The organism is Ornithinimicrobium sediminis, from assembly GCF_021272345.1.
Lineage (GTDB): Bacteria > Actinomycetota > Actinomycetes > Actinomycetales > Dermatophilaceae > Ornithinicoccus > Ornithinicoccus sediminis_B.
On sequence record NZ_JAJSDQ010000003.1, the window covers coordinates 56236 to 285032 of the forward strand.

Here is a 228797-nt window from a genome sequence, read left to right on the forward strand (position 1 = left end):
TGGCCAGCCCGAGAGCGTGCGGACAGGCGATGACGAGGACCGTGACGACCCGGACGAGCGCGGTGCCGGGGGTGGCGAAGGACAGCCATGCCACCGCGGCCAGGGCCGCGGCGCCGAGGGCGAACCAGAACAGCCAGCCGGCGGCACGGTCGGCCAGCCGCTGGGCACGCGTGGACGAGCTCTGTGCGTCCGCGACCATGCGCTGGATGCCGGCCAGCGTCGTGTCGTCACCCACGGCCGTGATCCGCACCCGCAGGGCCGAGTCGGTCGCCACCGTGCCGGCGACGACCGTGTCGCCCACACCGCGACGGACGGCGACGGACTCCCCGGTGATCATCGACTCGTCGACGGCGGCCGCACCGTCGACGACCTCACCGTCGGCCGGGACCCGGCCACCGGGGCGCACCACGACGACGTCGTCGAGCGACAGCTCGGTGGGTGGCACCGTCACCGTGCGGTCGCCCTCGACCCGCTCGGCCTCGTCGGGCAGGAGCGCCGCGAGCGACTCCAGGGCCGAGGACGTCTGGGCCAGCGACCGCATCTCGATCCAGTGGCCCAGCAGCATGATGACGATCAGCAGGGCCAGCTCCCACCAGAAGTCCAGCTCGTGGGGCAGCAGGCCGATGCTGGCGGCCAGCGAGGCCACGAACGCGACGCTGATCGCCATCCCGATGAGCAGCATCATGCCCGGTGTGCGGGCCCTGAGCTCGGCGACGGCACCGGTATAGAAGGGCCGCCCTCCCCAGACGTACATGACCGTGCCGAGCACCGGGGCCACCCACCGGATGCCGGGCACCTCGGGCAGGTCGTAGCCCAGCAGGTCGGCGAACATCGTGCTGGTGAGCACCGTCGGCACCGCGAGCACGAGCATCACCCAGAAGAGCCTGCGGAACATCGCGACGTGGTCGCCGTGGTCGTGCCCCCCATGCCCGTCGTGCCCATGGTGGCCGTCCGTGCCCGTGTGCCTGCCGTGCGCGACGGCCTCCCGGTCGACGCCGCCGTGCCGGTCCTCCGGCGTCCGGCCCGCGTGCCCTCCGTGGTCGGTCATGTCGCTCACTCCGTCCGGTCGCCTACACTCCTGTATACCCCTATGGGGTATATATGGCAAGGCTGGGACAGGCCGCGGTTGCCGACACCGCGGGCACCGACGACGCTGACCGCATGAGCAACGAGCACGGACACGAGCACACGGACACCGACCCCGTCGAGGAGATCGCCGAGCGCCGCAGGCGCGCAGCGGACATCGGGACGACCGGTCGGGAGCGGGACTCGAGCTACACCGTCAACCCGGGCTTCGCGGCCCGGGAGGGCACCTCGGCCGACCCCGCCGAGGTGGAGGTGGACTACGTCGAGGAACCGGGGGTGGGAGGGGTCTCCCAGGATGCACAGGATGTGCACACCTCCTCCAGCCCCTCCGACGAGCCCCGGCCCTAGCGTGGTGACCTGAGCCGTTCGGCACAGACGCCGGTCACGTCCGCCTGAGCTCGCGGAGCCGGCGCACCACCGGCCAGGCCCCGTCAGCGGTGTTGGCGGCGATGCTCACGGTCAGCCCCTCGTCCGGGTCGTGCAGCGAGTGGAAGCTCACGCCGGCGTCGCAGCCCTCGAGCACCACCCCCGGCCCGTCCTGCTCGAGCCAGAAGCCCATGCCGTAGCGCATCTGCTCGTCCTCGACCAGGTGCCGTGGCGCCAGCATCAGCTCGACCACCTCGCGCGGCACGATGCGGCCGGCCATCAGGGCCTCCCAGAACACGGCGAGGTCGGGCAGCGTGGTGTAGATCCCACCGTCACCGTTGCCGCGGACGGGAAGGTGGAGCACGTTGCTGCGGTCGGAGTCCGCACCGAGGTAGCCGACCGCGGCGTCGCCCGGCAGCTCGTCCGCACGGAGGAAGGACGTGTCGTGCAGCCCGGCGGGCGCACAGACGCGGGTGTGGACGAGGTCGTGGAAGCCGATGCCGCCGGTCCGTTCCGCCACCAGGGCGAGCACGACGTAGCCGCCGTTGCAGTAGGCGAAACCGGCCCCGGGGGGCGACACCTGAGGGTGGCCCGACAGCTCGGTGAGGAAGGCCTCCGTGTCCGCCAGCAGGTGGACCGGCGAGCGGAGCACGTAGTCGGCGGCGTCCCAGCCGTCGGACTCGTCGAGGTAGTCGCCGATGCCGGAGGTGTGGCACAGCAGGTGCTCGACGGTCACGGCGTCGTCGACCAGCGGCAGGTCCGCACCGAGCACGGTGCGCACCCGGGTGTCCAGGCCGAGCACGCCGTCCTGCACCAGCGCCAGGACCGCCAGCGCGGTGAACGCCTTGCTGCCGCTGGCGGTCGCGAAGCGGGTGCCCGGCCTGTGGGGCACCCCGAGACCACGGTGCGCCAGACCGTAGCCGCGAGCCCATGGCTCCTCACCGGCCACGCGCACCCCGACCGCGCCGCTGAAGCCCGACCGGCGAGCCGTCTCGTCCAGGGCCTGTGCCAGTGCCTCCATGGCGTCACCGTAGCGCCGCGCCGGCAGCGCAGGCACCGGGTTTGCCGGCTCAGGCCCTCCCGGCCTCAGGACGAGGAGGCAGCCACCGCCGAGGCCGCGATCCCCGCCACCACCGCAGCCTGTGCATCGGCGATCGCCTTCCGCACCGCCTCCGAGGCCCAGTCACCCTCCCCGACCGCGCGCGCCCGTGCCTTGAGCTCGCGCCGGGACAGCCCTCCGGCTCCGGAGAAGAGCGTGGGCGTGGCATCCACCGCCTCGACCAGCGCCACGAGGCCGCCGGTGCGGCTGGTCGGTGCGCGGTGCCCCAGCAAGGTGGCCTCGAGCTCGCGCCGCACCTGCTCGACGGCGGCCGGGTCGGTCAGCCACCACGAGGTGCGGGGGAAGATCCCCAGCACCGTGTCGCGCTGCTCCTGCAGGTGCCCTTCGTGCTGCAGGGCGCGTCGGATGTCGTCCACCAGGTCCTTGCCGACACCTGGCAGCACCGACCTCGGCCGCTTGCCCGCCTTCGCGGCGAAGGCGACCAGCGCGCGGTCCAGGAGGGGGTGGCCGACGGGGCGGGTGTCGAGCACAGCCAGCCGGGAGCGGTCGTCCACCGTGACCCGGCGCAGCGCGGCGAGCTCCAGCAGGAGCGCCCCCGCGACACCGATGCGCAGGGAGTTGCTGCCGACCGGGGGCTTGCCGGCGGGCTCGGTCAGCAGCAGCACGAGCTCCTCCGCGACCACCATGGCCATGACGGTATGCCGTCGCGCCACCCCGCACATCCGTCGCGAGGATGATGCTCGGGCGGAGGGCCCCTCCTCTGGGAGGATGGCGCCATGGTCTCCCTCGCCGATCTCACACCTCCTCCTGCCCTCGGCGCCCTGGACGGTCGTTACCGCAGCGTCGTGGCGCCCCTGGTCGACCACCTCTCCGAGGCAGCCCTCAACCGGCAGCGGCTGCACGTGGAGATCGAGTGGCTCATCCACCTGACGGCGCACGGGGTCGTGCCGGGGGCCGGCGCGCTCAGCGACACCGAGCAGGACGAGCTGCGCTCGCTGATCGACGAGTTCGACGAGACAGCGGTCGCCGAGCTCGCCACCATCGAGGCCGAGACGGTGCACGATGTCAAGGCGGTGGAGTACTTCCTGCGCCGCCGCCTCGTCGACCGGCTCGACGGCCGCTCCGACCTCGCCGAGCTCGTGCACTTCGCCTGCACCTCCGAGGACATCAACAACCTCTCCTACGCGCTCATGGTCCGGGGGGCCGTGACCGAGGTGTGGCTCCCGCGGGCGCGCGCTCTCGTGGCCCAGGTGGGTGCGATGGCACGCGAGCTCGCCTCCACACCTCTGCTGGCGCACACCCACGGGCAGCCTGCCACCCCCACCACCATGGGCAAGGAGCTCGCCGTGCTCGCCTGGCGGCTGGAGCGCCAGGTCCGCCGCGTCGGGGACGCCGACTACCTCGGCAAGCTCAACGGGGCGACGGGCACCTACGGCGCGCATGTCGCCGCCGTGCCCGGGGTCGACTGGCAGCAGGTCAGCCGGCAGTTCGTCGAGGGCCTGGGCCTGACCTGGAACCCGCTGACCACGCAGATCGAGAGCCACGACTGGCAGGCCGAGGTCTACGCCGACATCGCCCGGTTCAACCGGGTGCTGCACAACCTGTGCACCGACGTGTGGTCCTACATCTCGCTGGGCTACTTCGCCCAGGTGCGCGGCCAGGGCACCGTGGGGTCCTCGACGATGCCGCACAAGGTCAACCCGATCCGCTTCGAGAACGCCGAGGCCAACCTCGAGGTCTCCAACGCCCTGCTCGACGTGCTGGCCTCGACGCTGGTGACCTCCCGGCTGCAGCGCGACCTCACCGACTCCTCCATGCAGCGCAACGTCGGGACCGCCCTGGGCCACTCCCTGCTCGCCGTCGACAACGCGGGCCGTGGCCTGGCCGGCCTCGACGCGGTGCCCGAGGCGATGGCCGCCGACCTCGACCGCAACTGGGAGGTGCTCGCCGAGCCGGTCCAGTCGGTGATGCGGGCCCTGGCGGCCCGGGGTGTGGAGGGCATGAGCAACCCGTACGAGCGGCTCAAGGAGCTCACCCGCGGGCGGCGCATCACCGGCGACGACCTGCGCGCGTTCGTCCGGAGGCTCGGCCTGCCTCCCGAGGAGGAGGAGCGCCTCGTCGCGCTGACCCCTGTCACGTATGTCGGGCTGGCACCGCAGCTGGTCGAGCACCTGCCCACCCGCGGCACCGGCGACGGCTCCGCGTCGTCATGACGGAGTCGCTGGCCACGGTCGTCCCCGGGCTCGCCGGACGTGGCGTGGTGTGGGCGGCGCAGTGGCAGGCACCCGCCATCACCGCAGCGCTGACCACCCGCGGATGGGGCCTGGCCCGGTGCTGGAGCGAGATCGGTGGCGGCGCGCGGGCCTCCCAGGCGGCGGTGGCCACGGCCCTGCGGCTCCCCGAGCCCGCGGGTCACAACCTGGACGCCTTCGCCGACCTCCTGCTCGACCTGCCGCGCCTGTGGCCCGACCACGACCGGATCGCGCTGCTGTGGCACGACGCCGACGTGCTCGAGGTGGTCGACCGGGCGGGCCACGACCGCCTGGTCGGCATCCTGCGGGAGGCGAGCGCCCGCCTGGCGGCCGTGGTGCCCGGGGGCGGGCCGGCGACGGTCTTCGAGACCGTGCTCTTCTCCCGGGAGGGCGAGGACCTGTGAGCCGTGCGTTCCCCACCTGGCTCGCAGGGCTGGTCGTCGCGCTGCTGGCCGGCGCGGTGCTCGTGGTCGGCGGCGGCTTCCTCGGCAGCGAGACCGAGCAGAGGACGGGCACCGCGACCACGCCCGCCACGGAGGCGACCGACACCGTCGACGACACGGAGGAGAGCGGCATACCGGCCTGCGACCCGGCCCTCCTGCCCGCGACCACGCAGGAGGTCGTCGAGGACGTCGAGGCCGGGGGGCCCTTCGAGCACCCGCGCCACGACGGCGGCCGGTTCGGCAACTACGAGGGGATCCTTCCGGACGAGGAGCTCGGCTACTACCGTGAGTACACGGTCGAGACGCCCGGCCTGGACCATCGCGGTGCCCGGCGCATCGTCACCGGCGGCGCGGACGCCGACGAGCCCGACGTGTGGTTCTACACGGACGACCACTACGAGAGCTTCTGCGAGCTCGACCCCGCGGCCTGACCTGACAGGAATACCCAAGGGGGGTATCATGTTGCCATGACTGTGAACGGGTACAGCGGCTCCCAGGAGGACTACCTCAAGCGCCTGGCGCGCATCGAGGGGCAGGTCCGCGGCATCGCCCGCATGGTGGAGAACGACACCTACTGCATCGACGTGCTGACCCAGGTCAGCGCCGCGACGAAGGCGCTGCAGGCGGTGAGCCTCGGTCTGCTCGAGGACCACATCGCCCACTGCGTCATCGACGCCGCCAAGGAGTCGGACGAGGCCGGGCAGGCCAAGGTCGTCGAGGCCTCGGCCGCCATCGCCCGTCTCGTCCGCAGCTGACCCCCCACCCACGACACCACACCACCAGGAGACCCCATGCAGACCACCACGATGACCGTCACCGGCATGACCTGCGGGCACTGCACCGCGTCGGTGACCGAGGAGCTCCAGGAGATCGACGGTGTGCAGGACGTCCGCATCGACCTCGTGGCCGGTGGCGACTCGCCGGTCGAGGTCGACTCCGAGGGCCCGCTGGACCCGGAGGCCGTCCGCGCCGCCGTGGCCGAGGCCGGCTACACCGTCAGCCTCTGACCCGCACCACCGCACCCCCCGCTCGATCCGAGGAGCCATGAGCACACCCACGCAGCAGTCCCAGCACGTCGACCTGGCCATCACCGGGATGACCTGTGCGTCGTGCTCGTCGCGCGTCGAGCGCAAGCTCAACAAGCTCGACGGGGTCGAGGCCAGCGTCAACCTCGCCACCGAGAAGGCCAGCGTCACGTATGCCGCGCCGCTCACCGTCGAGGACCTGCTGGCCACGGTCCAGGCCACCGGCTACGGCGCCGAGCCGGTCAGCGACCAGCCCTCGCAGAGCGAGCAGGGCCCCGACGAGCACGTGGGTGACGTCATCGGGGACCGTGCGCTGCTGCACCGGGCTGTCCTGGCCACCGTGCTGGGCGCCGTCGTCTTCCTGCTGGCCATGGTGCCGCCGGTGCGCGACGCCGCCGGCTCTGCCGGCCCCTGGCTCCAGTGGGCCCTCACCACCCCGATCTACCTGTGGGCGGCCTGGCCCTTCCACCGCGCCGCGGCGGTCAACGCCCGGCACCTGGCCTCCACCATGGACACGCTGGTCTCCATCGGCGTGAGCGCTGCCTACTGGTACTCCGTGGTCGCGGTCTTCACCGGCTTCACGCACCACCTCTACTTCGAGGTCGCCGCGATCGTCACCTCGTTCCTGCTCATCGGCCGCTACATCGAGGCACGCGCCAAGGCCTCCGGCAAGTCCGCCCTGACCGCGCTGCTGCACCTGGGCGCCAAGGACGTCGGTGTGCTGCGGCACGACCCGACCAGCGGCGCCTGGACCGAGCAGCGCATCCCGACCGACCAGCTCCGGCACGGTATGCGGTTCGTCGTGCGCCCGGGTGAGAAGGTCGCCACCGACGGCGTCGTCGTCGACGGCCAGAGCACCCTCGACACCTCGATGATCACCGGCGAGTCCATGCCGGTCGAGGTCGCCACCGGCGACGAGGTCACCGGCGCCACGGTCAACGGCCACGGCCGGCTGGTCGTGGAGGCGACCCGGGTGGGCAGCGAGACCACGCTGGCCCGCATCACCGCGCTCGTCGAGCAGGCGCAGACCGGCAAGGCCCCGGTGCAGCGCCTCGCCGACCGGGTGTCCTCGGTGTTCGTCCCCGTGGTGCTGCTCATCGCGCTGACCACCCTCGTGGTGTGGCTTCTGCTGGGTGCCAGCTTCGCCGAGGCGCTGGTGCCGACGGTGTCGGTGCTGATCATCGCGTGCCCGTGCGCCCTCGGGCTGGCGACGCCGACCGCCCTGCTCACCGGCACCGGCCGGGGCGCCGAGCTCGGTGTGCTCATCAAGGGCCCCCGCATCCTGGAGAGCACCCGGCGGGTCGACACCGTCGTGCTCGACAAGACCGGCACGGTGACCGTCGGTCAGCCGGTGCTGACGTCGGTGACCGTCGCCGGCCGGCTCTCCCGCGAGGCGGCCCTCACCGCCGCCGCAGCGGTCGAGGCGGGCAGCGAGCACCCCATCGCCCAGGCCGTGGTGACCGCGGCCACGGAGCAGGGCCTCACCGTGCCGGAGGTGCGTGACTTCACCAACCTGCCCGGCCAGGGCGCCCGCGGCTCCATCAAGGACACGGTCGTCACGGTCGGCCGGCCCGAGCTCTTCGACAGCGTGCCCGAGGAGCTCACCGCGGCGCTGCGCAGCGAGGGCAGCACCGTGCTGGTCGGCTGGGACGGGGTCGCCCAGGCGGCCCTGACCGTCGCCGACGAGGCCCGTCCCTCCAGCGCCGCGGCCGTCCAGCGGCTGCGCGACCTGGGCCTCACGCCCTACCTGCTCACCGGTGACAACGAGCACACCGCCCGCGCGGTCGCGGCCCAGGTCGGCATCGACGCCGACAAGGTGCGCGCCGGCGTCCTGCCCCAGGACAAGCACGCCGAGGTCGAGCGGCTGCAGGGCGAGGGCCGGGTCGTCGCCATGGTCGGCGATGGGGTCAACGACGCTGCCGCCCTGGCCCAGGCCGACCTCGGCATGGCCATGGGCTCGGGCACCGACGTGGCGATGGAGTCGGCCGACATCGTGCTGATGAGGCCCGACGTGGACACCGTCGCGAGTGCGATCGGCCTGTCCCGCCGGACGCTGCGGATCATCAAGCAGAACCTGCTGTGGGCCTTCAGCTACAACACCGCGGCGATCCCGCTGGCCGCCCTGGGCCTGCTCAACCCGATGATCGCCGGCGGTGCCATGGCGGCCTCCAGCATCATCGTGGTGCTCAACAGCCTGCGGCTGCGCGGCTACGAGCGCTGAGCCACGCGTCCTGTGACGGTGCGCGCCCTGCCCGGGTGCGTACCGTCGCCGTCTCCGCGGGCTACAGAGGCCAGATGCGCGGCACGAGGAGCAGGGCCACCACCAGCCAGACCAGCTGGATGGGCAGACCGAGCCGCCAGTAGTCGCCGAAGCCGTAGCCGCCGGGGTTCATCACCATGGTGTTGGCCGGGGTGGCGATCGGGGTGAGGAAGGCGGCGGCCGCGGCCACACAGACGAGCATGAGCACCGGCTCGACCGCCAGGCCGGCCTCCAGGGCGGAGGCGACGGCGATCGGGATCACGATCAGGGTGGTGGCCGCGTTGCTGATGACCTGGCTGAAGACCGCCGTGAGGGCGAACAGCACCGCGAGCAGCAGGGAGGGGTTGTCGACTCCCACCGCACCGATGATGCCCCCCGCGACGAGGTCGGCCGCGCCGCTGCTCTGGATGGCGGCCGACATGGGGATCAGCCCGCCGATGAGCACGATCGTCTGCCAGGAGACCGAGCGCAGGGCCTGCTCTGCGTCGACCACCCGGAAGAGCACCATGGCCGCGGCCGCCGCGAGCCCGGCGATCGCCGGCGGCACCAGCCCGAAGGTCAGCACCGCGATCATGGCGACCAGCACACCCACCGCGACCGGGGCCCGGCGGCCCATCGGCACCGCCTGGCGCCGCACCAGCCCCGGCTCGTCGACCATGAGCACCCGTCGGTTGTCCACGAGGTCGTCGATCGCCGTCCAGTCGCCCTGGAAGAGCACCGCGTCTCCCTCGGCCACGACCGTGCCGGTCGGGTCGGCGTCCCGACCCTGCCGGCGCAGGGCCAGCATCACCAGGCCGGTCGGCCGGAGCATCCCGGCGAAGACCGACTCCCCCACCAGCGTCGAGCCGGGCGGCACGACGACCTCGGCCAGCCCCTCGTGCTTGCCCAGCATGCGTGGGACGTCCTCGCGCGAGGCGTGGTAGGTCGTCTCCAGCCCGAAGTGCTCACCCAGGGAGGTCAGCACCGCACTGGGGCCTTCGAGGACCACGGTGTCGCCCTCGGCCAGCGGGCGGCTCGGCTCCAGAGGTGCGCTGCGCCCTGTCTGCACGCCGGTCAGCCGGGCGTCCCGGAAGCCGGAGAGGTCCCAGTCGCGCGGGGCTGTGCCGACCAGCGGCGACCCGTCCGGCACCTCGAAGCGGAACAGGTGGGTGTGCAGGCCGTAGCGCTCCACCATCGTGGCGGCATACCGGCTGAGGTCGGGCGGCGACGCCTGGTCGGCTCCCTTGGGCAGCAGGAACGGGCCGAGGGCGATGACCATGAGCACGGTGACCAGCAGCAGGGGCGCCCCGATCAGCGCGAACTCGAAGAAGCCGAACGGCTCACCGCCCTCACCCCGGATGGCCCCGTTGATGATGACGTTCACCGGAGAGCCGGTGAGGGCCAGCAGGGAGCCCGCGTGTGCCGCGAAGGCCAGCGGGATGAGCATCTGGGCGGGTGAGACCCCCAGACGCACCGCCACGACCACGACCATGGGCAGCAGTGCCGCGACCGACCCGTTGGGCGTGATCAGCGCGGTGAGCAGCGCCGACAGGATCATCACGGCCATCAGCACGCGGCCCTTGTTGCCCTCGGTCAGGCGCAGCACGGTCTGCCCGGCCCAGGTGGTCACACCGGTGGCGTCGATGCCCTCACCGACGACGAAGAGCGCGGCGATGAAGATGACCACCGGGTCGCCGAAGCCGCCGACGGCCGTCTGCAGGTCGACCAGGCCGGTGAGGAAGAGCGCGAGTGCGGCCAGCACCGCCACCAGCCCGACCGGCAGGCGGTTCCAGACGAAGAGCGCCGTGACGACGCCCAGGATCAGCAGACTGGTGGTCGCGTCGTCCATGCCCGAAGGCTATCGGTGCCGGTCAGACGGCTGGGGACTAGATGCGGACGGGCCCGTGCGCGGTCTCGAAGGTGACCCACTGCAGCGCCGGCGGCTCGTCGCCGAGGAACTCGAACTGCACGTCCTGCTCCCACTCGCGGGAGTCGTCGTCCAGCCCGAGCCACTCGCGCACCCGGTGGGAGTCGCCGGCGATGTAGAGGGTGGACAGCCTGACGTCGGAGTCGTCCAGGGTGGAGGGGTGGTGCTCCAGGGAGTCCCAGCGAAGGAAGAACGGCAGCTGCGGGTCGGCCATCAGCCCCTTGATGCCGATCTGCCGCCAGGTGAGGTCGACCCCTTCGGGGGTCACCCGGTGCCCGGGGGCGGCGTCACGGCCCAGCCGCTCCTCGATGGCGGTGAGGTCCTCACAGGCGACGACCCAGGCCATCCAGCCACCGCCGCGCTCCGACCGGGCACGCACGGCCTGGCCGAAGGGCACCTTGTCCGAAGCCGGGTGGTCGAGCACCTCGACGACCTCGACGTAGCGCTCGTCCGCGAGCGGCAGGACCATGTTGCGCGTGCCGAAGCGTGGATGCACACCGCCGTTGTGGGGGGTGACGCCCAGCTGGTGCGCCAGCCGCTGGGCAGTCGCGTCCATGCCCTCGGGTCCCGCTGCGTAGACCACGTGATCGATGCGCATGCCGTCATCGTGACACAGCGCACGTCCGGCCCCGACAGCACCCCTGCGCGGGAACCGGCGCCCGGTCAGGCCCGGGCCAGGCGCCGCTGCCGCACGGCCTCGTAGAGCACGATGGCCGCCGAGGTGGCGACGTTGAGCGAGTTGGCCCGACCGACCATGGGGATGCGCACGCGGTGCGTCGCGGCCGCCAGGACGCCGCCGGTGAGCCCGTCCTTCTCGGCCCCCACCGCGATGGCGACCGGCCCGGCATACGAGATGTCGGTGTGCTCGGTCTCGGTGTCCGGGGTCGCAGCGACCAGCGGTATGCGGTGCGCTGCCAGCCACTCCAGGGTCACCGCCGTGGGGTCGGCCGCCACCGGCACGGAGAAGACCGTGCCCTTGGAGGCCCGCACCAGGTTGGGGTTGCCCCAGTCGGTCACCGGGTCGGCGGCGAGCACGCCGTCGACCCCGGCAGCGTCGGCGGTGCGCAGCATGGCTCCCAGGTTGCCCGGCTTCTCGACCCCCTCACACACCAGCAGCAGCGCGTCGTCCGGCACGGTCAGGTCGGCACAGTGCCGGGAGACCGACGGCACGACCCCGAGGAAGCCGTCGGGGCCCTCGCGGTAGGCCGTCCGCTCGAAGGCCGCACGAGCGACCTGCACGACCTCGCCGCCGGTGTCGGCGACGTGCTCGAGGACCTGCTGCTGGGACGCCGGGTCGGCCATGAGCTCGGGGCAGACGTAGAGGGTGCGCGGCACCACCCCTGCCTCGAGCGCCAGGGACAGCTCCTCGTAGCCCTCTACCAGGGTGAGCCCCTCGGTCTCGCGGACCCGACGGCGGCGGAGCGCGCCGAGCGCCTTGAGCCGGGGGTTGGCCGGGGAGGTGATGACCAGGGGTGCGTTCACCGCACGCCGGCCCGCATCGTCGCCAGCACGTCCTCCAGCAGCAGCGCCAGACCGTCGTGCTCCACCGGGGCGGTGGTCTCGTCGGCTGCCTGGACGACCTCCGGCGGGGCCTGGCCCATCGCCACGCCGCGGGCCGCCCAGTGCAGCATCTCCAGGTCGTTGCGCTGGTCACCGACGGCCACGGTGTCCATCGGCTCGACACCCAGCAGCCGGCGCACCTGCTCCAGCGCAGAGGCCTTGGAGACCCCCTCGGGCGCGACGTCCAGCCAGGCGCTGAAGCCGATGGCGTAGTTGACCCCGTGCAGACCGATGCGCTCCACGGCCTCCTCGAAGTCGGCCGAGCTGCCGTTGACGTCACGGAAGGTCACGCGGGTCGCGGGATGGGACACGAGCTCCTCGTCGCTCACCACCCGCTGCTCTCCCTGGAGCTCGAGCTCGGGGAAGAGGCGGCTGACCTTGAAGCCCACCCCCACCTCCTCCACGGCGATGAGCGCGTCCGGGAGCACCTGCCGCAGGGTCTCCACCGCCGGGCGCGGGTCGAAGGTGACCACCTCGTGCAGCCGGTAGCCCTGCGCCTCGGCGGAGTCGAGCACGATCGTGACCGCCCCGTTGGAGCACACGGCATACGTGCCGTCGACCGTCAGACCCAGGGCCTGCAGGACCGGCAGGGTCGCGACCACCGACCGGCCGGTCGCGATCATCACGTGCGCGTCGGTGGCGGCCAGGTCGCGCACGGACTGCTGGACACGGTCCGACAGATGCCCGTCGTGGTGCAGGATCGTGCCGTCCACGTCGAGGGCGACCAGGGGGCTGCCCATGAAGGACCGAGCGTTGACATCCACACCGCCAAGCCTAGTTGTCACTCGCCGAGGGACAGCGCCTGCCTGAAGGTGATCCTGCCCTGCGTCTGCAGCAGCGCCCGCCGGTAGAGACGGGCCCCGAAGCGCACGGTCATCCAGCAGAAGGCCAGCGTGACCGCCAGGGACAGCACCGGCTCCCACCACAGCGCCTCCCCCTCGAGCAGCCGGATCGGCATGAGGAAGGTCGACATGACGGGCACGTAGGAGCCGACGACGCTCCACGTGCCGTCCAGGCCCTGGGCGACGATGTACACCACGACCAGCCCGAGGGTCAGCGGCATGGTGGTCGTCTGCAGGTCCTCCGAGCGCGAGGCCATCGCCCCCGCGGCCGCCCAGATGCAGGCCAGCGCGATGAACCCGGCCACGAAGAAGGGCAGGTACCACAGCAGCGGCTCGGCCAGCATCGGCAGGAACGCGTCGTAGGCGGTGAAGCTGAGGCCCACCAGGCCGACGGCCACGAGCAGCACCATCTGCCCCAGCGCCAGGGCCGTGTTGCCGAGCACCTTCCCGGCCAACAGCTGGCGGACCGGGATGGCGGCCGTGAGGATCTCCACGATGCGCGACTGCTTCTCCTCCACGACGCTCTGCGCGATGCTCAGCCCGAAGAGCAGCGACGCGACGTAGAAGAGCATCCCGAAGAGCAGCCCGGCCACGAAGACCACCAGCTCGCCCTCGCTGTCGTCGGCCGAGGCGTAGTCCACGAAGGCCACCTCGGTGCCGGCCATGAGCTCGCCGAGGGTCGTGCCCGCCGCGGCGGCGTTGTCGGTCATGACCTGGCCGCGGACGGCCTCCTGCAGGGCCCCGGCGAGGCTCGCCGGCGGGTCGCCGTCGGCACCGACGGTCCAGGTGCCGCCCTCCCGGGTGAGCACGACGTCGGCCTCCTCGGCGGCGACCAGCTCGCGCCCGGCCGCCTCGTCCTCGACCTGCACGGCCGTCACGGTGGCCTCCTCGGTCGAGCCGCCGAACGGGTCGGCGCCCATCGAGGCCCCGGCCTGCTCGACGACGGCGACCGCGTCGGGGTCGGTGACCGCCACGCGGTACTCCGGGGCGGAGCTGAGGTTGAAGAAGAACGCCTGGATGCCGAAGATCGCCGCGATCAGCCCCACGGTGAACAGGGTCGACAGCAGGAAGTTGCGGTCGGTCAGCTTCACCCGGATCTCGCGACCGGCGACCAGCGTCCAGGGGCGGGCCGGGGGCTCGGTGCCCTCGGTCGCACCGGCCTGCGGGTCGGTCTGCTGGTGCCGTGCCGTCGTGGTGCTCACGCCGCGACCTCCCGGTAGATCTCGCTCAGCGTGGGGACGATCCGGGAGAAGTCGTGCACCGGGCCGCGGCGCACCGCCTCCCCGAGCAGGAGCTGGGCGGCCTGCTCGTCCTCGGGCTGGACCACGGCGGTGCTGCCGTCGACGTCCAGCACCTGCAGCCCCGGCATACCGCGCACCCACCCCGCGTCGCCGCCGAGGCTGACCCGGTAGCGCAGCGGGCCGGTGGAGCGCAGCGACGCGGACGTCCCGTTCGCGACGACGCGGCCACGGTGGAGCACGACGATGGAGTCACAGAGCCGGTCGACCAGGTCCAGCTGGTGCGAGCTGAAGAGCACCGGCACACCGGTGGCCGTGTGCTCGCGCAGCAGCTGGGACATCTGGTCCACCGCGGCGGGGTCGAGCCCGGAGAACGGCTCGTCCAGGATGAGCGCGACCGGGTGGCCCAGCACGGCGGCGATGATCTGGCCACGCTGCTGGTTGCCGAGGGAGAGGGTCTCGACCTTGGCGCGAAGGCGGTCGCCCAGGCCGAACCGCTCGAGCAGCTCGGTGGCCCTGCGCTGTGCGCCCGCGGCCGACATCCCGTGCAGCCGGCCGAGGTAGACGAGCTGGTCGAGGACGGGCTGCTTGGGGTAGAGGCCCCGCTCCTCCGGCATGTAGCCGAAGCGTGAGCACAGGTCGGTGGTCACCGGCTCGCCGTCCCAGCGGACCTCCCCGCCGTCCTTGGCCAGCAGCTTCATGACCATCCGCATCGTGGTCGTCTTGCCGGCGCCGTTGCCGCCGACGAAGCCGACCATCTGGCCGTCCGGCACGTCGAAGCTGACCTCGTCGACGGCCGTGATGTCGCCGAACCGCCGGGTCACCGCGTCCACCTGCAGCATGTCCACTCCCTCGTCCACCGCACGGCCCGTGGTCGGGCCACGCTGCCGACGCTACGCACCCGGCGTCCTGCGCACATCGGCCGGGAGGGGGAAGCCCGCTCATCCCCAGGTCGCAGCCGGAGCCGACCTAGGCCCCGGGGCGCGCCAGCCCGGCCTCGAACGCCACGATCACGGCCTGCACCCGGTCACGCACGCCCAGCTTGGCGAGCACGTTGGAGACGTGGGTCTTGACCGTGGCCTCGCTGACCCACAGGTCCGCGGCGATCTCGGCGTTGGACAGGCCCCGGGCCAGCCGCACGAGGACGTCGCGCTCGCGGTCGGTGAGCTGGGTCAGGGCCTCGGTGGCCTGCGGCGGCCCCGGGGTCACGGCGGGCTCGGTCAGCCGCGGGCCGCCGTCGGCGTCCACCCGGCCGGTCATCCGGCTGATGACCCGCCGGGTCACCTCCGGCGCCAGCAGCGCGTGCCCCCCGGCGACGGCGCGGATGGCGTCGAGGAGGTCCTCGGTGTCGGCGTTCTTGAGCAGGAAACCGCTCGCGCCCGCCCGGAGCGCGTCGAAGAGGTAGTCGTCACGGTCGAAGGTCGTGAGGATGACGACACGCGCGTCGGACTCCGCGACCACGACGCGGGTGGCCTCGATGCCGTCCAGCACCGGCATCTGCACGTCCATGAGCACGACGTCGGGCCGGTGCTGCCGCACCCCTTCGATCGCCTGCCGGCCGTCGGTGACCTGACCGACGACCTCGATGTCCTCCTCGGTCGAGAGGATGAGCGCGAAGCCCGAGAGCAGGAGGGGCTGGTCGTCGACGAGCAGCACGCGCACCGGCCTCACCGGACGGCTGCCTCGTCGGTGACACCGGACGGTGCGGGGGCGACCGGTGCCGGGGCCCCGCTGCCGGAGCCCCCACGAGCGCCGGTCCGGTCCCGGGGGACGCCTTCCAGGGGGAACCACACCCGCACGCGGTAGCCGCGCTCGGCCCGTGGGCCGACCTCGACGCCCCCGCCGAGGTGGTGCGCACGCTCCCGCATCCCGACGTGACCGAGGCCGGTGCCGGAGGTGCCGACGCGTGGCGCCCCGTCGTCGAGGACCTCCACCTCGACGACCCCGCCCTTGTCCTGTCCCTCGTGGTCCCGGCTGCTGCGGCCCGTTCCTCCACCGTCGTCGCCCCCCGCGCCGGCGACGACCCGGACGGTCACCGAGGCGTGCCGGGCGGTGGAGTGCCGGCGCATGTTGGCCAGCGCCTCCTGCACGACGCGGTAGACGGACAGCTGCACCGGTCCGGGCACCTGCGCACTGAGCCCGGGGGTGGACTCGACCAGCGTGTGCCGCACCTCGCACATCGGCGTGCCCGCCTGGTCGACAAGCACCGGCAGGTCGCCCAGCCCCGGCTGTGGGAGCCGGTCACCGGCCACCGCGCCCGGAGAGCCGTCGGCCTCGGCCTCTCCGCTGCGCAGCGTGCCGAGGAGGTCGCGCATCTGTCCGACCGCGTCGCGGGAGGAGCGCTCGACCGCGCTGAGGGCCTCGGCCGCTGCCTCGGGGTGGGTGGTGAGCACGCGACGGGCGGCGGCGGCCTGGACGCCCATGACCGAGACATGGTGGGCGACGACGTCGTGGAGCTCGCGGGCGATGCGAAGGCGTTCGTCGACGACCGCCTGGTCTCGCAGCCGCGCACTCTGCGCCCGGATCGTGTCGGCCTGGGCGACGACCTGGGCGGTCCGGTGAGCGCCACGCCAGGCGACCTGCCCGAGCACGATGGCACCGACGAAGTAGACGAGGTTCGTGAGCAGCACCCACATCACGGCGGCAGCCACCGGGGGGATCAGCCCCTGCGACTGGGGTGCCTCCTCTCCGAGGATCGCCTGCACCCCGGAGGCCAGCGCCAGGAACCACGCCACCCACAGGAACATGGCGGCCATGATGGCCAGCACGACGTAGGGCACGGCTCGGCGTTCCCGCGCCCAGGCGACGCCGGAGTAGATCGCGAAGAAGTAGAGCACCTGCATCGGCAGCGAGGCGACCGCCAGAGGGACGACACTGCCCAGGACGAGGAGGTGGGCGGACGCACCGGCCGCGACGGACAGCGGGTGGGACCGGCGGAAGACCAGCAGGACGGCCGCGCTGACGACAGCGGCGTACTGCACCGGGCGGTCGCCACCACCACCCCCGTCGAGGCCGCCCAGCCCGCCCATCGACAGCATCACCTCGAGCCCGAGGACACCCAGCACGAGGAAGGCCACCGTGATCCATACGTCCACCCGGCGCTGGGCGGGGGTGGGTCCGGGACGCCGCCACTCCTCCTCGGCCCCCATGAGTCGCTCGAACGCCTGCACCGGTCCAGGGTATGCGGCGCCGGCCTGCCCACTCCTCCCCCGTACGACGGAGATCGAGGTCTACGCTGCGAGGACCAGGGCACCGAGGGATCAGGAGACGTTCATGGCACTCACCGTCACCATCGTCGGAGCCGGGCGGGTCGGGTTGGCCCTCGGCACCAACCTGGTCCGGCTGGGGCACACCGTGCGGTATGCCGTGCGTTCCAGCCGGGAGCACAGGCTGCCGGCGGGCACCGAGAGCGTCCCCGTCTCCGGGGCGTCCGAGGACGCCGACCTCACCATCCTCGCGGTGCCGCTGAGCGCGGTGGGGGAGATGGTGCAGGCGCTACGGATGCCGCCCGGTGCGATCGTCGTCGACGCGACCAACCCGTTCGGCCAGCACCTGCCCGACGGCGTCCCGAGCGCAGCGCGGCTCATCGAGTCCCAGGCCGGCGACGTGCGGGTGGTGAAGGCGTTCAACATCCTGGGCTCCGAGCACATGACCGACCCTGGCCTGCCCGGTGGCCGCAAGCCGCTGCTACCGGTGGCCGCCGACGACGACCTGGCCCGGGCCAAGGTGGTGGGCCTGGCCCGGGACATGGGCTTCGACGCCGTCGAGGTCGGCGGCCTGGACAACGCGTCGGTCCTGGAGGAGGTGGCGCGCTTCTGGGGACTGCTCGCCTTCACCGGCGGCCGTGGCCGGGATGTCGTCCTGGTCGCCGAGCAGCGCAGCTGAGCCCAGGGCGCAGTGACGTCCACACCTGGGGGCAGCACAGCAGAGGCGCCGCGGGGGGGAGCGTCACGGGGCTGTCTCGGTGGTCCACTCCGGCCCCTGCACCCGACTGGTGCTGTAGCGGCCCGACCACCATCGCGGCGCTACACGGGCCCGGTGCACACGCCGATGCGCCGGAAACCTCCTGCCCGCCGCGTCCCGGGCCGTGAACTCCGTCCTCGGGAACTGTTCGGAGCGCACCAGCTCGGCCGGTGCCTCCCCGACGGGAGACAGGGGGTCCACATGCACCAGGGCGAGCCGGTAGCCCGTGTCCTCCAGTGCCCTGGCCAGCGCGTGGAGCGTGAGCTCCCCGGCCCGCTTCTCCAGCCGCCACTGGTGGCTCTTGCTCCACCCCCGCCAGTCGGCATACTCCCGCTGCGAGCGCTGCGTCTCCCAGCGGTGCATCCTCATCGCCACGCCGACGGCAGCCTCCAGGTCGAGCGACTCCCTGCCCTGGACCAGCTCACGCGCGTACGTAGGGCGCGTCGGTCCCCTCCCGCGGACCACGGGGACACGGGTGCCTCTGCCCGCAGCCGTCCGCCCCCTGTCCACAGTGCGACCACGGACACCGGTGCGGCCGTCTGCTCCGGTGGGAGCGGCTGCCGCTGTCCCGTCTGCTGAGGATGTCGCCATACCTCAGCCTCGGGCCCATGGTCATCGCCGCACCGGCCTCACGTCATCCTGTGGACGGCCCGGATGGTGGGACCGGGGCTGGGGACGGCGTGCACCGCCCCGCGCCGCCGAGGCTCGTCCTCCCCGGACCGGGGCGCCTGTGGAGCCGAAAGGCCGGCACTGCGCGGCTGCTGCACACCTGCCCCGAGCCATGGGGCAGGTGCCCCGCCGACCGGGGCAGACGTGCAGCAGCCGCACGATCACCCTGGTCGGGCCGCGCACAGCGAGGGTCGACGTCACGAAGCAGGCTCAGCCCCGACGCGACGCGGACGCAGCCTCAGACGGCTGCGACCGGACGCAGGACGTCCTCACCGACATAGGGACGCAGGGCCTGCGGCACGAGCACCGAGCCGTCGGCCTGCTGGTGGTTCTCCAGCAGCGCCACGACCCACCGCGTCGTCGCCAGGGTGCCGTTCAGCGTGGCCACGGCCCGGGTGCCCGAGCCCAGCGGGTCGCGCTCGCGGGTGCCCAGGCGTCGGGCCTGGAAGGTCGTGCAGTTGGACGTCGAGGTGAGCTCGCGGTGCCGGCCCTGGGTGGGGACCCACGCCTCGCAGTCGTACTTCCGGGCTGCCGGGCCGCCCAGGTCGCCGGCGGCCGTGTCGATGATGCGGTAGGGCACCTCCATGGCGTCGAGCATCTCGCGCTCCAGCTGCAGCATGCGTGCGTGCTCGGCGGGCGCGTCCTCGACGCGCACGTAGGCGAACATCTCGACCTTCTGGAACTGGTGCACCCGGATCACGCCGCGGGTGTCCTTGCCGTGGCTGCCTGCCTCGCGGCGGTAGCACGTCGACAACGCCGTGTACCGCTTCGGCCCCTCGGACAGGTCGAGGATCTCCCCGGCGTGGAAGCCGGCGAGCGCCACCTCGGACGTGCCGGTGAGGTAGAGGTCGTCTGCCTCCAGCCGGTAGACCTCGTCGGCGTGGGCGTCCAGGAAGCCCGCACCGGCCATCGTCTCGGGGGTCACCAGGGTCGGCACCGCGAGCTGCTGGAAGCCCGCCTCGTAGGCACGCTCGAGGGCCATACGCATCAGCGCGAACTCCAGCCGGGCACCCACACCCACCAGGTAGTAGAAACGTGAGCCCGACACCTTGGCGCCCCGGCCCATGTCGATGGCGCCGAGCAGGGTGCCGAGCTCGAGGTGGTCCCGCGGCTCGAACCCCTCCGCGGCGAAGTCCCGCGGGGCACCGTGCTCCTCCAGCACGACGTAGTCGTCCTCGCCGCCGGCCGGCACACCGTCGATGACGACGTTGCCGATCCGGCGCAGGGCGCCGTCGCGCTCCGACGCCGCGTCGGAGGCCATCCGCTCCAGCTCCTTGACGTGGGCAGCAGTCTCCTTGACCTGGTCGAGGAGCACCTGCTTGTCCTCGCCGGAGGCCTTCGCGACCCGCTTGCCGAAGGCCTTCTGCTCGGCCCGCAGGCGCTCGAAGTCGGACAGCGCCGTGCGGTGGCGGGCATCGGCCGTCAGCACGAGGTCCACGAGGGTCTCGTCCTCACCACGTGCGCGCTGGCTGGCGCGCACCCGGTCGGGCTCGTCACGAAGCATGCGGATGTCGATCACGCCCCAACTGTATGCCGGGTGGCCGGCCCGCAGGCCTCCCGGCAGTACGGTGCATGCATGACGAACGAGCCGAGCTGGCTGCTGATGGGGGTGGTGGTGGCCCTGAGCCTCGCCCTGCTGGGGGTGGTGGCAGCCCTCACCCTGTCCGAGGCCACGGCCATGGCCGACCTCCGCGAGACCAGGAGGTCCGCCAGGCGGGCACGCGGTCGGGCTCCTCGGTCGGCGTTCGGCGGTGCGCCCGAGACCGCGCTGCAGCGCGTCGCGGTCATCGTCAACCCGACCAAGTTCGACGACGTCGCCGCCGTCCGGCGCACGCTGACCCGGGTGTGCCGGGACAAGGGCTGGGACGAGCCGGTCTGGCTGGAGACGACGGCGGAGGACCCGGGCACCGGCCAGACGCGCGAGGCCCTGGAGGCCGGCGTCGACCTGGTCTGCCCGCTGGGGGGTGACGGCACCGTGCGCACCGTCGGGGCGGCACTCGCCGACACCGGGGTGCCGATGGGCCTGCTGCCGGGTGGCACCGGCAACCTCCTCGCACGCAACCTGTCGCTGCCCATCGACTCGGTGACCCGGGCCTTGGAGGTCGCCCTGACCGGACGCAACGTGCGCATCGACACCTGCAGGATGACGCTCACCCGACCCACCGAGGCACAGGTCGCCGAGCGGGTGCTCGACGAGGACGACCCCAGCCAGGCGGTCGAGGACTCCGACGTCATCGGCCACGTCGACCCCGAGACAGGCGAGGTCACACCGGTCACCGACGAGGAGGTCTTCCTGGTGATGGCCGGAGTGGGCTTCGACGCCGAGGTGATGGCCGGTGCCCCCGAGGACCTGAAGGCGCGGATGGGCTGGGCGGCCTACGTCGTCTCGGCCGCACAGCACCTCAAGGGTCCCGAGTTCGTCGCCGACCTCCGGCTCGACGACGGCACGCAGGTCCGCCGCCGCGCGCGCAGCATCATCGTCGGCAACGTCGGCAAGCTGACCGGGGGTGTGACCCTGCTGCCCGCGGCGCGCTTCGACGACGGGGTCGTCGACACCGTCGTCATCGCGCCCAAGGGCGTCGTGGGGTGGGGGGCGGTCGCGGCCCAGGTCCTCACCCAGCAGCGCAAGGGGCACAAGCGGGTGGAGCACTTCTCCTCGGGCCGGGTGCGCATGGAGCTGTCCAAGCCGATCGAGGTTCAGGTGGACGGGGACACCCTGGGCACGGCCACGGAGCTCGACCTGGTGGTCAACCCCGGCAGTCTCATCGTGCGGCTGCCGCAGGGCTGACCCTGGCGGTCGCCCTCGGTGCTTCTCATGCCGGTCAGTCGGCCCGCCCGGACCGGGCGGCGTCGAGCGCGTGCCGTTCCTCCGGGCTCAGCGTGATCTCGCTGCCGCCTTTGACCACCCCCTTGGCGTAGGTGCGGCTCTCACCCCGAGCGTGGATCGAGCTGATCACCATCCCGTCACCCCTGTCGTCGACGACGGCGGCGCTGAAGGACATCTGGCCACCCATGTCGCCGAAGGCGTCGTAGCGCACCACCGCCACGTGCTGCAGCGTCTGGGCCAGCCCGTCGCGGAGCTCGGCGACCGCCCGCTCCACCTCGTCGGTCCGGGCGCTCTCCCCGTCGACGCGTCGTGACTGCCGGGCGAGCACGGTGGCGACATCGGCGGCCCCGTCACCCCACAGCACCTGGAAGCGCCGCAGCATCACGGCATACCGCCGACGCTGCACCAGCGCCATGACCAGGGCCACCAGCGCGACGAGCAGCGCCACGGCGGCAAGACCGATCGAGGCCAGGTCGGACGGGTCCACAGCCCCGAGCGTATGCGGTGGCACCCGCAGTGCGATGTCAGCCGGGCCGTCTAGGTTTGGGCCATGGACGGGACCAGGCGGCGGCAGGGGGCCCTGCTGCTGCTCACCCTGACCGTCCTCGCGCTGCTCACCGCTATGGTGCTGAGCGTGGTCCAGCGTCCCGCGCCGCCGACGGCCGTCCAGGCATCACGGGTCGTCGTGGTCGGTGTGCCGGGCCTGGCGTGGTCGCAGGTGGACGCCGAGATGCCGCATCTGGCTCGCTGGGCCGACAGCGGCGCCGCGGGCAACCTCGTGGTCCGTGGCGCGCGTCTGGTCACCTGTGACGCCGACGGGTGGCTGACGCTCGGTGCCGGCCAGCGCGCCGCGGCCGCCGGCCCCTCGGCCGAGGACCCCGAGGGGTGCTGGAGCGGGGTCGAGCCCGTGACCGGGGGGGACGCCCCGCCCGGTGGTGCGCTCGTGCCCGAGATGCAGGTGTGGCAGGAGGGTGCCGACGGCCGACCTCTCGACGCTCGCCTCGGCTCCCTGGCGCGGGCCGTGGGCAGCGAGCCGGGCCTCGACGAGAGCTGCGTGATGATGGCGCACGGACCTCTGGCCGCCCTCGGTGCGGCAGACGGGGAAGGGCAGGTCGCGGCCTACCGCGCGGGCACGCTCACCGAGTGGGCCGGCCCCTCCGGATGCCCGTTGGACCTCGTCGACACCGGCACCGCCACCGCGGCCGAGATCGACACGGCGCTGGCCCGCTGGGAGCCGCAGCTGCCGGAGGGCTCGCTGCTGGTCGTGGCCGGACTGTCCGACAGCCAGGTGGAAGGCCGTGCGGCGCTGCACCCCGTCGTGCTGCACACCGTCGGGAGCGACGAGACCCCCGGACTGCTGGTCTCGACGACGACGCGACAGCCGGGGCTCGTGCAGACGGCCGACCTGACGGCGACGCTCGTCGACGTCCTCGGGGCGCCCGTGCCCGACCACGTCGCCGGCCGGCCGGTGACGGTCCGTCCCGTGGAGGACGGCACGGTGGACCGGCTGCGCGACGTCGGTGCCGCGGCGACCGGGGTGAGCGTGGTGCAGGGCTGGGTGTCCGCCGCCGTGCTGGCCGGTCTGGTCGTGGTGCTGGGCGGGGTGCTCCTGGCCCTACGGCGCCGCCCGGCGTCCCGGTGGCGCACAGCCCTGGCCGTCACCGGCACGGCGGCCATGGCTGCCCCGGTGGCGGGCCACCTGTCGGCCCTGGTGCCGTGGTGGCGCGTCGGCCTGGGCGACCTGCCGGGCGAGCGCAGCTGGTGGGGCCCCGGCGTGGCGCTGTCCCTGGCCGTCCTCGCCCTCATCGCCCTGGTGCTCCTCGTGGCCTGGGGCGGCCCGTGGCGCCGGGACCCGCTCGGGCCGATCGCCGTCGTCGCGGCCGTCACCGTCGTGGCGCTCGGCGTCGACGTCATCGCCGGTGACGGCGACCACCTGTCCCTGACCTCCGTGGTGGGGGTCGCGCCCCTGCGGGCGGGGCGCTTCTACGGGATCGGCAACGTCGCCTTCGGCATCCTGTCCGCGGCCGGGCTGATCCTGGCCGGGTGCCTCGCCTCCTGGCTGCAGCCGCGACGGTGGGCCGCCGCCGCGGCCGTGCTCGTCACCGGCGGGAGCACCGCGGCCATCGGTGGGGTGCCGGTGTGGGGAGCCGACTTCGGCGGCATCCCCGCCATGGTGGCCTCCACCGCCGTGCTGGCACTCGCCGCGGCGGGTCTGCGGCTGACCGCCGCACGGGTGCTCCTCATCGGCCTCGCCGCGGTGCTCGTCTCGGCAACCGTGATGGTGCTCGACTGGGCGCGCGGGCCGCAGGCTCGCACGCACCTGGGCGACTTCGTCCAGTCGGCGCTCGACGGCGAGGCGCTGGGCATCGTGCTGCGCAAGCTCGACCAGAACGCCGGCATGCTCGTCGCCTACCCCGCGTCGTGGATCGCGGTCGTGCTGCTGGCGCTCATCCTCTGGGGCGTGGCCGACGCCGGCTCACCGCCCGGACGCGCGATGGCGCCGCTGTGGCGGGTGCCGATGGTGCGCTCCACGACCTGGGCGCTGCTGGTCTGCTGGCTCGTGGGCTGGGCGATGAACGACTCGGGCATCGCCATCGTGGGTCTCGGCATCACCGTGGCCGTCGGCGCGGCGATCTCGCTGGCTGCCCGGGTGACCGGCCCCGGGTGGGTCAGCGAGCCGACGACGACCCTGGTGCCCGGCGACGCAGGCGCGCCCCCCGCCGCCGCAGCGCGCGCCTGACGTCACGGTACTGCCGCGCGCGGTGCAGCTGAGCGCGCCAGTCACGCCCGGTCACCCGGTGCCGGAGGCTGCACGGCACCTCGAGCACCCGGCCGCGGGACCGCAGCACGTCGACGGTCAGGCCGACCTCGACCCCCCATCCCGGGGCCAGCGGCGTCGCTCCGTCGAAGGCCCGGCGACTGAGGCACCGCATGCCGCTGAGGGGCTGCACGGCCTCCCAGCCGGTGAGCTCCCGGATGCCGTCGCGGGCCAGCCTCACGACGAAGCCGAAGCCCCCGCCGGCGCGCTCCTGCGGCGGCAGGACGGCGATCGTCATGTCCGCCTCCCCTGCCAGCACCGGGTCGCAGAGCACCCCGAGAGATGCTGCGCTCGCCTCGAGGTCGGCGTCCACGAACAGCAGCGGTGCACCCGGGTGACGCGCGGCGGCGGCGTCGGCCCCCGTCTGCAGGGCAGCAGCCTTGCCGCGGTTGTGCGGGTGCACCCGCACCTCGGCCCCGGCCACGCGGGCGGCCTGCGCCGTGGTGTCGGTGCTGCCGTCGTCGACGACCACGACCGCCGTCACCTGCGGCACGAGCGACAGTGCGGCGAGGGTCGCGCCGAGCCGTTGCTCCTCGTCCTTGGCGGGCACCACGGCGACGACGCCGCGCTCCCCCGGGGAAGGACGCGGCGTCGACGGGCCGGGCACGGAGGTCAGCGGAGGGTCACCTGGCGGCTGATGATGCCGTCGCGGGCTCGGCGCTCGTCGGGGGTGAGGGGCTCGTCCCGCGTGATCGCCTCCTCGTAACGCTGCTGCAGGGCGAGCAGCGCCTCCGTGTGGTCGGTCGGCGCGGTGTCGGCGGGCACCTCGAGCACGGGCACGAGAAGGCCAGCGGCGCGGAAGGCCCCCAGCAGCACGGTGCCTGCACCCAGGGTGTGCTGCCCGGCCGCCTGGAGCCGGGCCAGCGCGGTGACCGCGGCGTCCTCGTCGTCGCCGAGGATCCAGCGGATGTAGGTGCGCTCGCCCATCCGGCACCAGTAGGCGGACGGCAGCTCCTCGAGCCTGACCGTCGGCACGGCGGCGTCGTTGGTCTGCTCCAGGGCCGCCGCCACCTCGGGGGTCGCCTCGTCCTCCGCGACCCAGAACGAGAAGTCCTCGTGCACCGTGGGCTCGAGCCGCTGGTCGGGCGAGACCATGTCCTGCAACCGCGGGGTGCCCATCGTGGCCGGACGCACCGAGGTGACGGGAGAGCCTGGCTCGGCAGCGACCGCGACCAGCAGCGCCTGCGCGATGTCACGGCTCGCGTCCCCGCTGGACGTGCGCGACTGCAGGGCGACGAGCACCTCGCCGTCCGCGCGGTGCAGCGCCGGCATGGCGCCGGGCAGCACGGTGGCCAGCGTCACCTCCTGTGCGGCCCCCTCCGGCAGGGTGACCGTGATGCGCGCCGTCGCCGACGGGATGATCTCGCGCATCGCCACCCACTCGGTCTCATCGGCCAGGCCCTCGAAGGGCCGGGCGACGAACGGCGCGCGCTGCTGCGCCGGGTCGACGGTGGACGTGCCTGATGCGCGCTTGCGCCGAGAAGCCTTACCCATGGCGCAGGAGTCTACGTGCGTCGTTAGGGTCGGTCGGTATGACGGACGCCGGCTTCACCGACACGGTGCTGCACGAGGTGGTCGGGCCGATCGGACGGCTCACCCTCAACCGCCCCCACGCCATCAACGCCCTCGACGACGCGATGGTGGTGGCCGCGCTGCACCGGCTGGAGGCCTGGGCCCAGACACCCGAGGTCAGGGCGGTGTGGGTCGAGGGCGCGGGCGACAAGGGCCTGTGCGCCGGGGGTGACGTGCGGGCGCTGCGCTCGGCCGTCCGCGACGGTGACGCCCCGCGCGCGCTGGAGTTCTGGGCACACGAGTACGCCCTCAACGCCCTCGTCGCCGCCTACCCCAAGCCCTACGTGGCGTGGATGGACGGCGTCGTGATGGGCGGCGGTGTGGGCATCTCGGCGCACGGGTCGCACCGCATCGTCACCGAGCGCACCCGGCTCGCGATGCCCGAGACCGTCATCGGCTTCTTCCCGGATGTGGGCGGTCTGTGGTTCCTGGCCCGCGCCCCCGGTGAGCTCGGCACCCACGTCGCCCTCACCGGCCTGCCGGTCAACGGTGCCGACGCCGTGCTGCTGGGCCTGGCCGACGCGCTGGTGCCCTCGTCGGCCAAGGCCGCGGTCGAGGCCGACCTGGCCCGTGCCATGACCGCCGACGACCCGCGCGGCTGGCAGGTGCCGGCCGTGGCCGCCGACGACCTGCCCGGGCCGACCCTGGCCCAGCACCGTGGCTGGGTCGACGACTGCTACGGCAGCGACGACCCGGCCGAGATCATCGCCAGGCTGGCACGGCACCCCCACCCCGCAGCCCGCCGGACAGCGGCGCTGGTCGAGGAGCGCTCCCCGCACTCGGTAGCCATCACCCTGGAGGCACTGCGCCGGGCCAGGTCGATGAGCGTGCAGGAGGTGCTCGAGCAGGACCGCGTGCTGGGCCACGCCTTCGTGCGGCACCACGACTTCGACGAGGGCGTCCGGGCCCTGCTGGTCGACAAGGACAACGCCCCCCGCTGGGCGACCACCCATGTCGCGGACATCAGCCGCGACCAGGTGCTGGCCGCCTTCGTCACCCCGCCTGACCCTGGCCCGGCCGCCCCCCGGTGGTGACCTACTCGACCGCCGGGACAGGGTCCTGCCCTGCGGCCGGTTCCGGCCCTGACGCCGGGAGGAGCTCCCCGGCGGCCCGACCGCCGACGAGACGACGCCTGACCCGCAGCAGCATCGCCACCCCGGGCGCCGCCAGGGTCGCTCCCAGTGCCCCGGCCAGTGCGGCGCCGACGATCGTCGACCCGAGCGTCACGATCGGGTGGATGCTCAGGGCGTCGCTGGTCAGCTTGGTCAGCACCACCGTCTGCACGATGTTCTGCACCACGAGCACGACGACGAGCAGCACCAGCGTGGTCTGCAGGTCGGTCGACCCGAGCGCCACCAGGGTCGCGAACGCCCCGGACACGATGGCACCGAGGTAGGGGATGTAGGACGTCACCAGGGTCACCACCGCGATGGTGAACGCCAACGGCACGTCGAGCAGCCAGGCCGCCCCACCGATGAGCACGGCGGTGAGCAGGGCGGAGAGCGTGAGGCTGCCGAAGTACTGCCGGATCGAGGAGACCGCGTCGTCGATCACGCCGGCTCCGGTGACCTGCCCCAGGCCCAGGTGCGTGCCCACCCACGCGGTGAGCCGGTGCCAGTCCACCAGGATGTAGAAGAAGAGGAAGGCCCCGATCACCGAGCCGAGCAGGAAGGACGCCAGGCTCGAGAAGACCCCCGGCAGGTAGGACGCGACCCCGCCCCACGACTCGCCGACCAGCGCCGTGAGCTGCGTGCTCAGGGACTCCGCACCCCCCAGGTCCACGCCACGACCGGCCAGCCACCCCTCGATCGCCTCCAGGCCCGCCAGCAGCTGCGCCTGGACCTGGGCACCCTGTCCGAGGACGCCGGCGAACACCATCCACACCGACCCCAGCACCGTCGCGACCAGCCCCAGGAGCATGACGACGGCGCCGAGCTGACGCGGCAGCCCGCGGCGCTGGAGAGCGTCCACCGCGGGCACCAGGAGGGCACCGACCACCGCGGCGACGACCAGCGGCACGACCAGCCCCGACACCTGCGCCAGGAACGAGGTCACCGCGGCGGCGAGCAGGATGAGCCCCAGCGCCAGCCAGGCGCGCAGCCCCCAGCGGACGAGACCGGGGTTGCGTGCGTGCCGCCACGGGTCCGAGGGGCGCACCGGGTGCGCGGGCCTGCGCTGGCCTGCGCTCGACCCCGGTCGCTCGACCTCGCTCACGGGTGCCTCCTCTGTGCGCCTGCTGCCCCGAGCGTCTGCCTGCGCCGCGGGTGCGGCAATCCTAGGGCCGCGTCACGGGCGCAGGGCGAGAGCCGCGCGTGCCTGGGCCATCTCGTCCCAGGGGACGGTCCCGGTGTCGCGCTCCAGCGTGTCCTCCGGCCCCTTGCCGGCGAGCACCACCGTGTCCTCCGGTGCCGCCTGCGCCACGGCATACCGGATCGCCTCGACCCGGTCGCCGACCGAGACGAAGTTGTCGCGACCGGTCTCCCGGGCACCGCGCTCCATCTCTCGCAGGATGTCGTCGAGCGGGGTGTCGCGGTGGTCCTCCTCGGTGAAGACCACCCGGTCGGCCTGCCGGGTCGCGACCGCCCCCAGCGGGGCGCGCTTGGAAGGGTCACGCGGGCCGCCGGCGGACCCGAGCACCACCCACAGCAGGCCCTCGGTCGTGACCCGCACGGTGTCGAGCGCCTTCTCCAGGCTCGGCGGCGTGTGCGCGAAGTCGACGATCACCCGGGGCTGTCCTGGCGCACGCTCGACCATCTCCATGCGCCCGGGCACGCCCGCGAACGTGGCCAGCCCGGCGACCAGGGCCTCGACCGACAGGCCGGCCAGGTGGCCCGCGGCCAGGGCCGCCAGGGCGTTGGCGACGTTGAACCGTCCGATCATCGGCAGCACGGCGGTCGTCACGCCGTCAGGCGTGCGGAGCCGGAAGCGCAGGTCGTCGGGCCCTTCGACCACGTCGGTCGCCACCCAGTCGGCCTCGGCGCCCTCCGCGCTGTAGGTCGTGCGCTCGGGCGCGAGCGGCACCAGCCGGTCGAACCAGGCGTCGTCGACGTTGAGCACGGCGGCCCGGGCCCGGCGGACGAGCCGGGCCTTGGCATCGAAGTAGCCCTCCATGTCGCCGTGGAAGTCGAGGTGCTCACCGGTGAGGTTGGTCCAGACGGCCACGTCGTAGTCCACGGCCCGCACCCGGTCCAGCGCCAGGGCGTGGCTCGAGGTCTCGACCACCACTGCCTGGGCGGACTCACCGGCCATCTCGGCGAGGATCTGCTGCACCTGCGGCGCCTCGGGGGTGGTGAAGTGCTGCGGAGGCTGGCGGAGCACCCCGTCGGGCAGCTCGTAGCCGATCGTCGACAGCAGCCCGGTGCGCAGCCCGCCGGCCCGCAGCAGGTGCCGCGCCAGGCACGACGTGGTCGTCTTGCCGTCCGTGCCGGTGACCCCGACCACCGTCATCGCCCGGCTCGGGTGTCCCGCCACCTCCGCCGCCGCGTCCGCCAGCGCCTCCCGCGCGACCGGCACCTCGACATACGGCACCGGGCAGCCCACCCCGTCCGGAAGACCCTGCCCGAGCACGGCGACCGCCCCCCGCGCCACGGCGTCGTCGATGAAGGAGTGGCCGTCGAAGCGCGCCCCCGCGACCGCCACGAAGGCGTCCCCCGGCCGGACCCAGTCGGCCTGGTGGGTGACCCCCGTGACCTCGACGTCGGCCCCGTCACCGGACGGTGCGCTCAGGCGAAGGGCAGCAGCGAGGTCAGCCAGTCTCATGGGGGCCCAGCGTAGGCTCCCCGTCGCCCGGCCGGACAGCATGCCGCTCGGCATACGGTGTGCCACTGAGGTCGGCCGTGCCGGGGTCGGCGTGCTGGACCGCCTCGGTCATCTCGGTGATGACCTTGAGCACGAGCTCGAGCTCCTCGTCGGAGTAGGGGTCGAGGACCTTCACCATCTGCTCGGTCAGCGGCCGGAACATGCGGCGGCTGACCCCGGTGGCCTGCTCGCTCACGTCGAGCCTGACCCGGCGACGGTCCCGCTCGTCGGGGGTGCGCTCCAGGTGTCCGACCTTCTCCAGGCGGTCGACCAGGGCGGTCACGGCCGCGGCGGACAGGCTCATCTGCCGGGCGACGTCGCTGGGGCCCATCCTCTCCCCGCGCATCGCGGCCTGCGAGATCAGGTTCATCGCCGTGAGGTCGCTGCGGTGCAGACCGATGTGATGTCCGACACTGTCCCCGTACTGTTGCATCTGGCTCACCAGGGCGCGCACGGCGAAGGTGACACGGCGCACGGCATCCCGTCCGGGAGCGGACCCGGGTCCGAACGCCTGGTGCGGAGCAGTCACGATGTCCTTGTAACCTTTAGAAAGTCGAACCATTGAACCACCAGAGTAGCGCCGATAGGGAGATCTGTGTGAAACGTACAGCGAGCCGACCGGTGGACCCCTGCTGATGTCGCTGCCCACCGTCGCGGTCATCGGGGCCGGAGTCTCCGGCCTCACCGCCGCCCATCTGCTGAAGGACACCCACCACGTCACCCTCTACGAGGTGGAGCCGCGCCTCGGCGGACACGTGCACACCCACGACGTGCTCGACCCGGACGGCACACGGCACCCGGTCGACTCCGGCTTCATCGTGCACAACGACCGCACCTACCCGCTGCTGCGCCGGCTCTTCGCCGACCTCGGCATCGAGGTGCGGCCGACCGAGATGAGCATGAGCATCAGCTGTGGCGGCTGCGGCCTGGAGTTCGCCGGCGGTCGCGGCGCCAAGGGCATCCTGGCCAAGCCGCTGCAGCTGCGCGACCCCCGCTTCCTGCGGCTCCTCACCGACGTCACGCGGTTCAACAAGCGTGCCCAGGCCTACCTCGAGGAGAGCCCGGAGACCGACCTCACCCCCCTGGGCCAGTGGCTCACCGAGCGGGGCTTCGACGACTACTTCACCCAGCACTACGCCGTCGCCGTCGTGTCCTGCGTGTGGAGCTCGGGGCACGAGACCGCGCTGCGCTACCCCGCGCGCTACCTGTTCCGCTTCCTCGACCACCACGGTCTGCTCCGCATCGGCGGCAGCCCGCAGTGGTACACCGTGGTGGGTGGCTCCAGGACGTACGTCGAGGCGATCGCCGCGGCGCTGCCGGACGTGCGCACCGGGGACCCGGTCGTCGAGGTCTCCCGCGGTGAGCGGGTGCAGGTGCGGACCGCCGCCGGCGCGGTCGACACCTTCGACCGGGTCGTGGTCGCCACCCACGCCGACCAGGCCCTGGGCATGCTGGCCGACCCGACCCCGGAGGAGGAGCGGGTGCTCGGGGCGTTCGGCTACTCGCTCAACCGCACCGTGCTGCACACCGACTCCTCTCTCCTGCCCGCGGCCACCCGCGCGCGGGCGTCGTGGAACTACGCCATGAGCCACTGCGACGAGCAGGCCGGGGCCGCACGGGTGACCTACTGGATGAACCGGCTCCAGGGCCACGTGTCGGACCGGGACCTCCTGGTCACCCTCAACGCCGAGGAGCAGGTCGACCCGGCGACGGTGCTGGCGCGGATGGACTACACGCACCCGGTCTACACGCCGGAGTCCGTGGCGGCGCAGGGTGAGCTGGCCTCGCTCAACAGCGACACCACGGCCTACGCCGGGGCCTACCACGGCTGGGGCTTCCACGAGGACGGGTGCCGCTCCGGACACGCTGCCGCAGACTGGATCCGCGAGCGGGCGACGGCACCCACGCAGGTATGACGGCGGTCGAGCTGCCGACGCTGCCCGCCCTGGTCCCGGGCACCGTCCAGCACCAGCGCAAGGGGCCGGTCGACCACCGGCTACGCCACGAGGTGTACCAGTGGCTGGTCGACCTCGAGCACCTGCCCGTGCTCGAGGGTCCGCTGCGCGCCGCCGCGGGCTTCCGCGCCGAGGACCACCTCGGCGACCCGGCCCGCAGCATCCGCGACAACGTCATCGCCTTCGCCCGCACCCACGGGGTCGACCTGCCCGACGACACCCGGGTGGTGATGCTGGCCAACGCCAGGGTGCTGGGCTACGTCTTCAACCCGCTCAGCGTCCACTGGTGCCTGGACCGCACGACGGGGCGGGTGCGCTGCGTCGTGGCCGAGGTGCACAACACCTACGGCGAGCGCCACGCCTACCTGCTGCGCACCGACGAGCGCGGGACGGCCGACACCGACAAGGCGTTCTACGTCTCCCCGTTCTACGACGTCAGCGGAAGATATCGACTGACGTTCCGGTTGTCACCCTCACGGGTCGCCGTGACGGTGAACCTGCACCGCGACGGTGACACGAGGAGCAGGCCGGACTTCACGGCCTCGTTCCACGGGACACCGGAGGCGGTGACCCGCAGGCGGCTGGTGGGCCAGGTGGCCCGTCGACCGCTGATGTCCCAACAGGTCAGCCTGCTGATCAAGGCCCACGGCATCTGGCTGTGGGCCCGTCGCCTGCCCCTGCAGCCCCGCCGTCCGCACCAGCCTCCCGAAGGGGTCGTGATGACTCAGTCCCAGACCGCAGCCACCGCCACCGACGACCCCGGCGAGGTCATGCCGGCCGTCCGGGAGGGCGGCCCACGCGCCGCCATCGCCCGACGCCTCTTCACGTATGCCGAGCAGCGCGTCCGGGGCCGGGTGCTGTGGCCGGACGGCTCGCTCACCGGAGGTGGAGGCCCGGAGTCGCCGGTCTTCGAGCTGGTGCGACCCGAGCAGTTCTTCGCCCGGGTGGCCAAGGACTTCAAGATCGGCTTCGGCGAGGCCTACATGGCCGGGGACTGGCGACCGGCTGCGGGACACGACCTCGCGGACGTCCTCGAGCCGTGGGCGGAGCGCCTGACCGACCTGGTGCCGCAGCCCCTGCAGCGATTCCGCAGGCTGGTCGACCTGTCGGCCCCCCGGCAGCGCCGCAACGACCCGGACGGCGCCCGCTCCAACATCGAGGCGCACTACGACCTGTCCAACGAGCTGTTCAGCCGCTTCCTCGACCCGTCGCTGACCTACTCCGCGGCCCTCTTCGCCCAGGACGGCGCACCGTTCAGCGGCGACCTCGAAAAGGCGCAGCACCGCAAGATCGACTCCATCCTCGACATGGCCGGGGTCGGCGAGGGCACCCGCATGCTCGAGATCGGGTCGGGCTGGGGCTCCCTGCTGCTGCGCGCGGCCGAGCGTGGCGCGCAGGTCACCAGCATCACCCTCAGCTCCGAGCAGCTCGCCCTGGCGACCGAGCGGGTCCGGCAGGCAGGCCTGTCCGACCACGTCGAGGTGCGTCTGCAGGACTACCGGGACGTCCGTGGCAAGTTCGACGCCGTCGTCAGCGTCGAGATGATCGAGGCCGTCGGGGAGGAGTACTGGCCGACCTACTTCCAGACCATCGACACGCTGCTGGCCCCCGGCGGCACCGCGGCCATCCAGGCCATCACCATCGGGCACGAGCGGATGCTGGAGACCCGCCGGTCGCACTCATGGATCCTGAAGTACATCTTCCCCGGCGGGTTGCTGCCCTCGCTGCGTGCCATCGACGAGGTGCTGGCGGAGCACACCCGGCTCCGGGTCACGCACGACCTGGCCTTCGGCCACCACTACGCCGAGACGCTGCACCGCTGGCGCACCCGCTTCGACGACAACTGGGACGAGATCAGCCGGCACGGCTTCGACGAGCGCTTCCGCCGGATGTGGGAGTTCTACCTCGGCTACTGCGAGGCGGGCTTCCGGGTCGACTACATCGACGTGCACCAGCTGCAGATGCGCCGCTCCTGACGTCGGCTCGGGTGCACCTCGGCCCGTCAGCGGCGGCGCAGGAGCACGACCGTGTCGAGCGCGGGCCGGTCGGCGTCGGCGACGTGGCGCTCCCTGACCTCGGACAGCTCGGTGTCCACGGGCAGGTCCTGGGTCACGGCAGCGACCTCGGCCGGGTCGAAGAGCACGCTGCGCTCCTGCGGGCCTCCGACGCCGTGCTCCAGGTTGCGCCCGGCATGCCCGATGAGCAGCACCGCACCGCCGGGACGGGTGCGCTCGACGGCCCCTCGCACCGCCTGCGCCCACTCCTGCGGCCCCAGGTGGAGGTAGCAGTGCAGCACCAGGTCGTAGGCCGACCGCTCGGAGTCGGGCACGGAGGCGGCAGCGTCGGCGACCCAGGCCGTCAGCCGGCCGCCGACGCTGTCGGCACGGTCCCGGGCCCACTCCCTGATCCGGTCGACGGCCACCCGCGAGAAGTCGGTCGCGTCGACCCGCCATCCCTGCTCGGCGAGCCAGACGGCGTTGCGACCCTCACCGGCGCCGACGTCCAGCGCCCGGCCCACGGGCAGGGTGGGGACGATCTCGGCGACCCACTGGTTGGGTGTGGCGGACCAGATCCGGTCCGCGGCCGCATACCGCTCGTCCCAGCTCGAGGCATCCATGGCTCCGACGCTCTCACACCAGGGACGAGGGGCCCTCGGGCCAGGGGTGGGTCAGCGCCCCATCAGACGGGAGAGGAAGCCGCCCTGAGGGGCGGTCTCGACGTGACCGGCGCAACGGTTGCCCGCAGGCACGCTGCGCATGACCTGGTCGACGTGCTGGCCGCACCCGGCCCAGGTCGTCTTGCCACAGGTCCTGCAGCTCACGGGACGGCACATGGTTGATCTCCTTCGGACGAGGTCTGGTGTGACGAGTATACCCCCAGGGGTATCTAGCTGCGCAACACCCGGACGACGACCACGTCCAGCGCGTCGTGGAGGGCCTGCGGCCGCGCGCCGAGCGCCAGCTGGTCACGCACCACCGAGGGGGCCAGAGCCGCCAGCAGGAGGTCGGCCCAGTAGTGCGGGTCGGGGACGCGCGCAGACCCCAGGGCGGAGCAGAGAGCACGCAGGTGGAGGTGCCAGACCGCGTGCGGGCCCGTCCTGCGGCCTTCCTGGCGCTCGACGGCCAGGAGCAGCTCGAGGTTGGCCAGGGTGCGGTCGAGCAGCGCGTGGATGAAGGCGCGGATCCGCTCGGCCGGGTCCACCGGCTCGCCCGACCCTGGGCCCAGAGGGGCAGGGCCGGAGAGGAAGGCCTGCTGGAACTGCCGCTCCCCCTCGTCCAGCACGGCCAGCAGCAGTCCCTGACGGTCACCGAACCGGCGGTAGAGCGTGCCGACCCCGACCCCGGCCCGGCGGGCGACCGCCTGCATCGAGACCTCGTCGGGGTCGTCGGCCATCAGCGAGGTCGCCGCCTCGAGGATGGCGGCCCGGTTGCGCGCCGCGTCGGCCCGCACCCCTCGGGACAGCCCCATGAGGGAGACGGGCTGCGGCTCGCTGGGCATCGCGGACTCCTCGTGAGGACGACGGTCCGCTCACTGTAGCGAGCCACGGTGGCAGCCCTGCGGGTCACGGGCGGACGGACACCGGACCGTCCGGACGTGGCAGACTCGGGCCATGAGCCACCGAGACCTGCCCCGCGACGAGCTCCACGCCCAAGGGATGGTCGAGGTGGTCGTCGAGATCCCCCAGGGCCGGCACAGCAAGTTCGAGGAGGACGACGACGGCCGCATCTGGTTCGACCGGCGCATCGGCGGCCCTGCGGGCTTCCCGGGGGAGTACGGCTACGTCGTCGGTGCCGGCGGTGAGGACGGGGACGCCCTCGACGCGCTGGTGCTCATGCCCGAGGCGACCTTCCCGGGGGTGCACATGATCGCCCGGGTCATCGGGGCCTTCCTGCTCTCGATCGGCGACCGGCGTGAGACCAAGCTCATCTGCGTCGCCGTCAACGACAGCTCCAGCGACCACCTGAAGGACCTGGGCGACCTGCCGTCCGCACAGGTCGACGAGCTGGTCGCCTTCTTCGAGGCCTACCGCATGCTCGAGCCCGGCACGATCGAGGTGCTCGAGCGCCAGGGGCGCGACCAGGCTCTGACGATGGTCCCCGGCTCCGGCCACTGAGCACGGCGCTGCCGCCCGAGGGCCCTACCGGTCGGAGGACGGCTTCCACAGGTTGACCCCGGCCTCGACGGCGTGCTGGTCGATCCTCGTCAGCTCCTCGGAGGTGAAGCCCAGGTTGTCCAGGGCCCCCAGACTGTTGTCGAGCTGGCTCACGCTGCTGGCACCGACCAGCACCGAGGTCACCCGGTCGTCGCGCAGGGCCCAGGCCAGCGCCATCTGGGCCAGCGTCTGTCCGCGCCCGCGCGCGATCTCGTCGAGCGCGCGCACGTGCGCCAGCGAGCGCTCGTCGAGCAGGTCGGGGTCCAGTGACTTCCCCTGCGAGGCGCGGGAGCCCTCGGGTATGCCGTCGAGGTACTTGTCCGTGAGCATCCCCTGCGCCAGCGGGGAGAAGGCGATGCAGCCGACGCCGGTCTCACCCAGCACGTCGAGCAGGTCCTCCTCGACCCAGCGGTTGAGCATCGAGTAGGACGGCTGGTGGATCAGCAGCGGGGTGCCCATGGACCGCAGCACCTCGACCGCCTCCCGGGTGCGCGCGCCGGAGTAGCTGGAGATGCCGGCATACAGCGCCTTGCCCTGGCGGACGGCGGTGTCCAGCGCCCCCATCGTCTCCTCCAGCGGCGTCGTGTCGTCGAAGCGGTGGCTGTAGAAGATGTCCACGTAGTCGACGCCCATCCGGGCCAGTGACTGGTCCAGGGAGGCCAGGACGTACTTGCGGGACCCGCCGCCCTGTCCGTAGGGACCGGGCCACATGTCGTAGCCGGCCTTGCTGCTGAGGACGAGCTCGTCGCGGTGGCGGCGGAAGTCCTGGGCGTAGAGGGTGCCGAAGTTGCGCTCGGCCGCCCCGTAGGGCGGGCCGTAGTTGTTGGCCAGGTCGAAGTGGGTGACCCCGCGGTCGAAGGCCCTGCGCAGGATCGCCCGCTGGCGCTCCAGCGGCACGTCGTCGCCGAAGTTGTGCCACAGGCCGAGCGAGACGGCCGGCAGGTCGAGACCGCTGCGCCCGGTGCGGCGGTAGGTCATGGCGTCGTAGCGCCCGGGGTCGGCCTGGTAGTCGTCGGCGTGGAGTGTCATGGGCCCATCATGCCGGTGCGTCCGAGGCCTCCGATACCGGCCAGGCGCTCATGCCGAGAGGTCGATGGTGCCGCTGACCCGCACCTGCGCCGCACCGCCGACCCACAGCTCGCCCCCCTCGGTCGCGACCTGCACGCGGCCGTGCCTGCCCAGGGCGGTCCCCTGGGCGGCGACGTAGGCCGGGGGGAGCAGTCCCTCGCCCGTCAGCCACATCGCCAGGCCGGCGTTGAGACTGCCGGTGACCGGGTCCTCGGGGATGCCGAGGTCGGGGCAGAAGGCACGCACCTCCACGTCGGCCGGACCTCCCGGGCCGTGCCGTCCGATGACACCGACCTCGGTGCCTCCCAGCGCGGCCACGGCCGCGAAGTCAGGCCGCAGGTCGAGCACCGTCTGCGCGTCCGGCAGCAGGACCCCCAGCCAGTGCGGGCCGTTGTCCACCCAGCTCATCGCCAGGACGTCGGTGTCGGCCAGCCCGAGCGCCCGCAGCACCCGGGTGCGCAGCTCGTCGGCCGGCGGGCCGGAGCGCACCAGGGGCGGCGCCGCGAAGGCCAGGGTGTCCTGCGCGCGGCGCACCCGCACCAGGCCGGCTCCGCACTCCTGGACGAGGAGCTCGGGGTCGGCCGGCGCACCTCCCGCCTCGAGCCAGGCACGGGCACTGCCCAGGGTCGGGTGCCCGGCGAACGGCAGCTCCCCGCCCGGGGTGAAGATCCGCAGCCGGTAGTCGGCGCCGGGGTCCGTGGGGGGCAGCAGGAAGGTGGTCTCCGACAGGTTGGTCCACCGCGCGACGGCGGCCATGTGCTCGTCGGAGAGCGTGTCGTCGTCGGCCAGGTGCACGACGGCCACCGGGTTGCCGCCGAAGGGCCGGGTGGAGAAGACGTCGACCTGGGTGAAGGCGTGCGTGCTCACGGTCCGACCGTAGCGTGCAGCCGTCGTCCGGGGCCGGCTCAGGTCGCGAGGTGCGCGGGGGGCCCGGCCACGACCCAACGGCCCGCCTGCTGCTCGAAGGCGACCCGCACCGACTCCAGCGGCAGGAGCTCCCCGTGCCGCACGCCGCACACGGCCGCAGTCACGGTTGCCGTCCCCGGGCCTTCCTCGGTGCTGACCCTCAGGACGCCGACGACGGTGTCACCGCGCGGGTCCAGCCCGGCGAGCTCGACAGGGCCGACGAGCCGGGCCGGCGGGCCTCCCCCCGAGACGGCAGAGGCCTCGGCGAGCGCCGCGGCGTCGGCCTCGAGCCCTTCCTCGGCGAGGCGCACCAGGGAGCCCGCTGCGGTCTGCTCGACCGCCAGAGGCAGGTCCGCCAGCCGGACCGGTCCGCTCCCACCCGGCAGCGGGGCGCCGGCGAGGACGGACCGCAGGACGATGGCCTGCGGCCCGTCGCTCGCACCGATGACCTCAGTCACCGTCGCCGCCCAGGGCGTCGACCTCGTCGAGGTCCAGGGGCGGCGGAGCCTCCCCGGGGACGGCCCCGACCGCCGACCCGGTGCCGGCGTCGGCGCCCTGCTCGGACGGTGCCGGCGCCGCGTCGCCGGCACCGAGCTCTTCGGAGCCCCCGAGGGCGGTGTCCGGCGCCGGGGCCTCACCACCGCCGCCGGAGAGCCCGGCGGCCTCACCCCCCTGCTGGGGGTCGGGCTCGGGCGGCTCGCTCGACTCGCCGAGCTGGCCGGCCCCGAAGGCGTCGTCAGGTGCCGGGGCCTGGTCGGAGGCGCCGCCCAGCGACGCACCGCCCTGGTCCCCGAGGTTGATGTTGATCGTCACGTCGGCCACGGCTGGCCCTCCTCGCTCGTCGTGTCCCAGCACATCACAGGTAGACCGCGATGATCTTGCTGTCCGCGGCGTCGGTGGTCACCGACACGGACTTGCCGCTGTCGCGGGCCGCGGTGAGCACCAGGTGGGTGTTGGTGTGCCCGTCGGTGCTGGTGCCGTTGACCTGGCGCCAGCCCCCCGGGGTGTTGAGCCAGGCCCAGGCGTTCTTGCTGTGCGGCGTGCTGTAGATGCGGCCGATGGTGGTGTTGTAGGCAGCCATGGTGGGTGTTCTCCTCGTGCGTGGGGTGGTGGTTCAGAAGTAGACGGAGGTGATCTCGGTGCCGGTGACGAGCATCGTCGCCGGCTTGTCGGAGGCGCGGGCCTGGACCAGCGCCGCGAAGGTGTTGGTCACGCCGTCGGTGGAGGTGGGGGCGACCTTGCGCCAGCCGACCCCGGTCGGGTATGCCCAGGCGTTCTTCGAGTGCGGCGTGGTGTAGACCCTGGCCAGGGTCTTGGTCATCCACTGCTGCGCGCCGTAGATGGACTGGATGCCGTCGATGTCGTCCTGGTGCAGGAACCGGTGAGGCCCCCCGTAGTAGGGGTACATCAGCGCCCCCGACACCGTGGAGTGCGCCAGGCCCAGGGCGTGGCCGAACTCGTGGGCTGCCACCGTGTAGAGGTCGATGCCCGTGGCCGGCAGGCTGACCGTCCACGTCTCGGCCTCGTCGAAGTGGGTGTCGCCCGCGATGTCGCCGCCGTTGGGCGGTGGGTAGTAGGCATGCGCCAGCACCCCACCCGGTCCGTCGAACGGGCTGCCGTCGCCGTGGTTGCCGGCGGCGAAGCGGATGCGGATCTCGGGGTTGCTGGCGTTCGGGATCTCGCCGAAGGTCAGCGGGGTCACCGCCGCCCAGTAGCCGAAGGCCGTCGAGACCGCCGCCCGCACCTGGGCCTGGCTCAGGTCCGGGGTGAACTCCACAAAGCCGTAGCGCAGCGTCGTGGTGCTCCACTTGTTGCCCTGGGCGACGAACTCCGCCGAGACCGGCTCTGCGGTGTCGGGGAACCCGCAGCGCGGCTTCGTCATCAGGTCGCGGGTCGCCTTGTTGAGCTTGCCCGTGACCGGCAGGTCGTAGTGCTCCTGGAAGGTGCGCAGCGCCTCCTCGGTCCGGTCGTCGAAGGTGCCGTGCTCGGGCTCCTCCTGTGCCATCGCGTGGTCCACGCCGAACTCGTCCAGGACCGGCGACTCGAGATAGCCGAACTGCGACAGGTAGTTCTGCAGCCGTTCGACATCCGCGCCCGTGTCCCCCTTCTTCAAGCCGGTCGACTTCGGGACCAGCTCGTCCTGTGTCGTCATCGTGCCTCCTAGCGGCCCCGGCAGGTGCCGGGCCGGTGTGTGAGCCGCCCGTGGCGGACGTCCGCCGGGTGGGTGCCCGGCCGTGACGTGGACGCTAGGCGGGGTGCCGTGAGGCGGGCGTGACGCCGGCGTGAGCCCGGCGTGAGTCTGCCGTGGGCCGTATCGCCAGGACCCGGTTCGGCTCCATACTGGGGACGAGGATCGGGGAGAGATGGACACGGGACCTGAGCTGTCGATCAGCCTGCTGCCCACGTGCGTGCTGTCCCGCGCCGGGGGCGAGGTGGTGGTGCCCCTGCGGGTCCAGCGGCTGCTGGCTCTGCTGGCTCTCTCCCACGACCGGCCGCTGACGCGGGCCCACGTCGCCGGGTCGCTGTGGCCGGACACCACGTCGAGCCGGGCCTTCAGCAGCCTGCGGTCCACCCTGCGGGGCCTGCGCAGCCTCGACCCGCTCGTGCGGGTGGACGTCGAGAGCGTGCGCCTCTCCCCCGAGGTGCACGTCGACTGGGTGGAGGCCGTCGACCATGCCCGCAGGATCCTCGACGATGACACCCGGGTGCCCGCCCTGCGGGCGGTGCAGCTGCTGCGCCGCGGGCTGCTCACCGACTGGTGCGAGGAGTGGCTGGACGCCGAGCAGCACTCCTTCCTGCAGCTGCGCGTCCACGCCCTGGAGACCCTCTGCCTGCAGCTGAGCCAGGACGGTCGCCATGCCCTCGCCGTCGAGGCGGGTCTGGCCGCCGTCGCCTGTGAGCCACTCCGGGAGAGTGCCCACCGCGCACTGATCCGTGCCCACCTCGCCGAGGGCAACCACTTCGACGCCATGGCGCAGTTCCGTCGCTTCGAGCGCGACCTGCGCACCGAGCTCGGCCTGTCCCCCGGCCCGGGCGTGACCAGGCTGCTGCCGGGGTGCAGCCCCGTCACCGCGCCGAGCTAACATCCGCCAGGAAGGACCCCGACCCGGAAGCAGGCGAGGCGCGCATGGGCGACGCACCGGCACACCCCACACGTGCGCAGATCACCGAGGCCCGCAGGCTCGTCGCAGGTCACGTCCGCCGCACCCCGGTGCTGGACGTGACGCTCGACGACGGACGGCCGGTGACGCTCAAGCTGGAGCAGCTGCAGCACACCGGCTCGTTCAAGCCGCGGGGGGCGTTCCACTCCGTGCTGTCCGCGCCCCGACGGCCCGACCTGCTGGTGGCCGCCTCCGGTGGCAACCACGGCCTGGCGGTGGCCCACGTGGGCCGCAGCCTCGGCATCCCCGTGCAGGTCTTCGTGCCGGCGACCGCGCCGGCGGTGAAGGTGGCCCGGCTGCACGCGCTGGGGGCGCAGGTGCACCAGGTCGGCGAGCGGTATGCCGAGGCGCTCGAGGCGAGCGCAGCCGCCGCGGCGGCTCCCGGAGCCCTGGCCGTGCACGCCTACGACGGGCTGCCGACCGTCACCGGTCAGGGCACCCTGGCCGCCGAGCTGGAGGAGCAGACCGATGCCGGCACGGTCCTGGTGGCCGTCGGCGGTGGTGGGCTCATCGGAGGCGTGGCGTCCTGGTGGGCAGGTCGCCGTCGCATCGTCGCGGTGGAGCCGCACGGGTGCCCGACGATGCACACGGCGCTGGCCGCCGGGTGGCCGGTCCCGACCGCCCCCTCGGGTCTGGCCGCCGACTCCCTGGGTGCCACGGTCGTCGGACAGGTCGGCCTCGCGGCGTGCCGGGCCGCCGAGGCCGTCTCCGTGCTCGTCGGTGACGACGACATCGCGCAGGCACGGCAGTGGCTGTGGCGCCACGTCCGCGTCGCCGCGGAGCCCGGGGGTGCGACGGCCCTGGCGGCCCTGCTCTCCGGGGCCCACCGCCCGGACGACGCCGAGCGCGTCTGTGTCATCGTGTGCGGCGCCAACGCGAGCCCGGCCGACCTGACCGACGTCGACTGAGGCCGGCACACCGCATACTGCCCCCATGACGATCACCGACACGGACCTCAGGCACCTGCGCCGCTGCGTCGACCTCGCGCGCGAGGCCCTCGAGGACGGCGACGAGCCCTTCGGCTCGGTGCTGGTCGGTGCCGACGGCACGGTGCTGTGCGAGGACCGCAACCGGGTGAAGGACGGCGACCACACCCGGCACCCCGAGCTCGCCCTCGCCCGGTGGGCCGCCGCCCACCTGTCCGAGGCCGACCGGGCCGCGGCGACGGTCTACACCTCCGGCGAGCACTGCCCCATGTGTGCCGCCGCCCACGGGTGGGTGGGGCTGGGCCGCATCGTCTTCGCGACCTCCACCGGGCAGCTCACGGCCTGGATGCACGACGCGGGCGTGCCGCCGGGTCGCGTGGCACCGCTGCCGGTCGCGGTGGTGGCACCGGGCGTGACCGCCGAGGGACCGGTCGAGACGTTCGCCGAGGAGGTCCGGTCGATGCATCGGGCCGCGTGGGAGCACGCACCTGTCGCAGCGGACCATCCGACCGACCCTTGATGGGAGCCCCGGCCCTCGGTAACGTGGCGGAGGTCACCACGTCGCCGACGTAACCGTGGCGTCGGCGCACACCCGGGGCACTCCCGGCCAGGACGCGCCGCCCCCGGGGCACCGTCGACGTCGTGCAGACCGCCTGCGGCGACCCGCCGAAGCAGGGGCCTGCATGGCCCCGGAGCAGGAGCCGGACCCATGACCACCCACCAGGGGACCCTGGAGGTCCCGGAGCTCGAGGACCTGCGAGCAGAGCTGAGCGGCGTCCTCCTCGAACCCGACGACCCGGACTACGACGACGCCCGCCGCGTGTGGAACGGGATGGTCGACGTCAGTCCCCGCGCCCTCGTGCGGGCCTGGTCCACGGAGGACGTGGACCACGTCATCGACACCGTGCGCCGGACGGGCCTGCCGCTCGCCGTGCGCGGCGGCGGGCACAACATCGCCGGACACGGGACGGTCGAGGGCGGGATCGTGCTCGACATGAGCCCCCTGCGGGACGTGTCCGTCGACCCCGACCGCCGCCTGGTCACCGTGGGTGCGGGAGCCACCCTCGCCGACGTCGACGCCGCGACAGCGCCGCACGGGCTGGCGGTGCCGGTGGGTGTCGTCGGAGGCACCGGCATCGCAGGGCTGACCCTGGGAGGTGGGGTCGGCTGGCTCACCCACAGCGACGGTCTCACCATCGACCACCTGGTCGCGGCAGAGCTGGTCACCGCCGAGGGAGAGCACCTCCACGTCGACGAGCAGACCCACCCGGACCTGCTCTGGGGGCTGCGCGGTGGGGGCGGCAACTTCGGTGTGGTGACCTCGTTCACCTTCCGAGCCCGCCCGCTGCGCTCTCCGGCGTACGTGGGCAACCTCGTCTACGCGCGTCCGCACTGGCGCAGCACCCTCCGGGCGGTCGACGCCTGGACCGCCACGCTTCCGGACGCGATGAACGTCATCGTGAGCTTCCTGGTGCCGCCTCCCCAGTTCGAGATGGGGGACGAGGCAGTCATGATCGTGGCCTTCGCCTGGGCCTCGGACGACCACGACGAGGGCCGCGCGGTCGTCCGGGACCTGACGGACACGGCGCCACCGGACGACGAGGAGACCGGCCCGCTGCCGTGGACGCAGTGGCAGACGGCCCTGGACGAGGCCTTCCCGAAGGGCTCACGGGGCTACTGGAAGAACGCGTCCCTCTCCCGGCTGGACGACGAGGTGCTCGAGGTGGTCGTCTCGTATGCCGAGCAGCTCACGTGGGTGGGGACCGGCATCGACCTGCACCACCTCGAGGGCGCCTTCGCCCGGGTGCCCGAGGACGCGACCGCGTTCCCCAACCGTTCTGCCAGGTTCTGGCTGAACATCTACGGGTTCTGGCAGGACCCGGAGGAGGACGAGCGGCTCAGCGACTTCGCCCGCCGCATGCACGCGGCCCTGGCGCCGTTCGCCGAGCAGGGTGAGTACGTGAACTTCCTCGGCGCCGAACGAGGCGCAGACGCGGACCAGCGTGCGCGTGCGTCCTACGGCGAGGCGACGTGGCGGCGGCTGGTGACGCTGAAGGACCAGTACGACCCGGACAACCTGTTCCGGGGCAACCAGAACATCACCCCCAGCCGCCCGGCCCGCTCCTGACCGTCCCCCGGTCGGCCCGTCACGTCGTGGGCGTCACGGCTCCACGGCGGCCGGCTTCTGCCCCCGACGCACCAGGTAGCTGCCGAGCCCGATGAGCAGCACGATGCCGAACAGCGCCCACAGCAGCGCAGCCGGGTCCTCCAGACCCGCGGCGCCGACCTGCACGTAGAGCGCGACGGCAGGCAGGATGCCCAGGGCGGTGCCGACGACGTAGGGGCGCAGCGGCACCCCGGTCGCCCCGGCCACGTAGTTGACCGCCATGAACGGGGCGACCGGCATCAGCCGGACCGCGAGGACAGGCCACACGCCGGTGCCCGAGAGCTGCTCCCACACCTGGCTGCGGTGCTGCCGGATCGTCGACTCGACCACGGGCAGCAGCGCGCTGCGCGCCAGCACCCATCCCAGCAACGCGCCGGCCATGGCCCCCGCCCACACCACCCCGACGCCCAGGACCCCTCCGAACACGGCACCGGCCAGCACCGTGAACAGGCCGAGCGGCACCGGCAGCAGGCTCAGCACGGCATACGTCGCGACGAACAGCACAGGCCCCCAGACCCCGGCACGGTCGACGGCGCCCCGCACCGCGTCGCCCTCGAGCCATCCGGCCTGCCAGGCCAGGCCGACGGCCAGGAGCAGCACCGCACCCACCGCGAGGTCGACCGCTACGCGACGCCTGCCCATCCGCTCACTCCTGGTGCTCCGCACGGCCGTGGTGGCCGGGTCGTCCTCCACGTAAGGCGCTGAGGAGAGCGGCGTGTTCCCGCCCTGCTCATCCATCGGCGGTCTCGGCCAGGCCGGCCGCCGGCGCTGCCGGCACGCACCAGGCGTCAGGAGCCACCACCAGCCCGACGCACTCCCCGATCCGGGTGGCGGTGCCGAGCGGGACCTCGGCCCGCACGACGGCGGTCGGCAGCCGGGGATGGCTCACGCTCACCTCGACGACCTGTCGCGCACCGACCCGGGTCGTGCCCACGACCGTGCCGACCGCGGTCGCCGACGGGTCCGTCCCGTGGGTGATGCCCACGGTCTCCTGTCTCAGCAGCAGCGTGGCCGCCGGGGTCACGGTCGCCGCGCCGCACGGCAGCGTCCCCAGCGCGGACACATGCCCCGCCGGGGTCAGCACCCCGCCGATCTCGCTGAACCCGCCGACAACCCTGGCCACCGCCACCGAGGCGGGCGCCGAGTAGAGCTCCTCGACCGGCCCGACCTGTGCCAGGCGACCCTCCACCAGCACCGCGACCTCGTCGGCCAGCGCCGCCTCGGCCATGTCATGGGTGACCATGAGCAGCGTCGGCTCGAGCGCTGCCCGCACCTCGATAAGCAGCCGGTGCATGGCCGACCTCAGCTCGGTGTCGAGCGCGCTGAACGGCTCGTCGAGCAGCAGCACCTCCGGCTCGGCCGCCAGCGCCCGGGCCAGGGCCACCCGCTGCTCCTGGCCGCCGGAGAGGGCGCGGGTGCGCCGGGAGGCCAGCTCACCGAGGTGGACCAGCGTCAGGTAGCGTCGGGCCGCCTCCCGCGCCTCCCTTCGCGGACGCCCTGCGACACGGCCGGCGAACGCCACGTTGTCGAGCACGTCCAGGTGCGGGAAGAGGTGAGGCTTCTGGAACATCATCGTCATCCCGCGTCGCTCCGGGGGCAGGCCCAGCACGCTGCGGTCACCGACCCGCACGTCACCGGTGTCCGGGCGGGTCAGACCCGCGACGAGCCGCAGCAGGGTCGACTTGCCGGAGCCGGACGGGCCCACCACGGCCGTCATGCGTCCCTCGGCGAGGTCCAGCCCCACGTCGGTCAGCACGGGCTGTGCCGAGTCCGGGTGGCGGTAGGAGAGGCCGCTGAGCCGCAGCGCGGAGGTCATCGCCGGGTCCTGCTCGCCTCGAGTGACCGTGCCACCAGTGGTGCGGTGAGCACGGCGGCCACGAGGGGCACCACCATGAGCGTCGAGAGCACGGCCACGACCGGCTCGTTGCCCAGCCCGGAGGCCCCCGCCGCGACCAGCACCGGCGCGGTGACGAGCCGGCCCCCGCCGATGACGACCGTGACGACGTAGTCGCTCCACCCGACGAGGAAGGCCAGGGCTGCTGCTGCCAGCAGTGCCGGGGCCAGGACGGGCAGCGTCACGGTGCGCAGCGCCTGCGTGCCGGTGGCTCCCAGCATCCGCGCCTGGTCCTCCAGCTGCGGGTCGGTCACCGCGTAGGCCGACCGCAGCACGTAGGTCGTGTACGGCACGGCATACGCCACCAGCAGGCCGACCACCGCGACGAGGCCGGGGATGCCCAGGCGCAGGAGGAGGACGTCCAGCCCCATCGCGAGGGCGAAGGGCGGCAGGGCCACCGGGAGCAGCAGGAGCGCCGCGGACACCCCGTGCCACCGGCTGCGCCCCCAGGCCAGAGCCCGTCCGGCCAGGGCCCCCAGGGGAGTGGCGAGGGCAGCCACCGCCAGGCCCAGGGCCGCCGAGCGGCCCAGTGCGGGAAGCCCGCCCTCGGCCACCGCCTGCTGCCAGCCGGACCACCCCCACTGCGTCGGCAGCGCGGCACCGGCGGGCCACCGGTCCGCGACGCTCCACAGCCCCAGCGGCACCAGGGGCAGGGCGAACCAGAGCGCCAGCAGCACCACGGCGACGCGGCCGCCCAGCGCGCTCACCGGCCGACCCCCCACCGTCGCAGCAAGGGCACCGCGAGGGCCGCGACTGCGAGGGCCACCGTGATGCCGACCAGGGCCGCTGCGGCGGCCTGCGGGCGCGCAGCGAGGTCGATGGAGGAGAAGAGTCGCTGGGCCAGCACGGGCAACGGCTCGGGGTAGGCGCGGCCGAGCAGCCAGGCCACCTCGTAGGAGCCGAACGCGTAGAGGAAGGCGATGCCCGCCGAGGCCAGCAGCGCCGGGGCAGCGAGCGGCACGGTCACGCGGAGCAGACGCTGCCGGGCATCGGCGCCGAGCACGGCGGCGACCTCCTGCAGGTCGGTCAGCCGGCGGCTCAGCGACGCGGTGACCACCAGGGCCACGAAGGCCGACTCCTTCCACGCGAGCTCCAGCACCACGGCGACCGGCCAGCCGCCGCCGACGAGCTCGGGCCAGGCCGTCGGCGCCACCCCCAGCCAGCGCGGCAGCAGCCCACCTCCGGAGAGCAGCAGCCCCACCGTCGCGGCACCGACGAGGTGGGGCACCGACAGCACCGTCGCGGTCAGGGCGCCCAGGCGACGGCGCACCCCGGCCGACCGCACGAGCAGCAGCGCGGTGGCCATCCCCACGGCCGCCGCCAGGAGCGTCGAGAGCGTTGCGATCACCAGCGACTCGCGCAGGCCCAGGAGCAGGTCGCCGCCGAGGGCCACGAACGCCGCCGCACCCGGCGTCGGAGCGCCGACGAGCGGCAGCAGGCCGAACGCCGTCATCAGCACCGAGACCGTGGCGGTCCCGGCCACGGCTCCGGTCACCACCACGGCGGGCAGCAGCAGGCGGGCTCCCCCGCGGGCGGGAGCACGGGGCACCTCGCCCTCCCCCGCAGGGGGTCCGGTCACGGGTCCGCCAGCACCGCACGGCGCCAGCCCTCGTCGAGCGCCGGCACCCAGGCCGAGGAGAGCTCCGGGGCCGCGCCCTCGGACAGCTCCTCGTAGGACGGGACGACGGGTGAGGCCGACAGCGCCTCGAGCAGCGCCCGGTCCTCGTCCTCCAGCCGCTCGAGGTCGAGCACGGTGAACTGCCCCCACACCGACGGGTCGGCCTTCGCCGCCTGCTGCTCGGGCGACAGGGCCAGGTCGGCCACCACCATCGCGGCGGCCTGCGACCCCGAGGTCGTCGGGATGGCCAGGAAGCTCGCGTTGCCGATCGTGCCCTCCTCGAGGGGCAGCACCCGGGTGGTCTGCGGGTAGGTGCCGTCGGCGACGAGGTCGGTCAGCGTGGCCGGCCCGTAGGTCATCGTCATGTCCACCTCCCCGTCGGCGAAGAGCGTGTCCAGCGCCGTGACGTCGCGGGGGTAGGTGCGCCCCTCCCGCCACAGCGAGGGTGCCAGCCTCCCGAGCCGGTCCCACACCCGTGGGGCCAGCGTGTCGTACGCCTCCTGGTCGAACGCCGCGGGCACCTGCTCGTGACCTTCCGACACGTCGTACAGGACGTGTCGCACGAACACCGAGCCGGTGAAGTCAGGCGGGGCCGGGTAGGTGAAGCGCCCCGGGTTGGCCTGCGCCCAGTCCAGGATGCCCGCGAGCGTGGTGGGCGGGTCGGTGACCCGGGCGCTGTCGTAGACGAAGGCGAACTGAGCCTTGTGCCAGGGTGACTCGCACCCGTCGACCGCGGTGCCGAAGTCCTCGGTGAGCAGCGGGTCGTCCGGGTCGGTGAGTTCCAGGTGCGGCAGCAGCGGCGTCCAGCCGCACAGCCAGGCGTCCGCCTGGCGGCCCGTGGCGAAGGTGTCGCCGTTGACCCACACCAGGTCCACCGCCCCGTCGTCGGTGCCGGCCTGCACCTCGGCGAGCACCCGGGTCAGCGCCTCGCGGGTGTCGGCCACGGGCACCCGCCGGAGCGTGACCCCCTGCTCGGCGGCGGCCGGGGCGAGCACGTCGTCGACGTAGGCGTTGCCCTGGTCGTCCCCGCCCCACATCCACAGCGAGACGGTCTGGCCCTGGGCCGCCTCCTGCACCTCCGTCCAGTCCGCGGGCAGGTCGTCGGGGGCGCCACCGGCCTGAGGCGCCGCGCACCCGGCGAGCGCGAGCGCCAGGGCCGCGGACAAGGCGGCGACCCGGCGCGGCATACGGTGGGACATGCTGGCCTCTCGCAGGTGACGGCGGTCACGTGAGGAACACACTGGGAGCACGGTGGCTTCCCGTGACAGCATGTCAGCCTGACCTGGAGGAACATCGTGACGCCCAGCAACCTCGGCACGTTCGTGCGGGGCACGGTGCTGCTCGTCGTCCTCCTGCTCGTGTGGTGGGCCGCCTCCCAGGTCGGCGCACCGGACGTCGAGGAGACCCGGGCACGGATGGAGCAGGCGGGCCTGTGGGGCCCGGTCTCCTTCCTCCTGCTCTTCGCCACCCTCACTTTGCTCGCCGTGCCCAAGAGTGTGCTGACCGTCGTCAGCGGTGCGGTGTTCGGCATGGCGGTCGGCTCCCTGCTGGCCTGGACCGCGGGCCTGGTCGGCGCCGTCGCCGCCTTCGCGGTCGGCCGGCTGCTGGGCCGTGACGCGGTCGAACGGCTCACCCGGGGACGCCTGGAGCGCATCGACCAGCACCTGCGCGACAACGGCATGTGGTCGATCTTCACGGTCCGGCTGATCCCGGTCGCGCCGTTCACCGCCATCAACTACGGGTCCGGGCTGAGCGGCGTCCCGTTCCCTCCGTATGTCGTCGGCACCGCGCTCGGGATGGTCCCCGGCGTCGTGGCCTACGCCTCCATCGGGGCCTACGGCACCGAGGACCCGTGGCGTGCGGTGTTCGTCGCCGGCGGGGTGGTGCTGCTCGTCGCCGCCGCAGGAGCGCTGCTGCGCCGTCGCGCCCGCGGGGCACGAGCGCGGGGCGTGGAGCCGGGTGTGGAGCCCGACGAGGGCGCGCGTGCTTGACCGGGTGGCGCGCCGGGCGCTCGACCCGGCTGTGACCCGCGCCGCCGCGGCGGTGGACCGGCCCTGGCTCTCCCCCGACCGGCTCACCGTCGCGGGGCTGGTCATCGGCCTGGGCAGCGCGGTCGCCGCGGGGCTCACCTGGTGGTGGGTGGCACTGGTCCTGTGGCTGGCCTCCCGGGTGTGCGACGGGCTGGACGGGCCGCTGGCCCGCCGCCGTGCCCGCGGCCGGCCCGAGCCCGCGTCGCAGGCGGGAGGCTTCCTCGACATCACCGCCGACTTCACCGTCTACGGCGCCACGGTCGTCGGGGTGGCGGTCGGCGTCACGTCGGCCTACCCGGACACCAGCTGGCTGCCCTTCCTGCTGGTGCTGCTCGCCTACTACGTCAACGGGGCGGCGTTCCTGGCGTTCTCCTCCGTCGCCGAGCGCACCGGCCGCCGGATCGACGACGGCCGGTCCCTCAGCTTCCTCGGCGGCCTGGCCGAGGGCACCGAGACCGTCGTCGTCCACTCCCTGTGGCTGGTGCTGCCGCAGCACGCGGGGGTGCTGGCGCTGGTCTGGGCCGCCGTCGTCGGAGTCAGCGCGGCGCACCGGGTGGTCGCCGGCTACCGGGCCCTGAGGTAGGTCAGCGGCGGTCCAGCCACCACCGGCGGGCACCGGCGAGCGCCCGGGTCGCGGTGCGCACCGCAGGCTGCTCCAGCGCCTGGCGCGCATGGGCGACCGCGGCGTTCCACGGGCCGTCGTCGTAGGTCGGGTACGGGTGCACGACCCCGGCGAGGTCCCGGGTGGTCAGGCCACGGGTGATGGCCAGGGTCACGACGCCGAGGCTCTCCCCCGCGCGTGGGCCGACCAGGGTGGCTCCGACGATGCGGCCCTTGCGGTCGACGGCCAGCCGGCTGACGCCCTCGGTCTGCCCCTCCGCGACCGCCCGGTCGAGGTGGGCGTGGTCCCACTCGGCCAGGGTCATGCCCTCGGGCAGCGGGTCGGTGGCGACCCCCACGGCCGCGACCTCCGGGTGCGTGAACGTGACCCGCGGCAGGGCTGCTCCGGACACGCTGCGGCGCAGACCCAGCACGGCGTTGCTCGCCGCCAGGCTGCCGTGCGCTGCGGCGACATGGGTGAACTGCGGCTTCCCGGTCAGGTCCCCGGCTGCCCAGATGCGTGGGTTCGTGGTGCGCAGGCGGTCGTCGACGACCAGGAACCCACCCGGCCCCACCTCGACCCCGGCCGACGCCAGCCCCAGGTCGGCCGTGCGCGGCGAGCGGCCGACGGCCACGAGCAGCCTGCCGAAGGCCACCCGGGTGCCGTCCTCGAGCAGCAGGGCACCGGTGCCGTCCGGCCCGGGCTCCACCCGGGCCACGGCCTGTCCGGTCCGGACCCTCACGCCGTCGGCCTCCAGCGACGCGGTGACCAGCCGAGCGGCATACACGTCCTCCCGCGGCAGCAGCCGGGAGGCCCCCTCCACCACCGTGACCTGGGTGCCGAGCCGGGCGAACGCCTGGCCGAGCTCGGCGCCGATGCTCCCGCCGCCCAGCACCACGAGGTCACGCGGGAGCCCGGTGAGCCCCCAGACCGAGTCGCTGGTGAGGTATGCCGTGTCCGCCAGCCCCGGGACCGGTGGCACCGCGGGGGCCGCACCGGTGGTGACCAGGGCCTGGCGGAAGGGGATGGTGCGACCGTCCACGTCGAGGGTGCCCGGGCCCGTGAAGCGTGCGTCACCGGTCAGCACCCGCACGCCGGCGGCCTCCAGGGCCTCCGGGGTGTCCACCGGCTCGATGTGCGCGATGACGCCGCGGACGTGCTGCATCACGCGGGTGAAGTCGACCCGCACTCCGGAGACGTCGACGCCCAGACGGGCCGCCCGCCGCGCGGACGCCGCGGCCTCCGCCGCCGCGATGAGCGACTTGGACGGCACGCACCCGGTCCACAGGCAGTCCCCACCGGGGCGCTCCCGCTCGACGAGGAGCACCCTCACCCCCAGGCGGGCCGCCGTCTTGGCGCCGACGATGCCCGCGGTGCCGCCACCGACGACCACGAGGTCCCAGGGCGCTGCGTCGAGCCGCCCGGCGGCCGCCCGGGTGGCGGCCGGTGCGGTCACGGTGTCTCCTGCCCGTGCGGGCCGCGCGGTGAGCCGGTGAGCTCGTCGAGGTAGCCGCGCAGCCGGGTCAGGCTGGCCTCGTCGGGCTCCGGACGCTGCGACCAGCCGGCCAGGGCGTGGTGCAGGGCGTGCAGCTCGTAGGCCGAGTCGGCGCACTTGGCGCAGACGGCCAGGTGCTCCTCGATGCGGGCGATCTCGCCGGGCGTGAGCGGTGCGGAGGGGTCCGCGTCGAGATAGCGCTGGAGGCGACGGGCCGACCACATGCAGGTGACCATCTGGCGCAGTGATGACCTCATGACTGCCTTCCTGGGGAGAGTGCGTCGGAGCCGAGAGCCTCGCGCACACGCCGGCGAGCACGGCTGAGGCGGGACATGACGGTGCCGACGGGGATGCCGAGGGTGGCGGCGGCCTCGGCATAGCTGAGGTCGTCGACGTCCACCAGGACCAGCACGGCGCGGAAACGGGGGTCGAGGGTGGCCACCGCGGCGGCCAGCTGCTCGTCGAGCGTGCCGTCGACCACGGTGTCCTCGGCGCTCTGCTGGCGGGCGGCACCGAAAGCCGGGCGGGCGTCGCCCACGCGGTCCCAGTCCGCGAGGGTGTCGGGCCGGCGCCGGCGGTGCATGTTCACGTGCGTGTGCCGCAGGATCGTCAGCAGCCAGGCCCGCGGGTGTCGCCCGTCGAAGCGGTCGATGGCGCGGTAGGCCCGCAGCAGCGACTCCTGGACGAGGTCCTCCGCGTCGGCGCGACGCCCGGTCAGCGACAGGGCCACCCGCAGCATGACCTCGATCTGCGGCTCCACGTGCTCGCGGAAGGCGCGAGCCGGGTCCTCGAGCGCAGGGCGGGTGGGCGGGGGCACACCGGGGTAACCCGCTGACGGGCCCCGGCTCTTCCCGGCCGATACTGGGCCCATGCCCGAGCCTTCCGTCCTCCTGCTGGTCGGGGCGGGCCACGCCCACCTGCACCTGCTGGCGGAGGCCGGGAGCCTGCGCGCGGCCGGTCACGACGTGCACCTCCTGGCGCCGGCCACGTTCGCCTACAGCGGGGTGGCCTCGGCAACGGCTGCCGGCGCCCTGCCGCCGGGCTCGGGCACGCTCGACGTGGCCGGGCTCGCGGGACGGACCGGCGTGCGCCACCACGTGGCCCGGCTGGTGTCGGTCGACCTGCCGGGCCACCGGGTGCTCACCTCCGACGGCGTGTGGCTGGCCTGGGACGTGCTCTCGGTCAACATCGGCAGCGTCGCCTCCGCCGACGGCCTGGTCGTGGACCCCGACGTGCTGCGGGTGAAGCCTCTGGAACAGCTCGCCGCGCTGGCCGAGCGGGTGCGGGAGGCAGCACCGCGCGGGGCCCGGGTGACGGTGGTCGGTGGCGGACCCTCCGGGCTGGAGCTCGCCGGCCACCTGTCCGTCCTGCCCGGCGTCGCCTCGGTGCTGCTGCTCGAGGCGGGCCCCGTCGTGGGCGGGGCACTCCCCCAGGGTGCTCGCCGTCGGGTGCGCCGGCTGCTGGCCGACCGCGCGGTGGTGGTCAGGACGGGGGTGGCGGTCACCGAGGTGCGCTGCGGGCACGTGCTGACGCGGGACGGCGAGGTGCTCGACCACGACGTCGTCGTGCTGGCCACCGGTCTCGTGGCGCCCCCGCTCGTCGCCGCCACCGGCCTCGGGGGGCCGCAGGGCGTCCCCGTCCGGGCCACCCTGCAGCACCGCGACCACGACGAGGTGTACGCCGCCGGTGACTGTGCCGACTTCCTGCCGGGACGGCTGCCACGCATCGGGGTGCACGGTGTGCGCCAGGGTCCGGTGCTGCTGGCGAGCCTGCTCGCCCGGAGCCAGGGGGAGGCGCTGCCCGCCTACCGGCCGCAGCGCCACGCCCTGCAGGTGCTCGACCTCGGCGGGGGCGCGGGCCTGGCGGCGCGCGGCCGGTGGTGGTGGCAGGGAGCCTCGGCGCTCCGCCTCAAGCGGGTCATCGACCGGCGCTGGCTGGCGGCCTACCGCCCGTGAGGCGCCTCAGCGGGCCGTCAGCCACATGGCCTGGTATGCCGCCAGACGGAGGTCGTCGTACTCCGTCACCGGCGGCGGTGCACCTGTGAGGTGGTCGAGGACGGCGTGCGGGTCGAGGCCCTGCGCGGCCAGCCACCAGGCCGGCACGTAGCGGTCGTGCTCGGTCACGTTGTAGATGCCGACCATCGCTCCCAGCGGGTGCTGCCGGACGACCCCGAGCACCCCTGGAGCACCCGTCGGGAGGGGGTGCGCCGACACGCTGGCATGCAGGTGCGGCAGCGAGGCCCGGGCCCGCACCATGGCCCGCAGGCCACGGCATACGCGGGCAGCGGGCGAGCCGGGGTCGTCGGCGAGCGCGTCGACGACGTCCCAGTCCAGCGCCGGCCGGTGCGCCCACCGGTTGTCCTCGGCGTGCTCGGCCACCTCGTCCCAGTGCGGGTCGTTGAGCGCCGCGATCTCGTCACCGGACCAGATCACCGGGATGCCGCCCCACCCGAGGACGAGCGCGTGCCCGAGCAGCAGCCGGCCGACCGCGTCGTCCAGACGCCCCCGGTCGCCGTCACGCAGGGCCCGGCCGACGCCCGCCAGGCTCGCCGCTGAGCCGCTGACCCGCATGTCACCGGTCGCCAGGTTGTGCTGGAAGACGAGCCCGTCGGCGAAGGACCCCTCGAAGTCGCCGGTGTAGAAGCGCGACAGGAAGCCACGGTGCTCGTAGCCGTTGAGCTGCACGGCCGCCGCGTCACCGTCGTCGATGGCCCACCCGATGTCGTCGTGACAGCGCAGGTAGGTGATCCAGGCGGTGGTCGACGGGATCGCCGGGATGCGGGCCAGGGCGTGCGCGGCCAGCGTCACGTCCCGGCTGGCCAGCATCGACCAGATCTGCACCATGAGGCTGTTGTGGTAGGCGAGGTCGCTCACCTTGCCGTGATGGACACCGCGGCCCAGGTAGTGGACCAGGTCGTCCGGCCCGACGATGGCCTCCGCCTTGAAGACCAGCGCGGGGGCCGCGATGCGGGCCACCGCGCGCAGCGCCTGGGTGAGCTGGTGCACCTCGGGCTGGTTCTGGCAGTTGGTGCCCTTGCGCTTCCAGGTGAACGCGATCGCGTCCAGCCGCAGCACCTCCACCCCGTGGTTGGCGAGGTTGAGGATGACGTCGGCCATCTCGCAGAAGACGTCGGGGTTGGCCCAGTTGAGGTCCCACTGGTAGGCGTTGAACGTCGTCCACACCCACGCCGACAGCTCCTCGTCCCAGGTGAAGTTGCCCGGCGCGAAGTCCGGGAAGACCTCCGGCAGGGTCGCCTCGAACGCGTCCGGCTCGGTGCGGTCCGCGTAGACGTAGAAGTAGTCACGGTAGTGCGGGTCCCCGCTGCGGGCGGCCACGGCCCACTCGTGCTCCTGCGCGACGTGGTTGAGGACCAGGTCCAGGCACAGGCTGACCCGGTTGGCGCGCAGCGTCGCCGCGAGGTCACGCAGGTCGTCCATGGTGCCCAGGTCCGGGCGGACCGAGCGGTAGTCGGCCACGGCGTACCCCCCGTCGTTGGGGGCCGGTCGCGGCTCGAGCAGCGGCATGAGGTGCAGGTAGGTGACACCCAGGTCACGCAGGTGGTCCACCCGCTCGGCGACCCCGGGCAGCCCGGTGCCGGACGCGGCGTACCGCTCGGTGTAGGCGGCGTAGCCGACCATGTCCGGCCGCTGGAACCAGTCCGGCTCCAGCAGCCGCTGCTCGTCGAGGACGTGCAGGTCGTCGGCCCGACCGGCGTAGGCCGCGGCGGCCAGCTCCAGCAGCCGCCCCGCGACCGTGTGCGGGTCGGCGTAGACCTCCAGACCCGTGACGAGGTCGTCCCACCAGCGACGCGCCCGCAGCCAGAAGGTGGTGCGCCGGTGCGCCGGCAGGGGGGCCAGCCGCTCCCCCACGGCACGCGCGCTGGCCACCGGGAGGTCAGGCAGCGACACAGGGGAGGGTGTAACCGCTGTCACGGGTCCCATCCCACCACACCGGCCCACCCGGGACCAGGGTCCGCCGTGCCCGGGCCGCCGGCATACCGCCGTCGTGCGTGGCTCAGAAGACCATCGTCCACGCCGCGGCGCCGGCCGGCACGGCCATGGCGATGATCACCACCAGCGCAATCACGCGCTGGCGCCGGGCGCGGGCCCTGCGCATCTCGGCCAGGTCGTCGTGCGTCATCTCGTGTGCCTTTCGGGTCGACGGTCGCAGGGGACAGACTGTACGGCCCCCACCTGTGCCGGACCATGTCGCGTCTCGTCGTGTATAGGGCATTATCAGCTTTAGTTTAGAGTGGCCTATCGAACACGATCCGGTTGCCCGAGCAGCCCTTGGCGAGGCAGGATGCCCGTCGTGACCTCCTGCAGCGGCATCCTGCCGCCTCCGGCCTCCTGACCGGAGCGCCCACGCCCTGACCGGCCGTCCTGTGCGGCCGACGGGCCTGCGCTCCGGACCTGACACCCCCGTCGGCCCCCTCAGGAGCGCCCCGTGACACCCACCCGCACCTTCGCGTCGGGCACCGACGCGTCCGCACTCGGCCTGCTGCAGATCTGCGCGGCCGGGGCCCTCTGGGGCACCGGCGGGCTCGCGGTCGTCGTGCTCCAGGACCTCACCGACCTCACCGTGCTCATGGTCAGCGCGCACCGGATGGCGGTCGCGGCCGCGGTCCTGCTGCTGCTGGTCGCGGTGCTGCGCCGCCTGGGGCACGTCCGCGCCGTGCTGACCGCAGCGCCCGCCCGGGTCTGCGCCGTGGGGCTCAGCACCGCGGCCTACCAGGCGCTGTACTTCACCGCCGTCGTCAACGTGGGGGTCAGCGTCGCGACGGTGGTCGCCCTGGGGCTGGCCCCGGTGCTGGTCACGGTCTGGGAGAGCGTCCGCTCGCGGTCGCTGCCCGCGCCTGGCCGTTGGCCCGTGCTCGCGGCGGCCCTCACCGGTCTGGTGCTGGTGAGCCTGTCGGAAGGGACCACCTCGGGACCCAGGCCGGCACTCGGCATCGCCGCTGCCGTCGCCGCCGGCACCGGGTATGCCGTGGCGACCGTGGTCGGGCGCGACCTCGCCCGGGGCTCCCAGGCCATCGTCCTGACCACGGCCGCGACGACCGTGGGCGCCGCGGTGCTGCTGCCCGTGGGGGTCGTGGCCAGCTGGGGGCGTGCGCCGGTGCTGACCGCCGACCCCCAGGCCGTCGCCGTGCTCCTCTACCTCGGGGTGATGACGATGGCACTCGCCTACGGCCTGCTCTACGCCGGCCTGCGCACCACCTCGGGCAGCGCCGCCGTCATCGCCACCCTCGTGGAGCCGGTGACCGCCGCCCTGCTGGCCGCCTGGCTGCTCGACGAGCGCCTCGGCCCGCTGGGGGTGGTCGGAGCCGTGCTCATCCTGGCTGCGGTCGCCGGCCTGGCGCGCGTGCCGCACAGGCCCGCAGGCCCTGCGGTGCGTCGGCTGCGCCGGCGACCCTGACCCTGGCGCCGCGCACGCCCGTTCTGCGACAATCCGGCACCGAGGGGACTCGACGGAACGGACCGACACCGGTCCACCGTGGCCCCCCGCATCCTCGGAGGACATCGTGCCGGACACCGTGACGCAGCAGGAGCCCGACGTGCGGCTGGCCGCGAGGGCCGTCGACCTCGTCAAGGTCTACGGGGCGGGCGACACCGAGGTGCGGGCCCTCGACGGCGTCACCGTGGACTTCCCGGCAGGTCAGTTCACTGCCGTGATGGGGCCCTCCGGATCAGGCAAGTCGACGCTGCTGCACTGCATGGCAGGTCTGGACGGCGTGGACAGCGGCACCGTGATGGTCGGGGACACCGACATCACCGGGCTCAAGGACGCCGACCTCACCCGGCTGCGCCGTGACCGGGTGGGTTTCGTCTTCCAGGCCTTCAACCTGCTGCCGATGCTCACCGCCGCGGAGAACATCGAGCTGCCGCTGCGCCTGGCGGGGCGCACACCCGACCGCGGGTGGGTGGACACGGTCATCGACGCCGTGGGGCTGCGGTCCCGGCTCGGTCACCGCCCCGCCGAGCTCTCCGGCGGGCAGCAGCAGCGGGTCGCCGGAGCGCGAGCCCTGGCCGGCCGCCCGGAGGTCGTCTTCGCCGACGAGCCGACCGGCAACCTCGACTCCCACTCCAGCGGCGAGCTGCTGGGCTTCCTGCGGCGCAGTGTCACCGAGTTCGGCCAGACGGTGGTCATGGTCACCCACGACCCCACCGCCGCCGCGTACGCCGACCGCGTGCTCTTCCTGGCCGACGGGCGCATCGTCGACGAGATGGCCGGCCCGACCTCCGAGCGGGTGCTGGACCGGCTCAAGGAGCTCGGGGGCTGACCATGTGGAACGTCACCCTGGCGGGGCTGCGGACCCACCTGCTGCGGCTGGTGATGACCGGGCTCGCCGTGGTGCTGGGGGTCGCGTTCGTCTCCGGCACCCTCATGCTCACCGACTCCATGAGGCTGGCGTTCGACGACGTGGTGCGCAGCACCGCAGGGGGCCTGGACCTACAGCTGCGGGGCACCTCCGAGGTGTCCTCGGCCACCACCGCCGCCGACGAGCGCACGCCGGTCACCCAGGACCTGCTGGAGGAGGTCGCCGAGGTCGAGGGGGTGCGTCTGGCCGAGGGGGTGGTGCAGGGCTCGGCGCAGCTGGTCGGCGCGGACGGCACGCCCGTCGGGGGCGGCGGTCCACCGGCCATCGGGGCCAACGCCCCCAGCGAGCCGGGCCTGGGCGGGGTCGACCTCCAGGAGGGCCGCTTCCCCGAGCGGGAGGGCGAGGTGGCGATCGACCTCGCGACGGCTCAGTCGGAGAGCTTCGCCCTGGGCGACACCCTGACCGTGGTCACCCCGAGGGGAGCCGAGCAGGTCGAGCTGACCGGCCTGGTGCGCTTCGGCGAGTCCGACAACCTGGCCGGCGCGACCGTGACGCTCTTCGAGGCCGACGCCGCCCTGGAGCGGTTCAGCCCGGACGGCAGCTGGTCCAACGCCGAGCTCTACGTGGAGGAGGGCGCGGACCGGGCCGAGGTCGCACAGGCAGCGGCAGCGGTGGCAGGCGAGGGCTTCGAGGTCATCACCGCCGAGGAGCTGGTGGACGAGACGCTCGCGTCGATCGGCGGCTTCCTCGACGTCTTCGCCACCGCCCTGCTCGTCTTCGCCGGTGTCTCGCTCTTCGTCGGCGCCTTCATCATCTTCAACACCTTCTCGATCATCGTGGCCCAGCGCACCCGGGAGTTCGCCCTGCTGCGTGCCCTCGGCGCGAGCCGTCGGCAGGTCCTGCTGGCCATGCTGAGCGAGGCCGCGGCCATCGGGGCGGTCGCATCGGCGGTCGGCGTCGCGCTGGGCGTCGGCATCGCGACGGGCATGGTCGCGCTGCTGGAGGCGGTCGGCTTCGCCCTGCCCACCGCCGGACTGGTCCTCACCCCCCGCACGGTGGTCCTCGGCATGGTGGTGGGCGTCGTGGTGACCGTGGTCTCCGCGCTCCTGCCCGTCGTGCGCTCGACCCGGGTGCCACCGGTCGCGGCGCTCCAGGCGGTGGCCGCCCCGGTGACCCCCCGGGCCGGTGCGGCACGCTACGTGCTCGGTGGGCTGGTGACCGCCGCCGGGGTCGCCGGCCTGCTCGGCGGGCTGTTCGCCGGCGGCGGGGTCACCCTGGTCGGTGTGGGCGCAGCGCTGGTGTTCCTCGGCATCGCAGTGCTCAGCCCGCTGTTCACCCGGCCGTTGGTCCGGGCGCTGGGGGTGCCGGTGGCCACGCTGGCCGGGGTGCAGGGCGACCTCGCCCGCGAGAACGCGATGCGCAACCCCCGGCGCACCGCCTCCACGGCGGCGGCGCTGATGATCGGCCTCGGGCTGGTCGGCTTCGTGACGATCTTCGCCGCCTCGCTGCGGGCGACCGTGGCCGAGGCCGTCGAGGACCTCTTCGCCGCCGACCTGCAGATCAGGTCCTCCACCTTCACCGGCCTGCCCGACGAGCTGCCGCAGCAGGTCGAGGCGCTGCCCGAGGTCGACCTCGTCGGCATCCAGCAGGTCACCGACGTCAGGGTCGGGGAGCGCACCGGCTTCGCCCTGGCGATGGACCCCGCCACGATGGACGAGCTCTTCGTCCTCACGATGCAGGAGGGGTCCACCGCCGCCCTGGCCGACGGCGGGATCCTGATGACGCCCGACCTCGCCGAGGCCGGGGGCTGGTCGGTCGGCGACCCGGTGCCCACGGCCTTCGGGCTCACCGGTGAGACCGAGCTCGTGCTGCGCGGCACCTTCACCGGCGCCGGCGACGTGCAGTACGTCCTCGACAGCGGCACGTACCGCGACAACGTGCGCTCCACCCAGGTCTTCTCGGTGCTGATGCGGCTCGCGGAGGGGGTGTCCGTGGAGGCGGGCCGCACGGCCGTCGAGGCCGTGGTGGCCGACCTGCCGTCCGCGGTGGTGACCGACGAGGAGGGCTTCCGTGAGGAGCTGGAGGGCACCGTCAACCAGCTGCTGGCACTGGTCTTCGGCCTGCTCGGCCTCTCCGTGGTGATCGCGCTCTTCGGCATCGTCAACACCCTCGCCCTCAGCGTCTTCGAGCGGGTGCGTGAGCTGGGCCTGGTCCGTGCCATCGGGATGACCCGCCGGCAGGTGCGCGCGATGGTCCGGTGGGAGGCCGTGCTCATCGCGGTGCTCGGGGCCGTCCTCGGCCTGGTGGTCGGCGTCTTCTTCGCCTGGGTGCTCGCTCTGGCGCTGGAGGAGCAGCTCACCGCCTTCGTCATCCCCTACGGCCAGCTGGGGCTCGCCCTGGTCGCCGCGGCCCTGGCAGGAGTGCTGGCGGGGGTGCTGCCTGCACGGCGCGCCGCCAAGGTCGACATCCTCACGGCCATCACGGTCGAGTAGCGCCGACGGGGCTCAGCGCTCGCGACGCCGCACGATGTGACCGACGACCTCCGGGACCCAGCCGGTGTCACCGCGCATCCACCGGCCGCCGACGAGGTTGGTCGGCACCACCACGAAGTCGTGCCGGAACCCCCCGGCCACCGCGAGGTCGGTGCCGAAGACGTCGGTGACGATCTTCCAGTCGAGGTCGGTGTGCCGGTCGAGGTGCTCGCCGACCCCCATGGCGTAGCGCTCGACGACCGCCGCGTGATCACCCTTGCGGTTGCCGGCGACCCAGGCCTGGAAGGCGGCGTCGTAGCCGGCACCGATGGAGGTGAGGTCGTCGAGGTCGACCCCCTCGGCCTCGAGCTCGCGCACGGCACGGGCGATCCGGGCCTCCTCGTCCGGGCCGATCCGGGTGGCGCCCGGCTCGAGCACACCCCCCTCGTCGCTGACGTCCTCCTCGGAGGGCAGCTCGAGGCTCGGACCGGAGCTGACCGGCGGTGACTCGGGCCCCTTCTTGCGGCTGAACCATCCCATCGCCCCACCATATCCACCGGGACGTCCTCGGGTGGGCCGTCGGTGGCCCACCCGGGACCGGGCCTCAGTGCGCCGCAGCGGCCTCCTTCGGGCGCGGGACGAGATGCATCAGGGCGACGACGACCGCCCCGACGACCAGGCCGATGACGGCGGAGGCGAGGGTGTTGGTGAGCCAGGCCAGGGCACCGGCCGCGGCCGGGACGGCCTCGGCGACCCACTCCTCGGCGTGGTGGACGAGGTCGTAGGGAGCCGTGAGGCCCAGCTCGTCGGCACCCACGAGCAGGATGTGACCGCCCACCCAGAGCATCGCGACGACGCCCACCACGGACAGGGCGGCCAGCAGCTTCGGCATACCTCTCACCATCAGCTCGCCCAGCCGCTGCGCCGAGGTGGAGTCGCGCTCGGTGAGGTGCAGGCCGATGTCGTCCATCTTGACGATGAGGCCGACGGCGCCGTAGACGAGGGCCGTGATGCCGATGGCGACGACCACGAGGATGGCCGCGCGGGAGAGGAACGGCTCGTCGGCGACCTCGTTGAGCGCGATGACCATGATCTCGGCGGACAGGATGAAGTCGGTGCGCACCGCACCCTTGACGACCGTGTCCTCGTGCTCGGGGTCGAGCGCCACCGAGGGCGTGTCCTGCTCCGCCGGATGGTGCCCGCTCACCTTCTCCCAGATCTTCTCGGCGCCCTCGTAGCAGAGGTAGGTGCCGCCCAGCATGAGGACGGGCGTGAGGACCCAGGGCACGAACTGGCTGAGCAGCAGGATCGCCGGGACGATGAGGAGCAGCTTGTTGCGCAGCGACCCGGTCGCGATGCGCCTGATGATCGGCAGCTCGCGCTGGGCGGCCAGCCCCTGCACGTAGCGCGGCGTGACGGCGGCGTCGTCGACGACCACGCCCGCTGCCTTGGCGCCGGCGCGACCGGCGGCGGCGCCGACGTCGTCGATCGAGGCCGCAGCGAGCTTGGCCAGCGCGGCGATGTCGTCCAGCAGGGCGACGAGTCCGCCGGCCATCAGTGCTGCCTCTGCAGCGGGATGATGCTCACAGGCGACACAGTAGACCGGTCGGCCCGACGCGGCGCTCCGTCAGGACACTCACGTGTGCGCGCGCAGGTACCTCCCGAAGTGCGGCACGGTGAAGGCGATGCGCCCCCGCTCCCCGGAGTAGATGAGCCCCTTCTTCAGCAGCGCGTCACGCGCCGGTGACAGGGACTGCGGCTTGCGGTTCAGGTAGGTCGCCACGTCGGAGGTCGCGACCGACTCCACCGCCTCCTCGGCGAGGTCGCCGGTCGGCTGGGCACCGAGGTCGGCCATGGCCCGGAGGTACTCCCGCTCCCCCGGCGTCGCGCGCTCGTAGCGTGAGCCGAAGAAGCCGACCGCGAGCTCGGCCTCGGCCTCCGGGGCGCCGACCCGCACGTCCTCGGCGCTGATCGGCGACTGCGGCGCCAGGTCCCAGACCGACTTGCCGTAGGCCTGGATGAAGTAGGGGTAGCCACCGGTCGCGGCATACATCTCGGCGAGCGCCTCGGGGGTGAAGTCGGCGCCCTCCTCCTGCGCCGGGGCCTGCAGCGCACGGGCCGCCTGTTCGCGGTCGAGCCGGTCGATGCGCGAGTAGCGGAAGAGCCGCTCGGAGTAGGACTTGCTCGCCGACAGCACCGCCGGCAGGTGGGGCAGCCCGGCCCCCACGACGATGACCGGCAGCGCGGACTGGCTCAGCTCGTGACACGCTGCGCAGACCGCCGAGACGTCCTGGGGCCCCAGGTCCTGCATCTCGTCGACGAAGACCGCGACACCCTTGCCGACGTCGGCGGCCAGTCCCCCGACGTCCGTGAGCAGCTCGACGAGGTCGATCTCGATGTCCCCGGAGTCCGCCCTGCCGGAGACCGCCGGGGCGTCGATGCCGGGGTTCCACCGGTCGCGCAGCTTGGCACCGGGCGCCTCCCGCTGGGCGAACGCCTTGATGACGCCGAGCACATGGTCGAGCTCCTCCCCCCGGGGGTGACCGAGCTCGCGGACGGCCATGTGCAGGGCGGCCGCCATGGGCCGGCGCAGCGCCTGGTCAGGGCGTGCCTCCAGCTTGCCGGTGCCCCACTTGGCCCGGACCGCCGACGAGCGCAGGGCGTTGAGCAGCACCGTCTTGCCCACGCCGCGCAGGCCGGTGAGGACCATCGAGCGCTCGGGTCGCCCGCGGGCGATGCGCTCGAGCACGACCTGGAAGGCCTGGATCTGCTCGTCACGGCCGGCGAGCTCGGGCGGGCGCTGGCCCGCGCCGGGGGCGTAGGGGTTGGTGACCGGGTCCACGATCGGATCGTATGCGGTTGTCTACGTCAGACCCGATAGGCCCGGATAGTCCGCGAGTGTCGCGGGCTAGAGTCGGGGGGTGACCGTGGAGCGACTGCTGGGCCTGCCGATGGGCACCCGTGTCGTCGTGCGTCATCTCATCGAGGGCGGAGAGCGCGCGAGCGACGCGCTCGGGGATCTCGTCGCGCGGGACGACACCACCGTCGTGGTGCAGACCCGGCGCGGGCCCGAGCACATCGCTCTCGCGGACGTGCTGCTCTGCAAGCCGGTGCCGCCACCGCCGCAGCGGCGCGGTGCCCGGCGTCCCGGCTGAGGTCAGATGACCTTCGGGTCCTCGTCGGTGTCGGCCACCATCGGCTTGCCGGCCGCCGCCCAGGCCTTCATGCCACCGGCGACGTTGACGGGGTCGAAACCCTCACGCTGCAGCCACTCGACCGCGCGGGAGGACCGCCCCCCGCTGCGGCAGATCACCGGGATCTGCTCACCGTGGGGCACGTTGCCGAGGCTGGTCGGGAGGTCGGCCAGCGGAGCGTAGATGGCGTTCGGCGCACGGCCGGCCGTCCACTCGTCCTTCTCCCGGACGTCGAGCACGACAGCGTCGTCGGACAGTTGGGTCACGTCGATCTCGGGTACGTTGCTCATGGCGCCATCCTGCCAAACTCCGGCCAAGATTTCAGCCTCGGACCTGGCACTTCGCTGCCACTACCCCCTCCCGTTGCCAGGGAAAAAGCACCCCACCCCCGCACGTTGCCAGGGAAAATGCGCCCTACTCCTCGCGCTGCCAGGGAAACTTGCATCCCTCGCAAGCCCGTCAGGAGGGCGCGAAACCCCGAGCAACAGGCCCAGGGAGGGTGCGAAACCCCGAGCAACACGCCCCGAGGGGACGCAAAACCCCGAGCAGAGCTACTTGAGGAGGCGCGACATACGGCGGTCGGCGAGCAGCTTGCCGCCGGTCTGGCAGGTGGGGCAGTACTGCAGCGCCGAGTCGGCGAAGCTGACCTCCCGCACGGCGTCACCGCAGACGGGGCACTCCTGGCCGGCGCGGCCGTGCACCGCCATCCCGGCACGCTTGGCGTCCTTGAGCTCCGCGGCGGGCTTGCCGCCGGCCACGTCGACGGCATGGGCCAGGACCTCGCGCAGTGCTGTGTACGCCGCGTCGACCTGCTCCTCGGTGAGCGTCGAGGCGAGCGCGAACGGCGAGAGCCGGGCCGCGTGCAGGATCTCGTCGGAGTAGGCGTTGCCGATGCCGGCGATGACGCTCTGGTCGCGCAGCAGCCCCTTGACCTGGGTGCGGCGACCCTCCAGGATCGCGGCGAAGGCCTCCCGGGTGAACTCCTCGGCCAGAGGGTCGGGCCCCAGCGACGCGATGCCCTTGACCTCCTGCGGGTCGGTCACGAGGTAGGCAGCGAGCCCCTTGCGCGTGCCCGCCTCGGTCAGGTCGAAGCCGGAACCGTCGTCGAGCCGCACCCGCAGCGCGATCGGGGACCTGCCGGGCCGGATGCGGGTGGTCGACAGCGCGTCGGACCAGCGCAGCCACCCCGCCCTGGCCAGGTGGAAGACCAGGTGCGTGCCGTCGACGTCGAGGTCGACGAACTTGCCGTGCCGGGCGACCCCGTCCACCGGCCGACCCACGAGCGAGTCGGGCGGCGGGTCGAAGGTCTTCAGCACTGCGACGGAGCCGAGCTCCACGTCGGTGACGACCCGGCCCACCGCGCGCACGGACAGGAAGTCGGTCAGCGCCTGGACCTCGGGCAGCTCCGGCACGGCAGCCTCCTACTCCTCCACCTGCGGCACCCACGAGCTGGGCTTGAGCCGGCCCATGCGTTGGCGTGCGCTCTGGATCAGAGTATGCAGCGTGTAGCCCTCCGGCGCCCGCAGCATGGGCACCCCGCCGTGACCGTGCCGCTTGCCCAGCAGCTCGTCGGTCGCGATGGGCAGGCCGTGCGAGAGCACCTGCTGGGCGGGTGTCAGCTGGCGGATGCCGACCGCCTCGACCTTGTCGGGGTGGGCGTGCGCGAAGTCGCCGTAGAGCTGCGGGTCGTGCTGGCCGTCGTCGCCGACCAGGATCCACCGCACGCCAGGGAACTCACGGACCAGCCGCTCCAGCTGGTTCGCCTTGTGCTCGCGCCCGCTGCGGAACCACCCGGTGTTGGTGGGGCCCCAGTCGGTGAGCAGGAGCGGGCCCGCCGGGAAGCCGTGCCTGCGCAGGAAGCGCGTCAGGGTGGGAGCCGTGTTCCAGGCGCCGGTGGACAGGTAGAAGATCGGTGTGCCCGCGCTCTCGCTGAGGAACGAGCGGTACATCGTGGCCATGCCGGGCACCTCCTCACGCACCTGCTCGTCCCGGACGAAGGTGTTCCACGCCGCGATCAGGGGACGCGGGAGGTGGGTGACCATCACGGTGTCGTCGATGTCACTGACGACCCCGACCTCCAGGTCGGCCCGGACGACCTGGACCGGCGTGGTGAGCATGTCACCGCTCATGACGGTGAGGTGTGCCTCGTGCCAGCCTTCCTGCAGCCCGTGGCCGGCGACGACGGCGTCGACGTAGCCGCCACGGTCGGTGCGGGCGACCAGGGTCGCGTCACCGACCTGGATGCGCACCGGGGTGTTGGCCGCGGGCGCGGTGAAGAAGGCACGCCAGCCGCGCTGCACCAGGTCGGCCTCCTCGATCTCCTGCCGAGAGCTGCGGGCCTCGGGGACCTGGGTGCTGAGGTCGACCTCCTCCCGGCTGAGCAGGACCCGGGCGAACACGCGCACCTGCCCGGGAGTGCCGTAGCCGGTGTACCCGATGAGGCGCTCCTGCCAGCCACGGGCGCGCAGGACCGACTCGATGCTGTCGAAGAAGGTGTTCTCGATCACGGCAGCGATATGGGGCCGGGCCATGGCGCCTACCCTAGCCACGTCGGCCGACCGCGCAGGTCCGTGTGCCCGCGCCGAGGCCGCGCCCGGGGCCGGCGTGATTGGCAAAGCAGGCTCCGCCCGGTTGACTGGGCCGCATGAGCCAGCCCGCGGCCGCACCCCCGCCGGACCCGCGCATCGACCCCGACGCGTGGCGCCGCGGCGGCTACCCGTACTGCTCCCGGCTGGGCAAGGAGGAGTACGCGGTGGCCAAGCGTGACCTACAGGTGGAGCTGCTCAAGCTGCAGCACTGGGTGCGGGAGACCGGAGCCCAGCTCCTCGTCGTCTTCGAGGGCCGGGACGCGGCGGGCAAGACCGGCACCATCCGCCGCTTCACCGAGCACCTGAGCCCCCGGGGCACGCGGGTGGTGGCACTGGACAGGCCGACCGAGCAGGAGCGCACCCAGTGGTACTTCCAGCGCTACGTGCAGCACCTGCCCAGCGGTGGGGAGATCGTGCTCATGGACCGTTCCTGGTACAACCGGGCCGGGGTGGAGCGGGTCATGGGCTACTGCAGCCCGGAGCAGTACATGGAGTTCATGCGGGCGTGCCCGGAGTTCGAGCGCATGCTCGTCAACGCCGGGATCTCGCTCACCAAGCTGTGGTTCTCGGTGGGTCGCGACGAGCAGGCGCACCGCTTCGCCACGCGCTCGTTCGACCCGGTCAAGCAGCTGCGGCTCTCGGACAGCGACCTGGTCAGCGTCGACCGCTGGGACGCGTACACCCAGGCCAAGGACGCGATGTTCTTCTACACCCACACCCCTGAGGCGCCGTGGACGGTCGTCCGCTCCAACGACAAACGCCGCGCCCGGCTGGAGGCGATGCGGGTCGTGCTCGCACAGTTCGACTACCCGGACAAGGACCCGTGGGTGGTGGGTGAGGTCGACCCGCGGGTCGTGTCCGCCGCGAAGAGCACACGCACCCAGGCGGTCACCCGGGCACAGCCGGTGCGCAAGCGCCGCTGAGGCGGCTCAGTCGTCCTGGCCGGAGGGTGCCACGTTGCCGCCGCGGACGTCCTCCACGAGGACCTGCTGCTCGAGCACACCCTGGTCCACCGCGGCCCAGGTGGGTCCGTCGACGACGCCGGTCGGCTCCAGGCCCGCGGCGGCCTGTGCGTCCCGGACCGCCTGCTCGGTGAGGGGACCGAAGACGCCGTCGGTCTCGGCGCCGACCTGGGCCTGCAACGTCGCCACCGCCTGGCCCCGGTCACCGACCTGCAGGGTCATGCCCCGGTAGGGGATCGTCGGGTAGTCGGTCACCTCCAGCACCCGCCACAGCAGTGCGCTGGTGCTCGGTGCCGTGCTGAGCAGCGGGTGCTCCTCGGTGAACTCCCGCAGGGCGCCGGCGGTGACCGGCCCGAAGGCCCCGTCCGCCTCGACGCCCAGCGCGCGCTGGAGCAGCTCGACCCCGGAGCCCTTCGAGCCCTCCGCCAGCTCGGTGCGGTAGAAGTCGGTGTAGGGGGTGACCATGTGCTCCGGCAGCGGCACGGCGAGCGCCGACTCGGGCAGCTGGGGCAGCTCCCAGCCCAGCGCCGCGGCGTAGGTCAGCTGGTCGAGGACCCCGGTCTGGGGCACACCACGCTCGGTCTGCCAGGCGAACAGCGCCTCGCGCGTCGCATCGTCCAGCACACCGGTCTGCGGCACCTCGAGCAGGGGCTGGACCAGCCCCACCCCGGCACCCGAGCCTCCGGGCCGGACGTCGGAGTAGCCGCTCCAGACGGCCGAGAGCATGCCCGGCTGGCAGGGCTCGGCACGGGGGCCGACCGGCACCGCGGCATACGCACCGGCCACGATCGCGCACGGGCCGTGGTCCGGCACGGTGACAGGCTCCCCGGTCCACCACGACGTGCGCATCATCGCGCCGTCCCAGGTGAAGGAGAAGTGGATGTGGTCGGTGTGCGGCGACTGGCCGACATACCCCTGCCACCCCGACCCCTCGGGACGCCAGGAGCGCTCGTTCCAGATGATCGACTGGATGCCGAAGCGCTTGGCCATCTCGCCGTCGTTGTCGGTGAGCCAGGTGACGACGGCGTCGCCGATGCGGCGGTCGTGCGGGTCGAAGGCGTTCAGCTGCCAGTCGATGGCGCGGCCGTCGTAGTGCTCCGACTTCTGGTCGATGCACGTCCGCGACGTCGTGTACCCGGGCCGGCCGAAGTGCTGCCCGACGAGGTTGCCGAAGGCCTCGAGGCCGGGTCGGTCGACGGGGTCGCAGATGACGTTGCCCTGCCAGGGGAGGGTCTCGTCGACGTCTTCCGGCACACCCTCGTTCTCCGGCGGGGACGGGACGGGGTAGGCGGGGTCGGGGGCGAGAGTCAGGAGGGGCGCGGGCCCGGTGGACCGGCCGCCGTACGCGGAGCCGGTGCCGCTCCTGCCCGAGGAGGTGGTGTCGGGGTCGGTGGGGTCAGCCCCGGTGGTCGCGGCGGAGTCGGCGGTGGTCGTGCCGGAGGACCCTTCGGCCGCCTCCTCCGCCTGCGCTGCGGGGACGACCGCGAGGGTCAGCGTGAGCGAGACAAGACCCACCAGCGAGCGGAGCGCACGGCTCAGGACGACCGGTCGACGAGAGGCCCCGCAGGCACTCTCGGACCCGCGCTCGCGCTGTTCTGCGACCACGCTGACACCCCTTGCTCACGGACTGGATCAGCTCGACTCTATGCCTCCGCGGCCCGACCCGCCAGAGGCGGAAGTGCGACGGTCATGTCTGGTGCGACACACGGCGTTCCCGGACGTTCTGGTGGTGTGACGTATGGGGCTGTTGTGACCAGTGAGGACGGTCAGCCGAGGGCCTGGACCTTCTCCACCTGGGCCTCCACGACACGGACGACGTCCTCCTCCGAGACCCCGGTCGCGAGGACCGCCACCACGGTGCTGCCGAGCGTGCGGCCGCCCATCGTCATCTCGAACTCCTGGTCGGCGGCGCCGATCGTGAGGCGGGTGCCCTCGAGGCCCTCGAGCTCGGCGAAGGTGAGGGTCATGGCGATGCCCGACTCCTCGATCTCGATCTCCCCGCACTCGTCGTTGACCTCGGCCAGCGGCACCAGGGGTGAGGAGCCGTCGGTGGTCGCCACGACCAGCTCGACGTTCTGGGGCAGCATGCTGGTGGTGTCGTCGCCGCTGAAGCTGACCGACGACTCGGCCGCGAGGTCGTCGTCGCCGAAGCTGGTGGACTCCAGCGCCTCGCGGCAGGCTTCCGGCACCTCCTGGCCCTCGATGAGCGCGGCCAGGGACTCGTCCGGGGCGGCTGTGGCCTCGGAGCCCTCCTCCTGCTGGGCGACCGGGCCGCGCGTGAACCCCTCGAGGGGGAACTCCTCCTCGGTCAGGAGCACCTCGGCGGTCTGCTCCTGGGTCAGCTCGGCCCCTTCGTCACCGCCGCAGGCGGAGAGGGCCAGGACCGAGGTCACGGTGGCGGCGAGCGCGGTGACGGTGCGACGCATGGTGGTGCCTCCTGGACGCGGGCGACGGGGCGTGCACCCCGGGGCACCGCCGAGCGTATCCGTGGGCCCGGGCGGTGACCCTCACCTCACCACCCGAGCCCACGGACCCCAGTCCCGTGCGGCCCGCCTCACCGGACCGCACGGGACGCGCTCACCCCTTCTCGGCGCCGGTGTTGGCGCCCTGGGTGAAGTACCGCTGGAACAGGATGAAGACCATCGCTGTCGGGATCGTCATGAGCAGCGCGGCCGCCATGGCGATCGGGTACTGGTTGCCCGACCCCAGGGCACCGGTGGTGAAGCCGGCCACGCCTCGGGTCAAGGTGTAGAGGTCGGGGTTGTTGGTCGCGATGATGAAGTGACCCAGCTCGTTCCACGACCCCTGGAAGGACAGGATCGTGAGCGTGATGAGCGCAGGCTTGGCCATCGGCAGCACCACGGACCAGAAGATCCGGAAGGTGCCGGCGCCGTCGATGCGCGCAGCCTCCTCCACCGACACCGGGATCGACTCGAAGAACTGCTTCATGATGAAGATCCCGGCCGCGTCGATCATGATCGGCACGATCAGTGCGGGGTAGGTGTTGTAGATCCCGAGGTAGTTGAGCACGAGGAACTTCGGGATGAGCAGCACGATGCCCGGCACCGCCATGATCGCGAGCAGCCCGGTGAACAGGGCCACCCGGCCCCGGAACTTCAGCCGTGCCAGTGCATAGCCGGCCAGCGAGCAGAAGAAGACCCGCCCGATGGTGACCGACAGGGTGACGATCACGCTGTTGCCGAACCAGGTCGGGAAGTCCGACGTGGCCAGCGTCTCCCAGGCCTGGGTGGTGAAGGGGTCGGGCCTCAGGGACAGCGAGTTGTTGGTCGCGTCCGGGTTGGTCTTGAACGACGTGACCAGCTGGATGATGAACGGGTAGATGTAGAGGATCGCGAAGAAGAGCAGCACCCCGTAGAAGCCGTACGTCTTCAGACGCGAGGGCTTGCTCTCGCCGACCGCCTGGATCTGCGGCTCGACGGGAGTGGTCTCCTCCTTGGTGGGTGCACTCATGTCGTCTGCGCCTTCCGCTGGGACTGTTCGGCCACTGCGCCGCCGCCGGGCGGACGTCGCCGCGCCTCGCGTCGTTGCCTGCGCTCGGCCTTGGCCTGCGCCGCCGCGTCCTTGTCACGCAGCAGCCAGCGCTGCAGCGTGGTGAGGACGAAGATCAGCGCGAAGAGGATGAACGCGATGGCTGCGCCCTGTCCCCACTGGAAGTTGGTGAAGGCCGCCTGGTAGGACAGGTATGCCGGGGTGAGCGTGGTCTTGGCCGGCCCACCCTGGGTCATGACGTACATCTGGTCGAAGACCTGCCAGGTGCCGATGAACCCGAGGGTCACCACCAGCAGGATCGTCGGTCGCAGGTGCGGCACCGTGACGTTCATGAAGCGCTGCCACTTGTTGGCGCCGTCGACCATGGCGGCCTCCTCGACCTCGGTGGGCAGGTCCTGCAGCGAGGCCAGGAACATCAGCATGAAGGTGCCGGCGGTGGTCCAGACGACCTGCATCATGATGGCGCTGAGCGCCACCGACGGACCGGCGAACCACTGCCAGAAGGACAGCCCCAGCACCGACGGGTCGGTCATCCACGACGGTGGGTCGGAGATGCTCCACAGCCCCACCCTGTCGCCGATGATGTGGATGAGCCCGCGGGAGTCCTGGAACCAGTTGGGTCCGTTGACCCCGAACCACGCGAGCACCTTGTTGATCGCGCCGCCGCCGGCGAAGAGGAACAGGAACAGCAGCGAGATCGCCACCGACGACACGACCGACGGGAAGTAGAACGCCGTGCGGAAGAAGGTGCGGCCCTTGAGGAACTTGTTGTTGAGCAGCACCGCCAGGCTGAGCGCCAGCACCGTCTGCAGTGGGACGACACCGATCACGTAGTAGAAGGTGTTGCGGAACGAGATCATCAGGTCCTGGCGGGCCAGCCCGGGCTCGGCCAGCAGGGCGCTGTAGTTGTCCAGCCCCACGAAGCTGGTCTCGCTGGTGAACGGGCTGCCCCGGCCGCTCCAGTCACTGAGGGAGACCCACAGCGCCATGAAGATGGGCAGGATCAGGAACAGGCCGAGGACCAGGATCGCCGGGGTGACGAAGAGCCACCCTGCGCCCTGCTGGCGCTGCGGGTCCCCTGCCTTCACTGCTCCAGCACCGCCTGCGCGTTGCTGTCGAAGCTCTCCATCACCTGCTGCAGGTTGGCGTTGGCGATGCCCTCGAGCTGGGAGTTGAGGTCGGCGACGACCTGGCCCATGCCGGGGGCGTTGATCGGGCCGCGACCGTAGTCACCACCGGCGATGAACGGCTCGTCGTCCGGGAACGACTCGGTGTAGTCGTCCGTGGCGGCCTGACGGCTCGGCATGACACCGAAGGCCTCGGCGAACTCCAGCTGCTGCTCAGGCGTGGTCAGGTGGTTGACCAGCTCGACCGCGGCCTCCTGGTTCGAGGACGCATCGGCGATGCCCCAGCACTGGGTGAACAGCAGCGTCCCCGGACCGGCCGGCCCCTCGGGCAGCTCGGCGACGGTGTAGTCGACGTCGGGGTAGTCGTTGGACATGGCGCCGCGGATCCAGTTGCCCTCGATCGTCATCGCCGCGCGCTCGGTGCCGAACGCCTCGCCGCCCCAGCCGGCGTCGACGTCGCCGGCGTAGGCGAAGTGGCCCTCGGCCATGTTGTCCTGCACGTAGGACAGGCCGTCCAGGACCTCCTGGCTGGCGCCGGTCGGCTCGGTGCCCTCCTCGTTGAGCCACCAGCCGCCGTGACCCACCACGAAGGCCCCGGCCCGGTCGATGCCGGGGGAGATGACCAGACCCGTGGTGTCGCCCTCGGTCAGCGTCTCCGCCACCGTCGCCAGCTCCTCGTAGGTGGTGGGGATGTCGTCGTCGGTGAGCCCGGCCTCCTCCCACTTGGCGGTGTTGATCTGCAGCGCCAGCGTGGAGAAGTCCTTCGGCGCGCACCACTGGGTGCCGTCGTAGGTGAAGGCCTCCTGGAGGGCCGGGAAGAAGTCGTCGTTCTCCTCGGCCTCGTACTCGTACAGGTTGCCGGCGTTCGCCTGCTCGGCGACCTGCGCGGCGTCCAGGTAGAAGATGTCCGGCGGGTTGCCGCCGGCGAAGCCCTGGGCGAGCTCCTGGCCCATGTCGGAGGCGACCCGGACCTCGACCTCGTTGCCGGACTCCTCGGCCCACGCGGCGGTCGCCTCCTCGACGGCGTCGGTCTCGGCGTCGCCGGAGGAGGCGATGAGCATGACGAGGGAGCCGGGCTCGCCGCCACCGTCGGTCGCGGCGGCGCCGTCTCCGGAGCCCTCGTCGTCGAATCCTTCGCCTCCTCCACAGGCGGCGATGGCAAGGGTGCTGGTCAGCCCGAAGGCGACCAGGGTGGACAGTCGGCGGGTGCGGTGCTTCATGATGTGCCTTCCTTGGTGGTGGAGCCGGTGCTGTCACCGACGGTGAGGGTGGGGGTGAACAGGGCGCCCTCGGCTGCTGCCGGGGCCCCTGCGAGCTGGTCGTGGACAAGGGTCAGGAGGTGGTCGGCGATGCGGTCCAGCGGCTGGACCAGGGTGGTGATGCCGTGCAGGCGGGCGGTCGGTGAGCCGTCGAAGCCGGTGATGCCGAGGTCACGACCCGGCCGCCAGCCACGGGCCCGGGCGGCCTCGTGCACCCCGAGAGCCAGCACGTCGGAGGCGCACACGACGGCGTCGCCGGGCGCCAGGTCCTCCAGCAGGGCGGCACCGGCGCGCAGTGCCTCCGGCAGCAGCTGGGGCGCCACGCGGTGCGGCCCCTGCGGCAGGCCGTGAGCCGCGAGCGCCTGCTCCCACCCGTGCCGCCGGTCGTCGCCGACGGCCGAGCCCTCGGGCCAGCCGAGGAAGCCGACGGTGCGGTAGCCGCGCTCGACGAGGTGGGCGACCGCCATCCGGGTGCCGTAGGCCCCGTCGACGTCGGCCCAGCAGGTGCACCCCGGGTCGTCGTAGACGCGGCCGAAGGAGGCGTAGGGGATGCCGGCGGCCTCGAGCCAGCCTGGACGGGGGTCGCCGGGGCTCGTGTCGGTGAGGACGAACGCGTCCACCAGACGGCGGCGCACCATGTCCTGGTAGCCGACCAGCATCGGGAAGCTCTCCCGGGAGGCGAAGGGCACGAGGTGACAGGCGTGCCGGGGGGCCGCCAGGGTGAGCGCGGTGAGGAAGGGGAGGGCGATGTCGCTGGGGGTGTCGGTGACGGCGTTGAGCTCGGTGCCGACGGCGCCGGCGCGCTGGTGACGCAGCGTCTGCGCAGCGCTGGACGGGCGGTAGTCGAGGCGCTCGATCTCCCCGAGGACCCGCGTGAGGGTGTCCGGACGCACCCGCTCGGGGTTGTTCACGGCGTTGCTCACGGTCTGCCGGGAGACACCGGCGGCGCGTGCGACGTCCATGATGGTCGTCCGCATACGGCGCTCGCTGCTCGACATCGGGTCACCCTTGACTCTCGATCCGGTTGTGCACTTGAGTGGCACGTATGAACGTTCATTTGAACGTTCATACTCGGTGTTCGTGCCATAGTGGACCGGCGCGGAACCGCTGTCAAGACCTCGAGACGCACGGGAGCACCGATGACGCAGCAGCCCTGGTTGCACGACCTGCAGATTGCCGTCGACGGCCCGGCGACGGTCCTCAGCGGGTGGGACGGCGCCATGGGCGGGGGCGCCACGGGCTGGGTCGTGGACGACCGGCGGCTGCTCCGGACACTGGCGGTCACCCTGGGCGGCGAGGTGGCAGCACCCGTCGCGGCGTCGTCCGTGGGCGACACCGCTCGCTTCTGGGGAGCGGCCCGGCATCTCGGGTCACCCGGGCCGGACCCGACCGTCGAGATGCACCAGACCATGCAGGTGCGTGGTCACCAGCTCATCATCGAGCTCACCGTCGCCTCGCGCGCGCCGAACGACGTCGTCACCCGGCTGGAGGTGGAGCTCGGCGCCGACGGCACCGACCTCTCCGCCGTCAAGGCCGGCCGCACACCAGGCCTGTCACCGCAGGTCGAGGTCGAGGAGACGGTGTGGTGGGCCGACGAGCGCCACCGCACGGTGCTGCAGACCTCGCCGTCGCCGTCGATGAGCGAGCAGTCCGACGCAGGGCGCGTCCGGCTGACGTGGCCCCTGCAGGTCTCGCCGGGCGAGCAGGTCACGGTCGTCCTGCAGCTCACCGCGACCCGCAGCGCGGCCTCTGCCTTCGACGCCGACGCCGGCTCCGAGGCCTGCGACTGGACCGACCTCCAGGTCGCCGGGGACGACGCCTGGACCGGGCTGGTGCGCACCAACCTGACCGACCTGCAGCACCTGCTGCAGCGCGACCCGGTCGAGCACGAGGACATCTACGCCGCCGCGGGCACGCCGTGGTACCTGACCCTCTTCGGCCGCGACTCGATCTGGGTCGCGCGCATGATGCTGCCCTACAGCTCCCGGCTCGCGGAGGGGACACTGCGCACCCTGGCACGCCGCCAGGCGCAGACCGCCGACCCGGAGACCGCGGCCGAGCCGGGCAAGATCCTGCACGAGGTGCGCCGCAGCGTCTACGCCGAGGGTGACCTCGAGCTGCCCTCGCTCTACTACGGCACGGTCGACGCCACCCCCCTGTGGGTCGTGCTGCTGCACGAGGCGTGGCAGGCCGGCATGCCGCTGCCGTCGGTGCGTGAGCTGCTGCCCCACCTGCACGCGGCGCTGGGCTGGATGGCGGGAGCCGTCGAGCAGGCCGGCGACGGGTTCCTGCGCTACGTGGACGAGACCGGCCACGGTCTCAGCAACCAGGGCTGGAAGGACTCCGGCGACTCGATGCGCAACGCCGACGGCTCCGTCGCCCCGGCCCCGATCGCCCTGGTGGAGGCCCAGGCGTATGCCGTGCAGGCGGCATACGGTGCGGCTGAGCTGCTCGCCGCGCTGGGTGAGCCGGGCGCGGACGAGTGGCGCACCTGGGGGGCCGACCTCGCGCAGCGCGTGCGGGAGCGCTTCTGGGTCGGCGAGGGGCCGGACCGCTACCTCGCCATGGCGCTGGACGCCGACAGCCGCCCCGTCGACGGGGTCGGCAGCAACATGGGCCACTGCCTGGGCACAGGTCTGCTGAGCCCTCAGGAGGAGATCCTCGTCGTGGACCGGCTGATGCGACCGGACCTGTTGCGGCACTTCGGCATCGGCACCCTGTCAGCGGACAACCCGGCCTACAACCCGACCGGCTACCACACCGGTTCGGTGTGGGTGCACGACACGGCGATCATCCTGCGAGGCATGGCGCAGGCGGGCTTCCACGAGGAGGCCGACCAGGTCTTCGACGCCCTGGTGCGGCTGAGCACGCGCAGCCGGCACCGCTTCCCCGAGCTGATCGCCGGCGAACCGGTCGGGGCGGAGCCCGTGCCCTACCCGGCGTCCTGCCGGCCGCAGGCGTGGGCCGCCGCCAGCGCAGCCGTGCTGCTGCAGCATGCGCAGCAGCGCGGCTGAGGGGTCGCTGCGACAGTAAGCATGTGACCCTTGTCACAGGCGTAGGCGTGGTGGGAGCCTCGAGGAGGTGGCATCGGGGGCCGCGGGCCACCGCTGACTCCGCGAAAGGCTCGACCCGTGACCCGTTCTCGCTCCGCGCGCCGCCTCCTGGCCTCCACCGCGGGCGCCTCGGCGCTCGTCGCCCTCTCCCTCACCGCCCCCGCCGCCGCCGACGAGCACCTCGACGTCGTCGCCCACGGGCTGGACAACCCCCGCCACCTGGCCTTCGCCCCGACCGGCGACCTCTTCGTCGCCGAGTCCGGCCGCGGCGGCGACGGCCCCTGCATCGAGGGGCCCGAAGGTGGCACGGTGTGCTTCGGGGCCAGTGGCGCCATCACCCGGGTCGCGCCCGACGGCGCTCAGACCCGGGTCCTGACCGGTCTGCCGTCCGTTGCCGACGAGGGCACGGGAGAGGGCGCCAGCGGTCCGACCGACGTCGTCGCAACCGGGTCGCAGAAGCTCGCCTTCACCGTCGGTCTCGGCGCCGACCCGGACCTGCGGCTCTCCGTGCCGGAAGCCGCCGACATGGGCAAGCTGTGGGAGACCACCTGGCGCAACGGGAGGGTCACCGAGCTCGCCGACATCGCCCAGCACGAGGCCGACGCCAACCCGGTCGCCGGTCCCGACAGCAACCCCGGCGGTCTGCTGCGTCGTGGCTCGACCTACGTCGTGGCCGACGCCGGCGGCAACACGGTGGTCGAGGCCCGCCGGCAGGGCTCGACGACGACCCTCGCCGTGCTGCCCTCCCAGCTGGCTGAGGCGCCACCGTTCCTGGGCCTGCCCCCCGGCACCCTCATCCCCACCGAGGCGGTGCCGACTGCGGTCGCCGAGGGGCCGGACGGTGCCGTCTACGTCAGCCAGCTCACCGGCTTCCCGTTCCAGGAGGGCCTGGCCAACATCTACCGGGTCGACCCCGACGGCAGCCTCGACGTCTATGCCGGCGGGCTGACCACGGTCACCGACCTGGCGTTCGCCGACGACGGGACGCTGTATGTCGTAGAGCTCGCCTCCGCCGGCCTGCTGAACGGGCCGGTCGGGGCGCTCGTCGAGATCCCCCCGGGCGGCGGAGACGACCACACGACGGTGGTCGACGGGCTGTTCGCGCCCTACGGCGTCGCTCTGCAGGGCGACACCGCCTATGTCACGACCGGCAGCGTGCTGCCCGGTGGCGGGCAGGTGGTGGCGGTCCCACTGGACTGACGGGTCGGGGCCGGGTGGGCTCAGTGCTGTCGCACTGAGTGCACCAGGTCCAGCATCGCCTGGCTGAACCGCTCCCGGGAGAAGGACGCGACGTGGTCCTCGATCGCCTCGACGTCCCAACGGCGCGTCCGGGCCCGGGCGATGGCTGCCCGGATCTGGTCGGGGACGGCCACGTCGAAGAACTCGCCGGTGCGCCCCTCGACCACGGTGTCCAGGTAGCCGCCTGCGCGTAGCGCGATGACGGGCTTGCCGAAGGCCCCTGCCTCCAGCGGGGTCAGCCCGAAGTCCTCGCGGCTCGGCGCGAGCAGCGCGGTGGCGTGGGCGTAGAGCCAGCGCATCTGGGCGTCGGACAGGCCGTGGAGGAGCATCGCGTTGGGCGGGGCCACACGCCGCAGGTAGGGGAGCTCAGGGCCGCGCCCGACCACCACGAGCCGCTCCTCCGTGCCCTCGACCGCACGCAGCACCTGGTCGATGTTCTTGTAGGGCAGCAGCCGGGACACCACGAGGTTGTAGCCGAGCTCAGCCCACTCCCACAGGTCAGGGACCTCGGCCTGCCGTCCCTGGGGACTCACCCCGGCGGCCGGGTGCAGAAGGTCCGCCTTGATGCCGTAGGCCGCGTCGATGCGGTCGCGCACCACCGTCGAGTTGGACAGGTAGACGTCGGCGGAGTGGGCGGCCCTCCTGTCCCAGGCCGTGAGTGGTGCTCGGACAGCTGCCACCACCGCCCTCTTGACCTGCGCCATGCTCCCGGAGCCGAGGTACTCGTCGGTCTGGTAGAGCCACCGGGCGGGGTTGTGGCAGTAGACGATCTTGGCTCCGCCGGTGGAGAAGCCGTGGGCCCAGCCGCTGCTGGAGACGACCACGACCTCCGCGTCGACCCGCATCGTGTGGGCGGCCAGCGGCAGGAGTGGCAGGGCGAGCCGGTGATGGCGTCGCAGCAGCCCGACCCGGTTGAGGGGCGAGACGATGACCTCGAGGTCACGGAACTCCGGGAACGTCGCGTCGGGGTCGTAGAGCGTCGTGTGGATCGGGGCCCCGGGGAAGGTGCGCGCGATGTCCAGCACCACGCGCTCCGCACCACCGCGCTGGGTCAGGTAGTCGTGGGCGATGGCCACGGCCGGCCGGCCGGCACGCCTGCGACCGGCGTCAGCGGACGGCATGCCGCACTGCCATCAGCTCGTCGGACCCCATGGCGGCTGAGTCTAGCCACGCGCCTCGCTGGTCAGGCAGGCGCCAGACACAGATCTCTCACGGACCGTCGAGCAGCTTCTCGAGGTAGGTGCCGTAGCCGGACTTGCGCAGTGGTTCGGCTGTGGCGCGGAGCTCGTCGTCGGTGAGGTAGCCCATGCGCCAGGCGATCTCCTCGGGGGCGCCGATCTTCTGGCCTTGGCGTGCCTCGAGGGTGCGCACGTAGTTGGAGGCGTCGTTGAGGGAGTCGAAGGTGCCGGTGTCCAGCCAGGCGGTGCCGCGGGGCAGGATCTCGACGTGCAGCTGGCCCAGGTCGAGGTAGCGGCGGTTGAGGTCGGTGATCTCCAGCTCTCCCCGTGCCGAGGGCTTGAGCTCGCGGGCGAACTCCACGGCCCGCTCGTCGTAGAAGTACAGGCCCGGCACGGCGTACCGGCTGCGTGGCTGGGCCGGTTTCTCCTGCAGCGACACCGCACGGTGCTCCTCGTCGAACTCGACCACTCCGTACGCGGAGGGGTCGGCGACCTGGTAGGCGAAGATCCCGGCGCCCAGGACGTCGGTGAACCGGGCCAGCTGGGTGCCCAGGCCGGGCCCGTAGAAGATGTTGTCGCCGAGCACCAGCGCGCTGGCCTGACCGGCGACGTGGTCCGCGCCGATGAGGAAGGCCTGGGCCAGCCCGTCCGGGGAGGGCTGGGTGGCGTAGGTGATGGTGATGCCGAACTGTGACCCGTCGCCCAGCAGGCGGGTGAACTGGTCGGCCTCGTGGGGTGTGGTGATCACCAGCACGTCGCGGATCCCGGCCAGCATCAGCGTGGCCAGCGGGTAGTAGATCATCGGCTTGTCGTAGACCGGGACCAGCTGCTTGCTGACCCCGAGGGTGATCGGGTGCAGCCGTGAACCGGTCCCGCCGGCCAGCAGGATGCCCTTCATGTCGGTCTCTCCTCGTCTGCGGCAGGGCCCGGGCCGTGCGTGCCTCCCGGGTCCGGCCGGTCCTGCAGGTACGCGGTGAGCGCGTCCCTCTGGTGGGTGGGCACGAACCCGGCTCTTTCGATCTTGCCCAGCCGCAGGACCGAGCGGGGCGGCCGGGGGGCCAGGGGCCCGGCCGCCCCCCGGGTGTAGTCCGCCGTGGTGGTGTCCACGACCCGGTCCGGGTCGTGCCCGGTCAGCGCGAACACCTGGCGGGCGATGTCGGCCCACGACCCAGGCGGGCCGGCGCTGGTGAGGTGGTAGGTGCCGAACCCGGCCCCGGTGCTGAGCAGGTGTGCGGTGCCCCGGGCGAGGTCGTCGGTGAACGTGAGCCGCCCGACCTGGTCGGCGACCACCGTGGGTGAGACCCCACGGCCGGCCAGCTCGGCCATCGTGGCCACGAAGTTCTTCCCCTGCCCGACCACCCAGGAGGTGCGGATGAGGTAGTGCCGTGGGAGCACCGAGACCGCCAGGTCACCGGCCGCCTTGGACTGCCCGTACACCCCCAGCGGGCACAACGGGTCGTCCTCGGCGTAGGCCTCCTGGGTGCCGTCGAAGACGTAGTCGCTGGAGTAGTGCACCAGGGTGAACCCGTGCTCCACGGCCGCCCGGGCCAGCGCGGCGGCCCCGCCCGCGTTCACCGCCCACGCCGCCCGCCGTCCCTGGGGTGTCTCGGCGGCATCGACCGCGGTGAACGCTGCGGCGTTGACGACCACGTCCACACCGGTGAAGTCGAAGGCCGCGACCGCCCCCGGGTCGGCCAGGTCCAGCTCCTCCCGTGCCACGCCCCGCGCGCCGGGCAGTGCTGCCAGCAACGCCCGCCCCAGCTGGCCTCGGCCCCCCAGCACCACCGTGCGACCAGCGGGCACCGGCGTGAGGTCGACCAGCCGCGGGTGTGACCGGTCCTTGTCCGAGACCACGGCCCGCGCCAACGGGATCGGCCAGTCGATGGCGACCGTGTCGTCGGCCAGGTCGAGCATCGTGTAGGACGCCTGCCGGCTCCAGTGCTCGTTGACCAGGTAGGAGTAGACCGTGTCGTCCACCAGGCTCTGGTAGGAGTTGCCGACCCCGCGCGGCACGAACACCGCCGTGCGCTCGTCCAGCTCCTGCGTGTGGACCCTCCCGAAGCTCGGACCCTCCCGCAGGTCGACCCACGCCCCGAACACCCGGCCGTGCACGACCGAGACCAGCTTGTCCCACGGCTCGGCGTGGATCCCCCGGGTCACCCCGGCCGGCCCGTTGTGCGCGACCGAGTGCTGCACCGGACCGAAGTCGGGCAGACCCAGCGCCGTCATCCTGGCCCGCTGCCAGTTCTCCTTGAACCAGCCCCGGGCATCCCCGTGCACCTCCAGGTCGACCACCAGCAGACCCGGGACCGCCGTGCCGCGCACCGCCAGCCCAGCCACCGCTCACTGGCCCTTCGCGGCATACGCCGCCTCGATCGCGGCCTTCTTCGGCCGCCACCAGTCAGCATGCGCCCGGTACCACTCGACCGTCCTGGCCAGCCCCTCCTCGAAAGAGGTGTACGCAGGCTCCCACCCCAGCTCGGTGCGCAGCTTGGTGGAGTCGATCGCGTACCGCAGGTCATGACCCGCCCGGTCGGTGACCTGGTCGAAGTCGCCCGGGTCACGCCCCATCAGCTGCAGGACCAACCGCACGACCTCCAGGTTCGACCTCTCCCCGTCCGCACCCACCAGGTATGTCTGCCCGACCCGCCCCTTCTCCAGGATCGTCCACACCGCGCTCGAATGGTCCTCGGCATGGATCCAGTCACGCACGTTCGCGCCCGCCCCGTACAGCCTCACCCGACCACCGTCCAACACGTTCGTGATCTGACGCGGGATGAACTTCTCCACGTGCTGCCACGGCCCGTAGTTGTTGGAACAGTTGCTCAACGTCGCCCGCACCCCGAACGAACGCACCCACGCCCGCACCAGATGGTCCGCCCCCGCCTTGGACGCCGAGTACGGACTGGACGGGTTGTACGCCGTGGCCTCGCTGAACCGCCCCGGGTCGTCCAGCTCCAGGTCACCATAGACCTCGTCAGTGCTCACGTGATGCATCCGCACCCCGTGCCGACGCACCGCCTCCAACACCGTGAACGTGCCCACGATGTTCGTCTGCACGAACGGGGAAGGGTCACGCAGACTGTTGTCGTTGTGCGACTCCGCCGCGAAATGCACCACTGCGTCACCTTCACCCCTCAGACCAGCCACCAGACCACCCACCACAGCGGCATCACACACATCACCCACCACCAGCTCCACCCGGCCCGACGGCAACCCCTCCACCGCCTCCCGCGACGCCGCATACGTCAGCTTGTCCAGCACCACCACACGCACATCCGTGCGCTCCACCACAAACCGCACGAAGTTCGACCCGATGAACCCCGCACCACCAGTCACAAGAAGACGGTCCATGGCCTCACCTTAGGGCGGGCTGTCGTGAGCACGCCCGGAAAGAAGAGCCCCGAGGCGGCCCAGGGGGTAAGCACCTTCCCGACGCACGGTTGCTCCTGACGCAGTCCGTCGGTGCATCACGTCTCGGTAGATCCGCTCGTAGTCGGCAGCGACTCTGTCCCACGTGAACTCGCGGACTGACTCCAAGCCCCTGGCCGCCAGGCGGGCCGCAAGGGCGGGGTCCCCCAGCACGCCGTCGATGGCCTCGGCGAGCGCCGGCACGTCCTCGGGGTCGACGACGAGCCCGTCGACTCCGTCAGCGACGAAGTCCCGCGGCCCACCGCGAGCTGTCGCGATGAGGGGTGTACCGCTGGCCCAGGCCTCGAGCGCGACGATGCCAAAGGCTTCCCGCCTGCTCGGCACGACGACGACGTCGGCGAGCGACATGGTCCTCTGCACGTCGTCTGCGGCCTGCCTCCCCAGGAACTCCACACGCTCGGAGAGCCCGAGGCGACCAGCGAGCTGCTCGAGGCTCCGACGCTCAGGGCCATCACCGACGATCGCCAACCGAGGTGCGGTCGTTGCGTCCACCATCGCACGCAGGAGGAGGTCGAACCCCTTGACCTGGACCAGCCGACCCACCGCAACGACCGTGGGCCGGTCTGCTCGACGCTCGAGACGCTCGACCACCTGGCCCACAACCCCTTGGTCGACACCGTTGGGCACGACATGGACGTCCGACGCACCGAAGCGCGCCCTCAGGTCGTCCTCCACCACGCGGGAGCAGGCGGTCACGGCATCAGCGGTCGCGCACCCTCGCCGCAGCTGCCGGCGAAGGAGCGCGGACCGGCCGAAGATGTCGCCGTCATCCATGAAGGTCTCCCCATGAGCCGAGATCACGAGTGGAACCCCGCTCGCCCAGGAGAGTGCCCCTGCGTAGGGGCCGTTGGGCCCGAAGCACTGCACGTGAAGAAGCTCCGGGCGGAAGTCACGCAGGGCAGCCACCCACCGTCCGAACGCCACAGGAGCCGAGACCACGAAGCGGGTGGCACTCGACATGCGCCGTGCTGGGAGAGGGCACGGCAGGTAGCGGACTCGTATGCCGTCCACGGTCTGGACTCCGAGGCGCTCGCCCCTGTCGACGGTCCACACCTCCACCACGTGCCCACGCCTCACCAGGTGGGCCGCGACATGTCGAGTGTGCTCCTCGACCCCGCCGAAATGAGGGTGGTAGGAGCTGGCGATGAGCGCAACGCGGTGTCCACCCTGGTGACCTGTCATGCCGGCTCTCTGATGTCGGTCGAGTTCCACCGACCATACTGCTGTCGTGGACCCCGCGTCCCCAGCAGGTGAGCGTGGAGACGAGTCGAGCCAGAAGTGAGGGGACGTGACACGAGCCGTCGTCATCGCCACCACGGCCAGCGAGACGCCCATGGGGGCACAGGCCTACGAGCGAGCCATCACCGCCCGTGCGGCGGAAGCACTCGTCCGCACGGGTCACCCCGGCGCTGTCCAGGAGGTGGTCGCGCGGTCCCTGCGCTCACCGCTGCACGGCAACAGGCGACTGCCGATGGGCTGGCTCTCCTCGGCTCGACCGTCTGCGCGTCGTCTCCTCGGCCACCTCGTGTACCCACGTCATGCACTGGTGCACCGGATGGATCTCGTCCTGCCTCCCCCACCGGGGCCGGATGTGGTCACGCTCCACGACCTCGTGTCCTGGGACTTCGAAGATGAGTCGGCTCCAGTCAGAGCCGCCGCCGCGGAGCTGAGGCGAGCGGACGCGGTGATCTGCGTCTCGGAGTTCACCGCGACCCAAGCCTTGGAACGCCTGGGGCTCACCGATGTCACGGTCGTGCACAACGGTGTGGACGAGCGTTACTTCGACCCTCCCTCGCTGGACGCTGCGTGGCTGCCGAGGCACGGCATCCCTGGACCTTTCGTTCTCTATGCAGGCGGGTCGTCTGCCCGCAAGAACCTGCCCGGTCTGTCTGCCGCGTGGGGACTGGCATCTCGTGGGCTGCCTGACTGGCACCTCGTCCTGGCAGGACCGCGGTCGGACATTCGAACAGCGTTGTTCGCCGGGCTACCGCGGGTCGTCCACCTGGGACGTGTGGAGGACGCCGTCATGCCCTCACTGGTGGCTGCGGCAGGGTGCGTCGTCGTCCCGTCGCACTACGAGGGGTTCGGGCTCCCTGCCCTGGAGGGCATGGCAGCCGGGGTCCCCGTGGTGTCCAGCAACCGGTCGTCCCTGCCGGAGGTCGTCGGTGACGCCGGCATCCTCGTGGACCCCGCTCCGGACGCGTTGGCCGAGGGGCTGCTCGCGGTTGCCTCTTCGTCGGTCGACCTCGCCGCGATGACGGAGCGAGGGCGGCGGCGAGCCCAGCGCTTCACCTGGGACCGCGCCGCCGACGGCCACGCCGCGGTCTGGGCGAGCCTGCTCTAACGCTGGGCAGGGACCAGGCGTGGCCCAGCTCAAGGTCAAGGTGTCGGTCCAGTCGCTGCAGACCCCCCGTGTGATAGACGGTCAGCTCACCGAAGACGACCTGGCCGTCCATGTCGTACAGGTCGACTCGGACGAAGTCGTATGCAGCCCCCAGACGCTGCGCGGCAGCCTCCATGTCCGCGTACGTGTCGGGCATGGGAACGGGGTCAGCCAGCTCGTACCCGCCGTCCCGGTAGTCCAACGGCACCCAGCCTTCGCCGTACCAGCGCGTGCGTCTCGGCTTGACGGTGGCGTGCACAGTCCTGCAGAAGAGCACCCTGCCCTGGAAGACAAAGAACTTGTAGTCCTGGATCGGCACATCGGGCGGGCTGAGCCGCTCCTCAGCGAAGATGACACGGCGTGCGCTGCCATAACCCCATTCGCCGATGGTGGCCCTGCTTTTCTCGCCCATCCAGTGACCCACAGTGCCGGCGAGGGCTTCTGCGTCCGGACGACCGGAGCCGAACACGATATGTCCACTGGAGAAGTTGGGCTTCAAGACCCATTCACTGCACATCTCCGGAGTCCACGAGGAAGCGAACTCCGCAACGTCCGTGCCGACCCAGAGGGTCTGGGGCACGCGGACTCCGTGCGCTACTGCATACTCTTTGGAGCTCAGCTTGTCACATGCCAACGATATGACTTCTCGGCGGTCATAGACCATGCGCCAGTTGACCTTCTCTGTAAACCGGACCGGGTGTTGCAGCCGCAGAGGACGGCGATGGTGGCGAAGGTAGAGCCACCGCCTTTGTGACGAAGGGGGCAGTGTCTTCAGGAGTCGTCGGTAGGCGCCCATCAGCCCACAGCGGGACGCGCCCCTTCGCAACAGACCTCGCATGCTCACTCTCTCTGCACAGTCTTCAGGAGAAGGTCGAGCTCAAGCATCCTCGCCTCCCACGACATCGACTCAGCGCGTGCACGGAGCGCGGCCCCTCGTTGCCTCGCCGCTAGCGGGTCGGCGAGAAGGTCGTGCAGCTGCCCGGCCAGGGCATCCGGGTCAGCGGGGTCGACATAGATGCCGTCCGGTCCAAGGTACTCAGGGATACCTCCTCGACGAGCGCTGACCACGGGCAGCCCCGACGCCATCGCCTCAGTGACAACCTGGCCTGCGGGCTCGTCCCACTCGACGGGCATGCAGAACACGGTCGCCGCGCGGTAGACGTCAGCGATGTCCGAGCGGTTCACGAAGGGGACGAACTCGACCCGACCGCTGAGCGGACGAGCCAGCTCGCGCAGGTCCTGCTCGTAGGGCGTCAGCTCGTCCCATCTGCTCAGACCCCACGAGCCGACGATGCGGACCGTGAACTCCGCACCCAGGGCCGCCAAGCGCGCGGCCGCCCGTAGGACGTGGTGGGCACCCTTGTTCGGCACCATGTTTCCCACCAGCAAGATCACCGGCACTCCGGCAGGGGGTTGGGCGGCCGGACGGAACTCGACGCTGTCCACGCCGTTGCGCAGCACCTTGACCCATTCGCGACCCGCCCTGCGGTTGATGCCTCCAGCGGTGAACTCGCTCACGGCCACCACCAGGTCGTGGCGTCCGGAGGCCCGGACCATCTCGCGGCGAGACCAACGACGGAAAACGTCGTTGCCCAGGTGGAGGACCGTGGTGCCAGCGAAACCACGACACCACTCTCTGGTGATGGCGGCGGGCTGGTTGTAGACGATGACGGCACGCGAGTCAGGCGGCACAGCCTGCATGGCAGGCTCGAAGTACCTAGCGGCCATTGGACGACGACCCACGAGAGCACCGAGGGCAGCGTCGACCCGCCGCTCGCGTGCAGTGAACCACTCCGGGCCTTCGCGTCCCTCGGTGCTGAAGGTGCGTACCGTCCCGGCGGTGTAGTCCTGGGCCCGTTCGTCGTTGACGAGCACGTAGCTGGTCCCCCCTGAGGCCTCGTGCGCCCGTGCATGCTGGTACACCTTGGTGATGAGGGCACTGCCGGTCGCCGGTGAGTAGTGACTGTGGACCCCAGGGATGTGTGTCAGAGGACTCACAAGCGAGCGGGCGCGAGGCCTCTCGCCTGTGCTGTGGCGTCCGGGAGCCGACATGCGCCCAGCATGCCACCGTGGCTTCCCCGTGGGACCGCCTCTGCGAAGCACACACCGTCCAGGCAGCAGGACGTTCTGCCGCTCAGCCCCTTGTCGTGAGCCCGCTCCCGTCCAGGACGTCGAGTCCTCCTAGACTGTCGACGAGGCCCTTGCGGGCCCCACCCCGCCCCCCGCCACAGGCACGCACCCCACGGCAGGCACATCTTGAGGCTTCATGAACATCGTTGAGACGGTGCGCGCGACGCGTCTCGTACTCGATCGACGAACTCGCCGCACCCTCGCCTGGGCGACTGTGGCCACCGTGCTCATCTCGCTCCTCGACACCCTCGCCATCGCCATGGTCCTTCCGTTGGTGACCCTGGCCTCTGGAGGAAGCGACAGTTCGACGGTGGGCCGCCTGGTCGGTCAGTTGCTTGGCAACCCGGACCAGGACACGCTTGTCGTCATTCTGGCGGCATCGGTCGTGGTTCTTTTCATACTGAAGGACCTAGGCGCCATTGCCTATACCTGGTGGCTCACGGGTTTCAAGGTCCTGAAACGTGTGGAACTCTCCACTCGGCTTCTCGAACACTTCTTGCGAACACCGTTCACCGTCGTGTCACGACGCAGTTCCGCAGAGCTTCTCCGCACGATGAACGACGCCGTGGTCCAGTTCTACGGCACGACTGTGTTCGGGCTGATGACTATGGTCGCGAACGTAGCCGGCTTGGTGGCGATCGCCATCGCTCTGCTGATCTCGGCCCCCCTTCCCAGCATCATCCTTGGTGCATACTTCTCAGCCGCTGCCTTGTTCTATCTTCACGTCATGAAGCCGCGGTCGCGCTCAGCGGGCCAGATCGCCGCTGAGGCTTCTTCTGCCGCTTACAGGACCGCATTCGCTGCGCTCGGAGGAATCAAGGAGACAAAACTTCGGGGGAGCCAGTCATTCTTCATCGAGGCCTACAGGGAGGCATCGCTTCGGGGGGCCTACGCGTCGCGCACGGCAGGTTTCATCTCAGCCGTTCCCCGCTATCTCCTCGAAATCCTCTTCATCTTGGCCGTAGGCGTCATCTTGATCGGTGCGGTGGTGATATCCGAGACCGAGAACAGTGTCGCATTCGGCATGCTGGCACTCTTTATCGCTGCTGGTCTCCGCGCGCTGCCCGCCGTCACGAGTCTGATGGCGCAGATCTCCAACCTACGGTTCGGCGCCGGATTCCTGGACGTGATCATCGAGGAGGTTAGGGCTGAGCGAGCGCAGGCCCTGGAGCCCGCTCGCGACGGCGCGCAACCCCTGGAGTTCACAGACAGACTGACGCTGGAGGATGTCAGCTTCGTCTATCCCGAGACGGACGTTCCAGCGGTTCGAGGTGTGAACTTGGACATCCCTCACGGGACGAGCCTGGCTGTCGTCGGTGGTAGTGGTGCCGGTAAGACAACGCTCATCGACCTGGTCCTGGGGCTGCACCGCCCATCTCAGGGTCGTGTCCTGGTCGACGGTCGAGATATCGAGGACAACATCTCGTCGTGGCAACAGACCGTGGGGTACGTCCCGCAGGAGGTGTTTCTGCGTGAGGCGTCTCTAGCCGAGAACATCGCCTTCGACCAGGACCCTGACCAGATCGACGTGGACCGGGTGAAGGAGGCGGTTGAACGCGCACAGCTGTCTGGCCTGGTCGCGTCCCTTGAGGCAGGCCTCGAGACGCCCGTCGGCGAGCGAGGGTCACGGCTGTCCGGAGGACAGCGACAGCGCATCGGGATTGCTCGTGCCATCTACCAGCAGCCCAGCTTGCTGGTTCTCGATGAGGCCACCTCAGCACTCGACAACGAGACCGAGCACCGCGTCAGCGAGGCTATCCAGCAGCTTCACGGCCACATGACGCTGGTCATCGTTGCCCACCGCCTGTCCACAGTGCGCCATGTAGACACCGTCGTCTTCATGCGGGACGGCCACGTGGAGTCCATAGGATCGTTTGACGAGGTCCGTCGACTGAACCGTCACTTCGCTCACATGGTCCAGCTCGGGTCCCTCAGCTGAGCATCCCGTCTCGGCCCTGGGGGGGATCGCAGCCAAGGGTCATGAATCCTCCCGAAGACGGTTGAGGAAGGGACGCATCCGCCATCGCACGGGCGGGGGCATCAGGATGGACAGCCGCAAGAGCCGGGACTCGACGAAGGCACTACCACCGGTGAAGATGTGCACACTCTCCCGCATACGTCCTTGCCTGACCGCCTCCCAGAACCACCGGTGGACCTCGCCTGCATACTCGTCGGCGTAGTCGGCGATCCGGAGACCAGCGGGGCGACCCGCGTTCTGCCAGGCCAACGACCAGGCTCTCAACCTGTGCTGCCACTTCGGGAAGCTCGAGTCCGTTGTGATCTGACCGGCGTGAACACGGTAGAAGAACCAGCGCCCTGGGACCAGATGCCACTCCACATGGACCGCGATGTAGACAAAGAGGAGCCAATCCTGGCCGGTTCGGAGGTCGTCCGGGATGTCCTCGACCAGCGTGAGCAGCTCTCGCCTGAACATCGTCGATGACGTGACTCCCGCGTTCTTGCGAAGCAGCGCAGGCAGACTCTTGCCCCTGATCTGGAGGTATGTGAAGTCGTTCAGGGGGACAGCGAGTCGGGCCGCCCGCTCCAGCTCTGGACGCCGGGCAAGGCCCGAGATCTCACTCTTGAACCCGTTGAGCTCCGTGGCAGCGCCGAGCTCAGAGAACTGCCAGAATGCAGATCGCAGCGCGGCGCACGAGGGGTGCTCGCGAAGATACTCCGCGAAATGCTCCTGCTTGCGGCTGTGCCAGATGTCGTCGTCATCGAGCAGACAGACCCATTCGGTCGTCACCGCTTTGAAGCCATCCTGTCTGGATCGCGCCGGACCCAGGGACGTCTCATGAATGATGAGGGTTGTGTCCGGAAAGGCGTCCCGAACGGCGGCCGCGGAGGAGTCCGTGTCCCCATCGAGCACGACGACGACCTGGTCTGGCGGCAAGGTTTGGGCGTAGACACTTTCCAATGCCGTCAACAGCATCTCGCGTCGGCCTCTGCTAGGGATGACGACGGCATACCTCAAGGCCGGTGGCCCGTCAGGAGCATCCACGCCGAGAGCTTTCTGTTCGGGAACGCGTCATGAGGCCGGCAGCGCCCAAGGCCGTGCGCGGTGTTCCGGCGATGAGCAACCGCACCTCTCGCGCCGCCACGGAGGCAGTGCGCAGCGCATTCGCCTGCTCACCCCGCCCCATCGGCCATCGATGTGCGCCATCTTCGGTCCAGCGCGTCACAGAGTACACCGCTCTGCGCGGTGGAGACCTTCCTGCACAGGGCCGCACCAGAACCCACGACCGCGTCGAGGTCACCGAGGTGAAGGTAGCGGCCTCCATCTGTCTCGGTGTCCCACCCGATGTAGGTCAAGAGCATGTCCGGTCGTGGCGCTTGCTCCCACGACAGAAGCGTCTGAAGCAGTGACTCGTCCGGAATCACGCTCCGACGGTAGTGCCTCACAATGTCATGGCTTGACTGCAGAGCCTCAAGGAGACGATCGAGCAAACGCCGGTCGACGGCCAACATCTGTTGACCCTTGTATACCGGTCGCCCGCCGGTCCACGAGGCTTGACTCCGGATGCCCACGACTCGGCGTCCGGCACGCCGTACAACACGGTAGGCCAGGACGGGTTCCACACGAAGAAAGAAGCTCTCGCGCGCCCTGACCAAGAGCTGGCGTAGGGCGACGATGGGAACTCTGTCGACGACAGCGGGCACATCCACCCACCGATAGTGGTAACGGTTCCAGTGGTCGTTGCCGATGCCGCGGTGGCGCCCCCACCGCGGTGTGTACTCCAGCGGCACGGCCGAGCCGACCCACCCACCGCCTCCCTCCAGGAAAGTCGACTCCCATCGAGACAGGTCACCGCAGACGTAGTCCTGTCCCGACGCAAGTGCGACCATGTCCGGGTCGGCCCACTCTCGAAGACGCCTGAGGCCGTCGATGGTGACCTGCACGAGCTCCCACGAACCCCAGTTCGTCTCCGCGCCATGCACCCAGACCCGGACGCGGGGATGACTCACGACCGGTGGGGCAACGGCACGGTCGTCATGGGCGATCAGGACCCAGGCGTCAGCACTGCGACGCACGATCTCCTGAGCGAGCCGCTGCACCTGCGCCACATCGCAGTGACTCAGAACGAGGTAGCCCGTTACCGGCATGGGACCTTCACGGTGAGCGCACCTCGAGAGCCTCGCGGATGCGGTCAGCGACGGGGTCTCTACGGATCGGGTCCGTCGGCGCCAGGCGGGCCTTCCGGACGGATGCACCCATACCCCACGCGACACCGAGAACGGTGACTCCTAACCTCTCAGCCCGACGTCGCACACCAGGCGCGTCGCGGACGTCGACGAGCTGACTCGCGACCCAGCGTCGGACCAGGGCAGACCCGATCCCTGCGTGGCGGGCCAAGAGCACCATGTGGTTTCGCCGACCATACAGCTTGTAGCGCGTGTCGAAACGGCTCCCTTTCACATGGGGCGCGGGGAGGTGGTCGACGGCTGCGTCCGGATCAAACACAACCACTCCGCCAAGACGTGCTATGCGCAGGAAGATATCCGTGTCCTCACGTAGCGCTGTGCCTGGATAATCGTCGCGGAACCCCCCGAGCCGCCTCAGAGCTGGTCGCGCAAAGGACATGTTCGCCCCGATGCCATGCGTGACACGACACCTCCCCTCCCTCAAGGCCGCAAAACCCGCCGTCAACGTCCCTGCGGACGTCAGAGTCCCGATGGGTTCCACCGGTTCGTCCTCGCCTGGCACCCGGTTCAGTGTTCTTCCGGCAACGGCGTCGATCTTTTCCTCCGCAAATGCGGTGCGCACAGCCTCGGCCCATCCAGGATGAACAACGACGTCGTCATCGAGGAACGAGATCACATCTCCTGAGGCGTAAAGAAGCCCTTCGTTGCGCGAGCTCGTCATGTGGCCGGCAAGCTGCGGGACGTGAACGTATGTAGCCGCCTCGTAGGCGGAGGAAACGGCCTCGTGGTCATTCCGTTCGCTCGCATCCACCACAATCACCTGGCGAATATACTCATGCTGGTCCCACAATGAGGTCAGACATCTCGCCAGAAACTGGGGCCGGCGATACGTGACGATGATCACCGACAATGCCGGAAGATGATCTGCGCTCATGCCAGGAGCCTCTCGAGAACGTCATCTGTGCTTGCACATGCCACCTCGTCGGTGAAGTCGGCGGCGCGATGAAGTGCCGCGGCACTGTGGCGACGATAGTCGGTCAGGAGGGACTGGACCGCCTCAGCGACAGCGACGGGGTCCCTCGGGGGAACGAAGGCGCCACAACCTGGCTGGACGATCTCTCGCGGTCCTCCGTGGTTGGTGACCACGACGGGACACCCCGCACCCAAGGCCTGCACGATCACCTGACCAAAGGGCTCAGGGACCGTGGAACAGTGGACCAGGACGTCATGCGTTGCGAGCAGCCTGCTGACGTCGTCGACATGCCCGACGAGCGTTGCGTCGGGCTCCTGTGCCACAAGGTGCTCCAGGTGCCGTGCGTACCGGTCCTCACCGAAGTGGGCTGCCCCCGCGATCGTCAGGGTCGCTTCGATGTCGAGGTGACGAAGCGCCCTGAGCGCTTGTACCGCAACGTCTGGCGCTTTCCACGGGGAGATCCGGCCAAGGAAGAGCAGCCGCAAGGGAGACTCGGGGACCCTCCTGGGCGGCCGGGCCAATGAGCCCGCTCCCACCCCGCTCATGCTGTAGACGACATCCACGTCCTCGGAGGACACGTGCAGAGCTTCTCTGACGGTGCTTGCGGTCCACGCCGAGTTGGCGAGGTAGTGCGTCACGCGATGAGCAGTGACCGTCCTGGTCAGCAGCAGCGCAGCAGCCGACATGGCGCTGTCTGTCAGTCCGTCGCGTACCCAGTAGACGAGGCGCGTGCGCCGTGGAGCGGCGGTGGCGCTGAGGAGCGCCGCGGCTCGCATCGAGTTTGCGACCACGAGCCCGCCCTCCCGGATGGCGGCTCGAAGGCGCCTCATGTCGGGGGCGTGGACCACCGCCTGGTCCAGTCCCTGCCATACCCCGCCGGACTCCATGGTCACGAGTCGAACGGGAAGGCCGGTCGCCTCGAGGTACCGGCGCAGCGCCAGCTCACCTCCTCCCGGCTTGTTGGTGTGCGATACGAAGGTGACAGGTGACGATGGGTTCACGGCGGTGTCTCACCTCCCGCGATGCTCGTGATGACGTCCGTCATCTCACCCACCCGCGTGGACCAGTCAGGGAGGTCACTCGGTAGGTTCGGCGACCACTGGACCGGGGTGGCGACAGCCGCGGCCACAGCGCCTGCGAAGTGGACCGACGTGGCCGTCGTTACAAGCGGGTCTCGCACGTCCTGGAAACCGGGTACGGCGGTGGAGACGACCGGTCGACGGGCAGCGCGGTACTCGTAGGCCTTGATCGGATCAAGCGATGCTGTGAACTCGGTCAGCAGATGCGGCACCACGAGAACGTCGGCGTGCTGCAGGTAGGCCGGCACATGCTCACTCGGACGCGGCCCGAGGACGTGGACACCTGCCTTTCGAAGGGCCACGAGGTCACTCGACGGCAGAGGTGCCGGGCCGACAAGCACCAGTGAGCCCGCGGACCGCGACGCACCGGTCGTGGCGAGGTGGTGGGCCGTGGCGACACACAGGTCGACGTCCACACGGTCGCGGTGGACCGTGCCGAGATAGAGCGCCACCGGGCCCTCCGGCAGATCTGCCGGCCGAGGTGATCGGGTCCGGTAGGCGTCGAGGTCGACGGCGTTCGGGATGAGGACCACGCTGCGCTCCGTGGACTTGGCTCGCTGCAGGGCTGGGGAACACACCACCACCTCCTTGCAGGAGTCCAGCAGGTACTGCTCCTGGCGCCTGAGGCGGACAAGCTCAGCAGGCGGCCGGTCGGCCACGAGCCAGTCGTCCGTGATGTCGTACAGGGAGGGCCACGCCGTCGTCGCCAGGACCTCGGCACCCCCCGGGTCGTTGACCCAGAGCAGGGGCGAGTCCATGCCGAGCCGATGGGCGGTCCTCACCACGGCACGGGCACGTCGTCGGTCCCCTCTCGGGTCCAGTCGTCGTGGCAGCACCTTGCGAGGCCGCAGTGCCCACAGCTCCCTGCCCGCGAGCTCGGGCAACAGGATCCGACGAAGTCCGACGGCCGAGCCCCGGGGCCGGCGTCCGCGCCGCAGCTCGTGCAGGCTGTCGACCGCCGGCTCGACGAAGAGCACCCGTTGCACCGCGCCTCGTCGCAGCAGACCGGCCACCAGGTGCTGGTTGCGCCGCCACACCTCGTCCCAGGTCTCGAGGGAGAGGACGACCAGGTCTGTCATGCCAGCACGCTGTCGTAGAACGCGAGGGTGTCCCGCACCTGGCGGTCGAGGCTGAAGCGCTCGAGCTGGACGTCGCGCAGGGTTGCGCCGTATGCCGTGCGCGACTCCTCGGACCCCGCCAGGTCGCGCAGCTGGGCACCTGCCGCCTGGACGTCACCGGGAGTGAACAGTCGCGCAGACTCGGCCACGCCCACCGTCTCCAGGTGGGCCCCCGCGGCAGCAGCGACGACGGGCAGGCCTCCTGCCATGGCCTCCAGGACGGTCAGACCGAAACCCTCGACAGGGCAGGGAGCCACGAGCATCGAGCTGGTGTCCATCGTCGCCTCGAGGTCGCTGAGACGACCGACGAAGTCGACGGCTGCGCTCACCCCTACCGCCGCGGCGAGCTCTTCCAACGCCGCGGACTGCCGGCCCACCCCGGCCACCACCAGACGCCAGCCGAGTCCTGCCAGACCGGACCCGGCAAACGCCTGGACTGCGACGTTCGTGGCCTTCTCGGCCTCGAGCCGCTGAGCGACCAGGACTCGAGGGCCACGGACGTCAGCAGTGCCGAGCGGTCGAGGCAGCAGACCCGGGTAGATGACCGTGCTGCGACCCTCGATCCGCGATGCGACATAGCCGGAGATGGCGATCTGCCCGCTCACCCGCGGCTTCACCATGCGGGCGGCGAGGGCGCCCCCGGCTGACCTGCCTCGTGGGCCGGCGAAGTGCCGGGTCACGACCACCGGTGTCTGCCGGCCTGTCGTCGCTGTGGTCGCACCCAGCTCAGCCGCCGTCATGTGCGCATGCACGAGGTCGGCCGGAGCGCCGCGCACCGCCCGGGCGACCTGAAGGGTCGTCCGGGCCGGCACGGTGGTCACGGCGTGCGGCAGTGCTCCGCGCATCCTGTCCGGGTCGCCGCCCACGACAGTGACCTGAATCCCTGCCTCGCACTGAGCCGACGCCAGCACGCATACGTGTCGTTCGACGCCCGCGAAGCCGTCGGACCGGATGGCATGCAGGACTCTCATCGTCGTCGCGCAGCCGTACGCTCGGCAACCACCGCGTCGAACAGCCGGACGTACCGCTCAGCCACCTCGGCCCACGAGTGCTTCTCAGCCGTGGCGCGGGCAGCCGCCGAGACTGCATCGGCATCAGCGACCCCTGCCTGCCGGACACAGCGAGCGATGTCCTCCGCACTGCCGTCGGTCACCCAGCCGTTGACCCCGTCCACGATCAGCTCGGGCACCGAGCCCACCGGTGTGGCCACTGCGGGCAACCCGGAGGCCATCGCCTCAAGCAGGACCAGCGGGTGCGCCTCGTACAGGCTGGGCATGACGAGGAAGTCCGCGGCAGCCAGCGCCGGGCGAGGATCGGGCTGGTGACCGAGGAAGTGCACACGGTCAGAGACACGCTGCAGGGCTGCTTCCTGCTGCGCCGCCTCGATCATGCGTGGGGTCCCACCGACCACGACGAGGTGGTGGTCCGTCGCAAGGTGACGCAGGCTTTCCATGGCGGCCGGAAGACCCTTGCGGTGGAACTCATGTCCGATGAAGAGCGCAACGACAGCCTCGCTGGGCAGGTGGAGCTGGTCTCTGAGCTCGCGTCGGGTGTGAGAGCCAACAGGCCGGTAGCGCGCGACATCGACGCCGTTTCCGATCACGACCGACTGTGGGAAGACTTTGCCGTACAGGCTGGTCAGGGAACTCGCCTCACGCTCGGTGAGGCTCACGACGAAGAGATGGGTGTCCGACCGGAACCGGAGCCGGTCGCGCGACACGGTGAACAGGTGGACCGGGTTACGCACGAGCCGATAGGCGTAGTGGCCCCTGGCCTTGAGGGACACCTGCAAGAGACCGTGGTTCACGTAGACATCGCCGGCGGCTGCATCGTTGTGGCAGATCGAGACGGTCCCGTCAGGGAGACTGCGCAGCACCCTACGGGCGGCCACGGTGCCCACGGTGCTGAACCAGAGGACTCGAGACGCATGTCGCAGCCGTCCCAGCAGATCCGGATCACGGCGCGCCAACCAGGTGCCCCCGCAGTCGGCCAGCGTGAAGCGCCGCACGTCATGGCCCTCCCGGGTCCACTCCTCCTCGAGATGACGGGCGACCGCCCCCACCCCCGTGCCGGCGCCGATCTCCGGGGTGATCTGCAGGATGATCACGAAGCGGACTCCTTCAGCCTCCGGCCAGAGGACCGCCTCCCTACTTCGTCCCTGTCGTCTGCCGTGTGCAGCGCGTGTGCGCCGAGACACACACCCGCGACGGCGAACGGAACACTGACCGAGACACCGACCCAGAACAGGTCGAACTGTCCCTGGGTCAGCCTTGTGAGCAGCATCGCAAACGCGAGGGTGCCGTAGCGCGGGTCCATCGACCACAGCACCCGGAGCATGCCGACCGCCATCACGAGGAAGCCCAGGAGGCCGATGACACCGGTGGTCGCGAGCACCTCCAGGAACACCTGCGGTGGCTGGAAGGCATAGGGCGTCTCACCGGTGGTCCAGTACCGCAGACCCAGTCCGAACCAGGGGTTGGTCTGCCACGCGGCGACCGAGTCCTCGAACCAGGTCAACCGCTGGAAGACCGAGTTGTGCACGTTGCCCGACTCGACGTCCTGCCGGACCAGGCTCGCGACGACCAGCGCCACCGGAGCCATGGCCAGTGCAGCGAACCACTGCCGTCCCTTGTCCGGGTGCGTGCGCAGGGACACGATGACGAGCACGACGGCCAAGGCCAGCATCGCCTGTCTGGACTGCGCGAAGGCGATCCCCGCGGCCGAGACCCAGAAGACCAGCCGCATGGCCCACCGAGGCCAGCGCAGCCAGCCCGGCCGCACGAAGGCGAGCACCGCGGAGAAGCTCAGCAGCGTGCCGATGAAGTTCTTGTGCATGCTCCAGGGCCACGAGGGGTAGATGGCCGCGAAGCTGCCGCCCGCCCACTGCAGTGCGCCCTGGACGACGGTGCTCGCGGCCAGCAGGACACAGGCCAGGAGGAACAGGCTCACGCCCTGGACGGCATACCCGGAGCGTCCCACAGCCCAACCGACCACGAGCGACCCGCTCACGAGCAGCCACGCGTGGAACCACTCGACCGTGTTGGCGAGGAAGGGGTTCGCCACCACGGTCAGCAGGGTCGCCGCCTGGTAGACCACGTTGAGCCACAGGAGCCTGCGCAGGTCGGGGCTGAACGGGCGGGGGGCGAGGAGGACCGCCGGCCAGAAGGCCACACCGAGCACGAGGTCGGAGACGGACATGTCCAGGCCGGGCGGACCCACTCTCGCCACGACGACCATCAGCGGCATGGCGACCAGCGGTAGGACCACGGGCTGGCGGACGCTGATGCCGGCCAGGAGCACCACGCCGGCCACACCGAGGGCGAGCGCCGGCTGGGAGGCCGCCAGGTAGCCGACGACGACGACGATGCCGACCGACACCACCACGGCCAGCACACCCAGCGCCCGCAGCCCCCATGGGGAGGCCGCGGTGCCGGGGTCGAGGCGCGGGGTCACAGGGACATGGTCCCAGATCGCAGCCGCCGCTCCTCCTGCAGCGGACCGCTGCGCAGCAGCACCGCCCGACGGGCCGCGGCCGAGGCCCGTTCGCCCGTGAGCACCCGTGCGCGGACCAGGGCCCCGGCGAGCTGCCCTGCGCGCGACACCTGCCACCCGAGCGCCCCGTGGTGCTTGCGCAGGTACCTCTCCAGGCCGGCGGCGAAGTACGCGTCCCGGCGGCTCCGGTCGGTGCTCGTCCCCGCGCCCTCGTGCACCACCCGCACCTCGCCGACCACCGCGTGGCGCCAGCCGAGGTATGCCGCACGCCGGGACCAGTCGGTCTCCTCGGCGTAGAGGAAGAACTCCTCGTCGAACCCGCCGACCTGGGCGAGTGCCTCGGCCCGCAGCAGCAGCACCGAGCCGATGACGTAGTCGGTGCCGTCCCCGAGCCGCCCCAGGCCGGCAGCCTCGACCCACGACCGCAGGGGACCGGGGAACGGCCAGCCGACCCGAGCGGGTCGGCCCGCCGCGTCGACCTGGGCCGGAGCGACACTGGCGAGGTCGTCCTCCGCGCGCAGCGCACGGTGCAGCCCCCGGACGTCCCCGACGGTGACCACGGCGTCGGGGTTGAGGAGCAGCACGTCACGGCCCGGGTGCCGGCGGTGCCTCAGCCCGTAGTTGACCCCGGCTCCGAAACCGTCGTTGCGGCCGGGGTCGAGATAGCGCACGCCGAGCTCGGCGCAGACGTCGCGCACCTCGGCCAGGGAGGAGTTGTCGACCACCGTCACCGGCAGCTCCCGCACCGGTTCCAGCGTGCGACGCAGCGTCGCGGGCGCTCCGTAGGCGACCACCAGGACCTCCGGGTCGTCCGCGCTCGCGGTGCTCGGCGGCGTGCTGCGGGTGACCCGCCGGTAGACCTGTTCGTACCGCTGCGCGACCGCGCCCCAGTCGCAGCGGGCCGCACGCTCCAGCCCCGCAGCCCGCAGCCCCGCTGCCAGTGCCGGGTCGTCGCCGATGCGGCTCAGCGCGCGGGCGAGAGCAGGAGCGTCACCCTCGGGCACCAGCAGCCCGGCGCCACCCACCACCTCCGGCAGGGCGCCACTGTCGCTCGCGACGACGGGCACCCCGCTGGCCATCGCCTCGACCACCACGCGGCCGAACTGCTCCACCCATCCCGGGGTGCTCAGCGAGGGCACGGCCAGCACGTCGAAGCCTGGCAGGACGCCGGGCAGCTCCTCGGGGGTGCAGGCGCCGAGGAAGCGGACCCGACCGGCGAGGTCTGGCTCGCCTGCCCGCCGTCGCAGCCGCTCCTCCTCGGGTCCGGCACCGACCATCGTCAGCCGCAGCTCCGGCTGCAGGGCGACCGCCTCCAGGAGGACGTCGACACCCTTGTGCACCGCCCAGCGCCCGACGTACCCGACGCTGACGCCGGCACCGTCGGGAGGGGTGCGGCGCTGCGGACGAAAGGCCCGGGTGTCGACCCCGAGCGGGATGACGTCGGCGACTCCTGGGAAGCCCTTGCGCTGGACGATCCGGCCCGCCTCCGCGTTGCACACCACGATGGCGGAGGCACGGCGCAGCGCCCACCGCTCCAGCCAGCGGAAGGGGGGCGGGTAGCGTTTGTCGATGTTCTGGGCGGAGTAGAGGACGTACGGCGCACCACACCTCCGCAGGGCGCGCAGCGCGAGCACCTCGGCCGTGGCGAGGGCGAACGGCTCCTCGTGGAGGTCGATGACGTCCCACGGCTGCGCCAGTGCCGTCCACACCGCTCTCGGGTCGTAGACGAACAACGCAGGGTGCGTGCCCCACGTCCGGGCCGCGACGACGGGTTCACCGGTGCGCGGCACCAGGTCGACGAGGCTTCCGCCCTCGTTCCACCTCCGCGCACCGATGACCGTGACGTCGTGGCCGAGGCCGCGCAGCGAGTCCTCCCTACTGCGCCAGGCCGTCACGGCCGCGCTGTGGAAGATCCGGAGCACCCGCACCCGGGTACGATAGCCCGGGGACCTCCCACCTGCGCTCATCGGAAAGCGACCCACGTGACTGTCCACGACATCCTGGCGATCCTGCGCCGACGCTGGCGCCTGATCCTGGCCACCCTGCTGGTGGCGGTCTCGGTCGCGGCGGTGGCCACCATCACCACGCCTCGGGTGTTCGAGGCCAGCACCCGGGTCTACCTGCTGGCCGAGGGGGGCCAGCAGGCCAACCTCTACCAGATGCCTGCCGGCGAGCTCGAGACGATCATCCAGGTGGCCACGTCACCCATCGTCATGGGACCGGTCAGGGACCAGGTCGGCGTCCCGGACGGCACGCCCCTCAACGCGACCGCAGAGGTCGCCGACGGGACGACGCTGCTCGACGTGCGGGTCACCTCCAGTAATCCTGAGATCGCTGCGGAGGTGGCCACCGCCATCCCCCAGCAGCTCGCCGCCATCGCGCGTGACTACTCCCCCATGCTGGCCAACAGCGGCCAGCGCGTCGAGGCGCAGACCATCGTCGCTGCGTCGGTGCCCGGGGGCCCGGTCTCGCCGGACCCCGTCCGTAACCTGGCGATCGGCGCTCTGGCCGGCCTCATGCTGGGCATCGGCTTCGCGCTGCTCCGTCACAACCTCGACACGCGGATCCGCACCGTCAAGGACCTCGAGCTGCTCTCCGACCGTCCTGTGCTGGCCAACGTGCCCGTGCGCCGCACGGACGGTGGACACCTCATGTTCTTCGAGAGCGAGCCGTTCAGCTCACACGCCGAGGCGTTGCGTCGTCTTCGGACCAACCTGATGTTCGTCGACGTGACGACCCGCAAGCACTCGTTCCTCGTGACCTCCGCCCTCCCGGCTGAGGGGAAGACCACGACGGCGGTCAACCTTGCCCTGGCGATGGCCGACGCAGGCACCAAGGTCCTGCTCGTGGACGCCGACCTGCGCCACCCGTCGGTCGCCAGCGCGATGGGCCTCGAGGGCTCCGTGGGCCTGACCACAGTGCTGCTCGGCAGGGCCGACATCGCCGAGATGGTGCAGCAGTGGGCCGACAGCAACCTGTGGGTGCTTCCTGCCGGGGAGATCCCGCCGAACCCCAGCGAGCTGCTCGGCTCGGACGCCATGATGGAGCTCTTCGAGGAGCTCGTGAAGGACTACGACTTCGTCCTGGTCGACTCCCCCCCAGTCCTCCCGGTGGCCGACGCGCTCGTCCTCGAGCGCCTCACCGGCGGTGCCCTCATGGTCGTGGCAGCAGGCAGCACGCGGCGTCACCATCTGACCGAGGCGCTGCACGCCTTCGAGACCGCAGACGCGACGGTGGCCGGCTTCGCCCTGACGAAGACCCCCGACGAGCCGGGCAGCTACTACGGCTACTACCGCCAGTCCCATGACGGGGAGGTCCCGGAGAGCCGGGCTGCGCGGAGACGGAACGGCGCCGACCGCCGGGACGGCAAGGCCGCGGAACAGCACGCCGCCGCCCGGGAAGCGACCCAAGCACGTCTGGATCGTGCCGCGTCCACGCAGGATGCCAACACACCAGGCATACCCTGACGCTGCACGCCGTCACACGGGGGCACGTGTGATGAGCCGACTGTGCTCCATCTCGGTCACGAACTCGGCCAGCACCTCCGCGTCGAGGTCGTCCGCCGGCACCCCCAGTGCGTCCGCGACCCGACGCTGGAGCTCGCCGGCCTCACCGAGCAGGCACGCCGTGAAGATGACCGCCGCCGGTCCCTGCAACACCTGGATGGGACCGTCCGGAAGGTGCGCCACGTAGATCGTGGGCTCGCCGGCCCCTGAGCCCTGCCGCAGCGGGTCCTCGTGCACCACGCCCACATCCGCCCCCGGCCGCCAGGACCCACTCACGTGTCCGTCCTCGTCCTGTGGCGCTGCCACTCCTCGGCGAGCCCGCGGCGCGGTCGCTCGAAGAACTCGACGACGACGTCCCGGACCGTCGGTCGACGCCCGAGCACGTGCGCCAGGTGGTCGATGTTGACCAGCGGAGCGCGCAGGAGCACCAGGGCCTTGTCCCTGAGCCGCGGTGCCGACAGGAGCCGCGCCACCCAGCTCTCCATCCGTGACGTCCCGTAGATCGTTGCTCGCCACGGCCAGTAGTCGGCTGCTCCGCGATGTTCCTCGAGCCGTCCCTGAGCCGCCGCCCAGCCGACCTCGGCACCGAGCGCGGCGACAAGTGCCTCGACGTGCTGCGTCGTCACGCGGCCCTGGGGGTCCTGCAGGGCGGCGGCCATCCGCGCGGCCTCCTCCGTGCGCCTGTTGCGCAGGGCGTTGAGGACGGCGATGAGGTGCCTCGCGGCGGACGTCGGCACCGCCACGGCCACCCCGGCCAGCTCCGTCATCTCCCGATGTGCCCAGAGAATGTCGAAGGCAGCCTCCTTGGGAGAGATGCCCTGGAAGAACCGGTGCACGTCCGCGTATCCCCACTGGGGATGCCAGAACGTCGCAGCGTGCCCGACGTCTGACCCCGAGAGGAAGGTGCTGCGAGCACTCCAGCCCCGTGCGGACAGCTCGTCGACGAAGCGCACACACTGCGAGGGCCGGACCAGCACGTCCGCGTCGGTCCCGCCCCCCGGCGAGCGCAGCTCGGGCTCCGTCGCCGGGCCCTTGATGTGCAGCAGGTCCACGCCCGCGGCGTCGGCGACGACCTGCAGCGCGGCATGCCCGAACAGGATGCGCACCGGGGGCGGGACCTCGACGACGGTGCTGCTCACCGCCTCAGCGTAGCCGCGATGACATCCGTCACCCCGACGTCGTGAGCCATGACGCTTCCCACGGCCGCCCCCGAGGCGACAGTCTGGTCACATGAGCTCCGTCCCGGTCTCCGCGGTCGACACGCGTGACCCGTGGGAACGTCACACCTGGGTGGTCGGGGCGGTCTGGCTGGTCTTCCTGGTGTTCCCGCTCACGGTGGCCGTGCGGGGCCAGCAGAGCTGGGCCGGGCAGGTCGGTGTCGTGCTGCTGTTCGCGGGTTTCGCCGGGGTCTACATCCGCGGGTTCGTCCGGGTCGACGACCCCCGCGTGCCCGCCGGCCGCCTGCCGCCGGGGGTGCCGCACCTGCTGGTGCTCATCGCCCTCGTCGGGGTGGTCGCGCCGCTGGCCGGATGGAACACCCTGAGCATGCTGCCGTATGTCGTGGCGCTGGCCATGTTCGTGCTGCCGCTGCGCCTCGCGGGCGGCTTCTTCGCCTTGACGCTGGCGCTCATGCTCACCGCGACACTGACCGCAGACTCCCTGACCGACGCCTGGCCCTACGTCGTCGTCGTGGGCTCGGTCGGCATGGCGACGGGCGTGATCCGGCTCATCGACGAGCGTCAGCGGGTGCACAACCGCCTCCTCACCGAGGTCGCCCTGGCCACCGACCGCGAGAGGGTCGCCCGCGACGTGCACGACGTGCTCGGTCACAGCCTCACCGTCATCACCCTCAAGGCGGAGCTCGCCGGCCGGCTGCTCGAGGCCGACCCGGGGCGGGCGCGTGCCGAGGTCGAGCAGATTTACGAGCTGAGCCGCCTGGCCCTCGCCGAGATCCGCACGACCGTGGGTGCCCTGCGCGTGACCCGGCTGGCCGACGAGGTGGCCGCAGCGCGCACCGTGCTCGCCGACGCCGGCATCGCCCCGGACCTGCCGGACGACCTCGACGTGGTCGACCCCCGCCACCGCGTCGTGCTGGCGTGGGCCCTGCGGGAGGCGGTGACCAACGTCGTGCGCCACTCCGGCGCCACCCGGTGCCGGGTCGAGCTCGGCGGCGACCGGCTCGTGGTCACCGACGACGGCCGCGGGCTGCACGGGCGCGAGGGCCACGGCATACGGGGGCTGCGCGAGCGCGTGGAGGCGGCCGGGGGCACGCTCGTGCTCGGCACGGGTGCCGCGGGTGCGGGCACGACCCTGGCGGTGCAGCTGTGATCCGCCTGCTGCTGGCCGACGACCAGGCGCTCGTGCGGGGCGCCATGGCGGCCCTGCTCGGCCTGGAGGCCGACCTCGAGGTCGTCGCCGAGGTGGGGCGCGGTGACGAGGTCGTCGCCGCCGCCCGGGAGCACCAGGTGGACGTCTGCCTGGTCGACGTGGAGATGCCCGGCCTCGACGGCATCGAGGTGTGCCGTGCGCTGGCCCTGGCCCTGCCCGGCGTGCGCTCGCTGGTCGTGACCACCTTCGGCCGGCCCGGCTACCTCCGCCGAGCCGTCGAGGCCGGGGCGAGCGGGTTCGTGGTCAAGGACACCCCGGCCGCCGAGCTCGCCGAGGCGGTGCGGCGGGTGCACGCCGGGCAGCGCGTGCTGGACCCGGCGCTCGCGGCCGAGTCGCTGGCCGAGGGCGCCAACCCGCTCACCGACCGCGAGCGCGACGTGCTCCGAGAGGCCCTCAGCGGTGCGCAGGTCGCCGACATCGCCCGCCGGGTGCACCTGTCGCCCGGCACGGTGCGCAACTACCTGTCCTCGGCCATCGGCAAGACCGGTGTCAGCACGCGCGCCGAGGCCGCCGTCACCGCCCGAGACCGCGGCTGGCTGTGACGGCATACCTCGCCGTGCCGTCGCGTGCAGGGTGGTCGGCCTCGGCGCGGTCACGAACTTGCACGCCGCGCCGGTCCGCCGCTGCGGATGCTCCTGCGTCGAGCGACCTCTACGGTTGTCTAGTCACCACCCGATAGCAACGCAGACGGAGGCATCGACATGGCAGCCCAGGAGCGCAAGGACGACCCCGGCCCCAGCGTCAAGGACCCGGAGCTCTACGAGAAGCTGCGGGACGAGGGCAACAGCAAGGAGAAGGCGGCGCGCATCGCCAACGCCGCGGCCCGCGACTCCCGCTCGGAGGTCGGCGAGCGCGGCGGTAGCTCCCAGGCCTACGAGGACTGGACGGTCGAGGAGCTGCGCGGGCGTGCCGCCGAGCTCGACGTCGAGGGCCGCTCCTCGATGACCAAGGACGAGCTCATCGAGGCCCTGCGCCACCACTGACCGACCTCCACCCCACGGCGCGCCACCACCTCGTGTCAGAGTGCGCAGATCTGCGCGCGGGGGACCGGGTGGCGCGTCCACCTCCACGCACCCGGAGCACCTGGCGGGGCGGCGAGCAGCCCGCCCGACCCGAGGGTCGCGGCCGCTACTGTGGAGCCATGCGGACCCTGGGCAACATCCTCTGGCTGCTGCTGGCCGGCTGGTGGCTGGCGCTGCTGTATGTCGTCGCCGGCGTCATCGCCTGCCTGCTCATCATCACCATCCCGTTCGGCATCGCCTCGTTCCGGCTGGCCAGCTACGTGCTGTGGCCGTTCGGCCGCCGCACGGAGTTCCGGCAGGAGGCCGGGGTCTTCTCGGTGATCGGCAACGTCCTGTGGATCCTGGTCCTGGGCTGGGAGTTGGCGGTCGGCCACATCATCGCGGGGCTGCTGCTGTGCCTGACCGTCATCGGCATCCCGTTCGGCATCGCCTGCTGGAAGATGGTGCCGCTCGCCCTGCTGCCGCTGGGCCAGCGGATCGTCCCGGTCGAGCACCCCGAGCAGGACCCGTTCGCCGTGGCCCCCGCCCGGTGACCGTCGGGTGCGAGCCCACGGGCGTGACCTGATGCGGCCGGCTCAGTCCGGAAGGGTCACGTAGCCGGAGGTCGCGGGGTCACGGCGGCGCACCGACCGCCCGAAGGTCGGCCGCGCGCCGAAGCTGGCCCGCCGCGCGGCCCGCCGGAAGGTCGCGAGCAGAGCCGGGCCCAGCACCACGATCGCCACCGCGTTGGTGACGGCACGGCCCGTGTCCCAGCCGGCTGTCGAGGTCACCAGGGTGTAGACGACGAAGCGCTCCAGGTTGTCCCACACCGGCGCGCCGGGCACGTAGGCCAGCGACCCGGCGGTCGTGTCGACGCCGGCGACGAACGGCCAGAAGTACAGGTTCATCAGCATGCCGAACACATAGGCCACGACCACGCCGTAGGCCGCGAGCATGGCGATCTCCCGGCGGCCGGTGACCCGCCGGGGCAGCAGCCCCGCCCCGAGCCCGATCCACGCCGCGCACAGCATCTGGAAGGGCAGCCAGGGACCGACCCCCGCGGTGAGCATCCCGGAGGCGAAGAGCGAGGTGCAGCCGAGCACGAAGCCGAAGCCCGGCCCGTACACCCTCCCGGCCAGCACCAGGACGAAGAAGACGACCTCGATGCCGGCGACCCCCGTGCCCAGCGGCCGGAGCGCGGCGTTGACGGCCGAGAGCACCCCGAGCATGGCGAGGGCCTTGGCGTCCATGCCCCCTTCGGAGATCTCGGCGAGCACGACCAGGACCAGCACCGGCAGCACGGCCATGAAGACGAAGGGGGCGTCGCTGCGGGTGCCGAAGGACGCCGGGTCGGGGGTCAGCAGCAGCGGCCAGAGGAACATGGCCAGCCCGGCCAGCGAAGCCAGGGCGACCACCGTCGCCGACCGTGGGCCGAGCCGCACGGCGTGCAGGGGGCCGGTGGCGGGGCTGCTGTCTGTGCCGCGGGTGCTCACGGTGCCACCCCCACCAGCGCCTCGCGCACCTGGGCGGGGGTGAGCCAGGGAGCGCCGAGCACCTTGGCCACCTGCGGAGCGAAGATCGGCGAGGCCGCCACGACCTCGACGGTCGGGCCGTCGGCGACGACCTCCCCCTCGGCCATGACGACGACCCGGTCGGCCACCGCAGCGACGAACTCCACGTCGTGCGTGGCCACGACCACGGGCGTGCCCTGGGCCGCCAGGTCGGCCACGATCGCTCCGAGCGCGGCCTTCGCCGTGTAGTCCAGGCCCCGGGTGGGCTCGTCCAGCAGCACGACCCGCGGGGCGGCGGTCAGCTGCACCGCCAGCACGAGCGACAGGCGCTGCCCCTCCGACAGGTCACGGGGGTGCCGGTCGCCGGGCACCCCGGGGGCGACGCGCTCCAGCAGCCGCCGGCACGTGCCGGGCGCAGCGTCCGACTCACGGTCCGCAGCCGCACACTCCTCGTCCACGGTCTCCAGGTAGAGCAGGTCGGCCGCGGTCTGCGGCACCAGGCCGACCAGGGCTCGCGCCCGGGCCGCGGTGACCGAGCCGGGGTCCTCGCCCCCGACGTCCACCTGCCCGGTATGCCGGGGGCCCGAGCCCTGCAGCGCCCACAGCAGGGAGGACTTGCCCGACCCGTTGCGTCCCATCAGTGCGACCACCTCACCGGCGTGCAGGCCGAGGTCCACCCCACGCACCGCCACGACCTGCCCGTGCCGCACGACGACCGACGAGGCGGTGAGCACCGGCGCAGCACCAGCCGCGACCCGCACGGGCGGCCCGGCATACGCGGGCGTCGCGGCCAGCTCGAAGCGCAGGTGGGTCGCGCGCCGGCGGGCGTCGCGCACCGACAGCGGCAGCGGTGTCCAGCCGGCGACCCGTGCCAGCTCGACGACCGGCGGCGCGACCGGTGAGTCGACGAGCAGCTCCTGGGGTGTGCCCTGGCGCACGGCGGCATCGTCCACGACGAGGAGTCGGTCGGCATACTGCAGCACGCGCTCCATCCGGTGCTCGGCCATGAGCACGGTCACCCCCAGGTCGTGCACCAGGCGGGTGACGGCGGCCAGCACGTCCTCGGCCGCCGTGGGGTCCAGGGCCGAGGTGGGCTCGTCGAGCACCAGCACCCGGGGGTCGGTCGTCAGCACCGCACCGATCGCCACCCGCTGCTGCTGGCCGCCGGAGAGCGTGCGCAGCGGCCGTCGGCGCAGGTCGGCGATGCCCAGCAGGTCCAGCGTCTCCTCGACCCGCTTGCGCATCACGGACGGCGCGACCGCCAGCTGCTCCATCCCGTAGGCCAGCTCCTCCTCGACCGTGTCGGTGACGAAGCCCGCCAGCGGGTCCTGGCCGACGTAGCCGACCAGATGGGCCAGGTCGCGGGGCGGCCGGTCGCGGGTGTCGAGACCGGCGACGGACACCCGGCCCTCGAGGTGCCCGCCGGTGAAGTGCGGCACGAGGCCGTTCACGGCCCGCAGCAGCGTGGACTTGCCGGAGCCGGTGCGGCCCGCGACGAGCGCCAGCTCACCCTCGGGCACCGCGAGCTCGACGTGCGCCAGGGCGGGTCGCGCCGCGCCGGCATACGTGATGGTCACGTCCTCGAAGCGGATCACGCGCCCACCTCCTCGGCCGTGAGCGGGGTCCGCGGCGTCGCCACGGCCGGCACCACACCCACGAGCACGGCCGCCAGCGCCGGCAGGCCCACCTCGGGCCAGACCGGTGGGCTGAGCGAGGGGTTGACCGCGGCCGGGTCCAGCGACAGGGCCAGCCAGACCCCCAGGCCCACGACGACCCCGGCACCCGCCGTCACGACCTCAGGCACCTGCCACCGGTCGGGCCGGTAGTGCGTGCGGCGCACCCGCCGGCCGCTGAGCCCGAAGCCCGCCGCGGCCAGGCCCACCCCGAGCACCAGCATGGGTGCCCCCAGCACCGCGGGGGAGGTGCCGTCGAGCAGGCCGTAGACACCGACACAGACCCCGACCAGGCCACCGACGGTGCACACGCCGGCGAGGACCCGGCTGCCGGGGGCCACCTGCTCGGTGCGCCCGTAGCCCCGCGAGTCCATCGCCGCAGCCAGCTCGAGCGAGCGGTCCAGGGCGTCCTCGAGCACCGGCACGACGACGCCGCGCAGCGCCCGGATGCCGCTCCCGCCACCACCGCGCAGCCGGCGGGCACGGCGCACCCGCAGCACCGACTCGGCGAGCTGCGGGAAGAGCGACAGCGCGACGACGACCGCGGTGCCGACCTCGTAGAGGGCGCCGGGCACCGCCTTGAGCAGGCGCTTGGGGTTGGCCAGGGCGTTGGCGGCACCCACGCAGATGATCATGGTGGCCAGCCGCAGGCCGTCGTAGAAGCCGCCGAGCAGCGCCTGCGCCGTCACCGGGCCGAACAGCGTCAGGCCCGCCACCCACTCGGGCAGCGGCACCGTGGGCAGGTCGAGCAGCACCGGCCCGCCGGCACCGCCGCCGAAGACGACCCGGAAGGCCACCCGCAGGACCACGACCAGGACGGCGACCCACACGTAGAGGCGGAACGCCATCGCCCACGGCGCGTCGCCGCGGCGGGCCACCACGACCAGGGTCGCGACGGCGATGACGAGGCCGAGCAGCAGCGGGTTGGTGGTGCGGCTGGCCGCGGTCGCCAGCCCCAGCGCCCAGACCCACCAGGCCGCGGGGTGCAACGCGCGGGGCAGGTATGCCGTGCGCCACCGGTCACGGCGGGCGCCACCGGCGGTGCCCCCGGTGACACGTGCAGGTGCTGCGGTGCTCACACGTCACCTCCGGCCCGCCGGCTGCGCGCGGTGGCCAGCGCCGCCCCGCCGAGCACGAGGACGACCGCGCCGGTGGCCCACACGCTGGCGGGCACGCCCCACGGCCCCTCGGCCTCCGGCTCCTCGGACCCGTCGTCGGCTGCGAGCTCGGCGCCGACGGAGGTGGTCGTGGCGCTGAGCGTCTCCGGGTCGAAGCGCGGCATGCTCGGGTCGACCCCCGGGTCGACCGCGAAGGTCCACCCCTCGAGGTCGCCGTCGGTGACGGACCTGGCCCGGGCACCGGTCGTGCTGTAGGTCCAGGGCTCCTCCGCAGCGGCGCGCCACGACGCCCAGCTGGCCTGGGTCGGCGGGGTGTCCAGGCAGGTCTCGCGGTAGCCGGGGTCGCTCTGGAGGGCCAGCTCCTCCTCGGGTGCGGGGACGCCGTCGATGCGGCAGACGAACGCGTCACCCCAGCGGGAGACACCCTCGACCTCGAACCCCGCCGCCCGCAGCGCGTCCAGTGCCGTGGTGCCCTCGGCCACGGGCCCGGGCACACAGCGGACGACGACCTCGCCGGGGCCCACCTCCTGGTAGTCCACGACGACGGTCACGCCCTCCCCGGGCTCGCACGCTCCCTCCTCCGCCTCGTCCTGGGCGGCGGCGGCGCTGGGCAGGGCCAGCGCGAGGAGCATGCCGAGGGTCCACGCCGGAGCGCTGCGCACGGGTGGCACCTCGTTCCCCATAGCCGGTGTCGCCGTGGGGGTGGTGCCCGAAGGATCCGGGTCGGCCACCACGGGTGGGGTGTCGACGAGGTCGCCCGGACTCCACCCGCAGCCGCGACGGGTTGTCGTGGAGTCTCGCCACGACCGGGCATTCGGGCTCGTCGGGAGTGGTGGCTCCCGACCTACCGTTGCGGGTCAGCGCCGGACTCGGACCGGACTTCCCCCGGAGGTGACGTCCCTGTCACTGTAACGCAGCACCGGCGACCCGGGTCACGGTCTGCACGCTGTCCACCTCGGCCGCGGGCTTGTCCTCGCGGTAGCGCAGCACCCGCGCGAAGCGCAGCGCGACGCCGCCGGGGTAGCGCCGGGAGCGCTGCACGCCGTCGACCGCGACCTCGACCACCTGCTCGGGGCGCACGTGCACGACGTGACCCTCGCGGTGGGTCTCCAGGCCGAGGAAGCGCTCGGTCTGCCAGGCGAGCATCTCGTCGGTCATGCCCTTGAACGTCTTGCCGAGCATGACGAGGTCGCCGGTGTGCTCGTCACGGGCGGCGAGGTGGATGTTGGACAGCGTGCCGCGCCGTCGGCCGCTGCCCCACTCCACGGCGACGACCACGAGGTCGAAGGTGTGCCGCGGCTTCACCTTCACCCAGCCCGCCCCGCGACGGCCGGCGGCGTAGGGGGCCTCCAGCGACTTGACCACCACCCCCTCGTGCCCGGAGTCCACGCGCTCGGCGAACCAGGCCCGTGCCGTCGCGGCGTCATCGGTGACCAGCCTCGGCACGACCAGCCCCGGCGCGGTCTGCACCAGGCGCTGCCAGCGCAGGCGACCCGGCAGGTCGACGAGGTCGTCGCCGTCCTGGTGCAGCAGGTCGAAGAGGTAGGTCGTGAGCGGCACCTCGGCACGCAGCCGCTGCGGGTCGGCGCTGCTCGCGGTGCGTGCCCCGGTGACCTGGAACGGGTGCGGCCGTCCGTCGGCGCGCAGGGCGATGACCTCGCCGTCGAGCACCGCGGCGCCGACCGGGAGCGCGGCCAGCGCCTCGACGACCTCGGGCATCCGGTCGGTGACCTCCTCCAGCGTCCGGGTGAACAGCCGGACGTGGCGGTCGTCGGCGCCGCCCCAGACGTGCGCCTGCAGCCGGATGCCGTCGAGCTTGGTCTCCAGGGCCACCGCCCCCATGCCCTCGACGCCCTCCTCGACCGTGGGCGCCGAGGCGGCGAGCATCGGCCGCAGCGGTCGCCCGACCTCCAGCCGGACCGCCTCCAGCGCCTCCTGCGCCTGCTCCGGACCGGTCACCGTCAGGGCCGCGGCCGCGACGGGTCCGGACCGCCCGGCGAGCATCACCGCCCGGCGCACCGCCTCCAGCGGCACGCCCGCGGCCTGGGCCACGGCCTGCTGCACGATCCCGTCGCCGGCGCCCTGGCGCACCTCCCCGGTGACCAGGCCGCGCAGCCAGGTCTGCTCCTGCGCGGTCGCCCGCCCGAGGAGGCCGGCAAGCGCGGCGCGGCGGGCCCCGACGGAGCCCGCCCCCGCCAGTGCCCCGACCCGGCCCAGGGCCTGGTCGACCTCGAGCACGGTCAGGGTGGACGAAGCGGCGGGAGCCGGCAGGTCCTGCAGGCCCCGCCGGCTCACCCCGATGCGGCGCTGCGGCAGCACTCCGGCCAGGTAGTCGGTGACCACCTCGACCTGCCGCTGCCCGCCGTCGGCGGCCGCCCGCAGCGTCGTGGCGAGCGCCGCCACCTTGGCGGTGCGCGACCGGGTGCCTGCGACGGCCGCGGACGTGCCGATCACCTCGGCCAGCGGCATACCCGTCTCGTGCTCCATCCCTCGCACGCTACCGGTGACCACCGACGGACCGGCGGTGACAGGATGCTGCGTATGCAGATCCGCGACGCCTACCTCCTCGACGCGGTCAGGACCCCCTTCGGCGCACTGCGCGGGGGCCTGTCCGGCATCCGCACCGACGACCTCGCGGCGGTCCCGATCCGCGCCCTGGTGGCCCGGCACACGGGGCTGGACCCGGCGGAGGTCGACGACGTCTACCTCGGCAACAGCAACGGCGCAGGCGAGGAGAACCGCAACGTCGCCCGGATGGCCGCCCTGCTGGCCGGGCTCCCGGTGACGGTGCCCGGTGTGACGCTCAACCGGCTCTGCGCGAGCGGCGGCGAGTCCCTCCTGCAGGCCGGTCGGGCGATCGCGGTCGGGGACGCCGACCTCGTCGTCGCCGGGGGCGTCGAAGGCATGAGCCGGGCCCCCTACGTGCTCCCCAAGCCGGACGAGGCCCTCCCGCGCAGCATGGAGATGCACCAGACCATGGTCGGCTGGCGCATGGTCAACCCGCAGATGCCCGCGGAGTGGACAGTGCCCCTGGGAGCGGCCGCGCAGGCCGTCGCCGCCGAGCTCGGCATCGGCCGTGAGGAGCAGGACGCCTGGGCCGCCCGCTCGCACCAGCGGGTGCACGCCGCCTACGAGGCCGGCCTGCACGACGGCTTCGTCCTGCCGGTCGAGGGCCTGGAGCGGGACGAGTCACTGCGGCCGGACTGCACGACGGAGACGTTGGGAGGGCTGCGCCCCGCCTTCAGCCGGGACGGCACCGCCACGGCGGGCAACTCCTCTCCGGTGAACGACGGTGCCCTGGCCGCTCTCCTCGGCACCCGCGAGGTGGCCGAGAGACTGGGCACACCGCCGCTGGGCCGCATCATCGGCTCCCGCACGGTCGGGGTCTCCCCGGAGCGCTTCACCCTCGGCCCGGTCTCAGCCGTCGAGCAGTTGCTGGCCCGGCACGACCTCGACGTGCGCGACGTCGACCTCTGGGAGGTCAACGAGGCCTTCGCCGCCATGGTGCTGTCCGTGCTGCACCACCTGCCCGGCGTCGACCACGAGCAGGTCAACGTCAACGGCGGCGCCATCGCCATCGGCCACCCGCTGGGTGCCTCGGCCCCCCGGGTCGTCGTCGACCTGTGCCGCGAGCTGCGCCGCCGCGGGGGCGGGCTCGGCGTGGCGGCCGCCTGCATCGGGGTCGGCCAGGGCACCGCGGTGCTCATGCAGGTCGACTGAGAGCGTCCGCCCTCACTCCTCGACGGCACCGGGCGACTCGGCCACGAAGGGCGCCTCGTCGCGCACCGGTCCGAGGTCCACGCCGTCCGGCGAGACCAGCGTGACGTCCTGCGGGTCCAGTGCGCTGGAGGCCCTGGTGACCTGGCCACGACTGTAGACGACGTCACCCGGCTGCATGTTCGGCACCAGGTCCTCGACCAGCACCAGCGTGTAGCCCCGCGCCCTGAGGTCGCTGATGATCCCGGGCACGGCGTCGACCGTCGCGGAGACCGAGTCGTGCATGAGCACGATGGAGCCGGAGCGCGTGTAGCTCACGACGTGGCTGCGGATCTGTGAGGCGGTGCGCCCGTCCCAGTCGCGAGGGTCGACCGACCAGAGGACGAGGGGCTTGCCCAGCTGCCGGGTGCTGGAGTTCCAGGACCCGTAGGGCGGGCGCAGCAGGGTGCTGCGCGGCACCCCCACGCTCGCCAGCTCGTCGTCGGCGCGGTCCACCTGCCACTGCTGACCGGAGAGCGACAGGGTCGTCAGCTGCGGGTGGTTCCACGTGTGGTTCTCGACGGCATGGCCCTCGTTGTGGGCCCGTCGGGTGGTGAGCGGCCGGACGTCGACCTGCTGGCCGACCCAGAAGAAGGTCGCGGGCACGTCACGGGAGGCGAGCGTGTCGAGCAGCCTGCTGCTGTGCGCCGACGGGCCGTCGTCGAAGGTCAGCGCCACGCAGGCGAGCTCGGAGCAGTCGGGACGTGCTGGTGGTGGCGGCGGCGCGACCGCGTCGCGTGCCTGGTAGAGCACGTCGCTGCACAGCGCGGAGGTGCCCCCCAGCGCGGTCACCCTGCCGGGCTGCTCGGCGAACAGGTAGCTGCGGGTGGCGGAGGGCAGCGTCCCGCACGGGCCGACCGCGAGCACCACCGGACCCCTGGTGAGGACGCCCGCGGCGACGGCGTCGGCGAAGTTGGTGCCGTCGCCCCGGGCCAGGTAGACCCGGCTGACCGTGTCCGGGAACGCCCGTGCGGCCACGCGGGTCGCCGTCTCGTAGCGGTTGGCGCCGGCGATGCGCGAGGGCGTCCGCCCGGAGGCGGCGGCGGTGAGGGCATCGCTGGTGACGGCCGCGGTCCCGCCCAGCGCCGTGACATGCGTCGGGTCGAGGTCGGCGATCGCCGCGGCGGTGACCGCCGGCACGGCGTCCCCGTCGTGGCTCAGCAGCAGCACGGGGCCGTCGGTGAGCATCCCGGCGGCGAGCGCGTCGGGGCTGACGGCTCCCCGCACGACGTAGACCCGGTCGGCGCCACCCGGGAAAGCCCGGTCGGCCACCGCCGCAGCCGTGCCCTGACGGGTCTCACCGGCGAGCCGGGCGCTGGGTCGCGTGCCGGCCGCCGCGGCCAGGGTCTCGTCGCAGACGGCTGCGGGGCCTCCCAGGGCGACCACCTCTTCCGGGGCGAGCCGTGCGATCTCGGCGCTCACGGACGCCGGCACGCCGCTGCAGCGGGGGACCAGCAGGACGGGCCCGTCGGTCAGGGAGCCGGCCACCAGCGCGTCGGCGAACAGGTCGCCGCGGGCGAGGTAGACGCTGTCGGCCGCTGCCGGGTCGCTGAACTGGTGCTGGGAGATCGCCACGGACGTCGCGTAGCGGTCCGGGCCGGAGATGCGGCTGATGGCCGGGGCGGTCTGCATCGGGACAGGGGCGGACGCCGACGGGGCAGCAGTGCTCACCTGCGCCGGGGCATGGGGCAGACCGCCCTGCTCGAGGGCCGGAGCGGACACCGGCACAGCCAGGAGGGCGGCGATCACGATAGCCCACAACCTCACCTCTGTGACGCTACTCCTGAACCCCCCGGGTGACCAGAGCCGCTCCTGCGACAAGACTGGGCGGCATGAGTCCGCGTCATGACGCCGTCGTCCCGGCCGAGCTGAGGTCCGCCCTGCACGAGCTCTACAGGGACCTGCACCGGCACCCGGAGCTGTCCATGCAGGAGGAGCGCACCGCAGCGCTCGTCGGCGAGCGGATGCTGGAGCTCGGCTTCGAGACTCTGCGGGTGGGTGGCACCGGCGTGGCAGCCGTCCTGCGCAACGGCCCCGGTCCCGTCGTGGCCCTCCGCGCCGACACCGACGGACTGCCGCTCGCCGAGGCCACCGACCTGCCCTACGCGAGCACCGCGCGCGGCACCCTGCCCGACGGCACCGAGGTGCCCGTCATGCACGCCTGCGGCCACGACACGCACATCACCTGCGCGGTCGGCGCCGCGAGCCTGCTGGCCCAGGCCCGGCACGAGTGGTCGGGCACGGTGGTGATGCTCTTCCAGCCCGGCGAGGAGACCAGCGCGGGAGCCCGGGCGATGCTCGACGACGGGCTCTGGGACCGCGTGCCGCACCCCGAGGTGGTCTACGCCCAGCACGTGTGGCCAGGCCCCGCCGGCACCGTCGAGCTCAGCATCGGCCCCGCGATGGCGATGGCCGACGCCTGGAAGGTCACGGTGCACGGGCGCGGGGGCCACGGCTCCCGGCCCGAGACCACCGTCGACCCGGTGGTGCTGGCGGCCTACATCATCGTGCGCATTCAGGGCGTCGTCGCGCGTGAGGTGGCGGCGCAGAGCGCTGCCGTCGTGACGGTCGCCACGGTCCACGCCGGGCTCAAGGAGAACGTCATCCCCGACACGGCGGAGCTCACCGTCAACGTGCGCAACCTCGACGCCCACGTCCGCGACCGTGTGCTCGACGCCCTGCGGCGGGTGATCCGGGCGGAGGCCGAGGCCTCCGGCGCGCCGGAGCCGCAGATCGAGGAGCTGTACACCTTCCCGCTGCTGGTCAACGACCCGGCTGCCGCCGCCGAGGCCCTGGAGGTCCTCGGCGGTGCCCTCGGTGCCGACCATGTGAGCACGACCCCGGCGATGATGGGCAGCGAGGACTTCGGCCACCTGCCGCAGGCGCTGGGGGTCCCCGGGGTCTACTGGTTCTTCGGCGGCACCGCGCCCGGCGACCTCGAGGGGCCGGACCCCGTGCCGTCCAACCACTCCCCCCGCTTCGCCCCCGTCCTGGAGCCCACGCTCAGCACGGGCGTGGTCGCGGCCTACTCGATGCTGCGGCACCGCCTCACGGACGTCACGGACCGCTGAGCAGGCGCAGGGTCGCCCGCTCAAGGGCGACCTGACGCTGCAGCGGGTCGTCGTGCCGGCGCCGGGTCGCGGTGCGGATCGTGCGGCCCTGCTCGTAGGCCTCGACCACCCGCGGGTCGACGTACGACGTGCGGGCGACCGTCGGGGTGTTGCCCAGGAACACCGCCACCTCCTTCATGGCCCCGGAGACGGCGCGCCTGCGCGAGGCCTGGCTCTCGCCGTGCTCGTCGGAGCCGGCGAGGGCGGCCGCAGCCAGCACCGTCGCGTGCCAGGTGCGGAAGTCCTTGGCGCTCGCCTCGACGCCGGTCGCCTCACGGATGTAGTCGTTGACCAGCATCGGCAGCAGGGAGCGCCACGAACGCTGCTCCTTGTAGGCCAGCAGGCGCAGGTCCTCCCCCCGGCGGCGACGCATCAGCTCGATGGCCTCGACGACCGAGCGGTCGTCGATCTCGACGAGGTGCTCGACGCCCGACTTGCCGGTGAACCGGAAGACCAGGACCTCACCACGCCTGCGCACGTGCCGACGCTCCAGGGTCGTGAGGCCGACGCTGCCGTGCGCGTCCGCATACACGTCGTTGCCGATGCGGAAGTAGCCCAGGTCGAGCAGGCGCACGGCCGCGGCGCACGCGCGGTCCACCGGCATGCCCTCCTGGCCGAGGTCACGTAGCACGGGACAGGGTCGGCTGCTGCTGGCCGCCGGCCTGCTCGTGGTGGGGGGCTGGCTGCCGTGGCTCTACACCGGGGCGGGCCCCGTCAGCGGCATCCGAGGCCCCGGGCTGTGGACCTTCTACGCCGGTCTGCTCGCCCTGGCCGGCGGCCTGCTGCCGGCCCGCTGGTCACCGGCTGCCCTGGTGCAGGCGGTCGTGTGTGCCGTCGTCGCGCTGGGGCTGCCGCTGTGGCAGGTGGCGCACGTGCTGTCCCTGGTGGGGACGCAGGGGTGGGCCCCGGGCCCGGGCCTGGTGATGACCGTCGCCGGCGGTGTCCTGTGCGGCGTCGCGGCCCGACAGCTGCACCGGGCCCGTCTGCGCAGCACCCCGTCCTGACCGGTCGGACCCTCACGGCGAGCGGGTGTCGGCCTCGCCGGTGCCCTCCTCCAGCTCCTGCAGGCGGCGGTGCAGCCGTGCCCGCACGTCCTGCGGCGTGAGGTCCGCGCGCTGGCGCTCCTCCCGCGCGATGATGACACCGGCGGCGGCCACCCCGGCCACCCCGGCGAGACCGAGCACCTTCCAGAGGTTCATGAGCAGGAGACCCTTCCCGTGCACGACACGACGACGCTGGACCTGGAGACCGCGGTCGACCTGACCCGCACCGGGGACCTGTGGCTGTTCCGCGGGCGGTCCGCCGCGGACCACGCTATCCGTGCGGTCACCAACGCCCCGGTCAACCATGTGGGCATGGCCGTGGTGGTCGACGACCTGCCGCCGCTGATGTGGCACGCCGAGCTCGGCCGGGGGCTGGTCGACGTCTGGACCGGCACCCGTCACCGGGGGGCACAGCTGCACGACCTCAGGGCGGCGGTGCTGCAGTGGAGCCACCGCTACGAGCAGCGCACCTGGCTGCGGCAGCTCGACGCGCAGGTCACCCGGCCGATGGAGGATGAGCTGCTGCGCAGCGTCGCGCGGCTCAGCGGCACTCCCTTCCCGGCCACGACCGCCCTGGCGGCACGGTGGCTCAGGGGCAGGGTGCGTCGGCCGGCGCCGGTCGAGACGACCTACTGCGCCGAGGTCGTCGCCGACGCCTACCAGGCGATGGGCCTGCTGGGCCAGGACCGCCCCACCAACTACTACGACCCCGGGACGTTCTGGTCCGGGGACGGGCTGGAGCTGCTCGAGGGGGCGCGGCTCGGTGCCGAGATCCAGGTGCGGGTGCCCGGGCCGGTGCCGTCCTGAGGCGCCCCGCGTCGCCGGGGCGGGCCAGGGCTGGGACCCTGGGGTCATGACCTCCGCCCCCTCCCCCCGTCCGGTGTTCGTCTACGACGGCGACTGCTCCGTGTGCTCCAGCAGCGCCCGGGCGCTGCGTCGCTACGTGGACCCGGACGCTCACTACGCCGTCGAGCCCTACCAGTTCCTCGACCTCGCGGCCTACGGCCTGACCGCCGAGGAGTGCTCCTGGGAGGCCAAGTTCGTGCGCGCCGACGGCTCCGTCCACGGCGGGCACCGCTCGGTCGCCGAGGCGCTGCGGCACGGTCGAGCCGTATGCCGTCCGCTCGGCACCGTCCTCACGCTGCCGGTGATGGACGCGCTGGCCGCGCGGGCCTACCGCTGGGTGGCCGACAACCGCAGCCGGCTGCCCGGCGGGACGCCCACCTGCTCTCTGCCTCCCGGCGAGCGATGACCGTGGGCGAGGGCTGAGCACGTGCCGACGCAGGAGGTCGACTGGGCCGAGCAGCTGTCACTGCCCCCGCTGACGTGGGAGGGCACGGCCATCGGGCTCGCGGCCCTCGTGGCGGCGGTGCTGCTCGGGGTCGTCGTCGAGCGGGCGGTCCGTGGCTACCTGCGGTGGCGGCACCGTGGCCCCAGCGCCGTCGCGGTGTTCGGCCGGCTGGCGCGGTGGGCCGTGGTGGTGCTGGGGGTGGGCATCGCCCTGACCGTCGTCTTCCCGAGCGTGCGGCCGATCAACATCCTGGGAGGGCTGGGGGTCATCTCGATCGCGGCGGGCATCGCCTTCCAGACGGTGCTGGGCAACATGTTCGCCGGCATCATGATCCTGTCGGGCGACCGCTACCACGTGGGAGACCAGATCGGGGTGCGGGACCTGCGCGGGGAGATCACCCAGATGACGCTGAACTCGACTGCGGTGCGCACCTTCGACGGTCGCAAGGTGCTCATCCCCAACCAGGTGATGCACTCGGAGCCGGTGACGGTGCAGACCGGGTTCGAGCGGGTGCGCACCAGCGTCACCGTCCAGGTGGACGCCACCGCCGACCCGGCACGCGCCCAGCGCGTCGCCGTCGAGGCCATGACCGCGGTGCCGGAGGTCCTGGAGGACCCGGCACCACAGGCCCTGCTCACGGTGCTCGACAAGGGGGCGCTCACCCTGGAGCTGAGGTTCTGGTCCGGGGCCCGCCAGCTGGAGACCCGGGAGGCCCAGCACGCGGTCATCGCTGCCGTGGTGGCGGCCTTCACCGCGCACGACGTGCGGCTCGCCGACGAGATCCAGACCGTCGAGGCGGGCCCCGACCTGCTCGGGGCCCTGGACGGCCTCGGGTCCTCGCGGGAGTCCGGGGCCGACACCGCCTGACACGCACGGGTCCCGTCGGGCACACACACGGCGGCGCCGTGCAGGGGGTCTGGCCCACCTGCACGGCGCCGTGGCGTCAGGCGGGCCGCGCAGGGGGCTCGAGCCGCCGACCCCCTCTGCACGGACCGCCCGTGTGCTACCCGCAGCTCAGGTCTGCCCTGACCTCCGTCGCCAGGGTGGTGAGCTCGGCCGCCTGGTCGTCGTCGAGCTTCTTGCCCGCAAGGGCCCGCACCTGCTGGAGGAACGCTCCGAGCGCGTCGCAGGCGGTGTCCGGGTCGTCCGCCTCCAGGGCAGCCAAGGCAGCGCGGAGGGTGCTGCCCAGCGCGGTGGTGACGCCCCGCGGCAGGCCCAGCTGCGCGACCGTGTCCTGCAGTGCCGCCACCTGCGCGACCGGCGTGGGCTCGAGCTCCACCGAGCCGCTGTCCGGAGCGCTGCCCTGGGGGCGTGCGACACCGCGCTGGTCGGTGCCCTCCGGCTGGTCCGGGTCACCGTTGTCGACGACGACCGAGCCGGCGGCCGGCAGGTGCGTGGCCGTCGGGCCGCCGTTGTCGGCCAGCGGCTCCAGCACCGGCTCGCTCTCCGTGACGTCGCCACTCGCCGCCGCACCACAGGTGCCGTCGGAGGTGACGTTGTGCCCGCCGGAGCTCAGCAGCACCGTGCCGCCACCGTTGTCGACGACGCCGCACTCGGTGCCGCTGTTGTCGACCACCACCGAGCCGCGGACGGTCAGGTGTGCCGAGGAGTCCCCGAACGTGGCGACGAGCATGCCACCCGCGGTGCCGTCAGGCGAGCTGTTGCCGGCGACGGTCGAGTCGGTCACCGTCACGTCGCCGTCGGTCGCGAACAGCGCCCCTCCGTGCCAGCCCAGGGCGGAGTTGCCGCTGACGGTGCTGGTGACAATGTCGGTGGTGCCGAGTGACCGCAGACCACCCCCGACGTCGGAGGCGCTGTTGCCGCTGACGGTCGAGCGCGAGACCAGCGTCGTGCTGCCGAAGAACCCGTACAGACCACCACCGGGCCCGCCGTTGACGGTGTTGTCGGCCACGGTGCTCTCGACCAGGGTCAGCGTGCCGTTCTCGCCGGTGTAGACGCCGCCACCGCCCTTCCAGAACTCGTTGCCGCTGGTGTCGACGACGCTGTCGGTCACCTCCGACCGGCTGAGCGTGAGGTCACCGTTGTTGAGCACGGCACCGGCCAGCTCGTAGCCGTAGCCGCGGGTCAGCACCAGGTCGCTCAGCGTGACCTCGACGCCCGCCTCGACCTCCAGGATGCGCGAGGCGCCCTGCCCGTCCAGCACGACGCCGGGAGCCTGCGAGCCGTCGACCACCACGTCCGTGGCCACGGTCAGGGGGCTGGACAGCTCGACCGTCTCACCGTCCAGGGCCGGGTCGAGGGTGATGGTGCTGCCTTCGCAGGCGCCGGCCAGGGCTGCGCGCAGGCTGCCCGGGCCGCTGTCGGCGGCGCTGTCGACGACGGTGCCGTCGGCGCAGCCGCCGAGCCGGATCTGGTCGAGCAGCAGCGAGGAGCCCGCTGCCACGGGAGTCTGCAGCGCCAGCGAGCTGACGTTGCTCGGGTCCACCGCGGTGCCGTCGGCGTCGACGAAGGAGCCCAGCGGCAGGGTGACCAGGCGCCAGCCCTCGGTGTCGTCGACGACCGGCGCCGTGAACTCCACGTCCTGGGTGTCGGCCTGGTAGATCCGCACGTAGTCGACGGTCGTGGTCTGCGGGAAGTCGACCTCACCCACGGTGCCACCGAAGTTGCCGCCGACGGCGGTGTTGAGGAGCAGGAAGAACGGGTGCTCGAAGACCCACTCGTTCGGGGCCACGTCCGCCGGGACGGCCTCGTGGTAGCGGATGCCGTCGACCTCCCAGATGATCTCCTCCGGGCGCCACTCGACGGCGTACTCGTGGAAGTCCTCGGCGACCGGGACGTCGAAGATGTAGTCGCCACCGTAGGACTGGCCACCGGAGTAGCCCGGTCCGTGGATGGTGCCGAACACCCGGAACGGCTCGCGGCCGACGTGCTCCATGACGTCGATCTCCCCGGCCTGCGGCCACGGGTTCTCGACGATGTCGTCGCCCAGGGTCCAGAACGCCGGCCACAGGCCCTCGCCCACCGGCACCTTGACCCGGGCCTCGATGCGACCGTAGGCCGTCTCCAGCTTGTCCTGGGTGACGAGGCGGGCCGAGGTGTACTCGCAGGGGCCGTAGTAGCAGGTCGGGCCGGAGCCGTCGGTGACCTCGCGGGTCGTGATGACCAGGTTGCCCTGGCCGTCGTGGGCCACGTTGTCGGTGCTGTCGGTGTAGTACTGCAGCTCGTCGTTGCCCCAGCCGGGCTTGCCGATGACGGTGCCGTCACCGATCTCGTGCGTCCAGACGGTGGGGTCCGGGGGCGTGCCCGCCGGCGCGTCGAACTCGTCGCTCCACACCAGCGGCCAGTCGGTCGCGGCACCTTCGCCCGGGCCGACGGTCGGGTTGGTCAGGGTCACGTCGAGCGTCTCGCCCGAGCCGTTGCCGTAGACCCACATGCTCAAGGTGTTGCGACCGGTCCAGTCCCGCGCGACGGGGAAGCGCCGGTATGCGGTCACGTCCTCGCCGGAGCCGTCCACCTGGAGCACTCCCTCGGGGGCGTCCTGGCCGGGGAGCGCCAGCGGGTCGTCGGCCGCGAGACGGGTGCTCAGCAGCTCGTCGCCGCTGGGGCTGTCCCAGAGGTAGGGCGTGCTCTCGAAGTCCTCGACGAGGTCGGGGTCCGGGGTCTCGTCGTCCGCGATGACCAGCCGCGCGCCCGGGGGCCGGCCCAGCTCGGCGCCGGTGACCTCGGCGATCTCCAGCAGGACGATGCGCTCTGCGCTGTACTTCTCGTCGCCGAACGTAGGGACGCTCAGGCTCGCGGTCGTCTCGCCGGCCGGGATGGTCACGGTGGTGTCGACGGGGGTGTAGTCGACGCCCTCCTGGGCAGGGCTCTGCGTCGAGCGCACCCGCACGTCCACGGGCTCCTCCGCGGCCTTGCTGAGACGCAGCCCGACCTGGCCGTCCTCGCCCTCGGTCGTGGTGAAGCTCGGGGTGGTGAAGCCGACGGTCAGGGGCCGCTCGGGAGCGGTGCCGTAGACCTCGACGTCGTCGAGGTAGAAGGTCTCGGTGCCCTCCGTGGTCAGTGCGCCGAAGGCCCAGCCGTGCACCTCGGTGAGCTGGAAGCCGTCGTTGGGTGCGCCGTTGCCGATCTCCTTGCGGCTCATGTCCTCGAAGGGCAGCTGCACCAGCTGCCAGCCGGCGGTGTCGTCGGTGAACGCGACGCTGAAGCGCTCCCCGTCGTCGGTGGTGGAGCCGGGGTTGCGGTTGTCGACGACGTCGACGAAGAGGCTGGTGCCGCTGCCGGTGCCGTGCATCCAGAACTGCAGGCCCTCGTAGGCGCTCCAGTCCTGGGTGGCCCAGGTGCTGGTGGCCTGGTCGGCGAAGGCATGGATCACCACGCCGAAGGCGGTGACGTCGAAGTCGGTGCGCAGCGCGTTGTTGTCCGCGGCCGAGCCGGGCAGCGGCTCCGGCAGCTCGGGAGTCCGCGCGAAGGTCGTCGTGCTCTGGGTGTCCTGCGCTGTGAAGAAGCCGAGCGGGACGGCCCCCTCCGAGCCGGTGAACAGCGGCTCCTCGAAGTCGTCGACCACCGGCAGCGTCGCGGCCGCCTGGGCGGTCGGTATGCCGACGGCGGGCAACGCCAGGCACAAGGCTGTGCCCAGGGCGGTCAGGGTCCGGGCGTGCCGGGTGGCTGCCATGGTGGTCTCCTCGTCGTTGAGTGTGAGAGAGCGCTCTCTAACAAGAGAGTAGAGCGCTCTCTCTCAGTTGCGCAAGGGATAGCCCGGAATTGCTGGGACAGTGTGTGGTCAGGCAGTGGCGCGCAGGACGAGCTCGACCGGGAGGATCACGTGGCCGGTGTCCTTCAGCTGGTCGAGCTCGGGCATCGGGTCCTCGACGGCACGGCCCAGGCGTTGCAGCAGCACCTGGGCCATCAGCCGGCCCTGGTCGGAGGTCCGCTGGCGGACCGTCGTCAACGGCGGCGAGGACACCGCCGCGACGTCGGCGTCGTCGAAGCCGACCACCGCGACGTCCTCGGGGACCCGCCGGCCGGCGGCGTGCAGCGCACCGATGACCCCCAGGGCCATCATGTCGGAGGCCACGAAGAGGCCGTCCACGTCGGGCCGCCGCTCCAGCAGACGGCTGACGGCCGCGCTGCCGCTGGGGGTGGTGAAGTCCCCGATCTCGACGAGCTCGGGGTCGAACGCCGACCCCATCTCCTCGCGGAAGCCGCGCAGGCGGTCCACGCCGGCCGACATGTCCTGCGGGCCGGCGACGGTGCCCACGTGCCGGCGCCCGATCTCGCGCAGCCGGCGTGCCGCCAGCCGGGCACCGTGGCTGTTGTCGTGGTCGACGTAGGCGACGTCGACGGCACGACGGAGCGGCCGGCCGCCGACCACCAGCGGGACGCCGGAGGAGAGCACGTGCGGCACCACCTCGAGGTCGTCGTGCTCGGAGATGAGCAGCGCTCCGTCGGCGTGGCCCGCCTGCAGGTAGGTCTCCACGCGGTGGACGTCGCTCGGGCCCTGAGCCATCGACAGGACCAGCTGGACACCCGCACGGCTCACCTCCTGGCTGACCCCACGGACGATGGCGGAGAAGAACGGGTCGCCGAAGACCCGGGTGTCCGACTCGGCGGCGATGAGGGCGACTGTGTCCGTCCGGCGCGTCATGAGCGAGCGCGCGGCCTGGTTGGGCACGTAATGCAGGTCCTCGATGGCCTTCGTGACGACCTGCACCAGGTGCGGGTCCACCGAGGGTGCCCGGTTGACCACCCGGGAGACGGTGGCCCGGGACACCCCTGCGCGCAGGGCCACCTGCTCCAGCGTCGGGCGGCTCGGCCCGGCCCCCTGGCTCCTGCGGCCCGGGGCGGCGGGCTGTGAGGTCGGCATCCTCGGATGGTAGTGGCTCCCCCCCTCGGCCCGTGTCACCCCTTCACCGCTCCTTGCATGACGCCGGCCACCAGCTGACGCCCTGCGAAGAGGAACAGGATGATGAGCGGCGCGGCGGCGATCGTGACACCGGCGAGGATGAGCGAGTAGTCCTTGAAGTAGGACGCCTGCAGCAGCTGGATCGAGACGGGCAGCGTGGGGTTGGCCGACCCGAGCACGATGAACGGCCAGAAGAAGGCCGTCCAGGAGCCGATGAAGGTGAACAGCCCCAGCATCGCGGCGGCCGGGCGGGCTGCCGGCATCACGATGTGCCAGAAGGTGCGCAGCATGGAGCAGCCGTCGACACGGCCTGCCTCGATCAGCTCGTAGGGCAGTGCCGACTCGAGGTACTGCGTCATCCAGAAGACCCCGAAAGCCGTGACCATGCCGGGCACGATCACCGCCTCCAGGCGTCCGGTCCAGCCGAGCTCGGCCATCAGGATGAACAGGGGCACGACGGACAGCTGGGTGGGGATGGCCATGGTGGCGATGAGGAAGACCAGCAGCGGGCCACGCCCACGGAACCGCAGCTTGGAGAAGGCGAACCCGGCGAGCGTGGCGAAGAAGACCACGGACGCGGCGGTGACCGTCGCGGCGATGATGCTGTTGAGCAGCGCCGGCCAGAACTTGATGTCACTGGAGATCACCCGGGTGGCGTTCTCGAGGAAGTTGCCCTCGGGGATGAGCGAGGGCACCGGGGTCTGGGCGATGGACACGGCGTCGGACGACCCGAGCAGGAAGGAGTAGTAGAGCGGGTAGGCCGACAGCATCAGGACCACGGCCATGATCGCGTAGGTGAGCCAGCCCGGGCGGTTGCTGGTGGCCGAGCGGCGTCGCCGCGCCCGGGCGCGGGCAGCTGCCTTGCCGGCCTTCGTGCCGGCGGTGCCGACGACCATGGGGTCGGTGCTCATGACGGGTCCTTCCCGGTGCGGGTGGGCGGCGGGTCGCTCACCGGAGCGGTGGTCGCGGCGGCGGGGGCGGTGCCGGCCGGCACCGTGCCGACCAGAGGTGCCGCGGCCGGGGTGGTGCGTGTGCGGGTGGTCTCACCCGTGGCGATGCGGCGGGTGAGCAGGTAGTTGAGGACCCCGACGCCGATGATGATGAGGAACAGGATCCAGGAGACGGCTGCCGCGCGGCCGAAGCTCTGCTGGGCACCCCACCCGAGCTCGTAGATGTACATGGTCACGGTCATCCACTGGCGGGACGAGCCGCCCTGGCCGGCCTGGTCGAAGACACGGGGCTCGTCGAAGATCTGCAGACCCCCGATGGTCGCGGTGATGACCACGAAGATGATGGTCGGCCGCAGCATGGGCACGGTCACCGACAGGAACTGCCGGACCCGGCCGGCACCGTCGATCATGGCCGCCTCGTAGAGCTCCTTGGGGATGGCCTGCATGGCGGCCAGGAAGATCAGGGTGACGTAGCCGGTCCAGCGGAAGTTCACCATGGTGGCGATCGCGACGTGTGAGGCCAGGACGTCGGAGTGCCAGCCGACCGACGGCAGGCCGACGCCCTCCAGGAGGGTGTTGATGAGCCCGGCCTGGTCGGCGAACATCTTGGAGAAGATCACCCCGACGGCGACGGGGGCCACCACGAAGGGCAGCAGCACGCCCATCCGCCAGAACGTCTTGGCCCGGATGTTCTGGTTGAGCACCGCGGCCAGGAGCAGCGCGCCCAGGGTCTGGGTGACCCCGGAGAGCAGGAAGATGCTGAAGGTGTTGCGCAGGCCGACCCAGAAGTTGTCCTGGGCGATCACCTGCGTGTAGTTGCCCAGCCCGACGAACTCGCCCTTGCCGCCGATGAGGGACCACTCGTGCAGCGAGACCCAGAACGTGTAGACGAGGGGGAACAGGCCCACGATGCCGAACAGGACGAAGAACGGGGAGATGTACAGGTAGGGCGAGTACCTGAAGTCCCAGATGCCGAGGCGCTGGCGCCAGGTCAGGCCACCACTGGGCGGGGTGGGCGCGGCCGGCGCGGCCGGTCGGCGTGGTGCGACGGTCGTGGACATGGTGCCTCCTCGGGGGGACGGGGGCCGGGGGCCGGCCGCGACTGCTCGCGGCCGGCCTCACCGACGGTGGCTGGTCAGCCGAGTGCCTCGACGTCGTTGACGAAGGTGGCCCACGACGACTCGGGGTCGTCGGTCTGGTCGACGTCCACGCGGCCCAGGGCCTGCTGTATCGCGTCGTTGACGGCGGCGTACATCGGGCCCTTGAACGGCACGACGGTCACGGCCTCCGCGCGGGCGGAGAAGATCTCACCGGTGGGGGCACCGTTGAAGAACTCGTTCGTGGTGTCGGCCAGCACCTCCGACTCGAGCGCCTCGTTCTGGCTCGGGAAGGTGCCCTTGCTCTGGAAGGCCCGGATCTGCTGCTCCGGCGCGGTCAGCCAGGCAGCCAGGGCCTTGGCCTCCTCAGGGTGCTCGCTCTGGGTCGGGACGGTCAGGAAGGACCCGCCCCAGTTGCCGCCGCCACCGGGGAAGGTGTCGGCGATGTCCCAGCCCTCGACCTCCGCGGCGTTGCCCTCGATGACGCCCAGCATCCAGCTCGGGCAGACCATCGTGGCGAAGCCGTCGCGCTGGAAGGAGGTCGTCCAGTCGTCGCTCCACTGCGCGAGGTGGGCCGACAGGCCCTCCTCGGACGCGGCGAGCACCTGGTCGTACATCTCGCGGACCTCGGGGTTCTCGGTCGCGATGACGGTGCCGTCGGTGTCCTCGTAGGCGAACTCGACCTGGTTGACCATGGCCTGGTAGATCGCGCCGGCGGACTCCATCCACGGCACGTCCGAGGCCTCCTGGAACTCCCGGCCGGCCGCGAAGTAGTCCTCCCACGTGTCTCCGAGCCAGTCGGCCACCTCCTCGCGCTCGCTCGGCAGGCCGGCGTCCTCGAGGAGGTCGGCGCGGTAGCAGATGGCCTCGGGCCCGATGTCCGTGCCGTAGCCGATCAGGGCGCCGTCGGTCGTGGTCGCCTGCTCGACCTTCCAGTCCAGCCAGCGGCCCTCCACGGACTCGTCGCCCAGGTCGACCCACTGGTCGGGGTACTGCTTGAGCTGCGGCAGCCAGTCGACCTCGACCGCCTCGACGTCCGACAGGCCGGAGCCGGCGGCCAGGCGGGTCAGGATGTTGTCACGTGCCTCGTTGGCGGTCGCGGCCTTCTTGAGCTCGACCGTGACGCCGGGGTTGGCCTCCTCGTAGTCGGCGACGAGGTCCTCGTAGCCGAACTCGTTGAAGGTCGCCACCGTGAGGGTGATGTCGCCCCCCTCGGCGGTGCCGCCGCCCTCGGCCGTGTCGTCGCCCTCGGCGTCGCCCCCGCAGCCGGCGAGGACGAGCCCCACGGCCGCGAAGGTGCTGATCCGGGCAAGTGCAAGTCGTCTGCGCATGGTGTGCCTCCAGGTGACCAGCCCCTCACCGGGGGAGCGGATCGTCTTTGGTCCGATGGTTGTGCCGGTGATGAGAGAGCGCTCTCTGTTCACAGAGTGAAGCCCATGGCAATATTTGTCAAGACCCCTCGTCTTGTGGAGTCGCCGTTATCGTGACACGCTCTCTCGGAACTCAGAGAGCGCTCTACCAGGAGGTCTGCGCCCATGCCAGCACACGGACGGCTCGTCGAGACGAGCGGCACCACCGCCTACGTCATCGACGGCTACGACCAGATGCCCCCGTTCTTCCTCACCGTGGCCGGAGCGTCCGACGTGTGGCTGTTCATGTCCACCACCGGCGGGGTCACCGCCGGTCGCCGCAACGCCCAGCACCCCGTGTTCCCCTACGACACAGAGGACAAGGTCGCCGACTCGGCGCCTCACACCGGGGGGTTCACGACCGTCTCCGTGCACGGCGAGGAGGGCTCCCACCTCTGGCAGCCGTTCGCTCCGCACGTGGCGACACCTGCCGGCGTGCGCGGCATCACCAAGTCGGTGCTGGGCGACGAGGTCACCTTCAGCGAGACGCACCCGCAGCTGCAGCTCACCTTCTCGGTCAGCTGGCGGACCAGCACGACGTACGGCGTGGTGCGTCGCTGCGTGCTGGCCTCCGACAGCACCTCCCCCCGGCGGGTCGAGGTCGTCGACGGGCTGCTCAACCTGCTTCCCCCCGGCACGTCGGTCCAGGTGCAGCGCAACCTCAGCAACCTGCTCGACGCCTACAAGCTCATGGAGGTCGACCCGGACACCGGGCTGGGCACGGCCTACCTCAACTCGCGGCTCACCGACCTGGCCGAGCCCGCCGAGTCCCTCGCGGCGACGACGGTCTGGCAGGTCGGCCTCCCCGCCACCGGGCATCACGTGTCGGCGGCCTCGGTCCCCGCGCTGCGCGAGGGTCAGGCCGTGCCCACCGGGCACCGCTCCCGGGGTGAGCGCGCGGCATACCTCGTGCGCGCCACGGTCGACCTCCCACCGCGAGGACGGCACGAGTGGACCATGGCCGCCGACGTCGACCAGGACGCTGCCCAGGTCGTGGACCTGAGGGAGGACCTGCTCCGCCCGCGCACCCTACTGAAGGCCGTGGAGGACGACCTCGCCGCCGACCGCCGGCGGCTGCGTGCGCTGGTGGCGGGAGCCGACGGGCTGCAGTGCACGGGCGACCGGACCGCGACCGCCCACCACCAGGCGAACGTGCTGTTCAACATCATGCGAGGAGGCGTCTTCGCCGACGGCTACCGGCTGGACGCCGACGACGTGGTCGACTTCGTCCATGGCAGACACCGGCCTGCGGCCGAGGGGCTGCGGGAGCGGCTGCCGGCCGACGCCGACGGCGGCCTGAGCATGCAGGCCCTCGTCGGGTGGGCCGAGGCCACCGGGGACCCGGACCTGGTGCGCCTCACCCGGGAGTACCTCCCCCTCACCTTCAGCCGCCGGCACGGCGACCCGAGCAGGCCCTGGAACGTCTTCGACATCGTGCTGACCGGCCCGGACGGCAGGCCCCGCCTGGACCACCAGGGCAACTGGCGGGACATCTTCCAGAACTGGGAGGCGCTGTCCTGGTCCTACCCCGGATACCTCACCGGCATGGTCTCGACGTTCCTCGACGCCACGACGGTCGACGGGTACAACCCCTACCGCATCGCGCGCGCCGGCATCGACTGGGAGGTCCCGGAGCCCGAGGACCCGTGGGCGAACATCGGCTACTGGAGCGACCACCAGGTCGTCTACCTCCTCGCGCTCCTGGAGACCTCCGACGCGTTCGAGCCGGGCCGGGTGGCGCAGCTGCGCGACCAGCGGGTCTTCACCTACGCCGACGTCCCCTACCGGCTCGCGGGGTTCGAGGCGACCCTGGCCGACCCCGGCTCCACCGTCACCTTCGACGAGCAGGCCCATGCCGCCGCCCGGGCCCGGGCCGAGCGGCTGGGCGGTGACGGCCTGCTGCTGCACGACCGTGACGGTGACCTGGTGCGCGGCACCCTCGCCGACAAGCTGCTGCTGCTCCTGGCGGCCAAGCTGGTCAACCTGGTGCCGCGTGGTGGCATCTGGATGAACACCCAGCGCCCGGAGTGGAACGACGCCAACAACGCGCTCGTGGGTCACGGCCTGTCGGTCGTCACGGTGGCCTACCTGCACCGCTTCGTGGTCTACCTGCAGGACCTGCTGCTCGACGGTGACGCCGGGGTCGAGGTCGGGGCCGAGCTCGCCGGGCTCCTGGAGACCCTGACGGCCGTGCTCTCCGACGCCGCCGGCGACCTCGCCGGCGGATGGTCGCCGGCGCGCTGCCGGAAGGTCGTCGAGGCGCTCGGCCGGGCCGGCGAGCACTACCGTGCGCAGGTCTACGCCGGAGTGTCCGGGCACCGGCGCGTGCTGGAGCACGAGCAGCTGGTCTCGCTGCTGGACACGGCCCGGGTCCACCTGGAGGACACGGTCCGGTCGAACGCCCGGCAGGACGGTCTCTTCCACGCCTACAACACGCTGTCGCTCGACGGTGCGGAGCTGCACGTCCACCGGCTCGCCCCGATGCTGGAGGGGCAGGTCGCAGTGCTGAGCAGTGGCCTGCTCGACCCCCAGGAGTCGGTCACCCTGGTCAAGGCGCTGCGCGCGAGCCTCCTCTACCGGGCCGACCAGCACAGCTACCAGCTCTACCCTGACGTCGACGTCCCGACCTTCCTCGAGCGCAACACCTGGCCCCCGGAGCGGGCGGCAGCCAGCACCCTGCTGCCGCTGCTCGAGGCCGCGGACGAGCGGCGTCTGGCCGTCCGGGACCGTCGGGGGGCCTGGCACTTCGGCGCCGGGCTGCGCCACGCCGGCGACGTCGCGGCCGAGCTCGACCGCCTGGCGGACGACCCACGCTTCGCCGACGCGGTGGCACACGACCGCGCCCTGGTGCTCGACGTCTTCGAGCAGGTCTTCGACCACCGCTCGTTCACCGGGCGCTCGGGCACGTTCTTCGCCTTCGAGGGCCTGGGCAGCATCTACTGGCACATGGTGTCCAAGCTCCTGCTCGGGGTGCAGCGTGCCGTGCTGAGCGAGCCGTCCACCCCCTCGGAGCTGCTCGAGGCCTACGAGGACGTGCGCCAGGGCCTCGGCTACTGCAAGGACCCGCAGACCTACGGTGCCTTCCCGACCGACCCCTACTCACACACTCCGGGAGGCCGCGGGGCCCGGCAGCCCGGCATGACCGGGCAGGTCAAGGAGGAGGTCATCACCCGTTTCGCCGAGCTCGGCGCACGGGTCCGCGACGGCTGCATCGTCTTCGACCACCGGCTCCTGCGGCCGGCGGAGTGGCTCCGCGAGCCGACCCGCTTCGACTACCTCGACGCCGGCGGCGAGGCACGCACCCTACGGCTGCCGGCGGGCAGCCTGGCCTTCACGTGGTGCCAGGTGCCCTTCGTCCTGCACCGCACCGGCGGGTATGCCGTGCGGGTCACCTTCACCGACGGCCTGGTCGAGACCGTCGAGGGCACGGTGCTGCCGCGCGACGTCAGCGCCGAGATCTTCTCCCGGACCGGCCGCGTGGAGAGCGTCGAGCTGCGGCTCGAGGGATGACGGGGCGGGGCAGGTCAGGCCGGGGACGGCGTCTGCACGCGCGACGCGGTTCCTGCCAGACTTGACCCATGACCCCCACGTCCGCCACCCCGCCCACGCTCGCGATCATCGGTGCCGGCTCCGTCGGTGCCACCCTCGCCTACACCGCCCTCGTCCGCGGCACCGCCCGCCGTGTCGTGCTGCACGACATCAACACCAAGAAGGTCGAGGCGGAGGCGCTCGACATCTCGCACGGCATCTCCTTCATGCCCGTCGGCGAGATCGTCGGCAGTGACGACATCGAGGTGTGCCGCGGCGCCCGCATCGTCGCGATCACCGCCGGTGGCAAGCAGAAGCCCGGCCAGAGCCGGATGGACCTGGCCGAGAGCACCATTGCCCTCACCCGCACGCTCATGCCGCAGCTGCTGGAGGTCGCACCCGATGCGACCTACCTCATGGTGACCAACCCGGTGGACGTCGTCACCACGGCCGCCCTGCGGATCTCCGGGCTCCCGCCCCAGCAGGTGTTCGGCTCCGGCACGGTGCTCGACTCCGCGCGGCTGCGGCACGAGATCTCCACCCGCATCGGGGTCGCCGTGCAGAACGTCCATGCCTACGTCGCGGGTGAGCACGGGGACACCGAGTTCCCGCTGTGGACGTCCGCGAGCGTCGGTGGCGTGCCGCTGCTGCAGTGGCACGAGTCCCACGGCCGGCTGGACCAGGCGGAGCGGGAGGACATCGCCGACAAGGTGGTGCACGCGGCCTACCGGATCATCGAGGGCAAGGGCGCGACCAACTACGCTGTGGCGCTGGCCTGCTGCCAGGTCATCGAGTCGGTGCTGCGTGACGAGCGCCGGGTCCTGCCCGTCTCGACCTGGGTCGACGACTACCTCGGGGTCAGCAACGTCTCGCTGTCGGTGCCCACGGTCGTGGACGCGCGCGGCGCCGACGAGCGGCTGGTCGTGCCGATGTCGGACGGAGAGCTCTCCCAGCTGCGTGCCAGCGCCGAGTCGATCAAGGCGACGGCGGCACGCTTCGGGCTCTGACCTCACCCCAGGAGGCCGTCACGGTCCGGTAAGGACTCTCGGACCGCCCAGGGGACAGGCTGGTCCCATGCGAACGACACTGATCAGCCTGGCGGTCGCCGCACTGGCCCTGACGGCCTGCGGCACTGACGACGACACCACCCCGGGCGCCACCGGTACGCCGCAGCCCACGAGCGAAGAGGACCTGGGCGACAGTGACATGGGCACCGAGGACATGGGCACGGGCTCCGGCGAAGGACCGCCGGCCGCGCTTCCTGCGGGGGCGTACATCGACCACGCCACCTATGCCGCCGACACTGCGGCCCACGAGGACAGCACGGTCGTGCTGTTCTTCCACGCCGACTGGTGCCCCAGCTGCCGGGCGACCGACGCTGCGCTGACGGAGGACGGCGTGCCGGAGGGCCTCACGGTCGTCAAGGTCGACTTCGACAGCCAGACCTCCCTTCGCCAGGAGTACGGGATCGTCCAGCAGCACAGCTTCGTGCACGTCGACGCCCTCGGGACGGCACTGGCAACCTGGAGCGGCAGCCCTGACGGCGAGGACATCCTCGCCAGGACCGGCTGACCGCATGCTCACCGTCCTGGGCGCCCTGGTGGCCGGTGTGCTCACGACCCTGGCACCCTGCGTGCTGCCACTGCTGCCCGTCATCGTGGGTGGCTCCGTCGCGCCGGAGGCCGACCGGGCGACCCAGACCCGGCGCGCCATGGTCATCGCGGCCTCGCTCGGCCTGTCCGTGGCCCTCTTCACGCTCGCCCTCAAGGGGACGACCGCCCTCATCGGCGTGCCACCGCAGGCCTGGCAGTGGCTCTCCGGCGGGATCCTGGTGGCCCTCGGCCTGGCCGGCGTCTTCCCCGGCCTGTGGGACCGGGTGGCCGTCGCACTGCGCCTGTCCTCCCGGACGCATGCCGGCCTGCGCGGAGCGCGCTCACACGACGGGGTGAGCGGGCAGGTGCTGACCGGGGCGGCCCTCGGACCGGTGTTCTCCTCGTGCAGCCCGCTCTACGCCTACGTCGTGGTGACGGTCCTGCCCGCAGACCTGGGCTTCGGCCTGGTCCTGCTCGCTGCCTACTGTCTGGGCCTGAGCGCGACGCTGCTCGTCATCGCCCTCGCGGGCCAACGGGCCGTGGGACGGCTGGGGTGGGCTGCCCAGGCCGACGGGTGGTTCCGCCGCTCGCTCGGTGTGGTCTTCCTCGCCGTCGGGCTGGTCGTGCTGCTGGGCTGGGACCGTGAGGTCCAGGCCTGGGTGCTCGAGCACTCCCCGGTCGCACCGTGGGAGCTCGACTCGGGCTTCATCCCGCAGGGGTGAGCGGCACGCACAGGCGCAGCCGGCAGCCGGCGCCGTGGTTCGTCAGCCGCACCGTGCCGCCGTGCTCCTCCACGACGGCCCGCGTGATCGTCAGCCCCACGCCCGCCCCCGCCCCGGCCTCGGGGGTGCGCGGTGCGCTGCCGCGCCAGCCCGGGTCGAACGCGCGCTGCAGGTCCTCCGGCGACAGCCCACCGCACGCGTCGTCCACCTCCACAAACGCCACCTGCCCGCCGGCGTCCGCCTGGCGGCCCGCGCGCACCGTCACCAGCCCTCCCCGGGGAGTGGCCAGCAGCGCGTTGCGCACCACGTTGGCGACGGCTCGCTCGAGACGGGACGGGTCGACCTCCGCCCGCACCGGGTCGGCCACGGGGAGGTCCAGCCGGACCCCCAGCCGTTCGGCGACCGGCACCTGGCCCTGGGCGACGTCGCGGGCCAGCTCCGAGAGGTCCACCGGCCGTCGTCGCAGCAGCTGCTCACCGTGCTGCAGGAGCGACATCTCCAGGAGGTCGTCCACCATGCGGGCCATGCGGTCGCTCTCGTGGCGGATGCGCCGGTGGTAGGCGTCAGGGTCCTGCACGACCCCGTCCTCGAGTGCCTCGGCCATGGCACGGATGCCGGCCAGCGGTGACCGGAGGTCGTGCGAGGCCCATGTGACCATCTCCCTGCGGCTCGCGGCCAGCGCCTGCTCCCGCTCGCGCTGGGCGGCGGCCTCGGCAGTCCGACGGTCGATCGCCCGCACGGCGCGGTAGAGGAAGAAGCCACACGCCAGGGCCACCGGCACGGCTGCGGCGACGAGCAGCCACACGAGCGTCAGGTCGTGGCTGGACAGGAACATCGCCTGGGCCGTGACGAGGACGCCCGCGGCGATGCTGGCGACGACGACAGCCGGCCCCACCAGCGTCGCCGTGGCCAGCGAGCGTCGCGCTACCCGCACCGTGGCCCAGGCACCCAGCGCGCCCACGACACCGGCCGTCCCGGCCGACAGGACGATGGCCTCGAGCTCCGGGGTCACGGTCGCCGGTCCCAGCGGTAGCCCGCGCCCCATACCGTGACGATCCGCGTGGGGGTCGCCGGGTCGGGCTCGACCTTGTTGCGCAGACGGCGCACGTGGACCGTCACGGTGGAGTCGTCACCGAAGTCCCAGCCCCACACCTCGCGCATGAGCTGCTGCCGGCTCACCACCACCCCTGGGTGGGTGACGAGGTAGGTCAGCAGGTCGAACTCGCGACCGGTCAGCGCCAGCGGCCGGCCCGCGAGGTGGGCGGTGCGACCGGCGGGGTCGAGGCGGAGGTCACCGTCGTGCAGGGGCTCGGCCGGCCCGGACTCCCCCGACGGGGGGTCGGCCACCCGGCGGAGCACGCCCTGCACGCGCAGGACCAGCTCGCGGACGCTGAACGGCTTGCCGACATAGTCGTCCGCGCCGAGCTCCAGACCCAGCACCCGGTCCTCCTCCGTCGTGAGCGCGGTCAGCAGGATGACGGGCAGGCGCGGGTCGGTCTCGCGCATCCGGCGCAGCACCTCGATGCCGTCGATGCCCGGCAGCATGACGTCCAGCACCACGAGCCGTGGGCGGTGTCGGCGAGCCGCGGCCACCGCCTGCAGGCCGTCTGCTGCCTCGACGGTGGGCAGGCCGGCCCGGTGCAGGTAGGCGACCACGACCTCCCTGACGGTCTCGTCGTCGTCGACGACCAGGACGACGCTCACGCGGCGAGCGTAGTGCCGACCCGGCCCAGGTGGTCTTGCCGGAGTATGACGTCCGGCTCAGTCGGTCACCCGGAAGACGCCGTGGGCGCCGCGCTCGGCGTCGACCATGATGTGGCTCACCAGCGGGTAGGTGCCCGCCTCGGGGAAGACCAGCTCGACGAAGCCGCCCTGCGCGGGCACGAGCGGCAGCACCTGTGCACCGTCGGGCCCGTCGGGCGAGCGCACCGTGTAGGCCCCTTCGGTCCAGACGGTGTCGAACTGCCCGCCGACCACGTGGAAGGCGCTGCTGCGGCTGGGGCCGGCGTCGAGCACCCAGACCCGCACCCGCTCCCCGACCCGGACCTCGATCGGGGCGTGGGCGTACTGGTTGGCGTAGCCGTTGAAGACCACCAGGTCGGGCTGCTCCTCGGCGACGTTCGCGGCGTCAGCCTCCTCGCCGTCGGCTCCGAGGTACATCTCCGACTGCACCAGCACGAGCTCACGGTCGACGTCGGGCAGGTCGGGCGGGTCGATGACGACGGCCCCGAACATGCCGTTCGCGATGTGCACCGACATCGGCATCGTCGAGCAGTGGTACATCCAGATGCCGGCCCGCGTGGCGGTGAAGGTGTAGGTCAGCTCCTCACCGGGCGCGATGGTGCGCATCGGCCGGTCCGGGGCGAGGGCCCCGGCATGGAAGTCGATGCTGTGCCCGATGGTGCCGTCGTTGACGAGGGTGACCTCGAAGGTGTCGCCCACCGTGCCGCGGAGCACGGGGCCGGGCACCGTGCCGCCGAAGGTCCACGCAGTGGCCGTGACGCCCGGGGCGACCTCGGTCTCCTCCTCGCGCACGACGAGGCGGTGCCGGTGCACCACCGCGTCGGGTGCGGGGCGCAGCACCGGGTCGTAGGGGGCGAAGGTCGGGCCCGGGTCCTGCCTGAGGTCGGCGGCGCTCACCCCACCGGCGGTGCCGGTGCCGTCCTCGGCACCGGCCACGCCGTGCTCGCCCTCGTCCGGGTGCCCGGCTGCGGTGCCCGCCGGCGCGCCGACCGCGACGACGTCGAGCTCCATCCCCATCTGGCGGTGACCCGCGACCGAGCACCAGCCCTGCAGGTCGGTGCCGACCACCCCGAGGTCGAGCTCTGTGCGCTCACCCGGGGCCAGCCGGCCGCTGCTCTGCCCGGAGGCCAGGACGAGGTCGTGCACGTCGGTGTCGGCGTTGACGAGCTGGACCACCAGCCGGTCACCGGCGGGCACCTCCACGACGTCGGGCTCGAACCGCATCCCCTGCGCCTCGACCAGGACGGTGGTCGTGCGTCCGGTCGGCGTGACCCCGGCCGCCGCGTCGGTGGTGCCCAGTCCGGCCGCGACCGGGTCGACCGCGACCCCGGCGGCGACCGCCAGCGCGACGACCCCCGCACCGGAGAGCAGCCCTCGCAGCCGCGTGGCACCCCGGCCACCGGGCACGCCGTCGCCCACCGCAGCGGGACCGGCCGACGGGACCAGGGACAGGTCACCCGGAGCCGTCGTCGCGCGGCGGTGCCGCCACAGCACGCGCAGCAGCAGCGGCACGACCGCGGCCAACGCGACGAAGACCACCAGGGAGGTGGTGACCCGCACGACGCTGGGCACGGGCAGCAGGCACACCAGGAGCCCGAGGTTCGCCGCGGTGAGCCGCAGGGTCGCGGCCCGGTCCAGGGTGGCGCTCGCTGCCCGCACCCGCGCCGGGCCCCCTCCCAGGACGACCGGCACGAGGTAGGACAGGGCGCCGACGAGGACCTGGGCCACCACCCCGACCAGCAGGGCCGCCACCAGCCAGCCGGTGCGCTCGCGCAGCACCGGGAGGTCCGGGGCCGTCGCGGCGACGCCGGCCAGCCCCAGCACGCTGCCGAGCAGCCAGGCCGTCCCGGCGCCCACCGACAGCGTCGCGAGATGCTGCGGAGCGCGCTGCCGGGCCGCCTGCACCATCGGCACCAGCAGCACGACCAGGCCCCCGGCATACCCGAGGAGCCCTGCGGCGACGACCGCGGTCGCGCCGGCACCGGCCCCGACGGCAGCGACACCGAGACCGGCCACGAGGAGCACGAAGCCCCGCCTGGCCGCCACCACGGCGCCGTCGGCGATGCGGGTGCGCAGCATGGTCGGCCAGAGGGTGACCAGCGTGCCCAGCACCGTCAGGCCCACCCAGCCGAGCACGTTGAGGAGCAGGTGCGCGAGCCGGAGCTCCTCGGCGGCCGCTCCCGCACCGCCCACCCCGAGGACGGCGCCCAGGACCACCCCCACGAGCACAGCCACGGCGGCGGCCACGTAGTAGCGGACGGTGACCGCGAAACGGTTGCCCAGGGCGCGGCGCACGCGGCGGAGCAGGTCGACGAGGTGCCAGGTCACAGCGCCGGCCACCAGCGCGGCCCCGGTCACCACGAGGGCGGCGACCGCCGAGGTCATGCCGGCGACGAGCACGAGGACCCCGCCGTTGAGCAGCACCAGGCGGCGGGCCTGGGCCGGCCGGTCGGCGTCCCCCAGACGCAGCAGGGCCTCGGCGAAGTGCCAGGTCCAGACCAGGATCGCGTTGCTCACCACCCCGAGCGCCAGCACATGGACGAGCAGCCACCCGGCGACCGGCAGGAAGGGATGGGTCAGCACCACGACGAGCAGGGCCACCGCCCACGCCAGCACCAGGCCGGTCGTGCGCGCGTGCCAGGAGGCGCGGCTCACGCGGGACCGGCCACGGCGTCGGGCAGGAGCAGCACGCAGGCACCGGGCTCCGCGAAGGGCAGCAGCCGGACACCGGTCGGGTCCTCGCCCCGGACCGTGAGCATGCCCTCGACCATGCCCTGGTGGACCTGGCAGACCACCTCGGGGTGGGAGCGGGCCGCCTCGAGCAGCGGACAGCGGCGCAGCGCCACCCTGGTGGCGTCGGCGGACGGCTCGGGGCCGAAGCCGCCGCGCGTGAGCATCCGCACGACCTCCGTGCGGGCTGCGCGGTCGGGGTCGACCGCTCCGGCCGCACGGCGCTGCCCGGGAGCAGAGCCGGTCGGCGGCTCGGCCGTGGCGGCCATGGCAGCCCCCCACTCGCGCCCGATCTGCCGGGCCGACGCCGCCGGGTCCGCACTCGTGCGGGCGACGTGGTGGGCGAACGCCGTGGTCAGGGCCAGGTAGTCGCGGGTGCGCTCGTCGATGCCGGCACCGGCGACGGAGGTGTAGGCCCACGCGGGTCGGCCCCGGCCGCGGGCGGGCTGACGGGAGCGCACGACCAGGCCGGCATCCACCAGCGCGTCCAGGGAACCGCGCGCCGTGTTGTGGTGCAGCCCGAGCTCAGCGGCGACCTCGTTGACCGTGACCTCCCCACCTCGGGCCTCCAGCACGTCGAGCACCCTGCGCAGGGCCGGCGAGAGCGCGGCCAGCGCCTCGTCCACGAGCGGGGTGGGCGCGGGTCCCGGACTATTTTTCACATCGGTTATCGTAACAAATGTACGCACTGCCCGTCCGCACTCCGGAGGTTCCCATGAGCACGTCCCAGACCATCTCGTCGCTCCCCCTGGCCCAGCAGGCCTCGTCCTGCGCCTGCGGCTGCGCCGACGAGGGCGTCCCCAGCCTCGACGTCCGCCCGGTCCCGCACGCCATCCGGCACGCGACGGTCTTCGGGGCCCTGGGGGCGATCGGTCGCGGGGCCTCCCTGGTGCTGGTCGCCCCGCACGACCCGCTGCCGCTGCTCGCCCAGATCCACGAGCGGGAGCCGGACGCCTTCGCGGTGAGCTACCTCGAGTCGGGCCCGCAGGCCTGGCGCGTGCAGCTCACCCGCCGCTGACGTGTGCTCCTCCTGCGGGTGCCGGGCGGTCGAGGTCGTCGGGCGATCACCGACGAGCACGGTCTGGACGGGCCCGAGTGGGAGGAGGTCCACGCCCTGACCCCCTCGCCGCCCGGCGGGCTCAGTCGTCCTCGGCGGAGTCCTCCGGTGTGCTCATCACCGCAAACGGCTCACCGTCGGGGCCGCTGACGACGGCCAGCCGGCCGTACTCCATGTCGAACGCGGGGGCGATGACCGCCCCGCCGGCCTCGGTCACCCGCGCCACCGCGCTGTCGGTGTCGGCCACCATGAAGGTCACGGCCCAGTGCGGCGGTGTGTCACCCTCGACCTCGCCGATCCCGGCGACCGGGCGCTCCTCGTCGCCGAGTGTGACGGTCGCGTACTGGTAGCCGTCGCCGGACATGTCCTGGTAGGAGTAGCCGAAGACGGTGCTGTAGAAGGCCTGGCCCTGCGCGAAGTCGCCGACCATCGCCTCGTTCCAGGTCACCGAGCCGGGCTCGTTGGCCAGGGTGTAGCCGGTGTGCTCGTCGGACTGCCACAGCCCGAAGACGGCGCCGGTGGGGTCCACTGCCAGGCACATGGTGCCGAAGGCGCCGACCTGCATCGGCGGGAAGACCAGCTCCCCTCCTGCCTGGGTGACCGCGTCGGCCGTCTGCTCGACGTCGTCGACCGCCAGGTAGGTCACCCAGACGTGCGGCGGCTCGTCCATGCCCGGCATCGGGGGCGACATCCCGGCGACCGTCTCACCGCCGACCAACGCGTTGCAGTATCCGCCGTACTGAGGGTCGCTGTCGGAGAACTCCCACCCGAGGACGTCCTGGTAGAAGTGCTGCGAGCGCTCCAGGTCGCTCACGGAGATGTCGACCCACGCCGGGGTCCCCTGTGCCCATGCCTCGTGCCGGACGACCATCGCTGCCTCGTCTCTCCTCACGGCGCGACCCCGACCGACGCGCCCCTCGGCCCATGGTGCACCCAGCGAGGGCAGGCCGGTAGGGGGTTGCTGCGTGTCGCTGCCCGGGTGCGGCACGATGGCACGGTGACCACCGACACCGCATACCTGGCGCGGGTGCGCACGCTCCTGCGCGAGCACCCCCTCATCGACGGCCATAACGACCTGCCGTGGCGGGCCCGCACGCTGGCGGGCTACGACTGGGAGCGTCTCGACATCGCCGGGAGCACACCCACCCACACCGACCTGCCACGGCTGCGCAGCGGGTGCGTCGGCGGCCAGTTCTGGTCGGTCTTCGTGCCCTCGACCCTGCCCGCGGACCAGGCAGTGATCCAGACCCTGGAGCAGGTCGACGCGGTGCACGCGATGGTGCGGCGGTATGCCGACCAGCTGGGTCTGGCGACGACGGCCGACGAGGTGGAGCGCGTCTTCGCGAGCGGTCGGGTGGCCTCGCTGATGGGTGCCGAGGGCGGACACTCGATCGGGTCGTCGCTGGGGGTGCTGCGCGTGCTGCACCGCCTCGGGGTGCGCTACCTGACGCTCACGCACAACGACAACACCCCGTGGGCGGACTCCGCGACCGACACCCCCGTGCACGGCGGGCTGACGGACTTCGGGCGCGAGGTGGTGCGGGAGATGAACCGGCTCGGCATGCTCGTGGACCTCTCCCACGTCTCGGCCGACACGATGCGCGACGCGCTGGACACGTCGGTGGCGCCCGTGGTCTTCAGCCACTCCTCCGCCCGGGCCGTGTGCGACTCACCACGCAACGTGCCGGACGACGTGCTGCAGACGATGGCGGCGGCGGGCGGCACGTGCATGGCGGTGTTCGCGCCGCAGTTCGTCTCCCAGGAGGTGCGCGACTGGCGCGAGGAGGCGGCGGCTGCGGCCCAGGCGGACGGTGTCGCGGCCACCGACCTGGAGCGCTTCGAGCCGTGGATGGAGACCTACCGGCTGCGCCACCCGGAGCCCAGGGCCACGCTGGCCCAGGTGGTCGAGCATGTCGAGCACCTCCGCGAGGTCGCCGGGGTCGACCACATCGGGGTGGGCGGCGACTACGACGGGGTCTCCACGCTGCCCGTGGGCCTGGAGGACGTGTCGGGCTACCCACGGCTCTTCGCTGCCCTGGCCGCACGCGGCTGGTCGGACAACGACCTGGCCAGGCTGGCCGGCGCCAACGTGCTGCGCACCCTGCGCGGCGCGGAGGAGGTCGCCGCCGCTCAGGCCTGAGGCACCGCCCACCAGGTCGCCGACGCCACCGGCGCGAAGCCGAGGGCACGGTAGAGGGGCAGCACGGCACCGACATACCCCTCGGTGGCGCCCCGGGACGCGCACCGCCGCAGGGCCTCGGTCACCGCCGCGGCGGCCAGGCCGCGGCGCCGGGTGTCGGGGTCGGTGCAGACCGGCTCGACCAGGACGTATGCCGTGCCCGGCGCGTGCCACACGCCGCAGTAGGAGGCATAGCTCCCGTCCGGGGCGAGCACGACCGTGTTGAGCCGCGGCACCATGCCGGGGCTGGACATGGAGCGCCGGCGCCACCGCAGGTCCTCCGGGGTGGCCGGCGGCTCCCCGGGGTGGTCGAAGCCGCGGTGCAGCAGCCGGTCGAAGCGGCGCACGTCGTCGGCCTCGTCGAGGCCGGCCAGGGTGTAGCCGGCGGGCAGCCCGGGCGGCGCCAGGCCCCTGAGCTCGAGGACCGAGTTGGGGTCACGCCCGTCCGTCGCCCGCAGCCCCCGCGCGAGCACCAGACGCTGCAGCTCGCGGTCGCCGTCGGCGACCAGCACCCGCACCGTCCCGTCACGCCGCAGGTGCTCGAGGGCGTGCTCCACCATGGCAGGCAGCAGCTCCCGGTGGGCGGGGTCGACGACGAGATAGGCCTCGCCCGTCTCGAGCTCGAAGGTGGCCAGGGCCACCACGGTGCCGTCGGCCTCCCACAGCCCGATCCGGTCCAGCGCCGCACGGTCCTGGTAGGGCAGGCAGAAGGCCCACTCCCACCGTGCCCAGAGGAAGCCGGGGGTCACCACGGAGGGCTCGTTGATGCGCCGCAGGAAGTCCCGCACCCGGAAGAAGTCGTCGGTGAACCCGGGGGTCGAGGTGTAGCGCCGCGCCTGCACCGTCATGACGTCTCCCCTTCCCCGCACCCTGCGGCCACGGAGCCTAGGGTGGCAGACATGACGCACCCGACACGCGGAGTTCTGGTCACCGGCGCCTCCCGGGGGGTGGGGGCCGCGACGGCGCGGGCGTTCGCCGCACGGGGTGACCGGGTGGTGGTGCACTACCGGGGGGCGGCCTCGCTGGCGCAGTCGGTGCTGGAGAGCCTGCCGGGTGAGGGCCACGAGCTCGTCCAGGCGGACCTGGCGCAGCCCCAGGAGACGAGGGAGCTGGCCCAGCGGGCGGTGGCCGCGCTCGGTCGGGTGGACGTGCTGGTCAACAACGCGGCGTTGTTCCTCGACCCCTCGGGTGGCGGAAGGCGCCGGGGGGACCACCGCGTGACCGACGTCGACTACGACCAGTGGGTGCGCGCGTGGCAGACGACGCTGGCCACCAACCTGATGGGCCCGGCCAACCTGACCTGGTGCGTCGCGCGCCACATGCTCGAGGTGCCGCCGGCCGAGGGGCTGCCCACCGGACGGGTGGTCAACGTGGGGTCCCGCGGTGCCTACCGCGGAGAGCCGGACGTGCCGGCATACGGTGCGAGCAAGGCGGGCCTGCATGCCTTCGGACAGTCGATGGCCGTGGCCCTCGCGCCGCACGGGGTCGGCGTGGTGTCCCTGGCGCCCGGGTTCATCGCCACCGACATGGCGGCGCGCCTGCTCGACAGCCCCGAGGGCGCGACGATCCGCGCCCAGAGCCCGTTCGGGCGGGTCGCCACGCCCGAGGAGGTGGCCGACGCCCTGGTCACCCTCGCCGAGCCGAGCGCGGAGTGGGTCTCCGGCGCGGTGGTGGACTTCAACGGGGCCAGCCACCTGCGCTGAGCGTGCCGTCGGACGGGCACATCGACCGGCTCACCCGGACGGTGCGGCCACGCAGCCCGGTGGTGCCCGTTCGCTAACACGCCCGCCGCGCCTGGGGGACTCCCCTCCCGTGCGGGTCAGCGCAGACGACGGACGTAGCCTGCGACCGCCCGGGCCTCCTTGAGCCGCTGCTCCCACGTGATGCCCACGCCGATGAGCACCGCGCCGGCCATCCCGATGAGGGCCCAGCGCGGCACCGCCTCCGCGACCGGCGTCGCCAGCCGCAGCACGAGCAGTGCGCCGACCACGGCTGCGTGGACCACCGGCGCGGCCCAGTGCAGACGCAGCCCGGCGGCGAGCAGCCCCAGGCAGGCGGTGCCCAGCAGCAGCGAGCGCAGGGAGACCGGGTCGTCCAGCGCCCAGACCAGGCTCGGCACGAGGGCCAGCAGCAGCCCGGGCGAGAGAGCACGCAGGGTGCCGGTGTCCGCGTGGCGGCGCAGGTGGGCCACCCCCACCACGACCAGCGCCAGGGCAGCGGGCAGGCTGTAGGCCTCGACGGTGTCGACGCCGACGTCTGCCAGACGCACCCAGCTGGCCGCGGCGAGCAGCACACCGCCGAGCCAGCCGACCGGCCGACGGTCCGCGCGCGTCAGCGCGACGGCCGAGGCGGTGGCACCGGTGACCGTGAGGTAGACCGCCGCCCAGGTGGCCTCGTCGGCGCTCCCGGCCTCCGTCACCGCGGCCAGCGAGACCGCCGCGGCCGCGAACAGGACACCGGCCTCGAGGCCCACCCCGGTCCACGCCGGGCCCGCCGCGCGCACGGGCGCCCCGACATACGGCATGAGGAGCACGAGGCCGGCCAGCACCAGCAGGGCGGCCAGGGCGGTCCACTGCTGCGAGACGTCGAGCAGCGCTCCGCCCGTCCACACCAGGGCCGCGGCCAGGACCGCCAGGGCGGCACCCGCCCCGGCTGCACCGACCCCCGCCGGACCACGCAGGTGCACCGCGAGCGCGGCCGGCAGGCTCACCGCGACCGCGACCAGCGTGAGGCCCTCGGAGTGCAGCGAGACCAGCAGCCCGAGCGCGAGGGCCGCCACCGCCAGCAGGAGCGGGACGGACGATCCGGTGAGCACGGCCCGGCCGGCCAGCACGCCACCGGTCAGCAGGAGCAGGAGCAGCGGCAGCCACAACGGCACGGTGTAGGCGGTGAGCCCGAGCACCACCGTGGCCGCCGCCACCGCGACGAGCACGTCGGGGTGGGCCAGCGGCCGCAGCACCTCGTGCGCCCACCTGGCGGAGCGGGCGAGGGCGACGAGCCCGGCCACGGTGGCGACGACGACCAGCGGCAGGGTCCAGGCGGCCGGCTCGAGGTCGGAGACCGGTGCCGGGGGGTCCAGGACCGTGCCGACCGACCCACCCCAGACCGTGTCGCCGGCGGTCATGAGACGCGCGGTCGCATCGGCGGACAGGTCGAGGACGACCAGGAGCATCCACAGCGTGAGCAGCACGACGGGGGCCGCCACGCCGGGTCGCGCACGGGGTGGGAGGACCCCGACGAGGCCGGAGAGCACCACGAGCAGCCCCGCCCCCGCCAGGGTGGCGAGCGTGGCCGGCTCGTCACTGGTGGGCACGAGGACGACCGCGGCGAGGACGACGCCGGCCAGGGCGAAGGCAGACCGGCGCAGCACCTCGGGGAGGCCGCGGACCAGACCCAGGGTGAGGAGGAGCGCGGCCGAGACCAGCAGCGGCCACACCTCGAGGTCCAGCCAGAGCTCGCGGAGGGAGGGGTGGTCCAGCGCCCGCGCCAGCGACGACACCGCCAGCAGCAGCCAGAGCACGGCCCCGGCGGCCACAGCACCGACCGCGAGCACCCGGAGCGTGGCCGCGAAGGCCGCCCGTGCCACCAGCCAGGTGCCGACGACCGCGACGGTCGCGCCCACCGACCATGACAGCCCCTCGCTGGCGAGCGTGCCGGCCGCTGCCGTCGCCAGGCCGACGACGGCGACGACCTGGCCACCGACGAAGGCGCCGACCGGGCTGCGGCGCAGCACCAGGGTCGCGCCCGCCCCGGCGGCGAGGAGCACGAGGCCGAGCACCAGGAGCAGTCCGGGCGTGCCGATGTCCCCCAGCCACCCGGCGTCCCGGGCCCCGACGAGGTCGAAGGCGAGCAGGCCCAGGGTCACCACACCCAGCGACTCCACGGCCGCTCGCAGGCCGCGCCGCGCGGTCCAGGCGGTCAGCGCACCCGCGGCCAGCGTGAACCCGACCAGCGTCACCGTCCGGCCGCCCACCCCCATGGCCGACCACGTGACCGCGAGGAACACCAGGGCCGCCACGAGGAGGCAGAGGGCACCCAGGCCGAGCAGGATCGTGGGCACGGACGCGGTGCTCAGGCCCCTGCGCGCCGGGGCAGGCGCAGCCGGCGCAGCCGCTGTGCCCGCCGGGCCGGGGGCAGCGGGGGCCGCAGGGGCTCCCGGTGCCACGGGCTCGGCCGGCGGCCCGGGGGCGGCCGTGGCGGGCGCCGGGAGAGCCCCCGTCGGCGAGGCCGCCGCCGTGGCCATCTGCTCGAGCAGCCGGTCGGCGCGCGTGAGGGTGGCGAAGAGCTCGGCGCCCAGCGCCCCCTCCAGCCTGAGCCCGCACGAGGGGCACACGGCGGTGCCGGGCACGATCGGCCCATGGCAGCCCGGGCACCGCTGCGGGTCTGCATACCGGGCCATACCCCATTCACCCACCCCCGGGGCCCGGGAGACAGGGACGATGGTCCCGACGCGCCGGACAGGGATACCCCTATGGGTATGTAGAATGCGCGTCGTGGACACCTGGACCGCCCTGACCCGATGGAGCGCGCGCCGCTGGCTGACCGCAGCCGCCGGTGCCGTCGTCACCGTGCTGGTGATCGCCGTGCCGACCGCCATGATCCCCACCCCGGTCTTCGGCCGGGAGATCGGGGTGACCTGGTGGTCGTGGCCGGTGCTGCTGGTCACCGCCGTGCTCTCCGGTCTGCTGCTCGCCACCTACGTGCGCGAGGCCGGGCAGACAGAGACCACCGCGTCGCGCCGGGGCGCCCTGGGCGGGCTGCTCACCTTCTTCGCCGTCGGATGTCCGGTCTGCAACAAGCTCGCGCTCGTCCTGCTGGGGTATGCCGGTGCGATGCAGTGGTTCGCGCCGGTGCAGCCGGTCCTGGGGGTGGCGGCGGTCGGCCTGCTGGTCTGGGCCCTGCGCGCCCGGCTGGCCGGCGAGGTCGCCTGTCCCGTGCCTGCTGCCTGAGCGCCCCTCAGCCGCGCCAGCGGAAGCCGACCTGCTGCCCCGGCTGGAGCTGGGCGGCCCGGTCGACGTCGGAGGGGACGACGACCCCGATGACGGGGTAGCCCCCGGTCACCGGGTGGTCGCTGAGGAAGAGCACCGGCAGCCCGCCGGCGGGCACCTGCAGGCACCCGCGCACCATCCCTTCGCTCGGCAGCTCGGTGCCCTCCCACCGCTGTGCCCGGGCCAGCGGCTCGCCCTCGAGCCGCACCCCGACCCGGTCGCTGCGGGAGGACACCTGCCAGGTCTGTGCCGCCAGGGCATCGGGGCGCGCGAACCACGCGTGCCGCGGGCCGGTCCGCACCTCGAGCACGACACGGTCGGCCGTGGGCGGGGGCACCGGGGCGACGTCGACGTTGGGGAAGGGCCCGCGGTAGCCGAGCACCCTCAGCACGTCCCCCGCCCGCACCGGGGCCGGGCCCAGCCCGGCCAGCGTGTCGGTCGACCGTGACCCGAGCACCTCCGGCACGGCCAGCCCGCCGCGCACCGTGAGATAGGTGCGCAGGCCGGCGGCCGGCACCCCGAGGCGGAGCACCTGGCCCGCGCGCAGGTGCAGCGGGGCCGCGTGCGGCACCGGCCGGTCGTCGACCAGCGCGGGTGCCGCGGCACCGGTGAGCGCCACGGTGAGGTCGCCGCCCCGGACGCGTGCCACCAGGCTGCCCAGCACGACCTCCAGGGCGGCCAGCCCCTCGTCGTGCGCGACGAGCCGGGCACCGAGCCGGTATGCGGTGAGGTCGGCGGCGCCGGAGCGGCCCACCCCGATCGCGGCCACCCCGCGCCGGCCGAGGTCCTGCACCAGCGTGAGCGGCCCGGGGTCGAGGACCTCCAGGGCGGCGCTCACGGCTCCTCCACGAAGCGGACGGCACGACCGGGGCGCAGCAGCGCCGGCGGCGAGCGGTCCAGGTCCCACAGCACCATCTCGGTGGAGCCGATGAGCTGCCAGCCGCCCGGGGAGGACCGCGGGTAGACGGCGCTGAACTCCCCGGCGAGCGCCACCGAGCCGGCCGGGACGGTGCTCCGCGGCGCCGGGTGGCGCGGCACCCGCAGCCGGGGGTCGCCGTCCACGAGGTAGCCGAAGCCCGGCGCGAAGCCGCAGAAGGCGACCCGCCAGGTGCTGCCCGTGTGCGCGCGGACGACCTCCCGCTCGGTCAGGCCGACGAGCCGGGCGACCTCGGCCAGGTCGGACCCGCCGTAGGCCACCGCGATCTCCACCCGGTCCTCGTCGTCGTCGGCACCCGGCACGGCGGGGGTGCGCGCGGCGACCGACTCGACCGCCGTGGCGAGCGCGCCCAGGTCGGTGCCGGTCGCGGCGTGCAGGAGCACCGTCCGGGCGGCCGGCACCAGGTCCACCACAGCGCCGAAGGGGCCCTCCTCGGCCTCCACCAGCGCGCGCAGCACTGCGGCGAGCGCCATGACCTGGGCCGTGTCGGCGACCTCGACGAGCAGTGCCTCCTCTCCCATGGGGAGCACCCGCAGGTCGATCCGGGAGGTCATCGCCGGCTCACGGGTGCACGAAGGAGCTGATCCGGATGCCGGCCTCGGTGAGGGCCGCACGCACCGCCCGCGCCATCTCGACCGCCCCCGGGGAGTCGCCGTGGGTGCAGATCGACTCGGCCTGCACCCTGACCTCCGTGCCGTCGACCGCCGTGACGACACCCTCCACGGCCAGCCGCACCATCCGGGCGGCCACGTCCCGCGGGTCGTCCAGGATCGCGCCGGGCTCGCCGCGCGGCACCAGCCGCCCCTGCGGGGTGTAGCCGCGGTCGGCGAAGGCCTCGGTCACCGTGGCCAGCCCGGCCTCGCGGGCCACCTCGAGGATGGTGGCCCCCGGCAGCCCCATCACCGTGAGCGAGCGGTCGTAGGAGACGACCGCCTCGACGACGGCGCGGGCGTGCCCTTCGTCGTCGGTGACGGCGTGGTAGAGCGCGCCGTGCGGCTTGACGTAGGCGACCCGGGTGCCGGCCACCCGGCACATCGCGTCGAGCGCGCCGAGCTGGTAGAGCACGTCGGCGGTGAGCTCGGGCAGGTCCATCGCGATGAACCGCCGGCCGAAGCCGGCCAGGTCGCGGTAGCCCACCTGGGCGCCGACGACGACGCCGCGCTCGGCCGCGAGCGCGCACGTGCGCTGCAACGTCAGCGCGTCGCCGGCATGGAAGCCGCAGGCCACGTTGGCGCTGGTGACGACCTCGAGCATCGCCGCGTCGTCACCCACGGTCCACGCGCCGAACGACTCCCCGAGGTCGGAGTTGAGGTCGATGCGCGTCATGCCTCCACGATCCCACTCCTCGGCGCGCGGACCCAGCCGGTCAGCCCGGGTAGGACACGCCGGTCAGCTCCTCCGAACGCTGCCACAGGTCGCGGGCGGCCTCGGGGTCGTAGGAGACCTCGCTGGAGGAGACGACGACCGGGCGCCCCCGCTGCTGGTTGAGCCGGTCGGGCCCGAAGTACTGCCCGCCCAGGGCCCCCGGGTCGGTGGCGGCGCGCAGCGTGGGCAGCGCCCCGTCGTCGGCGCTCTGGGTGAGCCTGCGGAACACCGGCTGCAGCCGCCGCAGGCGCGCGGGGAAGAGGTGGTCGGACAGGCCCGTGCCGGCAGTGCCCGGGTGTGCCGCCAGGGCCAGGGCACGGGAGCCACGGGCCGCCAGCCGTCGCTGCAGCTCGTAGGTGAAGAGCAGGTTGGCCAGCTTGGAGGTGCCGTAGGCCCGCACCTTCCGGTACCCCTCCCCGGGTGCCTCGTGGGCGGCCGGGTCCAGGGTGCCGACCCGGTGGGCCTGGCTGCTGACGGTGACCACCCGTCCTGCCGGCGCGGCGGTGACGAGGTCGACGAGGTGCCCGGTGAGCGCGAAGTGGCCCAGGTGGTTGGTGCCGAACTGGCGCTCGAAGCCGTCGCGGGTGACCCCGGGCGGCACCATCATGATGCCGGCGTTGTTGACCAGCAGGTCCAGACGGGTATGCCGGGCGCTCACCTCCTTGGCATGCAGCCGGACGGACTCCAGGTCGGCCAGGTCCAGCGGAAGCACCTCGGCGGTGCCGCGCTGCGGGCCCAGGCCCGCCACGGCGGCCTCGCCGCGCTCGACACTGCGGCTGGCCACGACCACGTGGGCACCCCGGGCGAGCAGCTGCCGCACGGTCGCCAGCCCCAGGCCCGCGTTGCCCCCGGTGACCAGGGCCACCACGCCGGTGAGGTCGGGCATGTCCTCCAGCGACCAGCGCCGCGCCATCAGGAGGCCTGCTCGAGAGTCGGGTAGTCGATGTAGCCCTCGGCCCCGCCACCGTAGAAGGTTGCCTGGTCGGGCTCGTTGAGCTCAGCGCCCTGCTCCCACCGGACCGGCAGGTCGGGGTTGGCCAGGAACGGGCGGCCCACGACGACGGCGTCGCACAGACCGGTCTCGAGCAGGCTGTTGACCTTGGACAGCGAGGTGACCTCGCCGAAGCCGTCGTTCAGCATCACCGGTCCGCCGAAGCGGTAGCGCAGGTGGCTGACGATGTCGTTGTGCGGGTGGGCCAGCATGCTGAGGTAGGCGATGCCCAGCGGGGTGATGGCGTCCACCAGGGCGGAGTAGGTGTCGTCCAGGTCCTCCCCGAAGCTCTCGCCGATGCCGTTGAAGGCGTGTGCCGGGGAGATCCGGAGCCCGACGCGCTCGGCGCCGATGGCCTCCGACACCGCGGTCACCACGTCGACCGCCAGCTGGGCGCGGGCCTGCGGGGAGCCGCCGTACTCGTCCTCACGACGGTTGACGGTGGAGTCCAGGAACTGGTGCAGCAGGTAGCCGTTGGCCGCGTGCACCTCGACGCCGTCCAGGCCCGCGGCGACCGCGTTGCGGGCGGCCGTGACGTACTCCTGCACCACACCGGGCACCTCGTGGGTGTCCAGGGCACGGGGGGTGGGGTGGGGCTTGGGTCCCTCGGCGGTCACCATCTCCCCCGGGGCGGCGACGGCGGAGGCGGAGACGCTCTCCAGCCCGTCCTTGTTGTCGGGGTGCGCGATGCGGCCGCAGTGCATGAGCTGGGCGACGATCGTGCCCCCGGCCGCGTGCACCTTCTCGGCCACCAGACGCCAGCCCTCGACCTGCTCGTCGGTGTAGAGGCCGGGCACGTTCAGGTAGCCCTGGCCCACGGCGCTCGGGGCGGTGCCCTCGGTGACGATGAGCCCGGCGCCGGCACGCTGGGCGTAGTAGGTGGCGTTGAGCTCGGTCGGGGCGTTGCCCGCACCGGCACGGTTGCGGGTCAGGGGGGCCATGACGAACGACTGGGGAAGGTCCCAGGAGCCGATGCGGACAGGTGCGAATGCGCGGGACACGATGTGTCGAGCCTCTCGGTCGGGGACGTGCGGGACTAGGGCTGCCAACACCGTCCCTACCGGCCGGTATTCCCTGAGCCGCAGGTCAGACGCTCATCGGGTCGTCGACCAGCCGGTGGTAGCCGTAGGCGAGGCTGGTCGCGACGGTCAGCCACAGGGCATACGGCACGAGGATCGCGCCGGCCAGCGAGATGATCTGCCAGGCCACGAACACCAGGCCCCAGGCCAGCACCGTGGCCACCGTCAGAGCGATGGCGGCGACCAGCAGCCGGTGCGGCGGCACGTAGAAGAAGAACGCCCACAGCAGCGCGAACGCGGTCGAGCTCAGCAGCACGTTGAGGAAGGCCAGCGACTGCTCCGGCGGGCTGTAGACCCCGATGGCGTAGCTCGCCAGGCCCAGGGCCAGGAAGTTGAGCGGCCACATCACCCCGAACATCCAGTCCGGCGGCTGCCACGCGGGCCTGGGGAGGCGGTCGTACCACCCCGGTGCGCGCGAGGTGAGGAAGGCCGACAGCCCGGCATACACGACCACCACCGCGATGCAGCTGGCGGTGATCAGGATCTGCGCGTTCATCGGTCCCCCTGTGTCATGCCCCCAGTATCGCGGACCGGACGGTGAGGCAGGACCGTGTGACGACTTTGCGCAACCTTGACCGGATCTTGACCGACACCTCGCCCCACACGACCGCGATCCCCCCTAGGGTGGCGTGGGTCACATCCCCTGCAGAAGGATTCCTGTTATGCAGCAGTCCCCCGTCTCGCGCCGCACCCTCGTCGGGTGGGGCGCCCTCGCCGCCCTGGCCGCCCCCCTCGCCGGTGCCGGCGTGGCGCACGCCGACCCCACCTTCCCCGACACCGGGGAGAGCACGCCCCTCAACGCCATCCGCAGCTACGGCGACATGGTCGCCGAGCTCGACAAGCTCTCCCGCAGCAGCCGCTACCCCGTCACCGTCACGACCCTGTCGCAGCTCGGCACCCAGGAGGCCTACTCCGAGCAGGGCCGCGAGCTCTACGTCGCCACGGTCGGCTCCGGCGCCACGGCCGTCTGGGTGCAGGGACGCATCCACGGCAACGAGCCCTACGGCCTCGAGTCGATCCTCAGCATGCTCAGGACGCTGGGCAGCAACGGCTCCCGCGAGATGCGGCAGATCCGCGAGGAGTTCACGGTCCACTTCATCCCGATCTACAACCCCGACGGCTCCGAGGCCAACATCCGGGAGACGATCCTGTGGGACCGCGAGACCGACCAGCCGCGGCTGGTGGACGGCCGCGAGCGGCGCGTCGACCTCAACCGTGACTGGGCGCCCGACGCGTTCGTCGCCCGCGAGTCGCTGGCGTGGTACGAGTACTGGACCAGGGTCAAGCCGGAGTTCGCCCTCGACATCCACCACCAGGGCCTCAAGCGCAACCGGGACACCGGCGAGCCGGTCACGTTCTCGCTCGGCATCTCCCTGGCGCCCGGCGGTCCGACCCTGCCGGGCCTGGAGGGCGGGGAGTACGACGTGCTCACGCGCCAGATGCAGAGCCACGTGTGGCTGGAGACCAAGGACCGTGGCTTCATCGGCATCGACAAGTACGACGTCGGCGAGGGCACGGTCATCGACATCCGCGGTGGCGTCGTCTCCGCGATGATGCTGGGGCTCGACTACGACGGGCTCAACCCGACGGGGCACAGCAACGCCGCGGTGTTCTTCGAGACCTCGGGCAACACCCGGGACGGCAGCATCGGCCAGAAGGGCCGCGGCAAGTTCGTCCAGCAGAACATCCTGGGCATCACCGCCTGGCTGGGCGGCCTGGCCGACGGCAGCGTCCAGGACCTCGACCCGACGATCTGGGACGACCAGATCCCCGGCACCGAGGTGCTGCGCTACCTCACCGACTGGGGCGGCGTCATCCCCGCCTGACCAGCAGGCTCGTATGCCGTGGGCGCGGGGTCGAGGGATCGCGCCCACGGCATACGTCTGCCCTCGCAGGCACCCGCCACCTGGCCTGTCCCACAGCCGATGTGCAAGGAGGCGGTCAGGGTTGGCCCAATTCTTGGCAAGAACCCTGGCCCTGCCCGGCCCAGGCTCCTAGCGTGCCGTCATGAACCTTTCTCGACGCAGCCTCGTCGCGGTCCTCGCGGCCGCCCCGATCGCACTCACCCCCGTTGCCGGCACCGCCGTCGGCAACGGGCCGGAGTGGGACGGCAAGGGCAACATCACGACCGCCCACCTGTCCACCTACGAGGACCTGGCCTCCTTCCTGCAGAAGCAGGACGCCCGCCAGGACGCCATGGACCTGACCGTCATCGGACAGTCGGTCAAGGGGCGCGACCTCTACCTCGCGTCCTGGGTGAGCGACCCGGACAACCCGACGATCCTCTACCTGACCCAGCAGCACGGCAACGAGCAGCTCACCACCGAGGGCGCGATGGAGTTCATCAAGCACCTCGGCACCGGCCGCGGCCAGGACGTGCTCGACGGCGTCAACATCCTCGTCGTCCCCATGCTCAACCCGGACGGCGCCATGGGTGACGTCGACTTCTCGCTCGACAACTACATCGCCCACGGCGACCGGCACCTGACCCGCTTCAACGCGGTGGGCGCCGACCTCAACCGCGACCACGTGAACCGGCTCCAGCCGGAGACCGCGGCGCTGCACGACAACGTGCTCGCCGCCTACGACGTCGACTACATGATCGACCTGCACCACCAGGGCGCCTACAGCGCCATCGACGACGAGTGGGTCTCCGGGTCGATCCTCTACCCCACGACCGCCAACGCCGACCCTGAGGTCGTCGAGCGCTCCAAGCAGCTCGGCGCGGTCGTCTACGACGCGGTCGACTCCACCGGCTGGGGCCTGCTCGGCAAGTACAACGGCGGGTCGGCGGAGACGATCAGCCGCAACGGTCTCGCCGTGGAGTACGGCATCGCCACCCTCCTGTTCGAGATGCGAGGGATGGCGGACCACTACAGCCCGACCGCGGTCCTGGGAGCCCGCAGCAGCGGCTACCTCATCCGCCAGACGGTGATCACCCTGGAGGCCACCGCACGGGCCATCGCCGACGGGTCGGTCGACACGGTGGACACCTCCTTCTGGGACACCCTGCCGACGCAGTACTACTACAACCCCGACGAGTGACCGGCTGACCTCGGCCCCGCGCCGGCGAAGACCCCCGCCACCCCGTCCGGTGACGGGGGTCTTCGCCGCCCTGGTGTGGTTGGCTAGGACGGCATGGGCGAGGTGCCCGAGGTCCGGTTCGCGCAGGCGAGCGGGTCGTCCGTGGCCTACACGGTCTACGGCGACGGCCCGGTCACCATCTGCGGGGTGCCGCCGATGGCTCAGAACGTCGAGCTGGCCTGGGAGTCGCCGGTCATGCGGCGAATGTTCGAGCGGTATGCCGCGTTCTCGCGCCAGGTCGTCTTCGACAAGCGGGGCACCGGGCTCTCGGACCGCTCGCTCGACATCCCCGGCCTCGACGAGCGGGTCGACGAGCTACTGGCCGTCATGGACGCCGCCGGGGTCCAGCGGGCCTTCGTGCACGGCGTCTCCGAGGGCGGCCCGATGGCCATCATGTTCGCCGCGACCTACCCCGAGCGGGTCGAGGGCCTCGTCCTCGAGGGCACGGCAGCGTCCCTGCTGTCGTCGGAGCAGCGCCGGGCTCGCAGCACCCGCGAGGGCATGGCGGCGGCTCGCGAGCGCTGGCGGGCATTCGTCGAGACCTGGGGCACACCGCAGTCGCGCAGCGTGGCCCACTTCGGCCCCTCCTTGCTCACCGACCCCGAGTTCTGTGCCTGGTGGCCGCACTACGAGCGGCACAGCGCCAGCCGCGACGCGCTGATCGACCTCTTCCGGACCAACGGCGACATGGACGCCCGCGAGGTGGTGGGTCGCGTCGAGGCGCCGGTGCTCATCGTCCACCGCACCGACGACCCCGTCATACCTCTCGCGCGGGCACGGGAGACGTACGCGCTCTTCAGGCGGGCCCGCGCTGATGTGCGGATCGAGGAGCTGCCCGGGCAGGACCACTGGACCTTCGCAGGTGACCTGGACGCGCTCTGTGACGCTGTGGAGCGATTCACCACGGGGAGGGTTCAGGCACGTGTCTCTCCCCCCAGCACGCGCGGAGAGCGCCCGCGGCATGCCGTCAGGGTCGTGGCCATGGGCCGGTTCGAGGTCGTCGTGGACGGGCAGGCGGTGCCGCTCGGCTCCTGGGGGTCCCGGCGGGCTCGCACACTGCTCAAGCGTCTCATCGTCGCCCGCGGCTGGCCCGTGCCACGGGAGGAGCTGCTCCACACGTTGTGGCCCGATGAGCAGTCTGGTCGTCTCGGCGCCAGGCTCTCGGTGCAGCTGTCCGCCGCTCGACGCGTGCTGCACGGCGCTGTCGTCGCCGACCGGTCGACGGTGCGCCTGGACCTGGAGTCGCTCGAGATCGACGTGGAGGAGTGGTTCGGGCTCAGCGACGACAGGCAGGTCGTGGAGTCCTACGCAGAGCTCCTCCCCGAGGACCGCTACGAGGACTGGACCCGGCCCCTGCGGGAAGAGATGCGCGACCGGTTCGTCACGGTTGCGCGACGTGTAGCCGAGCAGACCACGGCAGCGGCGGAAGCTGCGGTCCTGCTCCGAAGGGTGCTTGAGCTGGACCCCTATGACGAGCACGCGCACCGGCTCCTCGTCCTGCGGCTGCGTGCGGACGGTCGGCACGGAGAGGCGGCCGTCGCACAGGAGCGCTACGACGCGGCGATGGCTGAGCTGGAGGCCTGAGCCCGTCCGAGGGTGGGACCGAAAGGTTCTCTGAAGGGTGTCGTCGCAGAGTGCCGTCATGAGCATCAGAGCCAGCCAGTCAGAGCACGCCAGCAAGTGCAGGAACCAGCCCCCGGTCAGCTCCAGTGACGACGACCTCAGCCGCTTCCAGCACCTTCCCGAGGGAGCCGGGGTGCACCGAGCGTTCCTCAACCACCTCGCAACGGTCAAGGTCGAGCCCGGCGACTCGGCCTCCGGGCTCGGGGCCGTGGAGTTCCTCGCTCCGAGGGGCTTCGGGCCTCCGCTGCATGTGCACCGCGAGGAGGACGAGCTCTTCTACGTCATCGACGGGTCCGTCCGCTTCCAGCTCGACGGCAAGGTCGTGAACGGTGAGGCCGGCGCCGTGCTCGCCTTGCCATGCCGGGTGGCCCACACCTTCCAGGTCGAGTCGACCACGGCGCGCTTCCTGACCGTGGTGGCGGGCCGCCGCAGCGCACCGAGCTTCATCGAGCTCGTCGGCCATCTCGGTCTCGAGATGGCCGAGGCTCGGCTACCCGAGCCCGTCGAGATCCACCCCGGCCAGGTCGCCGACGCCTGCAGCCGGCACGGGATCGACGTCCTCGGTCCGCCTCCTGCACGCCAGGAGCCGGCCTCGCGCTGAGGAGCTGCCTCGACCCCCTCCCCCCGACGACATACCCACCCACCGGTCGCGTGGACGACCGGACACACAAAGGAGTCACAGAATGGCAACGACTGGCCCATCCCTCCGTACCCGCCCCCGGACCGTCGCAGCACTGTGCGCGCTCGTCCTCGCCGCCGGTACACCCGTGGCCACCGCCTCCCCGGACGACAGGAAAGACGCCCACGACCGTGCCGTACTGGCGCAGGTCCGGGCATCGACCGCGAAGTACCATGACCTCGACGCGGCGGTCTCCGATGGCTACCGGCTCTCCTCCCCGTGCGTGCCGCACATGGGTTACCACTACCAGCGTGGTGTCGCCGCCACCGCCGGGGACCTGGATGCCAGCTCCCCGGAGATCCTGGTCTACGCACCGCGCGCGGACGGCACTCTGCGGCTGGTGGCCGTCGAGTACGCCACCTGGGACGCGTCGGCCACACTCCTCGGCCGCGGCTTCGACGCCCCCCACTCAGGCGGGCCTCCGTTCCACACGCTGCACGCGTGGGTCTGGCAGGGCAACCCCGACGGGATGTTCGAGCCGGTGAACCCCAACGTCAGATGCGACTGACCGGACGGGCTGCCGGAACGAGAGCTCAGAAGCCGCGCAGCTCGGCAAACTCCTCGACGGGCGCGCGCTCGGTGCGCAGCCGGTTGACCTCGTGCTCGTCGGCGTGGCCGAGGGCCATGCCGCAGTAGACCGTGTGGTGCTCGTCCAGCCCGAAGTGCTCGGCGAGCGGCGCCCGGACCACACCCCAGAACTCCTGGAAGCAGGTGGCCAGGCCGCGCTCGGTGGCCGCCAGGGCCAGCGACTGCATGAACATCCCCAGGTGCGCCCACTGTCCGTGCCCCAGCCGCCGGTCGACCACGAAGAAGACGCCGACCGGGGCGCCGAAGAACTCGAAGTTGCGCGCGACGTGGGCGAGACGGCCCGGCTTGTCCTCCCGCGGGATGCCCAGCACGGCATACATCTGCTCACCCATGGCGAAGCGGCGGGTGCGGTAGGGCTCGTGCAACGGGGAGGGGTAGACGGGGAACTCCTCGCCACCCCCGTCACGGCCCTCCGCCTGGGTCTGCCGGGCGAGGTCCACGACCGCCTGCCGCTCCTCGCCGGCGACGACGACCACCCGCCAGGGCTGCAGGTTGCCGCCGGAGGGTGACCACCGGGCCACCTCGAGCAGCTCGCGGACGGTCTGCTCGTCGACGGGGTCGGGCCGGAACCGGCGGGTCGAGACGCGCTGCTGCAGGGCCGTCGTGACATCCATGGTGGCGAGCATAGGCAGACACGTGACCTTCGACCCTGGCCAGGGCCCTCGGGCGAGGTAGCGTCACGACCATGACCGCACCCACCGCCGACACCGGCATGCTCGTCCTCAACCGTGCCGACCTGGAGGGGATGGGGGTGACCTGGCCGGAGATCATCGACGTGCTGGACGACGCCTTCGTCCAGAAGTCGCAGGGGCAGGTGCAGAACCCGCCCAAGCCCAAGGTGGCCCCCCGCTCCGACGCCTTCATCAACGCCATGCCCGCCTACCTGGGCGGGTCCGACCGCGCCGGCATCAAGTGGGTCGCGGGCTACGAGCAGAACCGCACCAAGGGGCTTCCCTACATCTACGGCGTGCTGGTGATGACCGACGCCGAGACCGGCCGGCCGATCGCCCTCGTCGACGGCGGCTGGGTCACCGAGAAGCGCACCGCGGCCGCGTCCGGTGTCACGATGCGGCACGTGCAGGAGGAGCCGCGGACGCTGGCCGTCATCGGCTGCGGGGTGCAGGGCCGGGCCCACCTGGACATCGCGGTCCACAGCTACCCGGGCCTGGAGCAGGTGCGCGTCTACGACCACACCCTCAGCAAGGCCGAGGCGATGGCCGACCTCGCCGGCGGACGTGAGCTCTACACGGCGACCTCGGAGGTCGACGCCCTCGCCGGCGCCGACCTGGTGATCACCACCGTGACCCGGCCGATGGACCCCAAGCTCGACTGCGCCGGCACGTCCGAGGACGCGCTGGTCCTCCCGGTCGACTACGACGACGCGATCGCCACCTCCGTCTTCAACGACGCGTCCTTCTTCGCGGTCGACGACCTCGGGCAGTACTCCGCGGTCGGTGCGAAGTCGAGCCACTTCGCCGGCTTCCGGGAGCCGGACGCCGAGCTGGCCGCCATCGTGGCCGGCCACGTCGAGGTCCCCGCCGAGGGTCGTCGCGTCATCATGAACATGGGCATCGCCACCGAGGACGTCGCATTGGGCGGGCTGCTCTACGACCGGGCCGTCGCCCAGGGTGTCGGCCGCTGGATCGACTTCCCCTGACGGCTTGGGCAGCGGTCGGGAGCCACCGGCGTCAGTTGAGCCACATCGGCTTGTCGGCCTCGTAGCCCACGACGTTGAACGAGCTCGCCAGGGTGAGCTCTCGGCGCAGCAGCCCCAGGCCGAGCCGCAGCCTGGCCTCGGTGTCCGGGCTGGCCAGCAGCGACTGGCGGTCGTGCAGGTCGAGGGTGACGGCCTGGGGCAGCCAGTAGGCCAGCTGCCGGTCGTCGTCGGGGACCTCCGGGTCCTCCCCACCGACCGTGGCGGCATACGTGGCCACCGCCGAGCGGAGCAGGTCGGCCAGCCGCCCGACCTGGCCGGGGTCACCCTCCGGCTCGCCCAGGTGCGTGACCGTGCCGGTGAGGTACGGCGTGCCTGCTGCCTCGTCGAGGCCGTTGAGCATGAAGCGCGAGGTGCCCTCCGACACGGTGAGCAGCCGGTCCCCGGGCAGCACCGCGACGCGCTGCAGGCGGGCCACACAGCCCACGGAGTGCAGCGCCCGGGCCCCCTCGCTGCCGACCTCGTAGCCCTCCTTGATAGCCACCACGCCGAACACCGGGTCGCGCTCCCCCTGCCACTCGATGAGCTCGTGGAACAGGTCGAAGTAGCGCTCCTCGAACACCTGCAGCGGCAGCAGCGACCCCGGCATGAGGGCGGTGCCCAGCGGGAAGAGCGGCAACGTGGCCATGCTCCAGCGTACGGCGGCAGGACCGACCTGGCCCCACCCCCTCGGGTGGCACGGGCAGGCTTGACCCGTGCACACCGCCCCACGAGGATCGCGAGCCATGGACCGAGCCATGGACAGGGACGGCAGGACGCGCCTCGCCGCCCGCAACAACGCCCACTGGTGCCACGTGCTGTGCCGCACCCACGGGCTGCAGGGCCGCTACGAGCCCGGCCTGTGGAGCTGCCCGGAGCGCACCCCGCCCTCCTACCCTGACGCCGTCACCCTCGACGTCGGGCAGCGCACACTACGCATCGCCGACGCGGTCGACAGCGGCCCGGGGTGGACGGTCAAGGACAGCTTCGCCGACGTCGACCTGCGCCCGGTCGGCCTGGCGGTGCTGTTCGAGGCGACCTGGGTCTGGCGCGATGCCGGGGGCCCCAGACCCCGCGCCGACGGCGACGTCCACTGGCAGCCGGTGCGGGACGTGGCCGACCTGCGGCGCTGGGAGGTCTCCTGGGACGCGGGTGGCCCGTCGGCCGGCCTGTTCCACCCCGGCCTGCTGGACGCGGCCGACGTCGTCGTGCTGGGCGGCTACGCCGACGGCGAGCCGGTCGCCGGGGCCGTCCTGAACCGGACCGGTCCGGTGCTGGGCCTGTCCCACGTCTTCGGGCACGGGCTGCCACCGGCGCAGGTGTGGGCAGGCTGTGTCGGGGCGGCGCTCGACGTGCACCCCGGGCTGCCGCTGGTCGGCTACGAGGCGGGCGCCGAGGAGCGGGCCGCCGCACGCAGCGCCGGCTTCGAGGAGCTGGGGCCGCTGCGGGTCTGGGGCTGAGACCTGCCCGCGCCGGCAGCCGCAGTCAGTCGGTGCCGAACTCCATGGCCGCCCAGTCCAGCGCCTCCTCCTCGTCCTCGGTGGGGCCGACGCCGCCGGCGATGCGCTCCGCCCCGCCGGGGGTCAGCTCGCCCACCAGCGACGTGGTGGCCAGCCCCAGGGCGGACGTGGCTGCTCCGCCGCTGCCGAGCAGGCCCATCGCCACATACTGCTCGAGCCGCGCGCGGGAGTCGGCGATGTCGAGGTTGCGCAGGGTGAGCTGGCCGATCCGGTCGGTGGGACCGAACGCCGCGTTGGTGACCCGCTCCATCGACAGCTTGTCCGGGTGGTAGGAGAAGGCGGTGCCGTCGGTGCTGACGACCGAGTAGTCCTCCCCTCGGCGCAGCCGCAGGGTCACCGCACCGGTCACCGCGGAGGCCACCCAGCGCTGCAGCGACTCACGGATCATGAGGGCCTGCGGGTCGAGCCAGCGCCCCTCGTACATGAGCCGGCCCAGCGCGCGGCCCTGCGCGTGGTAGGCGGCGATGGTGTCCTCGTTGTGGACCGCGTTGACCAGCCGCTCGTAGACGATGTGCAGCAGCGCCATGCCGGGTGCCTCGTAGATGCCGCGCGACTTGGCCTCGATGATGCGGTTCTCGATCTGGTCGCTCATCCCCAGGCCGTGCCGTCCGCCGATGGCGTTGAGCTCCATGACGAGCGCGACCGCGTCGCCGCCGAAGTCGTCGCCGTTGACCGCGACGGGACGGCCGTCGCGGAAGGAGACGGTGACGTCCTCGCTCTCGATGGCCACGTCGGGGTCCCAGAAGCGCACGCCCATGATCGGCTCGACGATCTCCATGCCGGCGTCGAGGTGCTCCAGGGCCTTGGCCTCGTGGGTCGCGCCCCAGATGTTGGCGTCCGTGGAGTAGGCCTTCTCCTTGCTGGCCCGGTAGGGCAGGTCGCGCTCGTGGAGCCACTGGCTCATCTCGTCGCGGCCGCCGAGCTCGTGCACGAAGGCCTCGTCCAGCCAGGGCTTGTAGATGCGCAGCTGTGAGTTGGCCAGCAGGCCGTAGCGGTAGAAGCGCTCGATGTCGTTGCCCTTGAAGGTGGACCCGTCGCCCCAGATGTTGACGCCGTCCTGCTTCATCGCCCGGATGAGCATGGTGCCGGTGACGGCACGGCCCAGCGGTGTGGTGTTGAAGTAGGTGCGCCCGCCGGAGCGGATGTGGAAGGCGCCGCACGCCAGGGCGACCAGGCCCTCCTCGACCAGCTCGGGCCGGCAGTCGACCAGGCGGGCCAGCTCGGCGCCGTACTCCTGGGCACGCCCGGGGATGGTGGCGATGTCGGGCTCGTCGTACTGCCCGATGTCGGCGGTGTACGTGCAGGGGACGGCCCCCTTCTCACGCATCCACGCGACCGCGACCGAGGTGTCGAGGCCGCCGGAGAAGGCGATGCCGACGTGCTCGCCGACAGGGATGTGGGTCAGGACCTTGGACATGCAGCAGAGTGTATGCGTTGATCGGCATACTTATGCAAATTGCGGGCGCCGCGGCCGCACGTGCCGCCGGACCCCGGACATGGGACGAAGCCCCAGGACCTGTCCTGGGGCTTCGTCCGCTGGTGCGCGAGGGGGGAGTTGAACCCCCACGCCCTTCCGGGCACACGGACCTGAACCGTGCGCGTCTGCCTATTCCGCCACTCGCGCGAGTGCCGGGAAAGATTAGCACGGTGCGCGGTGGGCACCGACATCCGTGCGGCTGCAGGGCACCGGCGCCAACCGCAGACGGCTGCCGTCCGGGCTCACGCCGCCCGGTCCGGCGGCACCCCGCCCCGACGGCGTGCGACGTGGGCAGGGGGGTGGCAGATACGATCACTAGGGGTCAGGCCGACTGCCGGGCCCCGGCGTGCCGAGCACCGAGCAACCCGAGAGGAGTGGCGCCGTGGGACTGTTCGACAACCTCGAGCGCAACCTCGAGCGTGCCGTCAAGGGGCCCTTCGCCAAGGTCTTCAAGGCTGAGGTGCAGCCGGTCGAGATCGCCTCGCACATCCGCGGCGCGATGGACGAGCGGGCCGCCGTGCTGGGTCCGGGCCGCACCATGGTGCCCAACGTCTTCACCGTCGAGCTCGCCGAGACCGACTACGAGCGCCTCTCCTCCTACGACCGCGCGCTCACCGACGAGCTGGTGGCCGCGGCCGAGGACCACGCCGACGCACAGCGCTACATCACGCCCGGCCCCTTCGCCGTGCGGCTGACCAGCGCCGACGACCTGGAGACCGGCATCTTCCGGGTGCGTCCGGCCTCCAAGGACGGCCGACGCCCCACCGACCGGCGCGCCGACGCTCCGCCGCAGGCGCCCCGCTCCCCCCAGCGACCTCCGCAGGGGAGCACGTCCGCGCGACCGTCGCCGGCCCCACCCGGCCCGCACCAGCGTCCCCCGGGCCAGCCTCCCGTGGCAGCCCGGTCCGCCCCGGCTCCGGCAGCCTCCGGCGAGGGCGACACCCGCACCTTCCCCGCCTCCACCGCGCCGCGCAGGCCGCGCCAGCACTCCGGCCGGGGGCCGGCCGCCTGGCTGGACGTCGACGGCCGGCGGGTCGGCCTGGGCGCGGCCGTCACCACGCTCGGCCGTGACGAGTCCGCGGCGGTGATCATCGACGACCCCGGGGTCAGCCGCCGGCACGCGGAGATCCGCATCTCGCACGACGGCCCCCGGCTGGAGGTCCACCTGCGCGACCTGGGCTCGACCAACGGCACCTACCTCAACGGTGACCAGGTCGGCGCGGAGGAGCTCAAGGACGGCGACCGCATCACGATGGGCCGCACGACCGTGACCTTCCACGTGGATCGGGCGCGATGAGCGAGCTCACCCTCAACGTCATCCGCCTCGGCCTGCTCGCCCTGCTCTGGGCGTTCGTCTTCTCCATCGTCGGCGCGCTGCGGGCCGACCTCTACGGCACCAAGGTGCAGACCCGCACCCAGGGGCGGCGCGCCGACGCGCGCGCCCCCAGGCCGGGGCGCGGCAAGGGCCAGGCCGGCCCCACCCACCTGGCGGTGGTCGCCGGGTCGCTGCGGGGCACCACCGTGCCGCTGCACTCCGACGGCATCCTCATCGGCCGCAACCCCGAGTGCACGCTCGTGCTCACCGACGACTTCGCCTCGGGTCGCCACCTGCGCATCTATCCGGGCTCGGACGCGTGGTACGCCGACGACCTGGACTCCACCAACGGCACCTTCGTCGACCAGCGCCGGATCGACACCGGCTACCGGCTGGAGCCGGGCTCCCAGATCCGGATCGGGCAGACCGTCCTCGAGCTGCGCCGGTAGACCGCCATGTCCGTCGCCCTCAGGTATGCCGCGCGCTCCCACATCGGCCTCGGCGCCAAGTCCCGCAACGAGGACTCCGCGTATGCCGGGCCCGAGCTGCTCGTGCTGTGCGACGGCATGGGAGGTCACGCGGCCGGTGACGTCGCCAGCTCGCTGGTCGTCGGCGAGCTGGTGCACCTCGACGGGGAGTCGCACGGCGCGGACGACATGCTCGACATCCTCGAGAACGCCGTCATGGACGCCAACGACCTGCTCGCCGAGGTCAGCCACGACGACACCGAGGCCGGCGGCATGGGCACCACGTGCATCGCCATGCTCCGCTCGGGCAGCAAGCTGGCCGTGGCCAACATCGGCGACTCGCGGGCCTACCTGTGCCGCGGCACCCGGGTCACCCAGATCACCCGGGACCACTCGTTCGTGCAGCAGCTCCTGGACGAGGGCCGGATCACCGCGGAGGAGGCGCTGCACCACCCGCAGCGCTCGCTGGTCACCCGCGTGCTCACCGGCAGGGTGGAGGACCACCCCGACCTGTCCATGCGCGAGCTCCAGGCGGGCGACCGGCTGCTGCTGTGCTCCGACGGGCTGACCGACTACGTCGCCGAGTCGACGGTCTCCGACATCCTGCGCAGCCCGGGGTCCCCCGGTGACATCGCCGACCAGCTCGTGGCCATCGCCCTGCGCGCCTCCGTGCGCGACAACGTCACCGTCATCGTGGCCGACGTGGTCCGTCCCGGCGACGGCAGCACGCAGCCGCAGGTGGTGGGGGCGGTCAGCGAGCTCGGCACCACCCCGGCCAGCAGCACGCCCTCCCCGGCCGAGAAGGCGGCCGCCCTCGCACGGCATACGCAGGGCGAGCCGGAGGCCCCGACACTGGCGGAGGAGGACAGCGGCTCCTCCCTGCTCACCTGGCTGCGCCGGGGGCTGCTCGCAGTCGCGGTCGCCGTAGTGGTCGCCGGGGGCGCCTGGGCCTCCTACGAGTGGAGCCAGGAGCAGTACTTCGTCGGCGAGGTCGACGGTCAGGTGACCATCTTCCGCGGCGTCTCCCAGGACCTGGGGCCGTGGGCGCTGTCGACGCCCGAGCAGACCGTGGACCTGGCCGTCGCCGACCTGCCCGACTACTACCAGGGCAGGGTGCGCTCGACCCTCTCGGCCGACGACCGGGCCGACGCCGACAACATCGTGGCCGAGCTGCGCTCCCTCGTCGCGCTCGACTGCACCCCGATCCCGGTCGTGCCGCCGACCGGGGAGAGCGAGCTCGTGCTGCCGCTGCCGCAGGACGCCACCGCGACCACCGCGCCGTCCCTCACCGTGCTGCCCGAGGGGTGTGACGAGCCGTGAGCACCGTCACCGACGTGCGCCCCCCCACGGGCCGCACGACCGAGCTGCTGCTGCTGGTCTTCGCGATCGCCATCGTGCTGCTCGCCTATGCCAACGTCGGGCTGTCCACCAGCGGCTCCCTGCCGGTCGGGCTCGTCGCGCACGGCGTCGGCTTCCTCGTCGTCACGGTCGCCTTCCACCTGGTCATCCGCTACCGCGCGCGGTATGCCGACCCGCTCCTGCTGCCCATCGCGACGCTGCTCAACGGGCTGGGCCTGGTGATGATCCACCGCATCGACATCGGCACCGGCAGCGGTGCCGCCACCCGCCAGCTCATCTGGACGGCGGTGTCGATCGCAGTGGCCGCCGGGGTGCTCTGGCTGGTCCACGACCATCGCGTGCTGCGGCGCTACACGTTCACGGCGATGGCGCTCGGCTTCGTGCTGCTCCTGCTGCCGATGCTGCCGGTCGTCGGGCTGGAGATCAACGGCTCACGGCTGTGGATCTCGCTCTTCGGCTTCACCTTCCAGCCCGGTGAGATCGCCAAGATCGCGCTCACCGTCTTCTTCGCCGGCTACCTGGTGCAGACCCGTGACGCGCTCTCCCTGGTGGGCACCCGCGTGCTGGGCCTGCAGCTGCCCCGTGGCCGTGACCTCGGCCCGATCCTGGCAGCGTGGGGCCTGTCCGTGCTGATCCTCGTCGCGCAGCGCGACCTCGGCTCCTCGCTGCTCTTCTTCGGCCTCTTCGTGGCGATGCTCTACCTGGCCACCGAGCGCATCTCCTGGGTGGTCATCGGCCTGGCCCTGTTCGCCGGCGGCGCCTACATCGCGTGGCGGCTGTTCAGCCACGTGCAGACCCGGGTCGACCTGTGGCTGGACCCCTTCGCGCCGGGACTGAGCGACCAGGTCGCCCGCGGGGTGATGGGCATGGCCCACGGCGGGCTGTTCGGCACCGGTCTCGGAGAGGGCTACCCCTACGAGACCTACTTCGCCAACAGCGACTACATCGTGGCCAGCTTCGCCGAGGAGCTGGGCCTGGTGGGCATCTTCGCAATGATCATGCTGTTCGCCCTGCTCGTGGAGCGCGGGCTGCGCACCGCCATCGGTGCCCGCGAGGGCTTCGGCAAGCTGCTCGCGGCCGGCCTGTCCTTCTCCATCGCGCTGCAGTGCTTCGTCGTCATCGGCGGCATCACCCGGGTCATCCCGCTCACCGGCCTGACCACGCCGTTCCTGTCGGCCGGCGGGTCCTCGCTGCTGGCCAACTGGATCATCGTGGCCCTGCTGCTGCGCATCAGCGACCACGCCCGCCGGCCGGTCTCCGAGCGGCCGGTCGAGCCGGTGCGCCGGGCCGAGCAGCCCGTGGGGGGTGGCACGTGAACACCCCGATCCGCCGCCTGGCGCTGCTCGTCTTCACGATGTTCACCGCCCTGCTCCTCTCGACCAGCTGGATCCAGTTCGTGCAGGCCGACGACCTGCGCCAGCTCCCGCAGAACCGGCGCACCCTGCTCGACACCTACAGCCGCGACCGCGGGGCGATCCTCGTCGAGGGCAACGCGATCGCCGACTCGCAGCCGACCGACGACGACCTGCGCTGGATCCGCACCTACCCCCAGGGCGAGCTCTACGGCCACGTCACGGGCTACTACTCCTTCACCTACGGCGCGGGTGCCGGCCTGGAGCGGGCGATGAGCTCGGTGCTGGCCGGCACCGACGACAGCCTCTTCTACCGCCGTGTCGTCGACCTGGTCACCGGCACCACCCCGACCGGTGCCGCGGTCGAGACCACCGTCGACCCGCAGGTGCAGGCCGCTGCGGCTGCCGCGCTGGGGGACCGGCGCGGCGCGGTCGTCGCCCTCGACCCCCGCACCGGGGCCGTGCTGGCCATGGTCAGCCACCCGTCGTACGACCCGAACTCGCTGGCCTCGCACAACCTCGGGGCCGTCGAGGACGCCTGGGAGGCGCTCAACGCGGACCCCACCCGGCCGCTGGTGAACCGCACGATCGCCGGGGACCTCTATCCCCCGGGGTCGACGTTCAAGCTCGTGGTCGCCGCCGCCGCCCTGGAGTCGGGTGAGTTCGCCCCCGACAGCCTGCTGGAGGGCCCGCAGACCTACACGCTGCCGGGGACCTCCACCGACCTGCCCAACTTCGAGGGCGGCACCTGCGGCCCGACCGACGAGGTGTCGCTCGCCGACTCCATCCGGGTCTCCTGCAACACCTCCATGGCCTGGCTCGCAGGCCAGATGGGCACCGAGGCTCTCGACGACCAGTCGCAGGCCTTCGGCTTCGAGCAGGACATCGAGGTGCCGATGCCGGTGACCCCCAGCGTCTACCCCGAGGACGCCGACGCCGCGCAGCTGGCCCTGACCGGCATCGGGCAGTACGACGTGCGGGTCACCCCCCTGCAGGTCGCGATGGTCTCGGCGGCGATCGCCAACGGGGGCGAGGTCATGCAGCCCTACCTCGTGCAGACCGTGCGCGACGGCGACCTCGACGTGATCGACGAGACCGACCCCTCACGTCTGTCCCGGGCGGTCTCGGCGACGACAGCACAGGAGCTCACGGACATGATGGTCGACGTGGTCGACAACGGCTCGGGCCGGGCCGCCGCGATCCCGGGGGTCCCGGTCGCCGGCAAGACGGGCACCGCGGAGTTCGGCACGAGTGGTGCGGCGCACGCCTGGTTCACCGGCTTCGCACCCGCCGACGACCCGCAGATCGCGGTCGCCGTGGTCGTGGAGAGCGCCAGCGAGGACTGGACCGGCGAGAGCGGCGGCCGGGTGGCCGCCCCCGTCGGTCGTGACGTGCTTCAGTCAGGAGTGCAGCGATGAACGACACCACTCCCACCCCCCCGGACGGGGAGTTCGTCGAGCCCCGCGTGCTGGGGGGCCGCTACGAGCTCGGCGAGCTCATCGGGCGCGGCGGGATGGCGGAGGTGCACGTCGGTCACGACCTGCGCCTGGGCCGGTCGGTGGCCATCAAGATCCTCCGCTCGGACCTGGCCCGGGACACCTCCTTCCTGGCTCGCTTCCGCCGCGAGGCCCAGGCCGCGGCGGGGCTCAACCACCCCTCGATCGTCGCCGTCTACGACTCCGGGGAGCAGCTGGCCCACGAGAGCGGTGGGGCCCCGGTGCAGGTGCCCTACATCGTCATGGAGCACGTCGAGGGCCGCACCCTGCGTGACCTGCTCAACGAGGAGCGGGTGCTCGACCCTGACGAGGCCGCCCGGATCACCGCGGCCGTGCTGGCGGGGCTGGACTACGCCCACGAGAAGGGCATCGTGCACCGCGACATCAAGCCGGCCAACGTCATGGTGACCCGTGGCGGAGCGGTCAAGGTCATGGACTTCGGCATCGCCCGGGCGCTGGCGGACACCGCGGCCACGATGACGCAGACCCAGGCGGTGCTCGGCACGGCGCGCTACCTCTCCCCGGAGCAGGCCCAGGGCCAGGACGTCGACGCACGCTCCGACCTCTACTCCACCGGCTGCCTGCTCTACGAGCTGCTGTGCGGTCGCACACCGTTCCAGGGTGACCCCGTGTCGCTGGTCTACCAGCACCTCGGCGAGCAGCCGAAGGCACCGTCGGCGCACCAGCCCGGGCTGCCCCGTGCCCTGGACGCGATCACCCTGCATGCCCTGGAGAAGACGCCGGAGGCGCGCTACCAGAGCGCCGGCGCCTTCCGCGACGACCTCGTCGCCGCGCGCACCGGTGGCCGGATCAGCGATGGTGCCGAGCGCACCCTCGCCCGGGTCGTCGGTGCCGCTGCGGCAGGTGGTGTGGCCGGCGCGGCCGCTGCCTCCGCCGTCCGTGACGACGGTGCCACCGAGGTGGTCGGCGGTGCCCCGGCATACGGTCCGGGCAACGAGGCGACCATGGCCATGGGTCGACGCGGCGCCCCGGTGGACGACGGCTACGAGCGCACCGACGAGATCCCCGTGCGGGAGGAGCGCCACGGCGGCGGCTACCTCATGCTCGGCGCTCTGGCGCTGCTTGCGCTCGCCGCCATCGGGTTCGTGGTGTTCCAGGTGCTCGGTCCCGGCGACGAGGAGGAGGTGCTGCAGGTCGCGGTGCCCTTCGTCGTCGGCCTGACCGAGGACCAGGCGGTGGACCGGCTGGCCGAGGACGGCCTGGAGGCGGACGTCGAGCGCGTCGAGGACGAGGAGCCGGAGGGCGAGGTCATCGAGCAGGACCCCGGCCCCAACCAGATGGTCGACGAGGGGTCGACCGTCGTGGTCACGGTCTCCAGCGGTCCTGACGCCATCGAGATCCCCGACGTGGAGGGCTTCGCACAGGACGCCGCACGCACCATCCTCACCAACGAGGGGTTGACCGTCGCCGACGACGTCGAGGAGGTGGACGACCCGGAGTTCGAGGCGGGCCGGGTCGTGCGCACCGACCCGCCGGCCGGTGACGAGGTCAGCCCCGACGAGCCCGTCACCCTGGTCGTGGCCAGCGGGGAGGTCGAGGTGCCCAACGTGGTGGGCCGTGACCTCGGCGACGCGGTGAGCGACCTGCGGCAGAACCGGCTCAGCCCGGTCACGGAGTACCGCGACTCCACCGAGTCGGCGCCCAACACGGTGCTCGAGCAGTCCGCCTCACCCGGCGACGTCGTGGAGTACGGCACGGAGGTCCGGCTCATCGTGGCCCGGGCGACCGCCCCCACCGTCACCCTTCCTCCCGAGACGGTCACCGTGACTCCCACCGAGCCGGAGGAGACGACCGACCCCGAGGAGACCACCGACCCCGAGGAGACCACCGACCCGGAGGAGACCACGGACCCGGAGGAGACCGAGCCACCCGACGAGGGCCTGGCTCCGCCACGGCCCACCGGGCCCGGGTCGAACAGCTCCGGCGGCCGCGGGTCCGACCCCCCGGGCAACCCAGGCTCACCCTGACGGCGCTGCCTGCCCGGGGCATCGAGGCCGACCTGCCATCCGGTGGTGCTGTGGAGTCCGACCGGTGCCGCCTTGTCTGACCGGTGCTGCCTTGTCTGACCGGTGCTGCCTTCTCGGACCGGTGCCGCCTTGTCTGACCGGTGCTGCCCTCCAGTGCAGCACTGGTCAGAGAGGACAGCACCGGAACGCTCCACCACCCCGTCTCACCACGCGTCGTCGGCAGCCGACGTGCCGAGCGCCCCTCACCCACCGGTCGCCGGCCCGTGGTGCGGCCGTCAGCGCTGGTTGAGCTCCGCGGTGCCGGGGTCGGGCTCGTCCTCGCCTGGGGTGGAGGTGTCGTCGACCGAGTTGCTGTCGGGACCGACGATCTGCACGTGCTCCGGGCGCACGGACCCGGAGAAGCCGGGCATCTGCACGGTGTCCAGAGACTCGACGAGGTAGCCCAGGCCGAGCGCAGCAGACCAGGCGCGGTAGTTGCTGACGATGTCGTCCTCGGCCAGGGACGTGGACATCGCGTCGAGGTCACCGATGGCGGTGATGACGTAGGGCGGTGAGTAGACCCGGCCCTGCAGGTAGAGCGTGTTGCCCACACAGCGCACCGCGCTGGTGGACACGACCCGCTGGTCCTGGATCATCAACGCCTCGGCCCCTCCGGCCCACAGGGCGTTGACCACTCCCTGCACGTCCTGCTGGTGCACCACGACGTCGTCGACGGTGTACCCCTCCGGGAGGGTGTCCAGCGTGTAGCCGGCGTCGTCGAGCGTCACCCGCAGAGCCGCCCCCTCCACCGGGCCGAGCCCAACCACGGGGGCGAGCTCGTCGGCGTCGGCGGAGATGTCGGTCGAGATGATCGAGGTGCCGGACCGGCGCTCGAGCTCGTCGATCTGCGTGCTCAGCCGGCTCGCGTCGCGGCTGAGTGCCTCGACCTGCTGCGTGCGCTGCTGGATCAGCTCGGGCAGGCTGCCCGGCTGTCCCGGGAAGTCGGCACCCTTCGCCAGGGCCGCAGAGGTGCCGAAGAGGAGACCGGCGCCGAGCGCCATGACGGGCACGGCCCAGCCCCACCCGTGCCGGGTGGTGCGCGGGGTCGGCGTCTCCGAGGGCATCACCGCCAGGGTATCCCGCCGCCGAGCACGTATCCTGTGTGCACCATCCACGATCGAGGAGCCTGACCGTGCCTGAGTCCACCGGCCGTCCCGGAGCCAACAAGCCGTCGAAGCACTCCGGCGACCCTGCGACGAGGGCTCAGGCGCAGGGCCGTCCAGAGCCGAAGAAGCAGCGCGTCGGCAACCCGTCCTGGTGGGTGCCGGTGATGTCCGGCCTGATGATCGCCGGGGTGCTGTGGGTCTCCACCTTCTACATCACCCAGGGTGCCCTGCCGGCACCGATCGGCTACTGGAACCTCGCCATCGGGATGTCCCTCATCATGGTGGGCTTCCTGATGTCCACGCGCTGGAAGTAGCCCCACGGGGTGGGTGTACCCCCACGGGGTGGGTGTTGCCCACACGTTATCCACAGGATGGGGATAACTACAGGGGTGTAACTCAGCGGCCCACCATGGTGAACAGGCCCTGGACCTGCTCGACCCGCCAGCTCGCGGCGGCGAGCAGCAGGATCACGATGCCGACGAACAGCGGCCACTGCAGGGAGCGGCGGCGCACTGCAGCAGGGTCGCGACCCTTGGCGGCGGTCAGGGCCAGCACCCCTGCCACGGCCGCCCCGGTGACGGCGCCGCCGAGGTGGGCCTGCCAGGCGATGTTGGGGATGACGAAGCCGATCACGCCGTTGATGGCGAGCAGCACGAGGATGCCGGCTGTGTCGCGACCCAGGTGCCAGTTGAGCACCAGCACCGCGGCGAACAGCCCGAAGACCGCCCCCGAGGCCCCGACGGTCGGGGTCAGCCACCCCTGTCCGGTGGCCAGCAGGACGTAGCCCACCGACCCGCCCAGCGCGCTCACGAAGTAGAGCACCCCGAAGCGCAGCCGCCCCAGCATCGGCTCCAGGTAGCCGCCGATGATGTAGAGGGCATACATGTTGAACAGGATGTGGAAGAGGCTGGTCGGCGAGTGCACGAAGGCGGCCGTCAGCATCCGCCACGGCTCCTGCACCGTGAGCACCGGCACGAACATCAGCTCACTGGTGACCTGGGGGTTCAGCCGCTGGCCGAGGTAGACGACCACGCAGACGCCGATGATCGTCAGGGTGACGACGGGGCGGGTGTCCGGGCGCGCCGGCGCCCCGAAGCGTGAGGTGGGCCGGGGGGCGCTCCGGCGTGCCTCGGCGACGCAGTCGACGCACTGGATGCCGACCGCGGCCGGCCGCTGGCACTCCGGGCACGTCGGACGCCCGCACCGCTGGCAGCTCACGTAGGCCACCCGGTCGGGGTGGCGGGGGCACACCGGCGGCCCGGTGGGGGCCGGCTCCTGCTGCGGGGAGGACGTCACTGGGGCGCGAGGAGTGTGGTCGCTGGCCGACCGTGGCGGTCGTCAGTCCTGCTGGACGCTGACGCGCTCGATGACGACAGGCTCGACCGGCTTGTCGTTGCGGCCGGTCGGCACGGCGGCGATCGCGTCGACGACCGCGCGGCTGTCGGCGTCGGCGACCTCACCGAAGATCGTGTGCTTGCCCTGCAGCCACGGGGTGGGCTCGACCGTGATGAAGAACTGGGAGCCGTTGGTGCCCTTGCCCATCCGCTTGCCGGCGTTGGCCATGGCCAGCAGGTAGGGGACGTTGAAGTGCTTGTCGGGGCTGATCTCGTCGTCGAAGGTGAAGCCGGGGCCACCCATCCCCTCGCCGAGGGGGCAGCCGCCCTGGATCATGAAGCCCGGGATGATGCGGTGGAAGACCAGGCCGTCGTAGAAGGGCTGCGGGTTGCTGCGGCCGGCGTCGTCGGAGTAGTCCAGCGAGCCCTCGGCCAGTCCCACGAAGGTGGCCACGGTCTTGGGGGCGTGGTCGGCGAACAGGGTCATGGCGATGTCGCCGTGGTTCGTGTGCAACGTGACGTTCATGACACACATCCTCCCACGCCTGCTCAGGGCTCCGGCGGCCCCGGGGGTCGGGTGGATTAGGCCAGCGTAAAGGGGCAGGATGGGGGCAAGAACTCACAGAGGAGGGTTTCCGTGCTTCGCACCAACACCGAGAAGTCCAAGGACAAGGCCGTGTCCCATGCCAAGGACGCCGGCGCGCACGCAGCAGCCGCGGGGGAGAAGGCAGGCGAGACCGTCCTCAACGCGGCGAGCTCGCTGATGCACGCCGTGTCCGAGGCCGTGGCGCCCCGGGCCGAGGCGGCCGCCAGCGTGACCCGTGACCGCACCCAGCACGCCCGCGAGGTGGCCGCCGAGAAGGCTGTCCACGCCCGTGCCGCTGCCGTGTCGGGCGTCGACCGGGGCATCGACACCGCCGTGCCCCGTGCCCAGGAGGGCCTGGCGCACCTGGGCCCCAAGGTCGACCACGCTCGCGACAGCATCGTCGACGACCTGCTGCCCAAGCTGCAGGAGCTCATCGGCTCCGTGCAGGTCGCCAAGGACGACATTCTGTCCCGGCAGGAGGGTCCCATCGCGGCCGTCACCGGCTCGCCCAAGAAGAAGAGCCGCAAGGGCGGCGTGCTGCTGACCTTCGGTGTGCTCGCCGCGGTGGGTGCGGCGGTGGCCTACTACCTGTCGCAGAAGCAGGACGAGGACGTGACCGACCCCTGGGCCGGCACGGTCGACCGGCCCGTGGGCGGTTCACCGGGCGTGGACACCCAGGTGCGCGAGGACGTCGCCCCGGGCGCGGCGGCCCCCGAGGTCGCTGCTCCCGCTCCCGGCGCCGGTGTGCAGGCCACGCCCGTCGAGCCGGTCGAGGACGACGTGCCGGGCACCGACCCGGACGCGCGCACCGGCTTCGGCACCGACTTCGGTGAGGGAGAGGCCGAGGAGCACAAGCCGCAGGCCTGAGCCACGACATACGGCAGAGCGGTGACCACCCGGGAGGTGGTCACCGCCCTTCGTCGTCCCCGCGGGAGCACTCCCGTCGGTGACCTCAGTTTTCACTCCTGTCCCGCGTGGCGTCGCCACGGAAGCGTCTGCTGCTCCTACGCTCGCCGTGTAGCAGACCCGTTCGCCCGTGTCGCCGAAAGGGGGGTCGCCCGTGACCGTTCCGGCACGCCCTGCCTACGGAGAGCGGCCCGAGGGCGAGGACGGCCGGCCCCCGGGCACGGTCGACCTGCTGGAGGCACCCGCCCGGTCGCGCCGGCCCCCGCCCGTCACCCCCCACGCCCCACCCCGGCCCCAGGTCGACACCGGGCGCGTGACGCGCCGCGGCGGCGGCCCTCGTGGCCCGAGCGGCATCGACCCACGGCCCGGTCACATCCCCGGCCTCGACGGCATCCGGGCACTGGCGATCCTGGGCGTGCTGGTCTTCCACTACACCCCTGCCCTGCTGCCCGGGGGCTTCCTGGGGGTCGACGTGTTCTTCGTCGTGTCCGGCTTCCTCATCACCACCCTGCTCATGCGCGAGCTCGCCCAGCGCGGCCGGATCGACCTGCCGCGCTTCTGGCTGCGGCGGGCCAGACGTCTGCTGCCGGCCCTGTTCACCGTGGTCGTGCTCAGCGTCGCCGCGGCCCGGGTGGTGGGCGGCGACCTGCTCGTCGCGATCGGACGGCAGACCTTCGGTGCCCTGACCTTCTCGACGAACTGGGTGGAGATCGTGGCCGGGGCGAGCTACTTCCACTCCACCTCCCCGCTGCTCTTCGTCAACTTCTGGTCGCTCGCGGTCGAGGAGCAGTTCTACCTGCTGTGGCCGTTCGGCCTGGTGCTCGTGCTGGCCCTGACCTCCGGCACCCGGCACCGTCTCTACGTCGCGGGCGGGCTCGCCCTGGCCTCCGCCACCGCGATGGCCGTCCTCTACACCCCTGGCGAGGACGCGACCCGCGTCTACTACGGCACCGACACCCACGCCTTCGGCCTGATGCTCGGCGTGGCCCTCGCCTTCGCCTGGGCCGGTCCGGAGCGGGCCTGGCTGCGCACCGAGACGTGGCGGCGCTGGCGAGGAGCGGCCGTGGGCCTGTCGCTGCTCACGCTGGTCGGTCTCATGGTCTGGCTCACGGAGGCCACCGCCTTCACCTTCCGCGGAGGCATCCTGCTGGCCTGCCTGGCCACCGTGGTCCTCATCGCCGGCCTGCTCGAGAGCAACAGCCCGTGGCGGCTGTGGATGAGCCTGCCGGTGCTGGGCTGGCTGGGCAGCCGGTCCTACGGTCTCTACCTGTGGCACTGGCCGGTGCTCGTGATCGCGGCGGCGCTCGTGCCCTTCGCCCACGGCACCCTGCGCGGCTGGCTGGTGATCTCCACGGCGCTGCTCGTCTCCTTCGTCATCACCGAGCTGTCCTACCGGCTCGTGGAGACCCCCATCCGCCGACACGGCTTCCTGGCGCCGCTGCGGAGCGCCGTGCGCTGGCTCGCGACCCCCTGGACCCACTCCCGGCTGCCCCGCCTGGTGGCCGGTGGGCTGGCGCTGGTCCTGCTGCTGACGGTGGTGGCGGTGCTCACGGCACCGGAGAAGTCGGAGACGCAGCGCCAGATCGAGGCGGCGGAGGCAGCGATGAACGCACCCGTGACCGGTTCGGCCGCCCGCGTGGAGGCGGCGCGCGGGCTCGCCCTGGGCACCATGGCGACGCCGCTCGAGGAGGACGCCGGGGCTCCGGCCGTCGACGAGGCCCTGGAGGATGAGACCGAGGAGGCCCTCGAGGAGGACGCCGGGGCTCCGGCCGTCGACGAGGCCCTGGAGGATGAGACCGAGGAGGCCCTCGAGGAGGAGGCCGACGAGGGGGCGGAGGCCGCCGAGCAGCCCGCATCGGGTGCTGCGGCCGACTGGGGCTGGACCGAGGACGAGGACGGCCTGCTGGTGCCGGCCGGGGAGGACCTCACGGCGATCGGTGACTCCCTCGTCGTGACCAGCCGGGACGGCCTGTCCTACCGCTTCCCCGACATCAGCTATGCCGCGAAGTCGAACCGGCAGTGGAAGGACGCCCTGCCGGTCCTGGAGCAGGCGCTGGCCGAGGGGTCCGTGCGCGACAACGTGGTGGTGCACTTCGGCACCAACGCCGGTGTCGACGAGGAGCAGGCCAGGGCGTTCGTGGAGGCACTCGGCCCCGACCGGCGCGTGGTGCTGATGAACCTCTACGGCTCCAGCACGTTCGTGCCCGGCTCCAACGAGGTCATCGCCGAGATCGCCGCCGACCGCCCCAACGTCGTCGTCGGGGACTGGCAGGCGGCAGCCACGGCGCAGCCGGAGACCCTCCAGTCGGACCGGATCCACCCGGACATCGACGGCATGCACGTGTATGCCGAGGTGGTCGCCGAGTCCTTCGACGCACTGGCCCGCGGAGAGGGCTGACGCCTGCCTGCGTTTATGGCAGGCTCGGTGACGTGAACATCGTCTTCGTCGAGCCGCACTTCCCGAAGAGCCAGCGCGAGTTCGTGCGCGCACTCGCGGAGGCAGGGGCGTTCGTGATGGGCGTCGGCGAGACCCCGGCGGAGTATCTGGACGACCAGCTCAGGTCGTGGATGGGTCACTACGAGCAGGTCGGCTCGGTCACCGACCTGGAGGCGATGACGCACGTCGTCCGCCGCCTGCAGAGCTGGGTGTGGGTCGACCGCCTGGAGTCGACCATCGAGTCGCACATGATGCCCGCGGCCATGGTCCGCGAGGCGACCGGCATCCCGGGCACCTCCGTGCACACCACCTGGCTGTGTCGCGACAAGCCGTCGATGAAGGAGGCCCTGCGGGCGGCCGGCGTCCCGACGGCCGCCTCGGTCGCCGCCGACGACGTGGAGCAGATCCGCGCCTTCGCCGCACAGGTCGGCTACCCGCTCGTCCTCAAGCCCCGGGACGGCGCGGGCGCGGCCGCGACCAGCCGGGTCGACAACGACAGCCAGCTCGAGGAGGCGCTGGGGCAGTTCGGCCACGGCACCACCTCGATCGCCGTCGAGGAGTTCGTGGAGGGCCACGAGGGCTTCTACGACACCATCAGCATCAACGGCGAGCCCGCTCTCGACTTCGCCTCGCACTACTACCCGGGCGTGCTCGAGGCGATGCGCACGCGGTGGGTCTCACCGCAGTACATCGCGACCAACCGCATCGACAGCGGAGGGCTCTACGACGAGATCCGTGAGATGGGCCGCACCGTCGTGCAGGCCCTCGGCATCCAGACCTCCGCCACGCACATGGAGTGGTTCCACGGCCCCAAGGGTCTGAGGTTCAGCGAGATCGGCGCCCGCCCGCCGGGGGTGGGCTGCTGGGACCTCTACTCCGCCGGCAACGACATCGACGTCTACCGGGCCTGGGCCGAGGCCGTGCTCTACGGCCACACGGACATCCGGCCCACCCGCAGCCACTCCGCCGGCATCATCGCGCTGCGCCCCGACCGCGACGGCACGATCAGCCACTACTCCGGGCTGGAGGACGTGGAGAACCGCATGGGTCGATGGATCATCGACGCGCACCTGCCGGGGTCGGGCACGCCCACCCAGCCGGTGGCCAACGGCTATATGGCCAACGCCTGGATCCGTATGCGGCACCCGGACTACGACGTGCTGCGCACGATGCTCGACGACGTCGGCAGCAGCGTGCAGGTCCATGCCCACTGAGCCGCACATCACCTTCCTCGGCCCCCAGCGCACCCCTCGTCTCGACGAGGTCGTGGCCTCGCTGGGCCTGCACGGCCCGTTCGCGACGGTCAACGCCGGCTGGCAGGAGCGCGAGCCCGAGGACGAGCTGCTCGACAGCATGCTCGGCGGCCGGAGCCACAACCTGCACCTGTGGCGTCGCATGCAACAGCTGTGGGAGGCCGACCCGGAGTTCGCCGAGGCCGACCGCGAGCGCCGCGACGTGCTCGAGGAGATGCAGCAGCTCTACCTGCAGGGTCTGGACCATGCTATGGCGGCGATCACCGAGCTGCACCAGCACACGCCGCGCAACGCCTGGGTGATGGAGACCGCCCTGGCGGACACCGAGCGCATCGTGCGTGACCTGGACGCCCGGCACCTGGAGCGGGTCGCCGAGGTGCACGCCGAGTTCTGGTCGCGCACCACACCACACGAGCGGGCCGAGCTGGCCGAGGCGCGGGAGGCCATCGCGGTCGAGCTGAGCGACGTGGAGGCCGTCGTCATCCCCGGCGGCCACGTGGGGGTGCTCCTCGGCGCGCTGCACCTGTTCAACATCGCGCCGGCGCTGGACGTGCCGGTCGTCGCCTGGGGCGCCGGTGCCATGGCGCTCACCGAGCGCGTCGTGCTCTTCCACGACCGGGCCGCGCACGGCCCGGCCGTGGCCGAGGTGTTCGCTCCTGGTCTGGGGCTGGTCAAGGAGACCGTGGCCCTGCCGTCGGCCCGTGAGCGCCTCGACCTGGCCAACCACGACCGGATGGCGATCCTGGCCCGCCGGTTCGCCCCCTCGCGGTGCCTGCTGCTGGATGCCGGCGCGCAGGTCCACGTCGGCGCGGACGGACGGCTGCCCGCGGGCGCGACGGTCATCGGACCCGCAGGCTCCGCCCAGCCCCTGGAGGCGGCATGACGACCACGCCCGTGGAGCACCCGAGCAAGCAGCGGCGGCGGCACAAGCTCGCGATCAACCGGCTGCGGGAGTCCGAGGGCCTCGACGAGGCGGCGGTGGACGCCTTCGTCGCCGAGCACGCCGTCCCCGTCGTCGAGGGCTCCAAGTGCACCTTCCTGTTCCGCGGGGAGGCCGACGAGGTCTGGGTGCGGCACCGCATCGTCAACCAGCCGCAGCGGGTGCCGATGAAGCGGGTGCCCGGTCTGTCCCTGTGGTGGGTCACCATCGAGCTGCCGGAGGGCTCCCGGGTGGAGTACCAGCTCGAGATCCGCCGCGGGGAGCACTACGAGCACCTCAACGACCCGCTGAACCCGCACGTCGCGCACAGCCCGGTCGGGTCGTCGTCGGTGTGCCACGCGGTCGGCTACACCACCCCCGACTGGGTGCTGCACGACCCCGACTCCCGCCCCGGCGAGCTGCACGACCTGCAGTTCCACTCCAAGGCGCTGCGCCGCAACACCACCAGCCGCGTCTACCTGCCGGCACGCTTCCGCCGCACCACGTCATACCCGCTGCTGGTCGTGCACGACGGTGACGACTACCTCAACTACGCCGCCATGAAGACCGTGCTGGACAACCTCATCCACCGGCTCGACATGGCCGAGACCATCGTCGTCTTCTCCAACCCCGCCGACCGGCTGCGGGAGTACCCCAACTACGCCGCGCACGCCCGCCACATCAGCGCCGAGCTCATCCCGTCGCTGCACGAGCGGCTCCCGCTGATCGACCGACCCGACGCGCGCTGCCTGATGGGGGCCAGCTTCGGCGGCGTCGCCTCGCTGTCCGTCGCCTACCGCAAGCCCGACCTGGTCGGCTCGCTGCTGCTGCAGTCGGGCTCGTTCGTCTTCACCGACATCGGCGACGAGCACGGTGGAGGCCCGGCCTTCGACCCCGTCGTGAAGTTCATGAACCGCTACCGCGAGCGCCCTCGCAAGGTCGCCGAGCGCATGTTCATGACCTGTGGCGTCTACGAGCCGCTCATCGTCCACAACCGCTCGATGGTGCCGGTCTTCGAGTCGACCGGCACGACGGTGCGGTATGTCGAGGCGCGGGACGGGCACTCATGGGAGAACTGGCGCGACCGGCTGCGGGACGGCCTGTCGTGGATCTTCCCCGGCCCACAGCGCTTCGTCTACGAGTAGTCTCGCGAGGACCGGACCCGGAGGGGGTCCGGTGGTATCGAGCTAAGGACCCTGATGAGCACGGAGACGCCCGCACCGGAGCGGCTGACCTACCTGCTGGTCGACGGCGAGAACATCGACGCGACGATCGGCAACTCCATCCTGAGCCGCCGGCCGCACCCCGAGGAGCGACCTCGCTGGGACCGGCTGCTCACCTTCGCCGAGGGCCAGTGGGAGCAGCCGGCCAAGGGGCTGTTCTTCCTCAACGCCTCCTCGGGCCTGCCCATGGCCTTCGTCCAGGCGCTGCGCGCCATCGGCTACGCCACCGTGCCGCTGTCCGGCTCGGGCGACGACAAGGTCGTCGACATGGCCATCATCCGCACCCTGGCCGCCATCCAGGACCGCGCGGCCGACGTCATGCTCGTCAGCCACGACGGTGACTTCGTCGATCAGATGGACCCGCTGGTGGACGGGGAGCGCCGGGTCGGCCTGATGGCCTTCGAGGAGTTCCGCAACCACGGCTTCGCCGCCCTGGAGGCGCGCGGGATGGAGTTCTTCGACCTCGAGCACGACGCCAAGGCCTTCAACACCCGCCTGCCGCGCCTGCGGATCATCCCGATCGAGGAGTTCGACCCGCTGGACTTCCTCTAGGCTCCGGGCGCCTGGACAGGAAGGTCGTTCATGGCCACGCCACCGGACCCGTGGGGCTCCGGACCGCTGTCGCCGGACCCGGTCGAGGGCGCCGACCCGCAGGCGGTCCGTGCCGCCCGCACCCGGGCCCTGCGGTGGGCCCTGGCCGGTGGGGCCGGCCTGCTGGCCATCGGCGCCGTCGTCGTGATGGCCGACCCGTGGAGCCCTCCGTCACCGGACGCGGAGGACGAGACCACCGACGCCGCCCCAGGCCCCACCCGGGTGCCGGTGGACCCCGGGGAGGCGACCCGGGCCTGCCTGGAGGCTGCCGCCCGGCAGGTGGAGGAGCGGTCGGCCGATCCGGTGACGCTGGAGGTGCTGCTGAGGGAGCAGCGGTCGGACCGGTTCTTCCTCGTGGTCGTCGACCAGGGCAGCATCTCCGTCTGCGACCTCACGGGCGCGGACGACGCGGCCGTGACGACCTACTGGAAGGACGACTACGTCACCGAGCCGGAGGACGACGGCCTGGTCTACGACCAGAGCTGGACCTACCCTGTCGACGTGGGTCCGGGCGGCTACCGCACGATCGTGACGGGACGGGTCGGGCCCGAGGTGAGCGGGGTCTCCGTGGTCCTGGTCGACGGCAGGCGCCGTCCCGCCCTGGTGGAGGACGGCTTCTTCGCCACCTCGTGGGCCGGTGCCGCCCAGTTCGTCCCCGACTTCGTGGTGGAGCTGCGTGACGGCGAGACGAGGGACGTCTCCCCATGACCACTTGACAGGTAAGTTTTCGCTTGCCTATGGTCGCGGGGTGGGTGACCTCTACCGTGCACTCGCCGACCACACGCGTCGGGTGATCCTGGACGAGCTCCAGGAGCGCGACGGGCAGACCCTGTTCGAGATCTGCTCGCGCCTGAGCACGCGGCACGGGCTCGGCTCCTCCCGGCAGGCAGTCTCCCAGCACCTCGCCGTCCTCGAGGAGGCCGGCCTCGTCTCGAGCCGTCGCCAGGGCCGCTACAAGTTCCACCATCTGCACACCACCCCCCTACGGGCCATCGCCGAGCGCTGGCCCGCCCCACCCGAGGAGCAGCCATGAAGATCAACCTGACCAGCGTCTTCGTCGACGACCAGGCCCAGGCCCTCGCGTTCTACACCGAGGTACTCGGCTTCGAGAAGCGCACCGACATCCCCATGGGCGAGGTCAGCTGGCTCACGGTGGCCTCACCCGACGACCCAGAGGGCCCGGAGCTCGTCCTGGAGCCCAGCAGCCACCCGGCGGTGGGGCCGTTCAAGGAGGCACTGGTCGCCGACGGCATACCGTTCACCTCCTTCGCGGTGGACGACGTCCACGCGGAGCACGCCCGCCTGAGCGGACTCGGCGTGACCTTCGTGCAGGAGCCCACTGACCTGGGCACGGTCACCATCGCCGTGCTGGACGACACGTGTGGCAACCTCATCCAGATCGCCTCGGTGCCTTGACCGTCACGTTGGACCAAGCGGCACCGCGCTCCAGGACCCAGCACCCGGCCGAACGCCAGAACGACTCTGCCATGTAGGGCGCGGCGGTCGGCCTGCTGCGCCCATTCGGCTTGCACGAGGGCGACCGCACTGACCCCCTGCTTGCAAGGCCGGTTCGTCGTCCGGTGGATTATCCAACGGGACGGTCGAGCACCTGTCTGGTCCGCACGGGATCTGGCCTCTGGAGGTCGCTCCCTGACGAAGGGAGTGGACATGTCAACGATGGCAAGCGGAAGTCCGGAGCAGCGGCGGAAGGCGCCTATCGGCCTGATCCAGCGGCGGTGGTACACCGTGTCCGAGGTCGCGGAGATGCTCGGCTACGGACCGACCAAGGTGCGGATGATGTGCATCAGCGGCGACCTGCGCTTGCTCAAGGACGGCGGGTCCCGGCGCATCCTGCCGGCGTGGGTCGACGAGTACGTCGCCATGCGGGCCGCCGAGGCGGAGGCGGACTGGCCGTGAGCAGGCGAGCCAACATGGAGGGGTCGATCTACCCGTACCGGGACGGCTCGCAGCGCATGTGTGGATCACACTCCCGCGGGCCGGCGGCAGCGCAAGTCGGTCTATGGGCAGACCCGGGCCGAGGTCCATGAGAAGTGGCTGCGTCTGCACGAGCGGGCACGGCGTGGCTCGGTCGTCCCGGTCCCGCCAAGCTGCGCGACTTCCTGGAGCAGTGGCTCAAGGGGACCGTCCGCCCCGGGCTGTCACCGGCCACCGCGAGCAACTACGAGACGTTCACCCGGCTCTACATCGTCCCCGACCTGGGGACCTCAAGCTCGAGAAGCTGGCGGTCCGCGATGTCCGGACCCGGGTCAACGAGCTGCGGGCGCAGTGCCCGTGCTGCTTTCAGAGCAAGGACACCGCGCGGCCGGATCCGCAGTGCTGCGCACGGGGGCAGTGCTGCCACGAGGTCGCCTCGGAGTGGACGGTGCACCAGGCGTGGCGGGTGCTCCGCGCGGGGCGCTGACCCAGGCGATGCGGGAGGAGCTCGTGTACCGGAACGTGGCCGCGCTCGTGCGCGTGCCCGTGCCCCGGGCGAAGCGATCGGCCGTTTGGTCGGTGGACGACGCGCGGCGGTTCCTCGAGTCGGCCCGTGACGCCAAGGATGCGATGTATGCGCCCTACGTGCTGCTCCTCGTGCTCGGGCTGCGGCGGGGCGAGGTGTTTGGGCTGGCGTGGAAGGACGTCGACCTGGAGCGGGGCGAGGCGTACATCGCCTGGCGGGTGCAGCGGGTCGACGGCCGGTTGCTCCGGCGGCGGACGAGGACCCCGTCGTCGGACGCGCCGCTGCCCCTGCCCGACATCGCGGTGCAGGCGCTCGAGCGGCACCGGGCCGACGAGGATCGGCGACGGATCGCCGCCGGCGACATGTGGGGCGACTGCGGCCTCGTCTTCACGACCCGTCTGGGCGACCCGGTCGATCCGCGCAACTTCCACACGGCGTTCAAAACCCGGGCGCGCAAGGCCGGCGTCCCTCTCGTCCCGGTTCACGCCACGCGACGGACCTGCGCGAGCCTGCTCGTCTCGCTCGACGTGCACCCACGCGTGGCGATGGCGGTGCTGCGTCACAGCAGGATCGCGCTGACCATGGGGTCTACTCCCAAGTCTCGTCCCACGCCACGCGCGACGCCCTGCGCCAACTCGGCGGGCGGTTGGGGGAGGCCTCAGCCGGGTAAGAGGGAACGGGCACGGCAGTGCCTTCCCGCGGCCGCGGGAAGGCACTGGCTCTGGGAGAAGTTCCGGGCTTGCCGTGCTCGGCTCACCGTCCCCCGACCCAGTCGTGTCGACGTGGAAGAGCCCTTACTCGACCGGGGTCAGGAGGAACCCACGGGTCTCGCATCGTCCACCGGCTCAGACGGGCCAGCGGGGCGCCACCCAGACTCCAAAGCCACCAGAATTTCATCACGCCGTCCTAAATCACTGGGCCAGGCTCCAACACTGGTGTCCAGAATGAACTCGGCAATCAGGTCATCCTTAGATCCAGGCCACCTGTCATTCAATTCGTCGACTCGCTGTTGACCGACGTGAGTGGCGATGTCAACACCGAGAATGTGTGCCGCAGCCTGCCTGACGTCCATGTCGTATCTGGTCAGTGCTTGGATTCCGGCTGCCGTGTCATAGAGCAGAGACCCCACGGCGCTTGACTCGGCATACCAGTGAACGCACGTCGCTAGATCTCGCGCGTCCTTAAACTCACCGTAGGCATGTCGGTCCAACCAAGCTGCAAGTTTTAGCGCTGCGTATCCCTCGACCGCCGGGATCCGAATTTCAATTCCGCTCGGCAGGACCAAGGGCATCGATCCTGCAAACACCTCACGAAATGCCCAGACACTTAGTGGCTCGCCTCGCCCGTGCGGCGTCACCATTCCGACTGGGTCTTCGACGTCACCGAAAGGCATCAAGTCGGTGACCACGCCGCCAAGCTTGTATCGGATTCCCGTCTTACCAGAGGAATCCAAAGGACGCACGATTTCTTCGTAATCGCCCAAGTCGGAAATCATTATGCCTATGTCAAGGTCACTCGTAAGGGCGAGGCCCTCGACGTGGCCTAGTGCACTGTGGATCACATCTCGACAGCGGGCCCCCACCAGCATTATCCGGTCGGCACTCAGGCCCTGCGACTTCTCCAAAAGATCTTCGACGACCCTATCGGGCAAGTGTAGGAGGCCCGGCTCACATCGACTGAAGTCAGGCTTCATGCGCCACTCGCCACTCCTTGGCGACCTCGGCCAATCGAGGGTCACCGCTAGCGAGAAGATCGGCGTAGACGATGGGCCAAGGCGCCAGTTGTTGACCCTTCAGGTCATGCTGCCCGATTTCCAGTTCGCCGCCCCAGAAGCGGCGTCTTACGAATATGTTGGGATGCTTCTCCGGATCGCGCCTCCACCTATTCACGATAGCAAGTGAAGGATCGAATTGGTCTACGTAGATGGTCAGAGTCCTTTGGCGACCCAAGTAGGTACTCACGGCGGCCTCGCCGCTGACAGCGGGCATTTCCCACATGTCGGTGCCCAGCACATGGGCGGGCGACGGGTCGCCGACAAAACTATCCAACGCGAGCGTTGGTCCAAGTCCCGTGGAGTAGGCGGCCGCCCAAAGTTCCAGCAAATCTCCCGATCGCCGAAGTCCCGAGTTGCCGATGAAACCGGCTTTCTGAAGTTGGCTGAGAGTATCGTGCACGAGTCCAATGGACACGCCGGACGCATCAGCTAAGTCCTGCAAGCGTGCTTGTTCAAGGGTTGGGCGGGTCAGAAGGGCACATATCACTTGGGCACGACGAGCACTGAAGAGGTTCGTCCCCGTTTGAGCGGAGTGGCCTTGACCATCATTTATTTTCTTTTGGACCTGCCCCCGTACTTCTATGTATACGTCCCCAAAGTCCAAATATGCGTTGCCGCCAGTGTCGACGTACTGAATGTGAGCTTCGCGGAACGCAGCTGCGCTTTGAGGGCTAATGCGCACACCAATGACGAGGAGCGGCAGGGAGCGCCAAGAGTTGGCAACCGTGGCAACGGATGCAAGCGTGGGTTGCCGTTTGATCATGACCGCGTATTTCTGACTGCTGGTGCCGCGAGTGAGTGTCGCCACGAAGTCGACTTCGGCTTCTCCGCGCTGCGCCTGCCACCTGGACTTGACGCCGAAGGCGGCGAGGATCGACTGGACGTCCTGCAGCACGCCCTGCTCCATGAGTCTCCTCACTTTCAGTCAAATGCAGGTTTCAGTTTAACTGAAACTCACCCAAGACTGAAACGGCTGTGGGTGGGCCCCGTCCGCGGCGACGGTCCGGTGCTCGAACGCTAGCGTGGTCACGTGGCCCCGGGACACCCGCGACTGACAGACCCCGATGTCCCTCAGTGCCTCGTTCCAGCGGTCCATCGTGTCCCGCTGTCCCTCAGTGCCTCGTTCCAGCGGTCCATCGTGTCCCGCGCTACCAGCCCCGTGGCCTACCACCCCAACGTCCTCATGCATGACGGGGCACCGGGTGACTACCGCCAGAACACCGTCTACAGCGTCCAGCGGATCATCACCTACTACAAGAGCCGCGGCTACCGCTTCACCAACCCCTCCGGCCGGTAGGTAGGCAAAGCCTCCCGAGGCCCACGCACGGTGCAGCCTCACCCTCAGGAGCGCACTTCATGGAGAACATCTCCCTCATCATCCTGCTGGTCATCCTGGTGCTCATCGTGCGGGAGGGCCGGGCGGGCAACCAGATCGTCAGGGCCGACCCGAACATCGAGCTGCAGCCGAGCGAGCGCTTCCGCACCCTCCGGATGCAGCTGCTGGAGCCGTTGGTCGCTGTCGTGGTGGTCGGGTCACTGCTGGTTACCGACCTCGAGCGCGCACCAGGGCACGCGGTCGCCGCGCTCGTCGGCGCGGTCGCCGGCTACGTGTTCGGGGCCTACCGTGCCCGCGCGACCTACGTCGCTGCGGTGCCCGCACACCAGGGCGTGATCCTGCGCTACGGCATCGCGTCGTTCCTCACCCTGGGGCTGTTGCTGGTGATCAATCGTGGCCGAGGACGACCTGTTGCCCGACCGTGAGGTCTTCCGTATCGCCGTGGCGGGACTCCTCGGGTTCCTCCTGATGGAGTCCATCGCTCGGGTGCTGACGCTGGTCCGCTTCTACCGCCGCGACGAGGCAACCATGGCCACCACCGAGGGGCCGGACTCACCGGCTCGACGCAGGTGAGTTATCCCAAGGGTCGGGCCTCGCCACGAGGTCGTGGGTCCGGGAGCGGCCGGCGACATGTTGGGGCGGCTGTGGCATGGTCCTCACAACACGGCTCGGCGACCCGGTCGACCCCCGCAACTTCCACCGCGACTTCAAGCTGCGAGCAGAGAAGGCCGGGGTGCCCGTCCATCCCCGTCCACGCGACACGTCGGACCCGCGCCAGCCTCCTCGTGGCCCTCGACGTGCACCCTCGGGTGGCGATGGCGGTGCTGCGCCACAGCCGCATCGTCCTGACGATGGAGGTCTACTCCCAAGTCTCGTCCCAGGCGACGCGCGATGCCCTCTGCCAGCCGGGCGGGCAGCTGGGTGATCGTCCGGCAGAGGGAACATAGCTCTGACAGGCACGGGACGTAGGACTCAGTTCCCGACCGCCTGCCCTGCCTTCTGCACGTCGTCCCGTGGGGTCATGAACCGACGCACGAGGAACGCGGCCACAAAGCCTGCGGCAATCGACAAAGGCAACCTGACGAGGCTGCTCCAGTCCGTCGTCGTGGCGAGCAGAATCATCATGAACGTGATCACGATGAAGAGCGTCAGGGTAGCCGCGGTGGAGCCCCCCGAGTTGCGAGCTTCAGACATGGCCGCAGCGTAGCCTCTAGCGCCAACCACAGCGACACGCCTGGGGCGCGGCCCCTACACGTCCTTCTCACCGATGTGCTCGAGGAGCTCGCCAACGCCTGCAAACCCGGGATCTGGCCCCTCCCGGGAACCGCTCCTGACCACATACCTGCAGGTCAGACCCATGATTGACGTGTTTGCTGCAGTACTTTGCTGGGGTATCGGGGTATCGGGGTGTCGGAAGGCCCCTCCCGACAAACGAAAAGGGCCTCTGACCTGCGGTGGAGCCAAGGGGACTCGAACCCCTAACCCCCTGCTTGCAAAGCAGGTGCGCTACCAGTTGCGCCATGGCCCCGAGGGGCTGACCAGCGCGGTCAGCCGTTGTTCAGGTGTCGTCGACGGTGTCGGTCGCCTCGGCCCACAGGTCCCGTTCGGCCTGGGCGTCCTGCTGCTTCTTCAGGGCGGCCAGGGCCGCCAGGGCCGCAGCGGTGATGACGAGGAGTCGTCCCTTCATGCTTTCCTCCTGGTGGCTCTCGGCCGCCGTTGAGTGAGGCGGGTGGTGGGCCTAACTGGACTTGAACCAGTGACCTCTGTCTTATCAGGACAGCGCTCTAACCGACTGAGCTATAGGCCCGCGTGCTGCCGCCGGCCCGCTGGACGGTCCGGTCGTGCGACGCATGACGTTACCCCACCGCGGACCGGCCCACCAAACCGGGCCGGTATGCGGTGGCGCACCGGTGGTCACTCGTCGGACAGCGTCAGGTGCATCCCGCCGACGAGCGCCGTGCAGACGTTGTAGAGGAAGGCCGAGAGCGTCGCCAGGGCGGTGAGCAGGATGACGTTGACCACGCCGAAGACGACCGCCAGGGACACGACACGACCGAAGCCGAGGTAGTCCATGAGGTCGAACGTGGAGGCGGAGTCCTCACCTGTGGTGACCGCGATGATGAACTCGTTGAGCGTGGCGAAGACGTTCATGCCGCTGAGCACCGTCCACAGCACGGCGACCGCGACCACCCCGGCGATGCCGAGCGCCACGGACACCAGGAACGAGATCTTCATCACCGACCAGGGGTCGATGCGCTGCACCGTCAGGCGCACCCGCCGCGGGCCGACCGCGCGGCGCTGCCGCGGCGGTCGCGTGCCGCGGGTCCCGGGGGGCGTGCCGCCCTGGGACCGGGTGCGTCCGCTGCCGGCCGAGGCACCCGCCGCAGACCCGGCACCCCCCGCGCCACCGGCGGAGCGGGGCGGTCCGGGGCGGCGTGAGGCCAGGTCACGCCGGGGGGCGATGCGGGCCATGGCGCCGTCCTTCATGGAGGCGGCCTTGGCACGTGCGTCACGGGAGTCTCCGGACTCCTCACGACGGCTGTCGGACTCACCTTTGGCCTGCTGGCCTCCGGGCCGGCTCAGCCGCTGGGTGGCGTCGGAGTCGTCCTCCGACCCGGGCGCGCGGGCGCCGGTGTCGTGCTCCGTGGTGCTCACTCGTCGCCTCCTGTGCCAGCCTCCGGCGGTGCGTCGGACCGCTCCGGGGCGTCGTCGGGCGACACCCGTGCCTCCGACGGTACGCCATCATCCCCCTCAGATGCTGCATCCTGCTCCACCTCCAGCGCCTCGACGGCCTCGGCGAGCTCGCTCTCGGCGTTCCGTGCGACGGCCACGATGGAGTCGCCCTTGCCCGGGGTGGCGAAGATGACACCGGCCGTGTCCCGGCCGGTGACGCGCACCTGGTCGATCGCCGAGCGCACCACGTTGCCGCGCTCCATCACGACCAGCACCTCGTCACCGTCCTCCACGGTGAGAGCCCCAACGAGGTCGCCACCACGGTCGGTGGCCTTGGCGACCTTGATGCCCAGACCGCCGCGACCCTGCTGCCGGTATGCCGTCACGGGGGTCCGCTTGGCCATACCGGACTCGAACACGACGAACACGTAGGGCTCCGTGCCCTCGGCGATGACCTGCATCGAGAGCAGACGGTCCTCACCGCGGAACTTCATGCCGGTCACCCCGGAGGTCGCCCGGCCCATCGGGCGCAGCGCCTCGTCGGTGGCGGTGAAGCGCACCGACTGGCCCTTGACCGACACGAGCAGCACGTCGTCCTCGGCGCTCGCGAGGCCGGCGCTGACCAGCTCGTCACCGTCGCGCAGGTTGACCGCGATGAGCCCGCCGGAGCGCGGCGAGTCGTAGTCGGAGAGCCGTGTCTTCTTGACGAGCCCGTTGCGGGTGGCCAGCAGCAGGTAGGGCGACTGCTCGTAGTCGCGCAGGGCCAGCACCTGGGCGATCTCCTCGCCGGGCTGGAAGGCCATCAGGTTGGCCACGTGCTGCCCCTTGCCCGTCGGCCCGCCCTCGGGGATCTCGTAGGCCTTGGCCCGGTAGACCCGCCCCAGGTTGGTGAAGAAGAGCAGCCAGTGGTGCGTCGAGGTGGTGAAGAAGTGGCCCACCACGTCGTCGGCACGCAGCGCCGCCCCACGTCGGCCCTTGCCGCCCCGGTGCTGCGGGCGGTACTCGCTGACCTTGGTGCGCTTGGCGTAGCCACCACGGGTGATCGTGACGACCACGTCCTCCTCCGGGATCAGGTCCTCCATCGACATGTCGCCGTCGAAGGGCACGATCCGGCTGCGGCGCTCGTCGCCGTACTTCTCGACGATCTCGGCCAGCTCGTCGCTGACGATCTGCCGCTGGCGCTCGGGACGGTCCAGGATGTCCTGGAAGTCGATGATCATCGCCTCGAGGCGGTCGTGCTCCTCGATAATCTTCTGCCGCTCCAGCGCCGCCAGCCGGCGCAGCTGCATGTCGAGGATCGCGCGGGCCTGCAGCTCGTCGATCTCGAGCATCTCGATGAGACCCTCGCGCGCGTCCTCCACCGTGGCGCTGCGCCGGATGAGGGCGATCACCTCGTCGAGCGCGTCCAGCGCCTTGAGCAGGCCCCGCAGGATGTGGATCTGCTCCTCGGCGCGTCGCAGACGGTAGGTCGTGCGCCGGACGATGACCTCGATCTGGTGGTCGACCCAGTGCCGCACGAACGAGGACAGCGGCAGGGTGCGCGGCACCCCGTCCACCAGGGCCAGCATGTTGGCGCCGAAGCTCTGCTGCAGCTGGGTGTGCTTGTAGAGGTTGTTGAGGACCACCTTGGCCACGGCGTCGCGCTTGAGCACGACGACCAGGCGCTGGCCGGTGCGACCGGAGGTCTCGTCGCGCAGGTCGGCGATGCCGCCGAGCTTGCCGTCGTTGACCAGCTCGGCGATCTTCTTCGCCAGGCTGTCGGGGTTGACCTGGTAGGGCAGCTCGGTGACGACCAGGCACTGCCGGCCCTGGATCTCCTCCACCTCCACGACCGCGCGCATGATGACCGAGCCGCGCCCGGTGCGGTAGGCCTCCTCGATGCCCCGACGGCCGAGGATCAGCGCGCCGGTGGGGAAGTCGGGGCCCTTGATGCGCTCGATGAGCGCCTCGAGCAGCTCCTCGCGGGTCGCCTCCGGGTGGTCGAGCAGCCACTGGACGCCCTCGGCGACCTCGCGCAGGTTGTGCGGCGGGATCTGCGTGGCCATGCCCACGGCGATCCCCGCCGAGCCGTTGACCAGCAGGTTGGGGAAGCGCGCCGGCAGGACCTGGGGCTCCTGCGTCTTGCCGTCGTAGTTGTCACCGAAGTCGACGGTCTCCTCGTGGATGTCGCGGACCATCTCCATGGCCAGCGCGGCCATCCGGCACTCGGTGTAGCGAGGGGCAGCGGCCGGGTCGTCCCCGGGGGTGCCGAAGTTGCCCTGGCCGTCGACCAGCGGGTAGCGCATCGACCAGTCCTGGACCAGCCGCACCAGGGCGTCGTAGATCGCCCCGTCACCGTGCGGGTGGTAGTGGCCCATGACGTCGCCGACGACGCGCGCGCACTTGTTGTAGCCGCGGTCGGGGCGGTAGCCGCCGTCGTACATCGCGTAGATGACGCGCCGGTGCACCGGCTTGAGGCCGTCGCGCACGTCGGGCAGCGCACGGGAGACGATGACGCTCATCGCGTACTCGATGTAGCTGCGCTGCATCTCCGCGTTGAGGTCGACGGCCTCGATGCGGTCGGTGATGGCGGGAGTGTTGTCGGTCAACGCGAGTCCTTAGATATCGAGAAAGCGAACGTCTTTGGCATTGCGCTGGATGAACGACCGTCGCGACTCGACGTCCTCACCCATCAGCACCGAGAAGATCTCGTCCGCGGCAGCCGCGTCCTCGACCGTCACCTGCAGCAGCACCCGGCTGTCCGGGTTCATCGTGGTCTCCCACAGCTCCCGGTAGTCCATCTCACCCAGGCCCTTGTAGCGCTGGGTGCCGGTCTCCTTGGGCAGCCGCCGGCCCTGCGCCAGACCGGCCTTGATCATCACGTCGCGCTCGCGGTCGGAGAACGCGAACTCGTGCTCATGGTTGGACCACTTGATGCGGTAGAGCGGCGGCTGGGCGAGGTAGACGTAGCCGGCCTCGATGAGCGGACGCATGAACCGGAACAGCAGCGTGAGCAGCAGGGTCCGGATGTGCATGCCGTCCACGTCGGCGTCGGCCATCAGCACGATCTTGTGGTAGCGCGCCTTCGTGATGTCGAAGTCCTCGCCGATGCCCGAGCCCAGGCCCGAGATCAGCGCCTTGACCTCCTGGTTGGCCAGGATCTTGTCCAGCCGGGCCTTCTCGACGTTGAGGATCTTGCCGCGGATCGGCAGGATCGCCTGGTTGTGCGGGTTGCGGCCGCGCACGGCCGACCCACCGGCGGAGTCGCCCTCGACGATGAAGACCTCGGAGATGGTCGGGTCGTTGGACTGGCAGTCGCGCAGCTTGCCGGGCAGACCGCCCGACTCCAGCAGCCCCTTGCGCCGGGTGGCCTCGCGGGCCTTGCGGGCCGCCATCCGCGCCGCGGCCGCCTGCACCGACTTGCCGACGATCTCGCGGCCCTCCCGCGGGTGGGTCTCCAGCCAGTGGCCGAACTCGTCCGTCATCGCCTTCATGACGAAACCGCGCACCTCGGAGTTGCCGAGCTTGGTCTTGGTCTGGCCCTCGAACTGCGGCTCGCCGAGCTTGACCGAGATCACCGCGGTCAGGCCCTCACGGATGTCCTCACCGGTGAGCTTGGGGTCCTTGTCCTTCAGCAGCCTGTTGTTGACCGCGAAGTCGTTGACCATGCGGGTCAGCGCCGCCCGGAAGCCCTCCTCGTGCGTGCCGCCCTCGTGGGTGTTGATGGTGTTGGCATACGTGTGCACCGACTCGGTGTAGGAGCCGGTCCACTGCATGGCCACCTCGAGGGAGAACATCCGCGTCGTGTCCTCGGTCTCGAAGGCGATGACCTCCTCGTGCACCGGCTCGCTGCGCTTGGAGCGGTTGAGGTGGGTCACGTAGTCGAGCAGGCCGTTGTCGTAACGGTAGGTCACCGTGCGCCCCGTGCCGCCGACCGCCACGTGGGGCCCGTCGGCGTCGACGACCGCCCCGTCGACGAGGTCCTCGTCCACGGCGTCGGGGTCCTCCTCGAGCACCGTGCGCTCGTCGGTGAGGGTGAGCGTCAGGCCCTTGTTGAGGAAGGCCATCTGCTGGAAGCGCGCCCGCAGCGTCTCGAAGTCGAAGTCGACCGTGTCGAAGATGTCGGGGCTCGGCCAGAAGACGATCACCGTGCCCGTCTCGTCGGCGGGGATCTCCTCGTCCATCGACAGCGGGGCCTGCGGCACCCCGAGCCGGTAGCTCTGGCGCCACACGTGCCCGCGCTGGCGCACCTCCACGTCGAGCCGCTCGGACAGCGCGTTCACCACCGAGGAGCCCACACCGTGCAGCCCGCCGGACACGGCATACCCTCCGCCACCGAACTTGCCGCCGGCGTGCAGGACGGTCATGACGACCTCCACCGCGGGCTTCTGCTCCACCGGGTGCATGTCGGTCGGGATGCCGCGGCCGTTGTCGACGACCTGCACCCCGCCGTCGGCGCGCAGCACGATCTCGATGTGGTCGGCGTGTCCTGCCAGCGCCTCGTCCACGGAGTTGTCGACGATCTCCCACACCAGGTGGTGCAGACCCCGCGCGCCGGTGGACCCGATGTACATGCCCGGGCGCTTGCGCACCGCCTCCAGCCCCTCCAGGACCTGGATGGCGTTGGCGTCGTATGCCGGTGCGGTCGCCAGCGAGTCCGGCGCCCCCTCCGGGACGGTCGCCTCGGGCAGCTCCGGCATCGCCGGTGTGGATGGGTGGTCCTCGGGTCCGACAGTGTTCTCGGGCACGGGGCTCCTTCGGCAGGGGGATGGCAGGCCTCTAGTTTAACGGTCCGCGACCCCCGAACGTGCCATCCACAGCCTTCGGACGGCGATTTCAGCCCAGGAGACACCACGGTCCACGGTCCACCATGGACCCGAGGGGCTCAGCGGCCCACAGCCGCCTCTGCCGGATCCGGGTGCCGGCGGTCCGCGGGGACCGTCTCAGCCGTAGGTGTCGCGCGGTCCGGGACCCTGCGAGCGCAGCGGTCCCTTGCGCCAGCTGGGCCCGCCGGGAGCCTTCACGACGATGCTCGTGACGACCTCCGCACCGACCTCGGCGGTGATCCGGGTCAGCACGGAGCTGACGAGCAGGCGCATCTGGGTGGCCCAGGCGGTGGAGTCGGCCTGCACGGTGAGCACCGTGCCCTCGAACGCCACCGGGGTGACGTGGGCGGCCACCTGGTATCCCACGATCGCCGGCCACCGGCCCACGACGGACCCGACCTGCAGGTCCGCCTCCCACCCGCGGGCGGACATCAGCCGGTCGAGCTCGTCGCCGAGGGCCTGCGGGTCGCGGCCGCCCTGGCCGGTGGGGCTGCGCCGCTGGTGCAGCCCCCTGCCCTGCCCGGCCGACCGGGCGGCCTGGCCCGGCCGGAAGCCACGCTCGCGGGCGCCTCGTCGGGCGCGTGCCACAGCGTCCCGCGCCGCCGCCAGCGGGTCGGCCTCCTCGGCCTCGTGCGGCGGCAGCCCCTCGGCCCCCCGGCCGTCCTCCGGTGGTGTCGTCACGACGCCCGCCTGGTGACGGCGCCGTCGGCCACGTCGAAGACCGCGCCGGTGACCAGCTCCGCAGGCACGTCGTCGGGCACCGCCGCCGTGATGAGCACCTGCTCGCAGTCGGCCACGAGCTGCGCCAGCCGCCTGCGGCGACCGCTGTCGAGCTCGGCGAAGACGTCGTCGAGCACGAGCACCGGGTCGGTGCCGAGGTCGGTGCGCAGCAGGCGGAACGCGGCCAGCCGCAGCGCGAGGGCGATAGACCAGGACTCACCGTGGCTCGCGTAGCCCTTGGCCGGCAGGTCACCGAGCGAGAGCACGACGTCGTCGCGGTGCGGCCCGACGAGGCTGACCCCGCGCTCCTGCTCCTGGCGGCGCACCTGCTCGATGGTCGCGAGCACCGCCTGCCCGAGCTCCTCCTGCTCTGGCACCTGCCCCTGGGCCAGGGCCTCGGCGACCTCCGCGTGCAGGGAGGACCGGTAGGTCGCGAGCACGGGCGTGTCCGCGTCGCTGATGGTGCGGTAGGCGTCCTGCAGGTAGGGCCCCAGGTCACGCAGCAGGCGCAGCCGGGCGTAGGTGAGGGCGGCACCGACCTGCGCCAGGTGCGCGTCGAACACCGTGAGGGTGGACAGCGCCGACTCCCGGGCGTCCTCCAGCGACTCCCCGGGGCCCAGCCGGGGCGCCGGCGCACGCCGTCGCGAGGAGCGTGGGTCGCGCCACAGCGCGGCGCCCGACCTCAGCAGGGCGTTGCGCTGCTTGAGCGCCTTGTCGTAGTCGGCACGCACCCCGGCCCAGCGGGGCTGGCGGGCCACGAGCAGGTCGTCCAGGAAGCGGCGCCGCTCCGAGGGGTCGCCCTTGACCAGGGCGAGGTCCTCCGGCGCGAAGAGCACCGTGCGCAGCGTGCCGAGCACGTCCCGCTGCCGGGTGAGCGCCGACCGGTTGAGCCGGGCGCGGTTGGCTTTCCCGGGCACGATCTCCAGCTCCACCAGCGAGGTGCGCCCGTCCCGCACGACCTCGGCCCGCACGACCGCCGAGGTGGAGCCGAAGCGCACCAGCGGGGCGTCCTGGGCCACCCGGTGGCTGGCCAGCGTCGCGACATACCCGGCAGCCTCGACGAGGTTGGTCTTGCCCTGTCCGTTGCGTCCCAGGAAGGTCGTCACCCCGGGGCCGAGGTCCACGGTGACACTCGGGTAGCTGCGGAAGTCGGTGACGGACAGGCTCGTCAGGTGCACAGGGGGTCCGGTATGCCGGCGCTCAGGTCTTGTCGGCCTCGCCGGAGCCGGAGGTGGGCCCGGTGGGGTCGTCGGTCGCGCCCGCCCCGGACGACGGACCGGCCTCGTCCGCCTCCTCCTCGCGGTGCCCCGACGGCGGCGTCCGCTCGCCGTCGCCCTTGGGCTCCGCGCCCTCGTGCACCTCCTCCTGGCCCTCCTCGAGCTCGGCCTCGAGCATGCGCACGTGGTGCCCGCCGAACTCGCCGCGCAGCGCGGCCACCGCCTGCATCGCCGGGGAGTTCTCCTGGCGCGAGGCGAACCGGGCGAACAGCGCCGCGCTGATGACCGGCATGGGCACGGCGTGGTCGATCGCCTCCTGCACGGTCCAGCGGCCCTCCCCGGAGTCGGTGGTGTACTCGTCGATGCCCTTCAGCCCCGGGTTGTCCTCCAGGGCGTTGACCAGGAGGTCCAGCAGCCAGGAGCGCACCACCGTGCCGCGGCTCCAGGCCTCGAAGCAGCCCTTGACGTCCTTGACGATCTCCTTGGCGGTGAGCAGCTCGAAGCCCTCGGCGTAGGCGTGCATCAGGCCGTACTCGATGCCGTTGTGCACCATCTTCGCGTAGTGACCGGCTCCGACGTCGCCGGCATGCACGAAGCCCTCGCGCCGCGGGCCCTCCGGGCGCAGCGCGTCGAAGATCGGCATGACCTGCTCGACGTGCTCGGGGCGGCCACCGCACATCAGGCCGTAGCCGTTGTCCAGCCCCCAGATGCCGCCGGAGACACCGCAGTCGACGTAGCCGACGCCCTTGGCCGCCAGCTCCGCGTCGTGCCGCTCGTCGTCAGTGAAGTGGGAGTTGCCGCCCTCCACCACGATGTCGCCCTCGTCGAGCAGCTCGCCGAGCGCCTCCACGGTGCTGTGGGTGGGACCGCCGTGGGGCACCATCACCCACACGACGCGGGGCGCCTCCAGCGCCTTGACCATGTCCTCCAGGCTGTCGACGTCCCGGACGCTCTCGTCCAGGTCGTAGCCGAGGACCTCGTGGCCTGCGCGGCGCAGCCGCTCGCGCATGTTGCCGCCCATCTTCCCCAAACCGATCATTCCGAGCTGCATCTGCCGTCCCTTTCGGTGTCGTCGTGCGTGTCGGTGGTCGGTGCCGGGCACCTCATCCCGCGAAGCGCACCGGCATCAACACGTAGCGGTAGGTCTCGTCGGAGTCACCCTCCGACTCGGCCTGACCGGAGATCACGCACGGTCGTGACGGCTGGGTGAAGGCCATCCGGGTGTAGTCGGTGCCCAGTGCCCCGAGTCCGTCGAGGAGGAACTGCGGGTTGAACGCGCTCTCGATCTCCGGTCCGGTCAGCGACGCCTCGATGGCCTCGCTGCCCTGTGCATCGTCCCCCGTGCCGGCCTCGATCGCGACCTGACCATCCGTGAAGCGCAGCCGCACCGGCGTGTTGCGCTCGGCCACCAGGGCGACCCGGCGCACCGCCTCGATCAGCGTGCCCGTGTGCATCACGGCAACGGTGTCCACGCTCGAGGGGAAGATCGAGGTGACCTTCGGGTACTCCCCGTCCAGCAGCCGCGTGGTGGCCCGCCGGGAACCGGCCTCGAAGCCGATGAGCCCGTCGCCGTGGTCGGCGTCTCCGAGGGCGACGTCGATGGAGCCGGCCGCACCGAGCGCCTTGGCGGTCTCCGAGAGGGTGCGGGCCGGGACGAGCGCCACGTGCGAGGCCTCCGGCGAGGAGGGGTGCCAGGTGAGCTCACGCATGGCCAGGCGGTAGCGGTCGGTGGCCAGCATGGTGACCTTGTCGCCGTCGATCTCGACACGGACCCCGGTGAGGATGGGCAGGGTGTCGCCGCGGTCGGCGGCCACCGACACCTGCGCGACGGCCTGGGTGAAGGCCGGCCCGGGGATCGTCCCGCTGGACTCCGCCGGCGAGGGCAGGTTGGGGTAGTCGGCGACCGGCATCTGGATGAGCGAGAAGCGGCTGGACCCGCAGGACAGCTGGACCTTGGTGCCCTCGGCCGAGATCTCCACCGGCTTGGCCGGGAGGTTGCGCGAGATGTCGGCGAGCAGCTTGCCCAGGACCAGCACCGTGCCACCTTCGGCGACGTCGGCCTCGACGGTCACCGTGGCGGAGATCTCGTAGTCGAAGGCGGACAGCGTGAGGGTGCCCTCCTCGTCGGCCTGGAGGCGCACACCGGCCAGGACCGGCACGGGCGGGCGGCTGCTCAGGCCGCGCACGACCCAGGCCACGGCCTCGGCGAGCACGTCGCGCTCTACACGGAACTTCACGTCAGCCCTCTTCGCATCGTCACGGACTCGGCCCGTCCTCGGACCACAGGTGAAGGATGACATTAGCCGTGAGCCGCTGCCCCGCCAACCCGTGGACGTTCTTGTGGTTCACGCCGTCCGGGCGGTTGTCCCCAGGGACGTGGGACGGGATCCCGGGATGATGAGGACTCGTCATCGTCGTAGGGGCTGTGGACGGAGTGGACAACCTCGTCCCGGCGCAGGTCGCCCGGTGCGATCGGGGTGTGCACAGGGGGTGGAGGGCGGCGGTGGACGAAGCACGGTGCCTGGGGAGCGCCGGCGTCCCTCCACAGGCAGTTGACGCCGGACCACCGGCTTGTCCGCATCCGGACCGCCTCTGCGCGCAGGTTGTCCCCAGGCCGTGTGCACGCCGCCGACTCCGGGCGGACACGTGACATATCGTTGAACCTTCAACCACTACCCACAGTGTTGTCCACAGGGTGGGGACAACCTGGGGCACTCCGAGGTCCTGGCGGGTCGCAGGGCGTCGAGGCATCCACATGGGCGGTGGACGGACCCCCTGACGCCCGTGGACACGGCCGCTGCCGGCGACGGGCCTGGCGGCAGGGTCAGCGGGCAGCGGCCTTGCGGATGGTGCCGGTGAGCTCGGTGATCTGGTCGAACAACGCCCGGCGCTCGCCGATGAGCTGGCGGATCTTGCGCTCGGCGTGCATGACGGTCGTGTGGTCGCGTCCACCGAACTCCTGGCCGATCTTGGGCAGCGAGAGGTCGGTGAGCTCGCGGCAGAGGTACATCGCGATCTGCCGCGCGTTGACGAGGGTGCGCGAGCGCGACGTCCCGCACAGGTCGTCGACGCTGATGCGGAAGTAGTCGGCGACCTCGGTCATGATCGTCTGTGCCGTGATCCGGCCGGACTCCGCGTTGGGGATGATGTCCTTCAGGACGTGGGCCGCCAGGTCCCGGTTCGGGGGCTGGCCGCTGAGCGAGGCGAAGGCGGTGACCCGGATGAGGGCGCCTTCCAGCTCGCGGATGTTGGTCGTGATCTTCGTGCCGATGAGCTCGAGCACGTCGTCGGGGGTGGTCATCCCCTCCTGCGCGGCCTTCTTCTTGAGGATCGCGATGCGGGTCTCGAGGTCCGGCGGCTGGACGTCCGTGAGCAGTCCCCACTCGAACCGGCTGCGCAGCCGCTCCGCGAAGCCGGACAGCTTCTTCGGCGGCTGGTCGGAGGTGATGACGACCTGCTTCTCGCTGTTGTGCAGGGTGTTGAACGTGTGGAAGAACTCCTCGACCGTCTGCTCCTTGCCCTGCAGGAACTGGATGTCGTCGATGAGCAGGAAGTCCACGTTGCGGTACCGACGCTGGAAGGCGCCGGCCTTGTCGTCGCGGATGCTGTTGATGAAGTCGTTGGTGAACTCCTCGGAGTTCACGTAGCGCACCCGGGTCTCGGGGTAGAGGTTGCGGGCGTAGTGGCCGATGGCGTGCAGCAGGTGGGTCTTGCCCAGGCCCGACTCGCCGTAGATGAACAGCGGGTTGTAGGCGCGGGCCGGCGACTCGGCGACAGCCAGGGACGCGGCGTGCGCGAAGCGGTTGGAGGAGCCGGAGACGAAGGTGTCGAAGGTGTACTTCGGGTTCAGCCGGGAGTCACCGTCGGTGGTGGTCGCCACCCCCACCCCCGCGTGCCGCGGCGGAGGGCGCAGCTCGTCGGTGTCGCCGCCCGCGGGCAGGGAGCCGTCGGGCAGGGAGCCGTCGGTGCTCGCCTCGACGGGTGCGACCCCTGCGGCGACGCCGTTGAGCTCGTGCGGGTGCGGCGCTCCCTCGCCCTCCACCTCGCGCCGCAGCTCGTCGTCGACGGTCACCGCCAGGCGCACGTCACGGTCCAGGTTCTGGGACAGGGCCCGGCTGACCGGGAGCCGCAGCGAGGTCTCGAGCGTCTCCTTGGTGTGCGAGTACGGGACGGCGAGCAGGGCCGTGGAGTCGAGCAGGCCGACGAAGCGGGTGAGGCGCAGGAAGGCCCTCTCACGAGGGGCGATGCCCGAGGAGTCGAGCTGCTCGACGACGCGAGCCCAGATGACCGGGTAGTCGAGCTGCTCCTGAGACATCGTTGCGACGCGTCCTTACTCTGTCGTCGGGCGTACGGTCAGGCGCGCCTGCCGGCCCCGCTGGTGCGAGTATGCGGCCACGACACCCCTCGTCCACAAGGTTATCCACAACCTGTGAATAAACTGGTGGACAAGGGACCGGAAGTGGCGACCGTAACAAGGGCCGGACGCCCCGGCAAGTGGCGGCGACACCCACCATGTCACGACTCTGCTGCTCCTCGGCGTGTCGCCGCTGGGCGACGGCTGCGGCAGGTGAAGATCTGAGGTTCAGTGGAGCGCAGGACGAGGGCCTCGCGCGGTTTGACCAGTGTGTCTGGCCTCGCGTACCGTGGTCGCTGCCGTTGTGTCGGCCGTTTTCGCCTGCCCATGAGGATCGCGTTCGGACCGCGCCCGGGAGCCAGCGCCCAGTGCGCCACTCCCTCGCGTGCCCGGGTGTGCCGGCGTGGGCTTTCGATTGCGGCCGGTCACGGTCCCGTACACACCACCTCATCGCCTCAAGCGGTGGCAGGCATGTCACCGCGGTCACGGAGCAGTCATGAGCAAGCGCACGTTCCAGCCCAACAACCGCCGCCGGGCGAAGGTCCACGGCTTCCGCCTGCGGATGCGCACCCGTGCCGGCCGGTCGATCCTGGCTGCCCGCAGGCGCAAGGGCCGCTCCTCGATCTCGGCCTGAGGCCGCGGTCGGGACCGGCGCGCGCCGTGCTGCCTCGCCGTCACCGACTGACCCGACCGGAGGAGTTCCGAGCCGTCCTGCGAGGCGGTGCCCGGAGCGGCACCCGTCGGGCAGGCGGCCATGTCGTCATGGTGCACAGGCTCGACGTCGACGCCGGTGCAGGCCGCCAGCCCCGCCCTGCCCGCGTCGGTTTCGTGGTCTCCAAGGCCGTCGGCAACTCGGTTGTGCGGCACAGGGTCACCCGCCGGTTGCGGGCGTTGGTGGCGGAGCGGCTGGACACCCTGCCCCCGGGCACCGACCTGGTCGTCCGGGCCCAGCCGGCGGCGGCGGCGGCAGACTCCTCCGAGCTGGGGAGTGCGCTGGACCGGGCCCTGGCCAAGGTCGCGCCATGAGCGCCACGACCTCCGGACCCGCCGGACGTTCGTGGCGCGAGCTGCTGGCGCAGCCGCTGATCTGGCTCGTCCGTGCCTACCAGCTGGTCGTCTCCCCCCTCCTGGGCCCGACGTGCAAGTTCTACCCGTCCTGCTCCACCTACGCCGTGGACGCCCTCCGGACCCACGGGCCCCTGACCGGGGTCTGGCTGGCCGGACGGCGCCTGCTGCGATGCCACCCGTGGAGCCACGGCGGCGTCGACCACGTGCCTCCCCGAGCGAGCACCGTCATGACCACCGGTGAGCCCGGCTCACCACGAGACTGAGGACCCTATGGGCTTCTTCGCCGCGTTGATGTACCCCTTCGAGTGGTTCGTCGCCTCCATCCTGGCGGGCGCCGAGACGCTGCTGACGACGTTCGGCCTGGCACCGACCAGCGGCTGGACGTGGGCCCTGTCCATCGTCTGCCTCGTGGTGGTCCTGCGCATCCTGCTCATGCCCCTCTTCGTGCGGCAGATCCGGGCGCAGCGACGGATGCAGCTGCTGCAGCCCGAGCTCATGAAGATCCAGAAGAAGTACAAGGGCAAGAAGGACGAGGCCTCGCGCAAGGCGATGACCGAGGAGTCCTTCGCCCTCTACAAGAAGCACGGCACCAACCCGTTCTCGTCGTGCCTGCCGATCCTGCTGCAGATGCCGTTCTTCTTCGCGCTGTTCAGGATCCTCAACAACATCCCCGGCATCGCCGACGGGTCACGGACCGCTCCGGGCTTCTTCACCGCCGAGCTGGCCCAGACGATGCAGGAGGCCACCCTGCTGGGGGCCAACCTGACCTCGAGCTTCCTCTACAGTGACGACGTCTCCGCGAAGGTCCTGTCGCTGGTGCTCATCGTCGCGATGTCGCTGACGCAGTTCATCACCTCGCATCAGCTGATGCGCAAGAACATGCCGGCGGCTGCCCTCGACAGCCCCATGGCTCGCCAGCAGCAGATCCTTATCTACGTGCTCCCCGTGATGTTCGCGGTCTTCGGGGTGAACTTCCCCCTCGGTGTGCTCATCTACTGGACGACCACCAACCTGTGGACCATGGGTCAGCAGTTCTACGTCATCCGCGCCATGCCGGCCCCGGGCTCGCTGGCCGAGAAGGCGCTCGAGGAGCGCCGGCTCGCCAAGGGCAAGCCGCTGAAGAAGTTCCAGTTGAGCGACACCGTCGAGGTGGAGGACGCGCCCGAGGAGGAGACGCCCGGCAGGACGAGTGGACAGCGGGCCCAGCCTCAGGGCAAGGCTCGGGCCAAGAAGAAGAAGAAGAAGAACAACAACCGGCCCAAGGGGCGGTGACGCCGGGGTGGACGACGACACCAGCGCACCGCGTGAGCACGCCGAGGATGCTTCCGACGGCGTGGCTCAGCCCACTGCACCAGCCCGACCGCATGACACCGACAGGGAGACACCCATGAGTGCTGAGACCACCGACGCAGAGCACACCACGGCCGAGGAGAGCCCGACCGTGACCGGGTCGTCGGACCCGGCGACCTCCCAGCGTGGGTCCGCGAGGAGGCGCGACCTCGAGCGTGAGGGCGAGATCGCTGCGGACTTCCTGGAGACACTGCTGGACATCGCCGACCTCGACGGTGACCTGGAGGTGGATGTCGACGGGGACCGTGCGGCTGTCTCCGTCGTCGACTCCGAGGACGGGTCGGTCCCGCGGCGTCTCGTGGGACCGGACGGCAGCGTCCTGGAGGCCCTCCAGGAGCTCACCCGGCTGGCGGTGCAGGCCGAGACCGGTGACCGCAGCCGCCTGATGCTGGACGTCGCGGGCCACCGGGCCCAGCGCCGAGCCGCCCTGGTGGAGCTGGCTCGTGAGGTCGTGGAGTCCGTCCGGAGCTCGGGTGAGCGGCGTGACCTGGAGCCCATGACGGCTTTCGAGCGCAAGGTCGTGCATGATGAGGTGCTCCGTGCCGGCCTGCGCTCGGAGTCCGAGGGCGAGGAGCCCCAGCGCCACGTCGTCGTGCTTCCGGCGTCCTGACGTCGACCCGGACCGCACCACACCGGGGTCGACACGGCCCCCTGCCCGAGGAGGGTTGAGGATTCCCGCGCCATCCGACCGTGACAAGGCTCCCGCCCCGCCACGCAGTGCGGCCGAGGTCTTCGGGGAACGTCTGCCGCTGGCGGTGCGCTACGCCGAGATGCTGGCGACGACCGGCACGCAGCGCGGACTGATCGGCCCCCGCGAGACACCTCGTCTGTGGGACCGACACATCCTCAACTGCGCTGTCATGGAATCCCTTCTGCCACACCGAAGTCGGCTCATCGACATCGGCACTGGCGCGGGCTTGCCGGGTCTGGTGCTGGCCATAGCGCGACCCGACCTGCAGGTGACCTTGGTGGAGCCCTTGCAGCGTCGCACACGGTGGCTGGACGCCGCCGTGGAAGAGCTGGGGCTGGCCCAGGTGACGGTCCTGCGGGGGCGTGCGGAGGAGTTCTCGGGTCGGCTGCAGGCTCCGGTCGTCACCGCACGAGCCGTCGCGCGGCTGGAACAGCTTTACCACTGGTCCTGGCCGCTGCTGCCCCCGGGAGGCAGGCTGCTGGCGCTGAAGGGACAGAGCGCCGAGACCGAGCTGGAGGAGAGCGCGGCGACCCTGGAGCGCATGGGGGCGGCGTCGGCTCAGGTGATCACCGTCGGCGAGGACATCGTCGACCCGCCGGCGCGGGTGATCGAAGTCGTGCGGGGCGACCAGGGCTCGCCTGAGGGGTCGTCCCGGTCCGGCGCCGGCACCCGACGCGCCGGAGCACGCGCCGCACGGCGCACTGCGCGGCGCCGAGGGCGATGATGGGACCGATGACCTCGACACCCGCCACCATTGCCGCTGACCGGCGGACGACGGGGGCCGCTGTCGTCAGCGGGTTGGGCTGGCCGGGAGCGACCCAGTCGTCGCACCCACACCTGGGGTGGCCTGCTGATGACGGCGTTTCACGGGACATCACACAGCCCCCGGCTTCTGAGGAACAGCCCGGCCCTCAGGAACGTCTCGCGCAGCCCGAACCGGGCGACGTTTCACGGGAAACCGGGCGCGCCGCTGTGGCGCAGGCCGCGCCGGAGACGCCACCGACGCCGACAGCGACTGACGAGGTTTCACGGGAAACGCCTCGGTTGACGCCGCTCGCGCGCGCGGTGGCCGACGAGGCGCGACGCCGTAAGGCGCTGGAGGTGGCGACCACCGAGCGGCCGGTGAGCACCAGGATCTTCACCGTGGCCAACCAGAAGGGTGGCGTCGGCAAGACCACGACCACGGTGAACCTCGCCGCCGCGCTGGCGCAGCTGGGCATGCGGGTCCTTGTCATCGACATGGACCCGCAGGGCAACGCCAGCACGGCCCTGGGGGTGCCGCATCACGCGGGCGTGTCCGGGATCTACGACGTGCTGATCGACGGCCTGCCGCTGGCCGACGTGGTGCGGGAGTCGTCCTCGGTCGCGGGCCTGTGGTGTGCGCCGGCGACGATCGACCTGGCCGGTGCCGAGATCGAGCTGGTGCCACTCGTGGCTCGGGAGTCTCGCCTCCGCAAGGCGCTGAGGGCCTTCCTGTCAGGGCACTCCGGTGAGCAGCGCTTCGACTTCGTCTTCGTCGACTGCCCGCCGAGCCTCGGGTTGCTCACGGTCAACGCCTTCGTGGCGGCCGTCGAGGTGCTGATCCCGATCCAGTGTGAGTACTACGCCCTTGAGGGGGTGAGCCAGCTGCTGACCAACATCGAGATGATCCGCGAGCATCTGAACCCCGACCTCGACGTGTCGACGATCCTGATGACGATGTACGACGCGCGGACCCGCCTGTCCGCCCAGGTGGCCGACGAGGTGCGCCAGCACTTCCCGCAGCAGGTCGTCAAGACCGTGATTCCCCGGTCCGTCCGGGTGAGCGAGGCGCCGAGCCACGGGGAGACCGTGATGACCTACGACCCGCACAGCACCGGCGCGCTGTCCTACCGTGAGGTGGCCGTCGAGCTCACCAGCCCCCGTGCTTCCCCTGACCCGAGTCCCCAGCCTGAAGGAGCATCCCGTGAGTGATCGTCGTCGAGGCCTCGGCAAGGGTCTGGGTGCGCTCATCCCACCGTCCTCCGGCACCGCGGACCGTCCCAGCGACGTCTTCTTCCCGCGGCCGCTGACCACGCCGGGACATGCATCCAAAGACATCGACAGTTTCACGGGAAACACCGCACCGTCGGCGGGCACTGCCGAGAGCACCGGCGGCGCCGCCAGGGTGACCGACGAGGACGACGGGCAGACGTTGCGGAGCGTGCCGGGGACGACGTTCGGCGAGCTGCCGGTCGAGGCGATCCGACCCAACCCGCGCCAGCCGCGCCAGGTCTTCGACGAGGACGAGCTGGCTGAGCTCGTCCACAGCATCGCCGAGATCGGTGTCCTCCAGCCCATCGTGGTCCGGCCGCTCGACGACGACAGCGGGGCCGAGGCAGCCTACGAGCTGATCATGGGTGAGCGTCGGTGGCGGGCGAGCATCGACGCGGGCAAGGAGACGGTGCCGTCGATCATCCGGCGCACCTCGGACGACGACCTGCTGCGCGACGCGCTGCTGGAGAACCTGCACCGCAGCCAGCTCAACGCCTTGGAGGAGGCCGCGGCCTACCAGCAGCTGCTCGAGGACTTCGGCTGCACCCACGAGGAGCTCGCACGCCGTATCGGACGCTCGCGACCTCAGATCTCCAACACCATCCGGCTGCTGCGCCTGCCCCCGCTGGTCCAGCGCCGGGTTGCCTCTGGGGTGCTGTCCGCAGGACATGCGCGGGCCCTGCTCGGACTGTCCGACGCGGCTGCGATGGAGCGGCTGGCCCAGAGGATCATCGCCGAAGGCCTGTCCGTGCGGTCCGTGGAGGAGATCGTCGTGCTCGGTGAGGACGACGCAGCGACGCCTCGACGCGCGGCACGGCGAGGGAGCAGCGCCGACCCGGACCTGGAGCACCTGTCGAGCCGGCTCTCGGACCGACTGGACACCAGGGTCCAGGTCGCGATGGGGCGGCGCAAGGGCAAGGTGACGGTCGAGTTCGCCTCACGCGAGGACCTGGACCGCATCCTGGGGCTGCTGGCACTGGATGCACCTCTGGCTGAGGACGACAACGCCTGACGTCGCCTCACCCGGGAGGGGGACCCGCCTCAAGGACCGCGGTGCGGCACGCTCCGTGCCAGGATGCCGGTGACGGGTGACCGACACGTATGCACACCCTCGTCCACATCCTGTGGACAACGGATGTGGACGTTGTGGACGTGCCATCCTTGCTGGTCAGCGACCTAACCATGCGCGCCGGGGCACCGGGGCCCAGCGGGCGGGACCGCAGACGAGCCCCCGGTCCACATGGTCCGGGGGCTCGTCTGGGGGTGCGTCCGGGACACCGTTCGACGGGCGCTCGCGCGGACGCGGTCCGGGCTCAGCCGAGGAAAGGCTCGAGCTCGCGGACGAGCTTCTGCTTGGGCAGGGCACCGACGACGGTCTTGACGACCTCGCCGCCCACGTAGACGTTCATCGTCGGGATGCCCGTGATGCCGTACTTCTGGGTCACCTGGGGGTTCTCGTCGGTGTTGAGCTTGACGACCGAGATCTTCTCGGAGTACTCCTCCGAGAGCTCCTCGAGCACCGGTGCGACCATCTTGCAGGGGCCGCACCAGGGGGCCCAGAAGTCGACCAGCACGGGACGGTCGCTCTCGAGCACGTCGGCGGAGAAGTTGGCGTCGTCGGTCTGCTTGGTAGCCATGAGTCTTCCTTCGTGGTGGCGGATCGAAGTGCCGTGAGAACGGCGTATTGTCTTGTCCTGCAGGTGAATCAGGTGACAGGAACGGCGGTGTCGCTCAGTGGTGCGGTGGCCGAGGCGTCGTCGAGCCCGGCCAGGTAGCGCTCGGCGTCGAGAGCAGCCGAGCACCCGGTGCCTGCTGCCGTGACAGCCTGCCGGTAGGTGTGGTCGACCAGGTCGCCGGCAGCGAAGACTCCCGGCAGGTTCGTGGCCGTGCTCCGTCCCTGCACGAGCACGTAGCCCTCGGCGTCCAGGTGGACCTGACCCTGGATGAGCTCGTTGCGCGGGTCGTGGCCGATGGCGATGAACACCGCGCTGGTCTCCATGGTGCGGGTCTCGCCGCTGCGGGTGTCCCGCACCACGATGCCGGTGAGCTTGTCCTCACCGACGAACTCGGCGACCTCGCTGTGCCACACGAAGGAGATCTTGGGGTCGGCCTGGGCACGGTCGGCCATGATCTTGCTGGCACGGAGCTCACCACGACGGTGCAGCACGGTCACGGAGCGCGCGAAACGGGTGAGGAAGGTCGCCTCCTCCATGGCGGAGTCGCCACCGCCCACCACGACGATGTCCTTGTCGCGGAAGAACGCCCCGTCGCAGGTGGCGCACCACGAGACCCCGTGCCCGGACAGCCGCTGCTCGTCGGGCAGACCGAGCTCGCGGTAGGCGGAGCCCATGGCCAGGATGACCGAGCGCGCCCGGTGCACGGTGCCCTCCGCGTCGGTGACCAGCTTGACCGGCCCGGTGAGGTCGACCTCGGTGACGTCGTCACGGATGAGTGTGGCGCCGAACCGCTCTGCCTGGGCGCGCATCGCGAACATCAGCTCCGGACCCATGATGCCGTCCTCGAAGCCGGGGAAGTTCTCGACCTCGGTGGTGTTCATCAGGGCTCCGCCGGCGGTGACCGCCCCCTCGAACGCCAGGGGCTTCAGGTTGGCGCGGGCGGCGTAGACCGCCGCGGTGTAGCCGGCCGGACCGGAGCCGATGATGATCACCTCGTGCACCGTCTCGTCGGAGACGGTCGGCCGAGGGGCTTCCGGTTGGATGGAGATGCCGCTGAAGACGGACATGACGAGGTGTGCTCCTGTGGTGCGAGGTGGTTCCTGAGTGCGCTCTCGTCAACCGATCCTAGGGGTGCCTTGTTCCGGCAGGCACGCTCAGGGCAGCTCGAGAGGCCCGTGCAGGACCTCAGCGGTGTCGTCGCCGTCCGCGCACCCAGGGGCGACGGCCCAGGCACGCAGCGGGTCCGTGCTGCGGTCGACCACCAGGACTGCAGGCTCGTCGTCGAGCGTGGCGCTGCCGACGAGCCACGCCCCGGCCGACGCGTCGCCACCGGTGGCCGCCACGCAGCTGCGGGCGGCCTGCGGGTCCAGCGCCGTGCTCGCGGTGTCCGACCCCTCGGAGGACTCCTCCTGCGGCGACACGACGGCGCTGTGGGCACCCACCGCGAACGTGTCGCGACCCAGGGCGGTCGTCGTGGGCAGCACCTCCACGACCCCCAGGACCTCACTGCTCCCGCGCTCCTCGCCCCCGTCGTCCATCTCGGTCATCGCCTCGGCACCTGCGTCCCCGTCGCCGGCCTCCGCATCGCCGGCGGCTGCGTCGTCGGCGGCTGCGTCGTCGGTGCTGGGGTAGAAGGCGGCGACCGTGTCCCAGGCCTGGTCCCCGAGCGCACTCTGGAACACGACGGCGCCGCCTACGGCGACGACGGCGACGGCAGCGGCTGCGGCCAGCCACTGGTGGGCGGAGCCGCGCGCGCGCCGAGATGCCAGCGGCGTGGCGCCGAGCAGCTCGTCGGCCTGCCCTGCGCGCAGGGACTGCTCCTGCCGCAGGCGCGTCGTGATGCGGTCGGCCAGGTCGGGCGGCATCGGTCCGGGGTCGGGCAGGGACGACAGCATCGCCCGGACACCGGTCGGGTCGAGGTCCTCAGCAGCGGGCTCGCGGTCGTCAGGGGTGCTCACCTGCTGCTCCTCCTCGTGGTCGTGGCGTCGGACGGTGTGGTGTCGGAGCGGACAGGCAGGGCCGTGTCCCGTCGTGTAGGACGAGTGCGGGGGCGCCGTGGTTCCCTGCTCATGGCGAGGACAGCATCCCGGCGAGGGCCGCCCGTCCCCGGGCACAGCGTGACTTGACGGTGCCCTCGGCGACCTCGAGCACCGCCGCGGCCTCGGCGACACTCAGGCCCTGCATGTCGACGAGGATGAGCGCCAGCCGCTGGGCCTGCGGGAGACGGTCGAGGGCGGCGCGGACGTCCATCTGCACCTCCACGCTGTGGTGGTGGTCCCTGGGCTCGACCGGGTCGTGGTCGGCCAGGTCAACGGTGGGGCGCACCCGGCGGAGCCGGTCGAGGCAGGCGTTCACCACGATGCGGTGCAGCCAGGTGCTCACCTGGGCCGTCCCGCGGAACGAGTCGGCCCGGCGGAACGCGTTGAGGAAGGCGTCCTGCACCGCATCCGAGGCCATCTCCGGGTCCCGCGTGGTGCGGATCGCGACCGCCCACATCTTGTCCTTGTGGCGGCGGAAGATCTCACCGAAGGCGTCGGGGTCACCGGAGGTGTGCAACGCCAGCAGCTCGGCGTCGGTCCGCTCAGCCAGGTCGGAGAGGGTCACGACATCGTCGTCACTTCACGACGATCTCGGAGACGTAGACGATCTCCCCACCCGGCCCCGCCCAGGCCCGGTCGAACCAGATGAGGACGTACTCGCCCTCGACCGGCTCCTCCGCCGTGAAGGTCACCTCGCCGGAGGCCTCGTCGGAGGTCCCGATGCTCGTGGCGCCGTCCCGGCTGGCCTCGTCGGTGACGAAGACCTCCACCCCGTAGTCACCCTCAGGGAAGTCGATGTCGACCTCCCGCACCTCCTGGCTGCCTCCGAGGTCGACCAGCAGGCCCACCCCGCTCTTGAGGTTGCCCCAGTTGGAGGCGAGGTAGGTGTGGCTGTTCCACGAGGTGGTGCTGTCACCGTCGATGGCGCGGTCGACGATGTCGTTGCGCTCGTCGCCGTCACCCTCGGGGTCGTACGAGGTGATCCCGGCGAGCGAGATGGGCTCGAGCGGGGCGTCGTCGTCCTCGTCCTCCGGCGCGGCGGTCTCCTCCTCGCCGTCGCCGTCGCCGTCGCCCTCGTCCCCGGCGGCCTGCTCGCCCTCCTCGTCCTCGTCCTCGGTCTGGGTGGCCGTGCTGGTCGCGCCGGCCCCCGGTGCAGCGGTGTCGTCGGCGTCGGGCTGGAAGCCCTGGAACACGCCGTAGGCCAGGAACACGGCGACGACCAGGATCGCTGCCACGAGCGCCAGCACGGCTCCGGACTGGCGACGCTCCGTCGGCCGGTCGACCTCCGCGCCTGCCAGGGCGCGGTCGCCCGCAGCCGTGGACCCGGCGCCCGCGGCGAAGACGTCGTCGGAGGGACCCTCCTCCCGCGTCCGGTAGTAGTGCGGCTCCTCCTGTTGTCGGGGCTGCACGTCCTCGTCGCCGGCGTCCGGATGCCCGGCACCGGGCTCGTGCGCGGCCTCGTCCTCGTCCCTGCTGTCGTGCGCGTGGGCGGCCGTGACGGCTGCGCCGGCCCCCGCGCCTGCGGCCAGCGCGGCCTCGGCGCCGGAGTCCTCCAGGGGCGCGTCGGGCCCGAACTCCTGACCACCGGCACCCGGGACCAGCTCGGAGGGCCAGGGGGCGAGCTGTCGGGCCAGCTCCCCGGGGGTCTGCGGGCCCCGGTCCGGGGCGTACTCGGCCCCGAAGGTCATGCGGCACAGGGTGTCCAGGTCACCAGGGACTCCGGCCACGACCTCGGAGGGGGCCGGCAGGGTGCCGTCGGCCAGACGGCGGGCGGGGCGCAGCCCCTCGATGTCCTCGCCCGGCCACCGACCGGTCAGCCCGGTGTAGAGCAGGGACAGCAGGTCGGTGGTGTCGATGAGCGAGGCCTCGGCCGCCGAGACGTCGTCGGCCTGCTCGATGGCGGCGGCCACGCCGACTCCGGAGACCTTGACGCTGCCCTCGCTGGTGCGCAGGACGGCATGGGGGTTGAGGTAGAGGTGGTGCAGACCGCGGCGGCGGGCGGACTCCAGCCCCGAGGCGGCCTCGCCGACGATGCGTCGCGCCTCCTCGGCCGGCAGCGGGTGCTCCAGGACGAGCGAGGCGAGCGACTCCGCCTCGCTCAGGCCCTCCTCGACGATCCAGCACACCTCCTGCTCGAGGCCGACGTCCAGCACGCGCACCAGGCGCGGGTCGTCCACCCCGGCCGTGCGCCGTGCCCCGTCGAGCACGGCGTGGGCCATCTCCTCGTAGTCACCGGTCGCAGGCAGCACCGTGACCGCGACCAGGCGGTCGAGGGTCTGGTCGTTGGCCGACCAGTAGTCCAGGGTGTCGTCCCGACGCGCCAGCAGCTCCTCGAGCTCGTAACGACCTCCCAGGACCGTGCCGGTGTCGATGCCGTGCACCATGGGTTCCTCTCGCAGATCAGTAGACGTGGGTCCGTCCAAGAGTAGTCGGGCGGTGGGTCCGCTTCGGCCTGCGGAGCGGTATGTCGCGGTCCCGCTCCGCTGGGGTTCGCCGTCGGCGCGCTCGCCGTCGGCCTGGGTGACGAGAGCCTCGCTGCCGTCGGCCCGGTCACCGTCAGGCGCCGCACCGTCGGGCCGGTCGCCGTCGGGCCCGCCCCCACGCCCGCCCTGGGGACCGCCACCTTCGGGCCCGCCGTCAGGAGGACCGCCTCCGGGACGGCGACGGCGCACCCGGCGCAGCAGCGGGTCGACCACCTCGGCCAGCTCGCGCACCCCGAAGAGGTGGGCCAGCACGCCATACATCACGAAGAAGACGACGCCTCCCGAGACGAGCACGCTCAGCGAGGCCAGCTTGCCGTCGAAGACACGCTCGCCGACGGCGATCACGCCCAGCACCGGCAGCACCGGGACGAGGGAGGCGGCCAGAGCCCGCAGGTAGGTCGCACGCACGTCGGCCATCGGCACCCCGTCGAGCCGCCGGCGCACCCACCAGATGCCCAGCACGGCCGCGACGGCCTGGCCCAGGGACTGGCCGGCACCGATGGCCATGGCGGTCACCTGGGGTGGCAGCATGACCGCCACCACGAGCGAGGCGACCGCGATGCCGGTGATGATGGTCTGCAGCCGGAACGGGGGCTTGCCCTCCTGGTAGGCGTGGAACACCCGCTGAGAGAGCAGGTACATGCCGTAGGGCACCAGGCCCAGGGTCAGGGCGCGGACGACCCAGGCGATGTCGTCGGTGGCCCCCTGGCCGGTGAAGACCAGCAGGCTGGCCGACAGCTGCGGCGCGAGGAGCAGCACGGCGACCGAGACCGGCACCATGGCCGCGCCGAGCAGGCGCAGGCCGTGCTTGTACTGCTCGCCCAGGGCCGCCCGGTCGTCGGTCATCGCGGCCCGCGACAGCTGCGGGAACATGGCCGTGAGCAGGGACGTCGCGACCAGCGAGTGCGGCAGGATGAAGATCAGGAAGGCGGTGCTGTAAACGATCTTGCCGGGCACGCCCGGGTTGGCCTCGGCGTTCCAGTTGAGCACGTTGGTCGACAGCAGCAGCCCGGTCTGGGAGACACCGATGATCGCCAGGGTCCACAGGGCCATGCGGGAGGCCGACCCGAGACCGACCCCCCGGAAGCCCCACCGGGGGCGCCACCGGAAGCCGCTGCGCCACACGACGGGCAGCAGCACAGCCGCCTGCACGACCACCCCGAGGGTGGCCGTGCCCCCCAGGAGCAGGATCATCGGGGAGGTCCACTCGCCCGGGTCCAGCACGTCGGTGCCCGGGTAGAGCACCGCGAAGACCGCGAGACCGGAGATGGCCACGATGTTGTTGGCGACCGGCGCCCACATGTACCACCCGAACTTCTCCTGGGCGTTGAGCACCTGCCCGAGCACCGAGTAGAGCCCGTAGAAGAAGACCTGGGGGAGGCAGAGGTAGGCGAAGGCCACCGCCAGCCCGAGCTGCTCGCCGGTCCAGGACCACGCGTAGAGCTTGGTGACGGCATACGCCCCCGCGGTGACCACCACCGTCGTGGCCAGGAGCGCGGCCAGGGCCAGGGTGATCAGCCGGTCGGTGAAGGCCCGGCCCTTGTCCTCCTGGGCCAGGGCCCGGGTGATCTGCGGGACGAAGACGACGTTGAGGATGCCGCCCGCCAGCAGGATGTAGATCGTGTTGGGCAGGGTGTTGGCGGTGTCCCACGCGTCACCGGACAGGCCGGTGCCGACGATGCCCACCAGCAGCGCCGTGCGCACCAGGCCCATGACCCGTGACACGAGCGTGCCCGAGGCCATGAGCGCGCTCGAGCGCGCCAGGCGGGCCGAGCTGTGGCCGGTGGGACCCGGCTGGTCGGGGGCCTCGCTCACGGCGTGTCCTCCTGGGGGCGGTCGGTGGGGGTCTGCGTGGCCGGGTCGGCCGGCCGGCGCAGCGCCCGGGCGAGACCGAGCACCAGGATGACGCCGGCCACCCCGCCGAGCAGCCAGTAGATCCACTGGCCGGCGGGCTGCACGCGCACCTCCATCACCTGCTCGTCTCCCACGACGAGACCGGTGGGCGTGGACAGGTAGGCCCGGACCGGCACCTCCCCGGCCGCGACGGCGCGCGCTCGGAACTGCACGGTAGCGCGGCTGTCGGCACCGATGGTGATGGGCTCGGCCTCCTCCACGACCCTGATGCGGCCGTTGCCGGGCTCGATGTTGAGCCGCAGGTCCTCGACCGCGACGTCCAGGGTGTTCACCACGGTCAGCTGGATGAGCCCTTCCTCGGCCAGGAAGTTGACCGTCGTCGGGTTCACCTGCACCCCGGCGAGCACCTCGTCGACCTGGGTCTGCAGGTCGGTGAGCGGGGTGCGCCAGGCGGCCCGGTCGAGGCGCCAGCGGGTCGAGACCAGCCCGTCCAGCACCGGGCTCCAGCGCTCCACGGCGGTGTCGTCGGTCAGGATGGTCTCGATGTCGGACACGACGGTGCGCAGGTCGTCGATCTCCGTGAGCAGGGAGGCGTTGAGCGGGCTCGGCTGGGGCACGGGGTATGCCGTGGTGTCGCCGGACGCCCCGTCCACCAGCGCGGTGCCGGTCAGCTGCGCCCGGCCGGGGGCCTCGAGGGCGTCGCCGGCAGGGACGTGCTCCAGCCACGGGCTGCTCTCCAGAGCCTCGGTCACGGCCCTCAGGGTCCGGTGGTCGACCGTGGTGCCGCGAGGCGGCGAGACGACCAGGGTGCGCTCGGTGGCTGGGCTCTGCTGGTAGACGGCCAGCGTCTCGGCGACCAGACGCTGCACCGTCTCACCGTCCCGCTCGGGTGGGGGTGCGCCCGCCAGGAGCCCGGACAGGGTCGTGTCCAGCCCGAGCAGGGTGAGCTCCTCGCCGCCGACGGAGACCCGCCCGGCTGCGGACCCCCCGCTGACGCTCAGGGCCGTGGACGGGACGAGCGTGGCCCCCAGCGAGGCGCGGTCCTGCGGCCACAGCGACCACAGCGCCTCCAGCATCGACGGCTGCACCCGGGTCCACGCCGGCCAGGCGACGTCGCTGCGGCCGGACTCCAGCAGGGGACGGGAGAGCAGCACGGAGTCGGGGAGCTGCCGGTTCACGGCATCAGCCACCTGGCCCTCGTCGGTGCCCAGCTCGACGAACGCGGCCAGGTCGGGGTCGGCCACCGGCAGCCACCAGAGCTGCTCCTGCGGCAGGGCGGACAACGCCGTCTCCAGGTCGACCTGGGCCTGCTCCACCTCGGAGAGGTCGTCGGGGACGTCCACCCCGGGCAGCGTCGGCTCCTCCGGCACCACCTCGGTCGTCTCCTGCGGAGATGACGTGGTGGTGCTCCCGGTGAGGTCACCGGTCGGGGCCTGTGGCACGGCGGTCGCCGCTGCGGTGGGCTCGGGGGTGGTGGGCTCTGGGGTGGTGGGCTCCGTGGTGGTGGGCTCCGTGGTGGTGGCCGCCGGTGCGGTGGTGGGGGGCGAGGTGGTCTCGGGTGGCGTGGTGCCTGCGGTCCCGGTGCCGGTCGGCTCGACCTCCTCACCGTCACCGTCGCCGTCCTCTCCGTCCCCCTCGTCGGGCTCCGCCGGCGTCCGCTGCGGGACGACCGGTGCCAGCAGGGCAGGGTCGACCACGAAGGTCGCAGCGTGGCCCTCCAGACCCTCCAGCCAGGTCCGGGGCGTGGACCCGGGACCGATCGCCTCCAGCCAGGCGCTCGTGCGCTCCTCGTCGTCGGGGTCGCTCAGCGCCGGCTCCGGCGGCACCGTGAGCGGCACCACCCAGGACAGGTGCAGCGGGACCTCGGCCCGTCCCCCGGCATACCAGGGCAGGAAGCTGCGGACCCTGCCGCGCACCTGGTCCTGGTCGTCCAGCACCTCCACCGACAGCGGCAGGGTGCCGAAGTCGAAGGGTGCCTCCACGACGCCGGCGGCCACGGGGATGACGAACGTGGTGCTGGCTCCGGGCGCCAGCGGGATGTCGAAGGGGTCGCTGCCCAGCTCGCGGCCGGTGGAGACCCCGCCGTCACCCGATGCCCACGCAGCGATCGCCGACCGCGTGTCGAGGGCGTCGTAGGAGGTGGCGGCGCGCACCCCGCCGAGAGCCACGGGCGCGGACCCGGCGTTGCGGACCGTGCCGCGCAGAGTGAACGCAGCGCCCGGCTCGACGACCGACGGGCTGACCTCGTCGAGCACCAGGCTCACCGGCAGGGCCTCGGTCTGTGCTGCGCGGACCGTGCTCTCAGCCGCGCCGGTGCCCGCCGCGGGCACCACGAGGAGCAGCATGGCCAGGCAGGCGGTGAGGGCAACCCTGGCGTTCGGGAGGGTTGGGGGTCGGATGCGCACTCGGCATACCGTGTCGTCAGAGGGGCCCGGCGAGTCGCTGCCAGGCGACCCGGGCGATCCGGCGTTCGTTGGGGAAGGTGAGCTGTGCGTGCACCTCGTCGAGCGGGAACCACGCGGCGTCGATGGCCTCCCGGTCGGGGTCGCCCTCGACCGTGAGATGCCCGCCGACCGCCTCCAGGAGGTAGTGGTAGACCATCTTGTGGATGCGGTGCTGCGAGGTGGAGAACCAGTACTCCACCGTGCCGAGCGTGACCAGGGCCCGGCCGCGGATGCCGGTCTCCTCGGCGACCTCACGCTCCGCCGTCTGCTGCAGCGTCTCACCGGCTTCCACGTGCCCCTTGGGCAGGCACCACTCGACCCTGCCGCTGCGGTTGCGGCGCGCGATGATCGCGATCCTGGCCCTCCCCTGGTGCACGTCGACCACGACGCCGCCTGCCGACGTCTCGTTGACCGCGGGCAGCCGCCGGGCAGGGCGGGTGGGGCGCGGCGTGGTGGTCATCACCTCACTCTAACGAGCCGTGACGGCCTCGCAGGTGGGCCTCGCCGGACGGGCGGGGGTCCGGGGCCGGCCCGCGTAGTCTGGGACACCGTGCCCGAACCTGTCGTCGAACCCGAGCTCCTCGCCCGTGCGGTGCGCCACCTGGCGCCGACCCTTCCGCTGCTCACGCAGCTGGGCGAGCGGTTCGCGGCGGCCGGGCACGAGCTCGCCCTGGTCGGAGGTCCGGTCCGGGACGCCTTCCTCGGCCGGCTGTCGCCCGACCTCGACTTCACCACCTCCGCACGCCCGGACGAGATCGAGCAGGTGCTCCGGGGCTGGGCCGAGCACACCTGGGACGTGGGCCGCGCCTACGGCACCATCGGCGCCCGCCGCGACGCGACGACCGTGGAGGTCACGACCTACCGCGCCGACGCCTACGACGCCGCCTCGCGCAAGCCCGTGGTCGCCTTCGGCGACAACCTGGCCGACGACCTGGTGCGCCGCGACTTCACCGTCAACGCCATGGCCCTGCGGCTGCCCCAGGCCGAGTTCGTCGACCCGCACGACGGCCTGACCGACCTGGCCAAGCAGCTGCTGCGCACACCGCACACACCGGAGGTGTCCTTCTCCGACGACCCGCTGCGGATGATGCGGGCGGCCCGGTTCGTCAGCCAGCTCGGGATGGGGGTGGCGCCCGAGGTCGCCGAGGCGATGAGCGAGATGGCCGGCCGGCTGAGGATCGTCTCCGCGGAGCGGGTGCGCGACGAGCTGAGCAAGCTGCTCCTGGGTGCGCAGCCGCGGGCCGGGCTCGAGGTGCTCGTGGACTCGGGGATGGCCGACATCGTGCTGCCCGAGCTGCCAGCCCTGCAGCTGGAGGTCGACGAGCACCACCGTCACAAGGACGTCTACGAGCACAGCCTCATGGTGCTCGAGCAGGCCATCGACCTGGAGGACCCGCCCGGCGCCGAGGGGCAGGACGTGGTGGTGGGGCCGGACCTGGTGCTCCGGCTGGCGGCGCTCCTGCACGACATCGGCAAGCCGGCGACCAGGCGTTTCGAGCCGGGCGGCGGGGTGAGCTTCCACCACCACGAGGTGGTGGGCGCCAAGCTCACCCGCGCCCGTCTGCGGGCCCTGCGCTACGACAAGGAGACGGTGCGCGACGTCAGCCGGCTGGTCGAGCTGCACCTGCGCTTCCACGGCTACGGCACGGGAGAGTGGACCGACTCGGCGGTGCGCCGCTACATCACCGACGCCGGCCCGCTGCTGGGGCGCCTGCACAAGCTGACCCGCTCCGACTCGACCACGCGCAACCGGCGCAAGGCCGCCCGGCTCGCGGCCACCTACGACGAGCTGGAGCAGCGCATCGGCCGCCTGCGCGAGCAGGAGGAGCTGGCGGCCGTCCGCCCCGAGCTCGACGGTCACGAGATCGGCCAGCTGCTCGGCATCGCGCCGGGTCCGGTCCTGGGCCGGGCCTACAAGCACCTGCTCGCCGTGCGGCTCGACCAGGGGCCGATCGGGCAGGACGCCGCCGAGGCGGAGCTGCGCCGCTGGTGGGCGCAGCAGCCCGAGTCCGGCTGACGTCTGTCCCCGGGTCGGCCTACGATGCGCAGATGAGCGCTGGGAGTGCCGGCCGGCCACGGGTGCTGGCGATCGTGCAGGCAGGGGGCAAGGGCTCCCGGATGGACGTGCTGACGCGTGAGCGGGTCAAGCCGGCGCTGCCCTTCGGCGGCCAGCACCGCCTGGTGGACATCACCCTGTCCAACCTCGCGCACAGCGGCATCAGTGATGTCTGGGTGTCGGTGCAGTACCAGGCCGGATCCCTGGACCAGCACCTCGCGGGTGGCCGGCCGTGGGACCTCGACCGCACCCGCGGCGGGATGCGGCGCATGGTGCCCGAGGAGAGCGCCGGGGCCGCCGACCAGAGCGGCTTCTCGCACGGCAACGCCGACGACCTCTACCGGCTGCGGGACCAGATCGCCGTGCAGGCCCCCGATGTCGTGGTCGTGAGCAGCGCCGACCACGTCTTCCGCCTCGACCTGCGCGACGTTGTCGACGCGCACCTGGCCGCCGGGGCGGAGTGCACCCTGGTGACCAGCGAGGTCTCCCGACAGGAGGCTGCCAACAACGTGGTGGTGGTGCTCGGGCAGGACGGTGCGGTGACCCGGGTGGTCGACAAGCCGGACGACCCACCGACGACCACCGTGGCGATCGAGGTCTTCGCCTACGACGCACCGGTGCTGCTCGCCCAGCTCGAGGCGCTGCGCCGGCGCACGGTCCACCAGGCCGACGACGACGACACCGGGCTCGGGGACGTCGCCGACGTGCTGCTGCCGGCCCTGGTCCGGAGGGGCCGGGTGCGCACGTTCCCGCTGGCCGGCTACTGGCGCGACGTCGGTCGCCCCGAGGCCTACCTGCAGGCACACCGGGACCTGCTGCGCGGCAGCCTCGACGTGTTCGACGACCCGGCGTGGCCGGTCCTCGGGCAGCTGCCCACCGGCGCCCCCGCCCGGGTGGCCGGCGACGGGACGGTCGTCGACGGCCTGCTGAGCACGGGCTGCGTGGTGCGCGGCACGGTCGAGCGCAGCGTCCTGGGCCCCGGTGTGGCGGTGCACCCGGGCGCCCGGGTCGTGGACAGCGTGCTCATGGGCGGGGTGGTCGTGGAGACCGGTGCCACCGTCGCCACCGCAGTGGTGGACGAGCAGGTGCGCATCGGTCGCGGCGCCACGGTCGGGGTAACACCGGCAGCCACCCGGCTCCGCGCGGAGGACGTCACGATGGTCGGCCGCGACAGTGTGGTCCGGGGCGGCACCACGGTGCCTGCCGGCGGGCGGATGGAGCCCGGCAGCACGACCTGAGCCGGCGTCCCACCCGCACGGCATGGCCGGAGGGGAGAGGGCAGACTGGATGCATGCGCGCCGTCGTCGTCACCGAGCACGGAGGGCCGGAGGTCCTCACCGTCGTGGAGCGGGAGGTCCCCACCCCCGGCACCGGGGAGGTGCTGGTCGAGGTCACCGCAGCCGGGGTCAACTTCATCGACATCTACCAGCGGTCCGGGGTCTACCCCATGGACCTGCCGTATGTCGTGGGCTCGGAGGGAGCCGGCACCGTCACCGCCGTGGGCGCGGAGGTCACCGAGGTGCGGGTCGGCGACCGGGTCGCCTGGGCCATGGTCGCCGGCGCCGGTGCCGCCGAGCAGGTGGTCCTGCCGGCGGCGCGGGTGGTGCCGGTGCCCGCAGGCCTCGACCCGTCGCTCGCTGCAGCGGTGATGCTCCAGGGCATGACGGCGCACTACCTGGCCGGGTCGACCTTCCCGGCCCGGGCGGGCCAGACGGCACTCGTGCACGCCGCTGCGGGGGGCGTGGGCCTGCTGCTGTGCCAGATGCTGTCGGCCAAGGGTGTGCGGGTGATCGGCACGACCTCGACCCCGGAGAAGGCCCGGCTGGCACGCGACGCCGGGGCTGCCGAGGTCGTGCTCTACCGCGACCAGGACGTGGTCACCGAGGTGCGCAGGCTCACCGGTGGGGCGGGTGTGCACGTGGTCTACGACGGTGTCGGCAAGGACACCTTCGACGCCGGCCTCGACGTGCTGCGTCCCCGCGGCATGATGGTGCTCTTCGGCGGGTCCAGCGGCCAGGTGCCGCCCCTGGACCCGCAGGTGCTCAACGCCAAGGGCTCGCTCTACCTCACCCGGCCGTCCCTGGCCCACTACGTCGCCGACCGTGCGGAGCTGACCTGGCGGGCCGGCGACGTGCTCGGCGCGGTCGCCTCCGGGGACCTCGACGTGCGGGTCGGCGGCACCTACCCGCTGGCGGCGCTGGGCCGGGCGCACGAGGACCTGGCGGCCGGCCGCACGACCGGCAAGCTGCTGGTCACCCCGCGCGACTGAGGCCGGCACTCCGGCCGGGACGGGTCAGCCCTGCTGTGGCAGGGTCAGCCGTCCCTGTGCCTCCGCGGTCCTGCGTTTGTCCTCGGACCAGGTGGTGACCGCCGTCCAGGCGACGGCGGCGAGGGGCACCGACAGCAGGGCGCCGATGATGCCGGCGAGGATGGTGCCCGCCGTCAGGGCCACCAGGATGGCCAGCGGGTGCAGGGACAGCGCCTTGCCCAGCACCACCGGCGCCAGGATGTCCCCCTCCAGCTGGTTGACGGCGATGACGATGCCGACGACGACCAGCGCCACGACCGGCCCGTTGGCCACGAGGGCCACCAGAGCGGCGAGGATGCCGGCCACGGTGGCTCCCACCAGCGGGATGAACGCGCCGAGGAACACGATGAGCGCCAGCGGGAAGGCGAGCGGCACGCCGAGCAGCGCGAGCGCGACACCGATGATGACGGAGTCCACCAGGGCCACGATGGCTGTGCCGCGCAGGTAGCCGCCCAGCACCTCCACGGAGCGGCCGCCGACGAGCTCCATCCGGCGCCGCCGGTGCCCCGTGGCCGGCTGCAGGAAGAACGTCCAGATCCGCTTGCCGTCCTTGAGCAGGAAGAACAGCAGCACCACGCCGAGGAACATCCCGGCGACGACCTCCGCGGCAGCCGTCGCCCCCGCCAGCGCTCCGCTGCGCACCTGCTCCCCCTGCGCGAGCTCGATGACGGCGTCACGCGCCTGGTCCAGCTGCTCGTCACTGATCGGCAGGGGGCCGGAGGTGAGGAAGCTCTGCAGCTCGGCGAACCCCTGCTCCGCCTGGTCGCGCAGCTCGTCCCACTCGTTGCGGATGCCGCGCACCACGACCCAGCCGACCGCGACGAGGGCGGCCAGGCCGGTGAGCAGGGCCGTCCACACCGCCAGCAGGCGGGGCAGGCCCCACCGTGCCAGCAGCTCGACGAGCGGGACCACCGCTGCGGCGAGCACGGTGGCGACGAGGATCGGCACCACGACGAGCCGCAGCTGGACGAGGGCGTAGACGACCACGACGCCCAGCGTCAGCAGCAGCAGCAGCTGTGCGCTGCGGATCGCCACCCGACCGAGGCCGTCGGCCCACGGCGACGCGGGCGGAGAGGCCAGGGTGGGCGGCTCCTGGGCGGCGACCCGGGGCTCGGCGGCACGTGCTGGGGCTGGGGGACGTCGACGGCGGGTACGCAGCATCGGGCCAGTATGCGGTGTGCCGGCCGGTCGACGCAGTCCGAGCGGACCAGGGGTGAAGCGCGCTGGGAGGCGGCCGGTCCGACCCGCGAGCCGCTGGTGCGGCCCGGCTGCTAGCGCGAGGGCTGGGAGATGACGAAGCTGCGTCCGGTCACCTCGTCCGGGTCGATGCGCACGATGTGCGGCTTCGAGCCGGACTGCCAGGGCTGGATGGGCAGGCTCAGCGCCTCCAGCACCCGGGTGATGTCCTTCACCTCGTGGGCCATGCCCTTGGCGACCACGCTCCAGGCCTCACCGGTGGCGAGGTCCTGGCCGTCCACCTCGTAGGCGACGTGGCGGCCGCCCGCCGAGGCTCTCAGCTTCGACCCGTCCGTGGTGCGGAAGAGGATGCTGCCGTGGTCGACCACGTGGTTGACCGGGAAGATCTCCGGCAGGCCGTCGACGACGACGGCGAGGCGCCCCACGGGGCTCTCGCGAAGTCGGGCCCAGCACGCAGACGAGCTCATCTGGGAGTGGTCGGCGATGTCCATGCCTTCGACCTTAGCCCTAGGTGTCCGCACGAACAGGGTCGAAGGACCCGGAGCCGACGGGGCGGTGCACGCGCGGTTCCGGTCCGGGGACAGGCCGGTCGCGCCCGGCCTCCCACACCTGCCACAGCACCCAGGTCCACGCCAGGACGCGCAGGGCGATGGCGAGGCTGTAGGCGTCGCCCGGCAGCCCCCGGCTGGGGTCGGAGGAGAAGCCGATGTGCATCCACACGGCCAGGAAGTGCAGGCTCTCCGCTGCTGCCCAGACCAGGTGGTCGCGCCAGCGGAGGTCCGACAGGGCCAGGAAGGGCAGCACCCAGAGGCCGGTCTGCACCGGGACCGACTGCGCGGTGACCATCACCACGAGGGTCATCGGCGCCGCGACGGCCACCAGGTCGTGGCTGCCGGTGCCCCGGCGGGTCAGCAGCCAGCCGACCAGGACAGCGACCAGCCACCCGGTCAGGGCGAGCCAGGTGACGGTGGGCGCCGGCAGCGGTGTGCCGTGCAGCTGGGGCACGAGGCTCAGCGCGCCGTAGCCCGCGCCGGACTCGACCCAGCTGCGGGGCGCGGTCAGCACGCCGTCGGGCACGACGAGCACGAACGGCAGGTAGAGCACCACCCCGGTCACCAGCGCGGCGACCACGGCCTGCGCGGCGTCCCGGACCCGCCCCTGGTGCCGGGCCACCAGCACGATGGCGACCAGGAAGACCAGAGGGTAGGGGCGCATCAGGAAGGCCGTGGCCAGCAGCGCACCTGCCGCAGCGGGGTGCCGGCGCTCCCAGGCGAGCACCGCATACAGCACCAGCACGACACCCAGCAGGTCCGTGGAGACCAGTGCGAGCAGGCCGATGACGGGACTGACCGCGAGGTGCGCCGCCTGCCAGGGTCGCTGCGGCCGCAGCGCGACGACGGCGAGCACGCCCGCAGCGAGCAGCAGCATCACGACGAGAGCCCAGAGCGAGAAGACCCACTGCTGGGCGGACACGTCCGTGCCCGACTGCGGGGAGACCAGCGCCAGCACCCACATCACCAGCCCCGAGACGAGCGGCTGGTCACTGGGCGACTCCCCGGCATACGGCAGGAGGCGGTCGGACAGGCTGCTGCTCACGTGCACGACCGTGATGTCGGAGTAGCACGTGCGCCAGAAGTGGTCCGGGCTCGCCCAGCCCTTCATGAGGCAGTGGCCCTTCTGCCACACCCCGAGCGCGAGCATGCCGGCGCCCAGGGCGGTCACGGCCGCCGCGACACCGGCCAGGCCGCGCACCCCGAGGACGGCGTGCCGCCCGACGGGGCCGCCGACGACGCCGGTGGCCACCCGGACGACCGGGTCGGACCAGGACGGTATGTCGTACGGCGGCCGCGTGCTGCGGCTCATCCCCTCAGGGGCGCGGGGCGGCGCCACCGCGACCGGTCAGAGGTCCGTGGGGGCGGCGTCGCTGTCACCGGGACCTCCCGGGGGGCCCGGCTCACGGTCGCCCGGCGGGCCGCGTCCCTCGTCGGGGGGCCCGTCGCCCTCCCCGGGAGGACCACCACCCTCACCCGGGGGCTCCTCGCCCTCGTCGGGCGGGCCGGGCTCGGTGGGCTCCGGCTCGGTCGGCTCCGGCTCGGTCGGCTCCGGCTCGGTCGGCTCGGGCTCGGGCTCCGGTTCGGGCTCCGGTGCGGGCTCGGGCTCGGGCTCCGTGGTGGGCTCCTCGGTCGTGGGCTCCTGGGTCGTCGGCTCCGGGGTGGGCACCGGCTCCGTGGTGGGCTCCTGCGTCGTCGGCTCCGGGGTGGGGGTCGGCGTCGGCTGCACGACGTCGTCGTTGACACCCGCGCGCTCGGGGAACTCGAGCACCTCCTCGCCCTCGAGGGCCAGACGCATGAACTCGCCCCAGATCTGCACCGGGAAGGAGCCGCCGGTGATCTGGTCGACACCGGCGATGTCCTGCATCTCCTCGGTGCCGTCGCCCTTGAACATCAGCACCGACGCGGCGAGCTGGGGGGTGAAGCCGTCGAACCACGCCGAGCGGTTGCTCTCGCTGGTGCCGGACTTGCCGGCCGCGGGGCGGCCGAGGTCGCCGGCGGCCTGGCCGCTGCCCTCGGTGATGACCTTGGTCATGGCGTCGGTGACGTCGGCGGTGACGTCCTCCTCGACGACCAGGTCGGTCTCGGGGTCGGCCTCGTAGTCGTAGACGCCGTTGGTGCTGGTCACCTCGGCCACGAGGTAGGGCTCAGCCAGACGACCCTCGGCCGCGATCGCGGCATACGCGTTGGTCATCTCCATCATGGTCGGCGAGGCGGTGCCCAGCACGTTGGACAGGTCGTCCGTGAGGCCGGGCGTGTCCTCGTCGAGACCGAGGTCGACCGCCACCTCGCGGGTGCTCTCGGGGCCGATCTCCTCGTTGAGCTGCACGTAGACCGTGTTGACGGAGTTGGCGGTCGCCGTGCCCAGGTCGATCTCGCCGAACTGCTCGTCGCGGAAGTTGTTGACCTCGTAGGGCTCGTCCTCGCCCTCGATGACGAACTCCATGGGGCTGGGGCCCGCGTAGGTCGCCCGGGTGCTCACGTCGTCCTGGAGGGCGGCGATGAGGGTGAAGATCTTGAACAGCGAGCCGGCCTGCAGCCGGGCGTCGGTCGCGATGTTCAGCTGCTCGCTCTGGTAGTCCTCGCCGCCGTACATGGCGGTGACGGCACCGTCGCCCGGGGTCACCGACACCAGGCCGACCTTGAGGTCCTCGGCGTCCTCGTCCTCCGGCTTGTAGGCCTCCACCGCCTCCTCGGCGGCCTCCTGGTGCTGCTCGACGACCGTGGAGGTGATGCGCAGGCCGCCCCGGTCGATGTCGCCCTCGGGGATGTCCAGCTCCTCGACCAGCTCGTCGCGCACCTTCTGGGCGATGTAGCCCTGCGTCCCCTGGGTGGCCGACGAAGGCTGCGGGGGGAGGATGTCGGGGAAGGTGGCCTGGTCGGCCTCCTCCTGGGTCAGCCAGCCCTGGCTGACCATGCCCTCGATGACGTAGTCGAACCGCCCCTCGGCGCGCTCCTGGTTGCCCTCGGCCGCGGCGGGGTCGAAGAGCGAGGGGGCGTTGGTCACCGCAGCGAGGAAGGCGCCCTCGGCGACCGAGAGCTCGCCGGCGTCCTTGCCGAAGTAGGCCTGGGACGCGGTCTGGATGCCGTAGGCACCCCGGCCGTAGTAGATCGTGTTGAAGTAGCTCTCGAGGATCTCGTCCTTGGACAGCTCGCTGTCGATCCTGACGGAGATCAGGACCTCCTGGAGCTTGCGGGTGTAGGTCTGCTCGGAGCTCAGGTAGTAGTTCTTGACGTACTGCTGGGTGATCGTCGAGCCACCCGCGGTCGAGTCCGACGTGAGGTTGTTCCACGCGGCCCGGGCGGTGCCGGTGACCGAGACGCCCTCGTTCTCGTAGAAGGAGCGGTCCTCCGCCGAGAGCATCGCGTAGCGGACGTGCTCGGGGATCTCCTCCAGGGTCACCGACTCACGGTTCGTGCCTCCCGTGAAGCGGGCGAGCTCGGTCTCGCCGTCGGCGTAGTAGATGATCGAGCTCTGCGACTCCGCGAACTCGTTGGGGTCCGGGATCTCGGTGTTGGAGTAGGCGAAGGCCAGCACCCCGACGACCAGCAGCGCGGCGAGCACACCCAGGCCGAGCAGCCACAGCAGGATCCGCCGCCACAGCGGCCTGCGGGGCCGCCGGGCGGACCGTGCGGAGCGTCGGGTGGGGGCCCCGCGGCGGGGGTCGGTCGAGGCTGAGCGGGGGGTCCGGCTCACGCATCCTCCTGGGTCGGCCTGGTCGGCACGGGTCGTTACAGCCTGCATTGTGCCCCCTCGGACTGGGTCGGTGCTGCGCACGCAGCCGCCCGTCCGGCGCTGCGAGGGGGGTGGTCCGACGCGTCGTGGTCGCAACCGATGTATCGCTACGATATATTGGAGGTGTTGTCCCAGTCGTTCCACTCAAGTCGGAGGTCGCGGTGAGTCGGCGTTCCGACATGCTCGAGCTGGCCATTCTCGGTCTGCTGCACGACGTGCCGCTGCACGGGTACGAGCTGCGCAAGCAGGTGCACCGCGTCCTCGGCACGGTGCGCGCGCTGTCCTACGGCACGCTCTACCCTCGGCTGCGGGACCTCGTCGACCGGGGGCTGCTCGTCGAGACGGGGCGCCCGGTCCCCGGGCGGCGTGCGCGCATCACGTATGCCGTGACACCTGCCGGGCGGGAGCGGTTCACCGAGCTGCTCGCGGCAGCAGGGCCCAGTGCCTGGGAGGACGACGCCTTCGCGGTGCACTTCGCCTTCTTCGGCCGCACCGAGACGGGGGTCCGCCTGCGGATCCTCGAGGGCCGGCGGGCGCGGCTGGAAGAACGGCTGGACGCCATCAGGGCCAGTGGCCCGGCGCTCAGCGGGACCACGCAGGACAACTACGCCATGGAGCTGCACCGGCATGGGCTGGAGTCGACCGAAGCGGATCTTCGGTGGGTCAGCCGCATGATCGAGGCCGAGCGGCTTCACCACGAACGTGCTGCCACCTCCCGCGGCAGCACCCTGGACAAGGAGTAACGAATGGGATCCGTGCGCGTCGCCGTCGTCGGCGTAGGCAACTGCGCCAGTTCACTGGTGCAGGGTGTCGAGTACTACAAGGACGCTGACCCGGCCGGAGCAGTGCCGGGTCTCATGCACGTCGAGTTCGGTCCGTACCACGTCCGTGACGTGAGGTTCGTCGCTGCGTTCGACGTGGACGCCAAGAAGGTCGGCTTCGACCTGTCCGAGGCCATCGGCGCGAGCGAGAACAACACCATCCGCATCGCGGACGTGCCGCCGACCGGCGTCATGGTGCAGCGCGGCCCGACCCTGGACGGCATCGGCCGCTACTACGCCGAGACCATCGAGGAGTCCGACGCCGAGCCCGTGGACGTCGTCCAGGCGCTCAGGGACGCCGAGGCCGACGTGCTCGTGTCCTACCTCCCGGTGGGCTCCGAGGAGGCGGACAAGTTCTACGCGCAGTGTGCGCTCGACGCCGGTGTCGCCTTCGTCAACGCGCTGCCCGTCTTCATCGCCTCCGACCCCGAGTGGGCCCAGAAGTTCACCGACGCCGGGGTGCCGATCATCGGCGACGACATCAAGAGCCAGGTCGGGGCCACCATCACCCACCGCGTGATGGCCCGCCTGTTCGAGGAGCGTGGCGTGGTCCTGGACCGCACCTACCAGCTCAACGTCGGCGGCAACATGGACTTCAAGAACATGCTCGAGCGCGACCGCCTGGAGTCCAAGAAGGTCTCCAAGACGCAGGCCGTGACCTCCAACATCAGCCACGACATGGGCGCCCGGAACGTGCACATCGGCCCGTCCGACTACGTCCAGTGGCTGGACGACCGCAAGTGGGCCTACGTCCGGCTCGAGGGCCGTGCCTTCGGCGACGTGCCGCTGAACCTGGAGTACAAGCTCGAGGTCTGGGACTCCCCCAACTCCGCCGGCATCATCATCGACGCCATCCGGGCGGCCAAGATCGCCAAGGACCGCGGTGTCGGTGGCCCGGTCCTGTCGGCCTCCTCCTACCTCATGAAGTCGCCGCCGCAGCAGCTCCCGGACGACGAGGGCCGCACCGCTGTCGAGGCCTTCATCCGCGGCGAGGGCTGACCTCCCGCCTCTTCGGCACCACCCGGTATGCCGTCCGCTCCCCGGAGCGGACGGCATACCTGTCGTGGGGCAGTGGCGCCAGGTGGGTAGCGGGACGTGCACACCGGGCCTGATGAGGCCTGTCGTGCGAGTGGCCCCGGCGTTGTGCCCGTCCGGCCGGACCGCCAGGCCGCGTTCGGCCCGCGATGGTCGGACCGGGGTGCGTGCTGACACCATGTGCGGGTGGCAGCGGAGACGATCGCGGCGGGACCGGCGCCCGTCCGGGTGCTCGCGCTGGCCAGGGCCGCCGAGGACCTGCCGCAGGTGGCGCCGTGGGGAGCCGAGGTCACCTGGTGCACCCTCCTCGCGGGCGTGGGTGAGGCACCCCTGCCGGGCTGCCCGTATCCGGTGACCCGGGTGCGACCCGACCCGCCGGAGGGTGCGGGGGAGCGCTGGCGCGTCGGGGCGGCCCGGGTGAAGACCTCCGCGCTGGCCGCCCGGGCCGATGCGCCCGCCGAGTGGCTGTGGACCCTCAAGCGCAGCACCTGGCTGCGTCGCGAGGTGCGGCGTGCCGACGTGCTCTGGAGCCTCGACACGGACACCGACGCCGCGCTGCGCGCCGCGCCCGACCTGGCCGGTGGCACCGTCGTGGTCACCTCCTCGGAGGCCGACCGGGTGGCCCGGGCGCTGCGTGACCTCGCCGCCCTGCTGGAGGAGCTGGCGGGGGACCGGGCCGCCGCACCGGGTGGGCTCACGGACGGTCTGGCGGCCTGGCAGGCCACCGCGGCAGCCGTGGCCGCGGCCGGGGTGCCACCGGTGATCCTGCCGGTCGAACGGGCCGCCGAGGTCGCCCGCGGCCTGCTCTCCCGTGCCGGACGCCTGTCCGCCGCGACGGTCGTGAGCTCGGTGCTCGACGCGGTCCCGTGGGCGTCCGCCCCGCGGGGCGTGTCCGGGCTGGCCGCCCAGCGGGCGGCGGCCGACCTCACGCTGGCCCGGCCGAGCGGGGCCGAGCCCGACGAGGGTCTGCTCGCTGCGTCTGCGGACGCCGCCCTGGACGGGGCCGACGACGCCCTGGAGTCCGGTGACGGTGCCCTGGCCCTGGCACGGCTCGGGGACGCGATGGCCCTGCTCTTCCACCGTGAGCGCCACGCCGAGGTGCCGCGTTCCGCGCTGGCGGAGGACCCGGGGTCCTACCTGCGCTCCCTGCGACGCAGCCGCACGCTCCGGGCCCTGCTGCACGCCGAGCCGGTCAGCCGCCGGCCCCGCCTGGTGCAGGACCGGGACCTGCGGGTCCTCGTGGTGACGGGCAGCTACGGCAGCTTCCACGCGCCGGTGGTGCAGGCCCTCGCCGGCGCAGCGGAGGTCAGGGTCGCCGACCACGCCGACACGGACCCGGTGCTGTCACGCAAGCTGATGGACACCGAGGTCCTGCCGCACCTGGCCGCCCTCGTCGCCGAGTGCGGTGGGCAGCACCTCTCCGGAGTGCCGGCTCCGGACCGTCAGGGGATGCAGACCCTGCGGCGGGTGCGCGCCGACGTGCGCTGGGCCGACGTCGTGGTGAGCGACTGGGCCGACCGCAGCACCGTGTGGGTGTCCCACCTGTGCCCTCCCGACGTGCGCCTCGTCGTCCGCGTGCACGCTCTCGACGCTCTCGACCCGTGGCTGCACCTCGTGCGGTGGGAGGCCGTCGAGCAGGTCGTCGTCGTGAGCGAGCCGATGCGGAGCCTGGTGACCGACATCCTCACGACGGGGGGTGTCGACGTGCCGGTCACCGTGCTGCCCAACCTCGTGCGCCTCGAAGCGCTGGACACCGACAAGGACGACACGGCACGCACCACGCTGGGCATGGTGGGGTGGGGACGCAAGGTGAAGGACCCCCTGTGGGCGCTGGACCTGCTCGAACGGGACCCCTCATGGCACCTGGTGCTCGTCGGCAGCGACTTCCGGGACGTGCCCGCGCAGCACCCGGCCGCGGCCTACGTGCAGCGGTTCCGGGCCCGGGCCGCCGAGCCGCACCTGCGCGAGCGTGTGCACGTCGTCGGCTTCACCGCTGACGTGGCCGAGCCGCTGCGCCGCATCGGGGTGATCCTGTCCACGAGCGTGCGGGAGTCGTGGCACCTGGGCCTCGTGGAGGGGGCGATGTCGGGGGCGGTCCCCGTGGTGCGCAACTGGCCGCTGCTCGCGTCCCGGGGCGGCGCACGTGCGCTCTTCCCCGACGAGTGGGTGGTCGACGACGTCGACGAGGCGGAGGCCAGGGTGCGGGCGGTCACCGACCCCTCCCGCTGGCCGCAGGAGAGGGCACGCGCCAGGGCGGCGGCGGTCGGGCTGTTCGACCCCGAGCAGGTCGGCCGGGCCTACCGTGAGCTCGTGCTGGGCGGGCCCGAGCGGGCCGCCGGAGCGCCAGGGCCACCGCTGCAGGCGTGAGACCATGGTCCACTGTGGCTGGAGTAGTTGGTGACACCGGGGCGCAGTCCCGTTTCCGACCTGACATCGAGGGGCTGCGCGCCGTCGCCGTCCTGTTCGTCCTGCTCTACCACGCCGGGCTGCCGGGCCTCAGCGGCGGCTTCGTCGGCGTCGACATCTTCTTCGTCGTCTCCGGCTTCGTCATCACCTCCCAGCTGCTGCGTGAGCTGGAGCGCACCGGCACCGTCGACCTCCCCCAGTTCTACGGGCGGCGGGCCAAACGGCTGCTGCCGGCCGCCGCGCTGGTGCTCGTGGTCACCGCGGTCGGCACCTGGCTGCTCGCCCCGCGGGTGCAGTGGTCCAGCATCGCCGGCGACCTGGTGGGGGCGTCGCTGTATGTCGTGAACTGGGTCTTCGTGGGCCGCTCGGTCGACTACCTCGCCGAGGACGTCGAGCCCTCGCCGGTGCTGCACTTCTGGTCGCTGGCGATCGAGGAGCAGTTCTACATCATCTGGCCCCTGCTGATCCTGGGGCTGGTCTGGCTGGCCACCCGTCGTTCCCGCCACCTGGCCCCGACGGCGCTGCGCTCGACGCTGGCCCTCGGCCTGACGGCGGTCGTGGTCCTCCCCTCTCTCGCGTGGTCGATCTGGTACACCGCCACCAGCCCCCAGCAGGCCTTCTTCACCACCACGACGAGGCTCTGGGAGCTCGGCCTCGGCGCCCTGGTGGCGCTCGGCGCCGGCCTGTGGCTGCGGATGCCCCGGCCCTGGGCCCTGGCGGTGGCGTGGGCGGGGCTGGCGGCCATCCTGCTGGCG

213 protein-coding genes and 3 tRNA genes (2 of these 216 only partly in view) are annotated in these 228797 nt (G+C 72.1%); 92 read left to right on the plus strand and 124 right to left on the minus strand.

Features of this window, described 5'->3' with window-relative positions:
* Positions 1-1048, minus strand: partial view of a heavy metal translocating P-type ATPase gene (locus LVO85_RS08055; RefSeq protein ID WP_232746908.1) — the beginning only. 1145 nt of this gene lie to the left of the window's left edge; only the first 1048 of its 2193 coding nucleotides appear in the window; it begins with the start codon at positions 1046-1048; its stop codon lies off the left edge, out of view.
* Positions 1049-1161: 113 nt separating this feature from the next.
* Here LVO85_RS08055 and LVO85_RS08060 point away from each other — a divergent pair, with 113 nt between their 5' ends.
* Complete coding sequence (locus tag LVO85_RS08060) at positions 1162-1434, plus strand: hypothetical protein (protein ID WP_232746909.1); 273 nt, start codon at positions 1162-1164, stop codon at positions 1432-1434.
* Positions 1435-1468: 34 nt separating this feature from the next.
* On the opposite strand, the gene LVO85_RS08065 is transcribed toward LVO85_RS08060, so the two are convergent.
* Both LVO85_RS08065 and LVO85_RS08070 read right to left on the minus strand, forming a co-directional pair.
* Positions 1469-2473 carry a serine hydrolase domain-containing protein gene (locus LVO85_RS08065; protein ID WP_232746910.1) on the minus strand — a complete coding sequence of 335 codons (1005 nt, stop codon included), beginning with the start codon at positions 2471-2473 and terminating at the stop codon, positions 1469-1471.
* Positions 2474-2538: 65 nt separating this feature from the next.
* The gene (locus LVO85_RS08070; protein WP_232746911.1) at positions 2539-3198 is read right to left on the minus strand and encodes a GOLPH3/VPS74 family protein; all 660 of its coding nucleotides are present in this window, start codon (positions 3196-3198) and stop codon (positions 2539-2541) included.
* A 90-nt stretch (positions 3199-3288) separates the two neighbouring features.
* Between LVO85_RS08070 and purB the strand changes: the two genes are divergently transcribed.
* From purB to LVO85_RS08100, 6 genes are read left to right on the plus strand one after another with little or no spacing between them, the layout of a single operon-like run.
* A complete protein-coding gene (purB, locus tag LVO85_RS08075) occupies positions 3289-4725 on the plus strand; it encodes an adenylosuccinate lyase (RefSeq protein WP_232746912.1) in 1437 nt (478 codons plus the stop codon).
* Positions 4722-5168 carry a barstar family protein gene (locus LVO85_RS08080; protein WP_232746913.1) on the plus strand — a complete coding sequence of 149 codons (447 nt, stop codon included), beginning with the start codon at positions 4722-4724 and terminating at the stop codon, positions 5166-5168. Before purB ends, LVO85_RS08080 begins: the two co-directional genes overlap by 4 nt.
* Positions 5165-5638: a ribonuclease domain-containing protein gene (locus LVO85_RS08085; RefSeq protein ID WP_232746914.1), complete on the plus strand. Its 474-nt coding sequence runs from the start codon at positions 5165-5167 to the stop codon at positions 5636-5638. Before LVO85_RS08080 ends, LVO85_RS08085 begins: the two co-directional genes overlap by 4 nt.
* A gap of 42 nt (positions 5639-5680) precedes the next feature.
* Positions 5681-5962: a metal-sensitive transcriptional regulator gene (locus LVO85_RS08090; RefSeq protein WP_332875426.1), complete on the plus strand. Its 282-nt coding sequence runs from the start codon at positions 5681-5683 to the stop codon at positions 5960-5962.
* 36 nt (positions 5963-5998) lie between these two features.
* The gene (locus tag LVO85_RS08095; protein WP_232746916.1) at positions 5999-6214 is read left to right on the plus strand and encodes a heavy-metal-associated domain-containing protein; all 216 of its coding nucleotides are present in this window, start codon (positions 5999-6001) and stop codon (positions 6212-6214) included.
* A gap of 37 nt (positions 6215-6251) precedes the next feature.
* Positions 6252-8453 (plus strand): heavy metal translocating P-type ATPase, encoded by a 2202-nt coding sequence (locus LVO85_RS08100; RefSeq protein ID WP_232746917.1) that lies wholly within the window; start codon positions 6252-6254, stop codon positions 8451-8453.
* Between the two features lie 61 nt (positions 8454-8514).
* On the opposite strand, the gene LVO85_RS08105 is transcribed toward LVO85_RS08100, so the two are convergent.
* The 8 genes from LVO85_RS08105 to LVO85_RS08140 all read right to left on the minus strand — a co-directional run bounded on the left by LVO85_RS08105 (position 8515) and on the right by LVO85_RS08140 (position 17208).
* Complete coding sequence (locus LVO85_RS08105; protein ID WP_232746918.1) at positions 8515-10320, minus strand: SLC13 family permease; 1806 nt, start codon at positions 10318-10320, stop codon at positions 8515-8517.
* A 37-nt stretch (positions 10321-10357) separates the two neighbouring features.
* Positions 10358-10996, minus strand: coding sequence for a VOC family protein (locus tag LVO85_RS08110; RefSeq protein WP_232746919.1), 639 nt, complete (start codon positions 10994-10996; stop codon positions 10358-10360).
* 65 nt (positions 10997-11061) lie between these two features.
* Positions 11062-11880 carry a TrmH family RNA methyltransferase gene (locus LVO85_RS08115; protein WP_232746920.1) on the minus strand — a complete coding sequence of 273 codons (819 nt, stop codon included), beginning with the start codon at positions 11878-11880 and terminating at the stop codon, positions 11062-11064.
* The gene (locus LVO85_RS08120; RefSeq protein WP_408637682.1) at positions 11877-12722 is read right to left on the minus strand and encodes an HAD family hydrolase; all 846 of its coding nucleotides are present in this window, start codon (positions 12720-12722) and stop codon (positions 11877-11879) included. Before LVO85_RS08120 ends, LVO85_RS08115 begins: the two co-directional genes overlap by 4 nt.
* A 17-nt stretch (positions 12723-12739) precedes the next feature.
* Positions 12740-14002, minus strand: coding sequence for an ABC transporter permease (locus tag LVO85_RS08125; protein ID WP_232746921.1), 1263 nt, complete (start codon positions 14000-14002; stop codon positions 12740-12742).
* Positions 13999-14880 carry an ABC transporter ATP-binding protein gene (locus tag LVO85_RS08130; protein ID WP_232746922.1) on the minus strand — a complete coding sequence of 294 codons (882 nt, stop codon included), beginning with the start codon at positions 14878-14880 and terminating at the stop codon, positions 13999-14001. Before LVO85_RS08130 ends, LVO85_RS08125 begins: the two co-directional genes overlap by 4 nt.
* 127 nt (positions 14881-15007) lie before the next feature.
* Complete coding sequence (locus tag LVO85_RS08135) at positions 15008-15709, minus strand: response regulator (protein WP_232746923.1); 702 nt, start codon at positions 15707-15709, stop codon at positions 15008-15010.
* A complete protein-coding gene (locus LVO85_RS08140) occupies positions 15706-17208 on the minus strand; it encodes a sensor histidine kinase (RefSeq protein ID WP_232746924.1) in 1503 nt (500 codons plus the stop codon). Before LVO85_RS08140 ends, LVO85_RS08135 begins: the two co-directional genes overlap by 4 nt.
* Before the next feature lie 103 nt (positions 17209-17311).
* On the opposite strand from LVO85_RS08140, the gene LVO85_RS08145 reads away from it, so the two are divergent.
* Positions 17312-17923 carry an NADPH-dependent F420 reductase gene (locus tag LVO85_RS08145; protein WP_232746925.1) on the plus strand — a complete coding sequence of 204 codons (612 nt, stop codon included), beginning with the start codon at positions 17312-17314 and terminating at the stop codon, positions 17921-17923.
* Between the two features lie 63 nt (positions 17924-17986).
* Here LVO85_RS08145 and LVO85_RS08150 read toward each other — a convergent pair whose 3' ends face one another.
* The gene (locus LVO85_RS08150) at positions 17987-18466 is read right to left on the minus strand and encodes a hypothetical protein (RefSeq protein WP_232746926.1); all 480 of its coding nucleotides are present in this window, start codon (positions 18464-18466) and stop codon (positions 17987-17989) included.
* 442 nt (positions 18467-18908) lie between these two features.
* Positions 18909-20189, minus strand: coding sequence for a serine--tRNA ligase (gene serS, locus LVO85_RS08155; RefSeq protein ID WP_232746927.1), 1281 nt, complete (start codon positions 20187-20189; stop codon positions 18909-18911).
* 57 nt (positions 20190-20246) lie between these two features.
* Between serS and LVO85_RS08160 the strand changes: the two genes are divergently transcribed.
* Complete coding sequence (locus tag LVO85_RS08160; RefSeq protein WP_232746928.1) at positions 20247-21458, plus strand: diacylglycerol/lipid kinase family protein; 1212 nt, start codon at positions 20247-20249, stop codon at positions 21456-21458.
* Between the two features lie 34 nt (positions 21459-21492).
* On the opposite strand, the gene LVO85_RS08165 is transcribed toward LVO85_RS08160, so the two are convergent.
* On the minus strand, positions 21493-21984 hold the full coding sequence (locus LVO85_RS08165) for a DUF4446 family protein (protein ID WP_232746929.1): 492 nt from the start codon (positions 21982-21984) through the stop codon (positions 21493-21495).
* Between the two features lie 63 nt (positions 21985-22047).
* Between LVO85_RS08165 and LVO85_RS08170 the strand changes: the two genes are divergently transcribed.
* Positions 22048-24237 carry a hypothetical protein gene (locus LVO85_RS08170; RefSeq protein ID WP_232746930.1) on the plus strand — a complete coding sequence of 730 codons (2190 nt, stop codon included), beginning with the start codon at positions 22048-22050 and terminating at the stop codon, positions 24235-24237.
* Here the strand turns inward: LVO85_RS08170 and LVO85_RS08175 are convergent.
* Positions 24167-24922: a glycosyltransferase family 2 protein gene (locus tag LVO85_RS08175; RefSeq protein WP_232746931.1), complete on the minus strand. Its 756-nt coding sequence runs from the start codon at positions 24920-24922 to the stop codon at positions 24167-24169. The two genes, LVO85_RS08170 and LVO85_RS08175, sit on opposite strands and share 71 nt — an antisense overlap.
* Before the next feature lie 5 nt (positions 24923-24927).
* The gene (locus LVO85_RS08180; RefSeq protein ID WP_232746932.1) at positions 24928-25809 is read right to left on the minus strand and encodes a DUF5926 family protein; all 882 of its coding nucleotides are present in this window, start codon (positions 25807-25809) and stop codon (positions 24928-24930) included.
* Between the two features lie 38 nt (positions 25810-25847).
* Here LVO85_RS08180 and LVO85_RS08185 point away from each other — a divergent pair, with 38 nt between their 5' ends.
* A complete protein-coding gene (locus tag LVO85_RS08185; protein ID WP_232746933.1) occupies positions 25848-26921 on the plus strand; it encodes an enoyl-CoA hydratase/isomerase family protein in 1074 nt (357 codons plus the stop codon).
* 1 nt (position 26922) lies between these two features.
* Here the strand turns inward: LVO85_RS08185 and LVO85_RS08190 are convergent, their stop codons facing one another.
* From LVO85_RS08190 to LVO85_RS08200, 3 genes are all read right to left on the minus strand, one after another.
* Positions 26923-28101, minus strand: coding sequence for an AI-2E family transporter (locus tag LVO85_RS08190; protein WP_232746934.1), 1179 nt, complete (start codon positions 28099-28101; stop codon positions 26923-26925).
* Positions 28102-28173: 72 nt separating this feature from the next.
* Entirely contained in the window at positions 28174-29646 is a 1473-nt protein-coding gene (locus LVO85_RS08195) for a UDP-N-acetylmuramoyl-L-alanyl-D-glutamate--2,6-diaminopimelate ligase (RefSeq protein WP_232746935.1), read from the minus strand.
* Entirely contained in the window at positions 29633-30214 is a 582-nt protein-coding gene (locus LVO85_RS08200) for a MarR family winged helix-turn-helix transcriptional regulator (protein ID WP_232746936.1), read from the minus strand. Before LVO85_RS08200 ends, LVO85_RS08195 begins: the two co-directional genes overlap by 14 nt.
* A 106-nt stretch (positions 30215-30320) precedes the next feature.
* Here LVO85_RS08200 and LVO85_RS08205 point away from each other — a divergent pair, with 106 nt between their 5' ends.
* Both LVO85_RS08205 and LVO85_RS08210 read left to right on the plus strand, forming a co-directional pair.
* A complete protein-coding gene (locus LVO85_RS08205; RefSeq protein ID WP_232746937.1) occupies positions 30321-31601 on the plus strand; it encodes an NAD(P)/FAD-dependent oxidoreductase in 1281 nt (426 codons plus the stop codon).
* Complete coding sequence (locus tag LVO85_RS08210; protein WP_232746938.1) at positions 31598-33616, plus strand: DUF1365 family protein; 2019 nt, start codon at positions 31598-31600, stop codon at positions 33614-33616. The genes LVO85_RS08205 and LVO85_RS08210 overlap by 4 nt, the downstream gene beginning before the upstream one ends.
* A 26-nt stretch (positions 33617-33642) precedes the next feature.
* Here LVO85_RS08210 and LVO85_RS08215 read toward each other — a convergent pair whose 3' ends face one another.
* On the minus strand, positions 33643-34257 hold the full coding sequence (locus LVO85_RS08215; protein WP_232746939.1) for a class I SAM-dependent methyltransferase: 615 nt from the start codon (positions 34255-34257) through the stop codon (positions 33643-33645).
* A gap of 269 nt (positions 34258-34526) precedes the next feature.
* Complete coding sequence (locus LVO85_RS08220; protein ID WP_232746940.1) at positions 34527-35138, minus strand: TetR/AcrR family transcriptional regulator; 612 nt, start codon at positions 35136-35138, stop codon at positions 34527-34529.
* Between the two features lie 112 nt (positions 35139-35250).
* On the opposite strand from LVO85_RS08220, the gene LVO85_RS08225 reads away from it, so the two are divergent.
* On the plus strand, positions 35251-35754 hold the full coding sequence (locus LVO85_RS08225; RefSeq protein ID WP_232746941.1) for an inorganic diphosphatase: 504 nt from the start codon (positions 35251-35253) through the stop codon (positions 35752-35754).
* Between the two features lie 24 nt (positions 35755-35778).
* Here the strand turns inward: LVO85_RS08225 and mgrA are convergent, their stop codons facing one another.
* Genes mgrA through LVO85_RS08255 form a run of 6 tightly spaced genes read right to left on the minus strand, consistent with a single transcriptional unit; the run spans position 35779 to position 39919 of the window.
* Positions 35779-36822: an L-glyceraldehyde 3-phosphate reductase gene (gene mgrA, locus LVO85_RS08230; RefSeq protein ID WP_232746942.1), complete on the minus strand. Its 1044-nt coding sequence runs from the start codon at positions 36820-36822 to the stop codon at positions 35779-35781.
* A 48-nt stretch (positions 36823-36870) separates the two neighbouring features.
* Positions 36871-37728 carry a PhzF family phenazine biosynthesis protein gene (locus LVO85_RS08235; RefSeq protein ID WP_232746943.1) on the minus strand — a complete coding sequence of 286 codons (858 nt, stop codon included), beginning with the start codon at positions 37726-37728 and terminating at the stop codon, positions 36871-36873.
* 38 nt (positions 37729-37766) lie between these two features.
* Complete coding sequence (locus tag LVO85_RS08240) at positions 37767-38225, minus strand: hypothetical protein (protein ID WP_232746944.1); 459 nt, start codon at positions 38223-38225, stop codon at positions 37767-37769.
* Positions 38218-38589 (minus strand): hypothetical protein, encoded by a 372-nt coding sequence (locus LVO85_RS08245; RefSeq protein ID WP_232746945.1) that lies wholly within the window; start codon positions 38587-38589, stop codon positions 38218-38220. Before LVO85_RS08245 ends, LVO85_RS08240 begins: the two co-directional genes overlap by 8 nt.
* A 34-nt stretch (positions 38590-38623) precedes the next feature.
* A complete protein-coding gene (locus tag LVO85_RS08250; protein WP_232746946.1) occupies positions 38624-38848 on the minus strand; it encodes a hypothetical protein in 225 nt (74 codons plus the stop codon).
* Between the two features lie 33 nt (positions 38849-38881).
* Positions 38882-39919, minus strand: a complete 1038-nt coding sequence (locus LVO85_RS08255) for a matrixin family metalloprotease (protein ID WP_232746947.1) — start codon at positions 39917-39919, stop codon at positions 38882-38884.
* A gap of 211 nt (positions 39920-40130) precedes the next feature.
* On the opposite strand from LVO85_RS08255, the gene LVO85_RS08260 reads away from it, so the two are divergent.
* The 4 genes from LVO85_RS08260 to LVO85_RS08275 all read left to right on the plus strand — a co-directional run bounded on the left by LVO85_RS08260 (position 40131) and on the right by LVO85_RS08275 (position 43982).
* A complete protein-coding gene (locus LVO85_RS08260) occupies positions 40131-40850 on the plus strand; it encodes an AfsR/SARP family transcriptional regulator (protein ID WP_232746948.1) in 720 nt (239 codons plus the stop codon).
* A gap of 44 nt (positions 40851-40894) precedes the next feature.
* Complete coding sequence (locus tag LVO85_RS08265) at positions 40895-41836, plus strand: threonine/serine dehydratase (RefSeq protein ID WP_232746949.1); 942 nt, start codon at positions 40895-40897, stop codon at positions 41834-41836.
* Between the two features lie 25 nt (positions 41837-41861).
* Positions 41862-42374, plus strand: coding sequence for a nucleoside deaminase (locus LVO85_RS08270; RefSeq protein ID WP_232746950.1), 513 nt, complete (start codon positions 41862-41864; stop codon positions 42372-42374).
* Positions 42375-42563: 189 nt separating this feature from the next.
* On the plus strand, positions 42564-43982 hold the full coding sequence (locus tag LVO85_RS08275; protein WP_232746951.1) for an FAD-binding oxidoreductase: 1419 nt from the start codon (positions 42564-42566) through the stop codon (positions 43980-43982).
* A 33-nt stretch (positions 43983-44015) separates the two neighbouring features.
* Here the strand turns inward: LVO85_RS08275 and LVO85_RS08280 are convergent, their stop codons facing one another.
* From LVO85_RS08280 to LVO85_RS08300, 5 genes are read right to left on the minus strand one after another with little or no spacing between them, the layout of a single operon-like run.
* Positions 44016-44759: a TVP38/TMEM64 family protein gene (locus LVO85_RS08280; RefSeq protein WP_232746952.1), complete on the minus strand. Its 744-nt coding sequence runs from the start codon at positions 44757-44759 to the stop codon at positions 44016-44018.
* Complete coding sequence (locus tag LVO85_RS08285; RefSeq protein ID WP_232746953.1) at positions 44752-45837, minus strand: ABC transporter ATP-binding protein; 1086 nt, start codon at positions 45835-45837, stop codon at positions 44752-44754. The genes LVO85_RS08280 and LVO85_RS08285 overlap by 8 nt, the downstream gene beginning before the upstream one ends.
* Complete coding sequence (locus tag LVO85_RS08290) at positions 45834-46622, minus strand: ABC transporter permease (RefSeq protein ID WP_232746954.1); 789 nt, start codon at positions 46620-46622, stop codon at positions 45834-45836. Before LVO85_RS08290 ends, LVO85_RS08285 begins: the two co-directional genes overlap by 4 nt.
* The gene (locus LVO85_RS08295) at positions 46619-47494 is read right to left on the minus strand and encodes an ABC transporter permease subunit (RefSeq protein WP_232746955.1); all 876 of its coding nucleotides are present in this window, start codon (positions 47492-47494) and stop codon (positions 46619-46621) included. The genes LVO85_RS08290 and LVO85_RS08295 overlap by 4 nt, the downstream gene beginning before the upstream one ends.
* Positions 47491-48732, minus strand: coding sequence for an ABC transporter substrate-binding protein (locus tag LVO85_RS08300; protein WP_232746956.1), 1242 nt, complete (start codon positions 48730-48732; stop codon positions 47491-47493). The genes LVO85_RS08295 and LVO85_RS08300 overlap by 4 nt, the downstream gene beginning before the upstream one ends.
* A gap of 96 nt (positions 48733-48828) precedes the next feature.
* On the opposite strand from LVO85_RS08300, the gene LVO85_RS17015 reads away from it, so the two are divergent.
* Together LVO85_RS17015 and LVO85_RS08310 are read left to right on the plus strand one after the other, a co-directional pair.
* Positions 48829-49524: a TVP38/TMEM64 family protein gene (locus LVO85_RS17015; RefSeq protein ID WP_232746957.1), complete on the plus strand. Its 696-nt coding sequence runs from the start codon at positions 48829-48831 to the stop codon at positions 49522-49524.
* Positions 49517-50146, plus strand: a complete 630-nt coding sequence (locus LVO85_RS08310; RefSeq protein WP_232746958.1) for a CDP-alcohol phosphatidyltransferase family protein — start codon at positions 49517-49519, stop codon at positions 50144-50146. The genes LVO85_RS17015 and LVO85_RS08310 overlap by 8 nt, the downstream gene beginning before the upstream one ends.
* A gap of 1 nt (position 50147) precedes the next feature.
* On the opposite strand, the gene LVO85_RS08315 is transcribed toward LVO85_RS08310, so the two are convergent.
* Genes LVO85_RS08315 through LVO85_RS08325 form a run of 3 tightly spaced genes read right to left on the minus strand, consistent with a single transcriptional unit; the run spans position 50148 to position 52476 of the window.
* On the minus strand, positions 50148-51620 hold the full coding sequence (locus LVO85_RS08315; RefSeq protein ID WP_232746959.1) for a dihydrolipoyl dehydrogenase family protein: 1473 nt from the start codon (positions 51618-51620) through the stop codon (positions 50148-50150).
* Complete coding sequence (locus tag LVO85_RS08320) at positions 51617-51916, minus strand: zf-HC2 domain-containing protein (RefSeq protein ID WP_232746960.1); 300 nt, start codon at positions 51914-51916, stop codon at positions 51617-51619. The genes LVO85_RS08315 and LVO85_RS08320 overlap by 4 nt, the downstream gene beginning before the upstream one ends.
* Positions 51913-52476 carry an RNA polymerase sigma factor gene (locus tag LVO85_RS08325; RefSeq protein ID WP_232746961.1) on the minus strand — a complete coding sequence of 188 codons (564 nt, stop codon included), beginning with the start codon at positions 52474-52476 and terminating at the stop codon, positions 51913-51915. Before LVO85_RS08325 ends, LVO85_RS08320 begins: the two co-directional genes overlap by 4 nt.
* A 52-nt stretch (positions 52477-52528) precedes the next feature.
* Between LVO85_RS08325 and LVO85_RS08330 the strand changes: the two genes are divergently transcribed.
* Positions 52529-53614 carry an NAD(P)/FAD-dependent oxidoreductase gene (locus LVO85_RS08330; RefSeq protein ID WP_232746962.1) on the plus strand — a complete coding sequence of 362 codons (1086 nt, stop codon included), beginning with the start codon at positions 52529-52531 and terminating at the stop codon, positions 53612-53614.
* A gap of 6 nt (positions 53615-53620) precedes the next feature.
* Here LVO85_RS08330 and LVO85_RS08335 read toward each other — a convergent pair whose 3' ends face one another.
* Both LVO85_RS08335 and LVO85_RS16755 read right to left on the minus strand, forming a co-directional pair.
* The gene (locus tag LVO85_RS08335; protein ID WP_232746963.1) at positions 53621-55567 is read right to left on the minus strand and encodes an alpha-amylase family protein; all 1947 of its coding nucleotides are present in this window, start codon (positions 55565-55567) and stop codon (positions 53621-53623) included.
* A gap of 106 nt (positions 55568-55673) precedes the next feature.
* Positions 55674-55799 carry a hypothetical protein gene (locus LVO85_RS16755; RefSeq protein WP_269813209.1) on the minus strand — a complete coding sequence of 42 codons (126 nt, stop codon included), beginning with the start codon at positions 55797-55799 and terminating at the stop codon, positions 55674-55676.
* Positions 55800-56105: 306 nt separating this feature from the next.
* Between LVO85_RS16755 and LVO85_RS08340 the strand changes: the two genes are divergently transcribed.
* The 3 genes from LVO85_RS08340 (at position 56106) to LVO85_RS08350 (ending at position 60470) form a co-directional block, all read left to right on the plus strand.
* The gene (locus tag LVO85_RS08340) at positions 56106-57074 is read left to right on the plus strand and encodes a DMT family transporter (protein ID WP_232746964.1); all 969 of its coding nucleotides are present in this window, start codon (positions 56106-56108) and stop codon (positions 57072-57074) included.
* Between the two features lie 106 nt (positions 57075-57180).
* Entirely contained in the window at positions 57181-57939 is a 759-nt protein-coding gene (locus LVO85_RS08345; RefSeq protein ID WP_232746965.1) for an ABC transporter ATP-binding protein, read from the plus strand.
* A gap of 2 nt (positions 57940-57941) precedes the next feature.
* On the plus strand, positions 57942-60470 hold the full coding sequence (locus tag LVO85_RS08350; protein ID WP_232746966.1) for an ABC transporter permease: 2529 nt from the start codon (positions 57942-57944) through the stop codon (positions 60468-60470).
* Positions 60471-60482: 12 nt separating this feature from the next.
* Here LVO85_RS08350 and LVO85_RS08355 read toward each other — a convergent pair whose 3' ends face one another.
* From LVO85_RS08355 to LVO85_RS08365, 3 genes are all read right to left on the minus strand, one after another.
* Positions 60483-60989, minus strand: coding sequence for a DUF3806 domain-containing protein (locus tag LVO85_RS08355; protein WP_232746967.1), 507 nt, complete (start codon positions 60987-60989; stop codon positions 60483-60485).
* A gap of 64 nt (positions 60990-61053) precedes the next feature.
* Positions 61054-62004 (minus strand): DUF808 domain-containing protein, encoded by a 951-nt coding sequence (locus LVO85_RS08360; protein WP_232746968.1) that lies wholly within the window; start codon positions 62002-62004, stop codon positions 61054-61056.
* Positions 62005-62085: 81 nt separating this feature from the next.
* The gene (locus LVO85_RS08365) at positions 62086-63291 is read right to left on the minus strand and encodes an ATP-binding protein (protein WP_232746969.1); all 1206 of its coding nucleotides are present in this window, start codon (positions 63289-63291) and stop codon (positions 62086-62088) included.
* A gap of 79 nt (positions 63292-63370) precedes the next feature.
* On the opposite strand from LVO85_RS08365, the gene LVO85_RS08370 reads away from it, so the two are divergent.
* The gene (locus LVO85_RS08370) at positions 63371-63604 is read left to right on the plus strand and encodes a putative acetyltransferase (protein WP_232746970.1); all 234 of its coding nucleotides are present in this window, start codon (positions 63371-63373) and stop codon (positions 63602-63604) included.
* Positions 63605-63606: 2 nt separating this feature from the next.
* Here LVO85_RS08370 and LVO85_RS08375 read toward each other — a convergent pair whose 3' ends face one another.
* The 3 genes from LVO85_RS08375 to LVO85_RS08385 form a co-directional block, all read right to left on the minus strand.
* Positions 63607-63933 carry a rhodanese-like domain-containing protein gene (locus LVO85_RS08375; protein ID WP_232746971.1) on the minus strand — a complete coding sequence of 109 codons (327 nt, stop codon included), beginning with the start codon at positions 63931-63933 and terminating at the stop codon, positions 63607-63609.
* Positions 63934-64194: 261 nt separating this feature from the next.
* A complete protein-coding gene (locus tag LVO85_RS08380; protein WP_232746972.1) occupies positions 64195-65055 on the minus strand; it encodes an Fpg/Nei family DNA glycosylase in 861 nt (286 codons plus the stop codon).
* A 9-nt stretch (positions 65056-65064) separates the two neighbouring features.
* Positions 65065-66174 carry an App1 family protein gene (locus LVO85_RS08385; protein ID WP_232746973.1) on the minus strand — a complete coding sequence of 370 codons (1110 nt, stop codon included), beginning with the start codon at positions 66172-66174 and terminating at the stop codon, positions 65065-65067.
* 113 nt (positions 66175-66287) lie between these two features.
* Between LVO85_RS08385 and ppk2 the strand changes: the two genes are divergently transcribed.
* The gene (ppk2, locus tag LVO85_RS08390) at positions 66288-67154 is read left to right on the plus strand and encodes a polyphosphate kinase 2 (protein ID WP_232746974.1); all 867 of its coding nucleotides are present in this window, start codon (positions 66288-66290) and stop codon (positions 67152-67154) included.
* Positions 67155-67160: 6 nt separating this feature from the next.
* Here the strand turns inward: ppk2 and LVO85_RS17020 are convergent, their stop codons facing one another.
* The 6 genes from LVO85_RS17020 to LVO85_RS08420 form a co-directional block, all read right to left on the minus strand.
* Complete coding sequence (locus tag LVO85_RS17020) at positions 67161-68798, minus strand: peptidoglycan-binding domain-containing protein (protein ID WP_232746975.1); 1638 nt, start codon at positions 68796-68798, stop codon at positions 67161-67163.
* 161 nt (positions 68799-68959) lie between these two features.
* Positions 68960-69619: a hypothetical protein gene (locus tag LVO85_RS08400; RefSeq protein ID WP_232746976.1), complete on the minus strand. Its 660-nt coding sequence runs from the start codon at positions 69617-69619 to the stop codon at positions 68960-68962.
* Positions 69620-69770: 151 nt separating this feature from the next.
* Positions 69771-70664 carry a carbohydrate ABC transporter permease gene (locus LVO85_RS08405; RefSeq protein ID WP_232746977.1) on the minus strand — a complete coding sequence of 298 codons (894 nt, stop codon included), beginning with the start codon at positions 70662-70664 and terminating at the stop codon, positions 69771-69773.
* Complete coding sequence (locus tag LVO85_RS08410) at positions 70661-71791, minus strand: carbohydrate ABC transporter permease (protein ID WP_232746978.1); 1131 nt, start codon at positions 71789-71791, stop codon at positions 70661-70663. The genes LVO85_RS08405 and LVO85_RS08410 overlap by 4 nt, the downstream gene beginning before the upstream one ends.
* The gene (locus LVO85_RS08415; protein ID WP_232746979.1) at positions 71788-73050 is read right to left on the minus strand and encodes a sugar ABC transporter substrate-binding protein; all 1263 of its coding nucleotides are present in this window, start codon (positions 73048-73050) and stop codon (positions 71788-71790) included. Before LVO85_RS08415 ends, LVO85_RS08410 begins: the two co-directional genes overlap by 4 nt.
* A complete protein-coding gene (locus LVO85_RS08420) occupies positions 73047-74087 on the minus strand; it encodes a LacI family DNA-binding transcriptional regulator (protein WP_232746980.1) in 1041 nt (346 codons plus the stop codon). The genes LVO85_RS08415 and LVO85_RS08420 overlap by 4 nt, the downstream gene beginning before the upstream one ends.
* 141 nt (positions 74088-74228) lie before the next feature.
* Here LVO85_RS08420 and LVO85_RS08425 point away from each other — a divergent pair, with 141 nt between their 5' ends.
* Together LVO85_RS08425 and LVO85_RS08430 are read left to right on the plus strand one after the other, a co-directional pair.
* Positions 74229-76103: a glycogen debranching N-terminal domain-containing protein gene (locus tag LVO85_RS08425; RefSeq protein WP_232746981.1), complete on the plus strand. Its 1875-nt coding sequence runs from the start codon at positions 74229-74231 to the stop codon at positions 76101-76103.
* A gap of 117 nt (positions 76104-76220) precedes the next feature.
* The gene (locus tag LVO85_RS08430) at positions 76221-77342 is read left to right on the plus strand and encodes a ScyD/ScyE family protein (protein ID WP_232746982.1); all 1122 of its coding nucleotides are present in this window, start codon (positions 76221-76223) and stop codon (positions 77340-77342) included.
* Between the two features lie 20 nt (positions 77343-77362).
* On the opposite strand, the gene LVO85_RS08435 is transcribed toward LVO85_RS08430, so the two are convergent.
* From LVO85_RS08435 to LVO85_RS08455, 5 genes are all read right to left on the minus strand, one after another.
* Positions 77363-78502: a glycosyltransferase gene (locus tag LVO85_RS08435; RefSeq protein WP_232746983.1), complete on the minus strand. Its 1140-nt coding sequence runs from the start codon at positions 78500-78502 to the stop codon at positions 77363-77365.
* Positions 78503-78590: 88 nt separating this feature from the next.
* On the minus strand, positions 78591-79457 hold the full coding sequence (rfbA, locus tag LVO85_RS08440; protein ID WP_232746984.1) for a glucose-1-phosphate thymidylyltransferase RfbA: 867 nt from the start codon (positions 79455-79457) through the stop codon (positions 78591-78593).
* A complete protein-coding gene (locus LVO85_RS08445; RefSeq protein ID WP_232746985.1) occupies positions 79454-80899 on the minus strand; it encodes a sugar nucleotide-binding protein in 1446 nt (481 codons plus the stop codon). The genes rfbA and LVO85_RS08445 overlap by 4 nt, the downstream gene beginning before the upstream one ends.
* A 3-nt stretch (positions 80900-80902) precedes the next feature.
* Positions 80903-81913: a dTDP-glucose 4,6-dehydratase gene (gene rfbB / locus LVO85_RS08450; protein WP_232746986.1), complete on the minus strand. Its 1011-nt coding sequence runs from the start codon at positions 81911-81913 to the stop codon at positions 80903-80905.
* A 9-nt stretch (positions 81914-81922) separates the two neighbouring features.
* Positions 81923-83326: a glycosyltransferase family 4 protein gene (locus tag LVO85_RS08455; RefSeq protein ID WP_332875419.1), complete on the minus strand. Its 1404-nt coding sequence runs from the start codon at positions 83324-83326 to the stop codon at positions 81923-81925.
* Between LVO85_RS08455 and LVO85_RS08460 the strand changes: the two genes are divergently transcribed.
* The gene (locus LVO85_RS08460) at positions 83280-84335 is read left to right on the plus strand and encodes a glycosyltransferase family 4 protein (RefSeq protein ID WP_232746988.1); all 1056 of its coding nucleotides are present in this window, start codon (positions 83280-83282) and stop codon (positions 84333-84335) included. The genes LVO85_RS08455 and LVO85_RS08460 overlap by 47 nt on opposite strands.
* Here the strand turns inward: LVO85_RS08460 and LVO85_RS08465 are convergent.
* Positions 84280-85212 (minus strand): ATP-grasp fold amidoligase family protein, encoded by a 933-nt coding sequence (locus LVO85_RS08465; RefSeq protein WP_332875420.1) that lies wholly within the window; start codon positions 85210-85212, stop codon positions 84280-84282. The genes LVO85_RS08460 and LVO85_RS08465 overlap by 56 nt on opposite strands.
* Positions 85213-85214: 2 nt before the next feature.
* Positions 85215-86297, minus strand: a complete 1083-nt coding sequence (locus tag LVO85_RS08470; protein WP_232746990.1) for a glycosyltransferase family 4 protein — start codon at positions 86295-86297, stop codon at positions 85215-85217.
* Positions 86298-86640: 343 nt separating this feature from the next.
* Between LVO85_RS08470 and LVO85_RS08475 the strand changes: the two genes are divergently transcribed.
* Positions 86641-88443 (plus strand): ABC transporter ATP-binding protein, encoded by a 1803-nt coding sequence (locus LVO85_RS08475; protein ID WP_232746991.1) that lies wholly within the window; start codon positions 86641-86643, stop codon positions 88441-88443.
* Positions 88444-88482: 39 nt separating this feature from the next.
* Here LVO85_RS08475 and LVO85_RS08480 read toward each other — a convergent pair whose 3' ends face one another.
* The 9 genes from LVO85_RS08480 to LVO85_RS08520 form a co-directional block, all read right to left on the minus strand.
* On the minus strand, positions 88483-89508 hold the full coding sequence (locus LVO85_RS08480) for a glycosyltransferase family 2 protein (RefSeq protein ID WP_232746992.1): 1026 nt from the start codon (positions 89506-89508) through the stop codon (positions 88483-88485).
* 128 nt (positions 89509-89636) lie between these two features.
* Positions 89637-90611 (minus strand): hypothetical protein, encoded by a 975-nt coding sequence (locus tag LVO85_RS08485; RefSeq protein ID WP_232746993.1) that lies wholly within the window; start codon positions 90609-90611, stop codon positions 89637-89639.
* 7 nt (positions 90612-90618) lie between these two features.
* Positions 90619-91584: a glycosyltransferase family 2 protein gene (locus LVO85_RS08490; RefSeq protein WP_232746994.1), complete on the minus strand. Its 966-nt coding sequence runs from the start codon at positions 91582-91584 to the stop codon at positions 90619-90621.
* Entirely contained in the window at positions 91581-92624 is a 1044-nt protein-coding gene (locus tag LVO85_RS17025; protein WP_232746995.1) for a glycosyltransferase family 4 protein, read from the minus strand. The genes LVO85_RS08490 and LVO85_RS17025 overlap by 4 nt, the downstream gene beginning before the upstream one ends.
* Positions 92621-93781, minus strand: a complete 1161-nt coding sequence (locus LVO85_RS08500) for a glycosyltransferase (protein WP_232746996.1) — start codon at positions 93779-93781, stop codon at positions 92621-92623. Before LVO85_RS08500 ends, LVO85_RS17025 begins: the two co-directional genes overlap by 4 nt.
* Positions 93778-94791: a glycosyltransferase family 4 protein gene (locus LVO85_RS08505; protein ID WP_232746997.1), complete on the minus strand. Its 1014-nt coding sequence runs from the start codon at positions 94789-94791 to the stop codon at positions 93778-93780. The genes LVO85_RS08500 and LVO85_RS08505 overlap by 4 nt, the downstream gene beginning before the upstream one ends.
* The gene (locus LVO85_RS08510; protein WP_232746998.1) at positions 94788-95927 is read right to left on the minus strand and encodes a glycosyltransferase family 4 protein; all 1140 of its coding nucleotides are present in this window, start codon (positions 95925-95927) and stop codon (positions 94788-94790) included. Before LVO85_RS08510 ends, LVO85_RS08505 begins: the two co-directional genes overlap by 4 nt.
* On the minus strand, positions 95924-97273 hold the full coding sequence (locus tag LVO85_RS08515) for an O-antigen ligase family protein (RefSeq protein ID WP_232746999.1): 1350 nt from the start codon (positions 97271-97273) through the stop codon (positions 95924-95926). Before LVO85_RS08515 ends, LVO85_RS08510 begins: the two co-directional genes overlap by 4 nt.
* Positions 97270-99240 (minus strand): glycosyltransferase, encoded by a 1971-nt coding sequence (locus tag LVO85_RS08520; RefSeq protein WP_232747000.1) that lies wholly within the window; start codon positions 99238-99240, stop codon positions 97270-97272. The genes LVO85_RS08515 and LVO85_RS08520 overlap by 4 nt, the downstream gene beginning before the upstream one ends.
* 54 nt (positions 99241-99294) lie before the next feature.
* Here LVO85_RS08520 and LVO85_RS08525 point away from each other — a divergent pair, with 54 nt between their 5' ends.
* Positions 99295-100779 carry a polysaccharide biosynthesis tyrosine autokinase gene (locus tag LVO85_RS08525; RefSeq protein ID WP_232747001.1) on the plus strand — a complete coding sequence of 495 codons (1485 nt, stop codon included), beginning with the start codon at positions 99295-99297 and terminating at the stop codon, positions 100777-100779.
* A 12-nt stretch (positions 100780-100791) separates the two neighbouring features.
* Here LVO85_RS08525 and LVO85_RS08530 read toward each other — a convergent pair whose 3' ends face one another.
* Positions 100792-101094 (minus strand): hypothetical protein, encoded by a 303-nt coding sequence (locus tag LVO85_RS08530; protein ID WP_232747002.1) that lies wholly within the window; start codon positions 101092-101094, stop codon positions 100792-100794.
* The gene (locus tag LVO85_RS08535) at positions 101091-101957 is read right to left on the minus strand and encodes a 2-nitropropane dioxygenase (protein WP_232747003.1); all 867 of its coding nucleotides are present in this window, start codon (positions 101955-101957) and stop codon (positions 101091-101093) included. Before LVO85_RS08535 ends, LVO85_RS08530 begins: the two co-directional genes overlap by 4 nt.
* Positions 101958-102048: 91 nt before the next feature.
* Here LVO85_RS08535 and LVO85_RS08540 point away from each other — a divergent pair, with 91 nt between their 5' ends.
* The 4 genes from LVO85_RS08540 (at position 102049) to LVO85_RS08555 (ending at position 104761) form a co-directional block, all read left to right on the plus strand.
* Positions 102049-103146, plus strand: a complete 1098-nt coding sequence (locus LVO85_RS08540) for a sensor histidine kinase (RefSeq protein ID WP_232747004.1) — start codon at positions 102049-102051, stop codon at positions 103144-103146.
* The gene (locus LVO85_RS08545) at positions 103143-103748 is read left to right on the plus strand and encodes a response regulator transcription factor (RefSeq protein WP_332875421.1); all 606 of its coding nucleotides are present in this window, start codon (positions 103143-103145) and stop codon (positions 103746-103748) included. The genes LVO85_RS08540 and LVO85_RS08545 overlap by 4 nt, the downstream gene beginning before the upstream one ends.
* A gap of 159 nt (positions 103749-103907) precedes the next feature.
* Positions 103908-104189 carry a DUF7218 family protein gene (locus tag LVO85_RS08550; RefSeq protein ID WP_232747005.1) on the plus strand — a complete coding sequence of 94 codons (282 nt, stop codon included), beginning with the start codon at positions 103908-103910 and terminating at the stop codon, positions 104187-104189.
* 158 nt (positions 104190-104347) lie between these two features.
* A complete protein-coding gene (locus LVO85_RS08555; protein WP_232747006.1) occupies positions 104348-104761 on the plus strand; it encodes a YccF domain-containing protein in 414 nt (137 codons plus the stop codon).
* Between the two features lie 42 nt (positions 104762-104803).
* On the opposite strand, the gene LVO85_RS08560 is transcribed toward LVO85_RS08555, so the two are convergent.
* From LVO85_RS08560 to LVO85_RS08580, 5 genes are all read right to left on the minus strand, one after another.
* Complete coding sequence (locus LVO85_RS08560) at positions 104804-105700, minus strand: ECF transporter S component family protein (RefSeq protein WP_232747007.1); 897 nt, start codon at positions 105698-105700, stop codon at positions 104804-104806.
* Complete coding sequence (locus LVO85_RS08565) at positions 105697-107313, minus strand: ABC transporter ATP-binding protein (RefSeq protein ID WP_232747008.1); 1617 nt, start codon at positions 107311-107313, stop codon at positions 105697-105699. Before LVO85_RS08565 ends, LVO85_RS08560 begins: the two co-directional genes overlap by 4 nt.
* The gene (locus LVO85_RS08570) at positions 107310-108470 is read right to left on the minus strand and encodes an energy-coupling factor transporter transmembrane component T (protein WP_232747009.1); all 1161 of its coding nucleotides are present in this window, start codon (positions 108468-108470) and stop codon (positions 107310-107312) included. Before LVO85_RS08570 ends, LVO85_RS08565 begins: the two co-directional genes overlap by 4 nt.
* Positions 108467-109171: a hypothetical protein gene (locus tag LVO85_RS08575; protein WP_232747010.1), complete on the minus strand. Its 705-nt coding sequence runs from the start codon at positions 109169-109171 to the stop codon at positions 108467-108469. Before LVO85_RS08575 ends, LVO85_RS08570 begins: the two co-directional genes overlap by 4 nt.
* Positions 109172-109412: 241 nt before the next feature.
* Complete coding sequence (locus tag LVO85_RS08580; protein ID WP_232747368.1) at positions 109413-110978, minus strand: ATP-dependent DNA ligase; 1566 nt, start codon at positions 110976-110978, stop codon at positions 109413-109415.
* A 72-nt stretch (positions 110979-111050) separates the two neighbouring features.
* On the opposite strand from LVO85_RS08580, the gene LVO85_RS08585 reads away from it, so the two are divergent.
* Positions 111051-112229, plus strand: coding sequence for a thiolase family protein (locus LVO85_RS08585; protein ID WP_232747011.1), 1179 nt, complete (start codon positions 111051-111053; stop codon positions 112227-112229).
* A gap of 12 nt (positions 112230-112241) precedes the next feature.
* Here the strand turns inward: LVO85_RS08585 and LVO85_RS08590 are convergent, their stop codons facing one another.
* The gene (locus LVO85_RS08590; protein WP_232747012.1) at positions 112242-114032 is read right to left on the minus strand and encodes a cell wall-binding repeat-containing protein; all 1791 of its coding nucleotides are present in this window, start codon (positions 114030-114032) and stop codon (positions 112242-112244) included.
* Between the two features lie 65 nt (positions 114033-114097).
* Here LVO85_RS08590 and LVO85_RS08595 point away from each other — a divergent pair, with 65 nt between their 5' ends.
* On the plus strand, positions 114098-115336 hold the full coding sequence (locus LVO85_RS08595) for an amidohydrolase (RefSeq protein WP_232747013.1): 1239 nt from the start codon (positions 114098-114100) through the stop codon (positions 115334-115336).
* Here LVO85_RS08595 and LVO85_RS08600 read toward each other — a convergent pair.
* Positions 115323-115979, minus strand: a complete 657-nt coding sequence (locus tag LVO85_RS08600; RefSeq protein WP_232747014.1) for a hypothetical protein — start codon at positions 115977-115979, stop codon at positions 115323-115325. The genes LVO85_RS08595 and LVO85_RS08600 overlap by 14 nt on opposite strands.
* On the opposite strand from LVO85_RS08600, the gene LVO85_RS08605 reads away from it, so the two are divergent.
* The gene (locus tag LVO85_RS08605) at positions 115978-116379 is read left to right on the plus strand and encodes a hypothetical protein (protein ID WP_232747015.1); all 402 of its coding nucleotides are present in this window, start codon (positions 115978-115980) and stop codon (positions 116377-116379) included. The genes LVO85_RS08600 and LVO85_RS08605 overlap by 2 nt on opposite strands.
* Before the next feature lie 12 nt (positions 116380-116391).
* Here the strand turns inward: LVO85_RS08605 and LVO85_RS08610 are convergent, their stop codons facing one another.
* Positions 116392-116574 carry a hypothetical protein gene (locus tag LVO85_RS08610; protein ID WP_232747016.1) on the minus strand — a complete coding sequence of 61 codons (183 nt, stop codon included), beginning with the start codon at positions 116572-116574 and terminating at the stop codon, positions 116392-116394.
* 18 nt (positions 116575-116592) lie between these two features.
* Between LVO85_RS08610 and LVO85_RS08615 the strand changes: the two genes are divergently transcribed.
* From LVO85_RS08615 to LVO85_RS08625, 3 genes are read left to right on the plus strand one after another with little or no spacing between them, the layout of a single operon-like run.
* Positions 116593-117225: a hypothetical protein gene (locus LVO85_RS08615; protein ID WP_232747017.1), complete on the plus strand. Its 633-nt coding sequence runs from the start codon at positions 116593-116595 to the stop codon at positions 117223-117225.
* A 46-nt stretch (positions 117226-117271) separates the two neighbouring features.
* On the plus strand, positions 117272-117670 hold the full coding sequence (locus LVO85_RS08620; protein ID WP_232747018.1) for a thiol-disulfide oxidoreductase DCC family protein: 399 nt from the start codon (positions 117272-117274) through the stop codon (positions 117668-117670).
* A gap of 21 nt (positions 117671-117691) precedes the next feature.
* Positions 117692-118576, plus strand: coding sequence for a mechanosensitive ion channel family protein (locus LVO85_RS08625; protein WP_232747019.1), 885 nt, complete (start codon positions 117692-117694; stop codon positions 118574-118576).
* A gap of 136 nt (positions 118577-118712) precedes the next feature.
* On the opposite strand, the gene LVO85_RS08630 is transcribed toward LVO85_RS08625, so the two are convergent.
* The 5 genes from LVO85_RS08630 to LVO85_RS08650 all read right to left on the minus strand — a co-directional run bounded on the left by LVO85_RS08630 (position 118713) and on the right by LVO85_RS08650 (position 126950).
* Positions 118713-122342, minus strand: coding sequence for a family 16 glycosylhydrolase (locus LVO85_RS08630; RefSeq protein WP_232747020.1), 3630 nt, complete (start codon positions 122340-122342; stop codon positions 118713-118715).
* A 108-nt stretch (positions 122343-122450) separates the two neighbouring features.
* On the minus strand, positions 122451-123533 hold the full coding sequence (locus LVO85_RS08635) for a LacI family DNA-binding transcriptional regulator (RefSeq protein WP_232747021.1): 1083 nt from the start codon (positions 123531-123533) through the stop codon (positions 122451-122453).
* 35 nt (positions 123534-123568) lie between these two features.
* Positions 123569-124483, minus strand: coding sequence for a carbohydrate ABC transporter permease (locus tag LVO85_RS08640; protein WP_232747022.1), 915 nt, complete (start codon positions 124481-124483; stop codon positions 123569-123571).
* Entirely contained in the window at positions 124480-125583 is a 1104-nt protein-coding gene (locus LVO85_RS08645) for a carbohydrate ABC transporter permease (RefSeq protein ID WP_232747023.1), read from the minus strand. Before LVO85_RS08645 ends, LVO85_RS08640 begins: the two co-directional genes overlap by 4 nt.
* A 74-nt stretch (positions 125584-125657) precedes the next feature.
* Positions 125658-126950 (minus strand): ABC transporter substrate-binding protein, encoded by a 1293-nt coding sequence (locus LVO85_RS08650; RefSeq protein ID WP_232747024.1) that lies wholly within the window; start codon positions 126948-126950, stop codon positions 125658-125660.
* A gap of 204 nt (positions 126951-127154) precedes the next feature.
* Between LVO85_RS08650 and LVO85_RS08655 the strand changes: the two genes are divergently transcribed.
* The 4 genes from LVO85_RS08655 to LVO85_RS08670 all read left to right on the plus strand — a co-directional run bounded on the left by LVO85_RS08655 (position 127155) and on the right by LVO85_RS08670 (position 132870).
* Positions 127155-130538, plus strand: coding sequence for a hypothetical protein (locus LVO85_RS08655; protein WP_232747025.1), 3384 nt, complete (start codon positions 127155-127157; stop codon positions 130536-130538).
* 68 nt (positions 130539-130606) lie between these two features.
* Positions 130607-131563, plus strand: coding sequence for an L-lactate dehydrogenase (locus LVO85_RS08660; RefSeq protein ID WP_232747026.1), 957 nt, complete (start codon positions 130607-130609; stop codon positions 131561-131563).
* Positions 131564-131630: 67 nt separating this feature from the next.
* Positions 131631-132128 (plus strand): thioredoxin family protein, encoded by a 498-nt coding sequence (locus tag LVO85_RS08665; RefSeq protein WP_232747027.1) that lies wholly within the window; start codon positions 131631-131633, stop codon positions 132126-132128.
* A 4-nt stretch (positions 132129-132132) separates the two neighbouring features.
* A complete protein-coding gene (locus LVO85_RS08670; protein ID WP_232747028.1) occupies positions 132133-132870 on the plus strand; it encodes a cytochrome c biogenesis CcdA family protein in 738 nt (245 codons plus the stop codon).
* On the opposite strand, the gene LVO85_RS08675 is transcribed toward LVO85_RS08670, so the two are convergent.
* Genes LVO85_RS08675 through LVO85_RS08690 form a run of 4 tightly spaced genes read right to left on the minus strand, consistent with a single transcriptional unit; the run spans position 132854 to position 138005 of the window.
* Positions 132854-133882, minus strand: coding sequence for a sensor histidine kinase (locus LVO85_RS08675; protein ID WP_232747029.1), 1029 nt, complete (start codon positions 133880-133882; stop codon positions 132854-132856). The two genes, LVO85_RS08670 and LVO85_RS08675, sit on opposite strands and share 17 nt — an antisense overlap.
* Positions 133879-134574, minus strand: a complete 696-nt coding sequence (locus LVO85_RS08680) for a response regulator transcription factor (RefSeq protein WP_232747030.1) — start codon at positions 134572-134574, stop codon at positions 133879-133881. The genes LVO85_RS08675 and LVO85_RS08680 overlap by 4 nt, the downstream gene beginning before the upstream one ends.
* Before the next feature lie 57 nt (positions 134575-134631).
* A complete protein-coding gene (locus LVO85_RS08685; RefSeq protein WP_232747031.1) occupies positions 134632-137268 on the minus strand; it encodes a multicopper oxidase domain-containing protein in 2637 nt (878 codons plus the stop codon).
* Entirely contained in the window at positions 137265-138005 is a 741-nt protein-coding gene (locus LVO85_RS08690; protein ID WP_232747032.1) for a helix-turn-helix transcriptional regulator, read from the minus strand. The genes LVO85_RS08685 and LVO85_RS08690 overlap by 4 nt, the downstream gene beginning before the upstream one ends.
* A 53-nt stretch (positions 138006-138058) precedes the next feature.
* Between LVO85_RS08690 and LVO85_RS08695 the strand changes: the two genes are divergently transcribed.
* Positions 138059-138361, plus strand: a complete 303-nt coding sequence (locus LVO85_RS08695; RefSeq protein WP_232747033.1) for a DUF2249 domain-containing protein — start codon at positions 138059-138061, stop codon at positions 138359-138361.
* Between the two features lie 121 nt (positions 138362-138482).
* Here LVO85_RS08695 and LVO85_RS08700 read toward each other — a convergent pair whose 3' ends face one another.
* Positions 138483-139292 carry a VOC family protein gene (locus LVO85_RS08700; protein WP_232747034.1) on the minus strand — a complete coding sequence of 270 codons (810 nt, stop codon included), beginning with the start codon at positions 139290-139292 and terminating at the stop codon, positions 138483-138485.
* Between the two features lie 105 nt (positions 139293-139397).
* Between LVO85_RS08700 and LVO85_RS08705 the strand changes: the two genes are divergently transcribed.
* A complete protein-coding gene (locus tag LVO85_RS08705; protein ID WP_232747035.1) occupies positions 139398-140540 on the plus strand; it encodes a dipeptidase in 1143 nt (380 codons plus the stop codon).
* Here the strand turns inward: LVO85_RS08705 and LVO85_RS08710 are convergent.
* The gene (locus LVO85_RS08710; RefSeq protein ID WP_232747036.1) at positions 140531-141427 is read right to left on the minus strand and encodes a GNAT family N-acetyltransferase; all 897 of its coding nucleotides are present in this window, start codon (positions 141425-141427) and stop codon (positions 140531-140533) included. The two genes, LVO85_RS08705 and LVO85_RS08710, sit on opposite strands and share 10 nt — an antisense overlap.
* Positions 141428-141478: 51 nt before the next feature.
* Between LVO85_RS08710 and LVO85_RS08715 the strand changes: the two genes are divergently transcribed.
* Positions 141479-142282, plus strand: a complete 804-nt coding sequence (locus tag LVO85_RS08715; protein ID WP_232747037.1) for an SDR family NAD(P)-dependent oxidoreductase — start codon at positions 141479-141481, stop codon at positions 142280-142282.
* Positions 142283-142398: 116 nt separating this feature from the next.
* On the opposite strand, the gene LVO85_RS08720 is transcribed toward LVO85_RS08715, so the two are convergent.
* Positions 142399-144927: an SCO7613 C-terminal domain-containing membrane protein gene (locus LVO85_RS08720; protein ID WP_232747038.1), complete on the minus strand. Its 2529-nt coding sequence runs from the start codon at positions 144925-144927 to the stop codon at positions 142399-142401.
* Positions 144928-145072: 145 nt separating this feature from the next.
* Here LVO85_RS08720 and LVO85_RS08725 point away from each other — a divergent pair, with 145 nt between their 5' ends.
* The gene (locus LVO85_RS08725) at positions 145073-145528 is read left to right on the plus strand and encodes a hypothetical protein (RefSeq protein WP_232747039.1); all 456 of its coding nucleotides are present in this window, start codon (positions 145073-145075) and stop codon (positions 145526-145528) included.
* A gap of 7 nt (positions 145529-145535) precedes the next feature.
* Here the strand turns inward: LVO85_RS08725 and LVO85_RS08730 are convergent, their stop codons facing one another.
* From LVO85_RS08730 to LVO85_RS08755, 6 genes are all read right to left on the minus strand, one after another.
* The gene (locus LVO85_RS08730) at positions 145536-146405 is read right to left on the minus strand and encodes a 5-oxoprolinase subunit C family protein (protein ID WP_232747040.1); all 870 of its coding nucleotides are present in this window, start codon (positions 146403-146405) and stop codon (positions 145536-145538) included.
* A complete protein-coding gene (locus LVO85_RS08735; RefSeq protein ID WP_232747041.1) occupies positions 146402-147058 on the minus strand; it encodes a 5-oxoprolinase subunit B family protein in 657 nt (218 codons plus the stop codon). The genes LVO85_RS08730 and LVO85_RS08735 overlap by 4 nt, the downstream gene beginning before the upstream one ends.
* Before the next feature lie 7 nt (positions 147059-147065).
* On the minus strand, positions 147066-147830 hold the full coding sequence (locus LVO85_RS08740; protein WP_232747042.1) for a LamB/YcsF family protein: 765 nt from the start codon (positions 147828-147830) through the stop codon (positions 147066-147068).
* A gap of 40 nt (positions 147831-147870) precedes the next feature.
* Positions 147871-148782, minus strand: a complete 912-nt coding sequence (locus LVO85_RS08745) for an oxidoreductase (RefSeq protein WP_232747043.1) — start codon at positions 148780-148782, stop codon at positions 147871-147873.
* On the minus strand, positions 148782-149801 hold the full coding sequence (locus LVO85_RS08750; RefSeq protein WP_408637684.1) for an alkene reductase: 1020 nt from the start codon (positions 149799-149801) through the stop codon (positions 148782-148784). The genes LVO85_RS08745 and LVO85_RS08750 overlap by 1 nt, the downstream gene beginning before the upstream one ends.
* Positions 149802-149946: 145 nt before the next feature.
* Positions 149947-150435: a TspO/MBR family protein gene (locus LVO85_RS08755; RefSeq protein ID WP_232747045.1), complete on the minus strand. Its 489-nt coding sequence runs from the start codon at positions 150433-150435 to the stop codon at positions 149947-149949.
* A gap of 166 nt (positions 150436-150601) precedes the next feature.
* Between LVO85_RS08755 and LVO85_RS08760 the strand changes: the two genes are divergently transcribed.
* The 5 genes from LVO85_RS08760 (at position 150602) to LVO85_RS08780 (ending at position 155833) form a co-directional block, all read left to right on the plus strand.
* Positions 150602-151765 carry a M14 family zinc carboxypeptidase gene (locus LVO85_RS08760; protein WP_232747046.1) on the plus strand — a complete coding sequence of 388 codons (1164 nt, stop codon included), beginning with the start codon at positions 150602-150604 and terminating at the stop codon, positions 151763-151765.
* Between the two features lie 181 nt (positions 151766-151946).
* Complete coding sequence (locus LVO85_RS08765; RefSeq protein ID WP_232747047.1) at positions 151947-152984, plus strand: M14 family zinc carboxypeptidase; 1038 nt, start codon at positions 151947-151949, stop codon at positions 152982-152984.
* Positions 152985-153077: 93 nt separating this feature from the next.
* Positions 153078-154607, plus strand: coding sequence for an alpha/beta fold hydrolase (locus tag LVO85_RS08770; protein WP_232747048.1), 1530 nt, complete (start codon positions 153078-153080; stop codon positions 154605-154607).
* A gap of 58 nt (positions 154608-154665) precedes the next feature.
* The gene (locus tag LVO85_RS08775) at positions 154666-155247 is read left to right on the plus strand and encodes a cupin domain-containing protein (protein ID WP_232747049.1); all 582 of its coding nucleotides are present in this window, start codon (positions 154666-154668) and stop codon (positions 155245-155247) included.
* Positions 155248-155413: 166 nt separating this feature from the next.
* Positions 155414-155833: a hypothetical protein gene (locus LVO85_RS08780; protein ID WP_232747050.1), complete on the plus strand. Its 420-nt coding sequence runs from the start codon at positions 155414-155416 to the stop codon at positions 155831-155833.
* 25 nt (positions 155834-155858) lie between these two features.
* Here LVO85_RS08780 and LVO85_RS08785 read toward each other — a convergent pair whose 3' ends face one another.
* Positions 155859-156527 (minus strand): nitroreductase, encoded by a 669-nt coding sequence (locus tag LVO85_RS08785; RefSeq protein ID WP_232747051.1) that lies wholly within the window; start codon positions 156525-156527, stop codon positions 155859-155861.
* A gap of 71 nt (positions 156528-156598) precedes the next feature.
* On the opposite strand from LVO85_RS08785, the gene LVO85_RS08790 reads away from it, so the two are divergent.
* The gene (locus tag LVO85_RS08790) at positions 156599-157570 is read left to right on the plus strand and encodes an ornithine cyclodeaminase family protein (protein WP_232747052.1); all 972 of its coding nucleotides are present in this window, start codon (positions 156599-156601) and stop codon (positions 157568-157570) included.
* 31 nt (positions 157571-157601) lie between these two features.
* Here the strand turns inward: LVO85_RS08790 and LVO85_RS08795 are convergent, their stop codons facing one another.
* Positions 157602-158255 carry an LON peptidase substrate-binding domain-containing protein gene (locus LVO85_RS08795; RefSeq protein ID WP_232747053.1) on the minus strand — a complete coding sequence of 218 codons (654 nt, stop codon included), beginning with the start codon at positions 158253-158255 and terminating at the stop codon, positions 157602-157604.
* 97 nt (positions 158256-158352) lie between these two features.
* Here LVO85_RS08795 and LVO85_RS08800 point away from each other — a divergent pair, with 97 nt between their 5' ends.
* Positions 158353-159066: a hypothetical protein gene (locus LVO85_RS08800; protein ID WP_232747054.1), complete on the plus strand. Its 714-nt coding sequence runs from the start codon at positions 158353-158355 to the stop codon at positions 159064-159066.
* 25 nt (positions 159067-159091) lie between these two features.
* Here LVO85_RS08800 and argG read toward each other — a convergent pair whose 3' ends face one another.
* Together argG and LVO85_RS08810 are read right to left on the minus strand one after the other, a co-directional pair.
* A complete protein-coding gene (argG, locus tag LVO85_RS08805; RefSeq protein WP_232747055.1) occupies positions 159092-160543 on the minus strand; it encodes an argininosuccinate synthase in 1452 nt (483 codons plus the stop codon).
* Between the two features lie 120 nt (positions 160544-160663).
* Positions 160664-160750: transfer RNA gene (locus tag LVO85_RS08810), tRNA-Leu, on the minus strand.
* Between the two features lie 235 nt (positions 160751-160985).
* Here LVO85_RS08810 and LVO85_RS08815 point away from each other — a divergent pair.
* From LVO85_RS08815 to pknB, 6 genes are read left to right on the plus strand one after another with little or no spacing between them, the layout of a single operon-like run.
* Entirely contained in the window at positions 160986-161900 is a 915-nt protein-coding gene (locus tag LVO85_RS08815) for an FhaA domain-containing protein (RefSeq protein ID WP_232747056.1), read from the plus strand.
* The gene (locus LVO85_RS08820) at positions 161897-162367 is read left to right on the plus strand and encodes an FHA domain-containing protein FhaB/FipA (RefSeq protein WP_232747057.1); all 471 of its coding nucleotides are present in this window, start codon (positions 161897-161899) and stop codon (positions 162365-162367) included. The genes LVO85_RS08815 and LVO85_RS08820 overlap by 4 nt, the downstream gene beginning before the upstream one ends.
* A 6-nt stretch (positions 162368-162373) precedes the next feature.
* Entirely contained in the window at positions 162374-163705 is a 1332-nt protein-coding gene (locus LVO85_RS08825; protein WP_232747058.1) for a PP2C family protein-serine/threonine phosphatase, read from the plus strand.
* Positions 163702-165060, plus strand: coding sequence for an FtsW/RodA/SpoVE family cell cycle protein (locus LVO85_RS08830; RefSeq protein ID WP_232747059.1), 1359 nt, complete (start codon positions 163702-163704; stop codon positions 165058-165060). Before LVO85_RS08825 ends, LVO85_RS08830 begins: the two co-directional genes overlap by 4 nt.
* Complete coding sequence (locus tag LVO85_RS08835; RefSeq protein ID WP_232747060.1) at positions 165057-166514, plus strand: peptidoglycan D,D-transpeptidase FtsI family protein; 1458 nt, start codon at positions 165057-165059, stop codon at positions 166512-166514. The genes LVO85_RS08830 and LVO85_RS08835 overlap by 4 nt, the downstream gene beginning before the upstream one ends.
* Positions 166511-168580: a Stk1 family PASTA domain-containing Ser/Thr kinase gene (gene pknB / locus LVO85_RS08840; RefSeq protein WP_232747061.1), complete on the plus strand. Its 2070-nt coding sequence runs from the start codon at positions 166511-166513 to the stop codon at positions 168578-168580. Before LVO85_RS08835 ends, pknB begins: the two co-directional genes overlap by 4 nt.
* A 275-nt stretch (positions 168581-168855) precedes the next feature.
* On the opposite strand, the gene LVO85_RS08845 is transcribed toward pknB, so the two are convergent.
* Positions 168856-169683: a DUF881 domain-containing protein gene (locus LVO85_RS08845; RefSeq protein ID WP_232747062.1), complete on the minus strand. Its 828-nt coding sequence runs from the start codon at positions 169681-169683 to the stop codon at positions 168856-168858.
* Positions 169684-169751: 68 nt separating this feature from the next.
* Between LVO85_RS08845 and LVO85_RS08850 the strand changes: the two genes are divergently transcribed.
* On the plus strand, positions 169752-170039 hold the full coding sequence (locus LVO85_RS08850) for a cell division protein CrgA (protein WP_232747063.1): 288 nt from the start codon (positions 169752-169754) through the stop codon (positions 170037-170039).
* A gap of 82 nt (positions 170040-170121) precedes the next feature.
* On the opposite strand, the gene LVO85_RS08855 is transcribed toward LVO85_RS08850, so the two are convergent.
* Together LVO85_RS08855 and LVO85_RS08860 are read right to left on the minus strand one after the other, a co-directional pair.
* Positions 170122-171021, minus strand: a complete 900-nt coding sequence (locus tag LVO85_RS08855; protein ID WP_232747064.1) for a rhomboid family intramembrane serine protease — start codon at positions 171019-171021, stop codon at positions 170122-170124.
* Between the two features lie 42 nt (positions 171022-171063).
* Entirely contained in the window at positions 171064-171585 is a 522-nt protein-coding gene (locus LVO85_RS08860; protein ID WP_232747065.1) for a peptidylprolyl isomerase, read from the minus strand.
* 111 nt (positions 171586-171696) lie between these two features.
* Here LVO85_RS08860 and LVO85_RS08865 point away from each other — a divergent pair, with 111 nt between their 5' ends.
* The 11 genes from LVO85_RS08865 to LVO85_RS08915 all read left to right on the plus strand — a co-directional run bounded on the left by LVO85_RS08865 (position 171697) and on the right by LVO85_RS08915 (position 182448).
* Positions 171697-172512 (plus strand): hypothetical protein, encoded by an 816-nt coding sequence (locus tag LVO85_RS08865; protein WP_232747066.1) that lies wholly within the window; start codon positions 171697-171699, stop codon positions 172510-172512.
* 193 nt (positions 172513-172705) lie between these two features.
* The gene (locus tag LVO85_RS08870) at positions 172706-174949 is read left to right on the plus strand and encodes an acyltransferase family protein (protein ID WP_232747067.1); all 2244 of its coding nucleotides are present in this window, start codon (positions 172706-172708) and stop codon (positions 174947-174949) included.
* 32 nt (positions 174950-174981) lie between these two features.
* On the plus strand, positions 174982-176202 hold the full coding sequence (locus tag LVO85_RS08875; RefSeq protein ID WP_232747068.1) for an ATP-grasp domain-containing protein: 1221 nt from the start codon (positions 174982-174984) through the stop codon (positions 176200-176202).
* Positions 176192-177124 carry a type 1 glutamine amidotransferase family protein gene (locus LVO85_RS08880; protein ID WP_232747069.1) on the plus strand — a complete coding sequence of 311 codons (933 nt, stop codon included), beginning with the start codon at positions 176192-176194 and terminating at the stop codon, positions 177122-177124. Before LVO85_RS08875 ends, LVO85_RS08880 begins: the two co-directional genes overlap by 11 nt.
* A complete protein-coding gene (locus LVO85_RS08885) occupies positions 177121-178305 on the plus strand; it encodes an alpha/beta hydrolase-fold protein (RefSeq protein ID WP_232747070.1) in 1185 nt (394 codons plus the stop codon). Before LVO85_RS08880 ends, LVO85_RS08885 begins: the two co-directional genes overlap by 4 nt.
* Before the next feature lie 54 nt (positions 178306-178359).
* Positions 178360-178935, plus strand: coding sequence for an NYN domain-containing protein (locus LVO85_RS08890; RefSeq protein WP_232747071.1), 576 nt, complete (start codon positions 178360-178362; stop codon positions 178933-178935).
* A gap of 30 nt (positions 178936-178965) precedes the next feature.
* A complete protein-coding gene (locus LVO85_RS08895; protein WP_232747072.1) occupies positions 178966-179682 on the plus strand; it encodes a hypothetical protein in 717 nt (238 codons plus the stop codon).
* Between the two features lie 40 nt (positions 179683-179722).
* A complete protein-coding gene (locus tag LVO85_RS08900; protein ID WP_232747073.1) occupies positions 179723-180007 on the plus strand; it encodes an ArsR/SmtB family transcription factor in 285 nt (94 codons plus the stop codon).
* On the plus strand, positions 180004-180390 hold the full coding sequence (locus tag LVO85_RS08905) for a VOC family protein (protein ID WP_232747074.1): 387 nt from the start codon (positions 180004-180006) through the stop codon (positions 180388-180390). The genes LVO85_RS08900 and LVO85_RS08905 overlap by 4 nt, the downstream gene beginning before the upstream one ends.
* A 252-nt stretch (positions 180391-180642) precedes the next feature.
* Positions 180643-180891 carry a helix-turn-helix domain-containing protein gene (locus LVO85_RS08910; RefSeq protein ID WP_232747075.1) on the plus strand — a complete coding sequence of 83 codons (249 nt, stop codon included), beginning with the start codon at positions 180643-180645 and terminating at the stop codon, positions 180889-180891.
* A 477-nt stretch (positions 180892-181368) separates the two neighbouring features.
* On the plus strand, positions 181369-182448 hold the full coding sequence (locus tag LVO85_RS08915) for a site-specific integrase (protein ID WP_232747076.1): 1080 nt from the start codon (positions 181369-181371) through the stop codon (positions 182446-182448).
* 669 nt (positions 182449-183117) lie between these two features.
* Here LVO85_RS08915 and LVO85_RS08920 read toward each other — a convergent pair.
* Positions 183118-184116, minus strand: a complete 999-nt coding sequence (locus LVO85_RS08920) for a type IV toxin-antitoxin system AbiEi family antitoxin (protein WP_232747077.1) — start codon at positions 184114-184116, stop codon at positions 183118-183120.
* Between the two features lie 231 nt (positions 184117-184347).
* Between LVO85_RS08920 and LVO85_RS08925 the strand changes: the two genes are divergently transcribed.
* From LVO85_RS08925 to LVO85_RS08935, 3 genes are read left to right on the plus strand one after another with little or no spacing between them, the layout of a single operon-like run.
* Positions 184348-184506: a hypothetical protein gene (locus tag LVO85_RS08925; protein ID WP_232747078.1), complete on the plus strand. Its 159-nt coding sequence runs from the start codon at positions 184348-184350 to the stop codon at positions 184504-184506.
* Between the two features lie 59 nt (positions 184507-184565).
* The gene (locus LVO85_RS08930; protein ID WP_232747079.1) at positions 184566-184970 is read left to right on the plus strand and encodes a hypothetical protein; all 405 of its coding nucleotides are present in this window, start codon (positions 184566-184568) and stop codon (positions 184968-184970) included.
* Positions 184939-185118 (plus strand): hypothetical protein, encoded by a 180-nt coding sequence (locus tag LVO85_RS08935; RefSeq protein WP_232747080.1) that lies wholly within the window; start codon positions 184939-184941, stop codon positions 185116-185118. The genes LVO85_RS08930 and LVO85_RS08935 overlap by 32 nt, the downstream gene beginning before the upstream one ends.
* A 399-nt stretch (positions 185119-185517) precedes the next feature.
* Here the strand turns inward: LVO85_RS08935 and LVO85_RS08940 are convergent, their stop codons facing one another.
* The 12 genes from LVO85_RS08940 to dnaA form a co-directional block, all read right to left on the minus strand.
* Entirely contained in the window at positions 185518-185739 is a 222-nt protein-coding gene (locus LVO85_RS08940) for a hypothetical protein (RefSeq protein WP_232747081.1), read from the minus strand.
* A 261-nt stretch (positions 185740-186000) separates the two neighbouring features.
* Positions 186001-186073: transfer RNA gene (locus tag LVO85_RS08945), tRNA-Ala, on the minus strand.
* 30 nt (positions 186074-186103) lie between these two features.
* Complete coding sequence (locus tag LVO85_RS08950) at positions 186104-186232, minus strand: DLW-39 family protein (protein WP_232747082.1); 129 nt, start codon at positions 186230-186232, stop codon at positions 186104-186106.
* A gap of 43 nt (positions 186233-186275) precedes the next feature.
* Positions 186276-186352 (minus strand) — tRNA-Ile (locus LVO85_RS08955).
* A gap of 107 nt (positions 186353-186459) precedes the next feature.
* Positions 186460-187200: a DUF3566 domain-containing protein gene (locus LVO85_RS08960; protein ID WP_232747083.1), complete on the minus strand. Its 741-nt coding sequence runs from the start codon at positions 187198-187200 to the stop codon at positions 186460-186462.
* The gene (gyrA, locus tag LVO85_RS08965; RefSeq protein ID WP_232747369.1) at positions 187197-189746 is read right to left on the minus strand and encodes a DNA gyrase subunit A; all 2550 of its coding nucleotides are present in this window, start codon (positions 189744-189746) and stop codon (positions 187197-187199) included. The genes LVO85_RS08960 and gyrA overlap by 4 nt, the downstream gene beginning before the upstream one ends.
* A 69-nt stretch (positions 189747-189815) precedes the next feature.
* Positions 189816-191897, minus strand: coding sequence for a DNA topoisomerase (ATP-hydrolyzing) subunit B (gene gyrB / locus LVO85_RS08970; protein ID WP_232747370.1), 2082 nt, complete (start codon positions 191895-191897; stop codon positions 189816-189818).
* A 243-nt stretch (positions 191898-192140) separates the two neighbouring features.
* Positions 192141-192704, minus strand: coding sequence for a DUF721 domain-containing protein (locus LVO85_RS08975; protein WP_232747084.1), 564 nt, complete (start codon positions 192702-192704; stop codon positions 192141-192143).
* Positions 192701-193921, minus strand: a complete 1221-nt coding sequence (locus LVO85_RS08980) for a DNA replication/repair protein RecF (RefSeq protein WP_232747085.1) — start codon at positions 193919-193921, stop codon at positions 192701-192703. The genes LVO85_RS08975 and LVO85_RS08980 overlap by 4 nt, the downstream gene beginning before the upstream one ends.
* A 22-nt stretch (positions 193922-193943) precedes the next feature.
* Positions 193944-195011, minus strand: coding sequence for a phosphogluconate dehydrogenase (NAD(+)-dependent, decarboxylating) (gene gnd / locus LVO85_RS08985; RefSeq protein ID WP_232747086.1), 1068 nt, complete (start codon positions 195009-195011; stop codon positions 193944-193946).
* Positions 195012-195063: 52 nt separating this feature from the next.
* A complete protein-coding gene (gene dnaN, locus LVO85_RS08990; RefSeq protein ID WP_232747087.1) occupies positions 195064-196197 on the minus strand; it encodes a DNA polymerase III subunit beta in 1134 nt (377 codons plus the stop codon).
* A gap of 587 nt (positions 196198-196784) precedes the next feature.
* Positions 196785-198275 carry a chromosomal replication initiator protein DnaA gene (gene dnaA, locus LVO85_RS08995; protein ID WP_232747088.1) on the minus strand — a complete coding sequence of 497 codons (1491 nt, stop codon included), beginning with the start codon at positions 198273-198275 and terminating at the stop codon, positions 196785-196787.
* A 535-nt stretch (positions 198276-198810) separates the two neighbouring features.
* Between dnaA and rpmH the strand changes: the two genes are divergently transcribed.
* From rpmH to LVO85_RS09035, 8 genes are all read left to right on the plus strand, one after another.
* Entirely contained in the window at positions 198811-198948 is a 138-nt protein-coding gene (gene rpmH, locus LVO85_RS09000) for a 50S ribosomal protein L34 (RefSeq protein WP_232747089.1), read from the plus strand.
* A gap of 26 nt (positions 198949-198974) precedes the next feature.
* Complete coding sequence (rnpA, locus tag LVO85_RS09005; RefSeq protein WP_232747090.1) at positions 198975-199340, plus strand: ribonuclease P protein component; 366 nt, start codon at positions 198975-198977, stop codon at positions 199338-199340.
* On the plus strand, positions 199337-199645 hold the full coding sequence (yidD, locus tag LVO85_RS09010; RefSeq protein WP_232747091.1) for a membrane protein insertion efficiency factor YidD: 309 nt from the start codon (positions 199337-199339) through the stop codon (positions 199643-199645). Before rnpA ends, yidD begins: the two co-directional genes overlap by 4 nt.
* Positions 199646-199652: 7 nt before the next feature.
* The gene (gene yidC / locus LVO85_RS09015; protein WP_232747092.1) at positions 199653-200654 is read left to right on the plus strand and encodes a membrane protein insertase YidC; all 1002 of its coding nucleotides are present in this window, start codon (positions 199653-199655) and stop codon (positions 200652-200654) included.
* A 115-nt stretch (positions 200655-200769) separates the two neighbouring features.
* Positions 200770-201342 (plus strand): Jag family protein, encoded by a 573-nt coding sequence (locus LVO85_RS09020; RefSeq protein ID WP_232747093.1) that lies wholly within the window; start codon positions 200770-200772, stop codon positions 201340-201342.
* Positions 201260-202147, plus strand: coding sequence for a 16S rRNA (guanine(527)-N(7))-methyltransferase RsmG (gene rsmG, locus LVO85_RS09025; RefSeq protein ID WP_332875427.1), 888 nt, complete (start codon positions 201260-201262; stop codon positions 202145-202147). The genes LVO85_RS09020 and rsmG overlap by 83 nt, the downstream gene beginning before the upstream one ends.
* A 320-nt stretch (positions 202148-202467) precedes the next feature.
* A complete protein-coding gene (locus tag LVO85_RS09030; protein WP_332875422.1) occupies positions 202468-203376 on the plus strand; it encodes a ParA family protein in 909 nt (302 codons plus the stop codon).
* The gene (locus LVO85_RS09035; RefSeq protein WP_232747095.1) at positions 203369-204448 is read left to right on the plus strand and encodes a ParB/RepB/Spo0J family partition protein; all 1080 of its coding nucleotides are present in this window, start codon (positions 203369-203371) and stop codon (positions 204446-204448) included. The genes LVO85_RS09030 and LVO85_RS09035 overlap by 8 nt, the downstream gene beginning before the upstream one ends.
* 301 nt (positions 204449-204749) lie before the next feature.
* On the opposite strand, the gene trxA is transcribed toward LVO85_RS09035, so the two are convergent.
* The 7 genes from trxA to LVO85_RS09070 all read right to left on the minus strand — a co-directional run bounded on the left by trxA (position 204750) and on the right by LVO85_RS09070 (position 214392).
* Complete coding sequence (gene trxA, locus LVO85_RS09040) at positions 204750-205073, minus strand: thioredoxin (RefSeq protein WP_232747096.1); 324 nt, start codon at positions 205071-205073, stop codon at positions 204750-204752.
* Between the two features lie 68 nt (positions 205074-205141).
* A complete protein-coding gene (trxB, locus tag LVO85_RS09045) occupies positions 205142-206179 on the minus strand; it encodes a thioredoxin-disulfide reductase (protein ID WP_232747097.1) in 1038 nt (345 codons plus the stop codon).
* 87 nt (positions 206180-206266) lie between these two features.
* The gene (locus tag LVO85_RS09050) at positions 206267-207070 is read right to left on the minus strand and encodes a hypothetical protein (protein WP_232747098.1); all 804 of its coding nucleotides are present in this window, start codon (positions 207068-207070) and stop codon (positions 206267-206269) included.
* Positions 207071-207179: 109 nt separating this feature from the next.
* On the minus strand, positions 207180-207716 hold the full coding sequence (gene sigM / locus LVO85_RS09055) for an RNA polymerase sigma factor SigM (RefSeq protein WP_232747099.1): 537 nt from the start codon (positions 207714-207716) through the stop codon (positions 207180-207182).
* Between the two features lie 10 nt (positions 207717-207726).
* Entirely contained in the window at positions 207727-211449 is a 3723-nt protein-coding gene (murJ, locus tag LVO85_RS09060) for a murein biosynthesis integral membrane protein MurJ (RefSeq protein ID WP_232747100.1), read from the minus strand.
* On the minus strand, positions 211446-213893 hold the full coding sequence (locus LVO85_RS09065; RefSeq protein ID WP_232747101.1) for a DUF6049 family protein: 2448 nt from the start codon (positions 213891-213893) through the stop codon (positions 211446-211448). Before LVO85_RS09065 ends, murJ begins: the two co-directional genes overlap by 4 nt.
* 16 nt (positions 213894-213909) lie before the next feature.
* Positions 213910-214392: an NUDIX hydrolase gene (locus tag LVO85_RS09070; protein WP_232747102.1), complete on the minus strand. Its 483-nt coding sequence runs from the start codon at positions 214390-214392 to the stop codon at positions 213910-213912.
* A gap of 90 nt (positions 214393-214482) precedes the next feature.
* Between LVO85_RS09070 and LVO85_RS09075 the strand changes: the two genes are divergently transcribed.
* Genes LVO85_RS09075 through LVO85_RS09085 form a run of 3 tightly spaced genes read left to right on the plus strand, consistent with a single transcriptional unit; the run spans position 214483 to position 218257 of the window.
* On the plus strand, positions 214483-215949 hold the full coding sequence (locus LVO85_RS09075) for a CCA tRNA nucleotidyltransferase (protein ID WP_232747103.1): 1467 nt from the start codon (positions 214483-214485) through the stop codon (positions 215947-215949).
* A 32-nt stretch (positions 215950-215981) separates the two neighbouring features.
* Positions 215982-217226, plus strand: a complete 1245-nt coding sequence (locus LVO85_RS09080; RefSeq protein WP_232747104.1) for a glucose-1-phosphate adenylyltransferase family protein — start codon at positions 215982-215984, stop codon at positions 217224-217226.
* Positions 217227-217279: 53 nt separating this feature from the next.
* A complete protein-coding gene (locus tag LVO85_RS09085) occupies positions 217280-218257 on the plus strand; it encodes a quinone oxidoreductase family protein (RefSeq protein WP_232747105.1) in 978 nt (325 codons plus the stop codon).
* A gap of 24 nt (positions 218258-218281) precedes the next feature.
* Here the strand turns inward: LVO85_RS09085 and LVO85_RS09090 are convergent, their stop codons facing one another.
* The 4 genes from LVO85_RS09090 to LVO85_RS09105 form a co-directional block, all read right to left on the minus strand.
* On the minus strand, positions 218282-219457 hold the full coding sequence (locus tag LVO85_RS09090; protein WP_232747106.1) for an AI-2E family transporter: 1176 nt from the start codon (positions 219455-219457) through the stop codon (positions 218282-218284).
* Positions 219458-219567: 110 nt separating this feature from the next.
* Complete coding sequence (locus LVO85_RS09095; protein WP_232747107.1) at positions 219568-219984, minus strand: pyridoxamine 5'-phosphate oxidase family protein; 417 nt, start codon at positions 219982-219984, stop codon at positions 219568-219570.
* Positions 219985-220000: 16 nt separating this feature from the next.
* A complete protein-coding gene (locus LVO85_RS09100; RefSeq protein WP_232747108.1) occupies positions 220001-221356 on the minus strand; it encodes a hypothetical protein in 1356 nt (451 codons plus the stop codon).
* A gap of 36 nt (positions 221357-221392) precedes the next feature.
* A complete protein-coding gene (locus LVO85_RS09105) occupies positions 221393-223741 on the minus strand; it encodes a transglycosylase domain-containing protein (protein ID WP_232747109.1) in 2349 nt (782 codons plus the stop codon).
* A gap of 200 nt (positions 223742-223941) precedes the next feature.
* On the opposite strand from LVO85_RS09105, the gene LVO85_RS09110 reads away from it, so the two are divergent.
* The 4 genes from LVO85_RS09110 to LVO85_RS17030 form a co-directional block, all read left to right on the plus strand.
* Complete coding sequence (locus tag LVO85_RS09110; protein ID WP_232747110.1) at positions 223942-224523, plus strand: PadR family transcriptional regulator; 582 nt, start codon at positions 223942-223944, stop codon at positions 224521-224523.
* A gap of 3 nt (positions 224524-224526) precedes the next feature.
* On the plus strand, positions 224527-225600 hold the full coding sequence (locus LVO85_RS09115; protein ID WP_232747111.1) for an inositol-3-phosphate synthase: 1074 nt from the start codon (positions 224527-224529) through the stop codon (positions 225598-225600).
* Positions 225601-225822: 222 nt separating this feature from the next.
* Complete coding sequence (locus tag LVO85_RS09120) at positions 225823-228003, plus strand: hypothetical protein (protein ID WP_232747112.1); 2181 nt, start codon at positions 225823-225825, stop codon at positions 228001-228003.
* A gap of 14 nt (positions 228004-228017) precedes the next feature.
* On the plus strand, positions 228018-228797 hold the 5' end (the start) of the coding sequence (locus LVO85_RS17030) for an acyltransferase family protein (protein ID WP_232747113.1). 1410 nt of this gene lie beyond the right edge of the window; 780 of the gene's 2190 nt are visible here — the first part of the coding sequence; the start codon lies at positions 228018-228020; the stop codon falls past the right edge of the window.

Excerpts from the sequence above, each read along its gene's own strand:
- LVO85_RS08770 (WP_232747048.1), top strand. The coding sequence starts at position 153,078 with ATGGGCGAGGTGCCCGAGGTCCGGTTCGCGCAGGCGAGCGGGTCGTCC.
- LVO85_RS08110 (WP_232746919.1), bottom strand. The coding sequence starts at position 10,996 with ATGCGCATCGATCACGTGGTCTACGCAGCGGGACCCGAGGGCATGGAC.
- LVO85_RS08385 (WP_232746973.1), bottom strand. The coding sequence starts at position 66,174 with ATGGCCCGGCCCCATATCGCTGCCGTGATCGAGAACACCTTCTTCGAC.
- LVO85_RS08490 (WP_232746994.1), bottom strand. The coding sequence starts at position 91,584 with ATGAGCGCAGATCATCTTCCGGCATTGTCGGTGATCATCGTCACGTAT.
- LVO85_RS08420 (WP_232746980.1), bottom strand. The coding sequence starts at position 74,087 with ATGTCGAGCAGCGAGCGCCGTATGCGGACGACCATCATGGACGTCGCA.
- LVO85_RS08640 (WP_232747022.1), bottom strand. The coding sequence starts at position 124,483 with ATGAGCACCGACCCCATGGTCGTCGGCACCGCCGGCACGAAGGCCGGC.
- argG (WP_232747055.1), bottom strand. The coding sequence starts at position 160,543 with ATGTCCAAGGTCCTGACCCACATCCCTGTCGGCGAGCACGTCGGCATC.
- LVO85_RS08300 (WP_232746956.1), bottom strand. The coding sequence starts at position 48,732 with ATGTCCCACCGTATGCCGCGCCGGGTCGCCGCCTTGTCCGCGGCCCTG.
- rfbB (WP_232746986.1), bottom strand. The coding sequence starts at position 81,913 with ATGGACCGTCTTCTTGTGACTGGTGGTGCGGGGTTCATCGGGTCGAAC.
- rsmG (WP_332875427.1), top strand. The coding sequence starts at position 201,260 with ATGAGGTGCTCCGTGCCGGCCTGCGCTCGGAGTCCGAGGGCGAGGAGC.
- LVO85_RS08650 (WP_232747024.1), bottom strand. The coding sequence starts at position 126,950 with ATGCGCAGACGACTTGCACTTGCCCGGATCAGCACCTTCGCGGCCGTG.
- LVO85_RS08275 (WP_232746951.1), top strand. The coding sequence starts at position 42,564 with ATGACCACCCACCAGGGGACCCTGGAGGTCCCGGAGCTCGAGGACCTG.
- LVO85_RS08415 (WP_232746979.1), bottom strand. The coding sequence starts at position 73,050 with ATGAAGCACCGCACCCGCCGACTGTCCACCCTGGTCGCCTTCGGGCTG.
- LVO85_RS16755 (WP_269813209.1), bottom strand. The coding sequence starts at position 55,799 with ATGACGCACGACGACCTGGCCGAGATGCGCAGGGCCCGCGCCCGGCGC.
- rfbA (WP_232746984.1), bottom strand. The coding sequence starts at position 79,457 with ATGAAGGGCATCCTGCTGGCCGGCGGGACCGGTTCACGGCTGCACCCG.
- mgrA (WP_232746942.1), bottom strand. The coding sequence starts at position 36,822 with ATGACACTCCACGCCGACGACTACCAGGCCGACCCCGGGCGCTACGAC.
- LVO85_RS08360 (WP_232746968.1), bottom strand. The coding sequence starts at position 62,004 with ATGGCCGGCGGACTCGTCGCCCTGCTGGACGACATCGCCGCGCTGGCC.
- LVO85_RS08550 (WP_232747005.1), top strand. The coding sequence starts at position 103,908 with ATGGCAGCCCAGGAGCGCAAGGACGACCCCGGCCCCAGCGTCAAGGAC.
- LVO85_RS08145 (WP_232746925.1), top strand. The coding sequence starts at position 17,312 with ATGGCACTCACCGTCACCATCGTCGGAGCCGGGCGGGTCGGGTTGGCC.
- LVO85_RS09020 (WP_232747093.1), top strand. The coding sequence starts at position 200,770 with ATGAGTGCTGAGACCACCGACGCAGAGCACACCACGGCCGAGGAGAGC.
- LVO85_RS08485 (WP_232746993.1), bottom strand. The coding sequence starts at position 90,611 with ATGCCGGTAACGGGCTACCTCGTTCTGAGTCACTGCGATGTGGCGCAG.
- LVO85_RS08195 (WP_232746935.1), bottom strand. The coding sequence starts at position 29,646 with ATGAGACTGGCTGACCTCGCTGCTGCCCTTCGCCTGAGCGCACCGTCC.
- LVO85_RS08635 (WP_232747021.1), bottom strand. The coding sequence starts at position 123,533 with ATGCCGACCTCACAGCCCGCCGCCCCGGGCCGCAGGAGCCAGGGGGCC.
- LVO85_RS08060 (WP_232746909.1), top strand. The coding sequence starts at position 1,162 with ATGAGCAACGAGCACGGACACGAGCACACGGACACCGACCCCGTCGAG.
- trxA (WP_232747096.1), bottom strand. The coding sequence starts at position 205,073 with ATGGCTACCAAGCAGACCGACGACGCCAACTTCTCCGCCGACGTGCTC.
- LVO85_RS08355 (WP_232746967.1), bottom strand. The coding sequence starts at position 60,989 with ATGGGATGGTTCAGCCGCAAGAAGGGGCCCGAGTCACCGCCGGTCAGC.
- LVO85_RS08660 (WP_232747026.1), top strand. The coding sequence starts at position 130,607 with ATGACCCCCACGTCCGCCACCCCGCCCACGCTCGCGATCATCGGTGCC.
- LVO85_RS08760 (WP_232747046.1), top strand. The coding sequence starts at position 150,602 with ATGCAGCAGTCCCCCGTCTCGCGCCGCACCCTCGTCGGGTGGGGCGCC.
- LVO85_RS08595 (WP_232747013.1), top strand. The coding sequence starts at position 114,098 with ATGAGTCCGCGTCATGACGCCGTCGTCCCGGCCGAGCTGAGGTCCGCC.
- LVO85_RS08670 (WP_232747028.1), top strand. The coding sequence starts at position 132,133 with ATGCTCACCGTCCTGGGCGCCCTGGTGGCCGGTGTGCTCACGACCCTG.
- LVO85_RS09080 (WP_232747104.1), top strand. The coding sequence starts at position 215,982 with ATGAGCGCTGGGAGTGCCGGCCGGCCACGGGTGCTGGCGATCGTGCAG.
- LVO85_RS08710 (WP_232747036.1), bottom strand. The coding sequence starts at position 141,427 with ATGACGGTGCAGGCGCGGCGCTACACCTCGACCCCCGGGTTCACCGAC.
- LVO85_RS08220 (WP_232746940.1), bottom strand. The coding sequence starts at position 35,138 with ATGCCCAGCGAGCCGCAGCCCGTCTCCCTCATGGGGCTGTCCCGAGGG.
- rpmH (WP_232747089.1), top strand. The coding sequence starts at position 198,811 with ATGAGCAAGCGCACGTTCCAGCCCAACAACCGCCGCCGGGCGAAGGTC.
- LVO85_RS08265 (WP_232746949.1), top strand. The coding sequence starts at position 40,895 with ATGGGCGACGCACCGGCACACCCCACACGTGCGCAGATCACCGAGGCC.
- LVO85_RS08860 (WP_232747065.1), bottom strand. The coding sequence starts at position 171,585 with ATGAACGTCACGTTGCACACGAACCACGGCGACATCGCCATGACCCTG.
- LVO85_RS08665 (WP_232747027.1), top strand. The coding sequence starts at position 131,631 with ATGCGAACGACACTGATCAGCCTGGCGGTCGCCGCACTGGCCCTGACG.
- LVO85_RS08750 (WP_408637684.1), bottom strand. The coding sequence starts at position 149,801 with ATGGCCCCCCTGACCCGCAACCGTGCCGGTGCGGGCAACGCCCCGACC.
- LVO85_RS08505 (WP_232746997.1), bottom strand. The coding sequence starts at position 94,791 with ATGAGAGTCCTGCATGCCATCCGGTCCGACGGCTTCGCGGGCGTCGAA.
- LVO85_RS08950 (WP_232747082.1), bottom strand. The coding sequence starts at position 186,232 with ATGAAGGGACGACTCCTCGTCATCACCGCTGCGGCCCTGGCGGCCCTG.
- LVO85_RS08820 (WP_232747057.1), top strand. The coding sequence starts at position 161,897 with ATGAGCGAGCTCACCCTCAACGTCATCCGCCTCGGCCTGCTCGCCCTG.
- LVO85_RS09090 (WP_232747106.1), bottom strand. The coding sequence starts at position 219,457 with ATGCTGCGTACCCGCCGTCGACGTCCCCCAGCCCCAGCACGTGCCGCC.
- trxB (WP_232747097.1), bottom strand. The coding sequence starts at position 206,179 with ATGTCCGTCTTCAGCGGCATCTCCATCCAACCGGAAGCCCCTCGGCCG.
- LVO85_RS08100 (WP_232746917.1), top strand. The coding sequence starts at position 6,252 with ATGAGCACACCCACGCAGCAGTCCCAGCACGTCGACCTGGCCATCACC.
- LVO85_RS08215 (WP_232746939.1), bottom strand. The coding sequence starts at position 34,257 with ATGGATGCCTCGAGCTGGGACGAGCGGTATGCGGCCGCGGACCGGATC.
- LVO85_RS08070 (WP_232746911.1), bottom strand. The coding sequence starts at position 3,198 with ATGGTGGTCGCGGAGGAGCTCGTGCTGCTGCTGACCGAGCCCGCCGGC.
- LVO85_RS08080 (WP_232746913.1), top strand. The coding sequence starts at position 4,722 with ATGACGGAGTCGCTGGCCACGGTCGTCCCCGGGCTCGCCGGACGTGGC.
- LVO85_RS09115 (WP_232747111.1), top strand. The coding sequence starts at position 224,527 with ATGGGATCCGTGCGCGTCGCCGTCGTCGGCGTAGGCAACTGCGCCAGT.
- LVO85_RS08185 (WP_232746933.1), top strand. The coding sequence starts at position 25,848 with ATGACGGACGCCGGCTTCACCGACACGGTGCTGCACGAGGTGGTCGGG.
- LVO85_RS08180 (WP_232746932.1), bottom strand. The coding sequence starts at position 25,809 with ATGGGTAAGGCTTCTCGGCGCAAGCGCGCATCAGGCACGTCCACCGTC.
- LVO85_RS08745 (WP_232747043.1), bottom strand. The coding sequence starts at position 148,782 with ATGGCGCGGCGCTGGTCGCTGGAGGACATGCCCGACCTCACCGGCGTG.
- LVO85_RS08790 (WP_232747052.1), top strand. The coding sequence starts at position 156,599 with ATGACCGCACCCACCGCCGACACCGGCATGCTCGTCCTCAACCGTGCC.
- LVO85_RS08065 (WP_232746910.1), bottom strand. The coding sequence starts at position 2,473 with ATGGAGGCACTGGCACAGGCCCTGGACGAGACGGCTCGCCGGTCGGGC.
- LVO85_RS08285 (WP_232746953.1), bottom strand. The coding sequence starts at position 45,837 with ATGACCTCCGCGCTGCGGCTCAGCGGCCTCTCCTACCGCCACCCGGAC.
- LVO85_RS08555 (WP_232747006.1), top strand. The coding sequence starts at position 104,348 with ATGCGGACCCTGGGCAACATCCTCTGGCTGCTGCTGGCCGGCTGGTGG.
- LVO85_RS08620 (WP_232747018.1), top strand. The coding sequence starts at position 117,272 with ATGACCTCCGCCCCCTCCCCCCGTCCGGTGTTCGTCTACGACGGCGAC.
- LVO85_RS08160 (WP_232746928.1), top strand. The coding sequence starts at position 20,247 with ATGACGAACGAGCCGAGCTGGCTGCTGATGGGGGTGGTGGTGGCCCTG.
- LVO85_RS08645 (WP_232747023.1), bottom strand. The coding sequence starts at position 125,583 with ATGTCCACGACCGTCGCACCACGCCGACCGGCCGCGCCGGCCGCGCCC.
- LVO85_RS08425 (WP_232746981.1), top strand. The coding sequence starts at position 74,229 with ATGACGCAGCAGCCCTGGTTGCACGACCTGCAGATTGCCGTCGACGGC.
- LVO85_RS08610 (WP_232747016.1), bottom strand. The coding sequence starts at position 116,574 with ATGAACCTCTGGAAGGTGCTCGGTCTCGCCGGGGTGGCCGGGGTGGCC.
- LVO85_RS08940 (WP_232747081.1), bottom strand. The coding sequence starts at position 185,739 with ATGTCTGAAGCTCGCAACTCGGGGGGCTCCACCGCGGCTACCCTGACG.
- LVO85_RS08540 (WP_232747004.1), top strand. The coding sequence starts at position 102,049 with ATGAGCTCCGTCCCGGTCTCCGCGGTCGACACGCGTGACCCGTGGGAA.
- LVO85_RS08350 (WP_232746966.1), top strand. The coding sequence starts at position 57,942 with ATGTGGAACGTCACCCTGGCGGGGCTGCGGACCCACCTGCTGCGGCTG.
- LVO85_RS08585 (WP_232747011.1), top strand. The coding sequence starts at position 111,051 with ATGCAGATCCGCGACGCCTACCTCCTCGACGCGGTCAGGACCCCCTTC.
- LVO85_RS08320 (WP_232746960.1), bottom strand. The coding sequence starts at position 51,916 with ATGAGGTCATCACTGCGCCAGATGGTCACCTGCATGTGGTCGGCCCGT.
- LVO85_RS08270 (WP_232746950.1), top strand. The coding sequence starts at position 41,862 with ATGACGATCACCGACACGGACCTCAGGCACCTGCGCCGCTGCGTCGAC.
- LVO85_RS08600 (WP_232747014.1), bottom strand. The coding sequence starts at position 115,979 with ATGCCGGTGGACCGCGCGTGCGCCGCGGCCGTGCGCCTGCTCGACCTG.
- LVO85_RS08920 (WP_232747077.1), bottom strand. The coding sequence starts at position 184,116 with ATGGAGCAGGGCGTGCTGCAGGACGTCCAGTCGATCCTCGCCGCCTTC.
- LVO85_RS08695 (WP_232747033.1), top strand. The coding sequence starts at position 138,059 with ATGAGCACGTCCCAGACCATCTCGTCGCTCCCCCTGGCCCAGCAGGCC.
- LVO85_RS09095 (WP_232747107.1), bottom strand. The coding sequence starts at position 219,984 with ATGGACATCGCCGACCACTCCCAGATGAGCTCGTCTGCGTGCTGGGCC.
- LVO85_RS08260 (WP_232746948.1), top strand. The coding sequence starts at position 40,131 with ATGGACACGGGACCTGAGCTGTCGATCAGCCTGCTGCCCACGTGCGTG.
- LVO85_RS08205 (WP_232746937.1), top strand. The coding sequence starts at position 30,321 with ATGTCGCTGCCCACCGTCGCGGTCATCGGGGCCGGAGTCTCCGGCCTC.
- LVO85_RS08765 (WP_232747047.1), top strand. The coding sequence starts at position 151,947 with ATGAACCTTTCTCGACGCAGCCTCGTCGCGGTCCTCGCGGCCGCCCCG.
- LVO85_RS08845 (WP_232747062.1), bottom strand. The coding sequence starts at position 169,683 with ATGCCCTCGGAGACGCCGACCCCGCGCACCACCCGGCACGGGTGGGGC.
- LVO85_RS08465 (WP_332875420.1), bottom strand. The coding sequence starts at position 85,212 with ATGCGAGGTCTGTTGCGAAGGGGCGCGTCCCGCTGTGGGCTGATGGGC.
- LVO85_RS08895 (WP_232747072.1), top strand. The coding sequence starts at position 178,966 with ATGGCCACGCCACCGGACCCGTGGGGCTCCGGACCGCTGTCGCCGGAC.
- LVO85_RS09070 (WP_232747102.1), bottom strand. The coding sequence starts at position 214,392 with ATGACCACCACGCCGCGCCCCACCCGCCCTGCCCGGCGGCTGCCCGCG.
- LVO85_RS08250 (WP_232746946.1), bottom strand. The coding sequence starts at position 38,848 with ATGGCTGCCTACAACACCACCATCGGCCGCATCTACAGCACGCCGCAC.
- LVO85_RS08775 (WP_232747049.1), top strand. The coding sequence starts at position 154,666 with ATGAGCATCAGAGCCAGCCAGTCAGAGCACGCCAGCAAGTGCAGGAAC.
- LVO85_RS08605 (WP_232747015.1), top strand. The coding sequence starts at position 115,978 with ATGCCCTCCTGGCCGAGGTCACGTAGCACGGGACAGGGTCGGCTGCTG.
- LVO85_RS08890 (WP_232747071.1), top strand. The coding sequence starts at position 178,360 with ATGAGCACGGAGACGCCCGCACCGGAGCGGCTGACCTACCTGCTGGTC.
- LVO85_RS08580 (WP_232747368.1), bottom strand. The coding sequence starts at position 110,978 with ATGCCGCTGGCCGAGGTGATCGGCACGTCCGCGGCCGTCGCAGGCACC.
- LVO85_RS08405 (WP_232746977.1), bottom strand. The coding sequence starts at position 70,664 with ATGAGTGCACCCACCAAGGAGGAGACCACTCCCGTCGAGCCGCAGATC.
- LVO85_RS08825 (WP_232747058.1), top strand. The coding sequence starts at position 162,374 with ATGTCCGTCGCCCTCAGGTATGCCGCGCGCTCCCACATCGGCCTCGGC.
- LVO85_RS08500 (WP_232746996.1), bottom strand. The coding sequence starts at position 93,781 with ATGACAGACCTGGTCGTCCTCTCCCTCGAGACCTGGGACGAGGTGTGG.
- LVO85_RS09085 (WP_232747105.1), top strand. The coding sequence starts at position 217,280 with ATGCGCGCCGTCGTCGTCACCGAGCACGGAGGGCCGGAGGTCCTCACC.
- LVO85_RS08910 (WP_232747075.1), top strand. The coding sequence starts at position 180,643 with ATGTCAACGATGGCAAGCGGAAGTCCGGAGCAGCGGCGGAAGGCGCCT.
- LVO85_RS08455 (WP_332875419.1), bottom strand. The coding sequence starts at position 83,326 with ATGGGCGTCTCGCTGGCCGTGGTGGCGATGACGACGGCTCGTGTCACG.
- LVO85_RS08330 (WP_232746962.1), top strand. The coding sequence starts at position 52,529 with ATGCCCGAGCCTTCCGTCCTCCTGCTGGTCGGGGCGGGCCACGCCCAC.
- LVO85_RS08885 (WP_232747070.1), top strand. The coding sequence starts at position 177,121 with ATGACGACCACGCCCGTGGAGCACCCGAGCAAGCAGCGGCGGCGGCAC.
- LVO85_RS08735 (WP_232747041.1), bottom strand. The coding sequence starts at position 147,058 with ATGACCTCCCGGATCGACCTGCGGGTGCTCCCCATGGGAGAGGAGGCA.
- gyrA (WP_232747369.1), bottom strand. The coding sequence starts at position 189,746 with ATGCAGCGCAGCTACATCGAGTACGCGATGAGCGTCATCGTCTCCCGT.
- LVO85_RS08655 (WP_232747025.1), top strand. The coding sequence starts at position 127,155 with ATGCCAGCACACGGACGGCTCGTCGAGACGAGCGGCACCACCGCCTAC.
- LVO85_RS08435 (WP_232746983.1), bottom strand. The coding sequence starts at position 78,502 with ATGCCGTCCGCTGACGCCGGTCGCAGGCGTGCCGGCCGGCCGGCCGTG.
- LVO85_RS08905 (WP_232747074.1), top strand. The coding sequence starts at position 180,004 with ATGAAGATCAACCTGACCAGCGTCTTCGTCGACGACCAGGCCCAGGCC.
- LVO85_RS08170 (WP_232746930.1), top strand. The coding sequence starts at position 22,048 with ATGGACGGGACCAGGCGGCGGCAGGGGGCCCTGCTGCTGCTCACCCTG.
- LVO85_RS08130 (WP_232746922.1), bottom strand. The coding sequence starts at position 14,880 with ATGCTGCAGGTGGACGCGGTGACCCGGCGGTTCGGCGACATCACGGCC.
- LVO85_RS08095 (WP_232746916.1), top strand. The coding sequence starts at position 5,999 with ATGCAGACCACCACGATGACCGTCACCGGCATGACCTGCGGGCACTGC.
- LVO85_RS08280 (WP_232746952.1), bottom strand. The coding sequence starts at position 44,759 with ATGGATGAGCAGGGCGGGAACACGCCGCTCTCCTCAGCGCCTTACGTG.
- LVO85_RS08755 (WP_232747045.1), bottom strand. The coding sequence starts at position 150,435 with ATGAACGCGCAGATCCTGATCACCGCCAGCTGCATCGCGGTGGTGGTC.
- LVO85_RS08630 (WP_232747020.1), bottom strand. The coding sequence starts at position 122,342 with ATGGCAGCCACCCGGCACGCCCGGACCCTGACCGCCCTGGGCACAGCC.
- LVO85_RS08400 (WP_232746976.1), bottom strand. The coding sequence starts at position 69,619 with ATGCGTCGCACCGTCACCGCGCTCGCCGCCACCGTGACCTCGGTCCTG.
- yidC (WP_232747092.1), top strand. The coding sequence starts at position 199,653 with ATGGGCTTCTTCGCCGCGTTGATGTACCCCTTCGAGTGGTTCGTCGCC.
- LVO85_RS08105 (WP_232746918.1), bottom strand. The coding sequence starts at position 10,320 with ATGGACGACGCGACCACCAGTCTGCTGATCCTGGGCGTCGTCACGGCG.
- LVO85_RS09100 (WP_232747108.1), bottom strand. The coding sequence starts at position 221,356 with ATGAGCCGCAGCACGCGGCCGCCGTACGACATACCGTCCTGGTCCGAC.
- LVO85_RS08715 (WP_232747037.1), top strand. The coding sequence starts at position 141,479 with ATGACGCACCCGACACGCGGAGTTCTGGTCACCGGCGCCTCCCGGGGG.
- LVO85_RS08930 (WP_232747079.1), top strand. The coding sequence starts at position 184,566 with ATGGAGAACATCTCCCTCATCATCCTGCTGGTCATCCTGGTGCTCATC.
- LVO85_RS08880 (WP_232747069.1), top strand. The coding sequence starts at position 176,192 with ATGCCCACTGAGCCGCACATCACCTTCCTCGGCCCCCAGCGCACCCCT.
- ppk2 (WP_232746974.1), top strand. The coding sequence starts at position 66,288 with ATGAGCCAGCCCGCGGCCGCACCCCCGCCGGACCCGCGCATCGACCCC.
- LVO85_RS08800 (WP_232747054.1), top strand. The coding sequence starts at position 158,353 with ATGGACCGAGCCATGGACAGGGACGGCAGGACGCGCCTCGCCGCCCGC.
- LVO85_RS08785 (WP_232747051.1), bottom strand. The coding sequence starts at position 156,527 with ATGGATGTCACGACGGCCCTGCAGCAGCGCGTCTCGACCCGCCGGTTC.
- LVO85_RS08255 (WP_232746947.1), bottom strand. The coding sequence starts at position 39,919 with ATGACGACACAGGACGAGCTGGTCCCGAAGTCGACCGGCTTGAAGAAG.
- LVO85_RS08475 (WP_232746991.1), top strand. The coding sequence starts at position 86,641 with ATGAACATCGTTGAGACGGTGCGCGCGACGCGTCTCGTACTCGATCGA.
- LVO85_RS08210 (WP_232746938.1), top strand. The coding sequence starts at position 31,598 with ATGACGGCGGTCGAGCTGCCGACGCTGCCCGCCCTGGTCCCGGGCACC.
- gyrB (WP_232747370.1), bottom strand. The coding sequence starts at position 191,897 with ATGCCGGAGCTGCCCGAGGCGACCGTCCCGGAGGGGGCGCCGGACTCG.
- LVO85_RS08375 (WP_232746971.1), bottom strand. The coding sequence starts at position 63,933 with ATGAGCAACGTACCCGAGATCGACGTGACCCAACTGTCCGACGACGCT.
- purB (WP_232746912.1), top strand. The coding sequence starts at position 3,289 with ATGGTCTCCCTCGCCGATCTCACACCTCCTCCTGCCCTCGGCGCCCTG.
- LVO85_RS08795 (WP_232747053.1), bottom strand. The coding sequence starts at position 158,255 with ATGGCCACGTTGCCGCTCTTCCCGCTGGGCACCGCCCTCATGCCGGGG.
- dnaA (WP_232747088.1), bottom strand. The coding sequence starts at position 198,275 with ATGTCTCAGGAGCAGCTCGACTACCCGGTCATCTGGGCTCGCGTCGTC.
- LVO85_RS08740 (WP_232747042.1), bottom strand. The coding sequence starts at position 147,830 with ATGACGCGCATCGACCTCAACTCCGACCTCGGGGAGTCGTTCGGCGCG.
- pknB (WP_232747061.1), top strand. The coding sequence starts at position 166,511 with ATGAACGACACCACTCCCACCCCCCCGGACGGGGAGTTCGTCGAGCCC.
- gnd (WP_232747086.1), bottom strand. The coding sequence starts at position 195,011 with ATGCAGCTCGGAATGATCGGTTTGGGGAAGATGGGCGGCAACATGCGC.
- yidD (WP_232747091.1), top strand. The coding sequence starts at position 199,337 with ATGAGCGCCACGACCTCCGGACCCGCCGGACGTTCGTGGCGCGAGCTG.
- LVO85_RS08225 (WP_232746941.1), top strand. The coding sequence starts at position 35,251 with ATGAGCCACCGAGACCTGCCCCGCGACGAGCTCCACGCCCAAGGGATG.